Source organism: Rhizobium moroccans, assembly GCF_057559155.1.
In genome coordinates, this window is the sequence record NZ_JBHFJG010000001.1 from 2501 (window position 1) to 180835 (window position 178335).

General features: G+C 60.8%; 150 protein-coding genes, 2 tRNA genes, 2 rRNA genes, 1 pseudogene and 3 riboswitches. Of the genes and pseudogenes, 103 read left to right on the forward strand and 52 right to left on the reverse strand.

From position 1 onward, the window contains the following. The first annotated feature begins 591 nt into the window (after nt 1–591). The 3 genes from ACE04I_RS00020 (at nt 592) to ACE04I_RS00030 (ending at nt 4044) form a co-directional block, all read left to right on the forward strand. Nucleotides 592–3392, forward strand: a 23S ribosomal RNA gene (locus ACE04I_RS00020). 189 nt (nt 3393–3581) lie between these two features. Beyond that, nucleotides 3582–3696 (forward strand): 5S ribosomal RNA (gene rrf, locus ACE04I_RS00025). A 271-nt stretch (nt 3697–3967) separates the two neighbouring features. After that, nucleotides 3968–4044 (forward strand) — tRNA-Met (locus ACE04I_RS00030). Between the two features lie 1073 nt (nt 4045–5117). On the opposite strand, the gene ACE04I_RS00035 is transcribed toward ACE04I_RS00030, so the two are convergent. The 6 genes from ACE04I_RS00035 to ACE04I_RS00060 all read right to left on the reverse strand — a co-directional run bounded on the left by ACE04I_RS00035 (nt 5118) and on the right by ACE04I_RS00060 (nt 11444). Then, complete coding sequence (locus ACE04I_RS00035; protein WP_487206255.1) at nt 5118–6194, reverse strand: ABC transporter ATP-binding protein; 1077 nt, start codon at nt 6192–6194, stop codon at nt 5118–5120. A 43-nt stretch (nt 6195–6237) separates the two neighbouring features. After that, on the reverse strand, nt 6238–7305 hold the full coding sequence (locus tag ACE04I_RS00040) for a Gfo/Idh/MocA family protein (RefSeq protein ID WP_487206256.1): 1068 nt from the start codon (nt 7303–7305) through the stop codon (nt 6238–6240). Beyond that, nucleotides 7298–8311 carry a Gfo/Idh/MocA family protein gene (locus ACE04I_RS00045; protein WP_487206257.1) on the reverse strand — a complete coding sequence of 338 codons (1014 nt, stop codon included), beginning with the start codon at nt 8309–8311 and terminating at the stop codon, nt 7298–7300. Before ACE04I_RS00045 ends, ACE04I_RS00040 begins: the two co-directional genes overlap by 8 nt. A 16-nt stretch (nt 8312–8327) precedes the next feature. Next, the gene (locus tag ACE04I_RS00050) at nt 8328–9203 is read right to left on the reverse strand and encodes a carbohydrate ABC transporter permease (RefSeq protein ID WP_487206258.1); all 876 of its coding nucleotides are present in this window, start codon (nt 9201–9203) and stop codon (nt 8328–8330) included. Then, nucleotides 9196–10083, reverse strand: a complete 888-nt coding sequence (locus ACE04I_RS00055) for a carbohydrate ABC transporter permease (RefSeq protein ID WP_137326780.1) — start codon at nt 10081–10083, stop codon at nt 9196–9198. The genes ACE04I_RS00050 and ACE04I_RS00055 overlap by 8 nt, the downstream gene beginning before the upstream one ends. Nucleotides 10084–10154: 71 nt before the next feature. Further along, entirely contained in the window at nt 10155–11444 is a 1290-nt protein-coding gene (locus tag ACE04I_RS00060) for an ABC transporter substrate-binding protein (protein WP_487206259.1), read from the reverse strand. 152 nt (nt 11445–11596) lie between these two features. Between ACE04I_RS00060 and ACE04I_RS00065 the strand changes: the two genes are divergently transcribed. After that, the gene (locus ACE04I_RS00065) at nt 11597–12262 is read left to right on the forward strand and encodes a TetR/AcrR family transcriptional regulator (RefSeq protein WP_046796096.1); all 666 of its coding nucleotides are present in this window, start codon (nt 11597–11599) and stop codon (nt 12260–12262) included. Nucleotides 12263–12568: 306 nt separating this feature from the next. Then, nucleotides 12569–13804 carry a Gfo/Idh/MocA family protein gene (locus ACE04I_RS00070; RefSeq protein ID WP_487206260.1) on the forward strand — a complete coding sequence of 412 codons (1236 nt, stop codon included), beginning with the start codon at nt 12569–12571 and terminating at the stop codon, nt 13802–13804. A gap of 48 nt (nt 13805–13852) precedes the next feature. Here the strand turns inward: ACE04I_RS00070 and ACE04I_RS00075 are convergent, their stop codons facing one another. Continuing rightward, the gene (locus ACE04I_RS00075; RefSeq protein ID WP_487206261.1) at nt 13853–14998 is read right to left on the reverse strand and encodes a helix-turn-helix transcriptional regulator; all 1146 of its coding nucleotides are present in this window, start codon (nt 14996–14998) and stop codon (nt 13853–13855) included. A 196-nt stretch (nt 14999–15194) separates the two neighbouring features. On the opposite strand from ACE04I_RS00075, the gene ACE04I_RS00080 reads away from it, so the two are divergent. The 9 genes from ACE04I_RS00080 to ACE04I_RS00120 all read left to right on the forward strand — a co-directional run bounded on the left by ACE04I_RS00080 (nt 15195) and on the right by ACE04I_RS00120 (nt 24446). Beyond that, nucleotides 15195–15830: a LysE family translocator gene (locus ACE04I_RS00080; RefSeq protein WP_487206262.1), complete on the forward strand. Its 636-nt coding sequence runs from the start codon at nt 15195–15197 to the stop codon at nt 15828–15830. Nucleotides 15831–15939: 109 nt separating this feature from the next. Beyond that, nucleotides 15940–16716, forward strand: a complete 777-nt coding sequence (locus ACE04I_RS00085; protein WP_487206263.1) for a DeoR/GlpR family DNA-binding transcription regulator — start codon at nt 15940–15942, stop codon at nt 16714–16716. Nucleotides 16717–16804: 88 nt separating this feature from the next. Further along, nucleotides 16805–18313, forward strand: a complete 1509-nt coding sequence (locus ACE04I_RS00090; protein ID WP_487206264.1) for a glycerol-3-phosphate dehydrogenase — start codon at nt 16805–16807, stop codon at nt 18311–18313. A gap of 56 nt (nt 18314–18369) precedes the next feature. Continuing rightward, entirely contained in the window at nt 18370–19449 is a 1080-nt protein-coding gene (locus ACE04I_RS00095) for an ABC transporter ATP-binding protein (RefSeq protein WP_487206265.1), read from the forward strand. 8 nt (nt 19450–19457) lie between these two features. Continuing rightward, nucleotides 19458–20528 (forward strand): ABC transporter ATP-binding protein, encoded by a 1071-nt coding sequence (locus ACE04I_RS00100; protein WP_487206266.1) that lies wholly within the window; start codon nt 19458–19460, stop codon nt 20526–20528. 1 nt (nt 20529) lies between these two features. Further along, nucleotides 20530–21399 (forward strand): carbohydrate ABC transporter permease, encoded by an 870-nt coding sequence (locus tag ACE04I_RS00105; protein ID WP_046796103.1) that lies wholly within the window; start codon nt 20530–20532, stop codon nt 21397–21399. A gap of 9 nt (nt 21400–21408) precedes the next feature. Beyond that, nucleotides 21409–22224, forward strand: a complete 816-nt coding sequence (locus ACE04I_RS00110; RefSeq protein WP_487206267.1) for a carbohydrate ABC transporter permease — start codon at nt 21409–21411, stop codon at nt 22222–22224. Further along, the gene (locus ACE04I_RS00115) at nt 22224–22643 is read left to right on the forward strand and encodes a DUF2160 domain-containing protein (RefSeq protein WP_082118431.1); all 420 of its coding nucleotides are present in this window, start codon (nt 22224–22226) and stop codon (nt 22641–22643) included. Before ACE04I_RS00110 ends, ACE04I_RS00115 begins: the two co-directional genes overlap by 1 nt. 78 nt (nt 22644–22721) lie before the next feature. Beyond that, a complete protein-coding gene (locus tag ACE04I_RS00120) occupies nt 22722–24446 on the forward strand; it encodes an ABC transporter substrate-binding protein (protein ID WP_487206268.1) in 1725 nt (574 codons plus the stop codon). A gap of 69 nt (nt 24447–24515) precedes the next feature. Here ACE04I_RS00120 and ACE04I_RS00125 read toward each other — a convergent pair whose 3' ends face one another. From ACE04I_RS00125 to ACE04I_RS00145, 5 genes are all read right to left on the reverse strand, one after another. After that, complete coding sequence (locus tag ACE04I_RS00125) at nt 24516–24941, reverse strand: CBS domain-containing protein (protein ID WP_046796106.1); 426 nt, start codon at nt 24939–24941, stop codon at nt 24516–24518. A 43-nt stretch (nt 24942–24984) separates the two neighbouring features. After that, nucleotides 24985–25449 (reverse strand): YbhB/YbcL family Raf kinase inhibitor-like protein, encoded by a 465-nt coding sequence (locus ACE04I_RS00130; RefSeq protein WP_487206422.1) that lies wholly within the window; start codon nt 25447–25449, stop codon nt 24985–24987. A 24-nt stretch (nt 25450–25473) separates the two neighbouring features. Further along, complete coding sequence (locus ACE04I_RS00135; RefSeq protein ID WP_487206269.1) at nt 25474–25914, reverse strand: DUF2267 domain-containing protein; 441 nt, start codon at nt 25912–25914, stop codon at nt 25474–25476. 37 nt (nt 25915–25951) lie between these two features. After that, the gene (locus ACE04I_RS00140; RefSeq protein ID WP_046796109.1) at nt 25952–27058 is read right to left on the reverse strand and encodes an AI-2E family transporter; all 1107 of its coding nucleotides are present in this window, start codon (nt 27056–27058) and stop codon (nt 25952–25954) included. Between the two features lie 72 nt (nt 27059–27130). Next, nucleotides 27131–28150, reverse strand: coding sequence for a LacI family DNA-binding transcriptional regulator (locus ACE04I_RS00145; RefSeq protein ID WP_487206270.1), 1020 nt, complete (start codon nt 28148–28150; stop codon nt 27131–27133). 487 nt (nt 28151–28637) lie between these two features. On the opposite strand from ACE04I_RS00145, the gene ACE04I_RS00150 reads away from it, so the two are divergent. The 11 genes from ACE04I_RS00150 (at nt 28638) to ACE04I_RS00200 (ending at nt 39520) form a co-directional block, all read left to right on the forward strand. Beyond that, the gene (locus ACE04I_RS00150; protein WP_487206271.1) at nt 28638–29807 is read left to right on the forward strand and encodes an ABC transporter substrate-binding protein; all 1170 of its coding nucleotides are present in this window, start codon (nt 28638–28640) and stop codon (nt 29805–29807) included. Nucleotides 29808–30180: 373 nt separating this feature from the next. Beyond that, the gene (locus tag ACE04I_RS00155; RefSeq protein ID WP_487206423.1) at nt 30181–31320 is read left to right on the forward strand and encodes an ABC transporter substrate-binding protein; all 1140 of its coding nucleotides are present in this window, start codon (nt 30181–30183) and stop codon (nt 31318–31320) included. 151 nt (nt 31321–31471) lie between these two features. Then, nucleotides 31472–32332, forward strand: coding sequence for a branched-chain amino acid ABC transporter permease (locus ACE04I_RS00160; RefSeq protein WP_487206272.1), 861 nt, complete (start codon nt 31472–31474; stop codon nt 32330–32332). A 26-nt stretch (nt 32333–32358) separates the two neighbouring features. Continuing rightward, nucleotides 32359–33369 (forward strand): branched-chain amino acid ABC transporter permease, encoded by a 1011-nt coding sequence (locus tag ACE04I_RS00165; RefSeq protein WP_487206424.1) that lies wholly within the window; start codon nt 32359–32361, stop codon nt 33367–33369. Beyond that, the gene (locus ACE04I_RS00170) at nt 33366–34115 is read left to right on the forward strand and encodes an ABC transporter ATP-binding protein (RefSeq protein ID WP_487206273.1); all 750 of its coding nucleotides are present in this window, start codon (nt 33366–33368) and stop codon (nt 34113–34115) included. Before ACE04I_RS00165 ends, ACE04I_RS00170 begins: the two co-directional genes overlap by 4 nt. Then, nucleotides 34112–34831, forward strand: a complete 720-nt coding sequence (locus tag ACE04I_RS00175; protein ID WP_487206274.1) for an ABC transporter ATP-binding protein — start codon at nt 34112–34114, stop codon at nt 34829–34831. Before ACE04I_RS00170 ends, ACE04I_RS00175 begins: the two co-directional genes overlap by 4 nt. 103 nt (nt 34832–34934) lie before the next feature. Further along, entirely contained in the window at nt 34935–37253 is a 2319-nt protein-coding gene (locus ACE04I_RS00180; protein ID WP_487206275.1) for an FdhF/YdeP family oxidoreductase, read from the forward strand. Then, complete coding sequence (locus tag ACE04I_RS00185) at nt 37250–37624, forward strand: GFA family protein (protein ID WP_046796117.1); 375 nt, start codon at nt 37250–37252, stop codon at nt 37622–37624. The genes ACE04I_RS00180 and ACE04I_RS00185 overlap by 4 nt, the downstream gene beginning before the upstream one ends. A gap of 4 nt (nt 37625–37628) precedes the next feature. After that, nucleotides 37629–38057 carry an HD domain-containing protein gene (locus ACE04I_RS00190; protein WP_487206276.1) on the forward strand — a complete coding sequence of 143 codons (429 nt, stop codon included), beginning with the start codon at nt 37629–37631 and terminating at the stop codon, nt 38055–38057. Nucleotides 38058–38118: 61 nt separating this feature from the next. Next, nucleotides 38119–38898 carry an SDR family oxidoreductase gene (locus ACE04I_RS00195; protein ID WP_487206277.1) on the forward strand — a complete coding sequence of 260 codons (780 nt, stop codon included), beginning with the start codon at nt 38119–38121 and terminating at the stop codon, nt 38896–38898. Between the two features lie 61 nt (nt 38899–38959). Further along, complete coding sequence (locus tag ACE04I_RS00200; protein WP_487206278.1) at nt 38960–39520, forward strand: isochorismatase family protein; 561 nt, start codon at nt 38960–38962, stop codon at nt 39518–39520. Here ACE04I_RS00200 and ACE04I_RS00205 read toward each other — a convergent pair. The 4 genes from ACE04I_RS00205 to ACE04I_RS00220 form a co-directional block, all read right to left on the reverse strand. Then, complete coding sequence (locus tag ACE04I_RS00205; protein WP_487206279.1) at nt 39513–41102, reverse strand: ABC-F family ATP-binding cassette domain-containing protein; 1590 nt, start codon at nt 41100–41102, stop codon at nt 39513–39515. The two genes, ACE04I_RS00200 and ACE04I_RS00205, sit on opposite strands and share 8 nt — an antisense overlap. Before the next feature lie 138 nt (nt 41103–41240). Next, nucleotides 41241–42473, reverse strand: coding sequence for a peptidase T (pepT, locus tag ACE04I_RS00210; RefSeq protein WP_487206280.1), 1233 nt, complete (start codon nt 42471–42473; stop codon nt 41241–41243). A 110-nt stretch (nt 42474–42583) separates the two neighbouring features. Beyond that, nucleotides 42584–43210 carry a DUF1109 domain-containing protein gene (locus tag ACE04I_RS00215; protein WP_487206425.1) on the reverse strand — a complete coding sequence of 209 codons (627 nt, stop codon included), beginning with the start codon at nt 43208–43210 and terminating at the stop codon, nt 42584–42586. A gap of 14 nt (nt 43211–43224) precedes the next feature. Beyond that, nucleotides 43225–43773, reverse strand: a complete 549-nt coding sequence (locus ACE04I_RS00220; RefSeq protein WP_046796123.1) for a sigma-70 family RNA polymerase sigma factor — start codon at nt 43771–43773, stop codon at nt 43225–43227. 455 nt (nt 43774–44228) lie between these two features. Between ACE04I_RS00220 and ACE04I_RS00225 the strand changes: the two genes are divergently transcribed. From ACE04I_RS00225 to ACE04I_RS00240, 4 genes are all read left to right on the forward strand, one after another. Further along, complete coding sequence (locus ACE04I_RS00225) at nt 44229–44684, forward strand: MarR family winged helix-turn-helix transcriptional regulator (RefSeq protein WP_487206281.1); 456 nt, start codon at nt 44229–44231, stop codon at nt 44682–44684. Beyond that, nucleotides 44671–46383, forward strand: a complete 1713-nt coding sequence (locus ACE04I_RS00230) for an efflux MFS transporter permease (protein WP_487206282.1) — start codon at nt 44671–44673, stop codon at nt 46381–46383. The genes ACE04I_RS00225 and ACE04I_RS00230 overlap by 14 nt, the downstream gene beginning before the upstream one ends. Nucleotides 46384–46416: 33 nt before the next feature. Continuing rightward, nucleotides 46417–47487, forward strand: a complete 1071-nt coding sequence (locus ACE04I_RS00235) for an HlyD family secretion protein (RefSeq protein ID WP_487206283.1) — start codon at nt 46417–46419, stop codon at nt 47485–47487. A 158-nt stretch (nt 47488–47645) separates the two neighbouring features. After that, on the forward strand, nt 47646–48158 hold the full coding sequence (locus tag ACE04I_RS00240) for a ferritin-like domain-containing protein (protein WP_487206284.1): 513 nt from the start codon (nt 47646–47648) through the stop codon (nt 48156–48158). Between the two features lie 105 nt (nt 48159–48263). Here the strand turns inward: ACE04I_RS00240 and ACE04I_RS00245 are convergent, their stop codons facing one another. Beyond that, a complete protein-coding gene (locus tag ACE04I_RS00245) occupies nt 48264–48476 on the reverse strand; it encodes a hypothetical protein (RefSeq protein ID WP_487206285.1) in 213 nt (70 codons plus the stop codon). Between the two features lie 10 nt (nt 48477–48486). Further along, nucleotides 48487–48669 carry a hypothetical protein gene (locus ACE04I_RS00250; RefSeq protein WP_046796128.1) on the reverse strand — a complete coding sequence of 61 codons (183 nt, stop codon included), beginning with the start codon at nt 48667–48669 and terminating at the stop codon, nt 48487–48489. 124 nt (nt 48670–48793) lie between these two features. Between ACE04I_RS00250 and ACE04I_RS00255 the strand changes: the two genes are divergently transcribed. The 8 genes and pseudogenes from ACE04I_RS00255 to ACE04I_RS00290 all read left to right on the forward strand — a co-directional run bounded on the left by ACE04I_RS00255 (nt 48794) and on the right by ACE04I_RS00290 (nt 56723). Next, nucleotides 48794–50494, forward strand: a complete 1701-nt coding sequence (locus ACE04I_RS00255; protein ID WP_487206286.1) for a glycoside hydrolase family 13 protein — start codon at nt 48794–48796, stop codon at nt 50492–50494. A 63-nt stretch (nt 50495–50557) separates the two neighbouring features. Then, complete coding sequence (treZ, locus tag ACE04I_RS00260) at nt 50558–52540, forward strand: malto-oligosyltrehalose trehalohydrolase (RefSeq protein ID WP_487206287.1); 1983 nt, start codon at nt 50558–50560, stop codon at nt 52538–52540. Nucleotides 52541–52600: 60 nt separating this feature from the next. Continuing rightward, nucleotides 52601–52696, forward strand: a riboswitch (TPP riboswitch). 50 nt (nt 52697–52746) lie between these two features. Continuing rightward, nucleotides 52747–53553 (forward strand): hydroxyethylthiazole kinase, encoded by an 807-nt coding sequence (gene thiM, locus ACE04I_RS00265; RefSeq protein ID WP_487206288.1) that lies wholly within the window; start codon nt 52747–52749, stop codon nt 53551–53553. Further along, nucleotides 53550–54187: pseudogene (gene thiE, locus ACE04I_RS00270) on the forward strand (thiamine phosphate synthase). The gene thiM and the pseudogene thiE overlap by 4 nt, the downstream one beginning before the upstream one ends. Then, nucleotides 54184–54981, forward strand: coding sequence for a bifunctional hydroxymethylpyrimidine kinase/phosphomethylpyrimidine kinase (gene thiD / locus ACE04I_RS00275; protein WP_487206289.1), 798 nt, complete (start codon nt 54184–54186; stop codon nt 54979–54981). The pseudogene thiE and the gene thiD overlap by 4 nt, the downstream one beginning before the upstream one ends. A gap of 64 nt (nt 54982–55045) precedes the next feature. After that, nucleotides 55046–55552, forward strand: a complete 507-nt coding sequence (locus ACE04I_RS00280; protein WP_487206290.1) for a hypothetical protein — start codon at nt 55046–55048, stop codon at nt 55550–55552. 91 nt (nt 55553–55643) lie between these two features. Beyond that, nucleotides 55644–55802 (forward strand): YqaE/Pmp3 family membrane protein, encoded by a 159-nt coding sequence (locus ACE04I_RS00285; RefSeq protein ID WP_046796404.1) that lies wholly within the window; start codon nt 55644–55646, stop codon nt 55800–55802. 150 nt (nt 55803–55952) lie between these two features. After that, nucleotides 55953–56723 carry a DUF1194 domain-containing protein gene (locus tag ACE04I_RS00290; RefSeq protein ID WP_487206291.1) on the forward strand — a complete coding sequence of 257 codons (771 nt, stop codon included), beginning with the start codon at nt 55953–55955 and terminating at the stop codon, nt 56721–56723. 9 nt (nt 56724–56732) lie between these two features. Here ACE04I_RS00290 and ACE04I_RS00295 read toward each other — a convergent pair whose 3' ends face one another. Beyond that, nucleotides 56733–57275: a DUF1003 domain-containing protein gene (locus ACE04I_RS00295; RefSeq protein ID WP_487206426.1), complete on the reverse strand. Its 543-nt coding sequence runs from the start codon at nt 57273–57275 to the stop codon at nt 56733–56735. Nucleotides 57276–57442: 167 nt separating this feature from the next. Here ACE04I_RS00295 and ACE04I_RS00300 point away from each other — a divergent pair, with 167 nt between their 5' ends. Together ACE04I_RS00300 and ACE04I_RS00305 are read left to right on the forward strand one after the other, a co-directional pair. Further along, nucleotides 57443–58333 (forward strand): TIGR02587 family membrane protein, encoded by an 891-nt coding sequence (locus ACE04I_RS00300; RefSeq protein WP_487206292.1) that lies wholly within the window; start codon nt 57443–57445, stop codon nt 58331–58333. Between the two features lie 11 nt (nt 58334–58344). Continuing rightward, on the forward strand, nt 58345–58755 hold the full coding sequence (locus tag ACE04I_RS00305) for a TIGR02588 family protein (protein WP_487206293.1): 411 nt from the start codon (nt 58345–58347) through the stop codon (nt 58753–58755). A gap of 9 nt (nt 58756–58764) precedes the next feature. Here ACE04I_RS00305 and pobA read toward each other — a convergent pair whose 3' ends face one another. Next, a complete protein-coding gene (gene pobA / locus ACE04I_RS00310) occupies nt 58765–59934 on the reverse strand; it encodes a 4-hydroxybenzoate 3-monooxygenase (protein WP_487206294.1) in 1170 nt (389 codons plus the stop codon). Nucleotides 59935–60107: 173 nt separating this feature from the next. Between pobA and ACE04I_RS00315 the strand changes: the two genes are divergently transcribed. From ACE04I_RS00315 to ACE04I_RS00325, 3 genes are all read left to right on the forward strand, one after another. Then, nucleotides 60108–60941: a helix-turn-helix domain-containing protein gene (locus tag ACE04I_RS00315; protein WP_487206295.1), complete on the forward strand. Its 834-nt coding sequence runs from the start codon at nt 60108–60110 to the stop codon at nt 60939–60941. A 147-nt stretch (nt 60942–61088) separates the two neighbouring features. Then, nucleotides 61089–61622: a DUF992 domain-containing protein gene (locus tag ACE04I_RS00320; RefSeq protein ID WP_046796140.1), complete on the forward strand. Its 534-nt coding sequence runs from the start codon at nt 61089–61091 to the stop codon at nt 61620–61622. 203 nt (nt 61623–61825) lie between these two features. Next, nucleotides 61826–62731, forward strand: coding sequence for a S1C family serine protease (locus ACE04I_RS00325; protein WP_046796141.1), 906 nt, complete (start codon nt 61826–61828; stop codon nt 62729–62731). Nucleotides 62732–62765: 34 nt separating this feature from the next. On the opposite strand, the gene ACE04I_RS00330 is transcribed toward ACE04I_RS00325, so the two are convergent. Then, nucleotides 62766–64022 carry a glycerate kinase type-2 family protein gene (locus ACE04I_RS00330; RefSeq protein ID WP_487206296.1) on the reverse strand — a complete coding sequence of 419 codons (1257 nt, stop codon included), beginning with the start codon at nt 64020–64022 and terminating at the stop codon, nt 62766–62768. A gap of 148 nt (nt 64023–64170) precedes the next feature. On the opposite strand from ACE04I_RS00330, the gene ACE04I_RS00335 reads away from it, so the two are divergent. Next, the gene (locus ACE04I_RS00335; RefSeq protein WP_487206297.1) at nt 64171–64503 is read left to right on the forward strand and encodes a hypothetical protein; all 333 of its coding nucleotides are present in this window, start codon (nt 64171–64173) and stop codon (nt 64501–64503) included. A gap of 8 nt (nt 64504–64511) precedes the next feature. On the opposite strand, the gene pcaQ is transcribed toward ACE04I_RS00335, so the two are convergent. Then, on the reverse strand, nt 64512–65438 hold the full coding sequence (pcaQ, locus tag ACE04I_RS00340) for a pca operon transcription factor PcaQ (protein ID WP_046796144.1): 927 nt from the start codon (nt 65436–65438) through the stop codon (nt 64512–64514). 93 nt (nt 65439–65531) lie between these two features. On the opposite strand from pcaQ, the gene pcaD reads away from it, so the two are divergent. From pcaD to ACE04I_RS00395, 11 genes are all read left to right on the forward strand, one after another. After that, nucleotides 65532–66323 carry a 3-oxoadipate enol-lactonase gene (gene pcaD, locus ACE04I_RS00345; RefSeq protein WP_487206298.1) on the forward strand — a complete coding sequence of 264 codons (792 nt, stop codon included), beginning with the start codon at nt 65532–65534 and terminating at the stop codon, nt 66321–66323. Nucleotides 66324–66333: 10 nt separating this feature from the next. Further along, nucleotides 66334–66780 (forward strand): 4-carboxymuconolactone decarboxylase, encoded by a 447-nt coding sequence (gene pcaC, locus ACE04I_RS00350; RefSeq protein WP_487206299.1) that lies wholly within the window; start codon nt 66334–66336, stop codon nt 66778–66780. Beyond that, nucleotides 66761–67501, forward strand: coding sequence for a protocatechuate 3,4-dioxygenase subunit beta (gene pcaH, locus ACE04I_RS00355; RefSeq protein ID WP_487206300.1), 741 nt, complete (start codon nt 66761–66763; stop codon nt 67499–67501). Before pcaC ends, pcaH begins: the two co-directional genes overlap by 20 nt. Before the next feature lies 1 nt (nt 67502). Then, the gene (gene pcaG, locus ACE04I_RS00360) at nt 67503–68120 is read left to right on the forward strand and encodes a protocatechuate 3,4-dioxygenase subunit alpha (protein ID WP_046796148.1); all 618 of its coding nucleotides are present in this window, start codon (nt 67503–67505) and stop codon (nt 68118–68120) included. A 6-nt stretch (nt 68121–68126) separates the two neighbouring features. Then, entirely contained in the window at nt 68127–69197 is a 1071-nt protein-coding gene (locus tag ACE04I_RS00365) for a 3-carboxy-cis,cis-muconate cycloisomerase (protein ID WP_487206301.1), read from the forward strand. Between the two features lie 120 nt (nt 69198–69317). Then, the gene (locus ACE04I_RS00370; RefSeq protein WP_487206302.1) at nt 69318–70493 is read left to right on the forward strand and encodes an ABC transporter substrate-binding protein; all 1176 of its coding nucleotides are present in this window, start codon (nt 69318–69320) and stop codon (nt 70491–70493) included. Nucleotides 70494–70561: 68 nt separating this feature from the next. Next, entirely contained in the window at nt 70562–71425 is an 864-nt protein-coding gene (locus ACE04I_RS00375; protein WP_046796151.1) for a branched-chain amino acid ABC transporter permease, read from the forward strand. Continuing rightward, nucleotides 71425–72432 (forward strand): branched-chain amino acid ABC transporter permease, encoded by a 1008-nt coding sequence (locus tag ACE04I_RS00380; RefSeq protein WP_487206303.1) that lies wholly within the window; start codon nt 71425–71427, stop codon nt 72430–72432. Before ACE04I_RS00375 ends, ACE04I_RS00380 begins: the two co-directional genes overlap by 1 nt. Further along, entirely contained in the window at nt 72429–73193 is a 765-nt protein-coding gene (locus tag ACE04I_RS00385; RefSeq protein WP_487206304.1) for an ABC transporter ATP-binding protein, read from the forward strand. Before ACE04I_RS00380 ends, ACE04I_RS00385 begins: the two co-directional genes overlap by 4 nt. Continuing rightward, on the forward strand, nt 73174–73890 hold the full coding sequence (locus ACE04I_RS00390) for an ABC transporter ATP-binding protein (protein WP_487206305.1): 717 nt from the start codon (nt 73174–73176) through the stop codon (nt 73888–73890). The genes ACE04I_RS00385 and ACE04I_RS00390 overlap by 20 nt, the downstream gene beginning before the upstream one ends. A 153-nt stretch (nt 73891–74043) precedes the next feature. Next, entirely contained in the window at nt 74044–75357 is a 1314-nt protein-coding gene (locus ACE04I_RS00395) for a M20/M25/M40 family metallo-hydrolase (protein ID WP_487206306.1), read from the forward strand. Between the two features lie 2 nt (nt 75358–75359). On the opposite strand, the gene ACE04I_RS00400 is transcribed toward ACE04I_RS00395, so the two are convergent. The 4 genes from ACE04I_RS00400 to ACE04I_RS00415 all read right to left on the reverse strand — a co-directional run bounded on the left by ACE04I_RS00400 (nt 75360) and on the right by ACE04I_RS00415 (nt 79197). After that, nucleotides 75360–75839 (reverse strand): GNAT family N-acetyltransferase, encoded by a 480-nt coding sequence (locus ACE04I_RS00400; RefSeq protein ID WP_487206307.1) that lies wholly within the window; start codon nt 75837–75839, stop codon nt 75360–75362. Nucleotides 75840–75929: 90 nt separating this feature from the next. Further along, entirely contained in the window at nt 75930–76850 is a 921-nt protein-coding gene (locus tag ACE04I_RS00405) for a methylenetetrahydrofolate reductase (protein ID WP_487206308.1), read from the reverse strand. 89 nt (nt 76851–76939) lie between these two features. After that, a complete protein-coding gene (gene ligM / locus ACE04I_RS00410; RefSeq protein WP_487206309.1) occupies nt 76940–78352 on the reverse strand; it encodes a vanillate/3-O-methylgallate O-demethylase in 1413 nt (470 codons plus the stop codon). A gap of 152 nt (nt 78353–78504) precedes the next feature. Then, nucleotides 78505–79197 (reverse strand): GntR family transcriptional regulator, encoded by a 693-nt coding sequence (locus ACE04I_RS00415; RefSeq protein ID WP_046796406.1) that lies wholly within the window; start codon nt 79195–79197, stop codon nt 78505–78507. A 220-nt stretch (nt 79198–79417) separates the two neighbouring features. Between ACE04I_RS00415 and ACE04I_RS00420 the strand changes: the two genes are divergently transcribed. Continuing rightward, the gene (locus tag ACE04I_RS00420; protein WP_487206310.1) at nt 79418–80233 is read left to right on the forward strand and encodes an AraC family transcriptional regulator; all 816 of its coding nucleotides are present in this window, start codon (nt 79418–79420) and stop codon (nt 80231–80233) included. 164 nt (nt 80234–80397) lie between these two features. Here ACE04I_RS00420 and ACE04I_RS00425 read toward each other — a convergent pair whose 3' ends face one another. Then, nucleotides 80398–80997 carry a DUF922 domain-containing Zn-dependent protease gene (locus ACE04I_RS00425; protein ID WP_052760474.1) on the reverse strand — a complete coding sequence of 200 codons (600 nt, stop codon included), beginning with the start codon at nt 80995–80997 and terminating at the stop codon, nt 80398–80400. 298 nt (nt 80998–81295) lie between these two features. Here ACE04I_RS00425 and cml point away from each other — a divergent pair, with 298 nt between their 5' ends. Next, the gene (gene cml / locus ACE04I_RS00430) at nt 81296–82483 is read left to right on the forward strand and encodes a CmlA/FloR family chloramphenicol efflux MFS transporter (protein ID WP_487206311.1); all 1188 of its coding nucleotides are present in this window, start codon (nt 81296–81298) and stop codon (nt 82481–82483) included. 40 nt (nt 82484–82523) lie between these two features. On the opposite strand, the gene ACE04I_RS00435 is transcribed toward cml, so the two are convergent. Further along, nucleotides 82524–83135: a LysE family translocator gene (locus ACE04I_RS00435; protein WP_487206312.1), complete on the reverse strand. Its 612-nt coding sequence runs from the start codon at nt 83133–83135 to the stop codon at nt 82524–82526. 159 nt (nt 83136–83294) lie between these two features. On the opposite strand from ACE04I_RS00435, the gene ACE04I_RS00440 reads away from it, so the two are divergent. Then, complete coding sequence (locus ACE04I_RS00440; RefSeq protein ID WP_487206313.1) at nt 83295–84218, forward strand: pseudouridine-5'-phosphate glycosidase; 924 nt, start codon at nt 83295–83297, stop codon at nt 84216–84218. Between the two features lie 28 nt (nt 84219–84246). Here the strand turns inward: ACE04I_RS00440 and ACE04I_RS00445 are convergent, their stop codons facing one another. The 4 genes from ACE04I_RS00445 to osmF form a co-directional block, all read right to left on the reverse strand. Further along, nucleotides 84247–84990, reverse strand: a complete 744-nt coding sequence (locus ACE04I_RS00445; RefSeq protein ID WP_487206314.1) for an ABC transporter permease — start codon at nt 84988–84990, stop codon at nt 84247–84249. After that, on the reverse strand, nt 84987–85925 hold the full coding sequence (locus tag ACE04I_RS00450; RefSeq protein ID WP_487206315.1) for an ABC transporter ATP-binding protein: 939 nt from the start codon (nt 85923–85925) through the stop codon (nt 84987–84989). The genes ACE04I_RS00445 and ACE04I_RS00450 overlap by 4 nt, the downstream gene beginning before the upstream one ends. Further along, the gene (locus ACE04I_RS00455; protein WP_487206316.1) at nt 85922–87085 is read right to left on the reverse strand and encodes an ABC transporter permease; all 1164 of its coding nucleotides are present in this window, start codon (nt 87083–87085) and stop codon (nt 85922–85924) included. The genes ACE04I_RS00450 and ACE04I_RS00455 overlap by 4 nt, the downstream gene beginning before the upstream one ends. Nucleotides 87086–87166: 81 nt before the next feature. Next, the gene (osmF, locus tag ACE04I_RS00460) at nt 87167–88078 is read right to left on the reverse strand and encodes a glycine betaine ABC transporter substrate-binding protein OsmF (RefSeq protein WP_046796167.1); all 912 of its coding nucleotides are present in this window, start codon (nt 88076–88078) and stop codon (nt 87167–87169) included. Nucleotides 88079–88341: 263 nt separating this feature from the next. Between osmF and ACE04I_RS00465 the strand changes: the two genes are divergently transcribed. The 11 genes from ACE04I_RS00465 to pbpC all read left to right on the forward strand — a co-directional run bounded on the left by ACE04I_RS00465 (nt 88342) and on the right by pbpC (nt 107048). Further along, nucleotides 88342–89820 (forward strand): S10 family peptidase, encoded by a 1479-nt coding sequence (locus ACE04I_RS00465; protein WP_487206427.1) that lies wholly within the window; start codon nt 88342–88344, stop codon nt 89818–89820. A gap of 140 nt (nt 89821–89960) precedes the next feature. Continuing rightward, nucleotides 89961–90764, forward strand: coding sequence for an SDR family NAD(P)-dependent oxidoreductase (locus ACE04I_RS00470; protein ID WP_487206317.1), 804 nt, complete (start codon nt 89961–89963; stop codon nt 90762–90764). A gap of 332 nt (nt 90765–91096) precedes the next feature. Then, on the forward strand, nt 91097–92938 hold the full coding sequence (locus tag ACE04I_RS00475) for a TRAP transporter large permease subunit (RefSeq protein WP_487206428.1): 1842 nt from the start codon (nt 91097–91099) through the stop codon (nt 92936–92938). A 57-nt stretch (nt 92939–92995) separates the two neighbouring features. After that, nucleotides 92996–94015: a TRAP transporter substrate-binding protein gene (locus tag ACE04I_RS00480; RefSeq protein ID WP_046796170.1), complete on the forward strand. Its 1020-nt coding sequence runs from the start codon at nt 92996–92998 to the stop codon at nt 94013–94015. 29 nt (nt 94016–94044) lie between these two features. Then, complete coding sequence (locus ACE04I_RS00485; RefSeq protein ID WP_487206318.1) at nt 94045–94926, forward strand: IclR family transcriptional regulator; 882 nt, start codon at nt 94045–94047, stop codon at nt 94924–94926. A 19-nt stretch (nt 94927–94945) separates the two neighbouring features. Then, nucleotides 94946–96115 carry an acetyl-CoA acetyltransferase gene (locus ACE04I_RS00490; RefSeq protein WP_046796172.1) on the forward strand — a complete coding sequence of 390 codons (1170 nt, stop codon included), beginning with the start codon at nt 94946–94948 and terminating at the stop codon, nt 96113–96115. Next, on the forward strand, nt 96112–97749 hold the full coding sequence (locus ACE04I_RS00495) for an acyl-CoA synthetase (protein WP_487206319.1): 1638 nt from the start codon (nt 96112–96114) through the stop codon (nt 97747–97749). Before ACE04I_RS00490 ends, ACE04I_RS00495 begins: the two co-directional genes overlap by 4 nt. After that, on the forward strand, nt 97742–98620 hold the full coding sequence (locus ACE04I_RS00500; protein WP_487206320.1) for a PCC domain-containing protein: 879 nt from the start codon (nt 97742–97744) through the stop codon (nt 98618–98620). The genes ACE04I_RS00495 and ACE04I_RS00500 overlap by 8 nt, the downstream gene beginning before the upstream one ends. 1 nt (nt 98621) lies before the next feature. Next, on the forward strand, nt 98622–99377 hold the full coding sequence (locus tag ACE04I_RS00505; RefSeq protein ID WP_487206321.1) for an SDR family NAD(P)-dependent oxidoreductase: 756 nt from the start codon (nt 98622–98624) through the stop codon (nt 99375–99377). Between the two features lie 133 nt (nt 99378–99510). Then, entirely contained in the window at nt 99511–104955 is a 5445-nt protein-coding gene (locus ACE04I_RS00510; RefSeq protein ID WP_487206322.1) for an alpha-2-macroglobulin family protein, read from the forward strand. Nucleotides 104956–104966: 11 nt separating this feature from the next. Further along, nucleotides 104967–107048, forward strand: coding sequence for a penicillin-binding protein 1C (gene pbpC / locus ACE04I_RS00515; RefSeq protein ID WP_487206323.1), 2082 nt, complete (start codon nt 104967–104969; stop codon nt 107046–107048). 3 nt (nt 107049–107051) lie between these two features. On the opposite strand, the gene ACE04I_RS00520 is transcribed toward pbpC, so the two are convergent. The 5 genes from ACE04I_RS00520 to ACE04I_RS00540 form a co-directional block, all read right to left on the reverse strand. Continuing rightward, complete coding sequence (locus tag ACE04I_RS00520; RefSeq protein WP_487206324.1) at nt 107052–107906, reverse strand: dipeptide ABC transporter ATP-binding protein; 855 nt, start codon at nt 107904–107906, stop codon at nt 107052–107054. Continuing rightward, nucleotides 107906–108757 (reverse strand): ABC transporter ATP-binding protein, encoded by an 852-nt coding sequence (locus ACE04I_RS00525; RefSeq protein WP_487206325.1) that lies wholly within the window; start codon nt 108755–108757, stop codon nt 107906–107908. The genes ACE04I_RS00520 and ACE04I_RS00525 overlap by 1 nt, the downstream gene beginning before the upstream one ends. 1 nt (nt 108758) lies before the next feature. Then, entirely contained in the window at nt 108759–109676 is a 918-nt protein-coding gene (locus ACE04I_RS00530; protein WP_046796178.1) for an ABC transporter permease subunit, read from the reverse strand. A 15-nt stretch (nt 109677–109691) separates the two neighbouring features. Then, nucleotides 109692–110696, reverse strand: coding sequence for an ABC transporter permease subunit (locus ACE04I_RS00535; protein WP_487206326.1), 1005 nt, complete (start codon nt 110694–110696; stop codon nt 109692–109694). 161 nt (nt 110697–110857) lie between these two features. Then, nucleotides 110858–112453, reverse strand: a complete 1596-nt coding sequence (locus ACE04I_RS00540; protein ID WP_487206327.1) for an ABC transporter substrate-binding protein — start codon at nt 112451–112453, stop codon at nt 110858–110860. Between the two features lie 526 nt (nt 112454–112979). Here ACE04I_RS00540 and ACE04I_RS00545 point away from each other — a divergent pair. The 6 genes from ACE04I_RS00545 (at nt 112980) to ACE04I_RS00570 (ending at nt 120880) form a co-directional block, all read left to right on the forward strand. Next, nucleotides 112980–114413 carry an amidohydrolase gene (locus tag ACE04I_RS00545; protein ID WP_487206328.1) on the forward strand — a complete coding sequence of 478 codons (1434 nt, stop codon included), beginning with the start codon at nt 112980–112982 and terminating at the stop codon, nt 114411–114413. A gap of 150 nt (nt 114414–114563) precedes the next feature. Beyond that, nucleotides 114564–115922, forward strand: coding sequence for an aspartate aminotransferase family protein (locus tag ACE04I_RS00550; protein WP_487206329.1), 1359 nt, complete (start codon nt 114564–114566; stop codon nt 115920–115922). Nucleotides 115923–115997: 75 nt separating this feature from the next. Further along, nucleotides 115998–117458 carry a cardiolipin synthase gene (cls, locus tag ACE04I_RS00555; RefSeq protein ID WP_046796183.1) on the forward strand — a complete coding sequence of 487 codons (1461 nt, stop codon included), beginning with the start codon at nt 115998–116000 and terminating at the stop codon, nt 117456–117458. A 69-nt stretch (nt 117459–117527) separates the two neighbouring features. Next, nucleotides 117528–118370 carry an endonuclease/exonuclease/phosphatase family protein gene (locus tag ACE04I_RS00560; protein ID WP_487206330.1) on the forward strand — a complete coding sequence of 281 codons (843 nt, stop codon included), beginning with the start codon at nt 117528–117530 and terminating at the stop codon, nt 118368–118370. 69 nt (nt 118371–118439) lie between these two features. After that, the gene (locus tag ACE04I_RS00565; RefSeq protein WP_487206331.1) at nt 118440–119873 is read left to right on the forward strand and encodes an aldehyde dehydrogenase family protein; all 1434 of its coding nucleotides are present in this window, start codon (nt 118440–118442) and stop codon (nt 119871–119873) included. A 32-nt stretch (nt 119874–119905) separates the two neighbouring features. Next, on the forward strand, nt 119906–120880 hold the full coding sequence (locus ACE04I_RS00570; RefSeq protein WP_487206332.1) for a threonine ammonia-lyase: 975 nt from the start codon (nt 119906–119908) through the stop codon (nt 120878–120880). Nucleotides 120881–121300: 420 nt separating this feature from the next. Here the strand turns inward: ACE04I_RS00570 and ACE04I_RS00575 are convergent, their stop codons facing one another. Beyond that, nucleotides 121301–122464 carry a M20 aminoacylase family protein gene (locus ACE04I_RS00575; RefSeq protein WP_487206333.1) on the reverse strand — a complete coding sequence of 388 codons (1164 nt, stop codon included), beginning with the start codon at nt 122462–122464 and terminating at the stop codon, nt 121301–121303. A 413-nt stretch (nt 122465–122877) separates the two neighbouring features. On the opposite strand from ACE04I_RS00575, the gene ACE04I_RS00580 reads away from it, so the two are divergent. After that, a complete protein-coding gene (locus tag ACE04I_RS00580; RefSeq protein WP_487206334.1) occupies nt 122878–131385 on the forward strand; it encodes a glycoside hydrolase family 94 protein in 8508 nt (2835 codons plus the stop codon). 90 nt (nt 131386–131475) lie between these two features. On the opposite strand, the gene ACE04I_RS00585 is transcribed toward ACE04I_RS00580, so the two are convergent. Further along, entirely contained in the window at nt 131476–133236 is a 1761-nt protein-coding gene (locus tag ACE04I_RS00585) for a glucan ABC transporter ATP-binding protein/ permease (protein WP_046796187.1), read from the reverse strand. A gap of 417 nt (nt 133237–133653) precedes the next feature. Here ACE04I_RS00585 and ACE04I_RS00590 point away from each other — a divergent pair, with 417 nt between their 5' ends. The 6 genes from ACE04I_RS00590 to ACE04I_RS00615 all read left to right on the forward strand — a co-directional run bounded on the left by ACE04I_RS00590 (nt 133654) and on the right by ACE04I_RS00615 (nt 142197). After that, complete coding sequence (locus ACE04I_RS00590) at nt 133654–134397, forward strand: helix-turn-helix transcriptional regulator (RefSeq protein WP_046796188.1); 744 nt, start codon at nt 133654–133656, stop codon at nt 134395–134397. Nucleotides 134398–134519: 122 nt separating this feature from the next. Beyond that, nucleotides 134520–137981: a pyruvate carboxylase gene (gene pyc, locus ACE04I_RS00595; RefSeq protein ID WP_487206335.1), complete on the forward strand. Its 3462-nt coding sequence runs from the start codon at nt 134520–134522 to the stop codon at nt 137979–137981. 102 nt (nt 137982–138083) lie between these two features. Beyond that, nucleotides 138084–138908 (forward strand): DeoR/GlpR family DNA-binding transcription regulator, encoded by an 825-nt coding sequence (locus ACE04I_RS00600; RefSeq protein WP_487206336.1) that lies wholly within the window; start codon nt 138084–138086, stop codon nt 138906–138908. Further along, nucleotides 138905–140098 (forward strand): MFS transporter, encoded by a 1194-nt coding sequence (locus ACE04I_RS00605; RefSeq protein WP_487206337.1) that lies wholly within the window; start codon nt 138905–138907, stop codon nt 140096–140098. Before ACE04I_RS00600 ends, ACE04I_RS00605 begins: the two co-directional genes overlap by 4 nt. A gap of 112 nt (nt 140099–140210) precedes the next feature. Further along, entirely contained in the window at nt 140211–141461 is a 1251-nt protein-coding gene (gene ispG / locus ACE04I_RS00610) for a flavodoxin-dependent (E)-4-hydroxy-3-methylbut-2-enyl-diphosphate synthase (RefSeq protein ID WP_046796191.1), read from the forward strand. A gap of 76 nt (nt 141462–141537) precedes the next feature. Next, complete coding sequence (locus ACE04I_RS00615; protein ID WP_487206338.1) at nt 141538–142197, forward strand: YiaD family glycine zipper/OmpA-like lipoprotein; 660 nt, start codon at nt 141538–141540, stop codon at nt 142195–142197. Nucleotides 142198–142230: 33 nt separating this feature from the next. Here ACE04I_RS00615 and ACE04I_RS00620 read toward each other — a convergent pair whose 3' ends face one another. Continuing rightward, nucleotides 142231–142866, reverse strand: coding sequence for a LysE family translocator (locus tag ACE04I_RS00620; protein ID WP_487206339.1), 636 nt, complete (start codon nt 142864–142866; stop codon nt 142231–142233). Between the two features lie 11 nt (nt 142867–142877). Then, on the reverse strand, nt 142878–143792 hold the full coding sequence (locus tag ACE04I_RS00625) for a polyprenyl synthetase family protein (RefSeq protein WP_487206340.1): 915 nt from the start codon (nt 143790–143792) through the stop codon (nt 142878–142880). Nucleotides 143793–143928: 136 nt separating this feature from the next. Between ACE04I_RS00625 and mtgA the strand changes: the two genes are divergently transcribed. From mtgA to rpmF, 3 genes are all read left to right on the forward strand, one after another. Then, on the forward strand, nt 143929–144675 hold the full coding sequence (gene mtgA / locus ACE04I_RS00630) for a monofunctional biosynthetic peptidoglycan transglycosylase (RefSeq protein ID WP_487206341.1): 747 nt from the start codon (nt 143929–143931) through the stop codon (nt 144673–144675). A gap of 73 nt (nt 144676–144748) precedes the next feature. Further along, nucleotides 144749–145396 (forward strand): glutathione S-transferase family protein, encoded by a 648-nt coding sequence (locus ACE04I_RS00635; protein ID WP_487206342.1) that lies wholly within the window; start codon nt 144749–144751, stop codon nt 145394–145396. A 147-nt stretch (nt 145397–145543) separates the two neighbouring features. After that, entirely contained in the window at nt 145544–145729 is a 186-nt protein-coding gene (rpmF, locus tag ACE04I_RS00640) for a 50S ribosomal protein L32 (RefSeq protein ID WP_025425225.1), read from the forward strand. A gap of 147 nt (nt 145730–145876) precedes the next feature. Here the strand turns inward: rpmF and phaR are convergent, their stop codons facing one another. Beyond that, nucleotides 145877–146458 (reverse strand): polyhydroxyalkanoate synthesis repressor PhaR, encoded by a 582-nt coding sequence (gene phaR / locus ACE04I_RS00645; RefSeq protein ID WP_046796197.1) that lies wholly within the window; start codon nt 146456–146458, stop codon nt 145877–145879. A gap of 241 nt (nt 146459–146699) precedes the next feature. On the opposite strand from phaR, the gene ACE04I_RS00650 reads away from it, so the two are divergent. Then, entirely contained in the window at nt 146700–147881 is a 1182-nt protein-coding gene (locus ACE04I_RS00650; protein WP_487206343.1) for an acetyl-CoA C-acetyltransferase, read from the forward strand. 125 nt (nt 147882–148006) lie between these two features. Further along, nucleotides 148007–148732 (forward strand): acetoacetyl-CoA reductase, encoded by a 726-nt coding sequence (gene phbB / locus ACE04I_RS00655; RefSeq protein ID WP_487206344.1) that lies wholly within the window; start codon nt 148007–148009, stop codon nt 148730–148732. 245 nt (nt 148733–148977) lie between these two features. Here phbB and ACE04I_RS00660 read toward each other — a convergent pair whose 3' ends face one another. Beyond that, nucleotides 148978–149232 carry a YMGG-like glycine zipper-containing protein gene (locus ACE04I_RS00660; protein WP_046796200.1) on the reverse strand — a complete coding sequence of 85 codons (255 nt, stop codon included), beginning with the start codon at nt 149230–149232 and terminating at the stop codon, nt 148978–148980. 35 nt (nt 149233–149267) lie between these two features. Then, entirely contained in the window at nt 149268–149423 is a 156-nt protein-coding gene (locus ACE04I_RS00665) for a DUF3309 family protein (RefSeq protein WP_071006158.1), read from the reverse strand. Between the two features lie 717 nt (nt 149424–150140). Between ACE04I_RS00665 and ACE04I_RS00670 the strand changes: the two genes are divergently transcribed. The 5 genes from ACE04I_RS00670 (at nt 150141) to ACE04I_RS00690 (ending at nt 156238) form a co-directional block, all read left to right on the forward strand. Beyond that, nucleotides 150141–153176 (forward strand): helicase-related protein, encoded by a 3036-nt coding sequence (locus ACE04I_RS00670; protein WP_487206429.1) that lies wholly within the window; start codon nt 150141–150143, stop codon nt 153174–153176. A gap of 7 nt (nt 153177–153183) precedes the next feature. Next, nucleotides 153184–153540 carry an RNA-binding S4 domain-containing protein gene (locus ACE04I_RS00675; protein WP_046796203.1) on the forward strand — a complete coding sequence of 119 codons (357 nt, stop codon included), beginning with the start codon at nt 153184–153186 and terminating at the stop codon, nt 153538–153540. 224 nt (nt 153541–153764) lie between these two features. Then, nucleotides 153765–154103: a ferredoxin FdxA gene (gene fdxA / locus ACE04I_RS00680; protein ID WP_046796204.1), complete on the forward strand. Its 339-nt coding sequence runs from the start codon at nt 153765–153767 to the stop codon at nt 154101–154103. 387 nt (nt 154104–154490) lie between these two features. Continuing rightward, complete coding sequence (locus ACE04I_RS00685; protein WP_046796205.1) at nt 154491–155060, forward strand: CarD family transcriptional regulator; 570 nt, start codon at nt 154491–154493, stop codon at nt 155058–155060. Between the two features lie 314 nt (nt 155061–155374). Then, complete coding sequence (locus ACE04I_RS00690) at nt 155375–156238, forward strand: RNA polymerase factor sigma-32 (RefSeq protein WP_046796206.1); 864 nt, start codon at nt 155375–155377, stop codon at nt 156236–156238. A gap of 107 nt (nt 156239–156345) precedes the next feature. On the opposite strand, the gene ACE04I_RS00695 is transcribed toward ACE04I_RS00690, so the two are convergent. The 7 genes from ACE04I_RS00695 to ACE04I_RS00725 all read right to left on the reverse strand — a co-directional run bounded on the left by ACE04I_RS00695 (nt 156346) and on the right by ACE04I_RS00725 (nt 164707). Continuing rightward, a complete protein-coding gene (locus ACE04I_RS00695; protein ID WP_487206430.1) occupies nt 156346–157812 on the reverse strand; it encodes a M48 family metalloprotease in 1467 nt (488 codons plus the stop codon). 284 nt (nt 157813–158096) lie between these two features. Next, a complete protein-coding gene (locus ACE04I_RS00700) occupies nt 158097–158819 on the reverse strand; it encodes a thiamine ABC transporter ATP-binding protein (protein ID WP_487206345.1) in 723 nt (240 codons plus the stop codon). Then, nucleotides 158806–160428, reverse strand: coding sequence for a thiamine/thiamine pyrophosphate ABC transporter permease ThiP (gene thiP / locus ACE04I_RS00705; RefSeq protein ID WP_487206346.1), 1623 nt, complete (start codon nt 160426–160428; stop codon nt 158806–158808). The genes ACE04I_RS00700 and thiP overlap by 14 nt, the downstream gene beginning before the upstream one ends. 4 nt (nt 160429–160432) lie before the next feature. After that, nucleotides 160433–161440 (reverse strand): thiamine ABC transporter substrate binding subunit, encoded by a 1008-nt coding sequence (gene thiB, locus ACE04I_RS00710; RefSeq protein ID WP_487206347.1) that lies wholly within the window; start codon nt 161438–161440, stop codon nt 160433–160435. Nucleotides 161441–161479: 39 nt separating this feature from the next. Then, nucleotides 161480–161583, reverse strand: a riboswitch (TPP riboswitch). Between the two features lie 41 nt (nt 161584–161624). Further along, on the reverse strand, nt 161625–162071 hold the full coding sequence (locus tag ACE04I_RS00715) for a response regulator (protein ID WP_046796210.1): 447 nt from the start codon (nt 162069–162071) through the stop codon (nt 161625–161627). A gap of 156 nt (nt 162072–162227) precedes the next feature. Beyond that, entirely contained in the window at nt 162228–164045 is a 1818-nt protein-coding gene (locus tag ACE04I_RS00720; RefSeq protein ID WP_487206348.1) for an ABC-F family ATP-binding cassette domain-containing protein, read from the reverse strand. A gap of 5 nt (nt 164046–164050) precedes the next feature. Continuing rightward, nucleotides 164051–164707 carry a thiamine diphosphokinase gene (locus tag ACE04I_RS00725; RefSeq protein WP_487206431.1) on the reverse strand — a complete coding sequence of 219 codons (657 nt, stop codon included), beginning with the start codon at nt 164705–164707 and terminating at the stop codon, nt 164051–164053. A 177-nt stretch (nt 164708–164884) separates the two neighbouring features. Beyond that, nucleotides 164885–164962, forward strand: a riboswitch (SAM riboswitch). A gap of 57 nt (nt 164963–165019) precedes the next feature. Between ACE04I_RS00725 and metA the strand changes: the two genes are divergently transcribed. The 9 genes from metA (at nt 165020) to ACE04I_RS00770 (ending at nt 174185) form a co-directional block, all read left to right on the forward strand. Further along, nucleotides 165020–165946 (forward strand): homoserine O-acetyltransferase MetA, encoded by a 927-nt coding sequence (gene metA, locus ACE04I_RS00730; RefSeq protein ID WP_487206349.1) that lies wholly within the window; start codon nt 165020–165022, stop codon nt 165944–165946. Nucleotides 165947–166033: 87 nt separating this feature from the next. Beyond that, nucleotides 166034–167059, forward strand: coding sequence for an aldose epimerase family protein (locus ACE04I_RS00735; protein WP_487206350.1), 1026 nt, complete (start codon nt 166034–166036; stop codon nt 167057–167059). An 81-nt stretch (nt 167060–167140) separates the two neighbouring features. Further along, entirely contained in the window at nt 167141–169426 is a 2286-nt protein-coding gene (locus ACE04I_RS00740; RefSeq protein WP_487206351.1) for a CDC48 family AAA ATPase, read from the forward strand. A gap of 271 nt (nt 169427–169697) precedes the next feature. Then, nucleotides 169698–169772, forward strand: a tRNA-Gly gene (locus ACE04I_RS00745). 169 nt (nt 169773–169941) lie between these two features. After that, on the forward strand, nt 169942–171537 hold the full coding sequence (locus ACE04I_RS00750) for an EAL domain-containing protein (RefSeq protein ID WP_487206352.1): 1596 nt from the start codon (nt 169942–169944) through the stop codon (nt 171535–171537). 115 nt (nt 171538–171652) lie between these two features. Next, nucleotides 171653–172162, forward strand: a complete 510-nt coding sequence (locus ACE04I_RS00755) for a prolyl-tRNA synthetase associated domain-containing protein (RefSeq protein WP_487206353.1) — start codon at nt 171653–171655, stop codon at nt 172160–172162. Between the two features lie 57 nt (nt 172163–172219). Beyond that, a complete protein-coding gene (gene trxA / locus ACE04I_RS00760; protein ID WP_487206354.1) occupies nt 172220–173212 on the forward strand; it encodes a thioredoxin in 993 nt (330 codons plus the stop codon). Between the two features lie 95 nt (nt 173213–173307). Further along, nucleotides 173308–173988 carry an LON peptidase substrate-binding domain-containing protein gene (locus tag ACE04I_RS00765; protein WP_046796217.1) on the forward strand — a complete coding sequence of 227 codons (681 nt, stop codon included), beginning with the start codon at nt 173308–173310 and terminating at the stop codon, nt 173986–173988. Between the two features lie 8 nt (nt 173989–173996). Then, nucleotides 173997–174185: a Trm112 family protein gene (locus tag ACE04I_RS00770; RefSeq protein WP_046796218.1), complete on the forward strand. Its 189-nt coding sequence runs from the start codon at nt 173997–173999 to the stop codon at nt 174183–174185. Here ACE04I_RS00770 and ACE04I_RS00775 read toward each other — a convergent pair. Continuing rightward, the gene (locus ACE04I_RS00775; RefSeq protein WP_487206355.1) at nt 174182–175456 is read right to left on the reverse strand and encodes a ubiquinone biosynthesis hydroxylase; all 1275 of its coding nucleotides are present in this window, start codon (nt 175454–175456) and stop codon (nt 174182–174184) included. The two genes, ACE04I_RS00770 and ACE04I_RS00775, sit on opposite strands and share 4 nt — an antisense overlap. A 28-nt stretch (nt 175457–175484) precedes the next feature. Here ACE04I_RS00775 and tesB point away from each other — a divergent pair, with 28 nt between their 5' ends. From tesB to ACE04I_RS00790, 3 genes are all read left to right on the forward strand, one after another. Continuing rightward, nucleotides 175485–176369 carry an acyl-CoA thioesterase II gene (gene tesB, locus ACE04I_RS00780; RefSeq protein WP_487206356.1) on the forward strand — a complete coding sequence of 295 codons (885 nt, stop codon included), beginning with the start codon at nt 175485–175487 and terminating at the stop codon, nt 176367–176369. Between the two features lie 211 nt (nt 176370–176580). Then, nucleotides 176581–176931, forward strand: coding sequence for a P-II family nitrogen regulator (locus ACE04I_RS00785; protein WP_046796220.1), 351 nt, complete (start codon nt 176581–176583; stop codon nt 176929–176931). 27 nt (nt 176932–176958) lie between these two features. Further along, a complete protein-coding gene (locus tag ACE04I_RS00790; protein WP_487206357.1) occupies nt 176959–178317 on the forward strand; it encodes an ammonium transporter in 1359 nt (452 codons plus the stop codon). The last annotated feature ends 18 nt before the right edge of the window (nt 178318–178335 follow it).

Genomic DNA, 178335 nt, shown 5'->3' on the forward strand with positions numbered 1-178335 from the left:
TTGCATCGCTTCGATGAAGCGCATGCCTGTTCTGCAAAAATCGTGAAGAGAAGATTGATCTGGAGGCTTCCAGGTGTCGGGGTTTAGGCCCTGACGTCCGAAACCTTTCCCAGTGAACCTTTCGAGGGTCTAGCCGACCCGAGACTGGCGAGGGATTGGAGGTAGGAAGGAAGCTTGTCACTCTGGATGTTCAATTGTTGACCAGATGTTTGGGTAGGCCGATAGGCCGTCGCCAATCGTTTGGCGCCCCCGCGGAGCGAGGACCGAAAGGTCCGGACGCGCGTGAGCGAAAAGATCTCTGATGGAACATCGGATGGCCGTTGCCTGACCGCGCGGTCCCGGATTTGATCTCGAGAAGCTGGTCTTAAGATAGACTGCAAGCGAGCTGCTCGGCGTAGCTCCAATAAAGCAGATCTATCGAACACGTCGATGGCATCATGAGATGGTGGGGTTGTAAAAGGTAGCCCTGTCTCTGGCTGGCGAGCGGCATAGGAAACTAGACCGTATTGTCAGATTTGGTCGCCCTTCGAGCGCAAGCGAGAAGGACAGGCTGACCAAATCCAGTAAATGATGAGCATTGGCAATGAGAACGATTAAGTGTCGTAAGGGCATTTGGTGGATGCCTTGGCATGCACAGGCGAAGAAGGACGTGATACGCTGCGATAAGCCGTGGGGAGCTGCGAATGAGCTTTGATCCATGGATCTCCGAATGGGGCAACCCACCTTAAATGCTTGGAAAATTTAAGTCGTGCTTCGGTACGGCTTAGGTTTCCAAGCATTGTGATAAGGTATCTGCACCTGAATAAAATAGGGTGTAAGAAGCGAACGCAGGGAACTGAAACATCTAAGTACCTGCAGGAAAGGACATCAACCGAGACTCCGCAAGTAGTGGCGAGCGAACGCGGACCAGGCCAGTGGCAATGAGGAATAAAGTCGAACGCTTTGGAAAAGGCGGCCGTAGCGGGTGATAGCCCCGTAGACGTAGAACACTCATTGTCCTTGAGTAGGGCGGGACACGAGAAATCCTGTCTGAACATGGGGAGACCACTCTCCAAGCCTAAGTACTCGTGCATGACCGATAGCGAACAAGTACCGTGAGGGAAAGGTGAAAAGCACCCCGACAAGGGGAGTGAAATAGAACCTGAAACCGGATGCCTACAAACAGTCGGAGGGCGCAAGCCTGACGGCGTACCTTTTGTATAATGGGTCAACGACTTAGTGTAACTAGCAAGCTTAAGCCGGTAGGTGTAGGCGCAGCGAAAGCGAGTCTGAACAGGGCGATATAGTTAGTTGCATTAGACCCGAAACCGAGTGATCTAGCCATGAGCAGGTTGAAGGTTGGGTAACACCAACTGGAGGACCGAACCCGCATCTGTTGCAATAGATTGGGATGACTTGTGGCTAGGGGTGAAAGGCCAATCAAACTCGGAAATAGCTGGTTCTCCGCGAAATCTATTTAGGTAGAGCGTCGACCGAATACCCCCGGGGGTAGAGCACTGGATGGGCTATGGGGACTCACCGTCTTACTGATCCTAACCAAACTCCGAATACCGGGGAGTACTAGTCGGCAGACACACGGCGGGTGCTAACGTCCGTCGTGAAAAGGGCAACAACCCTGACCTCCAGCTAAGGTCCCCAAGTCATGGCTAAGTGGGAAAGGATGTGAGGATCCCAAAACAACCAGGATGTTGGCTTAGAAGCAGCCATCATTTAAAGAAAGCGTAACAGCTCACTGGTCTAAATAAGGGTCTTTGCGCCGAAAATGTAACGGGGCTGAAGCCATGCACCGAAGCTGAGGATGTGTGCTTGCACACGTGGTAGCGGAGCGTTCCGTAAGTCTGTGAAGGCGGACCCGTGAGGGCTGCTGGAGATATCGGAAGTGCGAATGTTGACATGAGTAACGATAAAGAGGGTGAGAGACCCTCTCGCCGAAAGACCAAGGGTTCCTGCTTAAAGTTAATCTGAGCAGGGTTAGCCGGCCCCTAAGACGAGGCAGACATGCGTAGTCGATGGGAACCACGTTAATATTCGTGGGCCTGGTGGTAGTGACGGATCGCGAAAGTTGTTCATCCTTATTGGATTGGGTGGGCAGCGGGGCGGTTCCAGGAAATAGCTCCACCGTATAGACCGTACCCGAAACCGACACAGGTGGTCAGGTAGAGTATACCAAGGCGCTTGAGAGAACTATGTTGAAGGAACTCGGCAAATTGCACGCGTAACTTCGGAAGAAGCGTGACCCCTTTTTACGCAAGTAGGAAGGGGTGGCACAGACCAGGGGGTAGCGACTGTTTATCAAAAACACAGGGCTCTGCGAAGTCGAAAGACGACGTATAGGGTCTGACGCCTGCCCGGTGCTGGAAGGTTAAAGGGAGGGGTGCAAGCTCTGAACTGAAGCCCCAGTAAACGGCGGCCGTAACTATAACGGTCCTAAGGTAGCGAAATTCCTTGTCGGGTAAGTTCCGACCTGCACGAATGGCGTAACGACTTCCCCGCTGTCTCCAACATAGACTCAGTGAAATTGAATTCCCCGTGAAGATGCGGGGTTCCTGCGGTCAGACGGAAAGACCCCGTGCACCTTTACTATAGCTTTACACTGGCATTCGTGTCGGCATGTGTAGGATAGGTGGTAGGCTTTGAAGCGGGGACGCCAGTCTTCGTGGAGCCATCCTTGAAATACCACCCTTATCGTCATGGATGTCTAACCGCGGTCCGTATAGCCGGATCCGGGACAGTGTATGGTGGGTAGTTTGACTGGGGCGGTCGCCTCCGAAAGAGTAACGGAGGCGCGCGATGGTGGGCTCAGACCGGTCGGAAATCGGTCGTCGAGTGCAATGGCATAAGCCCGCCTGACTGCGAGACTGACAAGTCGAGCAGAGACGAAAGTCGGTCATAGTGATCCGGTGGTCCCGCGTGGAAGGGCCATCGCTCAACGGATAAAAGGTACGCCGGGGATAACAGGCTGATGACCCCCAAGAGTCCATATCGACGGGGTTGTTTGGCACCTCGATGTCGGCTCATCGCATCCTGGGGCTGGAGCAGGTCCCAAGGGTTTGGCTGTTCGCCAATTAAAGCGGTACGTGAGCTGGGTTCAGAACGTCGTGAGACAGTTCGGTCCCTATCTGCCGTGGGTGTAGGAATATTGACAGGATCTGTCCCTAGTACGAGAGGACCGGGATGGACATATCTCTGGTGGACCTGTTGTCCTGCCAAGGGCATAGCAGGGTAGCTATATATGGAAGGGATAACCGCTGAAGGCATCTAAGCGGGAAACCCACCTGAAAACGAGTGTTCCCTATCAGGGCCGTGGAAGACGACCACGTTGATAGGCCGGGTGTGGACGTGCAGCAATGCATGAAGCTTACCGGTACTAATCGCCCGATCGGCTTGATCGTTCTCATTGACAATGCTCATCAGGGCGCCCAAAGGCGCCAGTGAGCAGTGAATAGGCAATAGTGAGTAGAGCGAGTTTACTGCGCTATTCCTGCCGACCTCACAACCAAAGACGTGTTCAAAACCAATCACGACCGACCAATCACTGTCGGAGTGAACCAGCTTCTCAAAACAACATTGCCCTTAATCGACCTGGTGGTCATTGCGGGGTGGCTGCACCCGTTCCCATTCCGAACACGGCCGTGAAACGCCCCAGCGCCAATGGTACTTCGTCTCAAGACGCGGGAGAGTAGGTCGCTGCCAGGTCTATTAAAGGCAATGCCATCCAAGGATGGATAACAATCTTCTCAACACGAAACCGACGGCCCTCAAGCCGATCAATGGGGCCGCCAAAAAGCGGCCCTTCGCCGTTCAAAGCGCATGATGATGCGGATTTATCAAAACCGTATCGCGGTGAGCAGGCTCGGAGCAGCCCGTTCGACCGGCAATCGATCCACCGGATCGATCGCTTATCGGTCTCACCTCGTCAGGCAAGCCTGACTTCGCTCCCGGGCACAATTGCCCGTATTCTTGGTGACGCGGGGTGGAGCAGCCCGGTAGCTCGTCAGGCTCATAACCTGAAGGCCGCAGGTTCAAATCCTGCCCCCGCAACCAAGTCCTCCTGAAATCTCTTGTTATCGATCGCTGGCGCGAAGACTTCATCTTCGCTGGCGATGGTAGCTCCTCGTCCTGCGGACCATAACCTGAAGGCCGCAGGTTCAAATCCTGCCCCCGCAACCAAGTCCTCCTGAAATCTCTTGTTATCGATCGCTGGCGCGAAGACTTCATCTTCGCTGGCGATGGTAGCTCCTCGTCCTGCGGACCATAACCTGAAGGCCGCAGGTTCAAATCCTGCCCCCGCAACCAAGTCCTCCTGAAATCTCTTGTTATCGATCGCTGGCGCGAAGACTTCATCTTCGCTGGCGATGGTAGCTCCTCGTCCTGCGGACCATAACCTGAAGGCCGCAGGTTCAAATCCTGCCCCCGCAACCAAGTCCTCCTGAAATCTCTTGTTATCGATCGCTGGCGCGAAGACTTCATCTTCGCTGGCGATGGTAGCTCCTCGTCCTGCGGACCATAACCTGAAGGCCGCAGGTTCAAATCCTGCCCCCGCAACCAAGTCCTCCTGAAATCTCTTGTTATCGATCGCTGGCGCGAAGACTTCATCTTCGCTGGCGATGGTAGCTCCTCGTCCTGCGGACCATAACCTGAAGGCCGCAGGTTCAAATCCTGCCCCCGCAACCAAGTCCTTATTCTCCCAAACCTGAAAACGTGCGCTCCATCATCGTGGAGCAGCCCGTTCGACCGGCAATCGATCCACCGCATCGATTGCCTATCGGTCTCACCGCGTTAGGCTCATAACCCGAAGAGTGAGGAGGAAAGGAAGCTGATCCGGCGAAACAATTCCCCAACCAACGGGAAAAAGCCTCAACCCGTTACCAATTCCTACGCTACAGTATCCAACAATAGCCGAAAATAGCCCGCCAGCGCGGACTTCTTGCGTTCCGCGACACCGCCGCGCGCCGACTAACCAGCAACTGCCGCAATCCGTCCTCGCCCAAAAGGCGACCACCCCAGCAACCTCCTTCGGATAAAGCAAAAATGGATGTGAAGGCTATCGCACATCCCCGTCCGGTAGGTGCCCGCTCCCGTCCCATCCCGGCTGCCCACGGTATCTCAAATTCCGTCTATAACCTTTGGCCGTCCGCGCCAAAAAGATGAAGGGACGAGGGGTCAAAACCGAGCGGGATACTCTCCCCGATCCGAACCCCACGCTGGCCATCCAGCACAAGCGTCACGCTTTCGCCGCTCTGCTTGCCGGCATAGACAACCGTAGAGCCTCCAAGGTGCTCCACGAGCTGAACAATCCAAGTACCCAGTGAGACGCCACCTCCCGCAATACTCAAATGCTCCGGCCGCAGACCAAAGGAAAGGGGGGCATCATCCTTTGTCGACAGGGCTCGGTCGAGAACGATTTCCTGCTCTGCGACTTCGATCGTACGGCGGGAAGAATCCTTCTCTAATAACCTGGCGTCTAGGAAATTCATCTTCGGCGAGCCTATGAAGCCCGCGACGAATTGGTTGGCCGGATTGTTGTAAAGATCGAGCGGGCGACCGACCTGCATGATACGGCCTTCGCGCAGGACGACGATCTTATCGGCCATGGTCATGGCCTCCACCTGGTCATGCGTCACGTAGATCATCGTGCTGCCGAGCGTCTGGTGGAGCTTGGCGATCTCGACGCGCATCTGCACGCGCAGTTCTGCGTCGAGGTTCGAAAGCGGCTCGTCGAAAAGAAAGATCCTGGGTTCGCGCACGATGGCGCGTCCGATCGCGACACGCTGACGCTGGCCACCGGACAAGGCCTTCGGCTTGCGGTTGAGAAGCGCCGTGATCTGCAGGGTCTCGGCCGCCCGATTAACGCGCGTTTGGACTTCCTGCTTCCTGTAGCCGGCCGTCTCCAGCCCGAAAGCGAGATTCTTGTAGACACTCATGTGCGGGTAGAGCGCATAGGACTGGAACACCATGGCGATGCCGCGCTTGGAAGCAGCCGTTTCGTTGACCCTTTCGCCGTCGATGCGCAGCTCTCCACCGGAAATCTCTTCCAGTCCGGCGATCATGCGCAGAAGCGTGGACTTGCCGCAGCCCGAAGGCCCGACGAAGACGACGAACTCGCCCGCCTCTATCTGCAGGTCGATCCCGTGAATGATCGTCAATGCCCCGAACCGCTTGACGATATTCTCGAGCGCTATGCTGCCTGCCATTGAAACTCCTCCATCTCGCCCTTCCGGCCAAGCCGCGATCGACCTAGGGGCGCCAACTCGTGTATTTCGGGTGCCCCGCCGCAATCGGCAGCGCGACATCGGCGCCAGTGTCACTTGAATGATAGATCGCGGTCACCAGCTCCAGCGACCGACGTGCGTCGATGCTGGTCACCGGCGGTCGCGCGCCGGTTTCAAGGGCATGGTGGAAAGCTTCCATCTGGCCGCTGAACCGACGGCTGACCGGCGGCAACCCGCTCAGCAATTTGTCAATTTTGGCGCCGATCTCCGCATTCGCAGGAATGATCCGCCAAGGACCGTCGCCGGGCGAATAGGCTCCATGGGTGCTTTCGAAGGTGACATTTTCAAACGCGACCCTGAGCCGGCTTATTTCTTCCTGCGAGCCGAGCGTCGCGGTTACCGAGACGAGGCCGCCGTCCTGCATCAGGAGGCTTGCGGAAACGCAGTCCTCGACCTCGATCGAGTTGACCCGCGTGGCAGTGCGGGCGAATACCCTCTGAACCGGACCAAGCAGATAGGTAATCATGTCATGCAGATGGATCGCGTGGGTCATCAACACGCCGCCAAGCTCGGTCGCCCAGCGCCCGCGCCAGGGATTGTCGTAGTAGACGGCATCGCGCTTCCATAGCGTCTCGGCAGTCGCAACGTAGAGTTTTCCGGCAAGCCCGCTTTCGATGATGCGGCGGGCCTGGGCAACGCCGTCGCCGTAGCGGTATTGAAAGATCGGCATCAGGATGCCGGCTGCCTTCTCTTCGGCACGGATCACCTCGTCGACCTCGGCAAGCGAGCCGGTGAGCGGCTTTTCGCAGACGACATGCTTGCCGGCGGCAAGCGCCTGCAGGATAAGCGCGGTATGGATCGCCGGAGGCGTGCAGATGTCGATGATGTCGATATCCGGCATGGCGATCAGCTCGTCCGAAGACCGGATCCGGCGAGGGACGGAAAATTCGTCGGCCATGACATTCAGCCGCGTCTCGTCAAGGTCACATAGCGCCACGACCTCGAACTTGTCGGGGTGAGGAAGATAGCCCTCGACCATATGCAGCCGGCCGATACCGCAGCCGATGATGCCGACCTTGTAGCGCTTAGGCATCGGTCCTGCCTTCGGCGAGCGCCTGTGCTTTCAGTGCGATTTCCATGGCTGCGAAGCAGCGGGCCTGCGGCATGGCGGTTTCGGTGCGATTTCGGATGTCTGAGAGAAGCTGGGCTCCATAAGGCAACGGCGTATCGGAGCAGTCGATATGGGTGACGCCCTTGGCGTCGGTCAAAAAGAGATGGTCACCGCCTGGCCTGCCGGCCACATCGACATATTTCCTGAGCTCGATCATGCCTTCCGTGCCGGTGATGAACAGGCGCCCGTCACCCCAGACGGGCAGGCCTTCCGGCGTGAACCAGTCGACGCGGATGAAACCGTTCGCGTCGGCCGTCGCCAGATGGATGTCGCCGCTGTCCTGGACGCCCGGCCATTGCTGATGCGCCCGGTTCGCCACCCGCGCCGAGAGGATTTCGGCCGTCTCCGAGCCGGTGAAAAACAGGAACTGTTCGCATTGGTGGGAGGCAATGTCGACCAGGATGCCGCCATAGCGTTCACGTTCGAAGAACCAGGAAGGCCGGGTTTTGGGACGCATGCGATGCGGCCCGAAGCCTGCTGTGGAGACGACCTTGCCGATGGCACCGGCTGCGACCAGCTCGCCAGCCTTCACCGTGGCGCGATTTTCGAAATGCTCAGAATAGAGTACCGAGTAGATCCGGCCGGTCTCCGCCTGCACCTTCCGCAATTCGGCGAGCTGTTCGAGCGTCACCATGCCGGGCTTGTCGACCATGACGTCTTTTCCGGCGCGCATGGCCGCAAGGGTGATGCCGGCCCGGTCGCCCGGAATGGCGGCGCTGACGACGAGGTCGATCGAGGGATCTTCGATCAGGCGCGGTTCGTCATCGACACGCGGCACTCCGGCATATTTGGCGGCGAACTCGGTGACGAGGTCATCTTCCTTCGCATGGAAGCCGGCGAATTCGGCACCGGCGTTCAGAAGGCAGTTCACCTGGCCGTAGATATGATTGTGATTGATGCCGACGACGGCAAAGCGAACAGGTTTCATAGACGCACCTTGGTTATCAGCGTTTCATACCGGTGGTGGCGATGCCTTCGATCAGAAGGCGCTGGAAGAAGAGGAAGAACAGAAAGACGGGGACGAGAGAGAGATTGGACATGGCAAAGAGCGCCGTCCAGTCGGAACTGCCGGTCGAATCCACGAAGGAGCGCAGGCCGAGCTGGACGGTGTAGGTGTTGATGTCGTTCAGATAGATGAGCGGTCCGAAGAAATCGTCCCAGGTCCAGATGAAGGAGAATATCGCGGCCGTCGCCAGCACCGGCAGCGACAGCGGCAGCATGATCTTCCAGTAGATGCGGAAGGGGCTACAGCCGTCCATCACTGCCGCTTCGTCGAGTTCGCGCGGAATGCCGCGGAAGAACTGCACCATCAGGAAGATGAAGAAAGCGTCGGTCGCCAAGTATTTCGGCACGATGAGCGGCAGTGATGTGTTCACCCAGCCGAGCTCGAGAAAAAGGATGTACTGGGGAATGAGAACCACGTGATAGGGCAGCATCAGCGTGCCGAGCATCAGCGCGAACCAGAAGTTCCGGCCTCCGAAACGCAGCCTGGCGAAGGCGAAGGCCGCGAGTGAACAACCGACGACATTACCGATCGTCGCCAGCACCGCGATGAACAGCGAGTTCCAGAAGAACTGACCGAAGCTTACCCGCAGTCCGGTCCAGCCGCGGACATATCCACCGAGATCCACCGAGGAGGGGATCAGCGAGGAAGAGCCGAACAATTCCTCCTGCGGCCTCAGCGATCCCGATATCATCCAGAGGATCGGGTAGAGCATGGCGAGCGAAAAGAGGATCAGCGCGCCATGCAGAAGAACCGATCGGATCGGTGAACGCTGGCCACCCAAAGATGGGCGGGAGGAGGTAACGGCATCAGTCATCGTAATGCACCCAATAGCGCGCGCTCAGGAATGAGAAGGCGGTGAATAGCGAGATGATGACGACGAGTACCCAGGCGAGCGCCGAGGCATAGCCCATGCGGAAGAAACCGAAAGCCTCCTGGTAGAGATAGAGCGTGTAGAACAAGGTCGAATTGATCGGGCCACCGGTGCCTTCGGAAATAATGAAGGCCGGCGTGAACGCCTTGAAGGCCTCGATCGTCTGGATCACGGCGTTGAAGAAGATGACCGGCGTCAGCAGCGGCAGGGTGATGCGGAAGAACTGCCGCTGCTTGCTTGCGCCGTCGATTTCGGCGGCCTCATACATATCGGCGGGAATCTGGCGAAGCCCAGCCAGGAAGATGATCATCGGTGAGCCGAACTGCCAGATCGACAGGATGACCAGCGTGTAGAGCGAATAGTTGGGATTGGAGATCCAGCTCGGGCCCTCGTATCCGAAGAGTTGCCAGAGGGCCATGTTGACGAGTCCGTCCGAGGCGAAGAGCTGGCGCCAGAGAACCGCGATCGCCACGCTCGAGCCGAGCAGCGAGGGCAGATAGAAAATGGCGCGGTAGAGGGTCAATCCCTTGATGCCGCGGTTGAAGGCCATGGCGATCAGAAGCGCGAAGGCGAGCTTCAGCGGCACCGAAAGCAGGACGTAGAGGAAAGTGACCTTCATCGAGGCCGCGAACTTCGGATCGGCGGTGGCGATGCGCACGTAATTGGCCGCACCCACCCAATCCGGCGATTGCAGGAGGTCGTAATTGGTGAAGGAGAGATAGAGCGATGCAAGCGCCGGGCCGAGCGTCAGGCCGAAGAAGCCGATCAGCCATGGCAGCAGAAAAACATAGGCGTGGATATTGCGATCGAAGATGCGTCGCATGGCTCCCTTTCTCGGGAGAGCCGCAGCGCGGCTCCCCTCAACAAGGGTATCGGAGCGGAAGGCCATGAATCCTACTTCCGTTTGAGAACGGTTTCGGCTTCCTTGACGAGGCGTTCGCCGCCTTCCGCGGGCGTCAGATTTCCGAAGGCTACTTCCTGACTGGTGCGGGTCAGCACGAAGGCGAGTTCACCGGCGCCAGGCGGCGGGGCAGGCGGAAGATCGCCGACCTCCGGAGTGATATCGGCGATGAACTTCACCATGCTCTGGCTGACCTCGTCGAGCTTCGGGGTCAACTGGTCGCGCATGGAGGCCGAGGCCGGAACGCCGCGCTCGACGCCGAGTATGTCGATGCCCTTCGGATCGGCGACGAGGAAGTTGATGAAGCCGACCGCTGCCTCGATCCCCTGGCTTCCGCTGGCGACGCTCATCAGCATGGACGGCTTGAGGTAATGGCCGGATGGCGCATCCTTGCTGATCTTCGGATAGGACGTGACGGAGAGCTTCGCCTTGTTGAGCGCTTGATAGCCGACGAACTGGTTGGAATGGGCAAACGCGGTCGCGGCCTTGCCCATCGTCAGCGGATTGGTCTCGATGTTCAGCTGATCGAGCGCCTGGACATCGGCGGGAACGCAGGCGCCGGCTTCACGCATCTTGCTCCACATGGTGAACCAATCGGCAGCATCCTTCGGCTCGTAGCCGAGGCCTCCGTCAGGCGTATAAAGCGATTTCTTGTTCTGACGCAGCCAGTTCTCGAAGCTCGGTTCGAGGCCGCTGGAATCGGCCGTGGCGAAATAGCCGGGCTTCGGCTTGTTCTCGCTCATCTTGGTGGCGTTCTCGGCAAATTCCTCCCAGGTCTGGCCCATGGCGGGAGGCGTGGCGCCGGATTTTTCCCAGGCGGCGGCATCGAAGAACACCGCGCTCGAGTTGACGCCGAGATTGATGCCGTAGAGCTTGCCGTCCACCCGTCCGGAATCGATGTTCATCTGGCCGAAGTCCTCGATCTGGAGGCCTTTGCCGAGATGATCGTCGAGAGGTGCGATCGCGCCGCGCCGCGCATATTCGAAGATGTAACGATAATCCATCTGGATCAGGTCCGGGGCGTTGCGTCCCGCGACCTGTGTGGCGAGCCGTGGCCAGTAATCGCTCCAGCCGGCGAACTCCCCGTCTATGGTAAGATCGGGCTTGACCTCCTTGTAGGCTGCGATGGCCTTGTTGGTTCGATCGGCTCGTTCCTGAGAGCCCCACCAGAGCATACGCAGCCGGGCTGCCTGCGCCAGCGCGGAACCGCCGCCAAGCGTGGCCAGTGAAAGGGCCGCCAAACCTCCGGAAAGCACGCTGCGTCGGTGTAACATCATGGACATTGGCAAACCCTCCCGTGTTGATGCCAATTGATGATGAGAGCAAACGACTATTGCCGTTTTATAACTAATTGGTTACATGGGAACACTGATCAACGTCATTGTCAAGCGGCCGCCGCAGGCAAGATTTAGGGCAAGAGCGAAGCTGCATCGGAATGAGTGAAGCCGTCGGCAAAGAAGAATCGCGCCGGGTGAAGGCGACACAATCGCGCAATCCGGAACGCACGCGTGCCGCCATTCTGGAAGCGGCGCGCCGAGAGGTGGCGGCCAAGGGATTGGCCGGTGCCCGGGTGGATGTCGTGGCGCGCCGGGCAGGCACCAACAAGCGAATGATCTATCACTATTTCGGTGACAAGGATGCGCTCTATCTCGCGGTTCTGGAGGATGCCTACCGGCACATCCGCCATGCGGAACATCGTCTCGACCTGACGAGGCGGGCACCCGGCGAAGGCCTGCGGGAGCTGGCTCTCTTCACCTGGCATTATTTTCTGGATCATCCCGAGTTCCTGAGTATCCTGGCGACCGAAAACCTCAATCAGGCGCGCTATCTTCGCCGATCGGAAAGCATATTGGAGCTGCACTCCAACTTCATTTCCGAGCTTGCGGACGTGCTTCGACGCGGCGCGGAAAGCGGGGAATTCCGCGGCGATCTCGATCCCATCGAGGTCTATCTGACGATCGCGTCGCTGAGCTGCTTCTATCTTTCGAACCGCTTCACCCTGTCGACGATCTTTCAGCGCGATCTGGTCGCGCCGAGCGAGCTCGATCGATGGGGCCAACATATCGCCGATACGGTTCTCGCGAGCGTCAGGCCGCGATAGTCCCGTAGTCTCAAGCTGTTACGAAAGGCTACCTGCCGCAGCATTGCGGCAAGGCTTGCTCCCTTTCACGCCCCGCATGACGGCGGTAACCGTGCAGCAAAATAGTCTTGACAGGAACCGCCCTTGCTATTCACAAATAACCAAACGGTTACATGATGCGAGAGAGGCGGCGCGTGGCCAGGAAGCTGGCTTGTCTCGAGGAGACTCCGTCATGCAGCGTACTGGCGCTCGGTCGATAAGGTGCTGAAGACGATCTTGGAGGGGCCGTCAGGTCTGTTGAGTGATTTCGAGGGAGAGAGAAGCGGCATGTCCAAGGTTCACAAGCGAAAGCGCTATGTTCTGGTCGGCACCGGCAATCGCGGCACGACCATGTGGGGGCGCGACCTTTTGGCGGGATGGGACGAGTTCGTGGAGCTGGTCGGCATCTGCGACGTAAACCTGATGCGGGCGGAGCGCGCGCGCGCGATGATTGGCTCGTCCGCCCCGCTCTATGACGATTTCGACCGCATGATGGCCGAACTGAAGCCGGACCTCGCGATCGTCTGCACGCCGGACGACACGCATGACGACATCATCGTGCGGGCGCTCGAGGCCGGCGCCGACGTCATCAGCGAAAAGCCGATGGCGACTACGCCGGAAAAGATCGCCCGCATTCGCGAGGCGGAGGCCCGCACCGGGCGCCGTGTCGACGTCTCCTTCAATTACCGCTTCTCGCCGACGGCTGCCCGCATCAAGGAGCTGATCGACGAGGGAGCTATCGGAAAGGTCACGTCCGTCGACTTCCACTGGTATCTCGACAATCAGCACGGTGCCGATTACTTCCGCCGCTGGCACGCTTTCACCGGCCGGTCCGGCAGCCTCTTCGTGCACAAGGCCACCCATCACTTCGATCTGCTCAACTGGTTTCTGGATTCCGATCCGGTGGAGGTGAAGGGTTTCGGCCAATTGCTGCATTACGGCCGCAACGGCCCGTTCCGCGGAGAGCGCTGTCGCACCTGTCCGCACAAGGGAGAATGCGATTACTATTTCGACCTCTCGGCCGATCCCTTTCTCGATACGCTCTATGAGGAGCCCTCCGAGGTGGACGGCTATTTCCGGGACGCCTGCGTCTTCCGCGAGGAGATCGACATTCCCGATACGATGACGGCCTCGATCCGCTATGCCAGCGGCGTGCAGGTCTCCTATTCGCTCAACACCTATATGCCGATCGAGGGCCACCATATCGCCTTCAACGGCCATCGCGGCCGCATTGAGATGCGGCAATACGAGAAGCAGCCCTGGACCGAGCCGCCCGCCGACGAGATCCTGCTGGTCAAGAGTTTCGGCGGCGGCGTGGAACGCATCTGGGTGCCGCACGAACCCGGCGGGCATTATGGCGGCGACAACCGCATGCGCGACATGATCTTCAAACCGGGGTCGAACGATCGCCTGCGCCAGCGCGCCGGTTCACGCGCGGGTGCCATGTCGGTGCTCTGCGGCGTCGCGGCGCTGGAAAGCTCGCTCACCGGCGGAGCAACGCAGGTGCAGCCGTTGCCGGCGTGAGGAACGCAAAGAGCTTCGGACAGAAAATTGCCACCCGCGGGTCAGTCATTACGGCGATCTGGCAGGTGGCAGCACCTGCATCGCAAGTCGCATCAGTTCGGCCTGTCGAGAGGCGCCGGTTTTTGAGAAGATGCTGGCGAGATGCGTCTTCGCAGTGCTCGGGGCGATATCGAGACACTGCGCGGCTTCCGCAAGCGTCTGCCCGGAGAGAAGGCTCACGAGAAGACGCTTTTCCGCCCGGGTGAGCTGAAACGTTCTGGCAAGCGTGTCGGCAGCGGTTCCTTCATCCGGCGGCGTGCCGATGAAGATCGCAGCGACGGCGTCCGGTTGTACGTCCCTGCGCCGGTCGCTGCCGGCCATCGGCAGCACATGGGCGACGATCGGCTGTTCGCTCGGCGCATTGAGGTGCACGGCAAGGCCGGTCGCGCCGATTGCCGTCTCATCCTCCGCCGCCAGCTTTATGGCTGTTCTTAGTTCCCGCGAAGCGGCAGGATTGCGCGCTCTCAGAACGCCGCCGATATCCTGCAGTGTATTGCCCTTGCGCAGCATCTTCTCGGCCGTGCGGTTCGGATAAAGGATGGCTCCGTTTCTGTCGGTCAGCACGACGCCGCAGTCGAGAGCATCGAGCGCTCCGGCGAGATGAATGCTCTCGATTTCTTTGGCCTCGAGAACCCGGCTGATCGTCACCGCCCGTCTCAGATGCGGCAGAAGAAGCGCTGCGAGTTCGATCTCCCGTTCGGTGGCGACGCCATAGCTTTGATGATGCATGACGACGAGTTCGGAAACATGCGTCGGTGTCTGCATCAGAAAAATATGCATTACATCCGCGATTCCGAGCGGACCCAGTACTTCCTTCATGTAGGCGGAGTTGGCCAAGTGTTCCTGCGACAGGTGGCGGGAGGCGATGAAAGGCGTGTCGAGGGAAGGCGACACCGCCAACCATTCCGAAAGCCGCGCATGGATTTCCGCCAGATGCCGGTCGCGGCGCTGCCGCCATTCCGGGGTCCAGCCGACGCTCTTGTCGATCAGGAGACGGTCGGTGCGTAAATCGTTGAGCGAAAGAATGATCGATTCTCCCTGGAACACGTCCTTGATGGCAGCGATCGTCGCTTCCCATCGGGATGGGTCGAGGGTGCAGTCGTAAATCATTCCGATCAGCTCGGAGAACTGATGCTCGGGCAGTCGGCTGCTCATGATCGGCCTCCATCCCTGCCCTATCTGCTCTTGTTCAGGTTGCTGCGAGGGCCGGATAGCTCCGTAATTTCTCCTCCAAACGGCTGATGCGCAAGTGTGGGACCCATGGTTGGCTTGCGATGCCCGGCGGGACCCGGCGGGGACAACCGAAAATGCGGGTAAGGGCCGGGTCCTCGGGCACCGTGGAGGCAGCGTCATGTCAATCGCGCCGTCGAGCGCCATGTTCCAATTTCTGATCGCCTACGCACTTGTCATGGTGACGCCGGGCTCGATCATGCTGGCGACCGGCAGCCTGGCGGCATTTCATGGGATCGGCCGGACCTTGCCTTTCATCCTCGGCATCGGTGCAGGAACGGGTGGCGTGGTCGCATTGCTGGGACTGGCGAGCGGGAGCCTGCTTTCCACCGTGCCCCCGGTTCTCCTGCAGCAGGCCGGCGCGGTCGTGCTTCTATGCATGGCGGTAGCCATGATCAGGATGCCCCTTTGCCCGGCAAGCCGGCCGTGTGATTGCAAGGGTTCGTCGCGCGCGTTGGTCGTTGCCGGCGCCATGACCGCCATGTCATCGCCGTTTACGCCGGCCTTCGCGGCGAGCATGTTTGCCGGCCCCTGGTTCGAACTGCGAACACCTGCCATGGTCTTCATGCTGGCGCTTGTCATCTGCCTCGCCAATTTGTCCTGGTATTTTCTGGTCGCCGCGATCCTTTCGCGCCCGCCGGCTCGGGCGGTCATATTGCGTCGTCAAGGCCTTTTCCGCGTCGTTGCGGCGGGATTCCTGAGCCTGTTTGCGCTTTCCTCGATCATGAATTCCCTGGAAATCCGGCCTGGTTTTTGATCGCGTCGGCTGCCCGATGCGGAAATTTCCAAATCCGCTCTGGATGGTTTCGATATTTTGCAGCATCATGCAGAATACGAAAATCCCGAAACCATAATGAAAGCCCGGCATGTATCTCACGCATCGGCAGATGGAGATCCTCGAACTCGCAAAGACCAGCGGCCGTGTCATCGTCGAGGATCTTGCCACCCGGTTCTCCGTAACGCCGCAAACGATCCGCAAGGATCTCAACGAGATGTGTGAGGGGCAGGTTCTCAACCGCATCCATGGGGGCGCCGTTTTCCCGAGCGGCACGGAGAATATGCAATACGAAGCGCGCCGGCAGATCGCCGCCCCGGAAAAGCAGGCGATCGGTGCTGCGGCAGCCGGTCTGATCCCCAACAACACATCGCTCTTCATCAATATCGGCACGACCACGGAAGCGGTGGGGGAGGCGCTCGCCAATCATCACGAGATGATGGTCATTACCAATAATATCAACGTTGCCAATCGTTTGCGGCCGGTTCCCTCGATCGAAGTGGTCATTACCGGCGGGGTGGTTCGAGGGTCGGATGGCGGTATCGTGGGGGAAGCGGCGGTCGATTTCATCCGCCAGTTCAAGGTGGATTATGCGGTGATCGGCGTCTCGGCGATCGACACGGACGGATCGCTCCTGGATTTCGATTTCCGCGAAGTGAAAGTCGCACAGGCCATCATCGCCAATGCACGGCATGTCATCCTCGTGGCCGATTCCACCAAGTTCGAAAGGACCGCCCCGGTCCGCATCGGCCGCATCTCACAGGTCAATACCTTTATTACGGACCATTGTCCCGTCAGCTCCATAAGACGCGTTTGCGCCGAGAATAACGTCGCCTTGGTTGAAACGGGCAAGGTTCACGAAGCGTAGTTCGAAGGTTCGATTGACATTCGTATTCTTTCGTTTCTAATGGATGTCAGTTTCGCTTTCGCGCCCGACTGGTGTGAAGGGAGGGATTGTGGCGTCTTCGGTTTACGATGTTTTTGTCATTGGCGGCGGCATCAACGGCTGCGGGATAGCCCGCGACGCCGCGGGACGCGGCTATGCCGTCGCCCTGGCGGAAATGAACGATTTCGCGTCTGGCACCTCCTCGGGAGCCACCAAGCTCATTCACGGCGGCTTGCGCTATCTTGAACATTATGAATTCCGCCTGGTGCGCGAGGCCCTGATGGAGCGGGAGGTGCTCTGGGCCATGGCGCCGCACGTGATCTGGCCGCTGCGGTTCGTGCTGCCCTACCAGAAAGGCGGCATTCGTCCGGCATGGCTGATCCGGCTCGGGCTTTTCCTTTACGATCACCTCGGCGGGCGCAAGCTGCTGCCGCCGACGCGCACACTCGATCTGCGGCGCGATCCCGCCGGCCGGCCGTTGAAGCCCGTCTTCGGCAAGGCGTTCGAATATTCCGACGGCTGGGTCGACGATGCGCGGATGGTGGTGCTGAATGCCCGCGATGCGGCCGACCGCGGGGCAACGGTGCTTACGCGCAGCAAGGTCGTTTCCGCGCGCCGTGAAGGCGGTCTCTGGTCGATCTCGGTAAAGGACGGCGCGAGTGGCACGGTCAACGTTCATCAGGCGCGCATGCTGGTCAATGCCTCCGGCCCGTGGGTCGATCAGGTCCTGACGGGCGCCTTCGGCCGCAATGGCGTTCACAATGTGAGGCTTGTTCAGGGCAGCCATATCGTCGTGCGCCGGAAATTCGACGATGCGCGCGCCTATTTCTTCCAGAACCCGGACAACCGCATCATCTTCGCCATTCCTTACGAACGGGATTTCACCCTTATCGGCACGACCGACCGAGACTATGTCGGAGACCCGAAGGATGCGAAGATCAGCGAGGAGGAAATCCGTTATCTCTGCGATGCGGCGAGTGAGTATTTCTCCGAACCGGTGAGGCCGGAGGATATCGTCTGGAGCTATTCGGCGGTCCGCCCCCTTTATGACGACGGAGCCTCGAAGGCGCAGGAGGCCACCCGCGATTATGTCCTGAAGCTCGACGAGGGCGAAGGCGCTCCGCTGCTCAACGTCTTCGGCGGAAAACTCACCACCTATCGCCGGCTTGCGGAACATGCGCTGGAGCGGATCGCCGAGGCGATCGGCGCGAAGGGAGCCCCATGGACGGCGACGAGCCGGCTGCCTGGCGGCGAATTTCCGGTGGATGGTTATCCCGCGCAGGTAAAATCGTTGCGGGCGTCATATCCATTCGTCGAGGAGGCCTACGCAGAGCGGCTCGTCCGTTGCTACGGCACGAGGGCTGCGGACCTCCTCGGTTCGGCGACGACAATAACGGCGCTCGGCCGCAATTTTGGTGGTACGCTCCATGAGGCCGAAGTGCGCTGGCTCATGAAGAACGAATGGGCGCAGACGGCGGAGGATGTCCTCTGGCGTCGCACCAAGCAGGGATTGTTCCTGTCGGCGGAGGAGGCCGCGGGATTAGAGGAATACATGGCGGGGGTTCGGCGCGCCGCTTAGAGCGCGCCCCATCTCCATGCCAGAACACCGAGGGTTGGAGGAGGCCCGAGGGATAGATGCTCGAACTGCGTAACGTTTCGAAGATGGTGGGCGGCGAATACCACATTCGCCCGACCGATCTGACATTGCGGCACGGAACACTGAACGTGCTGCTCGGGCCGACCCTCTCCGGAAAGACATCGCTCATGCGGCTGATGGCCGGCCTCGACAAGCCGACCAGCGGCGCGATCTTCTTCGATGGGGAGGATGTGACCGGCGTGCCGGTGCAGAAGCGCAACATCGCGATGGTCTATCAGCAGTTCATCAACTATCCGGCGCTGACGGTTTACGAGAACATCGCCTCGCCAATGCGCATCGCCGGCAAGTATGCCGCAACCCTCGACCGGGAAGTGAGAAAGGCCGCGGACCTCCTGCGGCTCACACCCTATCTCGACCGCACTCCCCTCAACCTCTCCGGCGGCCAGCAGCAACGGACCGCGCTTGCCCGCGCGCTCGTCAAGAATGCCAATCTGGTATTGCTCGACGAACCACTCGCCAATCTCGACTACAAGCTTCGGGAGGAACTGCGCGAGGAACTGCCGAAGATCTTCGCGGCGTCCGGCGCCATCTTCGTCTATGCGACGACCGAGCCTTCGGAAGCGCTTCTCCTCGGCGGCAATACCGCCACCTTGAGCGAAGGCCGGGTGACGCAGTTCAGCGAGACGATCCGGGTTTATCGCGAGCCCATTGATCTCATCACCGCCCGGACCTTCTCCGACCCTCCCCTCAACACGATCGATCTTATTCGATCCGGGGACCGGTTCCTCCTCGACGAGCGGATCGCCATTCCGGTGCCGGAGCATCTCCAGGGTATTCCGGAGGGGCCGGTCACGGTGGCGATACAGCCGCATCATCTCCTCCTCGAGCCTGAGAACGGGGCGACGACACGGCTCTCGGCGCGCACGCTCGTTTCGGAGATCGCCGGTTCGGAAAGCTTCATCCATCTCGATTTTGCCGGCGCGCGATGGGTCATGCTGACATCCGGCATCCAAAACATCGATCCGGACCAACCGATCGACGTCCATATCGACACGTCGCATCTGATGGCATTCGACCAGCAGACGGGGCGCTCGCTGGCGCTCGCGCGGCAGGAATAGGGGCGGTCATGGCACGCATCAACCTCGAACATATCCGCCATGCCTACAGCGCGAAGGCTGCCGCGGTGGGAGAATACGCTCTCAAAGAGGTCCATCACGAGTGGGACGACGGCGGCGCCTATGCGCTGCTTGGCCCTTCCGGTTGCGGCAAGACGACCCTTCTCAACATCATTTCCGGGCTTCTGCAGCCCTCGGAGGGACGCATCCTGTTCAACGGCGCCGACGTCACCGGTCTTTCGACGCAGGAGCGCAATATCGCGCAGGTCTTCCAGTTTCCCGTCGTCTACGACACCATGTCGGTGTTCGACAATCTCGCCTTCCCGCTCCGCAACCGCCATGTGCCCGAGGCGGAGGTGAAGCAGCGCGTCGCCGAAATTCTCGAAATGACCGATCTTGCGGGAATGGCGGGGCGGAGGGCGCAAAGACTGACCGCCGACCAGAAGCAGAAGATCTCCCTTGGCCGCGGGCTGGTGCGGGCGGATGTCAACGCCATCCTTTTCGACGAGCCGCTGACGGTCATCGATCCGCACATGAAATGGGTGCTGCGCTCGCAGCTCAAGCGGCTGCATCGGCAATCCGGCTTCACCATGGTCTATGTCACGCATGACCAGACGGAGGCACTCACCTTCGCCGACAAGGTCGTCGTCATGCATGATGGGCAGATCGTTCAGATCGGCACGCCGGCAGAGCTGTTCGAGCGACCTCGCCACACCTTCGTCGGTTATTTTATCGGCTCGCCGGGGATGAACCTGATGCCCGTCGCGGTCGAAGGGGCGAAGGTTACCGTGGGGGATCAGGCGATACTGCTTTCAGGGGCCCCGAAGATCGATGGCGCCAGCAGGCTGGAGCTTGGAATTCGGCCGGAGTTCATCGAGCTCGATCGTGTGGGCATGCCGGTCACCATCAACAAGGTCGAGGATATCGGACGGCAGAAGATCGTGCGCGCCACCTTCTGCGGTCACGCGCTGTCGATCGTCATTCCGGAGGGCCGGATCATACCGGCCGAGCCGCGTGTGACGTTCAGGCGTGACGCGATCGGCATCTTCGCCGATTCCTGGCGCGTCGGAATGGAGAGCTGAGATGGACAAGACCTGGAACAACAAGGCCTGGTTCATGGTGCTGCCGGTGCTGCTGCTGGTGGCTTTCTCGGCGGTGATCCCGCTGATGACGGTCGTCAACTATTCGGTGCAGGATACGTTCGGAAACAACGAGTTCTTCTGGGCGGGGACCGACTGGTTCACCGATGTTCTGGAATCCGACCGCTTCTGGGATGCGCTTGGCCGCAACCTCATCTTCTCCCTCGTCATTCTGCTGATCGAAGTCCCGCTCGGAATCCTGATTGCTCTCAACATGCCGAAAAGGGGCTGGGGGGTCCCTGTCTGCCTGGTGCTGATGGCGTTGCCGCTGCTCATTCCGTGGAACGTCGTCGGCACCATCTGGCAGGTTTTCGGCCGCGTCGATATCGGCCTCCTCGGCCGGACGATGAACAATCTCGGCTTCGACTACAACTATACGCAGGATGCGTTCGATGCCTGGGCGACGATCATCGTCATGGATGTCTGGCACTGGACGAGCCTCGTGGTGCTGCTGTGCTATGCCGGTCTCGTCTCCATCCCGGATGCCTACTACCAGGCGGCCAAGATCGACGGGGCCTCGCGCTGGTCGGTGTTCCGTTTCATCCAGTTGCCGAAAATGAAGAGGGTGCTGCTGATTGCCGTGCTGCTGCGGTTCATGGACAGTTTCATGATCTACACCGAGCCCTTCGTCGTCACCGGCGGCGGGCCGGGCAATTCGACCACCTTCCTCTCCATCGATCTGGTGAAGATGGCGGTCGGGCAATTCGACCTCGGGCCGGCGGCGGCAATGTCGATCGTCTACTTCCTGATAATCCTGCTGCTGTCATGGGTGTTCTACACCGTCATGACGCAGGGCGATGCCGAGAGAGGCTGAGGAGGGGCGATGAACACGGAAACCCGCAGCCGCTTCGGCTTTCTGATCCCGACGATATACATCATCTTCCTGATCCTGCCGATCTACTGGCTCATCAATATGAGCTTCAAAGAGAACTCGGAAATCCTCGGCGCCTTCTCGCTCTGGCCGCAGAACCCTACGCTTCGGAATTACCGGGTGATCTTCACCGATCCCTCCTGGTATAACGGCTATATCAATTCCATCATCTATGTGGTGATGAACACGGTCATCTCGGTTCTGGCGGCCCTGCCGGCGGCCTATGCCTTCTCTCGCTATCGCTTTCTCGGCGACAAGCACCTGTTCTTCTGGCTGCTTACCAACCGCATGGCGCCACCCGCGGTTTTCGCTCTACCCTTCTTCCAGCTCTATTCCGCCTTCGGACTGATCGATACCCATATCGCGGTCGCGATCGCTCATTGCCTGTTCAACGTGCCGCTGGCGGTCTGGATTCTCGAAGGCTTCATGTCGGGCGTGCCGAAGGAGATCGACGAGACGGCCTATATCGACGGCTATTCCTTCCCGAGGTTCTTCGTGAAGATCTTCATGCCGCTGATTGCCTCCGGCATCGGGGTGGCGGCCTTCTTCTGCTTCATGTTCTCCTGGGTGGAACTCCTCATCGCCCGCACGCTGACGACCACCGACGCCAAGCCGATCTCCGCGACCATGACGCGGACGGTCTCCGCTTCGGGGCTCGACTGGGGAGTGCTGGCTGCAGCCGGCGTGCTCACCATCATCCCCGGTGCGCTGGTGATCTACTTCGTCCGCAACTACATCGCCAAGGGCTTCGCCCTGGGGAGGGTGTGATGGCCACGATACCCAATCGCAACAGGCGCTGGCCCCTTGTCCTTGTCGCAGTCCTTCTCGTCTACGGCCTTGCCGCCGTATCGCTTGCCATGTCCCTGCCGGTCGAGGACGGCGAGCGGGACTGGTTCGCGCCGCTGGTGCCCGGTGGGTGGATGGCCTGGTCGTTTCCGACGGCCATGTTCTTTCTCACCATATTCGCACTGCTCGCGCTGATGGGCGTCTGGGAATATGCACGGCCCGGCGGGGCGCCGCGTATCGGTATATTACGCTTCGAGACGACGCGCGGCGACCGGCTGTTCGTGTCCCTGCTCGGAGCGGCGTTCATTCATCTCGCATGGCTGGGTCTGGGAGGACCCAGCCTGTGGTGGGCTCTCGCCCTGTCGGTGGTCTACGCGATCGGCGTATTCCGCTTCGTATGAGGCAAAGCCAATGCGGCTGCCGGAACTGCTCCGGCGACCGGCCTAAAGAAATGCACTCGCAAACTGGGAGGTTTAGCTATGCGACGGCATCTTATGACAACGACGGCAGCCATGCTGCTGGCAATGACCGGCTCGGCTTTCGCCGGCATGGAGGAAGCCAAGCAGTTCCTGGACAAGGAAGTCGGCGACATGTCGGCGCTTTCCCGCGCCGAACAGGAACAGGAAATGCAATGGTTCATCGACGTCGCCAAACCCTTGGCGGGCATGGACATCAAGGTCGTTTCGGAAACCATCACCACGCATGAATACGAATCCAAGGTGCTGGCGCCGGCCTTCACGGCCATCACTGGCATCCGGATAACGCACGATCTCATCGGCGAAGGCGACGTGGTCGAAAAGCTGCAGACGCAGATGCAGTCCGGCGAGAACGTCTATGACGCCTATGTCAACGATTCCGACCTGATCGGCACGCATTGGCGCTACCAGCAGGCGCGCAGCCTGACGGACTGGATGGCGAACGAGGGCAAGGACGTCACCAATCCCGGGCTCGATCTTCAGGACTTTATCGGCCTGAAGTTCACGACAGCACCGGATGGAGATCTCTACCAGCTTCCCGACCAGCAGTTCGCGAACCTTTACTGGTTCCGTTACGACTGGTTCAACGACGAGAAGAACAAGGCGGATTTCAAGGCCAAGTACGGCTATGACCTCGGCGTGCCGGTCAACTGGTCGGCTTACGAGGATATCGCCGAATTCTTTACCGGGCGCGAGATCGACGGCAAGAAGGTCTATGGACACATGGACTACGGCAAGAAGGACCCCTCGCTCGGCTGGCGTTTCACCGATGCCTGGCTGTCGATGGCCGGCAATGGCGACAAGGGCCTGCCGAACGGCTTGCCCGTCGATGAGTGGGGCATCAAGGTGGACGAGAAATCGCGTCCTGTCGGCTCCTGCGTGGCGCGTGGCGGCGACACGAACGGTCCCGCTTCCGTCTATGCCATCCAGAAATATCTCGATTGGATGAAGGCCTATGCGCCGGCATCGGCCCAGGGCATGACCTTCTCCGAATCCGGTCCCGTCCCGGCCCAGGGCGAGATCGCCCAGCAGATGTTCATGTACACGGCCTTTACCGCGGACATGGTCAAGGAAGGGCTTCCGGTCGTCAACGAGGACAACACGCCGAAATGGCGCTTTGCGCCTTCGCCCCACGGAGTTTACTGGAAGGACGGCATGAAGCTCGGCTATCAGGATGTGGGCTCGTGGACGATCCTGAAGTCGACACCCGTCGACCGCGCCAAGGCGGCCTGGCTCTACGCTCAGTTCGTCACGTCGAAGACCGTGGACGTGAAGAAAAGCCATGTCGGGCTGACGCTCATCCGCGAAAGCACGATCCGGCACCAGAGCTTCACCGACCGGGCGCCGAAGCTCGGAGGCCTGATCGAGTTCTATCGCTCGCCGGCGCGCGTCCAATGGTCGCCGACCGGTACCAACGTGCCGGATTATCCAAAGCTCGCTCAGCTTTGGTGGCAGGCGATCGGTGATGCGTCATCGGGTGCGAAAACCCCGCAGGAGGCCATGGACTCGCTCTGCGAAGAGCAGGAAAAGGTCCTTCAGCGTCTCGAACGGGCGGGCGTACAGGGCGATATCGGACCGAAGCTCGCGGAAGAGCACGATCTTGAATACTGGAACAAGGATGCGGTCGCGAAAGGCAACCTCGCGCCGCAGCTCAAGATCGAGAACGAAAAGGAAAAGCCGATCACGGTCAACTACGACGAGCTCGTGAAAAGCTGGCAGTCGAACTAAGTGATGCATGGCCGGGGATATGCTCCCCGGCCATTTCCATCGGCGGTCAGGATGGCTGCCGTCAGTGCATCAATGCGCATGCGCTCCGCCGGGCCGGGCGACCTCTTTCAGGCCCATGCCGGCGGCAGCGGTTTCAGCGAGTGCCGCGTCGCCTATGGAAACGACGCCGGTCAACCGCTTCTCCCGGCTGACGACCGGAAGGCGCCGGACCTGGATATCGCCCATGTTATGAGCGACCTCATCGACATCCTCGTCCTCGAAGCAGTACTTGACGTCGCGGGACATCACCTCGCGTACCTTCGTATCGCCCCCGAGACCATCGGCGACGGCGCGGATGACGATGTCGCGGTCAGTGATCGTTCCAACCAGCCGATCATCGTCTCCCACCGGCAGGAATCCGATTTCCCGATCCGCCATTATCCTGGCGATTTCGGCAATCGTCTGCTGAGGGCTCGCGATCTGGACGTCGCGGGACATGATTTCCGAAACTTTCATGACTGACACCTCCCTTGTTGAATTGTCGAGCATGCCTTCAATGTTATTGAACCTCGAATGTTCCGGTGAGTGACGCTTCGGAAAGCGCGTGCTTGCGGGCCTCCTTCCACATTATCTCTATCCCGGCGGCGTCCGGTACGGTGAGCTTCGGCACGTCGAGCGCCGCAAGCCGGAAATGATAGTGATGGACGCCATGACCTTTCGGTGGTTGGGGGCCGTCGTAACGGGCGTTGCCGAAATCGTTCTTGGAAAAACGAGGGCCCCCGCCCGGAGCGGTATCGGCGCTCTCCGGCAGCTCATTCCAGCTCGGCGGGATGTTGAACACACCGCAATGGCGGAAGGTGCCGCTCAGCGCGTCCGGGTCCTCGATGACGAGGGCGAAGCTTTTCACCTCGGCCGGTGCGCCGCTCCATTTGAGGGGAGGCATGAGGTTTCTGCCGAGGCGTGTGTATTTCTCCGGTATCGGCGTATCATCCGCGAAGGCTGGACTAATCAGAGTGAGGCCCATCATTCTCTCCCTGGCTTGTAGAGTTCAGTGTAGTTTTTCCGGATCGGGCCAGAGCGCCTGCACGTCCTGCGGCAGGGCGGCCCGAACTTTGCGGACTTCGCCCGGATCGATGTAATGGGAGAGCACTCGGAATACGGAGCGTACCGCCTCCTTCGTATCCACCGGGCGAGAGAAGGAAAGTTCCTCGTTCACCTGGGAGAGAAACTCATCCAGGGACCGCGAGCGGGTGGGCTGTTTCGAAGGTTCGTACTGGTCGTAATAGGCGCCTCTTACCAGGAGCGGCAACTGTGCCGATAGGTGGGCGGCGAGATCGGGTTGCAACCTGTCCCGCAGCGTGTGCAGCACCGCACCCAGCATGTGCCAAGCAAGCTGACGGTCCGGTCCGTGGTCCTCCATGAGATCGTCCAGCCAGGTATTGGTGATCTGCAGGGTTTTGTCGAAAACCTGAATACCCGTAGCACTCATGGCTTCACCTCCATGACGACGTTTCGTACCCGTCGAACTACCTTTTCAAGGCATGGTTCCTTGGCGATTTCGATTTGCGGGCGGCTGAGTTGCGAGCCGTTTCCTCCGGCTCCCGCTCTTCGATGAAGATGCCCCAGGCCGCGATGAAGAGCGCGGTGACGAGCGGCCCGATGACGAAGCCGTTGACGCCCAGCAGCGATATGCCTCCGATCGTCGAGATCAGCACGAGATAATCTGGAAGCCGGGTTTCCTTTCCGACCAGCGGAGGTCTCAGAAGGTTATCGACAAGGCCGATGACGAAGATGCCGACGAACACCAGAATGGCGGCCTTGATCCAGGAAACGGCCAAAGCGAGATAAAGCGCGGCGGGTATCCATACGAGTGCTGCTCCGACAGCCGGAAGCAGGGACAGGAAGGTCATCAGCACGCCCCATAGCAAGGCGGGCTCTATGCCGAGGGCCCAGAACGCAAGGCCGCCGATCATGCCCTGTATAACGGCGATGATGATATTGCCCCGGATCGTGGCGCGAATGACGGAGGTGAACCTCGAGGTGAACTGCCGCGTATGGGAGTCGCTCAAGGGAATGGCGCGCCGGATGGTGCGGGCGAGAAAACGGCCGTCGCGGAAAAAGAAGAAGAGCATGTAAAGCATCACGCCGAAGGTGACGAAGAACTGCAACGTGTTCTGGCCGACCGTTAGAACACGTCCGGCGAAGAAGCGCCCGCCCTGCATGAGGGCCGAGGAAAGCCGCTCCTGTAGCGCGGCGAAACCATCCACCTGCAGCGAACGAAGCCATTCGCGAACGAACAGGGGCAGGATTTCTTCCGCTTGCCTGAGGAGGTTGCCCAGATCGATCTCGCCGCTGCTGATGCGCTGATAAAGGCTATTTCCCTCCTGGATCAGCGAACTCAGGATCGCTAGCCCCGGAATGATGACGAGGCAGAGGCACATGAGCACGGAAAGCGCCGCAGCGGCATTTCGATGTCCGCCGAGGCGGTTTTCGATCCGAACATGGACCGGAAAGAAGATTATCGCCAGCACGATCGCCCAGAAAACTGCGGAGTAGAAGGGCAGGATGACGGCAATGAAGGCGATCGTCACCAGAACGAGGAGGACATAGAAGCTGATATGCTGCACGGACATTCCGATGCCTCCGATCGCGAACGCTCGGTTAACGGCATAATTCAGCAATGCGTTCCGGCAGCCCGGTGGAAGTCAGCTCCGAGGGGCCGCTGTGCTGCCGCGGATCTTCAACGTGGTGGGCAATACGACCGGATCCCGCCGGCCGCTCTCATTGCCTGCCAGTATCTTCAGAAGCAAGGCCATGGCCGTTCGACCGATCTCCGTGCGCGGCTGGCTTACGGTGGTCAGCGGCGGATAAAAGGCCTTGCTGAAATAAAGATCGTCGAAACCGACGACAGAGACATCCTCCGGCACTTCGTAGCCGAGCCGGCGCAGCTCGTGCACGGCGCCATAGGCCATCTCGTCATTGGCGACGAAGATGGCCGTGGGCGGTTCGGGCAGTGCGAGGAGCCCGCGGCAGCATTCTTGTCCGCTTCCTAGGAGGTAATCGCCGCGTACTTCGTAACCTTCTGGGATCGTCAGCCCAGCCTCGCGCATCGCCTGCCGGTAGCCTTCTCGGCGATGGATGCTCAGGATTTCGGGTACGGGGCCGGTGATATGCGCAATCCGCCTGTGACCGAGCGAGATGAGATGCTCGACCGCCTCGCGCGCGGCGGCGACATTATCGATCTGGACATGGGGAAAGCCGGATTCGCTGATGAGTTCGAGTGCAACGACCACCGGCAGGTCCGCCCGGAAGCGTATCGTCTCCTCGCTTGCGGATGGCAGCTTGCCGGTCATCAGGATCATGCCGTCGGCATGTCCGTCGCGCAGCATGTTGAAATATTCGGTTTCGCGGGTGGGATCGTTCTCCGTATTTCCCATCAATACCGCGTAGCCGGCCTCGCGCGCCGTGGCCTCCACCCCCTTCAGGATGTCCAGATAGAACGGGTTGCCGACATCCCGGACGACGAGGAGAACGGCCTTGGATTTACGGGTGCGGAGATTGCGGGCGCTGACATTCGGACGGTAATCCATCTGGCGCGCCAGTTCATGAATGCGCCTGCGGGTCTCCTCCGTCACCAGATCGCTATCGCTGAGCGCCCGGGAAACCGTGGCGACCGAGACGCCTGCCAGTTCCGCAATGTCCTTGATCTTCGGCCGATCGCCCATGTGAACCCCGCCTGTCAGGCGATGAATATCGAATGGGCAACGCCGCCCGATCACCGCATCATGTTCCGATCTAGCGGGATAGCCGATGTACGGAAAAAATGAAAATCGAATAGAGCAGGCAAGCGTTTCACCGAAAGATTTTGCAGGAAAAACTGCTGGCCGTTTCCGTAGGAGCGGCTCCGTATTGACACTTCTTGTATACAGGCCTTACCTTAAATTTCGGCTAGGAGGAGGGAGGCTGCGGTCATGCATGTACGTCTGACCGACGTCGACCTGGCCGTAAACTTAGAGGGGTGGCGGAGGCTTTTCGGAGAGTGCTGACTTGGATGTTCATGCTCCAGCGAGCTCCGAAAGCATACGGCATGTATACAGTTGCCAACAGCCTGCCGCCATAACCGCAGCGCTATCGCGAGATAGCATTGAATGAGTTCGGCGGAGGAGGCCGCCGGGCGTAGAAGGCGCCACTTAAGCTCAGGGAGGAGCAGAAATGGTAACGAGAAGAGGGTTGATGGCGGCGAGCATTGCGCTTGCCGGTTTCATGGCATTGCCGGCAGTGGCTCAGGAAACCGTCAAGATCGGCCTGATTCTGCCGATGACAGGCCCCTTCGCCTCGACGGGGCGACAGGTGGACGCCGGTGTCAAAGCCTATATGTCGCTGAAGGGCGACACGGTTGCGGGTAAGAAAATCGAAGTGGTGCTGCGTGACGATGCCGGCGTCGCGGACCAGACGCGGCGCATCGCGCAGGAACTCGTGGTCAATGAAGGCGTGAAGATGCTGATGGGTTTCGGACTGACGCCGCTTGCCATGTCCGTCTCGCCCGTCATCAATCAGGCCAAGATCCCCGCGATCATCACCTCGGCCACTACGTCGGCGATCATGCCGCAGTCCGAATACTACGTGCGGACAAGCATGGCCGGACCGCAATCGGCCGTGCCGGTCGCCACCTGGGCCGTTCAGAACGGCTTGAAACGCGTGGTGACGCTGGTTTCCGACTACGGCCCTGGGATCGATATCGAGAAAGGTTTCACCGAGCAGTTCAAGAAGGAAGGCGGGGAAGTCGTGGAGGCCGTGCGCGTGCCGCTCCAGAACCCGGATTTCGCGCCCTTCCTGCAGCGTGTGCGCGATTCCAAGCCGGACGCGGTCTTCGTTTTCGTGCCCTCGGGCGTCGGCTCGCTGTTCATGAAGCAGTTCGTCGATCGCGGTCTGGCGGAGGCCGGTATAAGGCTGATCGCTACAGGCGATGTGACCGACGATGACCTTCTGAACGGGATTGGTCCTGCGGCCAAAGGCGTCATCACCGGACATTTCTATTCGGCCAATCACGACAGCCCGGAAAACAAGGCATTTGTGGCGGAAGTCCGCAAGACCAACAACATGCGGCCCAACTTCATGTCGGTCGGCGGCTATGATGCCATGCATCTGGCTTATGCCGCCCTGGAGAAGACCGGCGGCGATACCGATGGCACAAAGCTGGTGGATGCCATGAAGGGCATGGAGTGGGTGAGCCCACGGGGACCGATCGCGATCGACCCGGCCACGCGCGATATCGTGCAGGACATCTATATGCGCGAGGTGAAGGAAGTGGATGGCGAGCTCTACAATGTCGAGTTCGCCACCTATCCCAAGATTCGGGACCCGAATGTCGCTGCCAAATGAGAGCTCCTTCGTATCGTCGAGCGGGGCCGAGAGTAGTTCGGGAAGGCCCGTCCATAAGCAAGCGGATCGATGGCCCGAATCCTCGTTATAGCGAGAACTTATAACCGTGGCAGGCGATATGATGAAACATCGAGACGCCTCGGAGCTAGGATGCGACAGCTTTGCAGGTGGGGTTACAGAGGAGCGATCGAGGAGGAATGCCGCCGACGAGCTTGCCTTACGGTGCGGTTCATAAGCGGGGTGAAATGAAGGGCTAGGCTGGCTGTGGCGCTTCTTATGAAGGGCAGCAGTCTTTTCGCCGTCGCAAGCCTATCAAAAACCTGGGAGGGAGGAATTCATGATGAGAGGAATGTTGCTCGGTGCCGCGAGCCTGATGATGGCGCTCATGGGTGCGCTGCCGGTAGCGGCGCAGGAGGTCGTGAAGATCGGCCTCATTCTGCCGATGACCGGCCCGTTCGCATCCACCGGCCGGCAGGTTTCCGCCGGGGCCAAGACCTTCATGGAAATGAAGGGCGACACCGTTTCCGGCAAGAAGGTCGAGCTGATCATCCGGGACGATGCCGGCGTCGCGGACCAGACACGCCGCATAGCGCAGGAGCTGGTCGTCAACGAAGGCGTGCAGGTGCTTGCCGGCGGCGGCCTGACGCCGCTCGCCATGGCGGTCGCCCCGGTCGCCACCCAGGCCAAGGTTCCCATGGTCGTCACGTCCGCCGGAACTGCGGCCATCACCAAGGCGTCGGAATTCATCACCCGCACTTCCGGCACTCTGCCGCAATATTCGCTTCCCGTCGGAACCTGGGCGGCTCAGAACGGCATCAAAAAGGTGGTGACGCTCGTCTCCGACTACGGCCCCGGCCTGGATGCCGAGAAGTGGTTCACCAAGGAATTCACCTCGAAAGGCGGTGAGGTCAGCGAAGCTGTCCGTGTGCCGCTCCAGAATCCCGATTTCGCGCCCTTCCTGCAGCGTGTGCGCGATGCCAAGCCGGATGCGGTCTTCGTCTTCCTGCCTTCCGGCGTCGGTTCGCTGTTCATGAAGCAGTTCGCCGATCGCGGCCTGGCCGAAGCCGGGATAAAGCTCATCGCCACCGGCGACGTCACCGATGACGATATCCTGAACAGCATGGGCAAGCCCGCTCTCGGCACGATCACCGGCCATTTCTATGCGACCGCGCACGACAGCCCGGAGAACAAGGCCTATGTCGAGGCTTTCGAGAAGGCCAATAACGGCATGCGACCGAATTTCATGTCCGTCGGCGGATATGACAGCATGGCGCTGATCTATGCCGCGCTTGAAAAGACCAAGGGTGACGCCAGCGGCCCTGGCTTCATGGAGGCCGTGAAAGGCCTCTCCTGGACGAGCCCGCGTGGCCCGGTCTCGATCGATCCGGAAACCCGCGACATCATCCAGAACATCTACATGCGCGAAGTGAAGGAAGTGGATGGCGAGCTGCACAATGTGGAGTTCGAGACCTTCGCCGCACTGAAGGATCCGGAAAAGGCCGAGGCCAAGTAGTCGCTGCGAGCAGCCGGGGACAAGGTCTCCTGATCCTCGGCTGGCTGAACTGTCCTGCTTCCTCGTGACCATGGGCCGAAGGAATGCGGGATGCGGTTGCCAATGAACGCAGGTCCGCCATGGAAGGCGGGCTGCCTCAGAAGAAGAGCCAATGCTGACAATATTGTTCGACGGTATCGCCTACGGAATGCTGCTGTTCATTCTGGCCTGCGGCCTGACCATCACGCTCGGTCTGATGAACTTCATCAATCTGGCCCATGGGGCGTTTGCCATGGCCGGAGGCTACATCACCGTCGTGATGATGAACCGTTACGGCATCTCGTTCTATTGGTGCCTGCCGGCGGCCTTCCTGCTGACCGCCGCTATCGGCGCGATCCTGGAGCGGACGCTCTACCGCTGGCTTTATCAGGCGAGCCACCTGGATCAGGTGCTGTTTTCCGTGGGCATCGTCTTCATGTCGGTTGCCGCCGCCGATTATTTTATGGGCGGGCAGCAGCAACTCATCAACCTGCCGCCTGAGCTTTCGGGGCGCATGGAAATTCTGGGTGTCGGGATCGGCCGCTATCGGCTTTTCACCATCGTCGTCTGCGCGGTGCTTGCAGTGCTGCTTCAACTCATTCTCTCAAGGACGCGCTTCGGAAGCCGTCTTCGCGCGGCTGTCGACGACCGGCGTGTCGCAATGGGGCTCGGCATCAACGTCTCCTTCGTGTTCGCGCTCACCTTCGCCTTCGGCTCCGGGCTTGCCGGTCTCGGGGGCGCCATGGGAGCTGAAATCCTCGGACTCGACCCGAATTTTCCGCTCAAATTCATGATCTACTTCCTGATCGTCGTATCGGTTGGCGGCACGTCGACCATTTCGGGCCCGTTCCTTGCGGCCATGCTACTCGGCATCGCCGACGTGGCGGGCAAATATTATGTGCCGGCCATCGGTCCATTCGTGATCTATGCATTGATGATCGTCATGCTGATCATCCGCCCGAACGGTCTCTTCGCGCGGGGAGCCGGACGATGAACGCCATCTCGCAGGATGTCACGGCAATGACCGATTCTTCCGCCGCAACTGCGGAAAGCCGCGCGGCGAAATTCATGAAGCGGCGCAACCGCATCAGATTTTACGAGATCCTGGTGTGGATTGCGGCTATCGCTGCGATCTTCGTGGCGCCGACGAAACTCCTGATCCTGACCGAGATTGCCATATTGGCCTTGTTTGCCGTCTCGCTCGATCTTGTGCTGGGCTTTGCCGGAATAGTCTCGCTCGGGCATGCCGCCTTCTTCGGGCTCGGAGCCTATATCGCCGGTCTGATGGCACTGCATTTCATCGCCGAGCCGGTGGTCGGCCTGATCGCGGCGGGGCTTGTGTCCGGAGTGCTCGGGTTCCTTACGAGCTTTCTCATCTTGCGCGGTTCCGACCTGACCCGGCTGATGACGACGCTCGGCATCGCGCTGATGATGGCGGAGGTCGCCAATCAAATGGCCTGGCTGACGGGCGGCGCGGACGGCCTGGGCGGCTTTACGGTCGGCCCGATCCTCGGCACCTTCGAGTTCGATCTCTTCGGCCGTAATGGCTATATCTACTGCCTCGTCGTCCTCTTTTTGGTTACCATGATCGCCAGGCGGCTGGCATTCTCACCCTTCGGCCTCTCCCTCAAGGCAATCAAGGGCAATCCGATGCGTGCCGGCTTGGTGGGGGTGCCGGCAAGAAGGCGCATCGTGGCCGTCTATAGCCTGGCTGCGGTCTTCGCCGGCATGGCGGGCGCGCTGCTTACCCAGACGACAAGTTTCGTCTCTCCGGATGTGCTTGCCTTCCACCGTTCCGCCGACCTCCTGATGGTGCTGGTCATCGGCGGCACCGGATATCTCTATGGCGGCATATTCGGGGCGATCATCTTCACGCTGCTGAAGGACTGGCTGTCGGTGGTCACCCCGCAATACTGGATGTTCTGGATCGGGCTCATTCTCGTGGCAATGGTGCTGACCGGCCGGGATCGGCTTGCCCGCTGGATCGAGTTCCTGCCCGACCGCTTTTCGAGGAAGGAGGCAGGCCGATGACCGGCATTGTTCTCGAAACCAAGGGCCTCAAGCGGCGTTTCGGGGCCTTTCTCGCCACCAACGACGTCAACTTGAAGGTGGAACGCGGCGCACGCCACGCGCTGATCGGGCCGAACGGCGCGGGCAAGACCACGCTCATCAACCTGCTCACCGGCGTTCTGCCGCCTTCCGAGGGAAAGGTCTTCCTGGAAGGCGAGGATATCACCTCGCTCGCCTCCTTCCGGCGGGTGAAGCGAGGGCTGACCCGCACCTTCCAGATCAACCAGCTTTTCACGGATTTCACGCCGCTGGAAACCGTGGCACTGGCGATTGCAGAGCGGGAAGGCACCGGCCATAACCTCTGGCGTTCCATAGCCGGCTACGGCGCGGTGGTGGACGAGGCGGCCGCCTTGCTTGATCGTTTCGGTCTCGCTTCGGTGATGGGTGAGAGGACAGCCATCCTGCCCTATGGCAAGCAGCGGCTTCTGGAAATCGCGCTTGCCTTTGCGTCGAAGCCGCGCGTGTTGCTTTTGGATGAGCCGGCGGCCGGGGTGCCGGAGGACGAGCGCCACGAAGTGCTCGCCATCGTCTCCGACCTACCCTCCGATGTGACCGTGGTTCTGATCGAACACGACATGGAGCTTGTCTTCTCCTTCGCCAGCCGCATTTCGGTACTGGTGGCCGGCGCGATCTTCACGGAAGGCACGGTCAGGGAAATCTCCGCCGATCCGCGCGTCAAGGCTGTCTATCTGGGGGAAAACGCATGAGCGAACCGGTGCTCGTTACGGAAAAGCTGGTCGCGGGTTATGGAGAGGCGAGCGTCCTTTCAGCTATCAGCCTCAGCCTTTCTCAAGGCAGGACCCTGGCGCTGCTCGGCCGCAACGGCACCGGCAAGACGACGCTTGTGGATACGCTTGCGGGACTGACTACATATCACTCAGGAACGATCCGGCTGATGGGTCGCGACATCACCAGACTTCAGGCCGACCGGCGCGCGGCGGCAGGCATCGGATGGGTGCCGCAGGAGCGGAACATCTTCAAATCCCTGACCGTGGAGGAAAACCTGACGGCGATCGCCCGTCCGGGTGCCTGGTCGGTGGAACGGGTCTATGCCATGTTCCCGCGGCTCAAGGAACGGCGCCGAAACCTCGGTAACCAGCTCTCCGGCGGCGAACAGCAGATGCTGGCGGTCGGCCGGGCGCTGATGGTCAACCCCAAGCTGCTGCTGCTGGACGAGCCGCTGGAGGGGCTTGCTCCCATCATCGTGGACGAATTGCTCGCTGCCATCCGGCGCATCGTCGAGGGGGAGGGCATCTCCGCCATCATCATCGAGCAGAAGGCACGCAAGGTGCTGCCGCTTTCGGACGAAGCCGTGATCCTGGACCGCGGGGCCATCGTCTACCAGGGCGCCAGCGCCGATCTTCTCGCCAATGAAACGGTGCTCAGCCAGCATCTGGGGGTGGAGAAAGGCATCCGGCACTAATCGACGGGGCTGCTGGATAAGCCAGGCCGGGAACCAAGTGGGGTCGCGGTGATTATTCCTTGAAATGCCCGGAAAGCTCCGGCCTTCGAGAGGAAAGTCCGCGATGGCCTCGCAGATCCATATCAGGCATTACCAGGGTCCCGCGGGCGGCTGGGGTTCCGTTCATTCGCTTCTGCGCAATGCGGTTCGCAGCAGGGCCCGTCTTTCGACCATCGATGCGCTCCTGCACCAGAACAAGCCGAAGGGTTTCGCATGCGTGAGCTGCGCCTGGGCAAAACCTGCGCATCCGCATCCGGCGGAATTCTGTGAGAACGGCGCCAAGGCGACCTTCTGGGAACTGACAACCAGACGCGCCACGCCGGAGTTTTTTGCCGCGCATACCGTTTCCGAACTGCAGAAATGGGACGATTACAGCCTGGAAGCTGCCGGGCGGCTGACGCATCCGATGCGCTACGACCACCTGCTCGACATCTATGAGCCTGTTTCCTGGGAAAGCGCCTTCGAGGAGATCGGCCGGGAGCTTAAAGGGCTCCGCGAAAGCGAGCCAAAGAAAGTCGTCTTCTACGCCTCCGGCCGGGCCTCGCTCGAAGCTTCCTACATGTATCAGCTTCTCGCCCGGCTCTATGGCAACAACAACCTGCCGGATAGTTCCAACATGTGTCACGAGACGACCTCGGTCGCACTTCCGGAGGTGATCGGCCAGCCGGTCGGCACGGTCAGGCTCGACGATTTCGAACATGCCGACGCCATCTTCTTCTTCGGGCAGAATACGGGTTCGAACAGCCCCCGCATGCTGCATCAGCTTCAGGAGGCGGCGCGGCGGGGCTGCACGATCGTAACTTTCAACCCGCTGAAGGAGCGTGGGCTGGAGCGCTTCACCAACCCGCAGAACCCGGTCGAGATGCTGACCGGTGGAGAGACCAGGATCAGTCATCGCTACTATCAGGTGAAGGCGGGTGGCGATATCGCAGCGGTGCTGGGGATGTGCAAATCGCTCTTCGAGCGCGAAGCGGCTTCGGGCGGCATACTCGACCATGCCTTCATTGCCGAGCATTGCCACGGGTTCGATGCGTTCAGGGCGTTCGTCGAGGAGCAGTCCTGGGGCGTGCTCGAAAAGGAGGCCGGCCTCACGCGCGACGAAATGGAAGAGGCGGCTGCTGCCTATGGCCGCGCCAATGCGGTGATGGCGGTCTACGGCATGGGGCTTACCCAGCACAGGCTCGGCGTGGACAGCGTTCAGATGCTGGTGAACCTGCTGCTTTTGCGAGGCAACATCGGCAAGCCCGGTGCCGGTATTTGCCCCGTTCGAGGCCATTCCAACGTGCAGGGGCAACGAACGGTCGGCATCGCCGAAAAGGCGAACCTGGTGCCGCTCGAGAGACTCGCCGAACTCTATGGCTTCGACCCGCTACGCGAGGACGGTATGACGACAGTGGATGTCTGCCGCGGCATTCTCGACGGCGAGGTGCGCGCCTTCATCGGTCTCGGGGGCAATTTTTTGCGGGCAGTACCCGATACAGGGCCGATGGAGGAAGCCTGGCCGCGAATGCGGCTTACCGTTCAGGTGGCGACAAAGCTCAACCGCGGCCACCTCTTCAATGGGGATGTGGCCTATCTGCTCCCCTGTCTTGGAAGATTGGAGCGAGACGAGCAGGCGACGGGCGCGCAGGTGGTGACGACGGAAGATTCGACCGCCTGCTTTCACGCTTCGAAAGGGCGCTATCAACCGGCAGCCAAGCATCTGCTTTCCGAGCCGAAGATCATCGCCGAGATCGCCAAGGCGGTGCTGCCGCCCAATCCGCTCGTGCCTTGGGACGAATGGGTCGCTGACTATGGAAAAGTGCGGGACGCCATCGAAGCCACCTGGCCCGAGACGTTTCAGGATTTCAACAGCCGCATGTGGACTCCCGGCGGTTTCGAGAAGCCTTTGCCCGCCCGCAAGCGTGAATGGAAAACCGAGACGGGCAAGGCAAATTTCAAGGTTCCGAAGGCGCTTTCTGCAAGCTTCGACAGCGGCACGCAACAGGATGTGCTGCGGCTCATCACGCTCAGGAGCAACGACCAGTTCAACACCACCGTCTATGGCTATCGCGACCGCTTCCGCGGCGTCGAAGGTACTCGCATGGTGATTTTCCTCAATCCGGCAGATATGGCGCGGTTCGGCATAGCAGAGGGCGCCGATGTGACGGTGCAAACGGTTTCCACCGACAACGTCACGCGCTCCATTTCCGGTCTTCGGGCGGTACCCTACGATGTGCCGCAGGGCTGCTGTGCGGCTTATTATCCGGAATGCAACGTGCTGGTTCCGCTCTGGCAGCATGCGGAAAAGAGCAAGGTGCCGGCTGCCAAATCGGTGCCGGTGCGGATCGCTGCCGGAGAAGGAAAGAATGGAGTAAACCTCGGGAGGTCACTTGTCTCATGATTATCCGGTCTGGAAGCTGTCTCTGCGGTAAGGTCAGATATGCCGTCAGGGATGCCCCGTTGAGGTTGGGCCTTTGCCATTGCGCCGATTGCAGGAAGGAAAGCGGATCGAGCTTCGTGACCTTCGGCATCTGGCCACGCCAGGCTTTCGAAAGCACGGGCGAGGTGAAGTATTTCCATGGACGCGGCTTCTGCCCCGAATGCGGCTCGCGCGTTTTCAACGCCGGCGGTGGCGACGAGGTGGAAATCCGTGTGGGTTCTCTGGACATGGCGCCGACGGATCTCGAGCCGACCTATGAAATATGGGTGAAGCGCCGCGAAAACTGGCTGCAGCCACTGCCGGTTCAGCAATTCGATGAAGACCGGACATGATGCCATGCCGTCAAACAGCCTGATCGAAAAAGCGATCGCCATCGCGACCGAAGCGCATGATGGCCAGTCGAGCAAGACCGGCGAGCCTTTCATCGAGCATGTGCGGCGTGTCGCCGAGAGCCTGGAAGGGGATGACGAAAAGCTCGTCGCCTGGCTCCACGATGTCGTGGAAAAAGGCTCCGGCTGGACACTCGACCGGCTGCGGCAGGAAGGTTTTCCGGAAAGGATCGTCGAAGCGGTCGATGCCATGAGCAAGCGCGACGGTGAGGATTATTTCGTCTTCGTGCGGCGTTCGATCGCCAACCCGCTGGCCCGGCCGGTGAAGCGGGCCGATCTGACCGACAACCTGTCGCAGACGCTGCGCATGGGCGGCGATGGCTCGAAATTCACCGAGGGCTTGCGCATTCTCAAGGAGAAATATCCGGAACCTTGAGCTTTTCCTGCCGTTCGTCTGACGAGGCATGACCCGTATTCAAGACAGGAAGGACCGCCCCATGGAACTTCGATCGCAAGTTGCCCTGGTAACGGGCGCAGGCTCCGGGATCGGCAAGGCAGCCGCCGTCAAGCTTGCCGCGGAAGGCGCGAAGGTGGGCGTGCTCGGGCGAACCAGAAGCGAGATCGAGAAGACCGCCGAGGAGATCAGGCGGGCAGGCGGCGAGGCCCTGGTGCTCGAGGCGGATGTTTCGGATGAAGCCGAGATGCGCGAGGCGTTCGATAGACTTGCGAGCGAGTTCGGACGGCTCGATATCGTCGTTGCCAATGCCGGCATCAACGGGGTGTGGGCACCGATTGACGATCTGAAGCCGGAAGAGTTCGACCAGACGATCGCGGTCAACCTGCGCGGCACCTATCTCACCTTTCATGCGGCTGTGCCGCATTTGAAGAAGCAGGGCGGCTCCGTGGTGGTCGTATCGTCGATCAACGGCAATCGCAGCTTCAACACGCCGGGCGCGACGGCCTATGTGGCGACCAAGGCGGCGCAGGTGGCGATCGTCCAGCAGCTCGCATTGGAACTCGGCAAGCATGGAATCCGCGTTAATGCCGTCTGTCCAGGCGCGATCGACACCAATATCGACGACAACACGACTTTGCGCGCCGAGAAGGAAACCGCCGTGCCGGTGCAGTTTCCGAAGGGTGATATCCCGATCACCGGCGGTAGGGCAGGGGAAAGCGAGGATGTGGCCGAGGTCATCCTGTTTCTCGCCTCGGAGCGTTCGAGGCATGTGACCGGCGCTCCGATCTTCGTCGATGGCGGGCAAGGCCTGCTCAGATAATTTCCATTCCGCCTGAAACGCTCTATCGTGGTGCATCGCCATCTTTCCGGAGCTTCCATCCATGTCATCCCGCCTGCCGCCCGAAACGGCCCCGCTCGTTGCGATCGATCTTCAGACCGGAATGTTCGACGGGCTGGCGGAGCCGCCGATCCATGATGCCGAGGGAATTGCGGCCCGTGTCCGCGTGATCATCGAATGGGCGAGAGGCAGTGGCCGCAAGGTCGCCTTCATCCGTCATGACGGACCGGAGGGTGACCCGCTGGCACCCGGCGCGTCCGGCTGGCCCGTTTGGCCGGCGCTCGGCCAGCGAGACGACGAGCCGACCTTTGGAAAAAGCGTGGGCGATGCGTTCAGCAATCCGGAATTCGCACGGTGGGTCGACGACCAGCAGACCAGCGAGGTTGTCCTCGTCGGCGCGCAGAGCGACTTCTGCGTGGCGGCGACGGTCAAGGGTGCCCATGCTCGCGGATTGAAGGTCACGGTTGTCTCGGACGCGCATAGCACCGTGGACCAGCCGGACGAGACAGCCGAAAGGATCATCGCACGCAAGAATGCCGAGTTCGAAGCCGTCGGTGTCAACCTGTTGTCTAAGCAGGGTTTAGTCGGTTCGCCGGCTAAGTAATCGCAGCGAGTTCGAAGCGTCGGGTGATGCCGATCGCCTCCAGAAACATCTCGTCATGGCTGACGACCATCAGCGCGCCATCATAGGCGCGCAATCCCGCTTCGACGGCCGCGATCGAATCGAGATCGAGATGATTGGTCGGCTCATCGAGAATCAGCAGGGAGGGGGGATGCGGGCCGCCGAGAACGCAGGCCAGACCCGCTCGCAGCATCTGCCCGCCGGAGAGGTTTCCGGTGATCTGCAGGGCGGCATCCGCCCGAAACATGAAGCGGGCCAGGGCCGCGCGACAGGCATTCTCGTCCGCATCCGGATTAAGCAGCCGGAAATTGTCGCGGATGGAAAGGGAGGGATCGAGCAGGCTGACGCGCTGATCGAGCATGGAAAACGGCACCATGATTCGCACCGAGCCTTCGCGGGGCTGCAGTGCTCCGGTGACGAGCGACAGCAGCGTCGTCTTGCCGGAACCGTTCGGTCCCGTGACGGCCAGCCGCTCCGGCCCGGTGATTTCCAGCGAAAGGCGGCGCAATACCGGCTGTTCCCGCGAGTAGCCGGCCGTCACACCCTCGATCCGCAGCACCGTCTTATTCGCCGGTAAGCCTGTCGAGGGCAGCTTGACGGAGAACGGCTGCAGAACCTCGATCTTCTCGCGCGCGGCAGCGGCGTCTTCCATGGCCAGTTCTTGCCGGCGCCCTGCAAGGCGGGCATGGTCGCCGCTGGTGTTTTCCGCCCGGCGTTTCAATCCTCCCGCAACGATGCGCGGCATGTCGCCCCTGGCCGCCTTCTTGCGTCCGATGCTGTCCCTGCGCGCCTTACGCTCGGCCCGCTCCTGCGCGCTACGGGCGACTTCCGCCACCCGCTTTTGCGTTTCCGCCAGATCGTGTTCGGCTGCGGCAAGCTCCAGAGCCTTGCGTTCGCGATAAGCGCTCCAGTTGCCGCCATAACGGGTCGCTCCCAGCGTCGTCAGCTCGATGATAGCGTCCATGGTTTCGAGCAGTTCACGGTCGTGGCTGACGACGATCGCGCCGCTGCGCCAGGCGGCAAGGAGATCGATCACCGCCTGCCTGCCGTCGCGATCGAGATTGTTGGTCGGCTCATCGAGTATCAGGAAGTCCGGTTCGGCAAAGATGGCGGCGGCAAGCGCAGCGCGGGTGCGTTGGCCGCCGGAAAGGGTGAGAAGCGGAGTGCGGATTTCCGCATCCAGACTGGTCCGCGTCAGTGCTGCAGCCACGCGCGCTTCCAGCGTCCAATCCGCCAAAGTCAGTTCCTCGGTCGTCGCCTCTCCCATCTCGGCGCGGCCAAGCAAGGCAAGCGAATCGCGTATGCCGAAGAGATCGGCAACCGTTTCCTCCGGCGAAACCTGAACGCTCTGATGCAGCACATGCAGGCGGCCGGAAACGGCAACCGTGCCGGATTGCGGCGTCTGATCGCCGGCAATCAGCTTCAGAAGCGTGGTCTTTCCGACGCCGTTGCGGCCGACAAGGCCGGCGCGCTCGGCGCCGAAGCTCAAGGAAAGATCTGTGAAAAGCGGCCAGCCGTCAGGCGTGGACCAGGAAAGATCGGAAAGCGTTATGGATGCGGGCATGGATCGGCAAGTTCCCAATGGCAAGGCGAAGCGGCTTTGCTGTCGGGGTGAAATCCATGATGCGTCACATCCTGTTGGAACTGCGGGTGAACCCTACTTATGGCGGCAACGTGCCGGCTTCAAGCCCGCGGGAGCGCTTCAGGCGCGCTCCGCCCAGACTTTCGCAAGTTCGACCAGCGTCTTGACGGCCTTTTCCATATCCTGCCTGCTCACCCATTCGAGCGGGGAATGGAAGGCATGGCCGCCGGCGAAGAGATTGGCCGCAGGCAGTCCCATGAAGGATAGCCGGGAGCCGTCCGTACCGCCGCGGATGCTGCCGCGCACTGGCTGCATGCCTGCGCGCCGGATTGCCTCGATCGCGTTCTCGACCACTTGGGGATGATGGTCGAGGACTGCTTTCATGTTGCGGTACTGTTCCTTCACGTTGAAGCTGAAGGAAGAGCCCGGATAGGCCGCCAACACCTCCTTCGTGATCCTCTCCAGCAAGGCCTCCTTCTCGGCAAGGCCCTGTTCGGTGAAATCTCGGATGATGAAGCTCAAGCTTGCCTTCTCCATCGAGCCGCTGAGGTCGGTCGGGTGAATGAAGCCTTCCCTGTCCTTGGTGGTTTCGGGAGCGATCTCCTTCGGCAGCCGGTCGATGATCGCGCCGGCGATCTTGATCGCGTTCTCCATCTTGCCAAAGGCGAAGCCCGGATGAATGGCGACGCCTTTGATGGAGATTTCCACGCCATCGGCGGAGAAGGTTTCGTCCTCGATCGTGCCGGCGGTTTCACCATCGACCGTATAGCCGAATTCGGCGCCGAGCTTGGCGAGGTCGACCTTGTCGACGCCGCGGCCGATCTCCTCGTCGGTGGTAAACAGAATGCGGATCGTGCCGTGCTCGATATCCGGGTTGTTCACGAGGAACTCGGCGGCCGCCACGATCTCGGCAATGCCCGCCTTGTCGTCGGCGCCGAGCAGGGTCGTTCCATCGGTCGTGACGATGTCGTTGCCGATCTGGTTCAAGAGTTCCGGGTGCTCGTCGACGCGGATCACCTGCTCCGGATCGACGGGCAAGCGAATGTCGCCGCCCTGATAGTTCTTCACGATTTGCGGCTTCACGCCGGTGCCGCTGAAATCCGGCGCGGTATCCATGTGCGAACAAAAGCAGATGACCGGCACCTGTTTGGTCGTATTGGAAGGAATGGTCGCGTAGACATAGCCATGCTCGTCGAGATGAGCATCCGAAAGGCCGATTGCCAGCAACTCCTCTACCAAGAGCCGGCCGAGCACCTTTTGTTTTTCGGTCGAGGGCTGCGTCTTCGACTTCGCATCGGATTGGGTATCGATGACGACATAACGAAGAAAACGGTCGAGAACGCTATCGGTCATTGTGAAATCCGGGACAAAGGACGAGAGCCCGAACTGTAGCGGGAAGAGACGGTTGCGTGAACGATAATCTTAATACCGCGAGCCTTCTTTGATCGTCGCTGACAGGAGCTTCACCAGCGGAGCAATCGCGGGCCGAGGAACGCGCCAATCAGGCCCGTCACCAATATCCCCAGCGAGTACCATATCAGCACGAAAGGCATGCCGTTCTCAGTGCAGAACCACGAATAGATCCAGGCGCCGGCAGCACCCGAGGCAATGCCGGCAATAAAGCCCGCGAGCCTGAGATCGGCCGGCGCGGCACCGCGAAGAACCCAAAAATTCCCGGCAAGCACCGGAACCGCGAATGCCAGGATCAGAAAAGGGCAATGCAGCGCCGACGATCCGAAAATAAGGGCCGGATAGATCTCCTCGGGAGAGGACAGGAGCTGCGTGGCGGCGATCACCGCCATTGTGGCCACTATGATTGCTGCGAGCTTGAAAAACCGTCCTTGCGATCCGTCAGGACGGGCAAGATGACGAGCCGCGGTGAAGGCGGCCAGCGCAAGCAGCGCATTGTAGGCGGATTTGATCCAGAAGACCGGCAGTGTCACCGCTTGGGCCATATCGACGCGAAGTCCCAGGATCGCCAGCATGAGGGCAAGCGAAATGGCCAGGGCGGGAAGAACGCCCAATACAAACCGGCGTTCTAGCGCGCGGCGCGGCGTCGGCCGCAAGTCGCGCACGAGAGCCTCGATCATGTCATCCGTCCGCTTCACGTATCGCCTCGCAATCTTTGTGAAAGAGCCTTGATGCCCCGGTGAATGCCGACCTTGATCGCCGATTCCGTCTGGCCGTAGCGATCGGCGGTGTCGGAGACCGACTGGCCTTCGAGCCTTACCTGGCGGATGAATTCCCGCTGCTTGGCCGGCAGGGTTTCGAGAAGCCGCTCCACATCCATCCGCGCCGTCAGGGCCTCCTCTCCGAAACCGTCTTCGATATCTTCGGCGAGTTCAATTTCCGCTGCGGCCCGACCACCGTGCCCGCGATGGTGATCGATCAGCTTGTAACGGGCGATCGCAAAGAACCAGGCTGTGAAAGGCCGCTCCCGGTCATAGGTCGCCTTTCGGGAATGCAGTGCCAGCAATGTCTCCTGGACCAGGTCTTCCATATCCGCTCTGGTTCCGCCTCCCATCCTGCGGCCGTAATAGGTTATGAGCAGGGTGCGCAGGGAATGAAGCAAACGCCGATACGCCCCCTCATCCCCGTCGAGGGAGAGAAGCATGAGCTGCTTCAAACTTTGTTCCGAATTTGCGTTTGTCATGCCGTTTCATCGGACATTCGTGGAAAGAAGCGGATCGGTTACACGAGCCGGCAAAAATCATTCCCCTGCAATCGATATCACATAGGCGCGAAACTGTAACGGGATTCCAATGACAGCGAAGGGATGGCGGTGAACCTTCGGTATCCGGGCGTTGGGCAAGGCCGACTGCATGCACAAGGCCGATATGGAAAAGGACAGCATGAAGAAAGCCGAAATGGCGAAGGCTGCGATACCATGAACTGATGCAGCTACGGCCGTGGGATATCGGTTCCGCGGCCGCTTTCTTCGTTGATCGCACAAGGGCCCGGTTCGCTGCCGGTGTAGGCGCGATCAGCCGTCCGCATCCGCAATCCTCCTGCACAATCGAAAATTCTCGTCTCGACCCTTGCATGCAGAAACTTAGTGTACTAATTAATCTGATAGATGAAACTTAGCGCACTAACATTATGCCTACGATGAAACGCGACACCCTCTCTTCCGAATTTCTGGAATCGATCAACAAGGCGAGCCGCAAGATCCACACGGCCTTCAACCAGCAGGTGACGGCGCATGGATTGACCTATCCGCGCGCCCGCGTCCTCTTTCGGCTTGCCAAGAAGCAGGGCATGACCCAGAGCGAACTTGCCTGCGAGATGGAGCTCGAGCAGGCCACCATGGTTCGGCTTCTCGACCGCATGGAGGAAAACGGCGTTATCGAACGGCGTCCGGATGCCAATGATCGGCGCGTGAAGCTCATCGTTCTCACTCCTCATGGAGAGGAGCAGGCGGCACTCGTGAAATCGATCGCCGACCGGATGCGCATGCGGATCTTCGCCGATATCGACGAGGAGGACCTGCGCGCCTCCATCGCGCTTATCGAAACCATTGCAGCCAACATCGCCGATCTGGAGATTGTCGATGTCTCTGCGTGAAGCCTCCCAAGCAACGGATGAACAGGATGATGATGAACGGCGGGCTGAGCCCGCCGAAGCGGTTTCTGCGGCTCCCGAGCCTCCCAAGCCCGCTGCGCCTGCCACACCGCCCGCCTTCGCGCCGAAGCCTCCATTGTTGACCGCCGCCTATATTCTGGCCGGCGCGCTGATCACTCTCACACAGGGTCTCGGCCTGAGCTTCCTCTCCACGAACCTGCAGCAGATCGCCGGTCCCATGGAGCTGACGCAGGTGGAGGCGACCTGGCTGATGGCCGTTTACCTCTTTCCGAACGCCAGCCTCACTTTGCTGCTTTTCAAGGTGAGGGCCCAATATGGGCTGAGGAACTTCGCGGAAGTGGCGATCGTCGTCTATCTCCTCGTCTGCCTCGCCCATCTCTGGGTCAACGACTATCACAGCGCGCTCGTGCTGCGTTTCTTCGCAGGCGTTGCGGCAGCGCCGATGACCTCTCTCGGCTTTCTTTACATCCTGGAGCCCCTGCCGCCTGCAAGGAAGATGAACATAGGCATCTGCATTGCGCTTACGGCCTCGGCGCTTGCAACACCGGTTACAGGCCTCATCTCGCCTGCCCTGATGGATATCGGCGATTACCATGCGCTCTACCGGGTAGAGATGGGGCTTGCGATGATTTCGCTCGGTCTCGTCTATCTTCTGCCGCTCAATTCGCCGCCGAGGGCCAAGGTCATCAGCACGCTCGACGTGGTGAGCTACATCTTCCTTGCGGTCGGGCTCGGCTCCTTCGCCATGGCGCTCACGGTGGGGCGGACCTACTGGTGGCTCGAGGCGGACTGGCTTGCCTGGCTGATCGTCATCGGGATCGCGGCCTCGGCGATCTTCGCGGCCATCGAGCTCAACCGCAAGAACCATCTCGTCGACATCCGGTGGCTGACCTCGCGCGAAATCCTGCATTTCACCGGCGTCCTGATGGTCTTCCGCATAGCGCTGTCGGAGCAGTCGAGCGGCGCGGTCAACTTCCTGCGCAATGTCGGAATGCTGAACGAGCAGATGGCCGGTCTCTACTGGGTCATGCTGATCGCGGCTCTCGTTGCAGGCATGATATGCGCCGCCTTGATGAAACCTGGTCGGGAATCGCTGATCCACGCCGTGTCACTGATCCTGATCGCCGTCGGCAGCTATATGGACAGCCGCTCGACCATTCTTACCCGGCCGGAGCAGATGTATCTGAGCCAGGCGCTGGTGACCTTCGCGAGCGGTCTCTTCCTGCCGCCGGCGCTTGCCGTGGGCATGGGGGCGGCGCTGAAGCGGGGACCGAACTACATCCTCTCCTTCCTCGTGGTCTTCCTTGCCACGCAGAAGGTCGGAGGTTACCTAGGCAGCGCTCTTTACGGCACTTTCGTACAATGGCGGGAGCAGTTCCATTCCTTCCGGCTGGTCGCGCGGCTTGCCTCCACCGATCCGCTCGTCGCCGCCCGGCTGAAGCAGCTCGGCGGGGCCTATGGAAAGGTCCTGGCAGATCCGGGTCAGCAGACGCTGCAGGGCGCCGCTTCTTTTTCCCGACAGGTATCGCAGCAAGCCTATGCGCTCGCCTACAACGACTCGTTCCTTCTGACCTTCTATCTCGCGCTTTTCGCGCTTGCCTGCTTGGTCATCCATGTCGGCTGGCGCAATCGCGAACGATTGCGGATCGGCTGGAGCCGTCCAGCGCCGACCGCCGCCTGAAACAACAATCCGCAAGAACAAGAAGAAACTGCCATGACCAAGATATTTCGCTCCATAGCCACTTATATCGCTCTCTTCATCGGCGCAGCCGGCATTCTCGTGGTCCTCTATGCCTGGAACCTGCCGCCCTTCCACGGGTCCGTGGAAATGACCAACGACGCCTATGTGCGCGGCCAGGTGACGCTTCTCAGTCCCCAGCTCGCCGGCTATCTGGTCGAGGTTCCCGTCCAGGACTATCAGAAGGTGAAAAAAGGCGATCTCGTCGCCAGGATCGATGACCGCATCTATGCCCAGAAGCTGGAGCAGGCGAAGGCCACGCTCGCGGCCGCGGAAGCGGCGCTTGCCAATTCCGAGCAGAGCCGCAAGTCGGCCGAAGCCAAGATCGCGTCCGCCAGGGCAGCGGTCGAGAGCGCCAAGGCTGCCTTCGAGGCGGCCAGAACTGCCTATGCGCGCACCCAGAACCTGCTGGAAAAGAACATTGCCAGCCAAAGCGAATGGGAGAAGAACCGCGCAGCCTTCGACCAGGCTCAGGCAGCCGTCCATCAGGCTGAGGCCGCCGAGCTCGTCGCGCAACAGGACCTCAACACCATCGTCGTCAGCCGGCGCTCGCTCGAAGCCAATGTCGAGGGCGCTCAGGCGGCCGTAAGGTTGGCCGAGATCGACCTCCAGAATACGCGCATCGTCGCTCCTCAGGACGGCACGCTGGGCGAGGTGACCGGGCGGCTTGGGCAATATGTCTCCGTCGGCACTCAGATCGGATCGGTGGTGCCAGATCGTGTCTGGGTGGTGGCGAATTTCAAGGAAACCCAGCTCGATGGCATGAAGCCTGGGCAGCAGGTGAGCTTCACCGTCGATGCGCTCGGGCATCAGGCCTTCATCGGCCGCATCGAGCGCTTCGCGCCGGCCACGGGTTCGGAATTCTCCGTCATCAAGGCGGACAACGCGACCGGCAATTTCACCAAGGTTGCCCAGCGCATTCCTGTCCGGATCGCCATAGAGCCGCAGCAGCCTTTCACCGACAGGCTCGTCCCTGGCATGTCGGTGGTCGCAAGCGTGGACCTCGCGCAGGGCGATGCGGCTGCGGCTCGAACGGCCGCCAACTGACCGTTGCCGCCAACGGTCAGTGAAATATCCGGACGGAGAGCGCCCCGCGCCTGTTCAGCTTTTCGGCGCGGGGCGTTTGCTGTTCGGCTTCAAGCTTCCCGGCTGGAACAAAGAGGATGGCGTGCGGTTAGAGGATACCAACAAGGGAGAACCGCAAAATGGCCGAGACCGAAACCCGTTCGATTTTCGTTACCGGGCTAAAGAACGCTCATGCAATGGAAAATCAGGCGCTTTCCATCATGAAGCCGCAGGTGAAGCGGATTGAGAACTATCCGGAAGTCGCGAGGAAGCTCGAACAACATATCCGCGAAACAGAAGGACAGATCACCAGACTGGAGGAAGTACTGGACAGCCTTTCCGAAGACAGGTCCATGCTGAAGGATGTGGCGCTTTCCTTCACCGGCTCGATGGCCGCTATGGGGCATTCGATTGCCGGCGATGAGATACTGAAGAACTCCTTCGCCAGTTTCGCTTTCGAGAACTACGAGATCGCGGCTTACAAATCGCTGATCACCATCGCCGATCTCGGCGGCTTTCCCGGTCATGTCGCAGCGCTGAAGGCCAATCTGGACGAAGAAATGGCAATGGCGAAATGGCTCGACGAGAACCTTCGTTCCGTCACCGTCAAGTTCGCCTCGCTCAAGGAAGCCGGAGAAACGGCCAAGGTTTGACCCGGCCTGTTCGCTTACCGCGCATTAAATCGCCCTCTCCGCATCAGCGGGGAGGGCGTCTGAATTTTAAGTGCAGCTGAGGCGCGTTCTTTAGTCTTGAGATGCTCAGTGGGCCGGGCGCGTGCCGCCGCCCTTCTTTTCGGCATCATGCGTATGATGGCTGTCGCGTTCGCCGCCGCCGCCGGAGACCCGGCTCTGCGAACGACGATCGGAATCGGCCGGCGGTTTCTTGACCTTCAGGGGTTCCTTGGCGTTTTCATGGGAAGCGCCCGGTCCGCCCTGGCGGATACTGGCCGGCGTCTTTTCGGATGTCGACATTAAAACCTCCTCAGCGGTCCTGCTGATAACCCTGATGGGTGGTGTTGATCTTGGTGTTGCCCTGCTGGCCCTGCTTGGCGGGATCGTTTGCCGCATGCGATTTGCCCTGCCGTTCGTCTGTCGCATGGCTCTGTTCGCCGGAGCCCTTGTGACTCAGGTTTTCAGGGGGAGTTGGAGGGAGTCGGCTGCTCATGCTGGACCTCCTTTAGCGGTTATGGTTCTCGCAGACCTAACCGGCACAGACCGCCAATGTTCCGCGATCCAGGAACTCCCGCAGCCGTTGGACGTTCGAGCCAGAGAGTTGAGGGAGGCTTCCGATGGACCAATTCAGCGAACAGCCCGCAACCCACGTGATAGAGCAAGGGTTTTCGATAGAGCGTAAATGGTGGCACACCTCGACCGTCTACCAGATTTATCCCCGCAGTTTCGTCGACAGCAACGGCGACGGCATCGGAGACATCCCTGGCATCGCGTCGAAGCTCGACTACCTGAAGGCGCTCGGGGTCGGCGTGATTTGGCTATCACCGATCTACGCCTCGCCGATGGACGACAATGGCTACGATATCTCCGATTACCAGGATATCGCCCCGGAATTCGGCACGCTTGCCGATTTCGATCACCTCGTTGCGGAGGCGAGACGCCGCGATATCGGCGTCCTGCTCGACCTCGTGGTCAATCATACCTCGGACGAGCATCCATGGTTTATCGAGGCACGAAAATCGATCGATAATCCCTATCGCGATTTCTATATCTGGCGGCGGCCAGGGGCGGACGGCGGATTTCCGAACCGCCTGAAGTCATCCTTCGGTGGCCCGGCCTGGACGCTCGATCCGGAAACGGGCGAATACTATCTGCATCTGTTCTCTCGCCGCCAGCCGGATCTTAATTGGGAAAACCCAAAGGTTCGTGCCGAGATCTACAAGATGATGAATTGGTGGCTTGAGCGCGGTATCGCCGGCTTCCGCATGGACGTCATCGATTACATCGGGAAAAAGGTCGATCAGGAGATCGTCAAGGACGGCCCGCACCTGCACGATTATCTGCAGGAAATGCACCGCGAAACCTTCGGCAGCCGGAACGTGCTCACCGTCGGGGAAACCTGGAGCGCAACGCCGGGCTCGGCGCTCCTCTATTCCGGCAAGGACCGCCGGGAACTTTCGATGATCTTCCAGTTTGAGCACGTCACCCAGCAATGGGACGAGAAGTTCGGCAAATGGCGCCCGAAGCCCTTCGATCTGGTGCGGCTCAAATCCGTGCTCAGCAAATGGCAATACGCGCTTTCCGAGGACGGCTGGAACTCGCTGTTCTGGGGTAATCACGACCTGCCGCGCGCCGTCTCCAAATATGGCAACGTCACCGGTTATCACATGGAATCAGCCAAGATGCTGGCCACCGTGCTGCACCTGATGAAAGGCACGCCCTTCATCTATCAGGGGGAGGAGATCGGCATGACCAACGTGCCCTTCACCAAGATCGAGCAGTACCGGGATATCGAGACGCTGAACATGCACCGGCTGCATGTCGAGGCGGGCTACTCGCCGGAAGACTTCCTCCGGGGCGCCAATGAGAACGGCCGCGACAATGCCCGCACGCCCATGCAATGGAGCGCTGCTCCGCATGGTGGGTTCACGACCGGTGTCCCGTGGATCGAGGTCAACGCCAACTATCCGAAGATCAATGCCGAAAGCGCGATGACGGACGAAAACTCGGTCTGGAATCATTATCGCAAACTGATCGAGCTGCGTAAGAAACATCCGGTCATCGTCTATGGCCTCTACCAGTCGTGGCTGGATCAGCATCCGGACATATTCGTCTATTCCCGCACTTTGAAAGGGGATCGGCTGGTCGTGGTGGCCAATTTCACGCCGCGGCCGATATCGTTGACCATTCCTGACGAACTGCAGGTTTGCGGCGAGTGCCTGATCAGCAATTACTCGCCCGTGAAGGAGCTCTGTGAAGGTGTCGAGTTGAGGGCTTACGAGGCCTTCGTGATCCTGTGTAAGGCGCCAGCGAAATAGACTGGAACTTCGAGCGCTGCTGGATGTTCGTTAGCCGTTTTCGCTCCCACTACCGGAACTGCCATGAGCAGCCCTTCGAAGTCCGTCAGCTACCAAACATCCCGTCGCTGTTCCCCGGGACGCCGTTATCCGGTCGGTGCCGAACTGGTCGATGGCGGCGTTTCCTTCCGTGTCTGGGCTCCGGCCCGCAAGCATGTCTCCGTCGTGGTGGAAAACGGAGACGAGTATGCCATGGCGGCCGAACCTGATGGCTATTTCTCGCTGCATGTCCCCGGCATGACGGCCGGGACGCTTTACAGCCTGAAACTGGATGGCCTCGATGAGTTGCTGGCCGATCCGGCCTCCCGTTTCCAACCCCGAGGCCCTGCCGGTCCCTCCATGGTGGTCGATCCTTCTGCCTACCGATGGCAGGACGGGGACTGGCCGGGAATATCGCCGCAAAGGCAGGTGCTCTACGAGATGCATATCGGCACCTTCACGAAGGAAGGTACATGGGCCGCGGCGGCCTCGAAGCTCGACCACTTAAGGGATATCGGCATCACCTGCCTGGAGGTCATGCCCGTCAATGAATTCAACGGTACCTTCGGTTGGGGATATGACGGCGTGCTGCCCTATGCGCCGACCCGTCTCTATGGCGGACCGGATGATCTGCGCATCTTCATCGATGCTGCTCACCGCCTCGGGCTCGGTGCAATCCTGGATGTCGTCTATAACCACTTCGGCTGCGGCGAGCGCTTCGGCGACTTCTCCGCCGACTATTTCACGGACCGCTACCGCAACGACTGGGGTGCCTCCATCAATTTCGATGGGGCGGGCAGCGCCGCCGTCCGCGAATTTTTTTCCAAGAACGCGGCCTATTGGATCGACGAATTCCATTTCGACGGGCTGCGGCTCGACGCTACCCAGGCGCTTTTCGATGACAGCGATGAGCATGTGATCGCACTGATAGTGCGGGAGACGCGTGCCGCGGCCGGAAAGCGTCAAATCTATCTGGTGGCGGAAAACGAGCCGCAGGACACCAGGCTGGTGCGATCGCCGGAAAGTTCCGGCCACGGGCTCGACGCGCTCTGGAATGACGATTTTCACCATTCAGCGATGGTGGCGCTGACGGGCCGCAATGAGGCCTATTACCACGATCATCGCGGTCAAGCGCAGGAGTTCGTTTCCTCCGCCAAATTCGGTTATCTTTTTCAAGGCCAGAGATATGACTGGCAGGATGGGCCGCGCGGCCGTCCGGGCCTGGACCTCGCGCCTGAAAACTTCGTCCACTTCCTGCAGAATCACGACCAGATCGCCAATTCGGGCACCGGCCTGCGCATGGACAGGCTGGCTTCCCCCGCGCGCGTCAGGGCCATGACGGCGCTGCTGCTGCTCGGACCGCAGACGCCGATGTTGTTCCAGGGGCAGGAGTTCGGTGCTTCGAGCCCGTTCCATTATTTTGCCGACCAGGGAGGCGAGCTGCTGGAAACTGTCCGTCAGGGACGCATCGAATCTCTAAAGCAATTTCCCAGCCTCAGGGGGGAGGACTTCGCCCGCAACATGCCCGTTCCCGGCGATCCGGATACGTTCGAGCGTTCGAAGCTCGATTGGAGCGAATGGGAGAAGAACGCCGATGTCGTCGCTCTCCATCGCGATCTTCTGAAGATCAGGCGTGAGCAGCCGGCCTTCGATCCAAGCAGGAGCAGGGTTGACGGCAGCGTTCTTTCGGCCTCCGCCTTCTTGTTGTGTTACCTGTGCGGGAATGCGGGCGATGAACGTCTGTTGCTCGTCAATCTCGGCAAGGATCTGGTGGTTTGGAGCCTGCCGGATCCGCTTCTTGCGCCTCCGGAAGGCATGCAATGGCGGGTCGTCTGGTCGAGCGAGGATCCTGTCTATGGTGGCAGCGGCGTCCGCCCGATCGATCTGCAACGGCATTGGACGCTGACAGGCGATTGCGCTCTGCTTTTCGCCGCCACGCATGCCGAGCTTCCGCCGAAGCCAAACCCCAAGCAAATGCGGGCGTGGCAGTTGCATCTATCCGGCGTCGAGCAGGAAAAGAGTGGCTGACGGCAAAGCACGCGATCTTCGCAAACAGCTTGTGACACCCACCCGACTTGCTGTAAACCTACCCGCAGACAGGGGCGTCCGGCAAAGCCGGGCTGAGAAGCACCCTTTGAACCTGAACCAGATCATGCTGGCGGAGGGAGTCGTTCGGGCCATATCCCAAAGGATGTTCGTGGCCCGCGCCGCCCGCCTCGTGAAGAAGGGCGACAATGGATAGGACAGGACCCACACCCGGTCAGATGCTGGCGGCCATGCGCGCCGCAAATCCTCTCGTGCAATGCATCACCAATTATGTGGCGATGAACATCGCGGCCAATGTGATGCTCGCCGCGGGCGCTTCGCCCGCCATGGTGAGCGCGGAGGAAGAGGCAGGCGAATTTGCCGGTATCGCTGGAGCTCTGACGATCAATATCGGCACGCTTTCCGGCGATTGGATCGGGGGCATGAAGAACGCGGCAACGGCAGCCGGGAAGGCCGGCAAGCCCTGGGTGCTCGATCCGGTTGCGCATTATGCCACCGGCTTCCGTCGCAGTGTCACGGCGGAGCTGATTGCGCTGAAGCCGACCATCATCCGGGGTAATGCTTCCGAGATTATGGCGCTTGCGGGCGGACCGGCGAGTGGCCAGGGCGTGGACAGCGGCGACAGCGTTGACGTCGCCGAAGGTTCGGCCCGCGCGCTTGCGAAACAGCACGGCTGCACGGTCGCGGTTACCGGCGCGGTGGATTTCGTCACTGACGGCCGCGATGCCGTGCGCATCGCCGGCGGTTCGGCTCTCATGCCGAAGGTTACCGCGCTGGGTTGCTCGCTCACCTGCCTCATCGGCGCTTTTGCAGCCGTGACGCCTGCATATCCTTTTGGTGCAGCGGTTGCTGCGCTCGCGACCTTCGCCGTCGCCGGCGAAGAGGCGGCCCGAAAGGCTTCGGGTCCCGGTTCCTTCTCTCCTCTTTTCCTCGATCAGCTTTCCGCTCTCACCGACGAAACGCTGGATGCAAAAGCCGGGATCACCATCGCATGAAGAAAAGCTTCGATCTTTCGCTCTACCTCGTTCTCGATCCCGATCTCTGCCAGGCGATCGGCATGGTGGAAACGGCCGCCTTGCGGTTTCGGGCGGCGTAACCATGGTGCAGCTTCGCGACAAGCATGTCGATACCGGAAGAATGATAGAAACCGGGCGAGCGCTGAAGGCGACCCTTGCCGGCAGCGGTGTGCCGCTGATCGTGAACGACGACGCAGAGGCGGCGATTGCGATCGGTGCGGAGGGCCTGCACGTGGGGCAGGACGATATTTCGGCGGAGGCCGCCCGCGCGCTGATCGGTCCGGACATGATCCTGGGTCTATCGGTGCAAACCGGCAAAGAGGCGATCCCGGCAGACGCAGTCTTCGTCGATTATGCCGGCATCGGCCCTGTCTTTCCGACATCGACCAAGCCGGAACACGCGCCCGCGATCGGCTTCGAAGGGTTGAGAAAACTCGTCGGTATTTCGTCCGTGCCCTCCGTCGCGATCGGCGGGATCAAGGCTGAGCATGTGGCTCCCGCGCTTGCGGCGGGTGCGGCCGGCGTCGCGGTGGTTTCCGCGATCTGCGGTGAGCCTGATCCGAAAGCGGCCGCCGAACACCTGATGCGCGAAATCCGGAAGGCACGCCGATGATCTGTAATATCCTTTCCATCGCCGGCTCCGATCCTTCCGGCGGCGCCGGCATTCAGGCGGATCTCAAGACGTTTTCCGCGCGCGGCACCTATGGCATGGCGGTTCTGACGGCGTTGACGGCGCAAAACACGCAAGGGGTAAGCGGAGTGCATGCCGTGCCGCCGGGCTTCGTCGCGGATCAGATTCGGGCGATCTTTGCAGATATTCGCGTCGATGCGGTCAAGATCGGCATGATCGCCAATGCCGCGATCGCAGAAGCCGTGGCCGATGCGCTGGCACCTAACCGCGGCATGCCGATCGTGCTCGATCCGGTGATGATCGCCAAGGGCGGTGCACCGCTGCTTTCGAGCGATGCTGTCGCGGTCGTCACCCGCAAGCTGCTGCCGCTCGCCACGGTCATTACTCCCAACCTGCCGGAGGCGGCGGCGCTGCTTGGTGAGGAAGTTGCGGAAAGCCGCCAGGATATGGCCACGCAGGCGGAACGTTTGCGCGCGCTGGGTCCGGGCGCGGTTCTGGTCAAAGGGGGTCATCTGCCCGGTACCGAAAGTCCCGACGTCCTCGCCAGCGCCGATGGCCTCGTCTGGTTCGAGGCCCAGAGAACACCAACGCGCAACACACATGGAACCGGCTGCACCCTCTCAAGCGCGATTGCCGCGGAGCTCGGCAAGGGAGCTCATGCGACTGAAGCCATAGCGCTTGCCAAACGGTATCTCTCCGATGCGATAGCACAGGCGAATAGACTTACCGTCGGCTCGGGGCATGGCCCGGTGCAGCACTTTCACGCCATGTGGTGAAAGCGATTGGAACCCGAGAAGGCGTCCTGCGTTCGATGAGAAATCAACGAGATGGGGCCCGATCATGCGGTTTTGCCTTTCTTCCGGCGCGTTCGCCGCCGCCATGCTGTATTCGTCGCTCGCACCGGCAACGGAAAGCGATTTCCTGAGGTCCTTCGAAGGCAATTGGAATGGCAGAGGTATGGTGCTGACCAAGATCGGCGCCAATCCGGTCAATGTGAGGTGCAGCCTGGCGTTTTCGACCGGCTCGTCTTCACTGTCGATGCAAGGGAATTGCCGGGGCCTACTGGTCGTCCGGCGCAGCATTTCCGCAAATCTTCAGGTTTCCGGTCAGCAACGCTACAGCGGCACCTATGTCGGTCCCGGGGGGCAGCCCTCGTCGCTTTCGGGAAGGCGGCAGGGGACGGCCATCAATCTTGCCGTCCGGTGGGCCAAACCGGTGAACGGCGATCGTGCAGCAAACATGACCATCGAAAAGATCGGCAATGACCGGGTTCGGCTTCAAACCATCGACCGCGATCCGCAAAGCGGCAAATCGGTGGTGACGAGCCGTATCGACCTTAGCCGATGAGGTGCTTTTCAGGCCAAACACGCCATGCGTGGGGAAACCATATGCCTTGCAGCACGTTATCCGACGCAATCAATTCGATCCGGAGGCGCCATTGGACATCGTCCGCATCCTTCTCGCCATCCTCCTGCCGCCGCTCGGCGTTTTCCTGCAGGTGGGCCTCGGCCTTCAGTTCTGGTTGAACATTCTTTTGACCCTGCTCGGCTGGCTGCCGGGCATCGTGCATGCGCTCTGGGTAATCCTTAGGAAATGATCCGGTTGCTTCGGCGGCCATTCTCCGCGATCCGCCTTTAACTTCCGAAGAGCCAATCACCGAAAGTTGAAGCTGCCTTCGGCGTGGAATGTCGCCGTCGTTCCATCCTGTGTTACATTTTGCGAACTCAACGCAGTGATTGGATCGCCCATGCTTACAACACTCGCGATACTCATGAGTCTGTCCTCCGGTCCGGTGATCGCACAGGCGGGAGGACAAGTGGATGTGGAACTCGTCCTTGCAGTGGACACGTCCCGCTCCATGGATTTCGAGGAAGTCCGCATCCAGCGCGAGGGCTATGTCGAGGCGCTCAGGCATCGGGAGTTCATGGATGCGGTGAGGAACGGGCTGATCGGCAAGATCGCCATCAGCTATTTCGAGTGGGCAGGCGAGGTCGTCCCCGATTCCGTCATCGACTGGCAGGTGATCGAAGATGAGGCGGACGCGGCGGCGTTTGCCGCAAGGCTGGAAGCGCGGCCGATCTCCACCCAGCGCCGTACCTCCATTTCGGCGGCGATAGCCCAGGGTACGACGATGATCGTCGCCAATTCCTTCGAAGGCATGCGTCAGGTGATCGACGTTTCGGGCGACGGTCCCAACAATATCGGCCAGCCGGTGGTTCCGATACGCGAGAAGGCGATCGAGGCGGGCATCGTCATCAACGGCCTGGCAATCATGCTGCGCCCATCGGGAACGCCAGGCGGTCTCGACAAGTATTACGGCGATTGCGTCATCGGCGGGCCGGGCGCCTTCGTGTTGCCGGTTCACAAGGTCGAAGACTTCGCCGTCGCCATCCGGCGGAAGCTGGTGCTGGAGATCAGCGGATTGACACCTGAGCCCGAGGTGAGAAGGATCGCCGCCGATCCGTCCGTCGATTGCACTGTCGGCGAGCGCATGTGGCAGGACTTTCTCGACCGCTGACGGTTTGCCTCACAGGCCGTCCTTGCCGTCTTTTTCCCGTTCGATCTTGTCGAGAACCTTCTCCGGCAGCACGTCATGCTTCAACTCGTCGATATCCTCGTCGACATCGACCTCCAGCTTTCGTGCCAGCCGGGAGACGAGAGCGATCAACCGCGTCGTTTCATGTTCGTGCAGCAGAGAAATCTGAAGGTTCAGGTCCGCACGTTCATCGTCTGCGGCCGCCATGCGGTTCTGGCTGATCAACACGAAGGTGGAAAGGAAGATCGCCTCCACCGAGGCGACCATGGCCAGAATGACCAGCGAGGGATCGAAAACCGGAACAAAGGGCAACAGGCCGAGATTAACGAGAATCCAAAGCCCGAAGATCGCGACATGCAGATAGACGAAGGTCATGCTGCCGGCAAAACGGGTGATGCGATCGGCTATCCGCGCCTCCAGCGAGGCTTTTCCGGCATCCCGCGCACGTCTATCGAGCAGCGCCTGGATGTTGCGGTCAAGAGTACCGCTCAGCGCATCCTTTCCGTCTTCGACGGTTTGATCAGGATCGGCCATAAAGGGCGAGGTAAGGTCCATGCGTCACCGGGAAAATGCGCCAGCCATTCCCAACCATCCACTGAGGCGGGCGTTCCCTACATCCATTCTGGTCAATTGACGGAGCCCACCTATCTTCCTTGCGGACGAAACGGTCCGTAACGGACTTGGATAGGTGTGGATCAGCGATGATGACCAGGGTCGGGAAGAGCGTGGACAAGAGGCGTCGAAGCCGCCATTTCCTCATCGGCCTCGGGCGCGGCGCTGCCGGAGCGATGATCTTCGGCATTCCCATGCTGATGACCATGGAACTCTGGCATCTCGGCTTCTACATCAGCCGTTCGCGCCTGCTCCTGCTGCTCTTGGTCAATATCCCGCTGCTCGTCCTGCTCGCCCATCGCATCGGCTTCGAGGAAACCTTTACCTGGCGGGAGGCTTTTCGCGATGCGATGATCGCCTATGGTATCGCCATCGTCATAAGCGCCGTCATCCTGTTCCTGCTCGGCAACATCACTACCGAAATGCCTCCCTCGGAAGTCATCGGCAAGATTGCTATGCAGGCGGTGCCGGCCAGTATCGGCGCCTTGCTCGGGCGTTCGCAACTCGGTTCCCATCGCAACGACGAGGAGGAACAGGAGGACGAGGCGGAAAGGCAAGGAGACCACGATATCGTGCCGAACGAGATGTCGACCAGCTACGCCCGGGAGCTTTTCCTGATGGGCGTGGGCGCACTGTTTCTCAGCCTCAACGTGGCGCCGACGGAGGAGATCATCCTCATCTCCTACAAGATGACACCGCTACATGCGCTGGGCTTGATCCTGTTGTCGATCGCCATCATGCATGGGTTCGTCTATGCCGTGGCCTTTCGGGGCGCTCACGAGATGGCCGAGGAAACGCCCTGGTGGCATGCGCTTTTCCGCTTCACGCTGCCTGGCTACATGGTCGCCGTCCTGATCAGCCTGTATGTGCTGTGGACCATCGGGCTCGACCATGCGGCACCCACGCCGATCCTGATGTCAGGTATCGTTCTCTCCTTTCCTGCCGCGATCGGGGCCGCCGCGGCCCGCCTCATCCTGTAAGCGAGTGTGACATGACGAAGACGGTTCGGAACCGGCATACCGAAGCGGATGAGCCGCATTGGGTCGAATGGGCGACCGGAACAATCTCCACCCTTTTGGTCCTCTTGATGATTGCCTGGATCGCCAAGGAGGCGTGGATGGAGGACGGCGCGCCGCCCGAGTTTTCGATAGAGGTTACCCGGCGCGGCGTGGTTGCGGGTGGTTACCGGGTGGAGTTCGACATCGCCAATCGCGCGACCACCACGGCTGCCGCCGTGGTGGTGCGTGGCGAGATCGTCGATGGCGGCGAAGTGGCGGAAGATGCGGAGGTCACCTTCGACTATGTGCCGGCTGAATCGAAATCCTCCGGGGCTCTCCTGTTTTCGCAAGATCCCGGTGCCAGGGACGTCAGGATCCGGACGATAGGCTATATCGATCCTTGATCGGTGCGTTCAATACGGCAGACCCACGTAATTTTCGGCCAGCGCCGTGGAAGCAGCAGTCGAATGGACGAGATAATCGAGCTCGGCTTCCTGGATTTTCTGGCCGAATTCGCCGGTGTCGGGAAAACGATGCAGCAGGGTCGTCATCGACCATGAGAAGCGTACTGCCTTCCAGACCCGCTTGAGCGCACGTTCGGAATAGGCATCGATGCCGGCGGTTGATTTCTCGCCGTAATATTCCCGCAGACTCTCGAAAAGATAATGCACGTCGCTGGCCGCGAGATTGAGCCCCTTGGCGCCGGTCGGAGGGACAATATGGGCGGCGTCGCCCGCCAGGAACAGCCTGCCGAAACGCATAGGCTCCGCGACGAAGGAGCGAAGCGGAGCGATCGATTTTTCGAAGGAAGGGGCGGTCACCATGGCCTCGGCATGTTCTGTGGGCAAGCGGCGGCGCAGCTCGTCATAAAAGCGATCGTCCGGCCATTTCTCGATTTTATCGTCGAGCGGACACTGGATGTAATAGCGGCTGCGGGTGTGCGAGCGCATCGAACAGAGAGCAAAACCCCGCGGGTGATTGGCGTAGATCAGCTCCGGGCTGACGGGCTGCACCTCGGCAAGGACGCCGAGCCAGCCGAAAGGATAAACTTTCTCGAAGATCCGGAGGGCGCTTTCGGGCACGGATTTGCGGCTGACGCCGTGATAGCCGTCGCAGCCGGCTATGAAGTCGCAATCGATGCGGCGGGTGGTGCCGTCCTTCTCGTAGGTCACATAAGGGATTCCGCCATCGAAATCATGGGGGGTAACATTGGCAGCTTCGTAGATGCTGATCCCGCCGGTCGCCTCGCGCTTGTCCATAAGGTCGTGGGTGAGTTCCGTCTGTCCGTAGACCATCACGTGCTTGCCCGTCAGCCCGTATAGGTCGATGCGGTGGTCTCGGCCATCGAATGCAAGTGAAAAGCCGTCATGCGGAAGACCTTCCCGGTGCATGCTGGCACCGGCTCCTGCCTGGTCAAGCAGGTCGACGGTGCCTTCCTCCAGCACGCCCGCCCGCACGCGTCCGAGAATGTAATCTTTGCTGACGCGATCGAGAATGATGTTGTCGATGCCCGCATTGGCGAGTAGCTGTCCGAGCAGCAGACCGGACGGGCCGGAGCCGATTATGGCGACTTTGGTGCGCATGAGAACCTCCCGAGTTCTTCCTCATGCTAAGCGGAGAGCGGGCGCGCCAGAATGGACTTTTCGCGCAACTAATGGGACAAAACGAACATCTTGGTGGGCAGTATAGCATGGTTTTGTCGGTTCCTACTTACGACCTCTATGGAGAGCGAAGCTCCGGGAAACCGGATTTCTGGATGCATTGTGAGACTATCGCCTCCCGCAGCAGTTTGCACCAATGGGAGATCGGTCTGCATCGGCACGACAGCTTCTTTCAGCTCTTGTACATTCGGAACGGATCGGGCGATGCTCTCCTGCAAGGCGAGACCCTCCCGTTTCGCCCGCCCTGCGTGGCCGTGGTGCCGCCCGGGATCAGCCATGGCTTTCGTTTCTCGCGGGATGTCGATGGAATGGTGATCACCGTCGTTGCCGACCAGCTCAGACTGACGTCGGGCCTTTCGAAACGGCCGGCAGACTGGCTGGCGTCACCGCGGCTGGTCGTCCTCGATCCAGAGGCTTCCGATACATCCTATCTGGGGGAGACCTTCAGCCGCATCCTGGAGGAGTTCGACGGGCGGCGCACCGGCCGCAACGATCTCATCGAGGCGCATCTCGTCTCGGTTCTGCTGCTTCTGCGCCGCGCCGCCATTCCGCAGGCGGGAGAAGGAGCGCGCGAGATCAACCAGATGCGGGTCGAGGTACTGCAGGAGCTGATCGGCCGGCATTTTCGCGAGCAGTTGCCGGCCGAGGCCTATGCCAGGCTCCTCAACCTTTCCCCAACGCATCTCAACCGGCTGGTGCGCGAGGTGACGGGTTCGAGCACCCACGATCTGATAATGGCGCGGGTGATCGACGAGGCCCGGCGAGCCCTGGTCTTCACGCCCAACAGCATACAGCGCATCGCGGATAATCTCGGTTTTGCGGATGCGGCCTATTTTTCCCGCTGTTTCCGCAAGCGGACCGGGCTGACGCCGCGGGAATATCGCGAGACGGAGCGGGAGAAATTGCGGCAGGCGGAGCTTGCGCGATAGGTGCGACCATCACGTCGGGAACAATCGCCGTGACAAATCGTGTTCCCGGCGAAATGGATCATTCTTCCGCCACATCCGTTATTCATCGCTGTCCGGCTGCTCGCAACGAGAGAATCGACGGGCGGCAAACACTAAAGGAGTACAGGGATGAAAAAGATATTTGCCATAGCGATTGCCGCCCTGCCGATCCTCTCCAGCGCCGGAGCAGCTTTTGCAGCCGACGTGATCTCCCGCCGAGACTCTATCCCGCTCGCCGAAGAGCCGGATCAGCGCGGCGGAGTCCGGATCGGCTATCTGGATTGCACGATCGGTTCCGGTGTGGGCTACGTGCTGGGCTCCGCCAAGGAAGCCGACTGCGTCTTCCGTTCGGCAATGGGTAGCGAGCCTATCGACCATTATACGGGCGCTGTCCGCAAGATGGGCATCGATCTCGGCTTCACCACGCGCACGCGGCTGATCTGGGCCGTATTCGCACCGACCGCCGGCTATCATCATGGCTCACTGAGCGGCCTCTATCAGGGAGCGACCGCGGAGGCTACCGTGGGCGCGGGCATCGGGGCCAATGTGCTTGTCGGCGGCACGTCCGGTTCTATCCATCTTCAGACGGTCAGCGTGACCGGTCAGCTCGGCCTCAACGTCGCGGCGACCGGAACCTCCATGACGCTGACTTCGGTGAACTGACGGGCGGCCAAGCCGCTCGCAAGCAAGCCGCGGGAACGCGGCTTGCTTGCTTTCGTCCCGGCTTGGAAGCTCCGACTGGCCTTGCACCCGGCCATCGGGCTCCATAATTGTAGGGAGAACAACTCGAGACAGACAAAACGATGACCGGCCGCCTCGGCCTCTGAAGTCATTCGAGCCCGATACGCGCTTATCAGGATTTCATCATGGATACCGAGAGAATTTTGCGGTCCGTCGTGGCCGTGCGCTCAACAATCCCGGAAGATGCCTTTACCGCCGGTACGCTCGGCACCCGACGGGAAGGAAGCGGCGTCGTTGTCCGGGAAAATGGGTTGGTGCTCACGATCGGCTATCTCATTACCGAGGCGGAGGAGGTCTGGCTGACGCGGCGCGACGGATTGGTCGTGCCTGCCCACGCACTCGCTTATGACCAGGAAACCGGCTTCGGACTGGTGCAGGCGCTCGCGCCGCTCGATCTGCCGGCGCTCAAGCTCGGCGACTCCTCGAAAGCCGGGCTTGGCGATTCCGTGTTGCTGGCAGACGGCATCGGCCAGTTCGTACAGGCCTATATCGTGGCCAAGCAGGAATTCGCCGGATACTGGGAATACCTGCTGGACGAAGCGATCTTCACTGCGCCTGCCCATCCTTCATGGGGAGGCGCGGCTCTCATCGATGACGAAGGCAAGCTGCTCGGCATCGGGTCGCTTCGCCTGCAGATGAGCCAGGCAGGGGAGATAGCCGACATCAACATGATCGTGCCTATCAACCTGCTGCAGCCCATACTCGACGATCTGCTCAACCGGGGGCGGGTGGACAAGCCACCCCGGCCTTGGCTCGGCGCCTTTTCTGCGGAAAGCAATGGCGAGGTCGTCGTCATGAGTGTGACCGAAGGAGGCCCGGCGGAGCAAGCGGGTCTGCAGAGCGGCGACATCATTTCGGAAATCCGCGACGGAGAGGTGGATGGCCTGGCCGACTTCTACCGCAAGATCTGGATGAGCGGTCCGGCGGGAGCGGAAATCCCGATGCGGGTGGTACGCAATGGCCGCGAGGCGTGGTTGCGGATCAAATCGGCTGACCGAAACGACTTTTTGAAGAAGCCGCATCTGCAATAGCCGTTTTCCGGCCGACGGTAGCCGGTACGGTTTCTTACCTGACCAGAATCGCCCTGAAATCGTTGACGTTCGTGCCGGTGGGACCGGTGGTGAACAGGTCGCCGATTGCGGAAAAGCCGGAAAAGCTGTCATTGCCGTCGAGCAGCTTGCGTCCGTCGAGGCCGGTGGCACGCAGCCTTCGCGCTGTCGTACCGTCGACAAACGCGCCAGCATTGGTTTCCGACCCGTCGATGCCATCCGTATCGGCGGCAAGCGCGGTGATCTCATGACCATCGACGGCAAGCGCCAAGGCGAGTGCGAATTCGCCGTTGCGGCCTCCCTTGCCTCCCTTGCTCCTGAGGGTCACGGTCGTTTCGCCGCCGGAGAGCAGAACCGCCGGCTTGGCAAACGGCCGGCCCCGCAACGCTACTTCGCGGGCGATGGCGGCATGCACGAGTGCCACGTCGCGCGCTTCGCCTTCCACCGAATCCGACAGGATATGGGGCGTTATCCCATGCGCCCGCGCCACGTCGGCCGCTGCTTCCAGGGAGACGGCCGCCGAAGCGATGATGTGGTACTCGTGGCGGGAAAAGATCGGGTCGTCCGGTCGGGGCGCATCGGCCGCCGGCGATTTCAGATGCGCGATCATCGCCTCGGGGAGACCAAGCCCGTATTGTTCGACGATTGCCAGCGCATCATGCCTCGTAGTGCCATCGGGTATGGTCGGTCCGGAGGCGACAAATGCGGGGTTATCGCCGGGAATGTCGGACACGATGAGGCTGACCACCCGCGCCTTGGTTGCGGCTGCGAGCCGGCCGCCCTTGATGGTCGACAGATGCTTGCGCACCACATTCATAGCTGAGATCGGCGCACCCGAAGCGAGCAGCACCTCATTGAGCGCGATCTCGTTCTCGAGCGTCAGGCCCTCGGGAGGGGCAGGCAGGAGCGCCGAACCGCCGCCGCAGACGAGTGCGATCACCAGATCGTCTTCCGAGAGGCCGGAGATCGTTTCCACGAGCCGTTTCGTAGCGGTAAGCCCCGCGGCGTCCGGAACCGGGTGCGAAGCCTCGATGATCTCAATATCCTTGGTTTGGCAGCCGTAACCGTAGCGGGTGACCACCAATCCCGAGAGCGGACCGGACCAGAGACTTTCGAGTGCGGCGGCCATCTGGGCGGCGCCCTTGCCGGCGCCGATCACAATCGTGCGGCCGTTCTTCGGCGGTTGCGGCAGGTGCCTGCGGATGCCCGTCAGCGGATCGGCGGCTTTCACCGCAGCGGTAAACAGCGCTTCCAGAAATTTTCTGTCTTCCATCCCGGCACTCCCCCTCTGGCGCGTCCGTTTCATCACGCGGGATAACGGGCGTCAACGGGTCTTGATCGTTCGCCGGCTTTCCGGCCGGAACAAAGCGAACGAGCGCCGGTTTCCTCGATGTTCTTAAGGAATGGAGGAGCACAGGACCATGCCTGAACATCTCAAGGAGGTTGGCTATCCGGGGCAGATCGACATCGGAGGCGAAAGGTCGCCCGTTACTTACAAGCTCAAGGCGCGGAAGGAAGATGATGGTGCTTTCCACGTTGCAGTCAGCCTCACCGCGCCGCGCGATTGGCTGTTGAAACGTGGCTTTCGCAAGGAGGCGATGCTGGTGCGCCAGAGTGGAGAGGAAGTGCCAGTGCATTTCGAAGAAACATTGAATGTGGCCGACAACATCTCAGTCACGCTGCGGGCCAATGAAGCAGTCTGTAGCTCATTCGAGGAACTGCGGCGGAAGTTTCCCGAACTCAGCGCCGCTTGAGGCACGCTTCATCTCATTGGCATGATTTCTTCGACGGCCTGCCGCAAGGTCTGCATCAGGATCGTTTGCGGCGTGGATGGGGTGGCGTCGGCCCTGATGGTCAAGCCGACGGGGCCCTTGGTCTCGCTGGTATCGATCGGCAGCATGGCGAGCATTCCGTCTTCCACGTCCGTCGCGATCACGCCGGAGGAAATGATCCAGATCGCATCGGTTTTCCTGACAAAGGCGCGGCCAAAGGCATCCGAGACGGTTTCGACCTGCGTCGGCAGGCTTGCCACGCCGTTGGCTATCAGGAATTGCTCAACGATCGGCCGGATGATGGAGCCGCGCGTCGGCATCAGGATGGGGTAGTCGGCCAAACCCTCGAAAACCGAGCGCTTACTCAGTAGAAGCGGGTGGCCCGCCCGGACGGCAAAGACGATCGGGTCGGAATAGAGATGTTCGAAGGAGAAGCCCGCCATCTGCTCTGGCGCTGCGAGCCGCCCGACGACGAGATCGAGATCTCCGACCCGCAGCTGTTCGAGCAGCACCGCGTTGTCACCGGTGATGATCTTGATGCGGCTGCCGGTTTTTTCCTCAAGGAACAACGACATGGCGCGTGGCATGATGCGGGTGGAAACCGTCGGCAGCGCTCCGACCCTGACGGGTGGTGCGGAATCGAACAATTCCTGGGAGACCGAGTCGATTCCCTGCCTAAGCGCGGTCAGCGCCGCGCCCGCATGGCGCAGGAAGACCTCGCCGTAGCGGGTTATCCGAATTCCGCGCCCTTCCCGTTCGAAAACCGCAACCCCGAGCGCCTCTTCCAGCTCCCGTATCGTCTTGGTCACGGCCGGCTGGCTGATATTCAGGAGATCTGCCGCCTTGACGACGCTTTTCTGGCGCGCAACCTCGACGAATGTATGCAGATGTCGAAATTTGACGCGGGAGTCGATCAAAACCCATAACCTTGCAGTTAAGAAACTCGGGATGAAATATCATTTTACCTAACCGGATCGATACTGCAATCTTACAAGCCGGAGGAGGCGGCAATGCAGTTTGTACGCATCAACGACATCGTCATCCAATATGATATCCAGCGCGCCGGCGAGGAGAAGCCAGTTATTGTCTTCGTGAACTCGCTCGGAACCGACAGCCGGATTTGGCATCATGTGCTGCCAAAGCTCGCCGATGACTTCACGCTCGTGACCTACGATAAGCGCGGCCATGGCTTGAGCGATCTCGGCAATCCGCCCTACTCGATCGACGATCATGTCGCCGATCTCGCAGGGTTGCTCGATCATCTCGGGCTCTCTCGGGTGATCGTTTGCGGATTGTCGGTCGGAGGGCTTATTGCGCAGGGGCTCTATGCCACCCGCCCCGACCTCGTGAAGGGCCTGGCGCTCTGCGATACAGCGCATAAGATCGGCACGCCCGAGATGTGGGCCAAGCGCATCGCCGCGGTCGAAGCCGATGGCATAGGCAGCGTTCTGGAAGACATCATGGCGCGGTGGTTCACTCAGCCTTTCCGGAATGCCGGCAACACCGCCTATCAGGGCTATTGCAACATGCTGATGCGGCAGCCGATACTCGGTTACAGCGGCACGTGCGCTGCGATCCGCGACGCGGATTTCACTGAAGCAGCGCGCCGCATCGCCGTCCCAACGCTCTGCGTCGTCGGGCGTGAAGACGGTTCGACGCCGCCGGAACTGGTGCGCTCGCTTGCCGATCTCATTCCCGGCGCTCGATACGAAATCATCGAAGGTGCGGCGCATATTCCTTGCGTGGAAGCGCCTGCTGCCTTCGCCGCGGTTATCCGCGGCTTCGCCAGTCAATTGAATTGAGGGTACCGTCATGGCCGATTCTTCCGCAGGCTCCGAACGCTACAAGCAGGGCATGGTGACCCGCCGCGCGGTGCTGGGCGATACGCATGTGGACCGCGCTCTGGAGAGCGAAACCGATTTCGACGGGCCATTCCAGCGGTTCATCACGGAAGGTGCCTGGGGTACGCTCTGGTCACGATCCGCCTGGACGAAACGTGAGCGCTCGATGGTGACGATCGCGTTGCTTGCCGCGCTCGGGCAATATGACGAGATGGCCATGCATGTGCGTGCGACCGTCAATACGGGTGCGACAAAGGACGATATCCGCGAAGCCTTGTTGCATGTGGCAGTCTATGCCGGCGTTCCGGCGGCCAATCATGCCTTCAAGGTGGCGAAGGCTGCCTATGCGGAAATGGAGGCTAAGCAGCCGACTTCCGACCATGCCGGGGAGAGACCGAATGAAAAACACACCACCTGAAACCACGCCCTTCTTCGCCCGCGACCGGGATATGCATCCGCCTGCCTATACGCCGTGGTACAAGACGACCGTACTGCGCTCGCCGCAGCGGGCGCTGATATCGTTCGAAGGCACGATCAGCGAGATCACAGGCCCCGTTTTCGGTCACAGCATCATCAACGAGTTCGACAACGACCTCCTCGTCAACTATGCAAGGTCGGGCGAAGGCCCGATCGGTGAACGCATCCTGGTGCATGGCCGGGTGCTGGACGAGCGCGGCATCGGGATCGGCGGTGCGCTCGTGGAGTTCTGGCAGGCCAATGCAGGTGGGCGCTATCGTCACAAGAAGGAAACCTATCTTGCGCCGCTCGATCCGAATTTCGGTGGGTTCGGACGCACGATCACAGACGAGAACGGTTTCTACTGGTTCAAGACGGTTCGGCCGGGCGCCTATCCATGGCCGAACGGTGTCAACGACTGGCGCCCTGCCCATATCCATTTTTCCGTCTTCGGCCATGGCTTTGCTCAGAGATTGATCACGCAGATGTATTTCGAGGGTGACCCGATGATCTGGAAATGTCCCATCGTGAAGACAGTCCCGGACGAGGAGGCGATCAAACGGCTGATCGCGCCGCTCGATATGAACGCGACCGTTCCGCACGATATGCGCGCCTACAAGTTCGACATCGTGTTGCGCGGCCGCCGCTCGACCCTGTTCGAGAACCGCATGGAGGGCAACTGACATGGTCCAGCCGCTCGGATATCTCAAGGAAACCGCTTCCCAGACAGCGGGCCCCTATGTCCATATCGGCTGTACGCCGAATTTCACCGGCATTCACGGGGTCTACGAGACCGATCTCGGCTCCGGGTCGATGATCAACGATCAAACCCGCGGCGAGCGGATCACCATTCGTGGCCATGTCTACGATGGTGCCGGAACGGCGCTCAAGGATGCGCTCATCGAAATCTGGCAAGCGGATGCGGAGGGCCTTTACAACAGCCCATCGGAAATCCGCGGCAAGGCGGACCCGAACTTCTTCGGCTGGGCCCGCTGCCCCGGCGACATGGCGACCGGTGAATTCGTGTTCGAAACGATCAAGCCCGGGCGGGTGCCCTTCCGCGATGGCCGCCTGATGGCGCCGCATGTGAATTTCTGGATCGTTGCGCGCGGCATCAATATCGGGCTCAACACGCGCATGTATTTCTCCGACGAGGAGGCGGCGAATGGCGAGGACCCGATACTCTCGCGCATCGAGCATCGGGTGCGCGTGCCTACACTGATCGGAAAGAGGGAAGGGGATACCGTAACCTTCGATATCCATCTACAGGGCGACAACGAAACCATTTTCTTCGATGTTTGAGAAATCATGAGTATTTCGGCTTTCGAGCATCCGTTCCTTTCCGGTCTCGTCGGCGATGACGAGGTGGCGCAGCTGTTCGGTGCGGAAGCCGAGATCGAGGCCATGCTTACCTTCGAACTGGCGCTCGCCAACAGCGAGGCCGCGTCCGGGCTCATTCCGGTAGCGGCGGCGGAGCGGATTGCCATCGCCTGCGCAGATTTCGAACCCGACATGGCTGCGCTGCGGAAGGGGGCGAGCAGGGACGGCGTCGTCGTTCCCGAGCTGGTCCGCCAGTTACGCAATGCCGCCGGCGAAGAGGCTGGACGTCATCTGCATTTCGGCGCCACCAGCCAGGATGTCATCGATACGGCGCTGGTGTTGCGGTTGAAACGGCTCTGCGGGGTGCTGGTCGATCGTCTTGCCAGGCTCGAAGAAGCTTTCGGGGAATTCGACCGAAAATACGGTGGCCGGGAGCTCATGGGCCACACCCGCATGCAGGCGGCGATCGCGATCAGGGTTTCTGACCGCATCCGGGCCTGGCGCGATCCATTGGTACGGCATCGGGAGCGGCTGGCAAGCTTTTCGGCAAGCGGCGGTTTCTCGGTCCAGTTCGGCGGTGCTGCGGGTACGCTGGAGAAGCTGGGAGACAAGGCCGATATCGTTCGGGCAGCCTTGGCAAACGAGCTTTCTCTGGGTGACGCCGTTCAATGGCAGAGCCAGCGCGATCGGCTGGGGGAATTTGCGGGAATTCTTTCCCTGATCACCGGCAGCCTCGGCAAGTTCGGGCAGGATATCGCGCTCCTTGCCGAACTCGGTGCCGAGATCGAGCTTACCGGTGGCGGGGGCTCCTCGGCCATGGCGCATAAGCAGAACCCGGTCGCCGCCGAGGTGCTGGTAACGCTTGCGCGCTTCAATGCCGTGCAACTTTCCGGAATGCACCAGGTCATGGTGCATGAGCAGGAACGCTCGGGTGCTGCATGGACGCTCGAATGGCTGATTCTGCCGTCAATGGCGGCAGCCGCCGGCGCCTCGCTACGCCTTGCCGCCGAGTTGATCGGAAATATCCGATCCCTTGGGCGCGCTGGCGCGAAATCATAACCACCAGGATATGCTTGGGCGATTGCATTTCATTTTACATTACCGTTTCGCATGGGCACACTATACTTAGATGCGCTGACACAGGGAGCCTGTCAGGGCTTTCGATAAAGGGAGGAATTCATGAAAAGGCTTGTCGCCGCTGCCATTGCGGCTGCCGTTCTGTCGAGCGCGGCTTATGCCGACACCATCAAGGTTGGGGTTGTCGGTCCGTTCTCGGGACCGTTCGCGCTGCAGGGCAAGAACTTCAAGGCGGGTATCGACGCCTATTTCGCGATCAACGGCAACAAGGTCGGCGATGACGAAATCGAAGTGATCTATCGCGACGTGCCCCAGGCGGATCCCGCCCAGTCCAAGGCGCTGGCGCAGGAACTGGTCGTTCGCCAAGGCGTCCAGTATCTCGCGGGCTTCTATTTCACGCCGGACGCCATGGCGGCCACGCCTCTGCTGGAGCAGGCAAACGTCCCCATGGTCATCATGAACGCGGCGACTTCGGCGATCGTCACGGCAAGCCCCTATGTCGTTCGGACGTCTTTCACCACATGGCAAACCTCCTCGCCGATCGCCAAGGTCGCCAAGGATGGCGGCGTCACCAAGGTGATTTCGGTGGTCAGCGACTACGGTCCGGGCATCGATGCGGAAAACGCCTTCAAGACGGCCTTCGAGAAAGAGGGCGGCACCGTGGTCGAGGCGATCCGCATGCCGCTTTCGACCAACGATTTCTCGCCGATCATGCAGCGTGTGAGAGACAGCGGCGCCGAAGCGATCTTCGCCTTCCTGCCGTCCGGCCCGACCACGCTCGGCTTCGTCAAGGCGTTCAACGAAAACGGCCTGAAGGGGGCCGGCATCAAGTTCTTCGGCCCCGGTGACTTCACGCAGGAATCCGACCTGCCGGCGCTTGGCGATGCAGGTCTCGGCCTGCAGACCACGTTCCACTATTCCGTTTCCCACGACTCGCCGGAAAACAAGACCTTCGTCGAGGCTGCGGCCAAGGCGATCGGCAACCCGGCCGAGCTTTCCTTCCCCTCGGTCGGTGCCTTCGACGGCATGTATGTCATCTCCAAGATGATCGAGGCGACCGGAGGCGAACAGGACGCGGAAAAGGCCGTCGAGGCGGTCAAAGGCCTCTCCTGGACGAGCCCGCGCGGTCCCGTGACGATCGATCCCGAAAGCCGCCACATCACGCAGAACATCTACCTGCGCGAAGTCGTGAAGGATGCGGACGGCAAATACATCAACAAGGAAGTGCAGACCTTCGAAAAGCAGGGTGACCCGGGTCTCGCCTTCGTTAAAAAGTAAGCCGCACGCAAGAGAACGGACGCGGGATCGGGGCCACCGGTCTCGCGTTCGCGCAAGAGGAGGACCACATGCAGACCGTGTTCAGCATAGCCATCGATGCACTCGCCTATGGCATGGTGCTCTTTGTGATATCGATCGGCCTTTCGGTGACCATGGGCCTGATGCGGGTGGTGAACCTTGCCCATGGCGCCTTTGCCATGATCGGCGGCTATCTCGCTTCCTATGCCGCGCGTGACCTCGGGCTCGGCTATGCGATCGCAACCCTGATCGCGGTGATCGGCACGATCATCATCGCCATTCCGATCGAGCGCTTTCTCTACCGCCGCATTTATGGTGCGCCGGAGCTGACCCAGGTTCTGATGACGATCGGCATCACCTTCTGCATTATCGGGATCGCCAACTTCCTGTTCGGTCCGACTCTGAAGACCATTCCCCTGCCTCAGACCCTGCAGGGTTCAGCCGATCTCGGCTTCCGGTCGATCGCGACCCATCGTATTTTTGCAATCCTCTGCGGCCTCGTCGTTGCGGGCGCGCTCTGGTTCTTCATCGAACGTACTGCCTTCGGCATCAAGCTTCGCGCGGCGGTCGACAATGCGGCCATGGCGGCGGCGCTCGGCGTGCGTACCGAAGTGGTCTATGCGGTCAGCTTTGCGGTGGCTGTCGGTCTCGCAGCTCTCGGCGGCGTGGTCGGCGCGGAACTCCTGCCAGTCGAGCCCTACTATGCGCTGCGGTATATGGTGACCTTCCTCGTGGTGGTTGCGGTCGGTGGCGCAGGTTCCATACCGGGGGCCTTGATTGCCTGTCTTCTGCTCGGTGCGATCGACACCACCGGACGCTATCTTGCGCCCGAATACGGTGAGTTCTTCTTCTACCTGGCGGTGATCCTGATCGTGACGATCTTTCCGCGCGGTCTGGCGGGGAGGCTCAAGTAATGGCAGTTTCCATGAATGACAGTGTCACGGCCGGACTTCCGGTTCGCAGAAAATTCGATACCGGAAGCCTGATCGGCCTCCTCGCGATCATCGTAATCGGGGTCGCCGGATATTTCCTCTTCCCGAACAATCTTGCTCTGCTAACCCGCATCATCGCGATCATGCTGCTGGTATTGTCGATCGACCTCGTGACGGGCTATTGCGGTGTCGCCACGCTCGGACATGCGGCGCTGTTCGGTGCCGGAGCCTATGGAGCCGGCATCGCGGCAGTCCATTTCGGGATTACCGAGCCATTGACGATGACCGTGGTCGGCGCGATCGCCGGTGCGCTTGCAGGTCTGATCTCCGGCATCGTCATCCTGCGTGCTCACGGCTTGCCGCAACTCGTGCTGTCGATCGCCGTCATCCATCTTTTCCACGAAGCTGCCAATAAAGCGTCGGCCTGGACCGGTGGCAGCGATGGCCTTGCGGGGATCGCACCGGACGCGCTGCTCGGCATGTTCCAGTTCGATCTCTGGGGCCGCACCGCCTATATTTACGGGCTGGTTCTGCTGATCGTGGTTTTCCTCGGCTTGCGTGTGCTGGTCCGTTCACCCTTCGGCATGCTCGCCCGTGGTGTGCGCGAAGACCCGATCCGCATTTCGGCCATGGGCGCTTCGGTCAAGTCCGTGCTGCTGCGCATGTACGTGATCTCGGGGGTCGTGGCCGGTATCGGCGGCGCCTTGACGGCGATCTCGACCCAGGTGGTGGGTCTCGACAGCCTTTCCTTCACGCTTTCGGCGGAGTCGCTGGTCATGCTGGTGCTGGGCGGCACCGGTTCTCTCTATGGAGCGATGATCGGAACCGTGGTCTTCATGTGGTTCGAGGACCTCGTTTCGGCTGCAAATCCCTTCCACTGGCTCACCATGGTCGGAGCGCTGCTCATAGCAGTCGTTCTTTTCGCGCCGAAGGGGCTCTACGGCTCCGGTGCTGCCATTCTCGGCCGCTTCAAGGGAGGCCGCAAATGAGCGCGCTGTTTGAAGTCCACGGTCTCAACAAGAATTTCGGCGGCCTCGCCGTCACCAATAATGTGTCGCTTTCGATGACGGCGGGTGACCGGGTGGCGCTGATCGGCCCGAACGGAGCGGGCAAGACGACCTTCGTCAACCTCGTGACCGGGCATCTGAAGCCCACATCCGGCGATATCCGGCTGGTGGGCCAGGACATCACCGGCGCGAATGCCACGAGCCGCGTGCGCATGGGGCTGGTTCGCTCCTTTCAGGTCACGCGCCTCTTCTACGACATGACGCCGGAGGAGCACGTGGCGCTTGCCGTGCTGCAGCGGGAGAAGCGCTCTGGCAGGGTGATGGGGCATTATGCCGGCATGCCGGAAGTCATGGACGAGGTGCGTGAAATCCTCGACCTGCTCGGGCTTGTCGAGCTTTCGCATCTGAAGGTCCGCGAGATTGCCTATGGCCAGCAGCGGCTTCTGGAGATCGCCTTGGCAATGGCGCTGAGGCCCAAAGTGCTGCTGCTCGACGAACCCGCCGCCGGGGTGCCGCAAAGCGAGACTGCACGCATCGAGCACGCGCTCGACAAGCTGCCGAGCGATCTGGCTGTGCTGATGATCGAGCACGACATGGATCTCGTCTTCCGCTTTGCCAAGCGGGTGATCGTGCTTGCCGCCGGCACGATCATCTTTGACGGTTCGCCACAGGCTGTGACGCAGGACGCCCGCGTGCGTGAAGCCTATCTGGGGAGTTATGCGAATGCCAGCAGCGCCGCTTGAGGTCAAAGGCCTGTCGGCCGGCTATGGTCCGACACGTGTGATCGAGGATGTCTCCTTTTCGGTGGCGGCGGGCTCACGGCTTGCCGTGCTCGGCCGCAACGGCATGGGCAAGACGAGCCTTTTCGCCACGCTTGCCGGCCAGACCCGTCGCTATGGGGGCGAAATCTGGGTGGGTGGCCGCGACATTTCCGGGGAGCCGAGTGCCGCCCGAGCGCTTCTGGGGCTGGGCTACGTGCCGCAGACCCGAGACGTCTTCCCGACGCTGACGGTTGAGGAGAACCTCTTTGTCGGGCTGAAGAACCGGCCGAGGGATGCCATCCAGGAAGCCTACGACATGTTCCCGCGGCTCAAGGAGCGGCGAAGGAACCTCGGCAGCCAGCTCTCGGGCGGCGAGCAGCAGATGCTCTCCACGGCCCGCAGCATTCTCGGGCAGCCAGCCGTGCTTCTGCTTGACGAGCCGCTGGAAGGGCTCGCACCGGTCATCTGCGAGGAGTTGATGGCGGCCTTTTCGCGGCTTGCGCAATCGGGCGACATGACGATCCTGCTGGTCGAGCAGCGCATCCAGAGCGCTCTCGATTTTGCCGATAGCGTCATCGTCCTGGAGCGTGGCCGCATTGCCTGGTCCGGGACGCCTGCGGAGCTTTCCGCCGATCACGCGGCGGTGGAACGGTTCCTCGGCGTCGGCGGGCTGCATTGAGCCGTTCGGTTCATATGGCTTGACGGGCCACTTCGCCTCGGCTCAGTTTGTGCTTTGCACCATTGCCTGAGCCGAGGAATTCCCGATGAGCGCGCTGCAAACCGATCTCGAACGCATCTTCACGCATATCGATGAGAACCGCGAAAGCTTCGTTTGGCGGGTCATGGACCTGTCTCTTATCCGAGTATCAGCGCGCAGAATATCGGGATCGCGGAAGCGGCCGAACGCCTGGCGGGGATGCTGCAGCGCCTCGGCATGGAGACGGAAGCGATCCCCACCAGGAACCATCCCATGGTGCTCGGCCGGCTCGGGAAAATGCCGGAAAAGCCGACGGTTCTGCTTTACGGTCATTACGACGTACAGCCGCCCGAACCGTTGGATGCGTGGACAAGTCCGCCTTTCGAACCGGAGATCCGCGACGGCCGCATCTACGCCCGCGGCATCGGGGACAACAAGGGCCAGCATTTTGCTCAATTGCTGGCGATCGAATCCTGGCTGGCGATCGCGGGAGAACTCCCCTGCAACGTCATCTTCCTGCTGGAAGGCGAGGAGGAGATCGGCAGCCCGCAGATCGCCGATTTCGTGCGTGAACATGGCGAGAAGCTGAAAGCGGATTTCGTGGTCACCGCGGACGGCGCGTTGCATGAGAGCGATCGGCCGATCATCACCTATGGCGTGCGAGGCGTCGCCTCGTTCGAGTTGCGCAGCAAGACCGGCCGGCGGGACGCGCATTCCGGTAATTTTGGCGGCGTCATGCCGAACGCGATCTGGAAGCTTGTGCATCTGCTCGCCACGATGAAGAACGATAGGGGTGAGATCACCATCGAAGGCATCTACGATCCCGTGGTGCCGCCGACCGAGCTTGAACGCGAGGCGATGGCCGGCCTTCCACTGGACCTCGAAAAGATCAAGGCCGATCTGGGGATTACGGAACTCGATGCGCCGGCAGACCGGGGCTATTACGAGCGGCTGATGTTCCAGCCGACGCTTACGATCAACGGGCTCCACGGCGGTTACGGTGGTCCAGGTAGCAAGACGGTTCTTCCTTGCGAAGCCGTTGCCAAGTGCGACATCCGCCTGGTAGAAAACCTGACGCCGGAATACGTCTACGAGAAGGTGAGGGCGCATGTGGAGCGCCATGCGCCGGACGTGGAATTCGTGCCGTCGAACAGCATGCTTCCTTCCAAGACGCCGATGGACAATCCCTATGGCCAGGTTATTCAGGATGCGATCAAGGCGGCGCGCGGCGTCGAACCGCTGCTCTATCCCTCGCTCGGCGGCAGCCTGCCGGACTACGTCTTCACCAAGATTCTCGGCATCCCCTCTTTCGTGGTGCCCTATGCCAATGCCGACCAGGCGAACCATGCGCCGAACGAGAACCTGAAGATCGAGCTTTTCATCCAAGGGATCAGAACGGGCGCAGCCTTGCTTGCAAAGCTCGGCGAAATGCCACCCGGCGGCAAGTGATCTCAGGTGTTCGCGAATGCCTTCAGAGTTTCGCCGGAGAGCCGGTAGCGTATCCATTCGCTCATCGGCTCGGCGCCGATCGCCTCGTAGACGCGGATCGCCGGCTCGTTCCAATCCAGCACGCTCCATTCGAAGCGGCCGCATCCGTTATCGAGGGCGATCTTCGCCAGTTTTTTAAGCAGAGCCTTGCCGGCCCCGAGGCCGCGGGCATCCGGCGTCACATAGAGATCTTCCAGATAGAGCCCGTTCCTGGCCTGCCAGGTGGAGTAGTTGAAGAACCAGACCGCCATGCCGATCGGCTCGCCGTCGCTCTCGCAGATAAGCGCGCGCGTTACGGAGCCTTTGCCGAAAATGGATGAGCTCACCGTTTCGAGCGTTGCGGCAACCTCATGCTCGGCTTTCTCATAGATTGCCAATTCCCGGATGAAGCGCAGGATGGTCGCGGCGTCCGCTGGAACGGCTTCGCGTATGATAAGTGCCATGGTGCCTCCGCATAGCTGGATCGCCGGAGGTCATGCGAAAGGCGTCGGCGGCTGTCAAGACATGTTTGGGGTCCTGCATGCGCCCTCTTTTCATAGGGCCATTTTTCTCGCCGTCGCCGTATGTTCGTTCATCCACTCGGCGCTTGCCTGAATGCCGCCCAAGGGAAAGACATGGACCTGCTCGATGAGGCTTTCCGTATTGGCCGCACGGTAGCTCGCGAGGTCGTTGAGGAAATCGGTCGGTTCATAAGGAAGCAGCAGCTTGCGGAAATCGAGCGCACGTTTCTGAAGGATGCCGAGCGAGGGGCCGACACCGCATGATATGGCGAACTTGATGAGCGTCTGGAGCTTGGTCGGTCCGGCGACACCGACATGGATCGGAAGGCGGATGCCCGCGGCCGCGATGCGTTCGGACCAGGCGATGACCGGCTTGGCGTCGAAGGCGAACTGGGTGACGATCGCCATGCTGGCCGCTGTTTCCCCGGAAAAGGCCTGCTTCCAGCGCAAAGCTGCGTCGGTCCCGGCGGTGCCGTCATCCCCGTCGATATCCCTGTTTCCTTCCGGATGGCCTGCGACATGCAGGCGCCTGAAACCGTAACGATCGAAAAGCCCCGTCTTGATCATGGCGATCGAGCTGTCGAGCATGCCGGCCGGTTTAGCCGATCCGCCGCCGAGAAGCAGACCCTGTTCCACGCCGGCTTCTTCCCGGTAGCGGCGGATCCAGGTTTCCAGTGTGCCGGTATCCGGTATGTTGCGTGCCGGGAAATGCGGCATCGGATGAAAACCTTCATCCGTCAATCGCCTTGCGGTAGCGACCATGTCGTCGATTGGTGTGCCGGCGATATGGGCGATATAGACGCGTGTGCCGGCCGGCAGCAATGCACGAAAATCCTCGATCTTGGCCGCAGTGCGAGGCATGACCTCGATCGAATAGCCGGCCAGAAAAGCACAAAGATCATCGGCCTTCGGCGCAGCGTCATCCTCGCTGCGGAAGAGACTTGTCATTCCCATGCGATACCCCTGTTAACCAGTCATGGAAGGCTCCGCCCGAAGACACAGGGCGGAACGGCGCGCGGGAAGAATCCGCGCGCCGCGATCGGCTAGCCTGCCTTTCTGGTGCGCCAGCTTTCGGCGTAGCTCTCACGGGCCTCGCGGGCATAGGGCGTCGGCGAAACGCGCACTCGGATCTCCGCCTGCCTGTGCTTTTCGGTAGAGGTCTTGTCGGTGCCGCCGTTCGGCTCGCCCCAGACGAGCGTCAGAACGTCGCCGATCTGGACGTCGTCATCGACCACGCCGAGCGACAGCATGCAGCGCTCGTTATAGCTATAGCCGTTGAACATCGACATGCCGACCATCTTTTCATCGCGCAGGATCATGTCGGCGCTGGTGGAAGCGTAGTTCGGCTGCGGGAAGTCGATCCACTTGTAGTGATCCTCGCCGGGACGAAAGGCGGAGGCGATGACGTTGACCACGTCCTCCGCATTCCACTCGAAGGTCACCTTCTTGCGATTCTTCGCATCCTTCAGTTTTTCCAGAGACGACTTGCCGATGAATTCGGATTTCCAGTCGATGTAGAAGCCGTATCCGAGTTCGAACGGATTGACGTAATAGTCTTCGATATTGTCGGAGGCGAAGCTGCCGCCGATGGCGCCGCTTGCCTCATAGCTGTCGGCGCCCAACCAATCGCGGTATTCTTTCATCATGCCGTCGCCGGTGTAGATGCCCGGCAGGGGCGAAGGTATCCAGCCGGATTCCAGCGTATTGGTGGAGTAGGCGCGGCTGCCGACCTGGTGGAGGTCGACGCCCGCTTCGCGAGCCGATTCCAGGATGACGCTACGGATATATTCCAGATCCGCATATGGCCCCCAGATTTCGAGTCCCGGCGCTCCTGCCATGCCGTGCCGCAGCGCCTGCACTCGTTTCGAGCCCACATTGATCCAGTCGACATGGAAGAACTTGATATCCGGAACCGGGCCGCCGTTCATCTTCTCGAAGATTTTCGGCGCATCCGGACCCTGGATCTGGAAACGATAGTGAGTGCGGTAGACAGCCTTGCCGTCCGGGCGGGAGGGCGAGCGCGGGTCACGGTGGATGCGCACGTTCCACTTGCCGATCGCCTGCTGGAATTGCACCCAGTTGGCGGTCGGCGCACGGCCAACGAGCACGAACTTATCCTCCCGCTCCCGGAAGATGATCATATCGCCTATCACATGGCCTGCCGGCGTGACCGGCACGAAATGCTTGGCGCGATTGAGATCGAAATTCGTGAAGCTGTTGATGCCGACATGGTCGAGGAAAGAGGCGGCGTCCGGTCCTTCGACGATCACCTCGTCCATGTGATGCGACTGATCGAACAGGACTGCCGATTCGCGCCATGCGCGCTGTTCGTCACGCCAGTTGGTGAACTCCGGGGCAACGACCGGGTATACATACATGCCGATGCGCGAGTTGCGCAGCATCTGCGCGACATTGCCTTTTTGCCCGATAACCTCGGAAAGACTGGATCTCGTCACGATATCTCCTCCTCCAAAAAACTCCTCTGTGTATACATGAGGCTATCAAGCCAGAAATTTCAAGAGGAAATATCGAGCGCGCCGATCACGATGGTTCGTGATGCCGGCGCTATCGGCGAAACAGTGCGGAGAAGGCGATGCCGGCGGCCGGCTCAGGTGTTGACGAGCACGAGGCCCGGCACCTGGAGGATAAGCTCCGGATCCTCAAACATGACATATTCCAGGTTCTTGCGGGCGATGCGGGCATGTTCGCGGGCGATGAATTCCGCGCGGGTTCCCTCGCGGGCGGCGATTGCCGAAACCAGCGCCCGGTGCTGCTCCTGTGCGATATGGAGCGACTTGCGGAAGGCCATGACTTCGGGGCTAATCGAAAGAAAGGCCGAAGGCGAGGCGAAGGGCAGCCGGGTGGCGCGCTCGATCTCGCGCTGGAGGACGGTGCTGCCCGAAAGCTCCACGAGGCAGGTGTGGAACCTGGCGTTCAGTTCGGAATAGGCTTCAAAATCGACGTCGCCGGGTTCATCGCCAAAGCATTCCTCGAGCCGGGCCTCGACTTCCCGGAGCTGGTCGAGCCCGCCGGCCGAGACGCCGCGTTCCGCGGCAAGACGGGCCGCGGTGCCTTCAAGCACGCCGCGAAGCTCGATCGAATCCACGACATCCGCGAAGGTGAAGCTGCGCACCACGAAACCGCCATTCGCCAGCCTGTCGAGCAGACCCTCCTCGGCAAGCCGCGACAGGACCTCGCGTACGGGCGTGCGGGAAATCTGCAGGGCTTCCGCAAGCGGCACTTCGAAAAGCCGTGTCCCGCCGGGGAAATCGCCGCTGATGATCTTCTTGCGCAATTCCATCAGCGCCCGCAGCGTCTGCGTGGTTCGTGCCGTATCGTCCAATGCCCGTGCCTCCCCGGCAGTCCTGTCCAGGTGAATCTTAGCCGTATCTCATCAAATGCCAAGCGGCATGTATACAGGGAAGGGTGACGGAAGAGGGGCGTTCATCGAAGCCGTCTCCGGCAAGCGGATTGCAGGCGGTGCCCACGGCTGCGATACTGGCTGAAAACGGGTATGCAGAATGCCGGCAAGGAAACGAGGCGAATTTCGATTGTTCCGGAGCACGATCGCCGGCGTGCAGGCGGTGGCGGCGGAGACGGATCATCGGTTTTCCCGGCATACGCATGACCAGTTCGGTATCGGGACCATCGAGCATGGCGCGCAGGTCTCCGCCAGCGGCCGTGGGCAGGTCGAGGCGGGTCCGGGCGATACGATCACCGTCAATCCCGGAGAGGTTCATGATGGAGCGCCCATCGGCGATCACGGACGCTCTTGGCGGATGCTCTATTTCGAACCAAATATTATAGCAAAGGCGGTCGCGGAGATTACCGAGGGCAAGAAATCCCTTGTCGAGTTCGCCGATCCGGTGATGCGGATCGGCCGGACCGCGGGTGATTTCCGCCTGCTGTTTGCCGCCGTCACCGGGCAGGAGGCGGCTGCGGCCTGCCTGCGCCGACAGGAACTGCTGCTCACTCTACTGGCCGGGGTCATGCAAGAGAAATCGGACACTATGCCGGCCTTTCCCGCCGCCGTCGCGATCGCGCTCGAAAGACTGAACGACGACCCTGCCGGACAGATAACCCTGCCCGATCTCGCCGCCATCAGCGGACTTTCGCAGTTCCAGTTCCTGCGTGCCTTTTCTCGGGCGACCGGGCTTACGCCGCACGCCTATCTGATCCAGCGCCGGGTTTCGCTTGCCCGCAGGTTGATTGCCGGGGGTATACCTCTTGCGCAAGCGGCCGTCGAGAGCGGGTTTTCGGACCAGAGCCATATGACCCGGATTTTCACGCGCACCTATGGGATTTCGCCGGGCAATTATGCCGAAGTGGCGCGGTAATATTCATTTCGTCGGAGCACCGCCGACCCGAACCTTACCAATTGTTCATTTGACCCTTCATGCCGGCCCTTCCTAGGTTTTGGAAGCCGCCATGACGGCGGTCAGAGGCTCGCATCCGGGTTTCGGGTTGGGGATCGCGAGCCTCGTCAGACCCGCTGCTCACATCAATACCCGTTCACCAGCCGCAGGATGAGCTGGTGGACATTGCCGCCTTCGCTGAGTTCGACCTTGTCGAAATCGCGGCTGCGCTGCCGTTGTGCGAGGGAAAGCTCTCCGAGCCGTTTGGTGAGGTCGGTTCTGATCTTTTTGCAATCCGGATCCGCATCGGCTCTCAGGCCGACGCTGACGGCCTCTATTTGCCGCACCATGTCGATGATGAACTCGCCGTGCACTTTCTCGTGGGCCGTAACGCCGGTGATGAAGGTTTCCCAATCTTGCTTTACGGTTGCGGGAAGCGTCGCCGCAGGCTTGGGAAGCGTATAGGTGATGATGAGGTTCGGGCGCGCCGAGACCAGGATGCAGGACCCATCATCCTGCGGCTCGTATTTCCTCGACCATGTGAGCTTGAAATTCGTATGCGCAATCGCTCGGCCTACTCCGACATTCGGTCCTCTTTCGCCGATCGACGCATAAAGTTCGGCTCCCGATTGGCCTTTGATCGCATAGGCGCTGACCTTTTCCACCGCCTGCCACTGTGCCTCCGCGATGGACGGCAGGGATAGAAACCCGGCGACGAGCAGGTGGAATGAAAAGGCAGGCGTCACGCGGATTTTCCCCAATGGCTATTCTCGTGCGGCGGAGACTAGCGGGCTCTTCGGCTTGCTTCAATCGGTCAGGTAATGGGAACTCCACTCATGCACGGGGTTGGCGAATTCTGCTCGAACTGCTAAGCAACGGCCGTTTTTTTAGATATGCGAGCCGTTCAATGGGTCCCAAGTCGTCAGACATATAAGCCGCAGCAACAGTTCCTTGTTGTTGCGGCCTTCTGTCCGGTTCATATCCAATTGTCGATGAAGTGGCAGATCGCCGCGGAATGAAATTCATTCAAGCGGATCTCCCATCGTGTCCAATTTACAATCGCAAACCTGGAATCATACCCTGCCGACGGCGCTCCTGCTGTTGGCGCCATTCGATATCCTGGCCTCGCTTGCCATGGATATCTACCTGCCTGTCGTGCCGGCCATGCCAGGCATGCTCCAAACTTCGCCGACGGTCGTGCAGCTGACCCTGAGCCTCTACATGCTCATGCTCGGCTTCGGCCAGATCGTCTTCGGGCCGCTTTCCGACCGGATCGGCCGACGCCCGGTCGTTCTCGGCGGGGCGGCTCTCTTCATCCTCGCCTCCTTCCTGCTGGCCATCGCCTCGTCCGGCGCGATGTTCCTCGGGTTGCGCATCCTGCAGGCGATCGGTGCCTCGGCGGCCCTGGTCGCCACCTTCGCCACCGTGCGGGACGTCTATGCCGAACGGCCGGAGGGCGCGGTGATCTACAGCCTGCTGGGTTCGATGCTGGCCTTCGTGCCGGCTCTCGGGCCCATCGCCGGCGCGCTGATCGCCGAGCGGTTCGGATGGCAGGCCATTTTCGCGACCCTCGGCATACTGGGGGTGATCGCCCTCATCAATGCGCTGCCGAACTGGCCGGAAACGCGGCCGAAGCGCGAAGGCACAGAAACCGTGGTGTTCGCGAGAATTCTCACGAACGCCTCCTTCTGGACCTATACGCTCGGCTTCAGCGCGGCCATGGGGTCCTTCTTCGTATTCTTCTCGACGGCGCCGCGACTGCTCATCGGGCGGGCGGGTTTTTCCGAAATCGGCTTCAGCCTAGCCTTCTCCACTGCAGCTTTCGTCATGATCCTGACAAGCCGCTTCGCGAAGCGCTTTGTCGGCAGATGGGGCGTTGCGGGAAGCCTTGCCCGCGGAATGCTGCTGCTCCTTCTCGGTGCTCTGCTTCTCATCATCGGGCAAGGTTTGGCGGAGCCCTCATTCTGGAGCTTCCTGCCGCCGATGTGGATCATCGCCGTCGGGATCGTCTTTGCGACCTCGGTTGCGGCCAACGGCGCTCTTCAGGAGTTCGGCAACGTGGCCGGTACGGCGGTCGCGCTCTACTTCTGCATACAGAGTGTAATCGTCGGTGTGGCCGGCACATTGTCGGTCGTGTTGCTCGGCGGTGATACGGTCTGGCCGCTCGCCGGTTATTGCGCTGTCATGGCGCTTATCACACTGGCTGCCTTGGCGCGTCTTTCGAAACGATAGAAACATGTCCGGGCCGGCCTCGCGCCGGCCCGGTCACCAATCATCGTTCGGAAAATGCAAGCCGGGCGCCCAGCACCACGAAAGCGCCGGCAAAGATGCGCCGCATCCAGGTAAGGATATACGGCCGCGACAGGACCTGGCCGCGGATGGCCGCTGCAAAGAGACCGTATCCCACGAAGACCACGAAAGTCATCAGCATGAAGGCCAGGCTGAGTTCGGTCATGCGCGTCAGTGGAGCGGTTTCGTTCGGTCCGATGAACTGCGGCAGGAAGGCGAAAAAGAAGATCGAAAGCTTCGGATTGAGCAGATTGACGAAAATTGCCGAGATGATCACCTGGCGCGCCGAATGAGGAGCCGTTTCCTCATCCACTGAAAGGGTGCCCTTCTCCTTCAATACCCGCCAGGCCATGAAAAGCAGGTAGGCGACGCCGAGATATTTGATCGTCTGAAACGCAAGCGCACTCGCATGAAGCAGGACGGCAAGCCCCGAGACCGCGGCTACCATGTGCGGCACTATGCCGAGCGTGCAGCCGAGCGCTGCGATAATGCCGGCGCGCGCACCGCGCGAAAGGCCGGCGGCCAGCGTGACGAGAACGCCGGTGCCCGGCGAGGCGACGACGATGAAAGAGGTGAGGAGAAACTCAAGGCTCATGGCAAAGATCCTTTGGTAGGCCGAACGCTTTCCTCCGATAGGTCGCGATGTCGTCAACGGTCTTGAACAAAATTGCAGGCGGTTCTCTTGGGGAATGCACGTCGCATTTGCCGCCCGGGCATGCTATCAGGCCGCCGAAACGACGAAGGAATAGCGAGAATGACCCTCCTGAAACCGAAGCTCAGCCGTGAAGTCGCCGAAACGCTCGCTGCCGGAGGTCCGGTCGTGGCGCTCGAATCGACGATCATCACCCACGGCATGCCCTATCCCGCTAATCTCGAAACGGCGCTGGCGGTCGAGGCGGTCGTGCGGGAAAACGGCGCGGTGCCGGCGACGATGGCCGTGGTGGAAGGCGAACTGAGGGCGGGCCTGGAGAGTGCCGAGCTGGAATCGCTCGCCCAGGCGAAGGATGTGGTCAAGGCTTCCGGCCGTGATCTGTCGGTCGCCATGGTACGCAGGCAATCGGCCGGCACGACGGTTTCCGCTACCATGCTGCTTGCCGATCTGGCTGGCATCGATATCTTTGCGACAGGCGGCGTCGGCGGCGTGCATCGCGGCGCGGAGCAGACCTTCGATATCTCCGCCGATCTTACCGAACTCGGCCGCACCAGGACGGCGGTCGTCTGCGCCGGCGTGAAATCCATTCTCGATATCGCCAAGACGCTCGAATATCTGGAAACCCAGCGCGTGCCGGTGATCGCTTACGGCACCGATGAGTTCCCGGCCTTCTTCACCCGCTCAAGCGGCTACAAGGCCGACCACCGGCTGGACACGCCGGAGGAGATCGCCCGCGCCATGCACCTTCATCATAGGCTCGGCACCGGCACGGGCCTGCTGATCGCCAATCCGATCCCGCAAGAGGCCGCGCTGACACCGGAATTCATCGACGGCACGATCGCGGATGCGGTGCGCGAGGCCGATGAACGCGGCATCGGCCGCAAGGAGCTGACGCCCTTCCTGCTCGCCCGCATCAATGAGCTTTCCAAGGGAGAGAGCCTGAAGGCGAATATCGAGCTCGTGAAGAACAATGCGAAGCTCGCCGCGAAGATGGCCGTCGCCTATGCGGCGTTGAAGAAGGGCTGATATCGGCGCCACCGCCGGATTGCCTCGTTCAGGCGGTTCCCATCCGGCGGGCAAGCATGCGCTCGAGCGCGGACAGTGCATCGTAGATCAGCACGGCGAGCGCGCCGACGATCAGGCCGCCTTGCAGAACGAAGGCGAGATTGTTCGATTGCAGCCCGGCAATGATGACCTCGCCGAGCGTCCGTGCCGCGACCGTCGAGCCGATCGTGGCGGTCGCGAGGCTGATGACCACCGAAAGCCGGATGCCCGCGAGAATGACCGGAAGCGACAGCGGCAGCTCGATCTTCGCAAGCCGCTGGAGGTCGGTCATACCGGCGCCACGCGCAGCCTCCATCACCGAGCGCGGTAGATTGGTGAGCGCCGTCAGGGTGTTCTCGAAGATCGGCAGAAGGCCGTAAAGGAAGAGTGCAATCAAGGTTGGTTTTTCGCCGAAGCCGACGGCGGGTACGGCCAGCGCCAACACCGCAACCGGGGGAAAGGTCTGGCCGATGTTCACGAGACTGCGCGAAAGGGGCAGGAACTCCGCGCCGAAAGGGCGGGTGACGAGGATAGCCAGCATCACGGCGACGATTATCGCCGCCAATGTGGCGATGAAGACGGTGCGGAGATGCTGGACCGTCAGCGAAAGCAGGCTGCCTTGATTATAGATGGCGGGTGCGTTGGTCTGGGTCAGCGGCTTCAGCAACGGTTCGAAGCTTCCCGGCGTCACCAGGAAGGCGATCAGCAGGAGAAGCAGGAGCCCCCGCAGAATCGTCGGCAGCCACTGTTTCATCGCGGCCTCGCTGCGCGTTTCAACAGCCCGTCGAGGGTTACTTTGCCGATCGGGGCGCCGCTTGCGGAGACGACGGGAAGCGCATCACGGCCGGTCCAGATGAGCTCTCCGAGCGCATCCTGTTGGCTCGTCTCTCCGGAGATCGCGGGACCTTCGACCTCGCCGGGCTCGGCGGCATCGCTTGCCGTTGCGATGGAGAGCAACCGGAAAGGCCTTTGTGCCTCGCCGATCAGCGTTTCGACGAAGGGCGTCGCCGGGGACCGGATGAGTTCGGCCGGCTCGCCGTATTGCACCACCTTGCCCTTGTCCATCACCGCAATCCTGGTCGCCAGGTGGAAGGCTTCGTCCATGTCGTGGGTGACGAGGATAACGGTCGTGCGGAAATGTTTCTGGATCGCGAGCAGGTCGTCCTGCGCCTTCGCGCGGATCACCGGATCGAGCGCGCCGAAGGGCTCGTCCATCAGCAGGATATTCGGTTCGGCGGCAAGCGCGCGGCCAACGCCGACGCGCTGCTGCTGTCCGCCGGAAAGCTCGTGCGGATAGCGTGCCCCGAACGTCTCGGGATCGAGCTGGAAAAGCGTGAGCAGTTCTTCAACCTTTGCGTCGATCCTCGCCTTTTCCCAACCGAGCAGGGTCGGCACGGTGGCGATATTCTCCGCGACGGTTCGGTGCGGGAAGAGCCCGTGTCCTTGAATGGCATAGCCGATCCGGCGGCGCAGTTCATGGCCGGGGATCGCCCGGTTGTCCTCGCCGTCGATGCGGATCGTGCCCGAGGTCGGCTCCACCAGACGGTTGACCATCCTGAGCAGTGTCGTCTTGCCGGAACCGGACGTGCCGACGACGACGGTGATCGTGCGGGGTTCGATCACCATCGAGACGTCATCGACCACGGCAGTGCCGTCGTAGCGTTTGGTGATGGCTTCGATCTCGATCATGCCGACCTTCCTTTCGGTATGCGACTGTTCATTTCGATCAGCGCATCGAGCACGACTGCGGCCGCGAAGGCGAGAGCTACCGTGGGAACCGCGCCGAGCAGTACAAGGTCCATGGCCGTCTGGCCGATACCCTGAAAGACGAAGACGCCGAAGCCGCCGCCGCCGATGAGGGCTGCTATGGTGGCGAGCCCGATGTTCTGGACGAGCACGATGCGGATGCCGGTGAGGATGACGGGTAATGCAAGCGGGAATTCGATACTGAAAAGGCGTTGACGGTCGGTCATGCCGATCCCGCGTGCCGCCTCGTTCGCCTCGCGCGGCACACCGGCGAGACCGACGACCGTGTTGGCCACCACCGGCAACAGCGAATAGAGGAAGAGGGCGACGAATGCGGGCGCCACGCCGATACCGCGAATGCCGATCGCGGCGGCTCCCGGAACATTAGCAGCGATCCATCCGAGCGGTGCGATCAATATGCCGAAGAGGGCAATGGACGGAATGGTCTGAATGAGGTTCAGCGTGTTGAGGACGGCGGCTCTGAGCGGTTCGACGCGATGGCAGAGAATGCCGAGGGGCAAGCCGATGGCGACCGCGGCGAACAGCGAGCCGAGCGCCAGCGTCACATGGCGGCCGGCCTCGATCCAGAAGACATCGGCGCGGCTTGCATATTCCTTCATGATCGACAGGCCGTTCCAGCTTCCGGAGGTAAGCAGTACCGTAACCGCGATCGCCGCCATGATGAGAACCAGCACCCGCGTCAGCGGCCGGGGCTGCAACCGGGCGATCGCATCGGCAGCCAAAAGCGTGAAGGCGAAGATGAGTATCCAGAAACCGGAAGCCGGCGAGACGCGGGCATAGCTGTTGCTTTCCGGTGTCAGAAAAGTTGCGGCCAGGCCGATCGACAATGCCAAGGTGATGAGGGCCGCTGCGGCGGCGAAAAACCTTAACTGGACCGGCGTCCGCAGGACCGCGATCAGGGTGGCGGCGAACAGGAGCAAGGCGAGGCCCCAGCCCGCCCATCCCGGCAGCGCCGAGAGAATTGCCTTTGCTTCGCCCTGCACGATGCGGTTCGGCTTCAGTGTCGCAAAGGGTGCCGCGAGAGCCCCGTAGGCGGCCAGAAGGGCGATCACGATGCCGAGTTTGTCGAACGGGATTTTCAAACCGCTGCCTCTGCCGTCGAGAATAGGCCGGGTATTTTCATAGACCCGGCCTATTCCGGCGTGAAGTGAAGTCGAAGGGATTTATTTCAGGAAACCGTTCTGTTTCAGAAAATCCTCGGCGACGGCCTTTGCCGGCTCGCCGCCCACCTGCACGCGGCCATTGAGCTCTTGCAGCGTTATGAGGTCGAGTTTCTCGAAAACCGGCTTCAATACGGTTTCGATATCCGGATGTTCCTTCAAAACGGCTTCACGGATGATCGGCGCCGGCTGGTAGACCGGCTGCACGCCCTTGTCGTCTTCCAGTACGACGAGGCCGGAGGGAGCGATGCCGCCATCGGTGCCGTAGACCATCGCGGCATTGGCGCCGTTCGTCTGGTTGGCAGCCGCGGCGATCGTGGCCGCCGTATCGCCACCTGAAAGCGTGATGAGCTGCTCGGGTTTCAGGGTAAAGCCATAGGTGGTCTGGAAGGCCGGAAGGGCTGCCGCTGAGTTGACGAATTCCGAAGAGGCGGCAAGCTTCACCTCTCCGCCACCGGCAACGAACTTGCCGAAATCGGTGAGTGTCTTCAGGCTGTTGGCATCGGCTACATCCTTACGGATGGCGATAGCCCAGGTATTGTTGGCAGGTGAAGGCGTCAGCCAGACTATCTTGTTGGCGTCGTAATCAAGTGTCTTGACCGTTTCGTAAGCTTGCGCAGCGTTCTTCCATGCCGGATCGTCGGCCTTTTGGAAGAAGAAGGCGCCGTTTCCGGTGTATTCCGGATAAATGTCGATCTCGCCGGCAGTGATCGCCTGACGGACCACCGGCGTGGCGCCGAGCTGAATGCGATCGGTGGTCTGAATATTGTTGGCGTTCAGCACCGAAAGAATGATGTTGCCAAGCACACCACCTTCCGTGTCGATCTTCGAGGAGACGACGACCTGGGCGTTCGCCATGCCGACGGAAAAGGCGAAAGCCGCGGCGGCAGCGATGAACTTCGTCTTCAGAATCATTGGATGAACCCTCCGTTGTCGTCCCCATTATGACCCGGCGACCTCGGCACCTGCGGGGCATGAACTGCTATATGTGGCAGGGTTCGAGAAAAGGAAAAGGGGTTTCCGGCAATTGACGGCTAAGTTCCTTCCGTTTGTCGATGCGCCGATCAATAGGAGTTGAATTTTCCGGAGGAGCTTTGGCGCCCTAGATTGTCATGGAGGCGCTGGTACCCGAAAAGGAGTCGAGTTTGCAGTTCCACCGTACCCTATCGCTCGCCGCCATGTTTCTGGCTCTCGTGGCCGCGCCGGTGATGGCGCAGGAGGGGCGGGAGCCGCCGCAGCGGGGAAATGCCTCAAGCGGGATTTTCAATCTCATCCCTCCCGATTCCAGCACGGATCACGTGCTAAAGACCGCTTCCGGCGACCTGCCCTATACCGCCACCGCCGGCACGCTCGATCTCTTCGGGCAGGATGGTGATCGTACAGCAAAGGTCTTTTATACGGCTTATGTATCCAAGGATCGGCAGCCCCGACGCCCGCTCACTTTTGTCTTCAATGGCGGTCCGGGTGCTGCCTCGGCCTATCTGCATCTCGGTCTCGTCGGGCCTCGCGTGCTGGAGTTCGGTCCTTCTCAGGACGACGGCACCACCCCGAAGCTATCGGACAATCCCGATAGCTGGCTTGCCTTCACGGACCTTGTGCTGATCGATCCCGTCGGCACCGGCTGGAGCCGCGCGGCAAGCAATGACGCGGCGGGCAGCTTCTACGGGGTGAGGCAGGATGCCGAAAGCCTTGCCAAGGTGATCGCCCTCTATGTTCAGAAGAACGACCGAATGGATGCGCCGAAATACCTGCTCGGCGAGAGCTATGGCGGGTTCCGCGCGGCCAAGGTCGCGACGGCGTTGAAGGGCAATCAAGGTATCCTCGCCAGCGGCGTGATCATGGTCTCGCCAATGATCGAAGGCCGGTTCCTCGCGAGCACGGGGGACGACCCACTGGCTGCGGCCCTGCAACTGCCCTCTCTTGCGGCAGCCGAGCTGGAGCGCGCCAATGCCTTCACGCCGGAAAAACTAGGCGAGGCCGAGCGCTTCGCGATGGGCGACTATCTGGTTTCACTCGCCGGCCCCGCTCCTTCCGGAGCAGTCGCGGACGGTTTCTACAGCCGGATTTCGGAACTCACCGGCATTCCGAAAGAGGATGTCGCCCCCACGCGCGGCTTCGTCGGGGAGATCTACGCCAAGCGGGCAGCCGGTAGCGGACAGATTGCGAGCTCCTATGACGCGGCCTACAGTGTTCCCGACGCCTATCCCGAAGCCGGCTACAGCCGGAACGACGATCCCATCCTCGATGGCTACACCCGCGCTTATGGCGCTGCCTTTGCCAACTATGCCCGGCATGAGCTGGGCTTCCCCAGCGAAGTGACTTACACGCTGCTGAACGAGGACGTGAACCGCCGCTGGGAGTGGAACGGCGGAAGGGGCGGAGATAGCCGGGCAATGGCTAGCGCCTCAGGAGACCTGCGCGACCTGCTCTCGGTCATCCCTTCGTTCCGGGTGATGGTGGTGCACGGTTACAGCGATGCCCTGACGCCCTACGGCGTGAGCCGCTACGTGATCGATCATCTGCCGTCCGACCTCGCGGCGGGGCGTGCCGAACTCAAGGTCTATCGCGGCGGTCATATGTTCTACACCGATCCAGCTTCCCGCCGCAGCTTTGCGCTGGACGCGCGGACGTTCTACGAGGCCAAGGCGACGGATTAACGAACTCGCGTCCAAGGGTCCCATCCGATCGTTTTCGGACAAAGCCTGTGCAGGATTGAGCATGGACCCTCGCGCCAGCCGCTTCTAAGTTTGCTCTCCGAATCCGGCTTGTCCGGAATCAAAGGGAGGAGACACCAAAAATGGATCGCATGAAGGACAAGGTCGTCCTGGTATTCGGCGCGGGCTCGGTCGGCCCAGGCTGGGGAAACGGCAAGGCGGCGGCCGTCGCCTATGCGCGCGAAGGCGGCAAGGTCGTCTGCGTCGATGTCAACCTCGAGGCGGCGCGCAATACGCTGGAGGTGATCGAATCCGAGGGCGGGGAAGGTTTGGCGCTTGCCGCGGATGTCACGAAATCCCAGGAGATTGCGTCGGTGGTCGAAGCGACGATGCAGCGTTTCGGCCGCATCGACGTGCTTCATAACAATGTCGGCATCAATGTGCCGGGCGGAGCGGCGGAAGCGACCGAGGAGAGCTGGCGGCGGGTGATGGACGTCAATCTCACCAGCGCGTTCCTGACCTGCAAGGCGGTTCTGCCCATCATGGAACGACAGGGCGGCGGCGCGATCGTCAATATCTCGTCGCTGGCTGCCATACGCTGGACCGGCTATCCCTACGTTTCATATTATGCATCGAAGGCGGCCCTGAACCACTTCACTCGGGCTATTGCGGTGGAATATGCCGCCAAGGGTATCCGCGCCAATGCCATTCTCCCTGGAGTTATGGACACTCCGCATATCCAGAAGCAGATCAGCGGCTATTACGGCACCGCTGACGAGATGAAGGCGAAACGCGATGCGCTGTCCCCGATGAAGCGCCAGGGAGATGGGTGGGATATCGCCTGGGCCTCGGTTTTTCTCGCATCCGACGAAGCGAAGTACATAACAGGCATCGAATTGCCGGTGGATGGCGGGCTGCACGTAACCGTTTCCGGCAGCCTCGGCTGAGGCCTTTTTGAGAATTCCACAATATGGATCGATTTTGAAATTTTTTGTCGCTCAAAGGATTTCCGACTTGCCATGCATCGCACTGTTGCGCAAAGTCGCGATGTCTGATCGAAAAGAAGATCCATATTGTGGACCAAACGGACGGCAGGAGGAGCCGGACGTCGGGGAGGAATAAAGCGGAGCCTGCCGAGGAGGGCATGTGACGCGTTCATCGCCATCGGTGATGCCATTCCGTCGACATCTTCCTGCATTGCGCATGAGAAATGCGCATCAAGGAGGATATGCAGGTGACGGCAGTCAACAATACGATCGATCCGCTCGAAGATGCGGCTATGCTGGCGGGGCTCGAGGGAGTCGCGCCGCAACAATCCGGCTCCGTGTGGATGCGGCCGGTGGAAGCTGTCGCCGCGGTGCTGTTGGTGGCGATCATCGCGCTTCTCTTCACCGGCGTGATCTCGCGCTACGTCTTCTCGCTGCCGATCGTCTGGATCGACGAGGTGGCATCGATCTCCTTCCTCTGGCTTGCCATGCTCGGCGCCGCAATGGCGGTCGATCGGAGCGAACACCTGCGCCTGACGCTCTTTGTGGGCATGTTTCCGGAGCGGGTCCAGAAATTCGCGGGCACGTTGTCCATGCTGCTCGTCGCCCTCTTTCTCGGCGCCATGCTTCGGCCGGCCTTCGAATATGCGATGGAGGAATCCTATATCACCTCCGCCGCGCTCAACATTCCTATGAGTTGGAGAGCGTCCGCCCTTCCGGTCGGTGTCACGCTGATGCTGATCCTGGCGCTCGTCCATGCCTTGCGTGGGGCGAGTTTTCGGCAGATCCTGGTTTCGGTTGTGGTGATCGCCTTGGCGACGGCAATCCTGTGGATGGGATCGCCCACTCTAAAGCAGATCGGCAATTGGAACATACCGATCTTCCTCGTCGGGTTCGTTGCTCTCTTCTTGGTTCTCGGCGTGCCGATCGCCTTCTGCTTCGGGCTCGGGACACTGGCCTTTCTCTCGTTCAGCACCTCCGTGCCGATCTTCGTGATGATCGGCCGCATGGACGAGGGCATGTCGAGCATCATCCTGCTCTCGGTACCGATCTTCGTGCTGCTCGGCTGCATTCTCGATGCCACCGGCATGGGCAAGGCAATTGTCGAATTCCTGGCCTCTCTGCTCGGGCATGTGCGCGCCGGCATGTCCTATGTGCTGCTCGGCTCCCTCTTTCTGGTGTCGGGCATTTCCGGCTCGAAAGTCTCCGACATGGCGACGGTTGCGCCGGCACTGTTTCCGGAAATGAAGCGGCGCGGCCACAAGCCGCCGGAGATGATCGCGCTTCTAGCAACCGGGGCGGCGATGGCCGAAACCGTGCCGCCGTCGATCGTGCTGATCGTGCTGGGATCGGCGGCCGGCGTTTCGATCGCCGGGCTGTTCACCGCCGGCTTTGCGATCGCCATGGTGCTGCTCTTGGTGCTGGCGGTTCTCGCCCGCTTCAAGTCCCGGCATGAATCCATGGCGGGCGTGAAACGCGCACCTCTTTCGCTGATCTGGAAGGTTTTCCTTGTCGCGGCACCTGCGCTCGTTTTGCCCTTCCTGATCCGTACTGCGGTCGGCGAAGGTATCGCGACGGCGACCGAAGTTTCCACCATCGCCGTTCTTTACGCCATGATCATAGGAGCCGTGCTCTATGGTGGCATCAGCCGTGGGCGGATCTATTCCATGCTGGTGGAGACGGCCGCCCTTTCCGGTGCGATCCTGATGATCCTGGGGGCGGCTTCCGCCATGGCCTGGGCGCTCACGCAGACGGGTTTCGCGGCGCAGCTGGTGGCAGCGGTGCAGGGTCTTCCGGGCGGCTGGATGACCTTCATGGGTGTCACCATCCTGATCTTCATGGTGCTCGGCTGTGTGCTGGAGGGCCTGCCGGCGATCGTGCTGATGGCGCCCATCATGTTCCCGGTCGCCCGCTCCGTCGGCATCAACGATATCCATTATTCGATGGTCGTGGTGACCGCCATGAACATCGGCCTGATGGCACCGCCGATCGGCATCGGCTTCTATATCGCCTGCAAGATCGGAAACGTTTCGCCCGACGAGGCCATGAAGGCGATCTGGCCCTATATCGGCGCGCTGATGATCGGTCTCGTGGTTATCGCGGCCGTCCCCTATTTCTCGACGTTCCTTTTGTGAGGGGGAGCGCGAGGCTTCATACGTCAATCCAATCAACTGAAATCGGAGGAGGATTTCATGAACGTCAACCGTAGAACGCTACTCATGGGCGCGGCCGCGACAGGCGTCGCCACGACATTTTCGATCCGCACGCGCCCGGCCAACGCTGCGGAATTCACCTATAAGTTCGCCAACAACCAGGCGCTTACCCACCCCATGAACGTGCGGGCGCAGGAAGCCGTTGCCAAGATCCAGGAGGAGAGCGGCGGCCGCATGGCGATCAACATCTTCCCCTCGAGCCAGCTCGGCGCCGACACCGACATGCTGAATCAGGTTCGCGCCGGCGGCGTCGAAATGTTCAGCCTTTCGCCGATCATTCTGTCGACGCTTGTTCCCAATGCTTCGCTCAACGGCGTCGGCTTCGCGTTTCCGAGCTACGATCAGGTCTGGCCGGCGATGGACGGCGAACTCGGGAAATATGTGCGTGGCGAAATCGAAAAGAAGGGGCTGCTGACGCTTGACAAGATCTGGGACAACGGCTTCCGCCAGATCACTTCCTCCAAGGGGCCGATCGAGACGCCCAAGGATCTGGAAGGTTTCAAGATCCGCGTGCCGGTAAGTCCGCTCTGGACTTCCATGTTCACCGCCTTTGGCTCTGCGCCAGCCAGCATCAATTTCGCCGAGACCTATACGGCGCTGCAGACAGGTATCGTCGACGGGCAGGAGAACCCGCTGGCGATCCTCACCACCGCCAAGCTCTATGAAGTCCAGAAATACGTCTCAATGACCAACCACATGTGGGACGGGTTCTGGATTCTCCTCAATCGCCGCTCCTGGCAGGCGTTGCCGGAAGACCTGCAGCAGATCGTCGCCAAGCACTTCAACGCCGCTGCCGAACTGCAGCGCAAGGATGTCATGGGGCTGAATGCCTCGGTCCAGAAGGAACTCGAGGGCAAGGGGATGGCGTTCAACACGCCGGACGGTGGCCTTTTCCAGGAGAAGCTGAAAGAGGCGAATTTCTACGCCGACTGGAAGTCGAAATACGGCGACGAAGCCTGGGCGATCCTGGAAGGGGCGGTCGGCAAGTCGCTCGGGTGACGGGAAGACGATAAGCGCGGGAAACGCATATGGAGGCCAGCATAGAAGAGCTGTCGGCTGTCAGGGGTGCTGCCGCTTCCGGTTCGGGAGCGCAGGCCGTCGAAAGAGCGTTGCAGCTTCTGGCGATCGTCGGGCGCGGCGCCGATACCGGCGTCACGCTGGGTGATGTGGTGGCCAGCAGCGGTCTCAACAAGCCGACGGCGAGGCGATTGCTGATGGCCCTGATGCGCTCCCGTCTTGTCGAGCAGGACGAGATGACCCGCCGCTACTATCTCGGCGGGGAACTCTATGTGCTCGGCATGCTGGCTTCGCGCCGTCATGGGCTTCTGGAGATGGCCGGTGAAAGCTTGAGGCGCCTTTCTGCCCTGACTGCCGATACCAGCTTCGTTTCGATGCGGCGGGATGACTACGCCGTCTGCCTGCATCGCGAGGAAGGGACCTATCCGGTGCGCACCCATGCGCTGCTCACCGGCGATCAGAATCCGCTCGGTGTGGGCGCCGGGTCGCTCGCCATGCTGGCGGCGCTTCCGGATGCCGAAGTCGAAGTCGTTATCGAGAGATCGCATGACATCGTCGCGAAACAATATCCCGGTTATTCGCCGGCTATCATTCGCGAGGATGTCGCTCGCACCAGGGAGGCTGGCTATGCGATCAATCCAGGCCGTGTCGTTGCCAATTCCTGGGGCATCGGAATGGCGATCCTGCTTCCGGACGGCCGCCTCGCCGGAGCGCTGTCGATCGCGGCGATCGACAGCCGCATGGGGCCTGCGAGGCAGGTCGAGCTTGCCGACCTGCTGCGCGTGGAGGTCGACCGTATCCAGGGGAAGCTGAAAGCCTTGTTCAATTCCGAGAGAGCCACGGCCGGAAGATTGCCGCGGCAGCCGGCACGGAAAGTGCCCGAGCGCGTTTAGCCGAAAAGGAGACAAGATCATGACACAGGCGCAGATCGTCGGTTGGGCCCATTCGAAATTCGGGAAATCCGAAGCGCCCACCACCCGCGAGCTCATGGCGGAAGTCGTCAATCCGGCGCTCGCCCATGCGGGCATCGAGGCCAGGGATGTCGACGGCATCTTCGTCGGGGTTTTCAACAACGGCTTCACCAAGCAGGATTTCCAGGGCGCGCTGGTCGCCATGGCGGCGGACGGCTTTACCCATACGCCCGCCATGCGCGTGGAAAATGCCTGCGCCACCGGATCGGCGGCGATCTATTCGGCGCTCGATTTCATCGCCTCCGGCCGCGGCAAGATCGCGCTCGTCGTCGGTGCGGAAAAGATGACCTCGCTGCCGACCAAGGAAACCGGCGATGTGCTGCTTTCCGCCTCGTTCCGTGAGGAGGAAGCGGATGTGGAGGGTGGCTTTGCCGGCCTATTCGGCCGCATCGCGAGCAATTACTTCCAGCGTTACGGCGACCGTTCCGAGGAGCTGGCGATGATCGCCGCGAAGAACCATGCGAACGGCGTCAAGAATCCCTATGCCCACATGCAACGGGATTTCTCCTTCGAGTTCTGCAATACGGTTTCCGACAAGAACCCCTATGTCGCACCGCCGCTTCGGCGCACGGATTGCTCGCTGGTGTCCGACGGAGCAGCGGCGCTCGTGCTCGCCCATCCGGACGTTGCGGCCGGCATGAACCGTGCTGTGGCTTTCCGTGCGCGCAACCATGTCAACGATATCCTGGCGATGTCGCGCCGCGATCCGATCGCTTTTGAAGGAGCTCGGCTGGCCTGGCGAAAGTCCCTGGAAGAAGCCGGCGTTTCGTTGGAGGACCTGAGCTTCGTGGAAACGCATGACTGCTTCACGATCGCCGAGCTCATCGAATACGAGGCGATGGGGCTTGCCAAGCCCGGCGAGGGGCATCGTGTCATCCGGGAAGGCATTACCGCCAAGGATGGCAGGCTACCGGTCAATCCATCCGGCGGTCTGAAATCCAAGGGGCATCCGGTCGGTGCGACCGGGGTTTCGATGCATGTGATGGCGGCCATGCAGCTTTGCGGCGAAGCGGGCGAAATGCAGCTGCCGAAAGCCTCGCTTGCCGGCGTCTTCAACATGGGCGGAGCTGCGGTCGCCAACTACGTCTCGATCCTGGAGCGGGCGAAATGAACATGATTGCCTCGGCTGGCGTGGATGGTAAGGCGGGACCGAAGGGCGGACTTCTACCGCGCTCCACCCGGGTCATGAACCTCGCCCGCTTCGTCACCCAATCCATGCGGCGCGATCCGCGGGGCATCGCCTTCGTCTGGGGCGAGAAGACCTGGACCTGGGCGGAGTTCGAGGCCCGCATCGATGCCATCGCGACCGCATTGCAGGAGCGTTTCGGGGTTGCGAAGGGCGACCGTGTCCTGGTGCAGTCGCAGAACTGCAACCAGATGTTTGAATCCATGTTCGCCTGCTTCCGGATCGGCGCGGTCTGGGTGCCGACGAATTTCCGGCAGACGCCGGAGGAGGTCGCCTATCTCGCCAAAGCCAGCGGCGCTGCGGGCATGATCTGCAACGCTTCCTTTCCGCAGCATGCGAAGGCGGTTCGCAGCGAAAATCCAGATGTCGGTTTCGTGCTCGCGATCGGCGAAGCTGGGTTCGGTCCTTCCTATGACGCGCTGGTCGAGGAATTCCGTGGCCGCAAGCCTGTGGAAGCGGCAGTCGATCGCGACGATCCCTGCTGGTTCTTCTTTACCTCGGGCACGACCGGACGGCCCAAGGCGGCGGTACTGACGCATGGCCAGATGGCTTTCGTCGTCAACAATCACCTTTGCGATCTGATGCCGGGGGTTACGTCCGCGGACGCCTCATTGGTGGTGGCTCCGCTGTCCCATGGCGCCGGTGTTCACCAGCTCACACAAGTGGCGCATGGCGTGAAGACGATCCTGCTGCCGACGGAAAAGTTCGAGATCGATGCTGCCTGGGCGCTGGTCGAGAAATGGCGCGTCTCCACCATGTTTACCGTGCCGACGATCCTGAAGATGCTGGTCGAGCATCCGGCGGCGGAGAAATACGATCATTCCTCGTTGCGGTATGTGATCTATGCCGGCGCGCCGATGTACCGCGAGGACCAGAAGCGGGCGCTGAAAGCGCTGGGGCCGGTGCTCGTGCAATATTTTGGGCTTGGCGAGGTTACCGGTGCGATCACGGTGTTGCCGCCTGCGCTGCATTCGGCGGAAGACGGGGAGAGCGTCAAGATCGGCACTTGCGGAATGGTGCGGACCGGAATGCAGGTCTCGATCCAGAACGATGCCGGCGAAGAGCTATCGCCCTATGAGACCGGTGAGATCTGCTGCACCGGGCCGGCCGTCTTCGCAGGTTATTACGACAATCCGGAAGCCAACGAGAAAGCCTTCCGTAACGGCTGGTTCCGCACCGGCGATCTTGGGCACGTGGACGAGGAAGGTTTCCTCTACATCACCGGCCGTGCTTCTGACATGTACATTTCCGGCGGCTCCAACGTCTATCCGCGTGAGATCGAGGAAAAGCTCCTTACCCATCCCGCAGTCAGCGAAGTGGCGGTGCTGGGCGTGCCCGATCCGCTTTGGGGCGAGGTGGGGATTGCCGTCTGTGTCGCCAAGCCGGGAACATCCGTGACCGAGGAGGAACTCTTCGCGTTCATCGACGGCAAGATGTCCCGCTACAAAATGCCGAAGCGCTTCATTTTCTGGGAGGCCCTGCCGAAATCCGCCTATGGCAAGATCACCAAGAAGATGATCCGCGAGGAATTGCAGAAGCGGGGCGGAATCGATGGCTGAGGCTGCACGCAACGAAAAATTCTCCATGCGGCAGATCAGGCATCCCGGCCCGGTTGTCGAGGTGCGGCGGGAGGTCGTCAGGACCGTTCTGAAGCCGGTCGAAGGAGAGCTTCAGCCTGGTGAGACCTTCATGGACGGGATCGCGCGGGTCTTTGCCGAAGCTGGTTGCCTTGGCGGCTATGTCACGATCGAAGGGGGCGGCTGCGATCCCTTCCGCTTTGTGCTGCCGGCTCTTTCGCCGGATGAGGAACACGCCGCCTGGTACAGCGAAACCCATGCGCCCGAAGCGGGCGGCAGGTTCGTCGCCGCGACCGCGATGGTTGGCGAGCGGGACGGGGCGCCATTTCTGCATTGCCACGGCATCTGGGATACGGGCGAAGATAAACCTCGCATGGGTCATGTGCTGCCTTTCGACAGCGTCGTGAGCCGCCCGATCCGTGTGAAGGGTCATGGCAGCGCGGTTGCGACCTTCTCCTCTATCCCCGATCCGGAAACGAACTTCACCCTGTTTTCGGCCAAGGGCGACAGCCTGTCTGGCAACGGCGTACTGCTTCGCGTCCGCCCAAACGAGGATATCGCAACAGCGATCGAAGCCGCTTGCGCCGAAGCTGGCATCGAAAGCGGCAGCATCCACGGCATCGGCAGCATCTATGAACCTATCTTCGAGGACGGTCGACGGGTGAACTGCCTTGCAACGGAAATCGATATCGAAAACGGCGTGCTGGAACGGACTGCGGAAGGCCTGCGGGCGCGGCTCGATGTTGCCGTCGTGGATACCGATGGCGTCATTTACCACGGCCGGCTTGCTCGAGGAGACAATCCGGTCGGCGTCACCTTCGAACTCGTCATCATAGGCAACCGGGAGGATTGACATGGATCGGGGGAGCGTCGTCGTCACAGGTGCCGGGTCGGGGATCGGGTTTTCGACCGCGGAGCTGCTGGTCGAGGCGGGCTGGCATGTGGTCGCGGTCGATCGCGATGCCTCCGCCATCGACCGCCTGATGGACCGACTCGACAACAAGGCCGCCATGGTCACGCCGGTGGCAATCGATATCACCGACGAGGCGGCGATTTCCCGCCTCGCCGGCCAGTGCCGAGAGCTTGCGCGGCCGCTCATGGCTCTGGTCAACAGTGCTGGGATTGCCGCTAACACCCGTTTTTTCGATACGACCGCCGAACAGCTTCGGCGCATTTACGAGGTCAATGTCGTGGGCGCCTTTGCTCTTTCACAGGCCTTGGCGCCGCTCCTCAAGGAGAACGGTGGCGGTTCGATCGTGCATATCGCCTCCGTCTCCGGCATCAAGGGCAATCTCGGCCGCTCGGCCTATGGTGCTTCCAAGGGCGCTTTGATAACGCTGACCAAGATCATGGCGGTGGAGCTTGCCGACGACCTGATCCGCGTCAATGCCATCGCGCCGGGGCCGATCGAAACGCCGATGGTGAGGGAAAACCATACCGCAGCGACCCGGGAAGAGTGGCAACGTACCGTGCCGATGCGTCGTTACGGGCGGCCGGAGGAGATTGCATCCGCGATCGCCTTCCTGATCGACGGGCGGCAGTCCTCCTACGTTACGGGGCAGGTTCTTTCGGTTGACGGCGGATTCACCGCTGCCGGTCTGATGAATTGACCGAATTCGAGCAACCGCCCCTTGCAGTAAAACCTTCATGAAAATCCCGGGCTGCAATCGACGCGGCGCGTTGACATTGCGGAGGTAAATTAGAAAAGTGAGAGGATAGAACGCCAGCGACGGGGAGGACATCATGTCTAAGCGCGCGTTTATCGGCTTTTCCGCTCTCGTTCTTTCCGTTTTTGGCCTTATGCCGCCTGTGATCGCCGCAGAGCGGCGGATCGAAACCACACCCAATGGCGATTATTTCGGCTTCGATTTGCGTACGGTGCAGAATGTCAGCCAGGCTGAGTGTGAAGCCGTTTGTATCGGCGACAATGCCTGCAAGGCCTTCACCTACAACGTCAAGGCGCAGTGGTGCTTCCTCAAGTCCGATTTCAACCAGCTCAACACCTTCCCCGGCGCCGTTGCCGGCAAGATCGTGGAGGTGGCTGCAGAGCCGGATATCGGCGCTGCGCCCAAACTCTCTTTCCTTTCCGAGGATTTGCTCCAGCAGGCGCGCGAGCAGAAGCAAGGCCTGTCGCTCGGAGACAACCAGAAAGGTTACGGTGCGGAAGAATTGCGCACGATCGCGCAAAACGAGCTTCTTTCCGGCAATGTCGACACAGCGCTCTACAATTTCCAGGGCGCACTTTCGATCCAGTCGGAAAATGGCGACCTCTGGATAGAGATGGCGCGCGCGGCCGGCACGGCCGACGGCAATAGCGACGCGACGGCGCGGGGCGTTCTTGCCGCCGTCAACGGCTATCAGCTTACCCGCACCTCACAGAGCCGCGCCGATGCGCTTGCGGTTCTGGCGGCAGGGCTGGCGAAACAGGAGAATTACCGCTCCGCGCTGACCGCCTACAAGCAGAGCCTTGCGCTTGTGAACGCCCGTACCGTTCAGGCCGCCTATAACGATCTGCGCGAGCGGCAGGGCTTTCGGATCGTCGGCAATACGATCGATGCCGATAGCGCCAATCCGCGCGCCTGCGTGCAGTTTTCCGAAGCTCTGGTGAAGAACACCGACTATGCGCCCTTCGTCGTGGTCGACGGTCAGGCGCCCAAAGCAATGGAGGCCAAGGACAATCAGATCTGCGTCGAAGGATTGACGCATGGCCAGCGCCTCAAGCTTTCGTTCCGGCGTGGCCTGCCGTCATCGGTCGATGAGCCGTTGGAGGCGCAAGTCGATCTCGATCTTTATGTGAAGGATCGCTCGCCGACGGTGCGGTTTACGGGCGATGCTTTTGTTCTGCCATCCACGGTGCGGCGCGGCATTCCCATCGTTTCGGTCAATACCGAAAGCGCGGATCTGAAGCTCTACCGCATCGGTGACCGCAACATCGTCTCGCTGCTCACCAATTCGCAGTTCCTCACCCAGATGGATGGCTACGGCGCGTCGCGGATCGAGACGGAAAGCGGCGAACTGGTCTGGCAGGGTACGATCGATCTTGCGCAGGATCTCAACAAGGATGTGACGACGAGCTTTCCTGTCGACGAGGCGCTCCCCGCCCGCAAGCCCGGCGTCTATGTTTTGACGGCTGCCGCCTCCAATGCCGTTTCACAGGAGTGGAGCAGTAAGGCGACGCAGTGGTTCGTGGTCTCTGACATCGGGCTCTCCACATATGCAGGCACGGACGGCCTCAACGTCTTTGCCCGGTCGCTCGGCTCGGCCAAGCCGCTTGCCGGTGTGGAACTGCAGCTCCTTGCCCGTAATAACGAGATACTCGGCACCGCGACGACCGATGCCGCCGGCCGTGCCACCTTCACCGCGGGATTGACGCGCGGCACGTCCGGCACGGCGCCTGCCATGATGACCGCCAGGAACGGCGCCGAGGATTATGTCTTCCTTGACATGACCCGCGCTGGCTTCGACTTATCCGACCGTGGCGTTACCGGCCGCCCGGCGCCCGGTGCGATCGATCTTCTTGCGTGGACCGAGCGCGGCATCTATCGGCCTGGCGAGACGGTTCATGCCTCCGCGCTTGCTCGCAATGTCGATGCCGCAGCAATTGAAAACCTGCCCTTGACCTTCGTCTTCCTGCGGCCGGATGGGGTCGAAGACCGCCGGATGGTCAGTACCGGTGCCCTTGGCGGTTACGCGCTCGACCTGCCCCTGCAGCGGACGGCGATGCGCGGCACGTGGACGATGCAGGTCTTCACCGACCCCAAGGGTTCGCCGATCGGCGAGAAGCCTTTCCTGGTGGATGACTTCGTCCCGGATCGCATCGAGTTCGACATAACCAGCCAAGCCAAGGAGATAGAGGTCGGTGCTCCCGTGCCTGTCGAAATCGACGGGCGATATCTCTATGGCGCGCCTGCTGCCGGGCTCGATCTCGAAGGCGAAGTGGTGTTGAAGGCAACCAGGCAGAATGCTTCCTTCCCCGGCTACCAGTTCGGTCTGGCGGACGAGGAGGCCAACGAGGCGGTGCGCATTCCCCTCGATGCTCTCCCCGTCCTTGACGATCAGGGGAAGGCAAGCTTCGATGCCTCCGTCACCGAAGCGCCGTCAACGACGCAGCTCGTCACCGCCGACATCGTTGTGCGCATGCAGGAGGCGGGTGGCCGAGCGGTCGAGCGCACGCTGACCTTGCCGGTGAAAGCCGAGGATGCACGGATCGGCATCAAGCCGGAGTTCTCGGGTGATCTGGCCGAGAACTCCGTCGGCAAATTTCACGTCATTGCCGTGGATTCCGCCGGCCAGAAACAGGCCATGCAGGGCCTTTCCTGGAAGCTCATCAAGGTTGACCGGGACTATCAGTGGTATCGCGACGGCAATTCGTGGCGCTACGAGCCGGTCACCCGTACGAGCCAGGTTTCTAATGGCACGCTGGACGTCACGACGGATGGAGGCGAAATTTCGGTTCCCGTCAATTGGGGCCGCTACCGCCTGGAAGTGGAAACCGCCGATGCGGGCGGGCCGGCTTCCAGCGTCGAGTTCGATGCCGGCTGGTTCGTGACCGCGACTTCCACGGAGACGCCGGATGCGCTGGAAATCGCGCTCGACAAGCAGAGCTATGCGGTCGGGGAAACGGCCAAGCTCAAGGTTTCCTCGCGCTATGCAGGGGAACTGATGGTGATCGCGGGCGCCGAAGAGCTGATTTCGGCAAATACCGTCAGCATCGGCGCGGAAGGCGGAGAAATCGAGCTTCCCGTGACTGCGGAATGGGGTGCTGGCTCTTATATTACCGCTACGCTCTTCCGTCCCGGCGAGGCACAAGAAAGCCGCATGCCGATGCGATCCATCGGTATTACCTGGCTAAAGGTCGATCCTGCCGATCGCGATCTCCAGGTTTCGTTGGATGCCCCGGAGCAGACCCTGCCGCGCAAACCGCTCGATATTGCGGTTCAGGTGGCGGGTGCAGGCGCCAATGAGGATGCCTATGTGACGGTCGCTGCCGTCGATGTCGGCATCCTGAACCTCACCCGCTACGAGCCTCCTGCGCCGGACGATTGGTATTTCGGCCAGCGGCGGTTGGGGCTCGAAATCCGCGACCTCTATGGGCGGCTCATCGACGGTTCGCTTGGTGCGACCGGCCGGTTGCGGACCGGCGGCGACGGCGGCAGCATGGCGATGCAGGGCAGCCCGCCCAAGGAGAAACTGCTCGCGTTTTTCTCAGGCCCGGTGAAACTCGATGGTGAGGGCAGGGCAAACGTCTCCTTCGATATTCCGCAGTTCAACGGCACGGCCCGCGTGATGGCTGTCGCATGGTCGAAAAGCGGTGTCGGCCATGCGGTGAAGGATGTGGTCATCCGGGATCCGGTGGTGATTACCGCCAGCCTACCGCGCTTCCTTGCGCCCGGCGACAAGGCGAACCTGCGGCTCGACATTGCCAATACCGATGCGCCGGCCGGCGACTACAAGCTGGAAATCGCCACGAACGATGCGATCGCTGTCGAGCAGGGGGCAGAGCAAACCATCAGCCTTCAGGCGGGCGGCAAGCTCGATCTCACCATGCCTATGACCGGTGTAGAACCGGGCGACGGCGCAGTCTTCATCCGGCTTTCGAATGCTTCCGGCCTCTCGCTGGATCAGGCGCTGGATATTCCCGTCCGTCCAGGAGCGCTGCCGGTTACGACGCGGCGTCTCATTTCGCTAGCGCCCGGCAACAGCCTGACGGTGAACGGCGATCTCCTGGCGGACAGCATCCTGCCCGGAGCCTTCGTCGCGGTGAATGTCAGCCGCTCCAGCGCCTTCGATATCCCGGCATTGCTGATGAGCCTCAGCCGTTATCCCTATGGCTGCGCCGAGCAGACGACCAGCCAAGCGTTGCCTCTGCTCTATCTCAGCGAAATGGCAACGCAGAATGGCCTTGCCGACGATGCCGAGGTGAAGAAGCGGGTTCAGGATGCCATTCATCGCGTGCTTTCCTACCAGTCGTCGGCCGGCAGTTTCGGCCTCTGGGGTCCGGGCAGTGGCGATCTCTGGCTCGATGCCTACGTGACCGATTTCCTCACCCGGGCCCGCGAGCAGGGCTACGAAGTGCCCGAGCAGGCGCTGGTACAAGCGCTGGAAAACCTGCAGAACACACTCGGCTATACCAACAATGTGCGCGACCAGGGCAACGAGATCGCCTATGCGCTTTATGTGCTTGCGCGCAACCGCAAGGCTGCGATCAGCGACCTGCGCTATTATGCGGATGCGTCGCTCGGCGACTTCCCGACCCCTCTAGCCAAAGCGCATATCGCCGCCGCGCTGTCGCTCTATGGCGATCAGCAGCGCGCCCGAAATATTTTCGCGGATTCGCTGCAGATGTCGGAGCAGGCGCAGGTTCACAAGGTGAGCCTTGCCCGTTCCGACTATGGTTCGTCATTGCGTGACGGGGCTGCGGTTCTGGCTCTGGCCGCCGAAAGCCGGCCGGTGCCGCCGATCGTCGCTCCTCTTGCCGATATCGTCGCCAAGGAGTGGCGGGAGAAGAGCTATACCAGCACGCAGGAGCAAACCTGGATGCTGCTCGCAGCTCGTGCGCTGCAGAATGGCGATGAAAACCTGCGGCTGGACGTCAACGGCGCCGAGCATCGTGGCACGCTGATGTCGCAGATGTCCGGGGATGCGCTCCTCGATCATCCGCTGACCGTCCGCAACGACAGCGGCGACCCACTGCAAGCGGCGGTTACGACCGTCGCGGCCCCTGCCGAGCCGCTGCCGGCGGGCGGCGACGGCTTCACCATCGAGCGCACCTATTACACGATGGATGGCGAGGTTGCGAATGTCACCGAAGCGAAGCAGAACGAGCGTTACGTCGTGGTGCTGACAATTATCGAAACCAATGACTGGCCTTCGCGCGTTCTCGTGCAGGATCTGCTTCCGGCCGGTTTCCAGATCGACAATCCGAGCCTGGTGAGCAGTGCCCAGCTTGCCAATTTCGACTGGGTCGGAGAAGTGGAAGCGGCGCATACGGAATTTCGCAACGATCGGTTTGTGGCGGCCTTCAACCGCAATGCCGGCGACAATCGCGAGATAATGCTGGCCTATGTCGTCCGCGCTGTAACGCCAGGTGTCTATGATCATCCGGCAGCGAATGTGGAAGACATGTACCGCCCGCAATTCTCTGCTCGCACCGCGACGGGCCGCATGGAGGTATCGGCGGCGCAGTAAGGTCTGGAAAAATGAAGCTCCAGCAAAAAATCCTGATCGGTTGCGGGGCCGGCCTTGCCGGGTTGGCGGGGATTGCCTTCGGTCTCGATGCCACCGACAAGGCTTTTTCGCCGCCGCTCGACAAGGCGGGTGTGGTTTCCGCTGAGGTACTGGATGCGGACGGTCAGCTGTTGCGCGCCTTCGCAACGTCAGAAGGCCGCTGGCGGCTGAAGACCTCGGTCGCGGATGTCGATCCTCGCTTCCTCAAGATGCTGGTGGCCTATGAGGATCAGCGCTTTTTCGATCATTCGGGCGTCGATCCGCTGGCGGTTGGGCGCGCAGCCTTGCAATTCGTCACCAACGGCCGCGTGGTTTCCGGCGCCTCGACGCTTTCCATGCAAGTGGCCCGGCTGATCGAGCCACGCGAAACCCGTTCGCTTTCCGCCAAGCTCCTGCAGTTCGTGCGCGCTGTCCAGATCGAGCGAAGGCTGAGCAAGGAGCAAATACTCGAACTCTACCTCACCCATGCCCCCTATGGCGGCAATCTGGAAGGGGTGCGGGCAGCGAGTCTCGCCTATTTCGGCAAGGAACCCCGTCGGCTGACAGTGGCGGAGGCGGCATTGCTTGTTGCCCTGCCGCAGTCGCCGGAGGGGCGAAGGCCGGACCGGCATTTCGGAACGGCGAAGATTGCCCGCGAACGCGTGCTGATGAGAGCGGCTGTCGAGGACGTATTGGGAGATGGCGAGGCGGATCGTGCCGCAGGCGATGCTATTCCCACCCGGCGTCTTCAGCTGCCGGCCTATGCAGCACATTTGGCCGAAGCTGCGATCCGCAGGGAACCGAGGTCAGACCGACACCGCACGACATTGAGACGCAGCATTCAGCAGGGATTGGAGCATGTCGCGCGTGAGACAGCCGCCAAGCTCAGTCCGCGGGTTTCCGTTGCCATGGTGATGGCAGATATCACGACGGGCGAGGTCGTCGGCGAGGTGGGGTCAGCCGATTATTTCGATGCGAGCCGTTCCGGTTGGATCGACATGACGCGGGTCAATCGTTCGCCGGGCTCGACGTTGAAACCCTTCATCTACGGCCTCGCCTTCGAGCAGGGGCTGGTGAGCCAGGAGACGATTATCGAGGATCGACCGGCGGATTTCTTCGGTTATCGACCTAAGAATTTCGATATGAGCTATCAGGGCGATGTTAGTGTCCGGCAGGCACTGCAATTGTCGCTCAACGTGCCGGCAGTGCGACTGCTCGATGGCGTTGGCCCCTCGCGCCTGATGGTGCGGTTCCGTAGAGCGGAGGTGCGGCCGGTCCTGCCGCCCAACGAGGCGCCTGGACTGGCGATCGGGCTCGGCGGCGTCGGCATCACATTGAAGGATTTGGTGCAGGCCTATGCGGCGCTCGCCAATCGCGGCCAGCCGGTGCGGCTCGGCAACGGCATCGAGGATCAGCCTGGCATAATAGATGGCGAACCGTTACTCGAACCCCAGGCGGCGTGGCATGTCGCCGACATCCTTTCCGATGTTCTGCCGCCCCAGGGCAGCCGCAGGCTCGGCATCGCCTACAAAACCGGCACGAGTTACGGTTATCGCGATGCCTGGTCCGTGGGGTTCGACGGGCGCTATGTGCTGGGTGTCTGGGTTGGGCGGCCGGACAATGGTGCGGTTCCGGGGATAGCCGGCTACCAGACGGCGGCGCCCATCCTCTTCGAAGCCTTCTCGAAGTCAGGTGTTCCGATTACACCGCTGCCGACCGCCCCCGCAGGCGCAATGCGGATCGCGCAGTCGGAACTACCGATCAGTCAGCGGCGCTTCTCAACGACATCGAGCGGTCTGATTTCCGCCTCGACGCGCGAGCGGGCGCCGCAGATCGTCTATCCCCCGGAAGGGGCAAGAATCGATCTCGGTGCTCGTTCGGGAGAGATTTCGCCGCTGGCGCTCAAATTGCAGGGCGGCCGCGCACCCTTCCGGTGGCTTGCCAATGGCAGGCCGCTTGCGGAGATTTCCCGCCGTCGCACCAGCGAATGGATGCCGGATGGGGCGGGATATTCGACACTGACGGTGATCGACGCTGCCGGCCGTGCCGTCAGCGTCAGGATTTTCGTGGAATAGCGATCAAGCCGCGCTGGCGGTCTTCTTCTTTGCAATACGCTCGCGGATCGACTCGACGTCGGCGCGTGGCGTCGCCTTGAACAAGGTGCGCGTATACTCGTGCTTCGGATCGGAGAAGACCTCGTCCCGGGTGCCGTATTCCACCGCCTCGCCGAAATACATCACCATCACCTCGTCAGCGATGTAGCGCACGACGGACAAGTCGTGGCTGATGAAGACATAGGTGAGGCCGAATTCGTCCTGCAGGTCGGCGAGCAGGTTCAGCACCTGCGCCTGCACCGAAAGGTCGAGTGCGGAAACAGGTTCGTCGAGCACGAGCAGCTTGGGGTTCAGCATCAGCGCGCGAGCGATTGCGATGCGCTGGCGCTGGCCACCCGAGAACATGTGCGGATAACGGTTGTAGTGCTCTGGCCCGAGGCCGACCTTCACCAGCATTTCGGTTGCCCGGTCACGCCGCTCGGCAGCGCTCATTTTCGTGTTGATCGCCAGCGGCTCTCCGAGAACATCACCAATCTTCTGGCGCGGGTTGAGCGAGCCGTAGGGGTTCTGGAAAACGATCTGCACCTTCTGGCGCATCTCGGACGTGAGGTGGCCTGGCCGCGTATCGATCTTGTCCCCGTCGATATAGAGTTCGCCGGAGGTCGGCTCGTCGATGAAGGTCAGCATGCGGGCGAGGGTGGACTTGCCGCAACCGGATTCACCGACGATTGCCAATGTCTTGCCACGCTCCAGCGAGAAGGAGACGCCCTTCACCGCATGAATGGTCTTCTTTGGCTTGAAAAGGCCGCCGGGCAGCTCGTAGTCGCGCTTGATATTGCGCACTTCGAGCATGGTATTCTTGGTCAAGGTATCGGTCATCAGCGTGCCTCCGCGGGCTCGGGCGTGCCGTCGAAGAAGGCGGATACGGTGGTGAGCCGATCGCCTGTCGCGTTCTCCGGCAAGGCAGCGAGCAGCGCCTTGGTATAGTTGCTCTTCGGGTTCTCGAAGAGAGAAAGCACGTCCGCTTCCTCCATCTTGCGGCCCTTGTACTGCACGACCACCCGATCGGCGGTCTCGGCCACGACGCCCATATCATGGGTGATCATGATGAGGCCCATGCCGGTTTTGGCCTGAAGCGATATCAGGAGATCGAGGATCTGCTTCTGGATTGTCACGTCGAGCGCGGTGGTCGGCTCGTCGGCGATCAGAAGCTTCGGATTGCAGGCGATCGCGATTGCGATCATTACGCGCTGGCATTGTCCGCCCGACATCTGATGCGGGAAGTGGCTCAGGCGCTCCTCCGGGTTCGGCAGACCGACCAGCTTGAAGAGTTCGATCGCGCGGGCGCGGCGCTCCTTCTTTCCGAGGCCAAGATGAATGCGCAGCACCTCCTCGATCTGGAAACCCACCGTGAAGCACGGATTGAGACTGGCGATCGGCTCCTGGAAGATCATCGCGATATCCTTGCCGATCAGCTTGCGCCGTTCGGCCGGATCGATGTTCTGGATGTCGCGACCTTCGAAGAGCATTCGGTCGGCGGTGATTTTCGCCGTCCAGGGAAGCAGGCCCATGACAGCCAGCATGGCGACGGACTTGCCGGAGCCGGACTCGCCGACGATCGCCAGCACTTCGCCCTTGTCGACGGATATGGATACGCCATCAACGGCCCTGAACCAGCCGTTTGCGGTTTCGAATTCGACGGTCAGATTGTCGATTTGCAGAAGCGCCATGTCAGGACCTCTTCAGTTTCGGGTCGAGCGCATCGCGCAGCCCGTCGCCCATCAGGTTGATGGCGAGAACGGTGATGAGGATTGCGAGGCCGGGGAAAGTGACCACCCACCACGCGCGCAGGATGAACTCGCGAGCTTCGGCGAGCATCGTGCCCCATTCCGGTGCGGGCGGCTGGGCACCCATTCCAAGGAAGCCGAGGGCGGCTGCATCGAGGATGGCGTTCGAAAAGGAAAGCGTCGCCTGGACGATCAGCGGTGCAGTGCAGTTCGGCAGAATGGTGCGGAACATCAGCCGCAGCGGACCGGCGCCGGCGAGACGCGCAGCCGTCACGTAGTCGCGGGTCTTTTCCGACATCACCGCGGCGCGGGTGAGGCGCACGAAATGCGGCTGCAAGGTAAGCGCAATGGCGATCATGCCGTTGGTCAGGCTAGGCCCGAGAATCGCGACAAGCACAAGTGCGAGCAGCAGCGACGGGAAGGCCAGGATGATGTCCATCAGACGCATGATGACGGTATCGACCCATCCGCGGTAATAGCCGGCGATGAGGCCGACCAGGATGCCTCCGGTGAGGGAAAGCGTCGTTACGAAAACCCCGATGAACAGCGAATACTGCGCTCCATAGATCAGGCGCGAGAGAATGTCGCGGCCGACCGGATCGGTGCCGAGCAGGAAGCTCGCACGGCCGCCGTCGGTCCAGACCGGCGGTATCAGAACTGCGTCACGGTATTGTTCGAACGGCGAGTGCGGAGCGATCACCGGTGCCAGGACGGCAACGATGACGAGCGCGAGGAAAACGAACAGGCCGATCACGGCGCCGCGGTTTTCGGAGAAGTAGAACCAGAACTCCTTGAGCATCTGGCGGCGAAGCTGGGCGGTCGAGGCCGCCTCGGGTGCCTTGTCGATGACTGTATCGGCCATGGGGTTTCTTTCCTTCTAGTGGCGGATACGCGGGTTGATCAGGCCGTAAAGCAGATCGACCACGAGATTGACCAACATGATGATGCCGGCGATCAGCAGCAGACCGCCCTGGATGACCGGATAATCGCGCCGGAAGACGCTATCGACCATCCATTTGCCGATGCCCGGCCAGGAAAAAATCGTCTCCGTAAGGATCGCGCCGGCGAGCATGACGCCGATCTGCAGGCCGATGGTCGTCACGACCGGGATCATGGCGTTGCGCAACGCATGTATGCCGACCACACGGAAAGGCGACAGGCCCTTGGCGCGCGCGGTGCGGACATAGTCTTCCGACAGCACTTCCAGCATGGCCGAGCGCGTCTGTCGGGCGATGACGGCGAGCGGAATGGTCGCGAGCACGATCGAGGGCAGCGCGAGGTGGCTAAGCGCCGAAACAAAGGCGCCCTTCTGGCCGGAGAGCAGCGAGTCGATCAGCATGAAGCCAGTGACCGGCGGGAAGAAGAACATCAGAGAGATGCGGCCGGAGACGGGCGTCCATTGCAGGATGCCGGAGAAGAGGATGATAAGAAGCAGACCCCACCAGAAGATCGGCATGGAATAACCGACGAGTGCGATGCCCATCAGCGACTGGTCGAAGAAGGAGCCGCGCTTGATCGCCGCGATCACGCCGGCCGGAATGCCGAGCGCGATGGCAATGATGATAGCACAGAAGGAAAGCTCGACCGTTGCCGGGAATAGAGCCAGGAACTGGTCCAGGATCGGCTGCTTGGAAACGATGGAAGACCCGAAGTCACCGGTCACCACACCGCCGAGATAGTCGAAATATTGCACGACCAGTGGGCGATCGAGGCCGAGCTGCGCGCTGATCTGGGCATGGCGTTCCGGCGACATCACACGCTCGCCGGAAAGGAGGGCGACGGGATCGCCCGGCAGAAGTCGGATAAAGGAAAAAGCGATGATGGAGACCCCAAGAAAGGTCGGGATCAATACGGCGAGCCGCCGCAGGAGAAAGCCAAACATTCGAAACCTTCGATGGTTTTTGGTTCTTGACCGATTCATGGTTTTGTCAAGCCATGAACGCGGCAATTGAGGCGTCTCCGCCACATTTTTCCGGGTCTCATAAAGCAATTGCCGCGGGAAACGCAACGCGCCCCGCGGCAAAAAATGCTAAGAAACGGCTATTATTCGGAAATATCGACCGCTTCGAAGGTGAAATCGCCAAGCGGGCTCTGGGTGAAGCCGGTCACGCCCTTGCGCATCGGAACGATGGACAGGGAGTGGTCGAGCGTTGCCCAGGGAGCTTCGCGCTTGAAGACGACCTGTGCTTCCTCATAGAGCTGAGTACGCTCTTCCTGGTCCGCAGTCGTCTTTGCCTTCTTCACGAGGGAGTTGAACTCCTCGTTGCACCACTGAGCGCGGTTGTTGCCGCCAACTGCGTCGCAGCCGAGCAGCGTATCGAGGAAGTTGTCCGGGTCGCCGTTATCGCCGGTCCAGCCGAGGATGGCAGCGCCGTCGCGGTTCTTGTCCTTGGAGCGCTCGAGATATTCAGCCCATTCGTAGGAGACGATTTCGACCTTCACGCCGATCTTTGCGAAGTCATCCTGGATGATTTCCGCCGCACGGCGGGCATTCAGCATGTAGGGACGCGATACCGGCATGGCCCAGACCTTCATGGAAAGGTCCTTGACGCCTGCTTCTTCGAGCATCTTCTTGGCGGCATCGAGGTCGTAGGCATCGTCCTCGATGGCGTTGTTGTAGGACCACATGGTCGGCGGGATCGGGTTCTTGGCCGGCGTTGCCATGCCCTGGAAGACCGCGTCGACGATCGCCTGCTTGTTGATGGCCTTGTTGAGCGCCTTGCGGACCTCCACCTTGTCGAACGGAGCCTGGGTGGTGTTGTAGGCCATGTAGGCGACGTTCAGGCCTTCCTGCTCAAGAACCGTAAGGTTCGGATCGTCCTTCATGGATTTCACGTCGGCGGCGTTCGGATAGGGCATCAGGTGGCATTCGCCAGCCTTCAGCTTCTGGTAGCGAACGGAAGCATCCGTTGTGATGGCGAACACGAGATCGTCGATCTTCGGAGCCGGGCCCCAGTAGTCCGCGTTCTTCTTATAACGGATCACCGCATCCTGCTGATAGCCGACGAAGGTGAACGGGCCGGTGCCGACCGGCATCTGGTTCAGCTGTTCCTTCTTGCCGGCGGTGTCGAGGCTGTCGGCATATTCCTTCGACATGATCGAAGCGAAGGGCATGGCGAGGTTGGCGAGGAAGGGCGCTTCCGGGCGGTTCAGCGTGAACTTGACCGTCAGGTCGTCGACCTTTTCGATCGACTTGATCAGATCCGGGAAGCCCATGCCGGCGGCATATTCCCACGAGGTGCCGGGGACGTACTGATGCCACGGATCGTCGGTCTTGATCTGACGGCCGATCGAGAACACGATGTCATCGGCATTCAGCTCACGGGTGGGGGTGAAGAAGTCCGTCGTCTGGAACTTCACGCCCGAACGCAGCTTGAAGGTGTAGACGGTGCCGTCTTCCGAGATTTCCCAGCTTTCGGCGAGGCCGGCGACCGGCTTGGTCGTGCCGGGTTCGAACTCCAGCAGGCGGCTGTAGATCGGATGACCCGAAGCGTCGAAAGTAGTGCCGGCGGTGTAAAGGCCCGGATCGAAGCCTTCCGGAGAACCTTCGGAGCAATAGACGAAGGTTTTCGCGCTGGCTGCGCTTGCGAAGAACGTTGCCGACAGAAGCGCTGCGGCAAGTGCGAGTTTGACTTTCATGACTAGTCTCCCAATACCTTTGCCGGCAAAAGCCGGTCAGGTTGATTTCGTTTTTTCAAGTGGCGCGCTCCCTGGCGCCTCAAGTGGTATTGTTCTTTTCTTCACCTCCTGGCCGGCCAATGCTGTACCGACCGGCCGACTACTGCTTTCCTTCTCGAGAAGTTCGTCGCGAATTCCGCAACCTCTTCTCATCGTTTTGAATTCGGGGCTACCCCCAAATTTTTACGCCCGAGATGTATTGTGGAAATTTTTTCCCAGTTTCTGCAGCTCACCCAAACGTTTTTGCCGTTTTTTATTGTTCTGCGAAGTCACCGTCGGACCATGCGGCGGAGCATAGCGATTATGATTGACTTGTCGAGACACCACCGCGTGACAATTGCAGAGGGCGCGCCCACTTGCGCTTTCTGCGTGCCGTCAAGGCTGCCGAATCCTTAATTTTCGGGGTTGGCCGCATTCCCGAGGCGAAAAGAATGGGGTACGGTCCGCCCTTCCCACCGCAGACCAAGTTAGCCAAGGCAGATATTTCATGACGACAGGCAGCTCCAATCGCCCGCTCATCTGGGACCTCATTGACAAGAAGAAGGAGGTCTTCACCGAACTCAGCGACCGGGTGTGGGAGACGCCGGAGACCTGTTACATGGAGACGCTTTCGGCCGCCGCCCATCGCGAGATGCTGGAGGCGCAGGGCTTCCGGATCACCGAAAACGTGGCCGGCATTCCAACCGCTCTGATCGGTGAAGCCGGCGAGGGCGGTCCCGTCATAGCCTTCCTCGGCGAATACGACGCGCTTGCGGGGCTGAGCCAGAAAGCGGGCGTTGCCCATGTCGATCCCGTTACGCAGGGCGCGAACGGCCATGGTTGCGGGCACAATCTTCTCGGAGCAGCTTCGCTTCTTGCCGCGACTGCACTGAAGGACTGGCTGAAAAAGACCGGCACGCCCGGCCGCGTACGCTATTACGGCTGCCCCGCCGAAGAGGGGGGTGCGGCAAAGGCGTTCATGGTGCGGGCTGGAGCATTCGAGGACGTCGATATCGCCATCAGCTGGCATCCGAGCAATTTCGCCGGCGTCCAGCGCGAAACCTCGCTCGCCAATTGCCGTATCGATTTCACCTTCACGGGGCGGGCCGCTCATGCTTCGGCGGTTCCCGAGCTCGGGCGCAGCGCCCTCGATGCCGTCGAGCTGATGAATGTCGGCATCAACTATATGCGCGAGCACATGCCGTCGGATTGCCGCATCCATTATGCGGTCCTCGATACCGGCGGCATCTCTCCCAATGTCGTCCAGGCGCATGCCAAGGTTCGTTATGTGGTGCGCTCACCCGAGCTGCCCGGTCTCATCTCCCTGATCGAACGGGTCAAGAAGGTGGCCGAGGGAGCCGCGCTGATGACGGAAACCAAGGTCGAGAGCACCATACTTTCCGGCGTTTCCAACCTGATGGTCAACACACCGTTGATGGACGCGATGCAGGACATCTGGGAAAGCTTGGGCCCGCCGGAATTCGATGAGGCCGATCTCGGCTTTGCCGAACAGATCCGAGGCACGCTGACCGCGGAGGACATTGCCGCAAGCTGGGCCCAGGAGCGGCTTGAGCAGCGCGACATCGCGCTCGCCGATTTCATCCTGCCGCCGCATAACGAAGTCCGCCAGATGGGCGGCTCGACCGATGTCGGTGATGTGAGCTGGGTAGTTCCGACCGTGCAGGCCTATGGCGCGACGCATGCGATCGGCACGCAACTCCATACCTGGCAGGTGGTTGCCCAAGGCCAGAGCGCGCTCGCCCACAAGGGCATGATCTCGGCCGCCAAGGCGCTTGCGGCCACGGGTCTGGCGGCACTCGAAAGCGAGCAGCTCCGGGAAGCTGCCTGGGCGGACCTCAAGAAGCGCCGGAAGGGGCAGGAATATACGAGCCCTATCCCGCAAGGTGCTGAGCCGCCGATTGCCGCGATGACGGCGAAATGATGAAATGACTGCAGGCGCCTTGCGTCAATTATTTTGAACAAAAGGCCAGCCGAATTCATGGGCACGGGCTGTCAAAGGCCCGTGTTTCCGCCTATGAGATTTATATGCGCCCCATGTCCGAACGCGCAGCAAGTCTCACAGGAGATCGCCGTGACCATTCAGCCGAATTCCATCGAAGCCAGGGACAAAGCCTATCAGCTTCACTCCTACACCAATGCCAGAGCGCTCGAGCGCGACGGTTCGCTGGTGATGGACCGGGGCGAGGGGGTCTATGTCTACGACAACAACGGCAAGAAGTATCTGGAAGCCATGTCCGGCCTCTGGAGCGTGGCGGTCGGCTTCGGCGAGAACCGGTTGGTAGAAGCCGCCGCGCGCCAGATGGCGAAGCTGCCCTATTACCACACCTTCACAAGCCGGACCCACGGACCGTCTGTCGATCTCGCCGAAAAGCTGATCCAGATGGCGCCGGTTCCCATGTCGAAGGCCTATTTCACCAATTCGGGGTCGGAGGCCAACGACACGGCGGTCAAGATCGTCTGGTACCGGTCGAATGCGCTGGGCAAGCCGGAGAAGAAGAAGATCATTTCGCGCGTGAAGGGCTATCACGGCGTCACCATCGCCAGCGCCAGCCTGACCGGCCTGCCGAACAATCACCGTTCCTTCGATCTGCCGATCGCCGGCATCCTGCATACGTCCTGCCCGCACTATCGCGCCTTCAAGCTGGAGGGAGAGACGGAAGCAGCCTTCGTGCAGCGCTGCGCCCAGGAGCTGGAGGACCTCATCCTCAAGGAAGGGCCGGAGACTGTCGCCGCCTTTATCGGTGAGCCGGTGATGGGCGCTGGTGGTGTCATCGTGCCGCCAGCCGGTTATTGGGAAGCGATCCAGAAAGTGTTGAAGAAATACGACATCCTTCTGATCGCCGACGAGGTGATCTGCGGCTTCGGGCGCACCGGCGAGATGTTCGCCACGACCACCTATAGCCTGCAGCCGGATATCATTACGCTTTCCAAGCAGATTTCCTCCTCCTACCAGCCGATCTCGGCGCTTCTCATCAACGAGAAGGTCTATGAGCCGCTGGCGGACGAGTCGGCGAAGATCGGTACCTTCGGCCACGGCGTCACGGCCGCCGGCCATCCGGTCGCGGCGGCGGTCGCACTGGAAAACATCGCCATCATCGAGGAGCGCGACCTCCTCGGCAATGTCCGGGCGCTGAGCCCGCATTTCCTGAAGAGGCTGAAGGCGCTGGAAGGCCATCCGCTGGCCATTGAGGCGCGCGGTGTCGGGCTCATCGGAGCGCTGGAGCTCAAGCCGCGCGAAGGCTACAGCGCCGGGCAGCTCGGTCCGAAGCTGTTTTCGGTGATGCTGGAGAAAGGGCTGATTTCACGAGCGATCGGGGATTCGCTGGCGCTTTGCCCGCCGCTCATCATCACGGAAAAGGAAATCGACTTCATCTTCGATACTTTCGAAGCCTCGCTCGACGCTTTCGCGAAACAGCTCGAAGCTCTCTGAGCCATTGCGGAGCCGGAACAGGCTTTGTTCCGGCTCCGATTGCGCAGGCCGTGCGCGTGCCTATATCTTCGCGTGATGCTGGAACTCGCAGAAACCCACTGGCCGCATATCCTTTTCACTGTTTCGGTCCTGGCGGGGACGGCGGCGGCGATCCATGCCGCGATGACCAAGGAGGAGGTCCGTTCCGCGATCGGTTGGGTCGGCATCATCGTGCTTTCGCCGATTATCGGGGCGCTGCTCTATCTCATCGCCGGTATCAATCGAATCCGCCGCAACGTCATTGGTGACCGCCGCTCGGATGTTCAGGGATATATCAGGGACCATGTTGCCTCCTATGACGTGACAGGCGAGATGACGGCCAAGAGGTTCGGCCACCGGTTTCGCGCCATGAAGACGCTCGGAGACCGGGTGACCCGCCACCGGCTGACGAGCGGCAACACGATCACCCTGCTCGATACCGGCGACGAGGCCTACGGCGCGATGCTGAAGGCGATCGACACCGCCAGCCGCAGCATCATTCTCGAAACCTATATCTTCGATCGCGACAGGATCGGTCACCGCTTCGTCGACGCCCTTGTCGCCGCAGTCAAACGCGGCGTGACGGTGCGGGTGCTGATCGACGCGGTGGGCGCCCGGTATTCGGTGCCGAGCGTCCTGGGAGTGCTGCGCGAAGGAGGTGTCACCGCGGATGTCTTCAACGGCAATGTCATCATGGGGCTGCGGCTTCCCTATGCCAATCTGCGCACGCACCGGAAGATCATGGTGGTCGACGGGAGCATCGCCTTCACCGGCGGCATGAATATCCGCGAGGGCTTTTCGAGCGAGATGAGCGGTAACAAATGCGCATTCGACACGCATTTCCGCGTCACCGGACCTGTGGCGGGGGATCTTTTCGCGATCGCAGCCGCCGACTGGCGTTTCGCGACGGACGAAGTGCTGGAAGGCGAAGCCTGGAAGCTCCTGCCGCCCAGCACGGAACCGGGATCACCGGTGGCCATTCGAGCCGTCTCCTCCGGACCGGACCGCAGCGTGGAGACCAACCATAAGATGCTGATGGGAGCCTTTTCCGTGGCGCGCTCCTCGATCCGCATCGTCTCTCCCTATTTCCTGCCGGATCGCGAGCTCATCACGGCGCTCGTCACTGCCGCCAGGCGTGGCGTCGAGGTGGATATCGTCGTTCCGACCGCGAACAATCTTGTCTTGGTCGATCGGGCGATGACCGCCCAGTTCGACCAGATGCTCAAGAATTACTGCCGCATCTGGAGAGCATCCGGGCCCTTCAATCACTCCAAGCTCCTGGTGATCGACGGATGCTGGTCCTATGTGGGTTCCTCCAATCTCGATCCGCGTTCCCTGCGGCTGAATTTCGAGGTTGATCTGGAAGTTCTCGATCGACCTTTTGCCGAGGCGCTGGAACGAAGGATCGATCTGGCCATTTCCTCAGCAACGGAAGTGACGCTGGAGGGCCTGCGATCACGACCGTTCCCGGTGCGGCTCATCGAACGGGTGCTGTGGCTCGGGTCCCCCTATCTTTGAATAGGAAACTGCTGGCCCGGCCGGTTAAACCTTTTATAATTTTGTGCATCTGCGAACGTAATGACGGTCATGCGAAAAAAAGGCGACACTCTTCCGGCAAGGATAATCGCTTCGATCCGTGACAGGAAGAATCGCGGCGGAAGGGGAAGCACCCCGCTGCGCGATCCCGCTAGCATGCTGATCGCCTCCTACAACGTGCATAAATGCGTAGGCGTGGACGGCAAGTTCGATCCCGCCCGTACGAGCCATGTCATTCGCGAAATCGCGCCGGATCTCATCGCATTGCAGGAGGCCGATACCCGGTTTGGAGAGCGCCGCGGCCTGCTGGACCTCGCATGGCTGGAGCGGGAGGCGGGTCTGTTTCCGGTGCCGCTTCTAGGGGTCTCAAGGGCGCATGGCTGGCATGGCAATGCCGTCTTCTTCCGGGAAGGGTTGGTGCGCGACGTCCATCAGGTGAAACTGCCGGGGCTTGAGCCGCGCGGCGCGCTGATCACGGAGCTGGAGCTCAACAACGGACGCGCGCTGAGGATCATCGCCGCGCATCTAGGCCTTCTCCATCGATCGCGCCATCAGCAGACGCGGATGATCATCGATATCCTGCGTTCTCGCGAGGAGCAGCCCACCATCCTACTTGGCGACCTCAACGAATGGCGGCTCGGAGACCGATCCTCGCTCAACACGCTCGCCACCGTTTTCGGTCTGCCTCCGGCGATCCCGAGCTTTCCTTCCCGCCTGCCGGTACTGGCGCTCGATCGCATCATGGCTAACAGGCCGGGCCTCATCGAAAGCGTTGAGGCCCATGATAGCCCTCTTGCACGTCTCGCTTCCGACCACCTTCCCGTCAAGGCCCTGGTGAAGCTAGGCGTGGCCTCCGCGTCGGGGTCCTTGGCCGCGGTCGAGGAAAACATTTAGTCATACTATTGAATGCTCGGCTCTGGCATCGTAAAGCAGCAGCCATCGATGAAGCGAGAGGAGCTGAGCATGACCATCTACCAGAATCTGATTGACGGCGAATGGGTTGGGAGCGAGGCTTCTAAGAACATCAATCCTTCCGATATCAACGATGTCGTCGGCATGTACGCGCAGGGTGGTGCCGAAGACGCCAAGGCCGCGATCGCCGCGGCAAAGGCAGCGTTTCCCGCATGGTCGCGCTCCGGCATCCTCGAACGCCACGCGATCCTGAGAAAGACCTCCGACGAAATCCTCGCCCGCAAGGACGAACTCGGCGCGCTTCTCGCCCGCGAGGAAGGCAAAATCCTTCCGGAAGCGACCGGCGAAGTCATTCGCGCCGCCCAGATTTTTGATTTCTTCGCCGGCGAAGCACTGCGCCTGACCGGTGAAGTGGTGCCCTCGGCCCGCCCGAATATCGGCGTCGAGATAACCCGCGAACCGCTCGGCGTCATCGGCATCATCACGCCGTGGAATTTCCCGATCGCCATCCCGGCATGGAAGATCGCGCCGGCGCTCTGCTACGGCAATACCGTCGTCTTCAAGCCTGCCGATCTGGTGCCTGGCTGTGGCTGGGCGATCGTCGACATCCTCCACCGCGCCGGCCTGCCGAAGGGCGTCCTGAACCTCGTCATGGGCCGCGGCTCGGTCGTGGGCCAGGCCATGCTCGACAGCCCGGACCTCGCCGGCATCACCTTTACCGGCTCGACCGGCACGGGAAAACGTGTTGCTCTCGCCTCGATCGAGCATAACCGCAAGTTCCAGCTTGAAATGGGCGGCAAGAACCCGATGGTCGTGCTGGACGACGCGGATCTCAACGTCGCCGTCGAAGCCGCCGCCAATTCCGGTTTCTTCTCGACCGGCCAGCGTTGCACCGCTTCGTCCCGCCTGATCGTGACGGAAGGCATCCACGACAAGTTCGTAGCGGCACTCACCGAGAAGCTGAAGACGCTCAACGTCGACAACGCCATGAAGGCCGGCAGCCATATCGGCCCGGTCGTCGACGACAAGCAGCTGAAGCAGGACACCGACTATATCGAGATCGGCAAAAACGAGGGCGCCAAGCTCGCCTTCGGCGGCGAACTCGTGAAGCGTGACACGCCCGGCTTTTATCTGCAGCCGACGCTGTTCACCGAAGCGACCAACCAGATGCGCATCTCGCGCGAGGAGATCTTCGGACCGGTCGCTTCCGTCATCCGGGTGAAGAACTACGAGGAAGCACTGGCAACCGCCAATGACACGCCGTTCGGTCTCTCGGCGGGCATCGCGACCACCAGCCTGAAGCACGCGACCCATTTCAAGCGCAATTCCGAGGCCGGCATGGTGATGGTCAACCTGCCGACTGCGGGCGTCGATTTCCACGTGCCTTTCGGCGGCCGCAAGGCATCCTCCTTCGGCCCGCGCGAGCAGGGCAAATATGCCGCAGAGTTCTTTACCGTCGTGAAAACCGCCTATACGCTGGCTTGACCAGACAGGCCTTTTTCACTTCGGATACTCGCATGACCGACATCGCCATGATCGAAGCCGCCCGGAAACGTCTGGGCGGCAATATTCGTCGTACGCCCCTGCTTTCCTCTCCATTCCTGGATGAGATTGCAGGACGACGGATCTTCGTGAAACCGGAATGCCTGCAGCATACCGGCTCGTTCAAGTTCCGCGGTGCATGGTCGGCGATTTCAGCGCTCGAGCCGCGGGTGAGAGCGAAAGGCGTCATCGCGTTTTCGTCGGGTAATCACGCGCAAGGCGTTGCGCTGGCCGCAAGAATGCACGGTATTCCAAGCGTCATCGTCATGCCGTCGGATGCACCGCGCATCAAGATCGAGAATACCCGAGCCTATGGCGCCGAGGTCGTTCTCTATGACCGGGCGAGCGAAGATCGCGATGCGATCGGCGACAGACTTTCCGAGGAGCGAGAGCTGACGCTCATCAAGCCTTTCGACGAGCCGCTGGTGATCGCCGGGCAGGGCACGGCGGGCCTTGAGATTGCGGAACAGGCGGAGGAACAGGGTATTGGCAGCGCGGACGTGCTGGTGCCTACGGGCGGCGGTGGTTTTATCTCCGGTGTGGCGCTCGCCCTAGCGGCAAAGGCCTCGCGGCTTCGGGCCTGCCCGTGCGAACCCCAGGGGTTCGATGATGTCACTCGTTCGCTCGCATCCGGCAGGATCGAGCGCAACGCTTCGGTTTCTGGTTCGCTCTGCGATGCGATCATCACGCCGCAGCCGGGCAGCATCACCTTTCCGATCATGGCGCGGCTTTGCGGTCCCGGCATCGTCGTTAGCGAAGATGAGGCGCTCCGTGCGGTTGCCCTTGCCTTCAACCGTCTCAAGATCGTCATCGAGCCGGGTGGAGCCGTTGCTCTGGCGGCCGCGCTCTTCCACGGTGAGACGCTCGGCGACACCGTGATCGCCGTTGCTTCTGGTGGCAATATCGACCCCGATATCTTCCGGATAGCGCTCGATCGGTTTGGTCACTGAAGCCTCGATTTTGCCTCAGAGCATAATAAACCGTTAATCTCCGAAATCGCCGCCGCTCGAAAACAGATTTTCTACGGAACCTCCAGCCACTTAGAAACTTATCTCTATCGGCTTACTAGAGATAAGCTAGCATTGGATCACGCTCATTGCAGGGCAAAGGCTTGGAGAGATCAGATGCGGCAGTTCAGGCACAGTGTTCATACGCGGTCTATGCCGGTCCGAGGCGCCCATTCCGCTCACCGATGGCAGGCAGCCGCCCATGCCGCGCTCGTTACCGCGGCTTTCCTTTTCGTAGGCGCCGTGACGCTCGGCTTGTTCCCGTGATCCGCTGATCCTCCCTGGATCGCGAGGAACGAAGAGGGTTCCCGACCCGAACGCCTCTCGCGCCTGCTGGCGCGGGAGGTGTTTTATTTCAATGAGTTATTCCACCGGCAGATAGGCTTCCGCCAGCTCCACCCAGAAGGCGGTGCCGATCGGCAGGGCGTCATCGTTGAAATCGAAACGCGGGTGGTGAAGCGGCGGGTCGTTATCCGTCCGGCGCGTCCCCAGGAAGAAATAGGACCCCGGCCGCTCGGCCAGCATATAGGCGAAATCTTCGCTGCCCATCATCGGGCGAGAGATCTCTCCCAAGTTCTCCTCGCCGACCGCGCGCCTGGCAAGATCCCGGACGAAATCGGTCTCGGCCTTGTGGTTTACGGTCGCCTCATAGCCACGGTTGTATTCGATGGTGACTGTCATGCCGTAGCTTGCCGCCTGGCCCTCTGCGATCGCCCGGATGCGTTTCTCCAGCTTATCGCGAACGGCAGGATCGAAGGAGCGGATGGTCATCACCATTTCCGCCCGTTCGGGGATCACGTTGCTGGCAATCCCCGCATTGAAGGCGCCGACGGTGACGACGCTCGGATCGAGCGGATGGATGTTGCGCGAGACCACGGTCTGGAGCGCCATGATGATGCTGGCTCCCGCAACGATCGGGTCGGCCGTATCCTGCGGTTCGGCTCCATGGCCGCCGCGGCCGTTGATGACGAGCCGGCACTCGTCCACGGCCGCCATGATCGGGCCGTCCTTCACGTAGATCTTGCCGAACGGGAGGCCGGGGTCATTGTGCAGTCCGAAGACGGCATCGCAGGGAAAGCGCGTAAAAAGCCCGTCCTCGATCATCAATTTGGCGCCGCCGAAATTCTCCTCCGCGGGCTGGAAGATGAGATGGACGGTGCCGTCGAAATTGCGGCGCTCGGCTATGATCTTCGCCGCGCCGAGCAGCATGGCCGTGTGCCCGTCATGGCCGCAGGCATGCATCAACCCCTCGTTCTTGCTTGCATATTCCGCCCCGGTCTCCTCCCGGATCGGTAGCGCGTCGATATCGGCGCGAATGCCAACGGAACGTGTGCTGGTGCCATTCTTCAGAGTGGCGACGACGCCGGTCTTGCCAAGCCCGCGCGTGACTTCGTAACCGAGTTCGGTGAGCCGCTTGGCAATGAAATCGGACGTATTGAACTCAGAAAGCCCGAGTTCGGGATGCTGGTGAAGGTAGCGCCGCGTTGCGACCACCTCCGCCATGTAGTTCGAAAACTGGATCGTCATCGCGCAACACCAATGTTTCATGTCAGGAGCGCCATGAATAGCAACGTGAACTCGCGGCGGTAAGGTCACTTCCGCTAAAATAGGCCGTAATAATTCGCTTGCTGCGGATAGCGTCCGCCGTCGGAAAACGAGATGGCGTGCGGAAGGTGCGAAGAATCCTCTCGCTCGAGCGGCTGGTTTCGTTCAGGCTTTATTCAGGCTCGCGGAGATAGATGCAAGTGATGCGAGAATCCGTAAAGAAGCAGGCAGCAGTTGCGCTCAATCGTTTGCAATATCGTTGCCGCCCTCTATTTCTTTCCTCCGCGGATGTGCATCCGGCCGGCCTTCATCAATGACGTGATGAGCGGCATCTCCCGGGCAGCCGATCCAGGCAAGGCCGACAGCTAACCAGTTCTCACCGAAAAGTCGTATCCATGTCCCTTCATACCACGCCGACCGGTTCCCAGCGCGAGAACGAAGCCAAGCAGATCGACCACAACGATTCGATCCGCTCGACCTATTTCAACACCGAGGAGCTGCGGGCGTGCGGGGTAGAGCTCAGCCGCGACGGAGCGCGCAGCCTGCCAAGTTTCGGTCCTTTCGACTTCTTCCAGCGGCATCGGGAGAACGAAAAGGAAATCCTTCGCGTCTATCGCGCGACGGCGGCCGATGTGGATGCCGGTGCAACCATTACTCCCGCAGCGGAATGGCTGCTCGACAATCACTACATCGTCGAGGAGGCCATCCAGGAAGTAAGGCGGGACTTCCCCCGGCGGTTCTATGGACAGTTGCCGCGCATGTCGGTCGGTGGCAATGAAATACCGCGCGTGCTGGCGCTCGCCTGGCTTTATGTCGCCCACACCCACAGCACCGTCTCGACCGACGCGCTCGAAGCCATGGTCGATGGTTTTCAGGACAAGGAATCGCTGGAAATCGGTGAGCTGTGGGCGTTGCCCTCCTTCATCCGCTTCGTCCTGATCGAAAATCTTCGGCGTATCGCGACCCGGGTCGAGCGCTCGCGAAATATGCGTGGCAAGGCCAACGAAGTCGCCGATGAGATCATCCGTCTCAACGACGAGACGGCGAGCCTCGATGTTCTGAAGCGCGCCGAAGCGTTTGCGGACGACAATACCTTCATCGCACAGTTCTTCTATCGCTTGCGCAATGCCGCGCAGACATCCGGTTTCGCGGTCGCCTGGATAGAAGAGCGCCTGGAGCGCGCCGGCACGGATATCGAAGAGGTGATGCTCGCCGAGCAGAACCGTCTCTCGTCCGGCAATGTCACGATGGGCAACATCATCAAGAGCTTGCGCGAGATCGACGATACCGAATGGAGCGTCTGGTTCGAGGAAGTCTCCAAGGTCGACAAGATCTTCCGCGAGCACACCGATTACGAGGCGCTCGATTTCGGCTCGCGCAATGCCTACCGCAACCGCATCGAGAAGCTCGCGCGGCGCTCGCGCAAAAGCGAGACCGAAGTGGCGCTCGCGGCAGTCGCGCTTGCGGAGGAGGCGGCCGCAAACGGCAGCGCCGATCCCCGCGAGACCAATATCGGCGCTTTCATCGTTGGCCGCCACCGGCGGAAACTGGAAGCGAGGATCGGCTATCCGCCGGCGATGTTGCAGCAGACCCTCCGGTTTGTCCGCCGCCTGAACTGGTTCGCGATTGCCGGGCCGGTGATTCTGCTGACCGTGCTGGCCATGGCGATCGTCGGCTGGTTCATGGTGCAGGCGGATATGTCCTGGCCGGTCATCTCCTTCTTCATGTTGATGTTCGCATTGCCTGCCTCCGAGGGCGCAACCGGCCTCTTCAACACGCTCGTCACCTATTTCGTGCGACCGACGAGGCTGGTGGGATACGAATTCAAGGAAGGCATACCCGAGGATGCGAAGACGCTTCTTGTCGTGCCGTGCCTGATTACCAACCGCGATAGCGTCGACGAGTTGATCCGCAATCTGGAAGTCCATTATCTCGCCAATCCGCGCGGAGAAATTTCCTTTGCGCTTCTGAGCGACTGGCGGGACAGCAATGTCGAGGAAAGTGCCGCTGATCTCGAGATTCTCGACTATGCCAAGCGCGAGATCGCGACGCTGAACGCGCGCTACACGCATGACGGAAAGACGCGTTTCCACCTCCTGCACCGCCGCCGGCTCTTCAACCCGAATGAGGGCGTGTGGATGGGTTGGGAGCGCAAGCGCGGCAAGCTGCACGAGTTGAACCTGCTGCTGCGCGGCGACCGCGATACCAGCTATCTGCCGGGCGCCAATACGGTGCCGGAAAACGTGCAATACGTGATGACGCTCGATGCCGATACGCGGCTGATGCGGGACGCGGTGACGAAGCTCGTCGGCAAGCTGCACCACCCGATCAATCGTCCGGTCCTCGATCCGAAGACGAACCGGGTGACCCACGGTTACGGCATTCTCCAGCCGCGCGTGACGCCGTCACTGACGACCGGCAAGGATGCTTCGGTCTTCCAGCGCGTCTATTCCGTTGGGCGGGGCCTCGATCCTTACGTCTTCACCGTCTCCGACGTCTATCAGGATTTGACCGGAGAAGGCAGCTTCACCGGCAAGGGGCTCTATCATGTCGATGCCTTCGAGGCTTCGCTGAAGGGCCGCATCGACGAGAACTCGGTGCTCAGCCACGATCTTCTCGAAGGTTCCTTCGCGCGCTGCGCCCTGGTGACCGACGTGGAATTGGTCGAGGACTTCCCGACACGGTATGAGGTCGAAGTCTCCCGCCAGCATCGCTGGGCTCGCGGCGACTGGCAGCTCCTGCCCTATATCCTCGATACCAAGCACGGCGTCACCGCGCTCGGCCGCTGGAAGATGATCGATAACCTGCGCCGCTCGCTCACGCCGATCGCCTGGTTCTTCGCTTCCGTGCTGGGCTGGTACTTCATGGACCCGCTTGGCGCGCTGGTCTGGCAGATACTGCTGATCTTCTCGCTCTTCGTCGCGCCGACGCTTTCACTCGTGACCGGCATCTTCCCTCGCTCGACCGATATTATTCCGCGAGCGCATTTCTATTCCGTCTGGTCGGACATCCGTTCCGCAAATGCGCAAGTTGCGCTGCGGATCGTCTTCATTGCCGATAGCGCCTGCATCATGACCGATGCAATCGCTCGGTCCGTTTACCGTCTCTTCGTCAGCCGCAAGCTGATGCTGGAATGGCGCACGGCTGCCAGTATCCAGTCGAGCGCCCAGGGCAGCCCGCAGGACTACTATCGCTCCATGTGGCATGCGCCGGCGATCGCGGTGCTCAGCATCATTCTGTCGGCAATCCCCGGCGACAACGCTTTCCTGGTGGGCATTCCATTCGCCATACTCTGGATACTATCACCGCTGGTTGCCTGGTATGTCAGCCAGTCGGCCGAGACCGAAGACCGCCTCTTCGTTCCCGAACCGGTCTCCGTGGAGCTGCGCAAGATCGCGCGCCGCACCTGGCGCTATTACGAAGCCTTCGTGACCGAGGAACAGAACTTCCTGCCACCCGACAACTTCCAGGAGCGTCCGGAACCGATTCTGGCCAAGCGCACCTCTCCGACGAATATCGGCGTCTACCTGCTTTCCGTCATCTCGGCGCGCAATTTCGGCTGGGTGAACTTCACCGATACCATCGAGAGGCTGGAGCGGACCATCGCGACTGTCGACCGGATGGAGAAGTATCGTGGCCACCTCTTCAACTGGTACCATACCGATAGTCTGCAGACGCTCGGACCGCGCTATGTCTCGGCGGTCGATAGCGGCAATCTGGCGGGTCATCTGATCGCCGTTTCCTCCGCTTGCCGCATCTGGGCCGAGGCGCCCTCGGCGCATCTTCAGGGCAGTCTCGACGGTATAGGCGACGTTGCCGGCATTCTTGCCGAAACGCTCAAAGCCCTGCCGGACGACCGCAAGACCGTGCGGCCGCTGCGCCGCCGGCTGGAAGAGCGTATTGCGGGGTTCAGCAATGCCCTTGCTGCCGTCAAACGCGAGCACGAGTTTGCCTCCATCCGCATCATCAATCTGGCCGTGCTGGCCCGCGACATCCAGAAGCTTGCGACCAACCTGCACCATGAGGTGAAGTCGTCCCAGAGCGACGAGGTGACGCGCTGGACCTCCTCGCTGGTCAATGTCTGCGAAGCCCATATCGCCGACAGCGTCTTCGATCACTCGAATATCGAGCCGCTGCGCGAGCGTCTGGCCACGCTGCGCGACCGTGCGCGCGACCTTGCCTTTTCCATGGATTTCTCCTTCCTGTTCCGGAAGGATCGTAGGCTGCTTTCGATCGGCTATCGGGTCGAGACCAATGAACTCGATGAGGCCTGCTACGACCTCCTCGCCTCCGAATGCCGCCTGACGAGCCTTTTCGGCATCGCCAAGGGCGATCTTCCGAATGAGCACTGGTACCGCCTCGGTCGCCAGGTCGTTCCGGTCGGCGCGCGGGGCGCGCTCGTTTCCTGGTCCGGCTCGATGTTCGAGTACCTGATGCCGCCGCTCGTCATGCAGGAGCGGCAGGGCGGCATCCTGAACCAGACCAACAATCTGGTGGTCAAGGAACAGATCGCCCACGGCAAGCGTCTCGGCACGCCCTGGGGCATTTCCGAGGCGGCCTTCAACGCACGCGACCATCTGTTCAACTACCAGTACACGAATTTCGGCGTGCCGACGCTCGGCCTGAAGCGCGGTCTCGGGCAGAACGCGGTAATCGCGCCCTATGCCTCGATCCTTGCCAGCCAGTACGATCCGCTGGCGGCACTCGAAAACCTCGAGGAATTGCGCTCGCTCGGCGCTCTCGGCGCCTACGGCTTCCATGACGCCGTCGATTTCACGCCGACACGCGTGCCCACCGGCGCGCGTTGCGCGGTGGTCTACAACTACTATGCGCATCACCACGGCATGTCGATCGCAGCGGTCGCCAACGTCGTTCTCAACGGCATCCTGCGCGAACTCTTCCATTCTGATCCGGTGATTGAGGCCGCCGAACTGCTGCTGCAGGAAAAGGCGCCGCGCGACATTCCGGTGATGAGCGCCAAGCACGAGGAGACGCCCGGCAAGGGACAGGCGGAGCTGCTTCGCTCCGAAATCCGCACGGTCTCCGATCCGGCGCTCAGCGAGCGCGAACTGGTGCTGCTTTCGAACGGCCACTATTCGCTCATGCTGACTGCCGCCGGTTCCGGCTATTCGCGCTGGAACGGCCTTTCGGTCGCGCGCTGGAAACCGGACCCGACGGAAGACCGGTGGGGCCAGTTCATCTTCCTGCGCGATACCGCAAGCGGCGATTGGTGGTCGACCACCACAGAGCCGCGGCGCGCCGAGGGCGAGAAGGCAAAGACCGTCTTCGGCGATGACAAGGCCGAATTCCACAAGACCGTCGGCGACCTCACGAGTGTCGTCGAATGCATAGTGGCGACCGAGCACGACGCGGAAGGGCGCCGGGTCACGCTGTTCAACATGGGCGCGGAAGACCGCTTCATCGAAGTCACCTCCTACATGGAGCCGGTGCTCGCCAGCGACAACGACGACAGCGCGCATCCTTTGTTCTCGCGCATGTTCGTCCGCACCGAAATCGGCAAGCGCGGCGATGTGATCCGGGCATGGCGCAACAAGCGCAACCCCAGCGATCCGGATATGATCGTCGCGCATCTTGCCTCGGACAATGCCGGCTCCGCCCGGCCGACCGAGTTCGAAACCGACCGCCGGAAATTCCTTGGCCGCGGTCGCACGCTTGCCGAGGCGGCGGCCTTCGATGCCGGCGCGACGCTTTCCGGCACGGACGGCTTCACACTCGATCCCGTCCTGTCGCTCCGTCGCGTCGTTCGGGTGCCGGCCGGCAAAAAGGTCAGCGTCATCTTCTGGACGATTGCCGCGCCGAAGCGCGAGGAGCTCGACCAGGCGATCGAGCGCTACCGCCATCCGGATGCCTTTGCCCATGAGCTGGTCCAGTCCTGGACCCGCACGCAAGTGCAGATGCGCCATCTCGGCATCAATTCGCAGCAGGCGGCCGCGTTCCAGCATCTCGCCCGCTATCTCATCTATCCCGACATGCATTTGCGGGCGGACCAGGCGACGATCGAATCCGGCATGCAGCCGCAGTCTGCACTCTGGCCTCAGAGTGTCTCCGGCGATTATCCGATTTTCACGCTGCGCATCAACGACGACACGGACATGCCGGTCGCCCGCGAGGCGGTAAGCGCTTACGAATATCTGCGCTCGCGCGGAGTCACCGCGGATCTCGTCGTCTTCAACGAGCGGGCGACCTCCTACGCCCAGGACATGCAGCACGCGATCGAGGGCGTCTCGGATAATGCCCGCCGCACGAGCCAGCAGGAAGGTGCCCAGCATGTCTTCGCGCTGCGCCGCGACCTGATGACCGAAGAGGATGCGAACGGTCTCTTCGCGGCCTCTCGCGTCGTGCTTCATGCCAAGAACGGCAAGATCGTCGATCAGCTCAATCGCGCCATCACCCTGTTTGCCGCTCCGCGCGTACAGGAGCCAGACCGGCGTCCATTGCTCACCGGCGAGGATTTCATTGCCGGCGAAGCGGTGCAGGATGCAGGCGATCTTCAGTTCTGGAACGGTTTTGGTGGGTTCGCGGAAGACGGCAGCGAATATGTCGTCCGGCTTGCCGGTGGCCAGTCGACGCCGCAGCCGTGGATCAACGTGATCTCGAACGAAAGCTTCGGCTTCCACGTCTCCGCGGAGGGTGCCGGCTTCACCTGGTCCCGCAACTCGCGAGATTATCAGCTCACGCCCTGGACCAACGATCCGGTCATCAACCGGCCGGGCGAAGGCTTCTACATCGTCGATCGCGAGGGCGGTGATATCGTAACGCCGTTCGCGTCGTTGTCTCGCCGTCCGTCGGCTCGCTTCGAAACCCGCCACGGGCTTGGTTATTCGAGCTTCTCGACCGAAGACAACGGTCTGGCGGTCGAACTGACCCAGACAGTCGACCGGCAAAGGCCGGTCAAGCTTTCCTCGATGCTGGTCAAGAATACCGGTTCCAAGCCGCGCAGTCTCAGGGTTTATGCCTATGCGGAATGGCTGCTGGGCAACAATCCCCAGCGTTCGCTGCCGTTCATCCTGACGAGCCGGGATGAAGAAACGGGTGCGCTCTTCGCCACCAACCCGTTCAGCGTCGATTTCCGCCGTTTCGCTTTCCTCTCGGCAAGCGAGGTGCCTTCGAGCGTCACGACCAGTCGACGCGAGTTCGTCGGAAGGTTCGGCAGCATCGACCGGCCGGCTGCGGTCGCGGCCGCCGCGCCGCTTGCCGGGACCTTCGAGATCGATGGAGATCCTTGTGCGGCGCTCGCCTTCGATGTCGAACTCGGGCCGGGTGAGGAAAAGCTCCTCAACATCTTCCTGGGTGATGCGGAAACCCGCGAGGAAGCCAAGGCATTGGTGGCTCAGCTTCGTTACGACGACGCGGACCGGATTGTCGCCGGTAACCGAGACTTCTGGAAAGGCTTCACGGGTCGCCTGAAGATCGAGACGCCGGACGATGGGCTCAACCATATGGTCAACCATTGGCTGCCCTATCAGGCACTCGGTTGCCGCATCATGGCGCGGTCGGCTTTTTATCAGGCCAGCGGCGCCTACGGCTTCCGTGACCAGCTGCAGGATACGCTAGCATTCCTCGTCCACGAACCGTCACTTGCGCGGCGGCAGATCGTCAATGCCGCCGGGCGGCAATTCTCCGAAGGTGACGTGCAGCACTGGTGGCTACCGCAGAGCGGCGCCGGCGTGCGGACGATGATTTCCGACGATGTCGTATGGCTCGCCTATGCGGTCCATCAATACGTCGCCGCCACGGGGGACCGGACGCTTCTCGACGAGCAGCTTCCCTTCCTTCAGGGACCGCAGCTTGCGAAGAACCAGCACGATTCCTTCTTCAAGCCCGATCAGTCCGCGGATGCGGAAAGCCTCTACGAGCACGCGGCCCGTGGCCTCGATCTGGCGATCGCGCGAACCGGAGAACACGGCCTGCCGCTGATCCTCGGCGGCGACTGGAACGACGGAATGAACCGGGTCGGCATCGGCGGACGCGGCTCAAGCGTCTGGCTCGGCTGGTTCCTGGCGAGTGCGTTGCGCGACTTCATCGGCTATGCCGAGGAACGTGACGATGCCACCCGCGCGGAGGCATGGAAAAGTCACCTGACCTCTCTGAAACAGGCGCTGGAGACGGCCGGCTGGGATGGCGACTACTATCGACGTGGTTATTTCGATGACGGTTCGCCGCTGGGTTCCAGCCAGAGTGAGGAATGCCGCATCGATTCGCTTGCTCAGTCCTGGAGCGTGCTTTCCGGCGAGGGCGATCCCGAGCGGGCAGAGCAGGCCATGAATGCGGTGCTGGAAAAGCTCGTCGATGCTGAAACCGGCATCATCCGGCTTTTCACGCCACCCTTTGCCGAGAGCGCTCAGGATCCCGGCTACATCAAGGCTTATCCGCCAGGCGTTCGTGAGAACGGCGGGCAGTATACCCACGCGGCGATTTGGGTCGTTCTGGCGTTTGCCGCACTCAAGCGGGGTGACGATGCCTGGAAGTGCTTCCAGATTCTGAACCCCGTCAACCATGCACTCGATCGCGATGCCGCCGAGAAGTACCGGGTGGAGCCCTATGTGGTTGCCGCGGACGTCTATGGAGCGGGCGATTATGCCGGACGTGGCGGGTGGAGCTGGTACACGGGTTCTGCCGGCTGGCTCTATCGCGCAGCGGTGGAAGGCATTCTCGGCATCCGCCGCCAAGGCGACCGCCTCTTCGTGCGGCCGGCTCTCCCTTCCGATTGGGACAGCTATTCGGCCGAACTGGTCCTCGACGGCAAGAGCCATAAGATCGCCGTCGAAAGAAAGAAGGGTGATCTTGTCGTGACCATCAACGGCAAGGCGGTAAAGGAAGATGAGGGCTTTGCCCTCGGAACCGGAAAGACAAAGCGGCAAGTGCAGCCGGTCTCCGGCTGACGCGGATCAGGTCGACCAAAAGAGAAAAAGCCCGCCTCCGAAAATAAACGGAGGCGGGCTTTTGCTTTCGTGTCGGACGTGACGTGAGTCTCAGGCGGGCTCGGGTTCGCCCCGCTTCGCCTCGTCATCGGTCAGGATGCCGCTCGTCCTGAGAAGGGAGGTGAAGCGGCCCCCACTGTGACTGAGCTCTTCGAAGGTGCCCATTTCGAGAATGCGGCCCTGGTCGAGGAAGATCACCTTGTCGGCATCGCGGACGGTGGAGAGCCGATGAGCGATGATGAAGGTGGTGCGGTTTCTGCGCAGCCGATCGATAGCGGCCTTCACGCGCGCTTCAGTCTCGACGTCGAGCGCGCTGGTGGCTTCATCCAGCACCAGTATAGGCGCATTCTTGAGAATCGCGCGCGCGATCGCGATGCGCTGGCGCTCGCCGCCGGACAGCCGGTTGCCGCGTTCCCCGACGGGCGTCTCGTAGCCGCTGAGGCGGCTTTCGATAAAATCGGTGGCGGCAGCAGCCTTAGCGGCGGCGGCGATCTCCTCCTCGGTGGCCCCTTCCCGTCCGAGCCTTATGTTGTCGCTGATCGAGCGGTTGAGCAGTCCGGCATCCTGGAAGACGGTCGCAATGGAAGAGCGCAACGACTTGCGCGTGACCGTGCCGGTATCGACGCCGTCGATGAAGATCTTTCCCTTCTGCGGATCGTAGACCCTCTGGAGGAGATTGACGAGGGTCGTCTTTCCCGCGCCGGTCGGACCGACGATGGCCACCGTCTCGCCGGCCTTGGCAATGAAGGAGATGTCGTGCAGGCCTTGTGTCGAATTGCTGAACTCGAAGGAGACGTCGCGGAACTCCACCTCGCCGCGGACGGCTCCCATCTCGCCAGCGCCGGCAGGTTCCTCGCGTTCCTGCACGGAATCCTCCAGCCGGAAGAAATCCTCGAGCTTCGCGCGCGCCTCGAATATCTGGGTCGCGAATTGGCGCAGGAGATCCAGGCGCCCGATCAAGAGATTGGCGAAACCGATAAATGCCACCACGTCGCCGACGCGAATCTCGCCGCGTTGCACGAGGATGGTGCCTATGACCAGGATCACGCCCATGGAGACGGTTGAGGCGGTGCGGTTCAGCGCGCTTGCGAGCGCCCACCAGTCGAGGACCGGATACTGGGCGTCCAGCAGGTCCTTGGTGTAATCCTTGAGCGCCTTCGTTTCGGCTTCGATACGGTTGTAGCTATGCAGCACCGATACGTTGCTGATTGAATCGCTGACATGCGAAAAGACGTTGTGATAATGGCTCTCGACGGAGGCTTGGCCTTCCTTGGTGCGGTTCATCACGGTCTTGCCGATGATCCAGTAGAGTACGCTGAGAACCATCAGAACGATGCTGAGCCGCCAATCCATCGAGATTGCCGTCGGGATCAGCAGAAGCAGGGCAACGGCGGTTGCCAGATGCGTTCGCATGAATTCGAGCCACAACCCGAACAGGGTTTCGGCAGCCCTCAACAGGGTATGAAGGGCGTTGGAGGTGCCGCGCTGATGGTGCCAGGCAAGCGGCATCGAGATGATGCGCCCGAAGGCTTCCGTCAGCAGGGTGGCGCGCCTGCCGTGGGCGAGGCGGTCCGCCTCGCGGGCGACGAGAACATAGGCGATCGTGTTGAAGACGCCGAAGCCCGCCCAGAGCATGAGGACGGAAGTGACGCTGCCTCCGGAGGAGATCGCATCGATGATTCGGCCGAAAAGAATCGGCTCTATGATGGTGATTGCCGCGAGCACGATGTTGGCGATGACGACCAGCGAAACCCGGAAGCGATTCGCTGCGAGATATTTCAGAGCTCGGGAATATACCTGGAGTAGTGACAACTGGCGCAACCCTCTTTCATGACATACGCCGCTTTTCGTCGAAGGAACATGCGGCGACAATACTGCGTTAGGTGCTCATACTCCCGTTGAAATGAACCGACCCTGAAAGATACGAAAAAAGATTGCGTGCGAATTTATTCCACCATTTCAACGGCGAACATGAATACCCCAGGAGATCCGCAACGACATTTTCGCGACGGATGCAGGAAATAATAGGCTTCTGCAAGAATGTTTCACCCCTTGCAGCTCAAGGTAGGTTTCGACAGTTACGATTTTTGACTCGCTATGCAAGATTTTGCTATCCGTTTTCAGTAATTTGCTAACCAAACCGATCAACTATGGGTTACGCGATTAAGATATTTTTATCTCAGAGCGAGAACAGGACGTAAGGCATAATGCAGAATTTCGGGGGCAAGCTTGAGTATTCAATCTATCGTCCAACTTTTGGTATTGGTAAGCGAGACTAAGACAAAGAGCGATCTCGTAACGTTGCTCGAATCTCTATTGAAGACCTATGGATTTGAATATTATGGCGTTCTGACGCAGCCTAAATCTCACGAGAACCCGATGAAGATGATGCTGGCGGGGCACTGGCCCGCGGGCTGGCGGGAAAATTATGTAGCCAAAAAATATATCCTCATCGATCCAGCCATACGAATAATGGGTATTGCCCATAGATCCTTCCGATGGCGCGAGGCTTCCGCGATGTTGAGAAACGATCCGCTATGGCCGCGCGCGCAGCGCATGATGCAGGATAGCAGTCGCCACGGGCTCCACGACGGCTATACATTTCCGGTTCATGGTCGCGGCGGCCTGCTCGGCAGCATGATGATCAGCAGCAGCCGTTCCGTCGATTTGTCGCCAGCTGAAATGGCATTGTTCGAAACGGCGGCGAAAAAGGTTTTCTGGCGTCTGATGGAATTCGCCGGTGAGGCGAAGAAGCTCGAAAAGGCAACGGCTCTCGGCGCGCCTCTTACCCGCCGGGAGATGGAGGTGATCGGTCTTTTGGCGGATGGGATGACCTCTCACGACATCGCGCGGACGCTGAGCATCTCCAATCATACCGTGGATTGGTACATCAACGGTCTTCAGGACAAGCTCAATGCTCGAAACAGGCAGCATCTGGTTGCCTTCGCGTTTCGACATGGTCTCGTCGCTTGAGAGGCTGGGCGAGTTCACATTAATTTGAGAAGATGTTTTAGGAGAAATTGAACTCCAGCGGTTAAGGCGCTATTGGTTTCTTCGCAGTGCAGCATTCTGCTGGGGTTTTGAGGAGGACCGCTTTGCCGATTTCGAAGATTCTTGTCGCCAACCGTTCTGAAATCGCGATCCGGGTTTTCCGCGCAGCCAATGAGCTCGGCATAAAAACGGTCGCAATCTGGGCGGAGGAAGACAAGCTCTCGCTGCATCGCTTCAAGGCCGACGAGAGCTATCAGATCGGCCGCGGCCCGCATCTCCAGCGCGATCTCGGGCCGATCGAAAGCTATCTCTCCATTCCGGAAATTATCCGAGTTGCCAAGCTGTCCGGGGCGGATGCCATTCATCCCGGCTACGGACTCCTGTCGGAAAGCCCGGAGTTCGTGGAGGCATGCAACGAGGCCGGGATCATCTTCATCGGCCCGACGGCGGAGACTATGCGCCAGCTCGGCAACAAGGTCGCTGCGCGTAATCTGGCGATCTCCGTCGACGTGCCGGTCGTTCCGGCAACCGAACCGCTGCCGGACGACATGGCCGAAGTCGCCAGGATGGCAGCCGAGATCGGCTATCCGGTCATGTTGAAGGCCTCTTGGGGCGGCGGCGGACGCGGCATGCGCGTCATTCGCTCTGAGGCCGATCTGGCCCGCGAGGTGACGGAAGCCAAGCGGGAGGCCAAGGCGGCCTTCGGCAAGGACGAGGTCTATCTGGAAAAGCTCGTGGAACGGGCCCGCCATGTGGAGAGCCAAATCCTTGGCGATACGCATGGCAATGTCGTGCATCTCTTCGAGCGCGACTGTTCTATTCAGCGGCGCAACCAGAAGGTCGTCGAGCGGGCGCCGGCGCCCTATCTGTCGGACGCCCAGCGCCAGGAACTGGCGAACTATTCGTTGAAGATCGCCAAAGCAACGAATTACATCGGCGCCGGCACGGTCGAATATCTGATGGATGCCGACACCGGCAAATTCTACTTCATCGAGGTCAATCCGCGCATCCAAGTGGAGCACACGGTGACCGAGGTGGTTACCGGCATCGATATCGTCAAGGCGCAGATCCACATCCTCGACGGCTTCGAAATCGGCACGGCGGAATCCGGCGTGCCGGCCCAGAAGAATATCCGTCTCAACGGTCATGCGCTCCAGTGCCGCATCACCACGGAGGACCCGGAGCACAACTTCATTCCGGATTACGGCCGCATCACCGCCTATCGTTCGGCTTCCGGTTTCGGCATCCGGCTGGATGGCGGCACCTCCTATTCCGGCGCGATCATCACGCGTTTCTACGACCCGCTGCTGGTCAAGGTGACGGCCTGGGCTCCGAAACCGGAAGAAGCGATCAGCCGCATGGACCGGGCGCTGCGCGAATTCCGCATCCGCGGGGTTGCCACCAACCTCACCTTCCTCGAAGCGATCATCGGTCACCCGAAGTTCCGCGACAATTCCTATACGACGCGGTTCATCGACACGACGCCGGAACTGTTCGAGCAGGTGAAGCGCCAGGATCGCGCCACCAAGCTGCTCACCTATCTCGCCGACGTGACCGTCAACGGTCATCCGGAAACCAAGGGGCGTCCGAAGCCATCGGCTCAGGCCGCCAAGCCGGTGCTGCCCTATGTCAACGGACCAATCCCCGACGGCACGAAACAGAAGCTCGACGCGCTCGGACCGAAGAAGTTCGCCGAATGGATGCGGGGCGAGAAGCGTGTTCTGATGACCGATACGACCATGCGCGACGGGCATCAATCGCTGCTCGCCACGCGCATGCGCACCTATGACATCGCGCGCATCGCCGGGGTGTATGCCCGGGCGCTGCCCAACCTCTTCTCGCTGGAATGCTGGGGTGGGGCGACCTTCGATGTGTCGATGCGCTTTCTGACCGAAGACCCGTGGGAGCGGCTGGCGCTTATCCGCGAAGGTGCGCCGAACCTGCTCCTCCAGATGCTGCTGCGCGGCGCCAACGGCGTCGGTTACAAGAACTATCCCGACAATGTCGTCAAATACTTCGTCCGTCAGGCGGCTGCAGGCGGGATCGATCTCTTCCGCGTCTTCGATTGCTTGAACTGGGTCGAGAACATGCGTGTCTCGATGGATGCGATCCAGGAAGAGAACAGGCTTTGCGAGGCGGCGATCTGCTATACCGGCGACATCCTGAATTCCGCCCGGCCGAAATACGACCTCAAATATTACGTGGCACTGGCCGAAGAACTGGAAAAGGCGGGCGCGCATATCATCGCCCTCAAGGATATGGCCGGCCTGCTGAAGCCTGCGGCTGCGCGGGTCCTGTTCAAGGCGCTGCGAGAAGCGACCAGCCTGCCGATCCACTTCCACACCCATGATACGTCCGGCATCTCGGCGGCGACCGTGCTTGCCGCGGTCGATGCCGGCGTGGATGTGGTCGATTCGGCGATGGATGCCCTTTCCGGCAATACGTCGCAGCCTTGCCTCGGCTCGATCGTCGAGGCACTCGCCGGTTCCGAGCGTGATCCGGGCCTGGACCCGGAATGGATCCGCCGTATCTCCTTCTACTGGGAGGCGGTGCGCGCTCAGTATGCCGCCTTCGAAAGCGATCTGAAGGGCCCCGCCTCGGAGGTCTATCTGCACGAAATGCCGGGTGGGCAGTTCACCAATCTCAAGGAGCAGGCCCGCTCCCTCGGCCTCGAAACCCGCTGGCATCAGGTGGCGCAGGCTTATGCCGACGCAAACCAGATGTTCGGCGACATCGTCAAGGTGACGCCGTCTTCCAAGGTGGTCGGCGACATGGCGCTGATGATGGTTTCTCAGGATCTCACTGTTGCCGATGTCGAGAACCCGGATAAGGATATCGCCTTCCCGGAATCGGTCGTGTCCATGCTCAAGGGCGATCTCGGCCAGCCACCGGGCGGGTGGCCAGCGGCCTTGCAGAAGAAGGCGCTCAAGGGCGAAGAGCCTTATACGGCCGTGCCCGGCTCCTTGCTTGCCGATGCCGATCTAGATCAGGAAAGGAAGACGATCGAGGAGAAGCTCGGGCGCAAGATCGATGACTTCGAGTTCGCATCCTACCTGATGTACCCGAAGGTATTCACAGACTTCGCGCAGGCAGCGGAAACCTATGGCCCGGTCTCCGTTCTTCCGACACAGGCCTATTTCTACGGGCTTGCTGATGGCGAGGAGCTGTTCGCCGATATCGAAAAAGGCAAGACGCTCGTCATCGTCAACCAGGCGATGAGCGCCACTGATGTGCAGGGCATGGTGACGGTGTTCTTCGAGCTCAACGGCCAGCCGCGTCGCATCAAGGTGCCGGACCGGGCGCATGGTGCTTCCGGCGGAGCCGTGCGCCGCAAGGCGGAAAGCGGCAATGCCGCCCATCTTGGCGCACCGATGCCGGGCGTCATCTCCCGCGTCTTCGTTGCGCCCGGTCAAGCCGTCAAGGCCGGTGACGTGCTGCTCTCCATCGAGGCGATGAAGATGGAGACAGCGCTTCATGCCGAAAAGGACGGCCTTGTCGCCGAGGTGCTGGTCAAGGCCGGTGACCAGATCGACGCAAAGGACTTGCTGGTCGTCTACGGCGGCTGAACGACGCCTTTATTCCACATTCCGGGCGGCCTACAGGGCCGCCTTTCTGCGTTGGGATGCAATAACGAGTGCCAGTTATTGCATGTTTGTGCCGAATTGTGCATGTTGCCGCGTATGGATCATTTTGTCAGCGAGAGACAGTCGGAGATATTGGCGCAGTTGCGCGCCAAGGGGCGCGTTTCTGCCCATGAACTGGCGCAGACTTTCGACGTTTCGGAGGATACGGTTCGGCGCGACCTGCGCGAGATGGCGGCGCGGGGCGAGTGCGAGCGTGTCTATGGCGGCGCACTGCTGTCTGCCGGGCAGACGGTGCCGCTTCGAGTCCGTATCGCCGACGAGCCAGACCGCAAGGCGGTGCTGGGGCGGAAAGTGGCGGGCCTGCTTGTCGAGGGCAGCGCCGTCTTCTTCGATGCGGGATCGACCAATCTGGCCATCGCTCGCAATCTTCCCGAAGGGTTGCGGCTGACGGCGATCACCAACACACCGGCCATCGCCGCCGAACTTGCCGGCCGGGCCGGCATTGAACTCGTGATGATCGGTGGGAAGGTCGATCCTGCCGTGGGGGCGGCGATCGATGCGACGGCGATCCGGCAACTGGAGGCGATACGCCCTGACCTCTGCATCCTCGGCGCCTGCGGCCTGACACTGGACGAAGGGCTGGCGGCGGACGTTTTCGAGGACGCCGCCTTCAAGCGGCTGGCAAGTACCGCTAGCAAGCGCAGCCTCGCGGCGATCACTTCGGACAAGCTCGGGCTTCGCGCGGCATTTCATGTGCACGATCTTGCCGCACCGCTATCGCTAGTGGTGGAAGCCGATGCGGATGCGGCGGTGGTCCAGCAATTGGGCCGGCAGGGTATCGAGGTACATCGCTGCGTGGCCGCCGGTACGATCAACGACAAAAAATCAACAAGAGGAAATACCCCATGAGCCAGTCGGATGTCGAAAAGACGGTGCGCCCGCTCGCGTCCTATCTGACCAGGGAGCGCGCCGGTGTTGCGCTGCTCTTCCTGATGAACGGGTTCATGGTGGGGGCCTGGGCGCCGAAGATTCCCGAATTCGCCGAGCGTCTTGGCTTGAGCGAAAAGGAACTGGGGCTGATGATCCTGGTCTTCGGCGTCGGCTCCATAATCATGATGCCGATCGCCGGCAGCCAGATCGCCCGCTTCGGTTCCAACATGGTGTCGAAGTTCGCCGCGGTGCTTTTGACGCCAATGCTTTTCCTCCTTTCGCTGAGCGGCGAGATCTGGAGCGGTGCGATTGCCATCTTCCTGTTCGGCGGGCTGATCGGCGCCATGGACGTGGCGATGAATGCGAATGCGGTTGCGGTCGAAAAACATATGCGCCGGGCCATCATGTCGTCTTGCCATGCGTTCTGGAGCCTTGGCGGGCTTATCGGGGCATCGACCGGCGGCTTTCTCATCCAGTCGATCGGCGTTCTTGCGCATGCCGTTGTCGTCACGCTGTTCGCCGCGCTGATGATCGCCGCCAGCTGGAAAATCGTGCTGCATGATGCGCCGCATCCCGACGAACACAAGGACGGGACGCGCAGCCGCCTGCCGCGCACACCGCTGCCTTGGCTGATCGGCATCGTCGCTCTGTTCTGCATGATTCCGGAGGGCGCTGTCCTCGATTGGGGCGCGCTTTACATGCGCAATGAACTCGGCGCCTCGGTTGCGCTGTCCGGCTTCGCCTTTGCCGGTTTTTCGCTCACCATGGCGATCATGCGCTTTGCAGGTGATCTCATCCGCGACCGGCTGGGGGCTGTCATGACGCTCAGGATCTGCGGTACGATCGCCATTGCTGGCCTTGCGATCATCGGGCTTGCGCCGAATTCAGCGGTCGCCATCGTGGGCTTTGCGCTCGCCGGCATCGGTATTTCCAACATGGTGCCGATCGTCTTTTCTGCTGCCGGCAACCTGCCCGGCATGGCGGCGGGTGTCGGGCTTTCTGTCGTCACGACCATGGGCTATTCCGGTATCCTGCTCGCGCCATCGGTGATCGGCTTCGTAGCCGAACATACCGGGCTTGCATCGATCTTCCTGGCGCTTTCCGGCTTCCTCATCGTCGTATTAGCCGTATCGCGTCTCGCGCGGCATGCGGACGGGGCGCATCACTGACGAAGCGGCATGGTCGCCATGCCGCAAAAGTGCCTCAGGTGAGTGGTTGACAAGCGGCAATGCATACGCCACCTGAAATGCAATTCTGCTTGAAGGCACCGAGACCGCGACCATGTCCTCACCGCTCGATTACGATCCGAAACCGCGTCGTGCCACCGTTGCCGTCGATGTCGGCGGCGTGATCGTCGGGGGCGGTGCGCCCGTCGTCGTTCAGTCGATGACCAATACGGATACGGCCGATATCGACGCGACGGTCGCTCAGGTCGCGGCCCTTCACAAGGCCGGCTCGGAGATTGTCCGCATCACGGTTGACCGCGACGAGAGCGCGGCTGCCGTGCCGAAGATTCACGAACGCCTGCTGCGGCTTGGCATGGACGTGCCGCTGGTGGGAGATTTCCACTATATTGGCCATAAACTTCTCGCCGATCATCCGGCCTGTGCCGAGGCACTTGCGAAATACCGTATCAATCCGGGCAATGTCGGCTTCAAGGACAAGAAGGATAAGCAGTTCGCCGACATCATCGAGATGGCGATCCGTTACGACAAGCCGGTCCGCATCGGCGTCAACTGGGGATCACTCGACCAAGATCTCCTGACTACGCTGATGGATCGGAATGCCGAAGCGGGTTCCCCGCTTTCCGCCCGGCAGGTCATGCATGAGGCGATCGTCCAGTCGGCGCTGATCTCGGCGGAGCTTGCCGAAAGCATCGGTCTGCCCCGTAACCGCATCATTCTCTCCGCGAAGGTCAGTCAGGTGCAGGACCTCATTGCCTGCTATTCCATGCTTGCGGAGCGCTCCAACCACGCCCTGCATCTCGGCCTCACCGAAGCGGGCATGGGTTCCAAGGGTATTGTGGCCTCTTCGGCGGCCATGGCTTATGTGCTGCAGCAGGGGATCGGCGATACGATCCGCGTCTCGCTGACGCCGGAGCCGAACGGCGATCGCACCCGCGAGGTGCAGGTGGCCCAGGAAATCCTGCAGGTCATGGGCTTCCGCCAGTTCATTCCGGTCGTTGCGGCATGTCCCGGTTGCGGCCGGACGACCTCGACGGTCTTCCAGGAACTCGCCCAGCGCATCCAGGACGACATCCGCAAGAACATGCCGGTCTGGCGCGAGAAATATCCGGGCGTCGAGGCGCTGAATGTCGCGGTAATGGGCTGTATCGTCAACGGACCGGGTGAAAGCAAGCATGCCGACATCGGCATCTCGCTTCCGGGAACCGGCGAGACGCCGGCGGCTCCGATCTTCATCGATGGCAAGAAGGCGATGACGCTGCGCGGCCCTAATATTGCGGCAGACTTTGAAAAGCTCGTGATCGAATATATCGAACAGCGCTTCGGTCAGCGGACGGCGGCCGAATAGGCCCGAGTTCTCCTCGCTATCGCCGCATTTCATGATAAATGAAGTGTGGCCACAGACGACGGGGATATCGATTCGAATGTTTAAGAAAGTCGCAATCGTTGCGCTTTGCGCGACCTATCTTTCCTCCTGCACCACTACCGACCCCTATACAGGCGAGCAAAAAGTTTCCAATACCGCAGGCGGTGCGGCGATTGGCGCTGGTCTCGGCGCGCTTGGCGGCCTTGTGGTCGGCGGCGGCAGCAAGGGCCGCAATGCGCTCATCGGTGCAGCGATCGGCGGCCTCGCCGGCGGCGCGATCGGCAACTATATGGATAGCCAGGAAGCGGAACTGCGCCAGCAGCTGCAAGGCACCGGCGTTTCGGTCACGCGCGTGGGTGACCGCATCGTGCTCAACATGCCGTCGAACGTCACGTTCGCAACCGACCAGGATCAGGTGATCCCACCCTTCTATGCGACGCTCGATTCCGTCGCGATCGTGCTGAACAAGTTCGGCAAGACCTATATCGACGTGAACGGTCATACGGATTCCACCGGCAGTCTGGCGCATAATCAGGGTCTCTCGGAACGACGTGCCGCATCGGTCGCGAATTATCTTGCAGGCCGCGGGGTCGATCAGCGCCGCATGTCGACCATGGGCTTCGGCCCGTCGCAGCCGGTTGCATCCAACGCGACGCCGGATGGCCGCGCGCAGAACCGCCGCGTCGAGGTATTGATCGCGCCGATCACGCAAGGCTAAGGCTAGCCCTGAACGGTTCTGGAAGCGGGCCGGCTAAATCCGGCTCGCCAGGAGCTTCAGGCCGGCGGCACTATAGAACAGTGCCATCGCACTTTCGATCCAACGCCGCGCGGCTCGGTAGCCGCGCAGTGCTCTTGGCGTCGAAAACAGCACAGCGTAGCCCGTGAAGATCATCAGACCGGAAATCATGCAGACACCGATGATCAGCAGGATCGCGGAAGTCGGCGCATTTTCCGGCAGGCCAAGCGAGATGATGGCGAGCCAGGCGAAGATCGCCTTCGGGTTCGTCACGTGTATGGCATATCCTCTCAGCCAAAGCTGCGGTGCACCGAGGCTCGTCTTCGCTTCGCCGATTGCTGCCTGAGCGTCCGGCAGACGTGCCGATTTGAACGCTTTCCAGGCGAGATAGAGCAGATAAAGCCCGCCGAGGATCTTCATGATTTCGAGCGCGATCGCATAGTGCCGCAGCACCGCGGCAAGCCCGAGCGCGGCTGCGCAGGTCAGCGATCCACCGCTGATGCCGAAAGCGGTGATCAGGCCGGCGCGTCGGCCCTGCGCGATCGAGGTGCCGATGATGGCAAAGACCGCAGGTCCGGGACTCACCACGGCAATCAGATAGGCGACATAGCCCGGCCACATCTGCGGCAGGAAGCTGAAAACCTCAGGCATCGAACTGCTCCTCAGTGCTCGCGGCTGGCGATGAAACGGGCCGCTTCCTGAAGTATTTCAGCTTTTTCTCCGTAGGGAGCAAGAAGATCCACGGCCTCGACGGTCAGCGTGGCGAGCCGTTCCTCGGCCCAGGCAATTCCATGCAAGGCAACCAGGGTGCCCTTGCCGCGTCCGGCGTCCTTGCCTGTCGCCTTGCCGAGTGTAGCGGCATCGGCGGTGATATCGAGAAGATCGTCGGCGAGCTGGAAGGCAAGTCCGATCTTCTGGCCGAAAAGGCTGAGACGCTCGCGATCGCTCTCCCCCGCTCCCGCCAGGATGGCTCCGGCCTCGCAGGCGAAGCGCAGGAGCGCGCCGGTCTTCATGGCCTGCAAGGTGGTGATGCCAGCCTCGTCCGGGGGCGATTTTTCCGCGGCAAGATCGAGCGCCTGGCCACCCGCCATGCCGCCAATGCCGGCAGCGCGCGCAAGCGCCAGCACCAAGTCTGCCTTCCTTTGAGCAGGAAGATCGGTCTCCGGCGCGGCGACCACATCGAAGGCATAGGTGAGCAGACCATCGCCGGCGAGAATGGCGGTCGCTTCGTCGAAAGCCTTGTGGACAGTCGGCTGACCGCGGCGCAGGTCGTCATCGTCCATGGCCGGCAAATCGTCATGGATCAGCGAATAGCAGTGCAGGAATTCAAGGGCCGCCCCAACACGGCGCGCAGCCTCCAGCTGGCCGTCGAAGAGCGCCGCACTCTCCTCCACCAGAAATGGCCGCAACCGTTTGCCGCCGTTCAGCGCGCCGTGGCGCATCGCGGCCAGCAGGTGGGACGGGCGGGCGATCTCGCCGGCAAGGCATTGATCGGAAAGCAGCAGCCCAAGCAGAGTTTCCGTCTCCGCCGCCCTCTCCCGCAAGTGGTTTTCGAATGCTGTCCGTCCCATCGTCATGGCCGCTGTTTGGCATGACGGTGACTGGCTGGCAACGGCGATTCACCAGTACACGGGAAGTTTTCATCGGCGGACTCGCCTTGCCCGTACGCAGCGGCTATGAAACTTCCGGGAAAGAGAGGAAGAGTGGGGATCATTGGACGTCAGCTCGGAACAGTCCGCCGGAGAGGATGAGCCGTTGATAGCGCGAGCCGGCAGAAGGCGACCCTTTCAGTCGCTTCTGCGGCGGGTCGTGCTCGCCGCCATTGCGCTCGCGCTTCTGCCGTATCTCTTGATCTTCGTCTATGGAGTCCCCTTCGTTCGCCCGATCTCAACGCTGATGCTGGCCGATCTTGCGACTTTGCGTGGCTATGACCGGCAATGGGCAGATTTCGAAGACATCTCGCCAAACCTCGTGCGCGCCGTGATGATGTCCGAAGACGGACAGTTCTGTGCCCATGGCGGCGTCGACTGGGGGGAAATGCGCCTGGTCGTCCAACAGACAATCAAAGGCGGTGCGACGCGCGGCGCAAGCACCATATCCATGCAGACGGCGAAGAACCTTTTCCTCTGGAACGGGCGCTCCTTCCTTCGCAAGGTGCTGGAACTGCCGCTTGCGATCGCGGCCGACTTTGTCTGGCCGAAACGACGGATAATGGAAATCTATCTCAACGTCGCGGAATGGGGTCCCGGCATCTACGGCGTCGAGGCGGCGGCAAAGCATCACTTCGGTGTTTCCGCCTCGCAACTCAGCCGGCAGCAGGCCGCACTTCTCGCCGTTGCACTTCCCAATCCGATCGAGCGCGTGGCGGGCAAGCCCGGCCGCGGCATGCGGCGGCTTGCCGGCCTGGTGGATCGCCGGGCGCGAAGCTCCGGCGACTATATCAAATGTCTTTATGACTGAGTTTCCGCGATTTCATTGGTCGTGAGGAATGGCGGTCGATATAGGGGCAGCAGTGCTCAGTCGGGGAACCCACATGGACAAGTTGATCCTCTATATCGGCAATAAGAACTATTCGTCATGGTCCTTCCGCCCCTGGATGGCGCTAACGGCGGTCGGCATCGACTTCGAAGAAGTTCTGATCCTCTTCGATTTTCCGGCCGGCAATCCGAAATTCAAGGGGATTTCGCCGACGGGGCGCGTGCCGGCCCTGCATCACGGTGAGGTGCGTGTGTGGGAGTCTCTCGCGATCATCGAGTATGTGGCGGAGCTTTTCCCAGACAAGAGCTTGTGGCCCAGGGCGGTAGCGGACCGTGCCGTTGCCCGGTCGATCTCCATGGAGATGCTGTCCGGCTTTCGGGCGCTCCGCAGCGCCTGCCCGATGGACATGCGTCGTCCGAAGGGAAAGATCGCCCTGCCGGACGGTGTTACGGAGGATATCGCCCGCATCGAGACGATCTGGCGGGAGTGCAGGAAGAAATCCGGCGGGCCTTTCCTGTTCGGGCAGTTTTCTGCGGCCGACGCGATGTTCGCACCGGTCATCAGCCGTTTCGAAGTCTATGACCTGGTGACGGACAGCGGTACACTCGACTACATGGCGGCGGTGAAGGCGCACCCGGCCTGGCTGAAATGGCAGCAGGCGGCGCTCGCTGAAACCTGGATCGTACCGGAAGGCGAGGCATAGGCGGAATTCTCGAAAAAATCCGGTCGGGGACTGGTCAAAGCCCTGTCGGGCATGTATAAGCCCGGCAAATTTCCGAAATCGAGACGTGACGAGTTCGGCCTCAAATCCGGCCGGGGATCATGTCTTGCACGAAGTGGAGTAACAGAAATGGCTGTACCGAAGAGAAAAACGAGCCCGTCGAAGCGCGGTATGCGCCGCTCCGCTGATGCGCTCAAGACTCCGACCTATATCGAAGATAAGAACTCCGGCGAGCTGCGCCGTCCGCATCACATCGACCTCAAGACCGGCATGTATCGCGGTCGCCAGGTTCTGACGCCGAAGGAAAGCGCATAAGCTTTCCTTGCAGGAAGTTTGCATGAAGGCCGGCTTTGCCGGCCTTTTTTGTTTCTTGGTTTTCAGGCAGGCAGCGACACGGCGGCTGGAGGTGCCTCGCATCGTCGATAAGGGTCTGCATCGCGGTAGGGGAGGTGTCGGCTCGCGTCAGCTTCCCAAGCGGTCGAGCCGGTTCTGAAGATTGCGGAGCTGTTCCTTCAGCTCGTCGATATCCTTCGATTCTGCTTTTTTGGGCGTGGGAGCCGGGGGCTGCGCCGTGAAGGGAGAAAACATCTGCACGGCCTGCCGGAACAGTTCCGTGTTGCGCCGCACCTGCTCTTCCATCATCTGCATCGGGACCTGCAGGTTCTTGGTCAGCGGCGTTTCGCCAAAGGCCCGCGTCATCTGCTCGCGCATCTGCGCCTGCTGGTCGGCGAAGGTCTTCATCGAATGCTCAAGGAAGGTCGGCACCACCATCTGCATATGGTCGCCGTAGTAGGATATGAGCTGGCGCAGGAAGGAAACCGGCAGCAGCGTGTTGCCGGTTTTCGATTCCTGCTCGAAAATGATCTGGGTCAGCACGGAATGGGTAATGTCTTCGCCCGTCTTGGCATCCTGAACGGTGAATTCCTCACCCTTCTTCACCATTTTTGCGAGATCTTCCAGCGTCACATACGTGCTGGTTCCGGTATTATAAAGGCGCCGGTTGGCATATTTCTTGATTATGATTTCGCCTTCGGTTTTCGCCATAGTTTGCCTCCTCGTCCCGTCGGTGTGTTTTTATGTTTGGTATTTCTTCTCCCAAAATGAATGTAAGCCCAAATGACGCAGGCTGACAATCTCTTTGTGCAACGCGATGTCATTCGTGTTGCGCAGCAAATCCATGTATTTTCAAGGTCATTAACAGCATATAACCGGCCGTGCGTGGCGTTTGACTCCGAAGGCGAGCTTTGCCAGTCTCGTGCAATGCACCAATAAGGAGGAGACATCCATGGCCACCCCATCCATCGTCATCGCATCGGCGGCCCGCACCGCTGTCGGCTCCTTCAACGGAGCGTTCGCGACCGTGCCGGCGCATGAACTCGGGGCGACTGCGATCAGGGGAGCGCTGTCGCGCGCAGGCGTCGATGCCGCCGAGGTCGACGAGGTGATCCTCGGCCAGGTGTTGTCGGCCGGCGAGGGGCAAAACCCGGTCCGGCAGGCGGCGATGAAGGCCGGCGTCCCGCAGGGAGCGACCGCCTGGGGCGTCAACCAGGTCTGTGGCTCGGGCCTGCGCGCCGTGGCACTCGGCATGCAGCAGATCGCGCTCGGCGATGCGCGGATCATCGTCGCCGGCGGGCAGGAATCGATGTCCATGGCGCCCCATTGCGCGCATCTGCGCGGCGGGGTGAAGATGGGCGATTTGAAGTTGATCGATACGATGATCAAGGACGGGTTGACGGATGCCTTCTATGGCTATCACATGGGTATCACCGCCGAGAACATCGCCCGCCAATGGCAGCTTTCCCGTGACGAGCAGGATCAGTTCGCCGTGTCCTCCCAGAACAAGGCGGAAGCGGCGCAAGCCGCCGGGCGGTTCAAGGATGAAATCGTTCCTTTCGTCGTTCAGACGAGAAAGGGAGACGTGACGGTGGACAGCGATGAATATATTCGCGCCGGCGCGACGCTCGATGCCATGGCCAAGCTTCGCCCCGCCTTCGACAAGGAAGGAACGGTGACCGCGGGCAACGCCTCCGGAATTAACGACGGGGCCGCCGCCGCCGTGCTGATGACGGAAGAGGAGGCGGTCCGCCGTGGTGTTGCGCCATTGGCGCGCATCGTGTCCTGGGCAACGGCTGGTGTCGATCCGCAGGTCATGGGAACCGGCCCCATTCCTGCTTCGCGGAAGGCGCTCGACAAGGCCGGCTGGAAGGCTGCCGACCTCGATCTGGTGGAGTCCAACGAAGCTTTCGCCGCGCAGGCTTGCGCAGTCAACAAGGAGCTTGGCTGGGACCTGGCAATCGTCAACGTCAACGGCGGGGCGATTGCCATCGGTCACCCGATCGGCGCGTCCGGTGCTCGCATTCTCAATACGCTGCTCTTCGAGATGAAGCGCCGCAGCGCCAGGAAAGGGCTTGCGACACTCTGCATCGGTGGGGGCATGGGTGTCGCCATGTGCTTTGAGGCCATGTAGCCGGTCGAAGGCGCCTCGACGATTTGGAGGCGGATATATCGGGAATGACAAACGCTCGTGGAATTACCGCTTAACCGGATCATCAAGAATCGGATGCGGTTAAGCAAAAAGGGGAAATGTCGAGCATGAGAAGGGTCGCCCTGGTTACGGGAGGAACACGCGGTATCGGCGCCGCGATCTCCATCGCACTCAAGGATGCGGGCTACCGCGTCGCGGCGAATTTCGCCGGCAACGAAGAAAAGGCGAATGCCTTCCACGAGAGCACGGGTATTCCGGTCTTCAAATGGGATGTGTCGGATTATCAGGCTTGCGTCGAGGGCATAGCAAGAATCGAGGCGGAGCTCGGCCCGGTGGATGTCCTCGTCAACAACGCGGGGATCACACGTGACGGAATGTTCCACAAGATCACCCCGCAGCAATGGAACGAGGTCATCGCGACCAACCTGACGGGTCTCTTCAACATGACGCATCCGGTCTGGCCGGGCATGCGCGAGCGTGGCTTCGGGCGCGTCATCAACATTTCGTCGATCAATGGCCAGAGAGGGCAGCTCGGGCAGGTCAACTATTCCGCCGCAAAGGCCGGCGATCTCGGCTTCACCAAGGCGCTGGCACAGGAAGGTGCGACGAAAAACATCACCGTCAATGCGATTTGCCCTGGTTATATTGCGACGGAGATGGTGATGGCGGTGCCGGAAAAGGTGCTGAGCGAGAAAATCATCCCGCAAATCCCGGTGGGCCGTCTTGGCGAGCCGGAGGAAATTGCCCGATGCGTGGTGTTCCTCGCTTCTGACGACGCAGCTTTCATCACTGGGTCGACACTTACCGTGAATGGCGGTCAGCTCTTCGTTTGACGGATCGCTTTCGCGCCCTGACCGTTAACGATTGGATGGAAGAGCGACTAGGAAACCTCGGGATTTTGTGGTTAACAGATTGTTTTGCAACGATATGTAGCGGTGAACAAAACACGAAAACGCATCCGTCGCCGATTCGTCAGCGATTCGTTCCGGTTTCGGCCCGAAAGTTAACGGCGACACATAAACGGGCGCTGCTTTAGACCGCGCCCGCTTGTTTCAGTGTCCCCGATAGCCGGTACGGCTTAGCGGCAACGTGCCTCGTAGGTCCGGCCGTAACGGTCGCGATAGACGCAATAGCCGCGCCGCTTTTCGGATTCACCGATTGCCGCGCCGACCAGGCCCCCGGCCACTGCGCCGACGGCCGCGCCGCCCCAACTATCAGTGACCGCACCGCCAATGACTGCGCCGGATGCCGCGCCGATCGCGGTTCCCTTCTCGGTGGACGTGCAGGATGCAAGCGTTCCGATCAGGGCGCATGCGAGCAAGAACTTTTTCATCTGACTTTCCCTTCCCTTCTATGCGGGTGCCCCGCTCAGATCCTGCCCATCAGCAGGAGGATGATGAGGATCAGGACCACCAGGCCAAGTCCGCCCGAAGGGCCATATCCCCAATTTCGGCTGTAGCCCCAGTTTGGCAACGCACCAACCAAGAGCAGAATGAGGATCACGAGTAAAATCGTTCCGAGCATGGTTTTCCTCCTCCTCTGCAGAATCTGTCAAGACGTGCGGGAACAAACGCTGGGTTAACAGTTTTGTTCCAGACAGGGCGGTCTTTGTAAACAATGGGTAAATGGAATAGGAGAAAACGTTAACAACGGTCACCGATCACCCGCCAAAGTGAGTTTCAAAAACCGGTCTCTCGTGTCTTTCACGTGCGGTGGCCTACCAGATGTTGTGAGAACAGAACATGAAAGTATTCCTGTCACCGATTCGTCGGTGATTCGTTCCGCCTTTGGTCGAGATGTTAACGGGAGCGGCTTCATGAGACGGCGAAAGCGCGGGAGCGCCCAAGAAAAATTAACCAAATCAATTGATTGACTCTTCCGGTTTTCTCTGAACATGCGCACCCTTCACCTTTGTTACAGCCTGGAGGGGGCGGCAACAGGCAAGATTCAGAATATCGTGGCACTTTCGTGCGCTCTTACTAAATATAGCGGTGAACAAAAACTGAATCCTCTTGAGTCTTCGATTCGTAGCCGATTCGTTCGCGTTTGTTCGCTGGCGGATGTTTTCCGGGTGTGGGAAGCGTAGGTTCGGGATGGATATCTCGGATTTTTGCGAAAGGAGAGGCTCTGCCGACTTGCCTTTCGCGGCGTGGATTGCCATGTGTGACACGGTCGCCGTTTCGTGCAAGCGAGGGAGCGGCCGGATAGGATGTTTGGGATCCGGCTTTGAACTTCCAGCCCATGACGCTCAGCGGGCGCGGCGTAACTGCCGTACTCGGCCCCACAAATACGGGCAAGACTCACTATGCCATCGAAAGGATGGTGGCGCACGGATCGGGCGTCATCGGCCTGCCGCTGCGCTTGCTGGCGCGCGAGGTCTATACGCGCGTGGTGGAGAAGGTCAGTGCCGCGCATGTGGCCTTGATCACAGGCGAGGAAAAGATCACGCCCCCTAATGCGCGGTTTTCCGTCTGCACCGTGGAGGCGATGCCGCGCGAGACCAAGGCCGCTTTCGTCGCTATCGATGAAGTGCAGCTGGCCGGCGATCTCGAACGGGGCCACATCTTCACCGATCGTATCCTGCACCTGCGCGGGCGCGAGGAGACGCTGCTTCTCGGGGCCGCCACCATGCGCCCCATCCTGGAAAAACTGCTTCCGGGTCTCACGGTGGTAGAACGGCCGCGTCTCTCGCAGCTCTTCTATGCCGGGCAGAAGAAGATCACCCGCTTGCCGCAGCGCTCTGCGATCGTCGCGTTTTCAGCTGACGAAGTCTATGCGATTGCCGAATTGATCCGCAGGCAGCGCGGCGGAGCGGCAGTCGTGCTCGGTGCTCTCAGCCCACGAACGCGCAACGCCCAGGTCGGACTCTATCAGGCGGGCGACGTCGAATATCTCGTCGCCACCGATGCGATCGGTATGGGCCTCAATCTCGACGTGGACCACGTAGCCTTTGCGCAGGACAGGAAATTCGACGGCTACCAGTTCCGCAATCTCAACCCGGCCGAACTCGGCCAGATCGCCGGACGCGCCGGTCGATACCTGCGCGACGGCACCTTCGGCGTCACGGGGCAGGTGGCGCCCTTGGACGACGAACTTGTCGAGCGGATCGAGGGCCATGAGTTCGATCATGTGAAGGTGCTTCAGTGGCGTTCCAAGAGCTTCGACTTTTCCTCGCTCAAGGCTCTGCGCGAAAGTCTCGATACGGCTCCGACCCTGCCGGGATTGGCGCGGGCGCTCCCCGCCACGGACAGCCAGGCGTTCGATTACCTTTCCCGCTATCCGGAGGTGAAGGACGTCGCCACCACGCCCGCGCGGATCGAAAAACTCTGGGAGACCTGTGCGCTGCCGGATTATCGCCGTATAACGCCTGCACAGCACGCGGACCTGATTTCGACGCTTTTCTTCGATCTCGTAAGAGCGGGAACGGTGAACGAAGACTTCATGGCCGAGCAGGTTCGCCGCGCCGACCGGACCGACGGCGAGATCGATACGCTTTCCGCCCGGATCGCGCAGATACGTACCTGGACCTATGTCTCAAACCGCCCCGGCTGGCTTGCCGATCCGACACACTGGCAAGAAAAGACGCGGGAAATAGAGGATAGGTTGTCCGACGCGTTACATGAACGGTTGACGAAACGCTTTGTTGATCGCAGGACATCTGTGCTCATGAAGCGCCTTAGAGAGAATGCGATGCTGGAAGCAGAAATCAGTGTGAATGGCGATGTCTTCGTAGAGGGGCATCACGTCGGACAATTGGCCGGGTTCCGGTTCACGCCCGTTGCGGGTGCGGAAGGGCCGGATGCCAAGGCTATCCAGGCCGCGGCACAAAAGGCGCTTGCTCTGGAGTTCGAAGCCCGGGCCGCTCGGCTTTATGCGGCGGGCAACGGCGATTTCGCGCTCGCCTCGGATGGTTTCGTGCGCTGGCTCGGAGAGCCCGTCGGCCGCCTTGCCGCGGGCGACAACGTGATGCGCCCCCGCGTTATCCTTCTGTCGGACGAGCAGCTTACCGGCAATGCGCGGGATCATGTCCATGCTCGCATCGAGCGCTTCGTCAATCATCACATCGCGACGATTCTGAAGCCGCTCGATGATCTTTCCCGTGCCGAGGACCTTCAGGGGCTGGCAAAGGGACTGGCATTCCAGCTCGTCGAAAACCTCGGCGTGCTCTTCCGCCGCGACGTTGCCGACGAGGTGAAGGCGCTCGACCAGGATGCCCGTGCTTCCATGCGACGCTATGGCATCCGCTTCGGCGCCTATCATGTTTTCATACCGGCGCTTCTGAAGCCCGCTCCCGCGGAGCTCATTACGCTGCTGTGGGCGTTGAAGAATGACGGTCTCGACAAGCCGGGTTATGGGGACCTCATTCCGGCGCTTGCCGCCGGCCGCACTTCGGTCGTCGCGGAGCCAGGCTTCGAGCGGATGTTCTACAAGCTCGCAGGCTTCCGCTTCCTCGGAAAGCGCGCGGTGCGCATCGATATCCTGGAGCGCCTTGCCGATCTGATCCGGCCGCTGCTGCAGTGGAAGCCCGGCGCGATGCCGCGTCCGGAAGGTGCCTATGACGGTCGGCGCTTCACGACGACCACCGCCATGCTCTCGATCCTCGGTGCGACGCCGGACGACATGGAGGAGATACTCAAGGGGCTCGGTTATCGGGCGGACGTTATCAAGGCGGAGGAGGCTCAGGCTTTCCTTGCGAGCCATGACGTCGGTGCCGCGACCCCATCCGCGCCGGCTGTAGAAAGCTCGACCGACACGGACGAAGAGGCCGATGCTCTCGGCGAAGATCGGGCCGCGGAAGCGCCGGCTGAGGGACAGGTGGAAGAAACGGCTGCCGAAGCTCCGGCTCAGGAAGCAACAGTTGAGCCTGCTACAGAGGCGGGGGATGCCTCCGAGGCTGCCAAGGCCGCCGAGCCGGAAGAGCCGAAACCGGTCCTGCTCTGGCGTCCGAGTGGCGGCCGCGACAACCAGCGTCGCCCACAGCAGGGTGAGCGGCGAGGTCAGGGGCAGGGCCAAGGTCAGGGTCAGCGGAATGCCGGCGCCGGCGCGGAAGGCCGGCGTGAGGGTGGCAGACCCAATCGCGAAAACCGTCGGCCGGACGGGAACAAGGGGGACCGCGGGCCGCGACCGGACCGTGGTGAGCGTCAGGATCGGACGGAGCGTGGCAAAACGTCGCAACCTGCTCGTTTCGAGGCCAAGCCCCCGCGTAAGGAGAAGCCGATCGACCCGGATTCGCCCTTCGCAAAACTGGCTGCGCTCAAGGAGCAGATGAAGAAATAGGTCTCTCATGACGGAAACGGAGCCACAGCGAGATTCGCGGCAGCGCATCGACAAGTGGCTCTTCTTCGCCCGCATGGTGAAATCGCGTTCGCTTGCACAGTCGCTGATTTCAGCGGGTGCGGTGACGATCAATGGCGAGGCCTGCGATCAGCCGAGCCGCATGGTAAAGCCTGGCGACAGGATCGAAATGCTGCTCGATAGGCGCGACGTCGTTTTGGTAGTGCGCGCGCCCGGCGCTCGGCGCGGCCCTTTCGAAGAGGCGAGACTGCTTTACGACGACGTGACGCCCTCTGATCGGCAGAAGCCGCTCACGCCTTTCGAGCGTGCTCAGCGCGGACCTGCATCCCGACCTTTTCGAAGATAGGAGCCGCGGAAACGGGAAGCTTTACGATCTGATCTCGATGAGAATAAAGCACTCCCGAGAGCCGGTTTAAAGGATTGTTTGTCCTTGCTATATGCCTGCAAAGGCTTTACCTGACGGACGAAATCCGGTCACCTGCCCCAACCGGAAACGGGCAGGTTTTCGGTTTTCCCTGGCGCCTTTTCCGTTCGCCTTTGCTCTGACCGCGATTTTCTCGGAGTGCCGTAATGACGTATGTCGTGACCGACAATTGCATCCGCTGCAAATATACCGACTGCGTGGAGGTTTGCCCGGTCGATTGCTTTTACGAAGGTGAAAATTTTCTCGTTATCCATCCGGACGAATGCATCGATTGCGGCGTTTGCGAGCCGGAATGTCCCGCCGAGGCGATCAAGCCGGATACGGAACCGGGCCTCGACAAATGGCTGAAGCTGAATGCGGATTACGCTCAAATCTGGCCGAACATCACGGTCAAGCGGGACGAGCTACCCGAAGCCAAAGAGATGGACGGCGTCGAAAACAAATTCGATAAGTTCTTCTCGCCGGAGCCCGGCCAAGGGGATTGAAATCCCCTAAAGTCAACCCGATATTCCGATAGTACATTGCTTCTGCCTTTTTGTTGGGCAGCAGCAAATGATGCGCCGGAATCGGCTTCCTAAAGCAAATTATTGATTTCGGCACTTTTTTGTGGTACACAACAAATACTGTTCCACAAGGCGGCACTCGCGTGCCCAAAAAACATCACGAAAGCAACAGATCACCCGAAACGCGGTTCCCGTGACATTGCAACGCTGTAAGTTGTCAGTCGCCATTCGCGATGGGGTTTGTTTTTCGCGCGCGTTGGTCGGACCAGTATGGAAATGGCTTGACGGTTTTCCCCGTCTCATCCGGGCCTGATTGACCCGGTTCCCGACCCGGCAATCCGGGTGCGTAATAGGGAGTTTGTGAAACGAATGACGACTCAACAGAAGAAATCTCCGGCACGACAGGGCTTCAAGACTGGTGAATCGATTGTCTATCCGGCCCACGGCGTAGGCACTATCACCGCCATCGAAGAGCAGGAAGTGGCGGGCATGAAGCTTGAGCTTTTTGTTATCGATTTCGAAAAAGACAAGATGCGCCTCAAGGTTCCCGTTGCCAAGGCGGTCAGCATCGGCATGCGCAAGCTGTCGGAAACGGATTTTGTCGAACGCGCTCTCAAGGTCGTTCAGGGCAAGGCCCGCATCAAGCGGACCATGTGGTCGCGCCGGGCGCAGGAATATGATGCCAAGATCAATTCCGGTGACCTGATCTCGATCGCCGAGGTGGTTCGCGATCTCTATCGCGCGGAGAACCAGCCCGAGCAGTCCTACTCGGAGCGTCAGCTTTACGAGGCAGCCCTTGATCGCATGGCGCGTGAAATCGCTGCCGTGAACAAGATGTCTGAAACGGAAGCCGTTCGCCTCGTCGAAGTCAACCTTGCCAAAGGTCCCAAGCGCGGCAAGGCCATAGACGAAGATGAGTCCCAGGACGAAGCAGCCTGATCGAACCTCATAAAAAACCTAAAAGACCCGGCCTTGAGCCGGGTTTTTTGTTGGAACTTTTTTGCCTCTCTCGCGTTAACCCGCCGGAACGGCGAACTGACTGCTGCGCTATCAGTTCTTCCGTTTCGACAATGGCGCGGACACGTCCGGCAGAAGCCCGGTCGAATTCGCATCACCAGCGAGGGGAGCAAAAGCGACAGGTTACTGCACAGCGTCCATAGTCCGTCCGTTCCAAATCAACGGCATGGCGCGTCGGCTTGTCTGCTCGAGATCTCCTGTCTTTATCGGATCAGACCCGTTTGACGGAGAACACGATGAAAGCCATGTCCGCAGACCGCAACATGATCAAAATAGCGATGTCGGCTCCGTATCTAGCCCGCGAGGAGGAGCGGGATCTCGCCGTCCGCTGGAAGGACAGCCGGGATCAGGACGCTCGCAACCAGATCGCGCTTGCGCATATGCGCCTCGTTATCGCCATGGCATCCAAGTTTCGTGGCTTCGGATTGCCGATGAGCGATCTCGTTCAAGAGGGCTATGTAGGGCTCCTCGAAGCCGCGGCAAGGTTTGAACCAGCCCGCGACGTACGTTTTTCGACTTATGCAAGCTGGTGGATTCGTGCCTCGATGCAGGATTATATCCTGCGCAACTGGTCGATCGTGCGCGGCGGGACGAGTTCGGCGCAGAAGGCCCTGTTCTTCAATCTCCGCCGGCTGCGGGCCAAGCTCGCGCGTGGCGATTCCAATCTTACAGTTCGGGCCATTCACGAGGAGATCGCCATAGCGCTCGGCGTCAGCGTCGCGGATGTACAGACCATGGATGCCCGCCTTTCGGGCAATGATGCTTCGTTGCAGGCTCCGTCGATTGCCGGCGATACGGATAGTGGCGAAAGACTGGATATGCTGGCAAGCGCCGAACCGCTGCCGGATGAACAGGTTTCCGGAATGATCGACGGAGAGCGGCGGCTGAAATGGCTGCAGGGTGCGCTCACCAAGCTCAATGAACGGGAAAAGAAAATCATTCGCGCCCGGCGCCTCACTGACGACGGGGCAACGCTTGAGGCGCTCGGTGCGGAGCTTGGCATCTCCAAGGAGAGGGTGCGGCAGATCGAAAGCCGCGCCATCGAGAAGCTGAAATCGGCTTTGGTTTCCTCAAACCCTCAAATGGCCGCCGCCTGCTAGAGCAGGTGGCGATTTTGTCGGATTTGCTTCCTGCGCCTTTGATTTTACACATGCCATACTCGCAAGGCGCCGGCCATCTTGAGTGACATGCCTCAAGGAGGCATCGGCTATTCCGAAATTATCTTGACCTTCTGGCCGGGCGAAACTGTCGCGCCGGCTGGCATCGCGTTAATCAGCTTGAAAAGATCGAGCTTGCGGTCGGTCCCCATCATCCGGCCGGCGAGGGAGGCGATCGTGTCACCCTGTACAACAGTGACGACGCGGATTCTCAAGGGCTTTAAGGCGGCGGTCTCCTGGGGCGTCATCTGCCGGAAATTCGTCCGCAAAAGGTTTGCCGTCGGCTCCAGCATCGTGCTGCCCTTCGGTACGGCCGTCAGGAACCGGAATATCTGATCGTTGAGGCGGATAACCGTGACATCGAAATCCCAGCGCTCGGCGGAAGCGCGCGCGGTCGCCGCCGGAAGTCCGTTCACCTGAATTTCTCTTACGGTTTCCGGTTGAAGCCCTGCGACCCAACCGCTCGTAAGGTAATTGGTGAGACTGTCGTACTCACCGGCTGCGACGCCGTCGAAACGGATGGCGGTCTCGCCGGGGCCGGTCGCCAGCACCGCCTCGACCTTGTTGTCGATCCGGAATGCGGGCGGAACCTCGAAGCGGATGCCGAGCCCACCGTGCAGGAAGGTCTGGCCGCGGACATAACCCTCCTGCGGGCTGTCGCCATAGAGAAGGCCGTCGATGCCGGCTATATAGTAGTCGCGTCCCTTGTCGCCGACAGTCCCTTCCTGTCCGAAATTGCGGGCATGGCGGCGGGCAAGATCGACACGCTGGGCCGAATTGGGATGGCTCGAGAGAAAGTCGAGGCTCTGGTCGCTATCGGGATCGACGGCGGAATAACGCGCATAGGCCGCCATCGAATCGAGGAACCGCGCGGCGGCATAAGGGTCGTAGCCTGCTTCGCCGAGCATTCGCACGCCGATCACGTCGGCCTGCAATTCCTGTTGTCGGGAGAAGGCGGCGAGCCTGAGCTTGCCACGGGCCAAGGCCTGCTTGCCGGCAAGATCGCTCGACAATACTTCCGACACGACGCGGCTTGCGATTACCTCGGCTTCCTCGCGGCGTTGCCGTTCGATGCCGTGATTGGCGGTGACGTGCGCCATTTCATGCGACAGCACCGCAGCAACCTCCGATGCGTCGTTGGCGAGCGCCAGCAGCCCCCGCGTGACATAGAGATAGCCTCCCGGCAGCGCGAAAGCGTTGATAGCGGGAGAATTGAGGATAGTGATGCGATAGGACTGCGCCGGGTTTTCCGAAACGGCCGTCAATGCGCCTGTGATCCGGGCGACCAGACGTTCCGTTTTCTGATCATGATATTCGCCGCCGTAACTTGCGACGATGCGGGGGTGCTCACGCGCGCCCATCTGCGCGCGAGGATCGTTCTTCTGTACCTCCTCGACGATCTGCGGGTTCGAGGAGGGCGAAACATTCGGCTGGTAAGCCTGTTCGAGCACTGACTGGCAGCCGCTGAGCAAGATCGCGGCAAGAACGATACCGGTTACACCCCGCGAGCGGGGCATGATATGGGCAAAGCGCTTGATGGGGGCAAGCACTGCCATTTCGCGCTCTCTGTTCGTGTTCCGCAGCTTCATGCCTTAAGACCCGCCTCCGAAACCGGTCCAGGAGACGCAACTCATCTCCATCTTCATGCCGGCTCGGTTTTCTGCTTCCATGTCGCTTAGCGATTTTTGCCTCACATGGACAGATGTTCTTATAGAAATTGGTGTCATCGATGCTTTTGCAAAGAAACCCCGCGGGGCGATGCCATTGTGGCACGTCCAAATTGTGGCGAGGGGTCTCGAGACTACGCCGTCAGGAAGTCCGAAAGAGCTTGGACGTCGGTGCGCGTCAGGAATTCCTCGATCGGCGCCTCCAGCAGAATTTTGCCGTTATCGATGAAGATCGCATGGTCGGCGAGCCGACGCAATTCATCGGGATCATGGGTGACGATCAGGATCGTGTTACCGGCCTCCTGGTGCAGTTCCAGAAGCAGGTTCGCCATCGATAGCCGCAGGCCTGGGTCCAGCGCGGCGAAGGGTTCGTCCATCAGCAGGACGGGCTTCTGGCGGACGAGGGTGCGGGCAAAGGCTGCTCTTTGCCTCTCGCCCCCCGACAACATGCCGGGCATGCGCCTTTCGTAGTCGCCAAGCCCCACCCGTTGCAGCGCGTCCGAAATCGTTTGGCGATCCGTCGCTCCCAGCTTCAGAGACGGATTGATCCCAAGGCCAACATTGGTGAAGAGATCCAAATGGCCGAAGAGATTGTTGTCTTGGAAGATGATAGAGACAGGCCGTTCCGAAGGATGCCTTTCAGTCACGTTCTCGCCTGCAATTCTCACTTGCCCCGCATCCGGAGTTTCGAAGCCGGCGACGAGATTGAGAAACGTAGATTTGCCCGAACCTGAAGGCCCTGTGACGGCGATGATCGCGCCGGCCGGCAGCCTACAATCGAAGCGGAAATTCTTCGAGCCTAGCCGGAGCTCGACCTTATCCAGAACGATGCTGCCTTCTTCTTCAACCACGATCATTGGCCTTTCTGTATCCCGCAGTGCCGATCATCGTCAGGATGAGGCAGATCACGCCCAGGATCAGTGCTAACCCATCAGCATCGTTTGTGCGATAGCTGGATAGCCGGCTATAGACCAGCCAGGGAAGTGTCGTTAGATCGGCGGAGCCGAAAAGCGCTACCGCGCCGAGATCGCCGAGCGAAAGCGCCATGGCGAAGGAGAGCCCCACCAGAAGGGGTTTGGTCAAGGCTGGCCGGTCTATCCGCCAGAGTTTCGCCCATCCGGATATTCCGAGGCTTGCGGTGAGCCGGCCCGTTCGCTTGTGGTGGAGTTGCATGGCCGGCGCGAGAACGCGCACCACGAAGGGAAGTGCCATCAGCATGTTGATGGCCGCGACCAGGGCCGGCGCGAAACGAGCGACATCGCCGAAGGGCCGCAGGAGCAGGAACCAGCCGGTTCCGAGGACGACCGGCGGAACCAACAGCACCAGCGAGGACATGCCGCCGAGCAATGTCGAAAGACTTTTGGCCGGCGCGCCCGGCTGCTTCATGTCGGCGATGGCGTTTCGGGCAGTGATGATGGCAAGCGCAGCGGTCACGGCGAGCAAGCCGGCGGTAAACGCGATTGTGAGGCTGGTGAGGGCCGCACGCAGAAAGATGGGGCTGGTGACAAGGTTCCAGAGATCGGCCTTGAGGCCGGACAGAATGATGGAGGCGAGCGGCAGGATCAGGAAGGCGGTCGCAAGCAGGATCGCCAGACAATCCCAAAGGCGAGCGGTCGGGTTTCTGCCGTCGAAGCGACGCACTGCGCGGCCGACATCGGCGCTTGAATCCTCCGGAGCCGGAAAAAGGGAGATGGCGATCAGGATCAGCGCCGTCACGCCGATCTGCAGGAAGGAGAGAGCAATGGCGCGCGGCGGATCGAAATCGAAACGCAGGGCCTGGTAGATCGCCACTTCGAGCGTGGTTGCCGCCGGTCCCCCGCCGAGCACGAGTACGAGCGTGAAGCTGGCGGCGCAAAGCATGAAGATCAATCCGGCAATTCCGGGAATGACGCCTCTGATTGCGGACCATTCGATGAAGCGGAAGATGGAGAGGGATTTCATGCCGAGGCTGGAGGAAAGAAACCAGTATTCCGCCGGCAGCCGTTCAAGAGCGGCAAGCATCAGGCGAGCGGCGAGCGGCAGGTTGAAGAACACATGCGCCAGCAGAATGCCGGAAAGGCCGTATATACTCACAGGTTGATCCAGCCCAAGCTTCAACAGCAAGCCATTGAGCATTCCTTGTCTGCCCCAGATGCCGATCAGGCCGAGCGCGCCGATCAAAACCGGCAAGCCCATTGGCACGGCCATCAACCGGATGATCCAGATGCGACCGAGGAAGTTCGGCCGGCGAGCGAGCGCCAGCGCGACGGGAATGGCAAGACCCACCGAAAGTACAGTGGAAAGTGTCGCCTGCCAGAGCGTGAAGCGGAGGATGCGCCAGGTATAGGCGGTGAAAAGCCGCTCGCCGGATGTCCCGGCATCCCATGAAAGCAGCGCCCCCAGGGCGAGGCCGATGAAGAGCACTATGCCCAGAAGGCTTGCCATTCCAAAGGCGATGCCGCGTCGTCGCTCTACGCCGGTCAGCATGAGGTCAGTTCATGCTCATCGCGGCAAGCCACTCGTCGATCCATGCCCGGCGGTTCTTGGCAACCTCGTCGGAACCCATCAGGAAGGTCTTTTGTGGCTGAACCAGTTTTCCGAAGGCTTCCGGCAGCGGCTGCGAGGTCTTTGCGGCCGGCATCATCCAGTTGGTGGTCGGAATGATGTCCTGGAAGGCCGGCGAGATCATGAAGCTCAGGAACTGCCGGGCAAGGTCCTTATCGGATGCGGTTCTTAGCAGGGCGGCGACCTCGATCTGGATGTAGTGGCCTTCCGAAAAGGCTGCCGCCTGGTAACGGTCGGTATTTTCCCCGATCAGGTGGTAAGCGGGAGAGGTGGCATAGGAGAGGACCATCGGCACTTCGCCCTTCGTAAACAGGCCATAGGCCTCCGACCAGCCGGGCGTCACCGTGAGAATGCGGTTCTTCAGCTTCGTCCAGGCTTCGGGCGCCTGATCGCCATAGACTGATTTCATCCAGAGCAGCAGGCCGAGCCCTGGCGTTGCCGTGCGTGGATCCTCGATCGCGATTTTCTGCGAAGGATCGCCTTCCACCAGTTCCTTGAGGCTCTTTGGCGGGTTCTTTATCGCCTGCGTGTCATAGACGACGGCGAAGTGGCCGTAATCATAAGGAATGAAGGTGTCGTCTGTGTAACCACCGGGCACATTCACGGCGGAGGTATCGATGCCGTGCGCCTCGAATAGTCCGGTCGCCTTGGCTTCGGAAATGAGGTTTGTGTCGAGGCCGAGCACGATATCCGCGCCGGTGCTCTCGCCTTCGAGCTTTAGACGGGTGAGAAGCGCCACCCCATCGGCGATCCCGACCATGTTAAGCACGCAGCCGCAGGTTTTCTCGAAGGCTTCCTTCACCTTCGGTCCCGGACCCCATTCGGCGATGAAGCTTTCATAGGTGTAGATGGTGAGTGTCTTTTCCTGCGCATTCGCGGAGGAAAAGCAGAGGCCGGCCGCGGCCGCGATCGACAGAAAAATGGTGCTTCGCATCGGCGCCCTCCTATTGTGTCGCTGCGGGGAATAGGCGCTGAAAATGAGCCGTCTAATCCCTCCGCCGGTGTTAACCGGATCAGGTTCCGCGGGTTGGCCGAGCCTCTCAGCCGCGCGTCAGCGCGGCACCCCGTTAGATCGCAACGAGATTTAGCGGCGGGCGTTGCGGCTGACAAGCGGTAAGTTAGGCCTGCCGGAACAGCCGCATTTCGCGGGGGACGGGGGCTATGGCCCCGAGGCGGCTTGCGACCGCATACTCGACCGATTGTTCAAGGACGTGAGGCATGACCGGTTTGGTAAGGACACCGAGCGAGCTCTGCCCTTCATCGGCGATGTCCTCCGGAGTGCCCGTCATGAAAATCACGGTGACGCCGTAGCGCTCGGTCAGTTCACGGGCAATCTCCGGCCCGGTTCTTCCGTCGGTAAGATTGACATCGACGATTGCCAGATCGGCCCTCGATGCCAACTCCAGTGCATTTTTTCGGGCATTGGCAAAACCTGCCACTTTCAGGCCCATGTTTTCGATCGTTTCGGCGATATCGAGCGCTATCAGGAACTCATCCTCGACGATCAGCACCCGTTGTTTCATCGCATTCTCGGCCAGCCGACGACGCGTTACATTTGTCAGCATGGGACGTCCCCATCGTTGATCGGTTCTCAATCCAGGTCGAGAAGACCAGGCTATCTCGTCCAAGATTGCACTTTCGAACGGTTCGATTTGGAGAATGTTCCGTTTTGCGACAGAATTTTCGATCTAAATGGCTGGTATGGCTAATATTTCGTTAATTCATCCTTCGAGCTCTTCGCGCAACATTTCAAGCTCCAGCCATTCTTCTTCCATTTTCACGAGGCTTTCGCGCAATTTCTCCATTTCGGCCGCCAGTCTGTTGAAAGCCGAAGGGTCCTTCGAAAAGAGATCGGGGTCCGCCATCTTTTTTTCACGGGCGGTGATTTCGGCTTCGGCCTTGGCAATCTCCTTTGGCAGGTTTTCGAGCGCGAACTTCTGCTTGTAGGAGAGCTTCCCCTTTGCCTTCGGCGCTTCTGCTGCAGGCACGGCCTCTGTCTTCGGCCTCTCGGCTTTCTCGGCCCTGCGCCTTTCCTCCTGAGCGCCCTTTCGCTGAGCGAGCATGTCCGTGTAGCCACCGGCATATTCGATCCAGCGGCCGTCGGGCGCTTCCGGATTGGCGGGCGCGATCGTCGAGGTCACCGTACGGTCCAGAAAGTCGCGATCGTGGCTGACGAGAATGACCGTGCCATTGTAGCCGGCGACGATCTCCTGCAGAAGGTCCAGCGTCTCGATATCGAGGTCGTTGGTGGGTTCGTCGAGGATCAGCAGGTTTGAGGGTCTTGCCATGATGCGAGCGAGCATCAGCCGGGCACGCTCGCCGCCGGAGAGATTTCTGATCGGCGTTCTGATCTGCTCCGGCTGAAAGAGAAAATCCTTCATATAGCCGGCGACATGCCTCTGCTCTCCGTTCACCAGCAGCGTCTCGCCACGGCCGTCCGTCAGATAGTGCGAGAGCGTATCCTCCGGGTCGAGGTCTTCGCGCTTTTGGTCGAGCGTTGCGATCTCCAGGTTCGTGCCGAGCTTCACCGTGCCGCTATCGGGAAGGAGCTGACCCGTCAGCATTTTCAGCAGCGTGGTCTTGCCGGCGCCGTTCGGGCCAATGAGGCCGATCCGGTCGCCGCGATGCACCCGGATCGAAAAGGGTGCGACGATGGGGCGATCATAAGCCTTGGCGATGTTTTCCGCTTCGATGACGAGCTTGCCGGATTCGCGCGCCTCGCTCGCCGATGCCTGAACGGTACCTTGCGGCCCCTTGTGGCCCCGATAGGTTGCGCGCATGGACTGGAGTTCGCCAAGCCGGCGCATGTTCCGCTTGCGCCTGGCCGTCACGCCATAGCGCAGCCAGTGTTCTTCGCGTTCGATCGCCTTGCCGAGCTTGTGCTGCTCGACCTCCTCCGCTTCCAGCACCTCGTCGCGCCAGGTTTCGAAATGGGCAAAACTCTTGTCAAGCCTGCGGGAAGTGCCCCGATCCAGCCAGACCGTCGCCGTCGATACCTTTTCAAGGAAGCGCCGGTCGTGGGAAATGAGCACCAATGCGCTCTTCGTCTTGCGCAACTCCTCTTCCAGCCATTCGATGGTCGGCAGGTCGAGATGGTTGGTGGGTTCGTCGAGCAGCAGGATATCGGGTTCCGGGGCCATGACCCGGGCAAGCGCCGCGCGGCGGGATTCTCCGCCGGAGAGGGTTTTCGGATCCTCTTCACCCGTCAGGCCCAGATGCTCCAGCAGGTAGGTGACGCGGTAGGGATCGTCACCCGGTCCCAGGCCCGCTTCCGCATAGGACTGTACTGTCGAAAAGCCCGCGAAATCCGGTGCCTGTTCCAGATAGCGGATCGTCACCGCCGGATGGCGGAAGATCTCTCCCGACTGAGGCTCGACCATGCCGGCCGCCATTTTCATTAATGTCGACTTTCCAGAGCCGTTGCGGCCGACGAGGCAGATTCGATCGCCCGATTCCACCTGAAGGTTGGCGCCGGCCAGCAGAGGCGTGCCGCCGAAGCTCAGGAAGATATCATCGAGTTTGAGGATGGGAGGTGCCACGGGCATTAGGCTCCGGAAAAATCATGGGGGCGGGCGATGATCATGGCCCTGCCGACGAAAAGCGAAAACTCCACCGGACCTTCCGCGATATTGGAAACTGTACGAGACGAACCGAAAGGCAGCCCAAACTGTTTCAAGGGATATCTGGCGCCGGTGATGTCGAGCCCTTCCAGTGCCGAGAAGCCGATGATGGAGAACAGCGAGCCTTTCGGCAGATCGAGAACCTTCTTGCCAGGTAGAAGCGGGACGGCCTCTTCCTCACCGGAGGTCAGGAGAATGTCCAGGCCTCGTTCGGCAAGGCTCATGGCGTAGACGAAATGCTGAAGCAGGTGGTCGCTCCGCTCGCCGCCAATGGCGCCTGCGAAGATCAACCGGTTGGCTCCTCGCAAGATAGCCTCCGCCGTGGCGATCTCGCCGTCGGTTTCGTTCTTGGCGGGGGGATAGGGCTGCCGCTCCACGCCCGGCCACCGGGCTGCGAGCGCAGCATCGGTGGAATCGAAATCACCGACCCATAGTTCCGGCGTTACGCCAAGCTCCTCGGCGTGTTTCATGCCGCTATCGGCTGCGATGAAGCGGCTGCCGGCAAGCTCTGCACGAAGACGGTCCGTGATGGCGAGGTGGCCGCCGAGCAGGATGGCGAAGGTCGAAGTGGTCATGGGCATTGCCCATAGCGCAAACAGCGGCAAAAGGGAAAGCCGCGTTCCGCTTGCCTTATCCACCTTCATTCGCCTCTCTCCCGCGAAGGGTGGGATGCAGCGCAAGGTTTTTCATGACACCCTGTGCCCGTGGAAGATTTTGCTCCCATTGACGGACAACGAAGCAAGGCGTAATTGAAGCATCGAGAATTCCGTGGTGATTTGGCCGGCCGGCTTGCAGCCACGTAAAAAAAGTCGCTAAAGGGCCGCGAGAAGATGCTTCCCACGGACCGGCTGCGATTTTTTCCGCCGCCGGTTTTTTCATTTGTGGGTTGATACATGCCGATCAAAATTCCCGATAGATTACCTGCCTTCGACACGCTCGTTCAGGAGGGTGTACGGGTTATGACCGAGACTGCGGCAGTCCGGCAGGACATCCGCCCGCTGCAGATCGGCCTTCTCAACCTCATGCCGAACAAGATCAAGACCGAGCTGCAGATGGCGCGTCTGGTCGGCGCGACACCGCTGCAGGTCGAGCTGTCGCTTGTTCGCATCGGCGGCCACAAGGCCAAGAACACCTCCGAAGATCACCTGCTCTCCTTCTATGAGACCTGGGAAGAGGTGAAGGATCGAAAGTTCGACGGTTTCATCATCACCGGTGCACCGATCGAGACGCTGCCGTTCGAAGAGGTCACCTACTGGGACGAGATGCAGCAGATTCTCGACTGGACGCAGACGAACGTGCACTCGACCATGAACGTTTGCTGGGGCGCGATGGCGGCGATCTACCATTTCCATGGCGTGCCGAAATACGAGCTGAAGGAGAAGGCTTTCGGCGTCTATCGCCACCGTAATCTCGCCTCCTCGTCCGTTTACCTCAACGGTTTCTCGGATGATTTTCAGGTGCCGGTGTCACGTTGGACCGAGGTGCGCAGGGCCGACATCGAAAAGGTGTCTGAACTGACAATCCTCATGGAATCCGACGAGATGGGCGTCTGCCTGGTGCAGGAAGAGGCCGGCAAGCGCCTCTATATGTTCAATCACGTGGAATATGACTCCACTTCGCTGGCGGATGAGTATTTCCGTGATGTGAATGCCGGAATCCCGATCAAGATGCCGCACGACTACTTCCCACACAACGATCCCGAACTCACGCCGCAGAACCGCTGGCGCAGCCACGCGCATCTCCTCTTCGGCAATTGGATCAACGAGATCTATCAGACCACTCCCTACGAGTCCGAGAAGATCGGCGCCAAACGGGTCTAGGAAAAGCTTTTCCGCCGGCGAGCCGTTGCGGAGAGGCGGGAAATCAGCCTAGTTTGCCGCCGGTCGATCGAACGGGAGAGATGAGACATGGCGGGCGAGGCAAATCAACGCGAGGTTTTCGGTCAGACGGCCGCGGGCGAAACAGTCTACCGCGTCGTGCTTTCGGGCGGCGGGTTGACGGCCAAGGTCATCACATGGGGCGCGGTGATCCAGGATCTTCGGCTTGAAGGCCATCAGCCGCCGCTTGTGCTCGGTTTCGAAGCCTTCGACGATTATCCCCGCTATTCCTCCTATTTCGGCGCGACACCCGGCCGTTGCGCCAACCGCATCGGTGGCGGTCGGTTCACGCTCGAAGGTCAGGATTACCAGCTCGAACTCAACGAGAAGGGTGTGACGCATCTGCACGGCGGAAGCGATGGCCTGGGCAAGCGCAACTGGGAAATCGTTGATCTCTCCTCCGACAAGGTCACGCTGCGGATCGTCGATCCGGACGGACGGGCCGGCTATTCCGGAAATTGCACCGTTACCGCCACCTATCACTTGCATGGCGACGGGGTTTTGTCGGTTATCTACGAATCGACGGCCGACAAGCCGACCATCGCGAATATCTGCCAGCATTCCTATTTCAATCTCGATGGGCGGGAGGATGCACTCGGTCACGACATCATGATCGCCGCCGATCATTTCCTTGCGCTCGATGAAAGACAGGTTCCGACCGGTGAGATCAGGTCCGTTGACGGCAGCGCCTTCGACCTGAGGGAAATGGGGCCGATGAAGCGCTCCGAGAACGGCGAACAGGTGCTTTTCGATCATAACTTCTGCCTCTCTTCCGAGCGCATGGAAAAACGTTCGGTGGCGCTTGCCCGCAGCGTCAATTCCGGTGTTTCGCTGGAGGTACGGACCACGGAGCCCGGCGTGCAATTCTATGCCGCCTTCAAGCTCGACGTTCCGGTGCCGGGGCTGGAAGACCGGCGTTACGGCCCCTTCGCCGGCTTCTGCCTGGAAACCCAGGTCTGGCCCGACGCCATCAACCACGAGAATTTTCCAAACGCCGTGCTGCGGCCTGGCGAGGTGCTGCGCCAGGAAACGGACTACGTCTTCTCGAAAAGCTGATCAGGACATTTGCCTCGGCTCGGGAACCATCGATTTGCGGCTCCGTTGATGGGAAGCCGATCGACTTCCGAGGAGGATCCGATGCCTGAAGCCGAGGAACAGGGCGTAAAGCTTCAAGTCGCCAATACCAGACCTCAGGATGCCGGCCACGGCTTGGCACGTTTCAGCCAGGAAGCGCTCGCGGCCCTTAATGTCCGCGAAGGCGAGATCATCGAGATCATGGGCAAGCGGCATACGCCTGCTATCGCCGTGCGCGCCTATCCCGAAGACGAGGGGCTCAAGCTCGTTCGGCTTGATGGCCTGCAGCGCGTGAATGCGGGCGTTTCCAGCGGCGATTTCGTCGAGATACGCAAGGCGGAGGCACGGCCCGCCACCCGCATCGTGCTGGCTCCGGCGCAGAAGAACCTTCGCCTGGAAGGATCCGGCGAGGCCCTGAAACGCACCTTCCTGCACCGGCCGATGGTCGCCGGCGATGTTATTTCAACCTCAATCTACCAGCGGGTTCGTGCGGGCAGTTCCCGCATTCCGGAGGAATTGCTGCGCGGCATGGTCGACCTTCCGGCCTATGGGTTGCAGGAGATCAGGCTGGCTGTCGTTTCCACCCAGCCGCGCGGCGTCGTCCAGGTCGGAGAGGGCACGGTGATCGAATTGCGGCCGCAATACGAAGAGCCGAAGGAAGCCCGGCGAGCCGATGTGACCTATGACGATATCGGCGGCCTCGGCTCTTCGGTGGATCAGGTGCGCGAGATGATCGAGCTGCCGCTTCGCCATCCCGAGCTCTTCCAGCGCTTGGGGATAGAGCCGCCCAAGGGGGTTTTGCTGCATGGTCCGCCCGGAACCGGCAAGACGCTGCTCGCGCGTGCCGTCGCCAACGAGACGGAGGCGAATTTCTTCCACATAGCCGGACCGGAGATCATGGGTAGCCGGTACGGAGAGTCCGAGGAGCGGCTGAGGCAGGTCTTTCAAGAGGCAGCCCAAAGTGCGCCCGCGATCATCTTCATCGACGAGATCGACTCCATTGCGCCGAAGCGCGAGCAGGTGACCGGCGAGGTGGAGCGGAGGATCGTCGCCCAGCTTCTGACGCTGATGGATGGGCTGGAGCCTCGTCAGAATATCGTGGTGATCGGAGCGACGAATCGGCGGGATGCCATTGACGAGGCCCTGCGGCGACCGGGGCGCTTCGATCGCGAGATCGTCATCGGCGTTCCCGATCAGGAAGGCCGCCGGGAAGTCCTGGCCATACATACGAGAGGCATGCCGCTCGCGGAGGATGTCAATCTCGATGAGATCGCCCGAACCACCTATGGGTTCGTGGGAGCCGATCTCGGGGCATTGGCAAGGGAAGCGGCCATGGATTCGCTCAGGCGCATCCTTCCCGACCTGAACCTACGCGAGGGCATCTCTTCGGAGGTGCTGGAGAATCTCAGCGTCACGCAGGATGATTTTCTGAGCGCGATGAAGCGCATTCAGCCAAGTGCGCTGCGGGAGATCATGATCCAGGTGCCGGATGTCGGCTGGGCTGATATCGGCGGACTGGATGAGGCGCAGATGCGCCTGAGGGAGGGCGTCGAGCTGCCGCTCAAATCGCCCCAGTCTTTCCGCAGGATAGGTATTCGACCGGCCAAGGGATTCCTTCTGTTCGGCCCGCCGGGAACAGGTAAGACCCTCCTCGCGAAGGCCGTGGCACGAGAGGCCGAGGCCAATTTCGTTGCGACCAAGTCCTCCGATCTCCTTTCCAAATGGTACGGCGAATCGGAGCAACAGGTTTCCCGTCTTTTCCAGCGGGCTAGGCAAGTGGCGCCGACCGTCGTCTTCATCGACGAGATCGATTCGCTCGCGCCGGCACGAGGCGGCGGCATCGGAGAACCCGCGGTGACGGAGCGCGTCGTGAATACGCTGCTTGCGGAAATGGACGGGTTGGAAGAGCTTCAGGGGGTCGTAGTGATGGCGGCCACGAACCGACCGAACCTCCTCGATCCGGCATTGCTGAGACCAGGCCGTTTCGACGAACTGGTCTATGTGCCGGTCCCGGATGAAAAGGGCAGGCGGAAGATCCTGGGGATTCACACCAGGAACATGCCGCTTGCCGGTGACGTCGATCTCGACCACTTGGCGCAGGCGACCGAGCGCTATACCGGAGCGGACCTAGAAGACCTCACCCGGCGGGCCGGACTTTTGGCCTTACGTGAAAAGCTCGATATTCAGGAGGTTACGCGCAAGCATTTCGAGCAGGCGCTCTCCGAAACCAGGCCTTCCGTGACGCCCGAAATGGAGCGGGAATACGAGGAGATACAGCGCACCCTCAAGCAACAGGGGCCCAATCGCCAGCAGATCGGTTTCGTGCCGCTTCGCCAGGCCGCAGAATAGTTCCTGCGGAGGCTTGCTGGTTGGTCGAGCTTGCGGATTGCTTGCGAATCCCTGCCTGTAAGTAGGCTAACTTCCTTGCCGGAGGGAATGCCTCGGATGGCCCCGCTTCAAGCGCTGTGCTCAATCCGAGCTTTCCGCAGGTGAAAAAATTCTTGGCCGTTCTCGTCATTTCTCTGTTGCATTTGAAATTCGGTTGCGCCATATAGCGCCCGTCGCCGGCGAGAAGCCGCGGCCCACGGTCCAGCGTCTACCCCGGATCGAGGTTTGATGAGCGGGTGTAGCTCAGGGGTAGAGCACAACCTTGCCAAGGTTGGGGTCGAGGGTTCGAATCCCTTCGCCCGCTCCAGTTTTCTTCAAGGAAATTGATTTACCGTCCGAAGATTGATTTCGGCGTATGTGTTGACGCGTGAAAGAAGACCGCGCTCCTCCCGCTTGTGAAGTCATCATCGAATGTCGTCTCAGGATTTCTTAATTCATCCCGAGCAAGATGCCGTGATGGAGCAAGGAGCGGCGACATGGAGATGCGGCGTTCGCGCATAATCGCCACCGCGATCGTGCTTGGGCTTCTCGGCGCCGCGATTCCTGTTGCCGCCATGGCCTATGTTTCATGGGCGATCGCCCTCAATAAGGAGCTTGCGGTCCTGACGCGTTCGGCGGAACAGGCTTATCTGCGAGCGAGCAGAACCTTCGACGATGCTCGAAAGGCACTCAAGGCGGCAGATGCTGCTGATCTTCCACGATGCTCGGAGGAGCATATCAGGCGGATGCGGATGATGACCGTCAACACGCCTTCGATCGAGGAAGTAGGCTATTTCGAAAACGGCGTACTCAGATGCACGTCCTGGGGTAGGAGCGACGAGGGTATCGCCAAGTCCCATGTCGACTACGTGACGCCGGACGGAATGGAGATTACGCTTCGCGTCCAGCCGGCCATCAGCCACGGGCGCCGCATGACGGCCATGCATTTCGGCAGCCATAATGCGCTCGTGGTCCCTTCCCGCTTCGTGGACATCCTGGTCGACGACACCATATCGCTGGCGGTCCTCAATGAGGACGGCATGCTGCTCGACGGGCTGAACGGCCCCGATCCAGCCCTCGTGCGCTCGGTGGTCGGAAAGGCGGGCAGCGGCGTGGCCGGGAACACGATGTTCGCGGTATCGCGTGGTGAGAGCCTCGTTGCAGTCGCTACGGAGCCGAAAGCCAATCTGGCCGCCAAGGTCAGGAGCGAGCAACTCCTCCTGCTGCCGATCGGTGCGTTCATCGCCGCCTTCGTTGTCGGAACCATTGTCTGGCTTTCCAGGAAGCGTCTCTCCCCGCTTGCGGATTTGGAGGTTGCGGTCCGAAAGCGGGAATTCATCGTCCATTATCAGCCGATCGTCGAGCTCAAATCGGGCATATGTGTTGGTGCGGAGGCGCTGGTGCGCTGGCAGAGGCCAGACGGTTCTCTCGTCCGGCCCGATCTGTTCATCCCGCTTGCGGAAGAAACCGGATTGATCATGCCGATCACCGACCAGGTGGTCGACGCAGTGATCGCCGATCTCAAGACGATGCTGCTGGAGGATCGTACGGTCCACATCGCCATCAATCTTTGTGCGGCGGACATGGCTTCGGGCCGCATCCTCGATGTCATCGACGGCAGGCTTCGCGGCACGGGCATCCGGCATGAGCAAATCTGGCTGGAGGCGACCGAGCGCGGCTTCATCGACATCGAAGCGGCTAGAACGACCCTGCAGATCGCGCGGCAGCGTGGACATTCCGTTGCCATAGACGATTTCGGAACCGGCTATTCGAGCCTGCAATATCTCCAGGAGTTGCCGCTGGATGCCCTGAAGATCGATAAATCCTTCGTCGATACGGCCGGAATAGAGGCCGCCACCAGTTCCGTTACTCCGTATATCATCGGCATGGCCAAGGAGCTTCGGCTTTTCACCGTGGCGGAAGGGATCGAGACCGAGCGCCAGGCGGAATACCTCAAGGAGCATGATGTGGATTTTGGCCAGGGGTGGCTTTTTTCCAAACCCTTGCCCGCAGCCGAGTTCATCAAATTCCATCGGCAATCCAAGGCGCGGCATGGATCCGCGCCGGAAAGAATCCGGGCAAGTGCCGCCTGATCTTGCGAGGAACAGACATTCGCTTGGCCGGTCAGTGCAATGCAGCTATAGTCGTGCCACCCACCTGCCGGTTCCCGCCGGCTCATCTCAAAAATCCAGTCCCTCCCGCGAACTCATGAACAATTCCACCCCGAAAAAGCCTGAGGATCTCTTCCGTTTCCTCGATGATCTGGGCATTGCCCATTCCACTAAAAACCACCCACCGGTCTTCACCGTTTCGGAATCGGAAAGCCTGCGTGATGAAATTCCCGGCGGGCACACGAAGAACCTCTTCGTGAAGGACAAGAAGGACCAGTATTTCGTTCTGACCGTGGAGGAGCGCGCAACGGTGGACCTCAAGGCGGTTCATAAGGCGATAGGGGCTTCCGGCAGGGTCTCCTTCGGCAAGCCGGAGAAATTGATGGAATATCTCGGGGTCATCCCAGGCGCAGTGACGGTTTTCGGCGCCTTTAACGACACCGATGGAAATGTTACCTTCGTACTGGATGAAGATCTGATGAAGCACGACATCATCAACGGGCATCCGCTGTCGAACGAGGCGACGACCTCCATCGGCCGCGAGGACCTCGTCCGTTTTCTCAAGGCGACCGGCCATGAGCCGCTTGTCTTGAAAGTGACGGACTGACATACGATCTTTGCGGTCAAGAGAGCCTGATATCCAAAGCGTTCCGGGAGAACATCTATGAGCGGCAGCAACAATCCATATGGCGGGTCCTACGGTGCCTCCTATGGCGGCCAGATGACCGCCTCGGCAAACTACGGCTCCCAGCCCGCTGCCGCGCCCGCCGGCAATGGCGGCAACCATATCAGTGACACGACCACCGCCGGTTTTTCCAAGGATGTGCTGGAGGAATCCCGCCACCAGCCGGTCCTCGTCGATTTCTGGGCGCCCTGGTGCGGGCCGTGCAAACAGCTCACTCCCGTGCTCGAAAAGGTCGTCAACGAGGCCCAGGGACGGGTGAAGCTCGTCAAGATGAATATCGACGATCATCCGTCGATCCCGGGCCAGCTCGGCATCCAATCGATTCCGGCCGTTATCGCCTTCGTCGATGGGCGGCCTGTGGATGGCTTTATGGGCGCAGTCCCCGAAAGTCAGGTCCGTCAGTTCATCGACAAGCTCGCCGGTCCGGCTGGCGCCGACCAGGCCGCGGAAATCCAGGGCGTGCTCGATGAGGCCGACAAGCTGCTCGGTGAGGATGACATCCAGGGCGCGGCTCAGCTTTACGGCGCGGTCCTGCAGGCCGATCCGGAAAATGTCAAAGCCGCGGCCGGCATGATGCAATGCATGATCGCCATGGGCGAGACGGCACGTGCCAGCCAGATGCTGGCTTCCATTCCGGAAGATCTCGCCAAGGAACCTGCAATCCAGGCTGTCGCGCGGAAGCTCGAACAGATCGAGGAAGCCCGCCAGCTCGGCGATCCGGCGGCACTCGAACACGACCTGGTGCTTCATCCCGACAATCACGAAGCCCGGATGAAGCTTGCGAAGATATTGAACGTGCAGGGCATGCGCGAGGAAGCCGCCGAACATCTGCTAACGATCATGCGCAAGGACCGGACATTCGATGATGACGGTGCGCGCCGCCAGCTTCTGGAGTTCTTCGACGTGTGGGGGCCAAAGGACCCGGCCACCATTTCGGCCAGACGCCGGCTTTCTTCGCTCCTCTTCTCGTAAGGCGGTGGCGCGCGCACTTGCGTTCAGCCGTCGCCGCCCCACATTCTGGTCGGTGGAGTTTACGCCATAGGCGAGCGTTCGGAGGTGATGGTCCCATGATCGTGGGGAATGCAAGGTATGTGAAGCGGGAGGATTTGCCCGATGCAATTCCGGTATTTCCGCTCACAGGCGCCTTGCTGTTGCCGGGCGGGCAGTTGCCGCTCAATATTTTCGAGCCGCGCTACCTGGCCATGTTCGATGCGGCCCTTGCCGGAAGACGGTTGATCGGCATCGTTCAACCCTCGCTTCAGGAAGCCGCCGAGCCGCTTGAAAACTCCCGTCCTCCGCTCAGCACGGTCGGCTGCATCGGGCGCATCACGTCCTTTGCCGAGACCGGAGACGGCCGTTATATCACGTCGATCAGCGGCATATGTCGTTTCCGGCTCCTGGACGAAGTAGGCGCGGGGCACCCCTACCGGACCTTCCGCATTGCGCCGATGGTGGCCGACCTTTCTTTCGAGGAGGATGAGGAAAGCGCGGTCGATCGTGCCGAATTGCTGCGCGTCTTCAGGGCTTATCTCGACGCCAACAAGCTGGAGGCGGATTGGGAAAGCGTCGAGCGCGCCGGAAATCGCACGCTCGTCAACTCGCTTTCGATGATGTCGCCCTTTGGCCCTGCGGAGAAACAGGCGCTCCTGGAGGCGCCCGACCTGAAAAGCCGTGCCGAAACGCTGATTGCCATCACGCAGATCCTGCTTGCCCGGGATTTCGGCGATTCCGACACGATCCTGCAATAGGTAAGATCATGGACGAAAAGCTCAGCAAGGTCGATCCGAAGCTCCTCGATCTCCTCGTCTGCCCGCTGACGAAGGGCCGGCTTTCTTTCAACAGGGAGACCAATGAGTTGATTTCGCGGAGCGCCCAGCTTGCCTATCCGATTCGTGACGGCATTCCGATCATGCTGGTTTCCGAGGCGAGGCGATTAGAGGACTAAATCACCTGCCCGGCCAGGAGCTTCGGCCCGTCTTGGCCGGTTTTGCCCGCCGCCTGGCCGATGAAATAGTTCTTGAGCGCCGGCAGCCGTTCGACCACGCCGAGTCCGAAATCGCGGGCGATGCGGATCGGCGTGACATCATTGGAAAACAACCGGTTCAGCACGTCGGTCGTCACACCCATTCGGAACGTATCGAAGCGCCGCCAGGACTGGTAGCGTTCCAGCACGTTGAGCGCGCCGATATCGAGTCCGAGCCGATCGGCTTCGACCACAGTTTCAGCAAGTGCTGCCACGTCCTTAAAGCCGAGATTTAGGCCTTGGCCGGAGATCGGGTGGATGCCGTGGGCCGCATCTCCGGCAAGAGCGAAGCGGGGAGCGACGAAGGCGCGGGCAAGGGTCAATCCCAGCGGAAAGGCGCGGCGCTCGCCGACGACGGTCAATTCACCGAGCTTATGGCCGAAGCGACGCTGCAGTTCCTCCTCGAACACCAGATCGTCGGATGCGACGAGCCTTTCTGCTTCGTCCGAGCGCTCGGTCCAGACGAGCGATGAACGGTTATTCGTAAGCGGCAGGATCGCAAAGGGGCCGGAAGGCAGAAAATGTTCTTCTGCCACCCCCTCATGCGGCCGCTCATGCGCAACCGTTACGACGATGCCGGATTGGCCGTAGTCCCAGGAGACGGTACGGATACCGGCCATGTCGCGAAGCTTGGAGCGCACTCCGTCGCAGGCCACCAGCAGACGGGTCTCCGTTGTCGAGGCATCTGAGAAGGTGACCACCGTTTTCGAGCTGCCGGTCTCAAACCCCGTTGCCGAAAGCCCATGCCGGATAGTGATGCCGAGTCGTTCGCAGGCACCACGAAGGGCCCGGACCATAGCGACGTTCGGCACCATGTGCGCGAATGGGCGACCCTCCTCAATCGTGCCGTCGAAAGTCAGGAATACCGGACGCACAGGATCGGAGGTGCGGGAATCGGTGACGATCATGCTGCTGATCGGCTGCGCCTCGAACTGGATTTCATTCCAGACGCCGAGCACTTCCAGCATGCGGCTGGCGGCGGCAATGATCGCGGAAGCCCGTTCGTCCTTCTGCCAGACGGTTTCGGGGGCTGCCTCAACCACCTCGATTTTCAGATGTGGCGCCGCCTGCTTGACCGCAACCGCGGCGGCGAGACCGACGTAACCGCCTCCAACAACCAGCATGTCCAGCATTTTCATCGGCTCCCGCGAGACTTGAGAATGTTTCTCCAATGCATATAGATCATCCGGCATCCGCTTCCTATCACCGGAGTTCGCCATAATGTCGCGCCCTTCCGAATCCCCGTCCGCCATGGGCCAGCTCATCGCCACGCTAGACCTCGAGAAGCTCGAGGAGAACCTCTTCCGTGGCAATAGTCCGCAGATCGGCTGGCAGCGTGTCTTCGGCGGGCAGGTCATCGCCCAGGCACTGATGGCGGCGCAACGCACTGTGCCTGCGGATCGCTTCGTTCATTCGCTGCATGCCTATTTCATGCGGCCGGGTGATCCCGCGGTGCCGATCGTCTTTCAGGTGGAGCGAATCCGCGACGGGTCAAGCTTTGCCACCCGGCGCGTGGTCGCCGTGCAGCACGGCAAGGCGATCTTCTCCATGTCCGCTTCCTTCCAGATCGAGGAACCGGGCTACGACCATCAGATAGCCATGCCGCCGGTTACGCTGCCGGAAAAGCTGATGGGGGAGAAGGAGTTCAAGGAACTCTTCCTAGCGCAGGCGCCCGCTGTGGTACGCAAATACTGGAGCCACGAACGGCCGATCGAAATCCGACCCGTTTCCCTGGTCCACTACCTCACCAAGGACAAATTGGAGCCGAGGCAGGATATCTGGGTGCGCACCGTGGGAGAGGTTCCCGCCGATCGTCATTATCAGGCGGCGGTACTTGCCTATCTCTCCGACATGACGCTTCTCGACACGTCCCTCTATGCGCATGGCACGTCGATTTTCGATCCCGACCTGCAGGTCGCAAGCCTCGATCATGCAATGTGGTTCCATCGACCCTGCGCTTTCGACGACTGGCTGCTCTACACTCAGGACAGTCCGAGTTCCTCCGGCGCACGCGGCATGACACGCGGTAGTCTCTATACCCGCAGCGGTAGCCTGATTGCCTCCGTGGCGCAGGAAGGATTGATTCGGAAAAGGGCAAATGATTAATTTGTGTGCAATTTCTCGTTTTTGCACATAATTTCGCCGCTTGGGCGCCGCTCAAATATCCCTTTCTAGCGCGTCTATCCATTATCTATTAAATTTCAACAGGTTAAAGATGCCGATGAATCTGGCACGTCCTTTGAATGTAGAACGCCAGTCGCTGTCATGATCCGCCAGCGATGAGGAGAGTCGGCTCCGCGCCGAGGACAAACAAAGGATGGGAAGCCAGATGAAAATCGTGATGGCCATTATCAAGCCGTTCAAGCTCGATGAGGTGCGCGAAGCCCTCACGGCTGTCGGTATCCAGGGCCTGACCGTCACCGAAGTCAAAGGTTACGGACGCCAAAAGGGACATACCGAAATCTATCGCGGTACCGAATATGCCGTGAGTTTTCTGCCGAAGCTGAAGATCGAAATCGCAGTCCCCTCCGACCTCGTCGAGAAAGCCGTGGAAGCGATCGCCTCGGCCGCCAAAACCGGCCAGATCGGCGACGGCAAGATCTTCGTCTATTCGATCGAGCAGGCCGTGCGCATCCGTACCGGCGAAACCAATACCGAAGCGCTTTAACGCGGCCGACCAGGGGAGTTACTACCAATGCAATTTTCCAAGATTTCAACCTCTCTCGGATGCCTGGGCGCTGCCTCCGCAGCCTTCCTCGCGCCGGTCGCCGCCTTTGCGCAGGAAGCGGCAGCGCCGGCGGCTGAAGCAGCCGCTGCCGTTCCGGAGAAGGGCGATACCGCATTCATGTTCATCTGCACGCTTCTCGTGTTCTTCATGCTGATGCCGGGTCTTGCCCTCTTCTACGGCGGTCTCGTGCGCGCCAAGAACATGCTGTCGGTACTGATGCAGTGCACGGTCGTCGGTGCGGCCATGATGCTCGTCTGGGTCATCTATGGCTATTCCTTCGCCTTCGGCGGTTCCACCAGCGCCTATTTCGGCGGCACGGCCAAGATGTTCCTTTCCGGCGTGACGATGGATTCCACCGCCGCGACTTTTTCTGACGGCGTCGTCATTCCGGAATTCATCTTCATGCTGTTCCAGATGACCTTCGCGGCACTTACCCCGTCGCTGATCGTGGGCGCCTTCGCGGAACGCATCAAGTTCTCGGCCGTGGTGCTCTTCTGCATCCTGTGGGCTACCTTCGTGTATTTCCCGATCGCTCACATGGTTTGGGATGCCAACGGCCTGCTGTTCGGCATGGGCGCGCTCGACTTTGCCGGTGGTACCGTCGTCCACATCAATGCCGGTGTCGCGGGTCTCGTCGGCGCGATCATGGTCGGCAAGCGCGTCGGCTACGGCAAGGACATGATGGCTCCTCATTCCATGACGCTCACCCTCGTCGGCGCAGCAATGCTGTGGGTCGGCTGGTTCGGCTTCAATGCCGGTTCGAACCTCGAGGCTTCGGGCGGCGCGATGCTGGCGACCGTCAACACCTTCGTCGCCACCGCCGCTGCGATCGTATCCTGGTCGATCGTGGAAACCTTCGCCCGCGGCAAGGCTTCCATGCTGGGCGCCGCGTCCGGCATGATCGCCGGTCTCGTAGCGATTACTCCGGCGGCCGGCATTGTCGGCCCGATGGGTGCGATCGTCATGGGCCTCATCGTTTCGCCGATCTGCTATTTCTTCATCGCTGTGGTGAAGAACAAGTTCGGTTATGACGACACGGCGGATGTCTTCGGCGTCCATGGCGTCGGCGGTCTCTTCGGCGCACTGGCGACCGGCATCTTCGCTTCTTCGTCGCTCGGCGGTATTGGTTACGCCGAGGGCGTGACGATGGGCAGCCAGTTCATGACCCAGCTCACCGCCGTCGTCATCACCATCGTATGGTGCGGCGTCGTCTCCGCGATCCTCTACAAGATCGTGGATGTGATCGTCGGCCTGCGGGTCACGGTGGAAGCGGAACGCGAAGGCCTCGACCTCGCCTCCCACGGCGAAGCGGCATACCATCAGTAATCAAGGGGTTTGCGGGGG

Excerpts from the sequence above, each read along its gene's own strand:
- ACE04I_RS00525 (WP_487206325.1), bottom strand. The coding sequence starts at position 108,757 with ATGGCGCTTCTGCAAATCGACAATCTGACCGTCGAATTCGAAACCGCA.
- phbB (WP_487206344.1), top strand. The coding sequence starts at position 148,007 with ATGAGAAGGGTCGCCCTGGTTACGGGAGGAACACGCGGTATCGGCGCC.
- pcaD (WP_487206298.1), top strand. The coding sequence starts at position 65,532 with ATGCAGTTTGTACGCATCAACGACATCGTCATCCAATATGATATCCAG.
- ACE04I_RS00560 (WP_487206330.1), top strand. The coding sequence starts at position 117,528 with ATGCGAAAAAAAGGCGACACTCTTCCGGCAAGGATAATCGCTTCGATC.
- ACE04I_RS00240 (WP_487206284.1), top strand. The coding sequence starts at position 47,646 with ATGGCCGAGACCGAAACCCGTTCGATTTTCGTTACCGGGCTAAAGAAC.
- ACE04I_RS00785 (WP_046796220.1), top strand. The coding sequence starts at position 176,581 with ATGGGAAGCCAGATGAAAATCGTGATGGCCATTATCAAGCCGTTCAAG.
- ACE04I_RS00115 (WP_082118431.1), top strand. The coding sequence starts at position 22,224 with ATGGCCACGATACCCAATCGCAACAGGCGCTGGCCCCTTGTCCTTGTC.
- ACE04I_RS00235 (WP_487206283.1), top strand. The coding sequence starts at position 46,417 with ATGACCAAGATATTTCGCTCCATAGCCACTTATATCGCTCTCTTCATC.
- ACE04I_RS00575 (WP_487206333.1), bottom strand. The coding sequence starts at position 122,464 with ATGACGATCCAGTTTTCGAACTACATGGCGGAGGTGGTCGCAACGCGG.
- ACE04I_RS00530 (WP_046796178.1), bottom strand. The coding sequence starts at position 109,676 with ATGGCCGATACAGTCATCGACAAGGCACCCGAGGCGGCCTCGACCGCC.
- ACE04I_RS00320 (WP_046796140.1), top strand. The coding sequence starts at position 61,089 with ATGAAAAAGATATTTGCCATAGCGATTGCCGCCCTGCCGATCCTCTCC.
- ACE04I_RS00125 (WP_046796106.1), bottom strand. The coding sequence starts at position 24,941 with ATGAAAGTTTCGGAAATCATGTCCCGCGACGTCCAGATCGCGAGCCCT.
- ACE04I_RS00065 (WP_046796096.1), top strand. The coding sequence starts at position 11,597 with ATGAGTGAAGCCGTCGGCAAAGAAGAATCGCGCCGGGTGAAGGCGACA.
- ACE04I_RS00380 (WP_487206303.1), top strand. The coding sequence starts at position 71,425 with ATGGCAGTTTCCATGAATGACAGTGTCACGGCCGGACTTCCGGTTCGC.
- ACE04I_RS00280 (WP_487206290.1), top strand. The coding sequence starts at position 55,046 with ATGCGGTTTTGCCTTTCTTCCGGCGCGTTCGCCGCCGCCATGCTGTAT.
- ACE04I_RS00175 (WP_487206274.1), top strand. The coding sequence starts at position 34,112 with ATGAGCGAACCGGTGCTCGTTACGGAAAAGCTGGTCGCGGGTTATGGA.
- ACE04I_RS00095 (WP_487206265.1), top strand. The coding sequence starts at position 18,370 with ATGCTCGAACTGCGTAACGTTTCGAAGATGGTGGGCGGCGAATACCAC.
- ACE04I_RS00080 (WP_487206262.1), top strand. The coding sequence starts at position 15,195 with ATGTCAATCGCGCCGTCGAGCGCCATGTTCCAATTTCTGATCGCCTAC.
- ACE04I_RS00700 (WP_487206345.1), bottom strand. The coding sequence starts at position 158,819 with ATGATCGTGGTTGAAGAAGAAGGCAGCATCGTTCTGGATAAGGTCGAG.
- ACE04I_RS00420 (WP_487206310.1), top strand. The coding sequence starts at position 79,418 with ATGCCGGCAAGGAAACGAGGCGAATTTCGATTGTTCCGGAGCACGATC.
- ACE04I_RS00485 (WP_487206318.1), top strand. The coding sequence starts at position 94,045 with ATGGAGGCCAGCATAGAAGAGCTGTCGGCTGTCAGGGGTGCTGCCGCT.
- ACE04I_RS00495 (WP_487206319.1), top strand. The coding sequence starts at position 96,112 with ATGAACATGATTGCCTCGGCTGGCGTGGATGGTAAGGCGGGACCGAAG.
- ACE04I_RS00505 (WP_487206321.1), top strand. The coding sequence starts at position 98,622 with ATGGATCGGGGGAGCGTCGTCGTCACAGGTGCCGGGTCGGGGATCGGG.
- ACE04I_RS00145 (WP_487206270.1), bottom strand. The coding sequence starts at position 28,150 with ATGGGCGATCGGCCGAAGATCAAGGACATTGCGGAACTGGCAGGCGTC.
- ACE04I_RS00715 (WP_046796210.1), bottom strand. The coding sequence starts at position 162,071 with ATGCTGACAAATGTAACGCGTCGTCGGCTGGCCGAGAATGCGATGAAA.
- ACE04I_RS00100 (WP_487206266.1), top strand. The coding sequence starts at position 19,458 with ATGGCACGCATCAACCTCGAACATATCCGCCATGCCTACAGCGCGAAG.
- ACE04I_RS00330 (WP_487206296.1), bottom strand. The coding sequence starts at position 64,022 with ATGGAAGACAGAAAATTTCTGGAAGCGCTGTTTACCGCTGCGGTGAAA.
- ACE04I_RS00565 (WP_487206331.1), top strand. The coding sequence starts at position 118,440 with ATGACCATCTACCAGAATCTGATTGACGGCGAATGGGTTGGGAGCGAG.
- ACE04I_RS00120 (WP_487206268.1), top strand. The coding sequence starts at position 22,722 with ATGCGACGGCATCTTATGACAACGACGGCAGCCATGCTGCTGGCAATG.
- ACE04I_RS00470 (WP_487206317.1), top strand. The coding sequence starts at position 89,961 with ATGGATCGCATGAAGGACAAGGTCGTCCTGGTATTCGGCGCGGGCTCG.
- fdxA (WP_046796204.1), top strand. The coding sequence starts at position 153,765 with ATGACGTATGTCGTGACCGACAATTGCATCCGCTGCAAATATACCGAC.
- ACE04I_RS00295 (WP_487206426.1), bottom strand. The coding sequence starts at position 57,275 with ATGGCCGATCCTGATCAAACCGTCGAAGACGGAAAGGATGCGCTGAGC.
- ACE04I_RS00250 (WP_046796128.1), bottom strand. The coding sequence starts at position 48,669 with ATGAGCAGCCGACTCCCTCCAACTCCCCCTGAAAACCTGAGTCACAAG.
- ACE04I_RS00205 (WP_487206279.1), bottom strand. The coding sequence starts at position 41,102 with ATGCCCGCATCCATAACGCTTTCCGATCTTTCCTGGTCCACGCCTGAC.
- ACE04I_RS00220 (WP_046796123.1), bottom strand. The coding sequence starts at position 43,773 with ATGACAAACGCAAATTCGGAACAAAGTTTGAAGCAGCTCATGCTTCTC.
- ACE04I_RS00325 (WP_046796141.1), top strand. The coding sequence starts at position 61,826 with ATGGATACCGAGAGAATTTTGCGGTCCGTCGTGGCCGTGCGCTCAACA.
- ACE04I_RS00060 (WP_487206259.1), bottom strand. The coding sequence starts at position 11,444 with ATGTCCATGATGTTACACCGACGCAGCGTGCTTTCCGGAGGTTTGGCG.
- ACE04I_RS00375 (WP_046796151.1), top strand. The coding sequence starts at position 70,562 with ATGCAGACCGTGTTCAGCATAGCCATCGATGCACTCGCCTATGGCATG.
- ispG (WP_046796191.1), top strand. The coding sequence starts at position 140,211 with ATGTCCTCACCGCTCGATTACGATCCGAAACCGCGTCGTGCCACCGTT.
- ACE04I_RS00335 (WP_487206297.1), top strand. The coding sequence starts at position 64,171 with ATGCCTGAACATCTCAAGGAGGTTGGCTATCCGGGGCAGATCGACATC.
- ACE04I_RS00200 (WP_487206278.1), top strand. The coding sequence starts at position 38,960 with ATGTCATCCCGCCTGCCGCCCGAAACGGCCCCGCTCGTTGCGATCGAT.
- ACE04I_RS00435 (WP_487206312.1), bottom strand. The coding sequence starts at position 83,135 with ATGAGCCTTGAGTTTCTCCTCACCTCTTTCATCGTCGTCGCCTCGCCG.
- ACE04I_RS00770 (WP_046796218.1), top strand. The coding sequence starts at position 173,997 with ATGGACGAAAAGCTCAGCAAGGTCGATCCGAAGCTCCTCGATCTCCTC.
- ACE04I_RS00675 (WP_046796203.1), top strand. The coding sequence starts at position 153,184 with ATGACGGAAACGGAGCCACAGCGAGATTCGCGGCAGCGCATCGACAAG.
- ACE04I_RS00185 (WP_046796117.1), top strand. The coding sequence starts at position 37,250 with ATGATTATCCGGTCTGGAAGCTGTCTCTGCGGTAAGGTCAGATATGCC.
- ACE04I_RS00690 (WP_046796206.1), top strand. The coding sequence starts at position 155,375 with ATGAAAGCCATGTCCGCAGACCGCAACATGATCAAAATAGCGATGTCG.
- ACE04I_RS00600 (WP_487206336.1), top strand. The coding sequence starts at position 138,084 with ATGTTGCCGCGTATGGATCATTTTGTCAGCGAGAGACAGTCGGAGATA.
- ACE04I_RS00475 (WP_487206428.1), top strand. The coding sequence starts at position 91,097 with ATGCTGGCGGGGCTCGAGGGAGTCGCGCCGCAACAATCCGGCTCCGTG.
- ACE04I_RS00765 (WP_046796217.1), top strand. The coding sequence starts at position 173,308 with ATGATCGTGGGGAATGCAAGGTATGTGAAGCGGGAGGATTTGCCCGAT.
- ACE04I_RS00300 (WP_487206292.1), top strand. The coding sequence starts at position 57,443 with ATGATGACCAGGGTCGGGAAGAGCGTGGACAAGAGGCGTCGAAGCCGC.
- ACE04I_RS00450 (WP_487206315.1), bottom strand. The coding sequence starts at position 85,925 with ATGATCGAGATCGAAGCCATCACCAAACGCTACGACGGCACTGCCGTG.
- ACE04I_RS00400 (WP_487206307.1), bottom strand. The coding sequence starts at position 75,839 with ATGGCACTTATCATACGCGAAGCCGTTCCAGCGGACGCCGCGACCATC.
- ACE04I_RS00620 (WP_487206339.1), bottom strand. The coding sequence starts at position 142,866 with ATGCCTGAGGTTTTCAGCTTCCTGCCGCAGATGTGGCCGGGCTATGTC.
- ACE04I_RS00405 (WP_487206308.1), bottom strand. The coding sequence starts at position 76,850 with ATGGGAATGACAAGTCTCTTCCGCAGCGAGGATGACGCTGCGCCGAAG.
- ACE04I_RS00255 (WP_487206286.1), top strand. The coding sequence starts at position 48,794 with ATGGACCAATTCAGCGAACAGCCCGCAACCCACGTGATAGAGCAAGGG.
- ACE04I_RS00570 (WP_487206332.1), top strand. The coding sequence starts at position 119,906 with ATGACCGACATCGCCATGATCGAAGCCGCCCGGAAACGTCTGGGCGGC.
- phaR (WP_046796197.1), bottom strand. The coding sequence starts at position 146,458 with ATGGCGAAAACCGAAGGCGAAATCATAATCAAGAAATATGCCAACCGG.
- pbpC (WP_487206323.1), top strand. The coding sequence starts at position 104,967 with ATGAAGCTCCAGCAAAAAATCCTGATCGGTTGCGGGGCCGGCCTTGCC.
- ACE04I_RS00180 (WP_487206275.1), top strand. The coding sequence starts at position 34,935 with ATGGCCTCGCAGATCCATATCAGGCATTACCAGGGTCCCGCGGGCGGC.
- pcaH (WP_487206300.1), top strand. The coding sequence starts at position 66,761 with ATGAAAAACACACCACCTGAAACCACGCCCTTCTTCGCCCGCGACCGG.
- ACE04I_RS00510 (WP_487206322.1), top strand. The coding sequence starts at position 99,511 with ATGTCTAAGCGCGCGTTTATCGGCTTTTCCGCTCTCGTTCTTTCCGTT.
- ACE04I_RS00215 (WP_487206425.1), bottom strand. The coding sequence starts at position 43,210 with ATGATCGAGGCTCTCGTGCGCGACTTGCGGCCGACGCCGCGCCGCGCG.
- pcaG (WP_046796148.1), top strand. The coding sequence starts at position 67,503 with ATGGTCCAGCCGCTCGGATATCTCAAGGAAACCGCTTCCCAGACAGCG.
- ACE04I_RS00520 (WP_487206324.1), bottom strand. The coding sequence starts at position 107,906 with ATGACCGATACCTTGACCAAGAATACCATGCTCGAAGTGCGCAATATC.
- ACE04I_RS00695 (WP_487206430.1), bottom strand. The coding sequence starts at position 157,812 with ATGCCCCGCTCGCGGGGTGTAACCGGTATCGTTCTTGCCGCGATCTTG.
- thiB (WP_487206347.1), bottom strand. The coding sequence starts at position 161,440 with ATGCGAAGCACCATTTTTCTGTCGATCGCGGCCGCGGCCGGCCTCTGC.
- ACE04I_RS00755 (WP_487206353.1), top strand. The coding sequence starts at position 171,653 with ATGAACAATTCCACCCCGAAAAAGCCTGAGGATCTCTTCCGTTTCCTC.
- ACE04I_RS00545 (WP_487206328.1), top strand. The coding sequence starts at position 112,980 with ATGACGACAGGCAGCTCCAATCGCCCGCTCATCTGGGACCTCATTGAC.
- ACE04I_RS00195 (WP_487206277.1), top strand. The coding sequence starts at position 38,119 with ATGGAACTTCGATCGCAAGTTGCCCTGGTAACGGGCGCAGGCTCCGGG.
- ACE04I_RS00305 (WP_487206293.1), top strand. The coding sequence starts at position 58,345 with ATGACGAAGACGGTTCGGAACCGGCATACCGAAGCGGATGAGCCGCAT.
- ACE04I_RS00245 (WP_487206285.1), bottom strand. The coding sequence starts at position 48,476 with ATGTCGACATCCGAAAAGACGCCGGCCAGTATCCGCCAGGGCGGACCG.
- ACE04I_RS00190 (WP_487206276.1), top strand. The coding sequence starts at position 37,629 with ATGCCGTCAAACAGCCTGATCGAAAAAGCGATCGCCATCGCGACCGAA.
- ACE04I_RS00150 (WP_487206271.1), top strand. The coding sequence starts at position 28,638 with ATGGTAACGAGAAGAGGGTTGATGGCGGCGAGCATTGCGCTTGCCGGT.
- ACE04I_RS00685 (WP_046796205.1), top strand. The coding sequence starts at position 154,491 with ATGACGACTCAACAGAAGAAATCTCCGGCACGACAGGGCTTCAAGACT.
- ACE04I_RS00465 (WP_487206427.1), top strand. The coding sequence starts at position 88,342 with ATGTTTCTGGCTCTCGTGGCCGCGCCGGTGATGGCGCAGGAGGGGCGG.
- thiM (WP_487206288.1), top strand. The coding sequence starts at position 52,747 with ATGGATAGGACAGGACCCACACCCGGTCAGATGCTGGCGGCCATGCGC.
- ACE04I_RS00110 (WP_487206267.1), top strand. The coding sequence starts at position 21,409 with ATGAACACGGAAACCCGCAGCCGCTTCGGCTTTCTGATCCCGACGATA.
- ACE04I_RS00635 (WP_487206342.1), top strand. The coding sequence starts at position 144,749 with ATGGACAAGTTGATCCTCTATATCGGCAATAAGAACTATTCGTCATGG.
- ACE04I_RS00670 (WP_487206429.1), top strand. The coding sequence starts at position 150,141 with ATGACGCTCAGCGGGCGCGGCGTAACTGCCGTACTCGGCCCCACAAAT.
- trxA (WP_487206354.1), top strand. The coding sequence starts at position 172,220 with ATGAGCGGCAGCAACAATCCATATGGCGGGTCCTACGGTGCCTCCTAT.
- ACE04I_RS00230 (WP_487206282.1), top strand. The coding sequence starts at position 44,671 with ATGTCTCTGCGTGAAGCCTCCCAAGCAACGGATGAACAGGATGATGAT.
- treZ (WP_487206287.1), top strand. The coding sequence starts at position 50,558 with ATGAGCAGCCCTTCGAAGTCCGTCAGCTACCAAACATCCCGTCGCTGT.
- pobA (WP_487206294.1), bottom strand. The coding sequence starts at position 59,934 with ATGCGCACCAAAGTCGCCATAATCGGCTCCGGCCCGTCCGGTCTGCTG.
- ACE04I_RS00445 (WP_487206314.1), bottom strand. The coding sequence starts at position 84,990 with ATGAAACAGTGGCTGCCGACGATTCTGCGGGGGCTCCTGCTTCTCCTG.
- pepT (WP_487206280.1), bottom strand. The coding sequence starts at position 42,473 with ATGACCGATAGCGTTCTCGACCGTTTTCTTCGTTATGTCGTCATCGAT.
- ACE04I_RS00535 (WP_487206326.1), bottom strand. The coding sequence starts at position 110,696 with ATGTTTGGCTTTCTCCTGCGGCGGCTCGCCGTATTGATCCCGACCTTT.
- rpmF (WP_025425225.1), top strand. The coding sequence starts at position 145,544 with ATGGCTGTACCGAAGAGAAAAACGAGCCCGTCGAAGCGCGGTATGCGC.
- ACE04I_RS00370 (WP_487206302.1), top strand. The coding sequence starts at position 69,318 with ATGAAAAGGCTTGTCGCCGCTGCCATTGCGGCTGCCGTTCTGTCGAGC.
- ACE04I_RS00725 (WP_487206431.1), bottom strand. The coding sequence starts at position 164,707 with ATGCCCATGACCACTTCGACCTTCGCCATCCTGCTCGGCGGCCACCTC.
- osmF (WP_046796167.1), bottom strand. The coding sequence starts at position 88,078 with ATGATTCTGAAGACGAAGTTCATCGCTGCCGCCGCGGCTTTCGCCTTT.
- ACE04I_RS00140 (WP_046796109.1), bottom strand. The coding sequence starts at position 27,058 with ATGTCCGTGCAGCATATCAGCTTCTATGTCCTCCTCGTTCTGGTGACG.
- ACE04I_RS00415 (WP_046796406.1), bottom strand. The coding sequence starts at position 79,197 with ATGGAATTGCGCAAGAAGATCATCAGCGGCGATTTCCCCGGCGGGACA.
- ACE04I_RS00035 (WP_487206255.1), bottom strand. The coding sequence starts at position 6,194 with ATGGCAGGCAGCATAGCGCTCGAGAATATCGTCAAGCGGTTCGGGGCA.
- thiP (WP_487206346.1), bottom strand. The coding sequence starts at position 160,428 with ATGCTGACCGGCGTAGAGCGACGACGCGGCATCGCCTTTGGAATGGCA.
- pcaC (WP_487206299.1), top strand. The coding sequence starts at position 66,334 with ATGGCCGATTCTTCCGCAGGCTCCGAACGCTACAAGCAGGGCATGGTG.
- ACE04I_RS00130 (WP_487206422.1), bottom strand. The coding sequence starts at position 25,449 with ATGGGCCTCACTCTGATTAGTCCAGCCTTCGCGGATGATACGCCGATA.
- ACE04I_RS00365 (WP_487206301.1), top strand. The coding sequence starts at position 68,127 with ATGAGTATTTCGGCTTTCGAGCATCCGTTCCTTTCCGGTCTCGTCGGC.
- ACE04I_RS00225 (WP_487206281.1), top strand. The coding sequence starts at position 44,229 with ATGAAACGCGACACCCTCTCTTCCGAATTTCTGGAATCGATCAACAAG.
- ACE04I_RS00055 (WP_137326780.1), bottom strand. The coding sequence starts at position 10,083 with ATGCGACGCATCTTCGATCGCAATATCCACGCCTATGTTTTTCTGCTG.
- ACE04I_RS00070 (WP_487206260.1), top strand. The coding sequence starts at position 12,569 with ATGTCCAAGGTTCACAAGCGAAAGCGCTATGTTCTGGTCGGCACCGGC.
- ACE04I_RS00040 (WP_487206256.1), bottom strand. The coding sequence starts at position 7,305 with ATGCCTAAGCGCTACAAGGTCGGCATCATCGGCTGCGGTATCGGCCGG.
- ACE04I_RS00735 (WP_487206350.1), top strand. The coding sequence starts at position 166,034 with ATGGCGGGCGAGGCAAATCAACGCGAGGTTTTCGGTCAGACGGCCGCG.
- ACE04I_RS00155 (WP_487206423.1), top strand. The coding sequence starts at position 30,181 with ATGATGGCGCTCATGGGTGCGCTGCCGGTAGCGGCGCAGGAGGTCGTG.
- ACE04I_RS00580 (WP_487206334.1), top strand. The coding sequence starts at position 122,878 with ATGTCCCTTCATACCACGCCGACCGGTTCCCAGCGCGAGAACGAAGCC.
- ACE04I_RS00160 (WP_487206272.1), top strand. The coding sequence starts at position 31,472 with ATGCTGACAATATTGTTCGACGGTATCGCCTACGGAATGCTGCTGTTC.
- cls (WP_046796183.1), top strand. The coding sequence starts at position 115,998 with ATGCTGGAACTCGCAGAAACCCACTGGCCGCATATCCTTTTCACTGTT.
- ACE04I_RS00605 (WP_487206337.1), top strand. The coding sequence starts at position 138,905 with ATGAGCCAGTCGGATGTCGAAAAGACGGTGCGCCCGCTCGCGTCCTAT.
- ACE04I_RS00660 (WP_046796200.1), bottom strand. The coding sequence starts at position 149,232 with ATGAAAAAGTTCTTGCTCGCATGCGCCCTGATCGGAACGCTTGCATCC.
- ACE04I_RS00740 (WP_487206351.1), top strand. The coding sequence starts at position 167,141 with ATGCCTGAAGCCGAGGAACAGGGCGTAAAGCTTCAAGTCGCCAATACC.
- metA (WP_487206349.1), top strand. The coding sequence starts at position 165,020 with ATGCCGATCAAAATTCCCGATAGATTACCTGCCTTCGACACGCTCGTT.
- ACE04I_RS00075 (WP_487206261.1), bottom strand. The coding sequence starts at position 14,998 with ATGAGCAGCCGACTGCCCGAGCATCAGTTCTCCGAGCTGATCGGAATG.
- ACE04I_RS00540 (WP_487206327.1), bottom strand. The coding sequence starts at position 112,453 with ATGAAAGTCAAACTCGCACTTGCCGCAGCGCTTCTGTCGGCAACGTTC.
- ACE04I_RS00750 (WP_487206352.1), top strand. The coding sequence starts at position 169,942 with ATGGAGATGCGGCGTTCGCGCATAATCGCCACCGCGATCGTGCTTGGG.
- ACE04I_RS00650 (WP_487206343.1), top strand. The coding sequence starts at position 146,700 with ATGGCCACCCCATCCATCGTCATCGCATCGGCGGCCCGCACCGCTGTC.
- ACE04I_RS00045 (WP_487206257.1), bottom strand. The coding sequence starts at position 8,311 with ATGAAACCTGTTCGCTTTGCCGTCGTCGGCATCAATCACAATCATATC.
- ACE04I_RS00390 (WP_487206305.1), top strand. The coding sequence starts at position 73,174 with ATGCCAGCAGCGCCGCTTGAGGTCAAAGGCCTGTCGGCCGGCTATGGT.
- tesB (WP_487206356.1), top strand. The coding sequence starts at position 175,485 with ATGTCGCGCCCTTCCGAATCCCCGTCCGCCATGGGCCAGCTCATCGCC.
- ACE04I_RS00625 (WP_487206340.1), bottom strand. The coding sequence starts at position 143,792 with ATGACGATGGGACGGACAGCATTCGAAAACCACTTGCGGGAGAGGGCG.
- ACE04I_RS00440 (WP_487206313.1), top strand. The coding sequence starts at position 83,295 with ATGACCCTCCTGAAACCGAAGCTCAGCCGTGAAGTCGCCGAAACGCTC.
- ACE04I_RS00135 (WP_487206269.1), bottom strand. The coding sequence starts at position 25,914 with ATGAGTGCTACGGGTATTCAGGTTTTCGACAAAACCCTGCAGATCACC.
- ACE04I_RS00315 (WP_487206295.1), top strand. The coding sequence starts at position 60,108 with ATGCATTGTGAGACTATCGCCTCCCGCAGCAGTTTGCACCAATGGGAG.
- ACE04I_RS00290 (WP_487206291.1), top strand. The coding sequence starts at position 55,953 with ATGCTTACAACACTCGCGATACTCATGAGTCTGTCCTCCGGTCCGGTG.
- ACE04I_RS00665 (WP_071006158.1), bottom strand. The coding sequence starts at position 149,423 with ATGCTCGGAACGATTTTACTCGTGATCCTCATTCTGCTCTTGGTTGGT.
- thiD (WP_487206289.1), top strand. The coding sequence starts at position 54,184 with ATGATCTGTAATATCCTTTCCATCGCCGGCTCCGATCCTTCCGGCGGC.
- ACE04I_RS00170 (WP_487206273.1), top strand. The coding sequence starts at position 33,366 with ATGACCGGCATTGTTCTCGAAACCAAGGGCCTCAAGCGGCGTTTCGGG.
- ACE04I_RS00050 (WP_487206258.1), bottom strand. The coding sequence starts at position 9,203 with ATGACTGATGCCGTTACCTCCTCCCGCCCATCTTTGGGTGGCCAGCGT.
- ACE04I_RS00490 (WP_046796172.1), top strand. The coding sequence starts at position 94,946 with ATGACACAGGCGCAGATCGTCGGTTGGGCCCATTCGAAATTCGGGAAA.
- ACE04I_RS00105 (WP_046796103.1), top strand. The coding sequence starts at position 20,530 with ATGGACAAGACCTGGAACAACAAGGCCTGGTTCATGGTGCTGCCGGTG.
- ACE04I_RS00775 (WP_487206355.1), bottom strand. The coding sequence starts at position 175,456 with ATGCCGGATGATCTATATGCATTGGAGAAACATTCTCAAGTCTCGCGG.
- ACE04I_RS00615 (WP_487206338.1), top strand. The coding sequence starts at position 141,538 with ATGTTTAAGAAAGTCGCAATCGTTGCGCTTTGCGCGACCTATCTTTCC.
- ACE04I_RS00500 (WP_487206320.1), top strand. The coding sequence starts at position 97,742 with ATGGCTGAGGCTGCACGCAACGAAAAATTCTCCATGCGGCAGATCAGG.
- ACE04I_RS00165 (WP_487206424.1), top strand. The coding sequence starts at position 32,359 with ATGACCGATTCTTCCGCCGCAACTGCGGAAAGCCGCGCGGCGAAATTC.
- ACE04I_RS00385 (WP_487206304.1), top strand. The coding sequence starts at position 72,429 with ATGAGCGCGCTGTTTGAAGTCCACGGTCTCAACAAGAATTTCGGCGGC.
- ACE04I_RS00085 (WP_487206263.1), top strand. The coding sequence starts at position 15,940 with ATGTATCTCACGCATCGGCAGATGGAGATCCTCGAACTCGCAAAGACC.
- ACE04I_RS00790 (WP_487206357.1), top strand. The coding sequence starts at position 176,959 with ATGCAATTTTCCAAGATTTCAACCTCTCTCGGATGCCTGGGCGCTGCC.
- ACE04I_RS00480 (WP_046796170.1), top strand. The coding sequence starts at position 92,996 with ATGAACGTCAACCGTAGAACGCTACTCATGGGCGCGGCCGCGACAGGC.